Raw genomic sequence first — 230536 nt, 5'->3', positions numbered from 1 at the left:
ATTTTAAGTTCTACAACTTAAAATTACCTTACACTTGTAATCAAAATCTTGTTCAGTTTTCAAAGATCTACTCTGACGCAACGTCGTCTTATTGTACCTCAACGCCGCATATAATAATATACCATGTGGTTAATTTATTGTCAATAGAAAAGTTTGACTAATTTTAACCAAATTGATATGCCGCACTTGACGACAACTAATACTATACTATCTATCACAGTTAACGTCAATACTTTTTTTAAATAAACCCAAATTAATTTAAATAAGAAAAAATTAAATTCAAAAATCCTCATTTTATTGATACACTTAAATAGTTAATGACTTATATAAAAAGAGGAAAAACATGGATTTTTTTAAATTTTTAATTGACTTTATATTACACATTGATCATCACTTAATCACGATCGTAAACATGTTTGGCGATTGGACATACTTAATCTTATTTGCAATCATATTTATTGAAACTGGAGCGGTCATTTTACCTTTCCTTCCTGGAGATTCACTTTTATTTGCAGCCGCTGCCCTATCTGCTAACTCCAATTATCATCTTAGTATCTGGATATTCATCATTATCTTCTTCTTAGCATCTGCCGGTGGAGACTCCCTTAACTTCTTTATTGGAAGAAAAGTTGGAAACGCACTAACTGAACACCACTTTTTTGGTAAATTTATCAAGGAAGAAGATCTAACTCGTGCACGTGAATTCTTCGATAAATACGGTGCAATTGCCATCTTTTTGGCTAGATTCATGCCAATTATCAGAACCTTTGCCCCATTTGTAGCCGCTGGCACAGATTTCAGCTATAAAAAATTCCTTAAATACAACCTCATTGCTTGTATCAGTTGGGTACTGATTTGTTGTGGAGCTGGGTATTTCTTCGGAAATATTCCGTTCGTTCAGGAACACTTTTCACTAGTAATCATTTTGATTATCGTAATTTCACTAATTCCAGCTTTAATTGGATATCTAAAAAGCAAGATTTCTACATCGAAGTAGGTTTCAAACAAAAAGAGCCTGTCTATTAGATCTTAATCTTCTAGACAGACTCTTTTTTTAGTTGTCTTTTACCAATCCAAATTATCAAAGATAATCCCAAAAGAATAATTAAAAAAAACAACAAAAAGCACATTAAAAAATACTGATTCGGCAATACGTTAATGATTGGATCTTTCTTTGACGTAAAAACCCAATCCCGATTTCTAAAAAGAACATCATGGAAATAAATAAAAACATCTTGAAAATCCAAAACACAAAAGACTCCAAAAAAAATTATAAATAAAATCGTCATCTCTGAAAGCAACTGAAACTTCCATAACTTCTTAAAGTAAAGGAAACGAATCATAATGACAAGTAAAACCATGGATACAATTAACAATACCAAATTATTAGTTAATACCAACGCTCTTACATTGTTAAAATGTACCATTCCATTTGCCGAAATTGGAAACTGGTCCAAGCTTAATTTAGGCGCAAATGGATTCTGAATGAAACCAATCATTTTATAAAAATTACTCATTAATAATCCACTTGAAACATGAAATTGATTAGTTAAATTCAACACGGAAAATGCAACATAATAAAGCCAACTAGCATTGATAACAAAAAAAACGGCAAATGTTATTAAAAAAAGTAGTATTAAAACAAATACTACTAAATCTTTCAAACTATAAAGTATTCCATTCATCTAAGCTATTTACCTCATAAGTAGGTTGAACTTCTTTCTTTTTTACCTGTTCTCTGGTAGACACACCAGTATAAGTCAGCAAAGTATCTACTCCATCGTTAATGCCGGCCATAATATCAGTGTCATAATTATCGCCTACCATGATTACGTCTGCTTGGCTTAAATTCAATTGATCTAAAGCTTTTCTAACAATTAAGGTCTTGGGTTTGCCAATCATTACCGGCTCAACCCCTGAAGCATACCGAACTGAGTCGATAATTGAACCAGCACTTGGCAGCATCCCATATTCGCTTGGAATTCTCGCATCTGGATTAGTTCCAACAAATTTAGCTCCGTGGGCAATCCCCAGCACTGCTCGTGCTAATTTTTCATACGTCAAGTCACGATCAAGACCAACCACTACATACTCTGGATTATCTGTAAAAATATTGAAACCCATTTTCTCCATGGATTCCTTTAATCCATTTTCTCCAATAACGTATGCCGTTCTGACTTTATTTTCATGCGACTTCGCATCCTCACTAACAAAAGCAGCTGTAGCCATCCCAGAAGTATAAACGTTGTCATTTGTAACATGAATATCGTGATTAAGTGCCAAATTATGGACCACCTCACTTGGAGTCTTGGTTGAATTATTCGTAACAAATAAAAAAGGAATGTAATTTTTCTGGAGTCTCTCAATAAAACGCTTAGCCGCTGGGATTCGCTTTTTTCCTTGATAAACGGTTCCATCCAAATCAATTAAATATCCCTTGTAACTCTTCATCAAGATTTCACCTATTTCTGTCTAATGGTAAAGCCACGCTTGCCATCTCTAAAATGTTTTGATTTAAAATTATTATTTGACGTCTGATTAGCATTATGCTTGCTTGCAGTTCCTGCTTTTCTATTTTTTCCACCAGCACGTTGTCTTTTTCTACTAGTTTTATGGCTTTGATTCTTTTCCTTTTCGGCTTCCAAATTGTGTAAGACAAAGTAATTAGAACCAAAATTGGCATCCTCAATAATATAATCTGGAATTGCCGCATGACGTAAACCTTTACTAACATTTCTAAAGTCAGCATAAAAACCTTTTAGCCGTAACTGATTATATCCCCAGTCACCAACAATGTAATCAAAACGTGTCAAAATGGGATTAAATTTATTGGCAAATTCACCTAAATCAAAAGCATTTCTAATATTAGCTTCAAGAACGTACACGTGGCCATTAATGCTTAAAGTTGTTTCATCAACCTGCTTAATAGTAGCCAAGGAATCTCTCTCATCATTCCTTGTTTCAATCAAACTCTCAATTTCGTTGTGATCCATTTTACTTCCCCTCGATCGGAAACTTCTTTGCTAGATAATCACCAAAAACATCCCGCAAAGTTTCACCATAAAAAATGTTATTTTTACCCACAATGCTAATCGCCGGGAAAAACGGAATAAAACTATAATGATCAATCAAAGCAATCGTGTATTTTTTATCGGGTTCTACTAGTTGATTATGATAGAATAACTGCTTTTTATTAGTGTCGTATCGAATCCCATCATAAATGAGCCTTCCAAAATATTTTCCCCGAAAACCCATTCCTTTTTGCTCAAAACGAACTAAAAAGTCCTTGTTCTTTTCCATTTCCATAATCATTTCCCACAAGTTATAACCATAAAATTGACTTTTCATAACGTGAATTGAATGTGGTAATAATTTATGGAGTTCGTTTTTGTCAACAATTCCCTTTTTTAAATCACCTAAAAACAAACCCGTGTTCAAAACGGCAGCAGTCGTCCCAGCTTTAGCTTCAATGGCCTTTAGTCCCAAGTCAACCAGTTCATTATCATCAGTTAGTGACGTTGTCATTGTATGAGGAATGTCAGCAACCTTACTACTTGCTAAAATTCTCTCACCGCGATCTTCAAGACGCTCAATCTCCTCTGCATCTTGCACATCGGTTTCCATTTCAGATGTTTTATATACACGTGCCTTAACGTTCTCTACTCTTTTTTCAGCGTTAACGTCAAAAGTAATTTCACCGACGTAGTGGCCCCATTTCTCAGCTGCAGTTAACATGGTTTGATTAACCATTTCACCATGAACTAACAAATGATGAGTGTGACCCCCAACGATAATATTGATGTCAGGAAATGCTTTCGCAATTCTTCGATCATTGCTAATCCCTAAGTGAGAAAGCAAAATCAGAACGTCATATTGCCCCTTCCAATCATTCAAACAACGCTCAATGGTACTTTTAATTGGAAGTGAATTCCAATCCATGTATTGGTACGTGGGATAAGGTGCCGTTAAGCCCATAAAACGGACCCGAACATCATTTTTTAGCTTAAAATCACGATACGGGATCGCCCATTTTGGAAGTTGACCAGTTCTTTCATCAATCACATTATCCAAAACAACGGGAAAATTGGCATCATCATAAAGATGCGCCAGTTCGTCATGTGACATTGTTAGTGCTTCATTATTTCCAATTGTGGCAGCATCATAACCAACTGAATTCATCAATTCAATGTTGGCCTTACCAGAAGTAGCATCAGTCAGCGCGTTTGATCGGTCAATGGCGTCACCGTCATCAACTTTAAACACTCGATAACCCTGCTTTTCCAATTGTTTTGTTCTTAGTTTCATAAACCTTCTGATCTTGGGCCAATTTTCAAAATGAGAATGAAGATCATTGGTATGCAGAATTGCTACTTTATCATCCATAAAATTACTTCCTCAAAATGTTTTCTGTAACTATCGCTAATTTCTATTTTAACATCCATCAATAACTATAATCAAAAAGTCGATGACTTTAATCATCGACTTCTTTGTTTTCTCTTCTTTTATCATTTAAAACTTTAAATCCATATAGAACAAGAAGCCAAACAACCGATCCAATTAATGCGATCAATGTTTGCATTTTGAAAATTAAAACAAAAGCAACGAAGACCATAAATCCAACAACGAAAAAGTCAGAATATGGGAAAAATGGCATCTTGAAGGTAAGTTTGTTTGTCTGTTCTTGGTTAAGTGACTTGCGATATTCATAGTGTGTAATAACAATTAAAGACCAAACAAACAAGAAACAAGTGGTAGCGATACTTGAAACTAATTCAAAAACACCGTCTGGCATCAAAATGTTTAACAACACTGAAATAGCAATCACAATCGTTGAAAACAAAATTGCATTTGCAGGAATGTGCCTTTTTGAAAGCGTTCCAAGCTTCTTTGCAAATTTATTTTGGCTCTTGTCGGTTAGAGAAAATAACATTCTACCGGTAGTAAAAATAGCACTATTACAAGAAGAGGCTGCAGCGGTCAAGACCACGAAATTAATAATAGCAGCTGCTGACTTAACTCCAATGTTTGAAAACACTTGGACAAAAGGACTCGAATTTGCTGAAATGTACTGCCAAGGAAAAATACACATTAGAGCCAATAACGAACCAACATAAAAAATAATGATTCTAGTTGGGACTTCATTAATACATTTAGGAATGATTCTCTGAGGATCTTGGGTCTCTGAAGCAGTCATCCCAATCATTTCAATTCCTGCAAAACTAAAAAGAACCATTTGAAAAGAAAGGACAAATCCCGATGCACCATGGGCAAAAAAGCCATCAGAATACAAATTAGACACCTGTGCATAACCAACACTTGTCTTGTAATGCATTAAAACCAAAACAATTCCAATAATGATTAACGCCACAATGGCCACCACTTTAATCAATGCAAACCAGAATTCGGTTTCACCAAAAGCAGACACGGTGATTGAGTTCAACAAGAATAAAATCAAAATTAAGAAGGCAGCAGTTACCCACTGTGGCAGGTCAGGAAACCAAAACTTCATGTATAGACCAGCAGCGGTTACTTCTGCCATTGCAATGGCAATCCAGCAAAACCAGTAGGTCCAGCCTGCCACAAAACCAGTTCTTTCTCCTAGGTACTTATTAATAAATTCAATGAACGAAACACTATTCGTATTTGAAAGTAGTAATTCACCAAGTGCTCTCATTAAGAAAAAGCAAGCAACTCCAGCAATTATATATGCAATGATAATGGATGGACCAGCCAAATGAATTGATTGACCAGCTCCTAAAAACAATCCGGTTCCAATGGTCCCGCCTAGTGCCATTAATTGAACGTGACGACTTTTAAGTCCACGTGACATTTGGTTTTCATTATTTGTATTTTTTTCCAACAAAAACATCCTTTCTTTACGTATGCCTACATTATACACGGATACGTGAAGCTGTTTGCTACTTTTTATGGAAATTATACAGATATTTTGTAAGAAAAACTACCAAAATTTCAAAAAAGGTTAAATCAATGACATAAAAAAGAAATCTTGGATTTACCAAGATTTCTTTTAGGTTATTTACTTGCATTCTTTTCCTTTTCAAGTCGCTGAACATCAAGGGCAATCATCAATTCTTCGTTGGTTGGTACCAAAAGGGTTTTAATCTTTGAGCCATCAGCACTCAAATCTCTAACCACCCCACGCACATTGTTCTTTTCTTTATCAACGCCAATCCCGAAGTATGACAATTGATCAGTAACTTCTTGTCTAACGGTAATACTATTTTCACCAACTCCAGCAGTGAACACAATTGCATCAGCACCACCAAGTTCAGCTAGGTAGGATCCAATGTATCTAACAATTCGATTAACATAGATTTGACGGGCAATTCTAGCACGATGATTAGTCTTTTGAGCAGCCTCAACCTCACGCATATCAGCAGAGACACCCGAAATACCAAGTAATCCAGACTTAGTGTTTAAGACTTTAATCATATCGTTGATATCTGTCATTCCTTCTTTTTCCATAACGTAGGCCAAAAGAGAAGGATCAACATCACCTGAACGCGTAGCCATGGTTAAACCAGTAACTGGGGTAAATCCCATCGATGTGTCATAGGACTTACCGTTCTTAACGGCACAAATTGAAGCCCCCGCACCTAAATGCATGATAATCATCTTTAAATCTTCTACGGGTTTACCCATTAACTCAGCTGCTCTTTGAGAGACATAGCGATAACTAATCCCGTGGAATCCATATTTACGAGCCGTATATTTTTCGTAGTACTCATAAGGAAGACTGTACAGATAATTTTTCTCGGGGATGGTTTGATGAAATGATGTATCAAAGACGGCAACGCTAGTCACATTTGGAAGCACCTTTTCAAATGCCTTAATTCCTAGAACGTTGGCTGGCTCATGCAGGGGTGCCAATTCATCCAAACTTTCGATCTTTTTGAGAACTTCAGGAGTAATGATTACCGATTGATCAAAATATTCTCCCCCGGCAACGACTCGATGTCCAACTCCGGTAATTTCGTTATAGTCGTTGATAATATCAAGATCGAGTAATTGATCTAACAAAATTTGGATTGCTTGTTCATGATCCTTAACATCTAATGTTTCCTCAAATTTCTTCCCATCATCATATTTAATTTCAACATGTGATTTTGGTAAGCCAATCCTTTCAATTAAACCTTCTCCAAGAACTTCTTCTTCTGGCATTTTAAACAACTTAAACTTTAAAGTCGAACTACCAGCATTAATTGCAATAATCTTACCCATGAGTAATCTCCTTAATTTCAACTATTTCTTCAATAAATCGTTTTCTTCCCAATCAACAATCTCAGCCATGAACTTTTGAAAGGCAGTCGTATCCTTAAACGAAGGAAACTCTCCTAACATCACTTTTTGAACTTGGTGACTATCTCCACCACGATTCTGCAAAATTAAAATGGCTTTTTGAGCACTTTTATCCCCAAACAACTCTTGGGGTAAATTCAGTACTCCCTGTAAATAAACCGAATCTTGAAACCACTTCAAAAGTCCCTTTGCTTCACTCGTTTCAAAAAGATTGCTTGGAACTAGGAACACTCCAAATCCAGCAGGCTTTAAGTAATTCATTGACTGCTCAATCAATAAATGATGAACATATGAATGACCAGATTGTGACCGCGTCGCATAACTTTTTGTCTTTTCATCAATTGGATAATAACCAACTGGGAGATCAGAGACAACTAAATCAACCTTAGGAACCAACAGATGTTCAATACTATCCTGCTGAATTAGTTCAACATCTAAATCTTGCATTTCAGAACTAATACTAGCAATTGAAATCATTGAATCATCATTATCGATTCCATATCCCTTAACAGTATCATGAAGTGAATCGTGTAGCTGATTCATGACCGCTGTAAGTAAATTCCCAGTTCCAACTGCTGGATCAAGGATGCTCACGCTAGACTTGTGTTCATAAATCCGCGTAACTATGTATCCCATGATGTAAGCGATTGTATCAGGAGTTATTTGATGATTTGCCTGAATCTTATCTTCTTTAGTAGCTTTGATCATAACCATTTGAATAGCACGTCTAATCGATTCATTATCCATCTTTTTATAGTCAACCGTTTGATACAACTTAGTCAGTTCATCAACAACGTTGGATTTCGGAATACCATCCTCGACCCGAACGATATTGTTATCAATCATATTATCGGCGGTTTCGATGAAAGCGTCTAGATACGAAGTACCTAACGCCTGACTCAAGACTTTACTGGATTGATCAAAAACTTGAAACAATGATATTGATTCTTTCTCAGACAGAATATCAACCCCTCTTCTTATATATCTAGGGTTAATATTACCAGAATTCACGCATATTATTCAAGATTTCTCATTTATCTATTAGAATTATTCAATTCTTTCGTTAGTCTTTGATATTTTGCGGTTCGAATATGATTATTTTGAATTTGAAAATTAATCTTTTGGTAACGATAAACAACTATTCCAGACAAAAAAGTTAAAAACAAAATTGCAACTAACGTTAAACTCCCGCTTCTCTTACAGGTGACTTTTGGCTTCATAATTGACCCCATTAATTCTAATTTGACTAGTTAATATATGATGATGTAATGACCAAGATGCCTTACTAACGTTTAATATGATTGGAATATGTCCACCATTTACTCCACGCAATCGAACCATGTCATGATAATGTTCCATTATATATTCCTTATTTTCCTTCTTACTCTTTAATTTAATGGCATCTTTAGTGACTTTAATCATCTTAAACTGATAATCAGGTGACTCAATCACATCAAGATAACGATAAAAGGTTCCCTGATTATCACTCCACTTTTCCTTTTGAATTAATTGACTAGTAATCATAATCAAGCTAAATGCTAACGAGACCAACAAAAGTGAACAAATGGACTCAATCAACGAAAAGCCGGCTCGATCATTTATATTTTTTAAGTAATTCACGTTCATAATTCATCCTAACCTGATGTGTTTCATACTGACTTTTTCTTAAGCAATGATATTCAAAATCATTAACGTTTAAATAAAAGATCACACCACTACAAATCAGAATTAGACCAACTAAAGAGTCAATCAACGTAAATCCAAGTCTAATTTTATTTAATAGTCTCAAGATGATATGCACCCCATCCAAGTTGAATTTTTTGTAAAATCGTTTTCTTTTGGTTTTGCGAATACCATCGAATTGTTTGCGGTTTAACGTATCCATCACTTTTGATCTCAATATCATGATAACTTTTAACGCTTAATCCCTTTGGCATCCTAATTATCTTATCTTTTTGTTTCGATTTGCCGCACTTAGCAAACACCACTTCATCATCTGGATAAAACAATACGTCCGTTGAATGATGACTATTCTGTGACTCTAGTAACGCGTCGTTCCACCCTGAGTCTAAAGTTTGAAAAAAGCGTTCCTCTTTACCCTCAAAAAATCCCAAATAGTTTCCGGCAACCAAGGTGATCCCTAAAATAAGGGATGTTAAAAACAAAACGAGGAGACTTTCCACTAACGTAAAACCCACTTGATTATCTTTGAACAGCATGATTTTTTACTACGACCACTCTTTCCACTTGAGCTTGTTTAGCCTGCTTACTCGTTAAATAATGGCTTCTAACTAACTTGTTAATGGTTACATTTCCGTCATGCTTTTCGTCTTCATAAGCATCGATTTGAGTTTGAATAACCGACACCATCGCCGATCCATGAATTTTTTTGGCGTGATCCTTTTGATTGCTTAAGTTCGGAATAATAATTAGAACCAGTAGCGAGATAATGAATAAGACAATTGTCATTTCAATTAGTGTGAATCCTTTTCTCTTCATTAGTAAATTCCTTTCATTGAGTTATACATTGGCAGTAACATCTGCAAGTAAGCACCCACAATTAGGATGCCGATCACCGCAAATGAAATCGGCTGGATTAACTTAATCAGTAAATTCGACTTTTTGATCATGTCTTTAAAGCTGAGCTGACTTAAAGCTTTTAAATTTTGGGCTAATTCAGACTGAGTACTTCCATTTGATAGAAACACAATCATTTCCTCAGAAACAAAGGAATAATGAGCTAAACTTGCTCCAAAACTAAGTCCATTGTTAAAACCATCTTGCATGGTCTTCCCAACATCATATAGAAGACTCTGATGATCAAATTTTAATAAACTAAAAACAACTTGTTTTAAGTCCAATCCTCCTTTGATCATTAGCGCAAAGTTGGAGGTCACAAAATATTGGTAATATGACTTAAACAATGAACCAAGTAATGGGATCTTTACCAACAAATTAATTCGATCAATACACTTTTTATTTTTAAAACTTTGATAACCAAAAATTCCCGCCACAAGCGCCATGAATATTAATCCATAAACGACATATTGAATAAAATGGCTTCCATTAGAAGCTGATTTACCGGTTAAATCAGCAGTTTGGGGCATGATCACAAACCTAACTGCAAAAATAATACTAAACAAGACCACAAACAAAAATGCTGGATAAATTACAACTCCCTTAATCTTTTCATTTTGAGCAATTCTTAACTTTAAGAACTCCCCGACCTCTTTCATCTCATTAATCAAATCTCCATGTTTATCGGCAATTTCTAATTGGTAATAAATTGATTCACTCAAAAAGAATCTCATCGATTCTGGCAGCGAATTCCCGTCCTCCAAACTTTGCATGATCCTAGTAACTATTTTCTGATTTTTTGTTGACACCACTTTAATAAACTTCAAGCTTTGTTGGATAGAAAATCCCATCAATAAAAGGTCTCCCAAGGTTGAGAACAAGAATGACTGTTGTTTAAGGGAAACACATTTACCCGTAATAGTATTCATCTTTAACTTTTTCACTAATTATTCCTTTCCTCGAAAGCTCATCAATTCGATTCTTCCAATCATTCATATCGTCTTTTAATAGCGCATGATCACCAAATTTATCTTTAATAGTCATAAGAGTCTTAGTCTTCTTTGAAACGGTTGGTATTAATCGTTGATACACCACTAAATTCAAAGCTGATTTGATTCTTTCATAATCAACCCCGAGCTCTAGCAATCTTTGAATTGTTCCTTCAGGAGACCTTGCATGAACTGTGCTTAGCACTAAATGTCCCGATAGAGCCGCCGAGATTGCCACTTCGGCCGTTTGATGATCACGAATCTCACCAATTATAAAAACATCAGGACGTTGTCTTAATCCCACTTTAAGTAAATCAGCGTAAGTCATTTGGGCCCGATCATTAACCTCAAGTTGTAAAAAATTTTCTTCATAAATTTCAACTGGATCTTCAATTGTCATCACGATCTGATTTTTACTAATGCTTCTAACGATTCGATAAATCGTGGTCGTCTTACCAGAACCAGTAGGACCAGCAAACAAAAGTAAACCACGTTTTTTACAAGAGGACTCGATCTTTTGAATTTGATCAGCATAAAAAAAGCCACTATCGACATGATTACTGTCATAGATAATCCTAATTACCATTGATTCATCTTGACTGAAATTACCCACCGATGATAATCGTAAACGTAATTTTTGACCTTTGATTACATAGTCCATCGATCCTAATTGGGGCCTGCGATTATCCGTAACCGACATCCCACTTTGATATTTACAATATGAAATGACTTTTTTAGCCATGTCTTTGCTCAAATCCGTAATTTGAATCGTCCGAACGGCCGTATGAACCTTGATACAATAGTCTTTTTCCTTAGGTAAAATAAAAACATCCGAAGCTTGTCGTTGAACTGCAAATTCCATAATATTGTTCAACCATTGTGTCACTTTCACTTTAATCACATCCTTCATAACTAAATACGAAAAAAAGATGCAATCTAATTAAAGATTGCATCTTTTATAAACTAATTTAATTATTTAGCTTGATTAGGTAATACAGCAGCTTCATAAACATCTTGAACATCATCGTTATCTTCTAATTCATCAATTAGACCACTGTACTGTTCAACTTTATCTGAAGGAACTTCTGTCGTATTCTGTGGAATCAACTTAACTTCGGCATCCAATTTGTATCCTGCATCTTGTAATGCATCACGAACATTAGCCATGCTAGCAGGATCAGTAAGAATTTGATACTCATCATCCGTTGATTTCATATCATCAGCACCAGCATCCAACGCTGCCATCAACATACTATCCTCGTCGTCATCAGTATCTGACTTTGAAATCGTAATAAGACCCTTTCGGTCAAACATATATGAGACCGATCCGTCAGTTCCAAGAGAACCACCATGATGAGTGAAAGCTGAACGAATAGCAGCAGCGGTTCGGTTTTTATTATCGGTTAAAGCAGAAACCATAACGGCAGTCCCACCAGGTCCATAACCTTCATATGTTACTTCTTCAAATTTAGCTCCACCAACTCCTGAAGCCTTGTCAATTGCTCGTTGAACGTTATCTTTTGGCATGTTTGCTTCACGAGCTTTTTCCATTTCTAGTCTTAATTGAGGATTTCCTTCGGGATCACTTCCACCAGCTTTTGCAGCTTGATATAAGTTACGTGAGATCTTCTGGAAAATCTTTCCACGCTTAGCATCTTGGGCGTTCTTTCGTCCTTGAATGTTATGCCACTTTGAATGTCCTGACATGATCACAACTCCTCTCTCTTTAAACATATTAACTCTACAATTATATCAATTTGTGGCCTTAGTATCAAGCATAGTTCTATTTGGTCGATTCACGCTTCTTTAATCCAAAGGGTAAAAAGACCTTGTTTTCATCAATTTCTTCATTATTCATCAACTTGGTTAAGAGTCGCATGGCAACAGCTCCAACATCATAAAGCGGCTGAGTAATAGTTGACATAGTTGGTCTAGTCATCTCAGTCAGTTTAGTATCATTACTAGTGGCCAGTTCAAATTCCCCGGGAACACTGACACCGTCATCGGTCATTGAGTTCATCACCCCAGCAGCCATATCATCATCGGTAACAATTGCCGCAGTTACTTCATTCTTTTTTAGTTGCTCTCTTAAAGCATATCCACCAGAATAGCTTACATCGGTCTCAAATAATAATGCTTTCTCAAACGGAATTCCAGCATCTGAAAGCGCGTCTTTATACCCTTTTAACCTGAAATCTTTATTAATCGATCGGTTTAAGGGTCCGGAGATAAAAGCAATACGATCGTTCCCGTTACTAATCAAATGGGTAACCTCGGAATACACGGCTTGGCGATAATCAATGTTCACACTAGGAATCTTACCACTAGCATCAACTGAACCTGCCAAAACAACTGGGGCGTGTGACTTTTTAAATTCAGTCCGAAGTTCATCAGAAATTTCATTTCCCATAAATACAATTCCATCAACTTGCTTGGCTTGCAATGTATTCATTGAAGTGAGTTCACGCTGATTGTTCCCATCCGAATTAGTCAAGATAATATTGTACTTATACATCGTTGCTATATCGTCAATCCCGCGTGCAAGCGAAGCAAAATAGGTATTGGTAACGTTGGGGATAATAACTCCAACCGTCGTTGACTTTTTGCTTGCTAGTCCCCTAGCAACTGCGTTAGGTCGATAGTCAAGTTTATCAATGACACTCAAAACCTTTTGTTTGGTAGCATCTTTCACATTCTGATTCCCATTTACTACCCTTGAGACAGTTGCCATTGAAACATTGGCTTCACGAGCTACATCATAAATTGTCACATTTTGTTTTTTCAAATTTGGTTTCTCCTATTATGTACTACTAGACCATTAATTATTATAAATATATCAAAGTAAAAGAACTCATTCAAGTGAAATCGGTTACATTTTGAGGCAAAAAAAACCGGACTACCGTCCGATTTGGGTAAATAAATTACTTTTCGTGATGTTCGTGAATTGGATAAATTGTTTCTGCTCGATCTTGATCACTAAAGGCATCATCAGGATCAATCACAATGTCATCAGATTCTTTTTCTTTAGCAAGATCATCTAATTCATTTCTAGGAGCAGGATGTTCATCAACGTTCGCCCTTAATGAATTAACAGCCTCTTGCAAATCAGATAACTTATCCCCCAGTGATTCATTTACTTTTTGCACTGAGTCTTTAGCATCATCCATCTTATCTGAAGCAAGATCCTTAAGGTCTTCAGCAGTGTCATTTGCGTAATAAACGTAATCTAGTGCACGATCTTTAACATCTTCAGTGGTATCAAGAAGAAAGTCTTTGATCTCACGCTTTCTCGATTCATCTAATAGTTTGTATGCTACAAATGCAGCAGTTCCGCCGATTACTGATCCTAAAAGCATTCCCTTTTTAAAATTCATAACCAATCCACCCCTTAATTTGTTCCTTCAGAATTTTTGTCGCGTTTGGAGAATAATCTACCAATCATTTTACCAGCAAAAGTCAAAGCCGAAGTCTTGGCTAACAAACCACTCTTTGATCTAACTTTTTCAGTTGCAGTTCTGGTTGCTTCATTTAAGTCTGAAACACTAACACCTAAATCAGCAGCCGCCTGAAAAACTGGGTCGACTTGATCCAACTTTGAGTTAACGTTATTTAACAATGTATTTGAAATCACCATAATCTGCTCACACTCTTTGCTAATATGATTTGCATCATTAGTAAGACTATCAACATTTTCACTTAAGTCTTTAACCGTTTTTGATAAACGGACCAAAAACAAGCATAAAAATACAACTAATACTAAAAAAGCAATTGCAGCAATTAGCGCTGCTAACTCACCAATCCCCATTTAATTATCCTCCTAATGGCTTCTTCTCCATTTAGAATAGCATTATCTAACCCATATGACAATTTAAAAAGCTTAATTTTATTTGGGTCTCGTCTCTGTTAAAATGTTGATAATCGAAAAATTAGGAGCGGAGGACATTATGAACATATTTATCCAATTAGTGGCTAACGGAGCTAACGCTTCATCAGCCCTTAAATCAGGATCCGTTGAAAACGTAGCAAATCCATCGTTTTTAACTAAGTATTTTAGAAGTTTTGACTGGGCTAAAATATTCTCTAATCTTACTACCAAGATTATCAGCATTATCTTAGTTTCAATTTTATTCTTAATTATAATAAGAGTTGGAAGAAGATTTATTAAACACTATTTTAACAAACGTCAAAATGATATCTCGCAAAAACAGGATAAATTGCCCAAAATAACCGGAACGTCAGAACCCATTGCTGCCAGACGAAATAAAACGATGTACACCCTTACCACCAACATTTACTACTACACCGTCGTTTTCTTCTGGTTATATTCACTATTGTCAATGATTGGAATCCCAGTTGGAACGTTACTCGCAGGAGCCGGAATCTTCAGTTTAGCAATTGGACTTGGAGCACAAGGATTCGTCAGTGATATTGTTAGTGGCTTTTTTATCCTAGCTGAACATCAAATCGACGTGGGGGAACGCGTTATTATTAACAATATTGAGGGGTACGTTAAAGCCGTTGGGCTTCGCACGACTCAAATCACAAGTATCAATGGAACTTTAAATTTCATCCCTAATCGTAGTATCACCACCGTTTCCAACCTTTCCCGTGGAGAAATGATGACCATCATCAATATTCGAATTACTCCTGAAACCCCAATCCACAAGGTCGAAGATATCATTGCTAAAGTTAACGAAGAAAAGTGTCCCAATGACCCTGACATTGTTGGTAAACCAGTCATCTTCGGGACTAACTTCTTACAAGATGGCTCGCTTGCAATCTCCGTTTTCTTACACACTAAGAATGAACGTGAATTCGACGTTAACGCTGAATATCTAGGAGCATACCTGACTGCTATTAATAAGGCCGGAATTAATCTTCCACTTTCACCTTTAGTGGTGCCAGAACCACCACAAAGCACAAACTAAAAAAGAGCCTATCACTAATCGTGATAGGCTCTTTTTTACCACCAATCTTCAATTACACTAGTTAACTTACGCAAAGCATTGCCACGAGCGCTGTAGTGATTCTTTTGGGCGTCCGTTAACTCCGCCAAAGTTTTACCAACGTCAGGAAGATAAAAGAGAGGATCATAACCAAATCCATTTGTCCCTTTTGGAGTTTCTACAATCTGACCGTTAACTCTTCCCACAACCACTAGTTGTTTACCATCCGGTCTTCTCACAATCAGTGTTGTATTAAAATGGGCGGAACGATCCTTTTGACCCGCCATGTTCTTTAACAATTTAGCTTTATTAGCCTCATCATTATGATCGCCAGCATAACGCGCTGAGTGAACTCCGGGCGCTCCACCTAAAGCATTAACCACCAAACCTGAATCATCAGCTAACACCGGCAAATTTAAGTAGTCAGAGACGACCCTGGCTTTAATACTTGCATTCTCTTCAAAGGTTGAACCATTCTCATCAATCGGTGGAACATCTTCAAAATCATTAATTGACTTCACGGTTAAGCCTAATTTTGAAAGCATCTCCGAAAACTCATTGATTTTACCAGGATTTTTTGAGGCAAGAACAATTTGATTATTTTTCATCAGTATTTCTCCAATTGTTTAACAGGAATCAACTTAGCATCAATATCAGTATGCAACCAGTTTTTACCCACTTTATCAAATCTTTCAACATCGGCAGTGGTGTAAAAACGATCACTAGGCGATTTCACGTTTGCTAGTTCACCCTTTTGCTTTAATTCATTTTTAACAGCATTAACCGTTTCGTATCCAGGATTAACCAAAGTAACATCGGGGCCCATTACATCCGCAATTAAACTCGCAATAATTGGAAAATGAGTACAACCTAATACTAACGTATCAATCCCACTATCCTTAAACGGTTTCAAACCTTCAATAATCGTCTTTTTAGCGGTCAAACTTTGATAATCACCACTTTCAACAAGCGGAATAAAATCCGGACACGCCACTTCTTTCACAGTGATATTAGGATCAATGCCTTTAATTGTATCTTGATAAGAGTGACTAGCAACCGTACCTTTGGTCGCAATTACACCAATTTTTTGATTTTTAGTTTTCTTAACTGCAGCTAAGCTTCCCGGTTCAATAACTCCAATCACAGGAATTGGAAGGATCTTTCTTAAATACGAAAGAGCTGCTGCCGTGGCAGTATTACAAGCAATCACCATCATCTTAGCGCCTTGATCAACAAAAAAACTCCCGATCTCAGCTGAGTACTTGCGAACCTCATCTACGGTTTTTTCGCCGTAAGGAAGTCGAGCTTCGTCTCCAAGATAAATCATGTTTTCATGTGGTAATTTTGAAAGTGCCACTTTTGCAACTGTCATTCCACCAATTCCAGAATCCATATAAGCTACTGGTGATGATTTCATATTATCCCTCCTATTAACTTCAAATCTAATTATGGCGTTTTTTTAAATTTAGTTCAAGTTGCCTTTCTCCTTTATTTCACGGTGTTCTATGATAAAATGTTATTTGTAAAGTATCTTTTTGGAAGAGGACTCTGATATGAATAAATACGAAAAGTTTCGCAAAGAACATTCTGATTCACCCTTTTGGGGAATCGAACTTTTAAGAGATAGTCTTTTACCAGATTTGTTGGATCAAGATATTCACGACATCTTATACTGGGCTGGCAAGGATCTTGCCACTAAGTTCCCACTAGCATCAAATGATGATCTTCAAGTATTCTTTAAACAAAGTCAGTTTGGTAATCTAGAACTTAAAAAGGAAAGTCTCAAAAAAATCAACTGGAAATTAGCTGGACCAGAAGTCGAAACCAGATTAAAGCTGAACAAGGATCCCGATTTTATGCTTGAAGCTGGATTTTTAGCACAAACGAAACAGCAGATCGATCAAATCGCAACCGAATGCGAAGCAACCATTAAATTAAACAGTGTGAACTTTATAGTTGTTTCTGATCCCAATGCTCCGGTCAACAATCCTAGTGATTTTAAACCAATTATCATCGCAAAATAAAAAAGAGCCATTTGGCTCTTTTTTTATGCTGTATATGCAGACAACAATTTCTTTAACTGATCCTTTGAATGAAAGCCGACAATTTGGTCGATAACCTTGCCATCCTTAAGCACCATCAAAGTTGGAATACTCATAATCCCAAATTCACGTGAAGTGTTTGGATTATCATCAACATTCATTTTAAAGAATTTAACCTTATCTGCTACCTCAGGATCCTCAGACAAGTCTTCAACTACTGGTGATTGCATCTTACATGGGCCACACCATGGTGCCCAAAAATCAACAACTGAAATCCCATCGGCAGTGTCTTCTTTAAAGTTTGCATCATTAGTTTCATTAACCATAACATTTGCCTCCTTAACTTCTTACTATGAGTAAGTATAAACACGTATTGATTCAAATGCAACTAAGTTGCATACAATCTACTTAAACTTGACGACAGTTGAGCCGTCCCCACCAGCATTTGCTGGTGAAAAACCAAATTCCTTAACGCGGCGATTGCGTTTTAGATAATTTATGACTCCCTTACGTAGAGCTCCGGTTCCTTTCCCATGAATAATGGTAACGGATGGATAACCAGCCAAAAGAGCGGAATCAATGTAACGATCTAGTTGTTGCATGGCTGATTCATATCTTTCACCACGTAAATCAAGGGTTGGTGAAATCCCACTTGAACGCGTTCGCCGCACACTAGGCGTGTGCTTTTTCGGCTTTGAAGTCTCTTTTTGAACCTTTTCAAGGTCAGACTCGGAAACTTTCATCTTTAAAATTCCAAGTTGCACTTCCCAATTATCTCTACCAATCTTATTAAGCAGAACACCCCTTTGCCCATAAGACTTAACCAGTACGTCATCACCCTCTTTAAAGTTATGCTTTGCTTTTTCTCGTTTCAAAACACGATTATGTTTAAGTTCTGGATGCTGTTCAAGAGAATTGATCTTTCCCTTAGCATCAATTAATTCATTTTCTTTGACTGATTGTTTACTTTGACGTTGAAGGTGATGAAGATGATTAATAATTTCGTTAGCTTCTCGTCTTGTTTTTGAAACAATTTGATTGGCCTGACGCTTGGCATCATTAACCATCGTATCTTTATTATTATTAAACTTAGTGAGTTGCTCGTCTAACCTAGCGTGCAATTGTTCATTATCTGCCAGTTCCACCTTGAGCTTACGGGCACGTTCATCGGCAGCTTTAGTCTGTTTTGTTAGTTGCTTAATCATTTTATTAATATCTTGACTATTAGAATCCATTAGTGAACTAGCTTCAGAAATGATCGACTCATCCAATCCCAGACGCTTAGCAATGTTTAAAGCATTACTTTGCCCTGGAACTCCCATCAATAGTCGATATGTTGGCTCAAGGGTCTTCTCATCAAATTCCATTGAGGCGTTGATCGTTTCGGGCCGATTGTAGCCATACACTTTCAGTTCTGGATAATGAGTGGTGGCCAACACTTCACTACCTGATTCACTGATTTTATCTAGAATCGACATAGCTAATGCCGCTCCTTCTTTAGGATCCGTTCCAGCACCTAGTTCATCAATTAAAATTAAGCTTCTCTTAGTAATGTGTTTTAAAATGTCAATCAAATTATCCATATGAGACGAGAAGGTACTAAGATTAGCCTCAATCGACTGTTCATCCCCAATGTCAGCAAACACATTATCAAAAACACCAATTTGACTACCTTCATTTGCCATTACAAAAATTCCAGATTGGGCCATTAACTGATTTATCCCAAGCGTTTTGATGGTAATCGTCTTACCACCCGTGTTCGGACCAGTAATAATAATTTGTCGAAAATCAGATCCAATTGAAATATCATTTCCAACAACTTTTTGCTGGTCAATTAACGGATGCCTGACATTTTTTAAATTAACATGATTATCCCTTGAAACACTTGGCTTAGTTGCATTCATCTGATCTGCAAACTTGGCTTTAGCATTGATCAAGTCAAAATGGCCTAATTTAGAAGCATTTTCCATGAGTTCCTCTTGATAAGGTCTAATCATGTCGGATAATTCACCCAAAATTTTATGAATCTCTTTGCGCTCATCTAGTTGTGATCTTCTCAGATCGTTATTAGATGAGACTACACTTTGAGGTTCAATGTACAAAGTCAATCCACTTGTACTTTGATCATGAACGATTCCACCAAATTTTTGTTTGTCTTCTGCCTTAACTGGAATAACATAACGACCATCTCGAACCGTGATGATTGGCTCACTCAAATATTTCGATTGCTTGCCATGGATAAACTTATTCATGGTAGTTTTGATATTAGCTTCTAAGCGCGCGATTTCTCTTCTAATGGAACGCAACTGATTAGATGCCGAATCTAACACTCGTCCATCTTCGTCAATTGACGTCTCAAGTCGTTTTGAAACTTCCGGAAGATCATTAAAGTTCTTGGCTTCATCGTACAAAACGTTCAAATTAATTTTATCATCCGCTAAATTATCAAAGAAAGTTTTAACCCGCACACTTGCAAGTAAAACCGCACTAACTTGAGCCAACTCAGTACCGTTTAAATCGGCATTAAGCGCTAATCGTTTCACGTATGGAGTAATGTCATTTAACCTAGGAACTGGGATCATTTTGTTTAGGCGATAAATATGTGAGCCGTCATCTGACTCATCCAATGAGTGAGAGACTACATCATAATCACTACTTGGCCTTAATTGTTTTAATTCTCTTGATCCATTTTCAGTGGTTAGAAATTGACCCAGCAACTGCTTCACTCTGTTATATTCTAATGTATCAAGTACTTTTTCGTTCATTTTTTCATCCCATTTTACCGATTTATCATTTGATTAAATAAGTGTGGAGAATCCATCGTGATCATCTGTGAGACGGTTGAATTTTGATATTCAGTATTTACCCAATTATTGTTAGTCAATAATAATCCATCAAGTATTAACATTATCACTAACAAACTAATGATTACGCCAACAACCGCACCCAAGAGTGAATTCAGTTGTCTTAACACTGGCAAAGAAACAATTCGATTCAATAGATGTGAAACCCATCTTAAAATAACCGCCACTACTACAAAAGTTACCAAAAATGATAGTCCCCGCCAGAAGCCAGTATTGCTGTAAGCATGGGTCGCTAAAATCATATTAGAGACGGTTCTTAAAAAATCAGCAACCGGAATCACATAAACAAACGCAATTATTGCAGCAATCAAATAACTAATAAAGCTGAATAACTCATTTACCAGGCCACGATGATAACCATGGACAATCGAAAAGATTAGTATAATTATGATGATAATTGTAAATAACATTAGTCTTCGTCATCCTCCGCTTTATTGTTAATCTTATCAAGTTCTAATTGTTTTTTTAATTGATCAGAAATTGCATTAAACGCAATTAAAATGGCAGCATCTTCATCACTTACACCCTTGGAGATGTTTTTTAACTGTGCCAACTGATTGTTTAAGATACGCGCAGTTGTTTCCATGTGTTCATCTGAAGCATCCCCAATAAAAGTATATTCCTTCCCACCAATTTTAGTTTTAAATCTATTTTTACCAGCCAAAGTAAAACCTCCCGCAATGCTTCCATTTTATCATGAAAATCCTTTAAATTAATTAAAAAAAGGATGCTGGATTTCCAGCATCACTTAATTATTTAATTATTTTTGATCTTGTCCTGATTGCAGGAATGTATCAAGCATTTCTTGAACCATTTCCCACTCATTGTCATCTTCAATTGGTTCTAATTCTCCACCACTTGGATTAGCAGGATCATCATCCTTTGGCAATGCATAAGCCTCAATATCTACTTCATCGTTATCATCATCTGTTGCTGGATAAATAAAAATATAGGAACGATTGTAATCATCAGATGAGAAGGTAAATAAAATATTATACAAACTTTCTTTTCCATCTTCATCGACAAGCGTAACTTGTTCTTGTTGGTTGTTCTCGTTTTCTTTACTCATATTAGTTCCTCTTTTCTAATTAGAAATTACATAACTTACCCTTACGATCAAGGTAACTCTGTAAAATCAATTCAGCCGCAACCTTATCAATAACTTTTTTTCGTTTTGCTCTTGAAACATCAGCTTGTTCAATCAGCATTCGTTCAGCTTCAACAGTGGTAAGTCGTTCATCTTCAAAATCAACTGGCAGATTAAAATTTTTCTTTATCAAATCCCCATAATTTTTCGAAGCTTCTACTCTTGGACCAGAAGTATTATTCATATTCTTAGGTAGTCCAATGACAACGCCTTTGACATCATATTTCTGGATTAATTCCTTCATTCGTTTTAACCCAAACTCTTTTTCATCTTCGTTGATTTTAACGATTTCGATTCCTTGAGATGTCCACCCTAAAGCATCGCTCATGGCTACACCAACGGTTCTCGATCCAACATCTAATCCCATTAATCTCACTAATCTGACGTCCCATCCATTGATGGTGTTCTACCCTTCAAATATGAATGTAAAAGCACATCAATTATTTCTTCTCGATCGTAATGACACATTAGCGTCCGCGCATTATTCAATTTTGGAAGATATGCTGGATCGCCAGATGTTAAATAACCAACTAATTGAACATAAGGATCATATCCCTTTTCAATTAAGGCTTGGTAAACAGTCGCCAGCGTCTTATGAATATCTAGATTCGACTTGTCTTTAAATAATGAAATGTTTTCTTGTTTGTGCTCCATCATAGATCCCTCCCCTACAAAAAAGATAATACACGACTAATTTTCAAATAACAACTATTACTTATGTTCCTTAATCCAGGTCTTGGCAGCTTTTAAAGCATCATCAATACCAGCTGGATTTTTACCACCAGCTTGGGCCATGTTAGGACGACCGCCTCCACCACCGTTGATATTTTTAGAAATTGATTTAATTAAATCACCAGCTTTAATTCCAGCCTTCACTTGATCCTCACTAACTGCAACTAATAAATTAGCTTTGTCATCAGTACCAGTCCCAAGAACAAGAACGTCTGAAGCGTTTTTATCTCTCCAGGTATCAGCTAATTCTCTTAGTTGACTCATATTAGCATTTTTTAAGTGTCCTGCAATCAAAGTGACTCCGTTAACGTCCTGAACATCATCAAAAATGTCTGCGGCTTCCTGGTTAGCTAGCTTAGTTTCAAGTGATTCTTGTCGACTTTCCAAATCCTTAATTTGACCTTGTAATTGTTTAACACGGCCGGGAATTTCATCGGTTGTTGGCGACTTAACTGTCTTTCCAATTTCCTTTAACATTCGTTCCTCATCATTTAAAAGATTAAAAGCATCTTTAGAGGTAACAGCTTCAATTCTTCTGACTCCAGATCCAACTCCGGTCTCAGAGACAATCTTAAATAATCCCAACTGACTGGTATTTTTAACATGATCGCCACCACAAAACTCAATTGAAAAATCATCAATCTTTACTACTCGAACTTCATCGCCATACTTTGCGTCAAAAAGTGCAATAGCGCCCATTTCTTTTCCGGTTTTTTGGTCGGTCACAACGGTTTGAACGGGAATGGCAGCAAAAATCTTTTGATTAACCATGTTCTCAACTTTTTGCAGTTCAGCGTCAGTGACTTGACCAAAATGGGTAAAGTCAAAACGAAGATAATCAGGACGAACTAGTGAGCCAGCTTGTTGCGTATGACCACCAAGAACATTTCTTAGTGACTGATCTAATAGATGAGTTGCCGTATGGTTATTCTCAACCCGATCATGGAAATTGCGGTCAACAACTAACTTGTACTTCTCACCTTTCTTCATATCACCGGTAATTTTAACAGTATGAAGATTTTGACCATTTGGAGCTTTTTGGACATCCTCAACTTCAGCCACTTCGTCACCATTTTGGTTATAAATCTTACCACTATCGGCTACTTGACCACCCATTTCAGCATAGAATGGTGTTTTATCGAAAATTAATTCAGCTTCTTTTTGGTCCGGCGTGATCTGATTTGCCAGCTTTTCATCAAAAATAATATCATTAAGTTTAGCAGCATCAACGGTTAGTCGATCGTATCCCACGTATTCACTAGGAGTTTTAATATCAAGTAACAAATCTCGTTGAACTTTCATCGATTTCTTCGACCCACGAGCGTTTCTAGCCCGGTCTTGTTGCTTTTGCATTTCAACATCAAAACCAGTTTCATCCACTTTAACCCCTTCATTACCAGCATATTCCTTGGTAAGTTCAAGGGGAAAACCATAAGTATCGTAGAGTTTAAAGGCATCTTTACCAGAAATTTCTTTTTTAGAATTGGTCTTAGTCTCAGAAATAAGGTTATTAAGCAGTTGCAAGCCATCGCTTAGCGTGGTGTTAAAACGCTCTTCCTCATTTTTAACAATCTTTTGAATATAATCACTCTGCTCAAGAACATCTGGATAGTAAGATTGCATAATTTGACCAACAACAGGAACTAGTTTATACAAAAAGGCATCATTAATACCTAATTCGTGTCCATTAACAGTTGCCCGTCTAATCAGGCGTCTAATGACATAACCTCGTCCTTCATTTGAGGGAAGGGCCCCATCACCAATGGCAAAGGTAATTGCCCGAATGTGATCAGCAATGACCTTAAAGGGGATGTCATCTTTCCGATTACCATCATACTTCTTACCATCACTTAATTCCTCAGTTTTCTTGATAATTGGCATAAATAAATCGGTTTCAAAGTTCGTTGGTGCATCTTGGAAAATTGATACAACCCGTTCAAGTCCCATTCCAGTATCAATGTTTTTTCTTGGAAGTGGCTCATAGGTTCCTTCAGGCGTGTGATTAAACTGAGAAAACACAATATTCCAAACTTCCAAATATCGCTCGTTTTCACCGCCAGGATAATTTTCGGGATCATCAGGTGCCAAGTTATCGTACTTTTCACCCCGATCATAAAAAATTTCCGAATCAGGACCTGAGGGACCTTGACCAATGTCCCAAAAATTGTCCTTTGCTTCAACAATATGATCAGGCGCAATCCCAACCTTTTCCCATAATTCCTTTGTTTCTTTGTCATCAGGATAAACGGTGACGTATAAATTATTTGGATCCCATCCAAACCACTTCGGACTAGTCAATAACTCGTATGCCCACGGAATGACTTCTTTTTTAAAATAATCACCAACCGAAAAATCACCAAGCATCTCAAACAGAGTTTGGTGTCTTGCCGTTTTACCAACGTTCTCAATATCATTAGTTCTAATACTCTTCTGCGAACTAGTTAATCGTGGATTACTTGGAACTTCTGAACCATCAAAATACTTTTTCATGGTGGCAACCCCAGAATTAATCCAAAGTAAAGTGGGATCATCCTTTGGGACTAGTGAGGCACTTGGTTCCACGGTATGACCCTTCTCTTTGAAAAAATCAAGAAACATTTGACGAACTTGACTACTGCTGAGCTTTTTCATGATATCCTCCATAATAATAAAAAATAAAAAACACCCTTGCTAGCAAAGACGCCGGGACGCGGTACCACTTTACTTGCAACGATGTTGTCATTACCTCTTTAGTCCCTATAACGTGGGAAACGATCTACTGTTTGGTAGCATCAAAATAACTAAGTACGGTCTGTTTTCATTTTTCAAACCTTCCTGTAGTACTTCACTAATTTGACATATCCAACTAATTTAAATTATATCCAGAAAATAAACTACTGTCAATTAGACTCTTACTGATAACGCTGCGAGCTACGCTTTTTTTGCTTCTTGCGGGCTCGAATTTGATTTCTGATCTCGATTTTACGGTCTTCATCACTTTTTTGCTTAATAGCACGGCGAATCTTCTTTTTGTATCCTGGTTTAACGTTTTTCTTCTTTTTCTTAATCAAACCAATCATAGTAGGATCCAATTTATTTTGGGGCTCACGACGTTTAGCTCGCCGTCTTCTATCATAAGTATCAACTACTTCTCCATGTTTAATTTCTTTAGGAGTAAATTTAATCCCCATTTTCTCCAATTCAGAGATCTTTTGTTCTTCACCTGGTGCATATAGAGTGATGGCAGTCCCTTTCATCCCATTTCGACCGGTTCTTCCAACTCGGTGTATAAAATATTCTAGATCAGTTGGAATATCATCATTAATAACATGAGAAACTCCTGAAATATCAATTCCACGGGACGCTAGATCAGACGCCACCACGAATTGATAATCAAGGTTTTGAATCTGCTTCATAACCCGCTTTCTAACTCGCGGTTGCATTCCTCCATGGATTTCAGCAACTTTTAATCCACGTTGTTTTAGATAATCATAGATCTCATCTACCCGCTCACGCGTATTCGCAAAAATAAGTACCAAATACGGCTCACCCATCGTGATCAGCTGATAAATTAAATCATTTTTATCTTTTCCCTTAGTCGAAATCAACCAGTTAGAAACATCCTGATTGATAACCGTTTTGGTGGGAATATCATCCATGACCGGATTTTTCATGTACTTTTTTAGAAATGGCCTTAACTTTGGTGGAACAGTGGCAGAAAACACCATCATCTGTAAATCCGCGGCCATTTTAGAAGCAATCTTGTCAATTGTATCTAAAAAACCCAAGTCTAGAGTCATATCGGCTTCATCAATTACTAGTTGACGAGCACGATGGATTTCAAGATCACCATTTTTAACAAGATCCCAGATGCGACCCGGAGTGCCAATCACTATCTGAGGTTGTTCATGCTCAAGCTTTGAAACTTGGCGTTCCTTATCAGTTCCTCCGACATAATTTCCAATGTGAATGGTTTTATCAGAGAATTTAGCAATTTGTTTTGCATTGTCATAAATTTGATATGCTAATTCCCTACTGGGGGTTGTAATGACAACCTGAACATCTTCTTTATTAAGATCTAAACCATCAAAAATGGGCAAAAGAAAGGCATGAGTTTTTCCACTACCAGTAGCAGACTTACCAATCACACTTTTTCCATGTTTAATGGTTGGAATTACTTTAGTTTGAATTGGAGTAGGATTATGAAATCCCAGGTCCTGAATGGCATCACTAATGAAGGGTTGAAAATGATAATCTTTAAATGAAGCTCCCATTAATTGTTCTCCTTTTTGTACTGTTTCACAATTTCTCCTAGCTGCTTAACAACTTGTTTAATCTCATCCTCATCAGCAGCTTTAGCTCCACTTGCAAGCGCATGACCACCACCGTTGTGTTCTTTAGCCAATTCGTTAATGGATGGTCCTTTAGAACGCAATCGAATGCGATAATTTCCTTCTTTTTGTTGGACAAAAATCGCCCAAGAAACCACAGTGCCAATATTACCGGGCAACGGAACCACTGATGACGTACTATCATCACCTAAGTTGAGGTCCTTAATTACTTCATTATTCAAAACTACATATGCAGCCCCATTGTCGTCAATTTTCAAATTATTGTATACATAAGCAGCCAAACGAGCTTGGGCAGTATCAATTTCATCTTCAATTTGGGCCACGTCGGTAATCGAAAAATCGTACTGGTCTAATTTGCCTGCCACCTCAAACGTATGCGATGAAGTCGATGAATACTTAAACCTACCGGTATCTCCGATGATTCCAGCATACAATAAACGAGCTGCATCATCTGTCATCTTTAAATCATCATTAGCAGCAAATAAATCATAAATTAATTCGGAAGTACTTGATGCTTCTGGTTCAACCCACATCAAATCCCCAAATTGATCGTCATTTGGATGATGATCAATTTTAATTAAATATTTTCCCTTTGTATAACGATCATCATCAATTCGCGGCTGGTTAGCAGTATCAACCACAATCACTAAAGCATTCTTGTAATCATCGTCACTTGCTTTCGTAACTTTTCCTAACCAATCAAAGCCTGGATACTGTTTTCCAACGGTCAAAACCTTTTTATTCGGATAAGATGCCTTAATAATGCTAGCCAACCCAATTTGAGAACCAACCGCATCTGGATCAGGACTCTGATGTCTGTGAATAATAATCGTCGGATATTCCTTGATTTTTTCGTTAATTTGCTGCTTTGTATTCATTAAAATAGCCTCTAATAATCTTAATTATTTAACAGTTAAGTATAACCCACAAACACTATAATTCAAAGTGAGGATCTGAATACAAGGGAAGCTTAACGTTTTGAAACCCTAAGTCTGAGAGACTAGTAAGTGTTATTCCCAACAATCTAACACCATTAGTGGCATCAGGAAGCAAATCAAAAAGCTCCATTGCCAAATCATAAAAAAGACTGGCATCGTTTTCCATAAAATCATTCCACGAAACTCTTTTGGTTAACGTAGTAAAGTCACTGTACCTGACCTTTAAGACTAAAACTTTTCCATGTTTCTCATGCTGATTTAATGACTGCTCCACCATCTCAGAAATCTTATGGAGTTGTGATTCCACTTCTTGTCGGCTTTTTAACTCAGGACCATAAGTTCTTTCTTTTCCAATTGATTTGCGCTCTCTTTGATACTCAACCGGTCGATCATCGGATCCGCGAACTCGACGATACAAAAAATAACCAAACTTACCAAAATTCTTGATAAGATCCATCTCTGATTGTTGGTATAAATCATAACCATTTTGGATGTTTAATCGTTGCATTTTTTGAAGCGTCTTTTTTCCAACACCCCGATAACGTTCAATGGGAAGTTTCATCAAAAATTCGTGACTATCTTCCACATCGATCACAGAAACTCCAGCAGGTTTCCGGTAATCAGAAGCCTCCTTGGCCAAAAACTTATTGTAAGAAATCCCGGTGGAAGAAGTTAGATGAGTCTTTTCCCATATTTCACTTTGAATCAAATGAGCAATCAGTACCGGATTATCAATTCCCTTTTTGTTATCTGAGATGTCAAGGTAAGCCTCATCAAGCGCAACGGTTTCAATTCGGTCGGTATATTCATGAAAAATCGCATGAATTTGATGCGAGACGCTTCGATACAATTCAAATTCGGGTGCCTTAAAAATTCCCTTAGGACAAAGTTCAAGTGCTTTACTAGCAGGCATTGCTGAATGAACGCCAAACTTTCTCGCTGGGTAATTAGCAGTGGTCACTACTCCACGACCACCAGTCGTCCTTGGATCTTTAGAAATAATGAGTGGTTGATCAACAAATTCAGGATGCTCACGTTGCTCAATTGAGGCAAAAAAAGCATCCATATCAACATGTAAAATCCGACGTGAATGATTGATTTGAATTGATTCTTCCAAAAGTTCACCTTCTGTCCCAAACGTACGTTCTTGTTCATCCAATAAAAAAGATCGGACTCATCCGACCCTCTTATTAAGCGTTGTCATCATTTGAATTATTACTTACATCGGATGCTTTTTCTGATTCGTCTTTTTTGGAAGTATCCTTCTTTTTTGAATCATCTGAAGCACTATCTTCTCCTGGACGACTTGCACTTGCAATCGCGTTGAGGTCAAATACTAAATAAAGACCATCACAGTCTAAAGTAACCGTTCGCTTTTCATTATTAATTTGATCAACAATTCCATGAAGTCTGCCAATGGTAACCACATGATCACCCTTACGCAAGTTTTTCAAAGTGTTTTGATGCTTTTGTTGTTGCTTCTTTTGTGGTCTGATCATCATAAAATACATTAAAACGAACAAAAGAATTAATACAATAATTCCAGCATATTGTGATATGTTCTGCATGTTTTCACCTCATTCTTTATTTAACAATAGCTTACCAAATTGTCGATAAAATTTCCAATTAATTTAATTAGCTTCAGGATATTTTCGGCCCAAGTGTTTATAACCAGCTCTTGTTACCATCCGTCCTCGAGCAGTCCGCTTGAGATATCCAATCTGTAACAAATATGGTTCATACATCTCAGAAATTGTTTCTGATTCTTCGCCAATATTGGCGGCTAAGGTATTTAATCCAACTGGACCACCATCGTAAAAGTCGATCATCGTTGAAAGCAAATTGAGATCAGTTCGATCTAATCCGTTCTTATCAACGCCTAAAGCATTAAGTGCGGTATCAACGCTATTAACATCAATCTCATCATGATTGGCCACCTGTGCAAAATCTCTCACCCGTTTTAACAATCGATTAGCAACTCGAGGAGTTCCTCTGGAGCGCAGCGCAATTTCGTGAGCACCATCTTCTTTAATCTTACTATGAAAGATTTTAGCTGAACGTTTCACAATCTTTTCTAAATCACGATCGTTATAGTAATTCATCCGTTCAACAATACCAAACCGATCTCTAAATGGTGAATCAAGCAACCCAGCCCTTGTGGTAGCTCCGATCAGCGTAAACGGTGGTAATTCAAAGTGAACGGGATGCTTGGTTGAATCGTCATTTCCAATGATAATGTCAACATAGTAGTCTTCCATCGCGGAATATAACATCTCTTCAACTTCTTTAGGTAGACGATGAATTTCATCAATAAAAAGAATATCACCGGGTTTTAATTCGTTTAAAAGAGCCACCAAGTCACCTTTTTTTTCAATGGCGGGACCAGTGGTTGTCTTCATATCAACGCCCATCTCATTTGCAATCACGTTTGCTAGTGTCGTCTTCCCAAGACCAGGTGGTCCATACAATAAGACATGATCAAGTGATTCTTCTCGCTGCCTAGCAGCTTGAATGTAAATCTTAAGTTTCTTTTTTAAGTCATCTTGACCGATATACTGATCAAAACTTTGGGGGCGAAGTGACATTTCAAAAGAATCATCGTTTTCATCATCACTTGATCCAGAAACTATTCGATCATCTGCCATTAACTTCCTCCTAATCTACTTAGTCAATAGTTTGAGACCTGAACTAATATATTGATCAGTTGTATAGTCTGCTTCTATTTTCTGTAGTTTTGTTTTAACTTTATCAACCTCACGTTGCTTAAAGCCAAGAGCTTGTAATGCACTCAATGCATCGTCTAACTGCTTATTTCCAGTGTCTTCAACGTCATTTACCGAAACACTACCAACAAATACGTCATTAGATGTAATCTTATCCTTTAGGTCCAACACAATTTGTTGGGCAGTCTTTTTCCCAATTCCGGGAAATTTAGTTAAATACTTAATGTTTCCAGCATTAATGGCACTAATTAAACCATTACTGTCATTACCAGCCATAATTGCCAAGGCACTTTTTGATCCAATTCCAGAAACATTCAGTAATTGTTCAAAAAGTTGTTTATCCGCTAACGAAATAAATCCATATAATGCAATCCCATTGTCTGAAACCGACTGGTGGATATAAACTCGCACCTGTTGGTCAGTACTATAGTGATAGGGATTAGCTACATAAACTAAGTAACCAACTCCATCAACGTCTAAAACAATGTACTTGGGGGTCACATCCGTAATCATCCCATACAAGTATTCATACATACAATCAACTCATTTCCTATTGGATTAAAAATTCACATCTCTACTTTGATGCGGGTCCTGAATTCGCTTAAACATGGTCTCCAGATCTGAATTAGAAAAATGAACTAAAACAGGGCGGCCATGGGGACAATTAAAAGGATTCTCACACTGTGGTAATTTATCTAACAAGGCCTGAGCCTGGCGCTTATCCAGATGATGATTAGCTTTAATTGCTCGTTTACAACTCATCATGATGGCAGCTTTTTCTCTAAACTGTGCAATCGAAAGCTGTTGGTTACTCAAAACCCAGTCAATCATTTCTTTAATGGTATCTTCTTCCTGACCAGCTTTAAACCAAACCGGATGCTGCCTAATGACAAAACTATTTTTCCCAAATGACTCTAAATGGATTCCATTCTGCTCTAAAAGATCCAAATGATTTGAAATAATTAAAGCATCACTGGAAGTGTAATCAAGAACAATTGGAACCAATAATTTCTGCTCGTCTTCACTCACATTGCCAACTTGTCTTCGATAGTATTCATAATTAATCCGTTCTTGAGCAGCGTGCTGATCAACAACATACATCCCATCTGAACTTTCAGCAATTAGGTACGTACCATGAACTTGACCAACATACCGTAATTGTGGAAAATCATGAGACGAATTTAGACTTTGCTGATTATCACCAAACGGTAAGTCGACCACTTCATTTTCGTACTTTGCTTTAAATTTACGAGCGGAATTCGAATCTAAATCATTTTTTCGATAAATCATAATCGGCTGATGATGAGCTGGATAAGCATTGTGATTAGCCACTGACTTCATCGAGTCTGACTTACTAACCTGTGGAATCGAACTTTTTTGTGTATTTTGATCTTCATAGAGTTGATTTAAATTAAGTGAAATTTCCGTAGAGTTATGACGTGCAACCCCATTTTTTAAAGTCTGGTTATTCATAGCATCAGGAATCAGATTTTGTTTTGCTAAAGCATCATAAATTGTTTGTGAGACGAATGAACTTAATTCCTTCTTTTTGGAGATTCTGATTTCCTCTTTTGAAGGATGTACATTAACATCAACTAAAGTTGGATCCATCTCGATACTTAAAACGACAATCGGATATCTTCCAACCATCAGTTTTGATCCGTACCCATCAATAATCGCGTGATCAATGCCAAAGTCACGAATAAATCGCCCATTAACGATCACAGATGTATATTTACGGCTTGCTCTAGTTAATTCTGGCAAGCTGACGTACCCACTTAATTTAAAGTCCGGATTTTCAGCACTAATCGGAATCATTTGCTTCATACTTCGATTGCCATAGATTCCAGCAATGACTTGTTGCATGTTGTTTCGACCCGAAGTCCGTAGGAGTTCGCGACCATTATGAGTCAAAGAAAAAGCAATTTCAGGATGGCTAAGAGCCAATCGATTGACAATATCAGATATCTTAGATAGTTCCGTAGATGGTGCCTTTAAATATTTTAGCCGGTTAGGGGTATTAAAGAACAGATCAGAAACGACGACCGATGTTCCTCTTCGTGCCTGTGATGGCTCCACCTTTACAACCTTGCCACCATGAATTTTAATTTCAGACCCCTGTTCTCTACCATCCGAAGTCCTCATTTCCACATCAGAGACAGAGGCAATACTAGGCAAAGCTTCGCCACGAAATCCTAATGATTTAACTCGAAACAAATCACGTTTATTATTAATTTTACTCGTAGCAAAACGTCGAAACGCCAACTCAACTTGATCAGGAGCAATTCCAGATCCATTATCAATCACCTTAATCTTTTTAAGGCCATAATCAACCACTTCAATGTCAATTTTACTACTACTGGCATCAATTGAATTTTCAACTAGTTCTTTAACTACCGATGCTGGCCTCTCAACAACTTCTCCAGCCGAAATTTGATCGGAAAGAATTGTCGGTAATTGATGAATGTCGGACACAATATCACCACCTTAATTTTCTAACTTAGTTTTCCATTTATACACCAAATTCATAATCTGAATTGGAGTCTTACTCATAAGATCAGTATTCTCAATGTCCTCAATAATCTTACTTTTATTTTTATCTAATGACTTATCACTTTTGGGATCATCCACTTTAAACAATGCCATTTGTTCCGAATCATTTAAATCAATTGAACTAGATGGCGTGGTAGATGCTGGGTTATCCTTATGAACGGAACTTTGAGCTTGAGTAGCATGATTATCATTACTTTTTTGTTGCTCATCATCTTCTAGCTTTAAAAGAACCGTGCTAGCCCGCTTCAACAACTGATCAGGAAGGCCAGCTAACTTAGCAACATTAATCCCATAGGAACGATCGGCTGGTCCATCCATAATTTTATGAAGAAAAACTAGGTTGCCATCTTTTTCAACTGCCCCAACGTGAACGTTCTTTAAATGTTTTAACTCTTGATCTAATTCGGTTAATTCATGGTAATGAGTCGAAAATAGTGTTTTAGCACCAATATTATCATGAATATACTCAATGATAGATTGTGCAAGTGCCATGCCATCATATGTGGAAGTTCCTCGTCCAATTTCGTCAAACAAAATCAATGAATTAGCGGAGGCATGTTTCAAGGCTTCATTGGCTTCCCTCATCTCCACCATAAACGTACTTTTACCCGAAATAAGGTCATCGGCAGCACCAATCCGAGTGAAAATTTGATCGAATATGGGCATCTCGGCTGCATCAGCTGGAACAAAACACCCCATTTGTGCCAGGATTACAATTAGAGCTAGCTGTCTCATGTATGTGCTTTTACCGGACATGTTCGGACCAGTAATTAATAATTCAGAAATATCTGGATTCATTATCACATCATTTGGAACATAACTTTGAGCCCCCATCACACGCTCCACAACGGGATGACGTCCTGCTTTAATGTTCAAATCATGACCATTATTAAACTTGGGCTTTACAAATTGATACTTCTCAGAAATAGTCGCAAAGCTCTGCAAAACGTCTAAACGTGAAATCCCACTCGCTAATTTCTGAATTCGCGGAATCTGCTTTTTAATCTTATCTCTGACCTGTGTAAAAATTTCATATTCTAAACTTTTAGATTTCTCTTCTGCTTCTAAAATAATCGATTCTTTTTCCTTTAGTTCCGGTGTTGAAAAACGTTCCGCATTGGTAAGTGTTTGAAGACGTTCATACCTACTATCATCAAGTTTACCAAGATTACCTTTCGATACCTCAATATAGTAGCCAAATACTCGATTATAACCAATCTTGAGGTTATGGATCCCAGTTTCCTGACGCTCTTTAGCTTCCATATCAGCTAACCATTTTTTACCATTTTTCATGGCATCCCGATACCGATCAAGTTGTTTATTATAACCATTTCTAATGACTCCACCATCCGTGACAGAAATTGGGGGTTCTGAAACGATGGCGTCTTTTATTAATTCATACACATCATTAACATCATCGAGTTTTTGATAAATTTCATCAAACTCTGGAGTATCTAGGTCATTTAAAACATGCTTAATTTTGGGAATTTGTTCAAGTGAAGTCTCCAGCTGAATCAAGTCTCTACCGTTTACTCCGCCAAATGAAATTCGTCCAGAAAGTCGCTCTAAATCATAAACTTTAATCAAATTGTCGGAAAGCTCACTCCGCTCATAATAATTATCTAAGAGCGTCCCAACTAGATTCTGGCGTTGCTCAATCTCTTTCCGATTAATTAGCGGCCGCTCTAACCATTGCTTAAGTTTTCTACCACCCATTGCCGTTTTAGTATCGTCAACGATCCATAGCAACGTGCCACTCTTTTTGCCAGTCCTAATGTTTTTAGTTAGTTCCAGATTATATTGCGAATTATGATCAATTTTCAAAAAAGAACTTGGCTCATATCTAACTGCTGGTTGAATATGAGATAAACTACGCTTTTGTGTGTCCGAAATATAAGTTAATAACATTTTAAGGGAGTCAATTAGCGTTGGATCATCAATATTAGTAATGACATTTGACCCCACCTCAGAAGTTTGATTCTCTTTTGAAATAAGAACACCGATTTCCTTTAGTTGATGAATCAAATTATCATCGATCGAGTCGTTAACTACAATCTCTTTTGAATTAAGATTAATCACTTCGTTTAAGACAGCTTCATCGCTTGCTAACAAGCTAACCTTTAACTCACCTGTAGAAAGATCAATGTAAGAAAATCCAAAAGAATGCTCATCTTTATTATAAGTAACCGCGGTTAAGTAGTTGTTGACCTTGGCATTTTCGGCATTGGCATCAGTTTGAGTTCCAGGCGTAATTAGCTGAATAACATCCCGATCTACCATTCCCTTAGCAGTCCGAGGGTCTTCCATCTGTTCACAAATTGCTACCTTGTATCCCTTATCTACTAAGGTATCAATGTAATTTTGAACGGATTGATGAGGAACGCCACACATCGGAATGGGATTATCTGACTTCCTACTTCGTTTGGTTAAAGTTAACTCCAACAATTGCGCACCCTTAATAGCATCCTCGTTAAACAATTCATAAAAATCGCCAATTCGATAAAACAAAAAAGCATCAGGATATTGATCCTTAACTTTTTGATATTGTTGCATCATTGGCGTAGTTTGTTTTGATTTTGCCATTAACATCGCTCCTCTTTAAAATTCTTGATATGGGTGATCCTTGTTGATTAAAATATTCTTAATTTTTTTAGCTTTGCCAGACTGGTTATCGACATCAATGTAGCAACCTGACAACACTGCTGCGCCAGTCTCTTGAACCTCAAAACGATTAGGGCGTGCCGTCATAAACTTATTAATAACGGGTTCAAACTTCATTCCAATCACTCCATCATCTGGTCCAGTCATCCCTGCATCAGTTAAAAAGGCCGTCCCACTTGGTAAGATTTGCCCATCACTAGTCTGCACGTGGGTATGGGTACCCACTAATGCGGAGATTTTCCCATCCAAATGAAGCGCCATGGCCTTCTTTTCACTAGTAGTTTCGGCATGAAAATCCACAAAGATGATATTAAACCCATTGGTATGTAGCTTATCAAGAAGCGCATCCACTTTACTAAATGGATCATCAATTTCATCCATAAACACGCGACCTTGAAGATTAATCACAGCTACCTTACTACCATTAACGTTCATTTCTATGTAGCCCTTTCCTGGGACATCTTTTCCAGGATAGTTAAGGGGACGAATTAAATTTGGGGTTTGATTAATAAAATCAAAAATTTCTGGATTATTCCAGGCATGATTCCCCAAAGTAATCACGTCTGCTCCGGCATGCATAATTTTTAAATAAAGATCATGATTAATCCCACGTCCCACCTTTGTTGCATTTTCGCCATTCACAATGGTTGCCTGTGGTTTTAAGTCATGTTTTAGCAAGGGTAGATATTTTTCTACCGTCGCCACCCCAATATTGCCAACCGTGTCACCTAAAAATAAAAATCGCATATCCGCTCTCCATCTTCTACTGTAATACCCTTATTTTACACTGATAAATCAAAATAAAAAAGACCAGGATAATCTCTGATCTTTTACTTGGCATATTCAACTGAGCGGACTTCCCGAATCACATCTACCTTGACATGACCAGGATGATTCATTTCCTTTTCAATCTTATCTTTAATATCTCTGGCAAGTACAATTGCTTCTGTGTCAGAAATCTTTTCGGGTTTGGCAATCACTCTAATTTCGCGACCCGCCTGAACTGCATAACTCTTGGAAACCTCGTCAAAACTATTACTAATTTTTTCAAGTTTATCTAAACGATGAACGAAGCTTTCAAGTGAATCACTCTTTGCACCAGGTCGTGCCATTGAAATCTTATCGGCAACATCAACTAATTCTGAAATCATATAATGTGGCTCACTTTTTTGACCACCTAATTGAATTGTATCAATTACTTCTGGGCTCTCACCATATTTCTTTGCAATATCAATCCCAGCATCAACATATGAAACATCAGTTCCACTATTTGACGACAGACCAATCTCACGCAACAATCCCGCTCTTTTCGCTAATGTAACATCTTCACCTAACTCAGCAGCAAACACTCCCGCCAATTTTGCTACTTGAATGGAGCGTGATAAAACATTTTGTCCATATGAAATTTTATATTTCAATTGACCAATTAATTTAATCAAATCAGGGTTCATTGAATGAATCCCTAAATCAAAGACAACGTTTTCCCCAGTCTCTTGAATTTGAGCATCGAGTTCTTTTTTACTCTTCTCAACCATTTCTTCAATACGTGCTGGATGAATCCTTCCGTCTTTAATCAACTTTTCAAGTGCCATTTTGGCGACTTCACGTCGAACTGGATTAAAACCACTTAAAACCACCGCATTGGGAGTATCATCAATAATTAGATCAATCCCAGTCAATGATTCAAAGGTTCTAATGTTTCGACCCTCACGTCCAATGATTCTACCTTTCATATCATCATTGGGTAAAGTTACTACAGACACAGTAGTCTCTGAGACAATATCAGCAGAACTCTGTTGAAGTGCTTCAACAATCAAGTTTTTAGCATCCTTAGCAGAAGCTTCTTTAGCAGCATCGTAACTCTCTTTAATCATTTGAGCACGGGTATCAGCCAATTCTTGCTTAGTCTCATCAATTACCATCGTACGAGCTTCCTCTTTAGTTAAATTAGAAACTCTGGCAACTTCCTGTTGCCGTTTTTCAATAAGTGAATCTGCTTTTTGTTGTTTCTTTGTCAGTTCTTGCTTTTCTTTTTCAAGTTTTTCTTCTTGCCGTTCCAAAGAATTATCACGTTTCTCAAACGCACTATCCTTTCGATCAAGCGTTTCTTCACGTTTCAACAAACGATCTTCTTGTTTTTGAACTTCAAGACGACGCTTTTTCAACTCTTTTTCTACTTGAAGTCGATAAGCATTCCCCTTCTCTTTTGCCTCTAAACTAGCTTCTTTAAGCGAGTTTTCAGCTTGCTTTTCAGCATCAGAAAGGATATCTTTTGCACTTTCATGAGCAGCATCTAACTTCTTCTCAGATACCTGCTTATAGGTGAACTGACCAATCAAAAAACCAACAACGACAGCGATAACAGCGGAAACAACTGTAACTATCATTTACATATGCCTCCGTATCACTAATAAAAAATTTATTTAAATAACTAGCATAAACGTTATTCACTTCTTAATTCTAAAGTTTAGAAAAATTAGTGTCAACTAGTATGTACAAAATAGGAGAACCAATATCCTCCTATTTTCACTTTAAATTATCATAAATCATTTTAAGACCGCATTTTGTAGCGTAATCACGAATTTCATTTCGATCCTTGCCAAAATTAAATTCACGGGTCTTAACCTCACCATCAGGTAATGAAATTCCTACCCAGAAATTCCCAGCAGGATGTCCTTCCAATTCATCAGGTCCAGCAACTCCAGTAAAAGAAACCGAAACGTCAGTATTGAGAATTGCTTTCGAATTTTTAGCCATCCAAACAGCCGTCTCAGATGAAACCACTCCATGCTTATCAATCACTTCGCTTGGAATGTGCAAGACATCCTCTTTCACTTTAACCGAATAAGTCACAAATCCACCTGGGAAAACCTCAGAGACACCTGAGACATCACCAAGCCGACTCTGAAACATCCCAGCAGTAAGTGATTCTGCCGCAGTGATCGACAATGCTTTCTTTTTAAGGATATTAACAGCTACTTTAGCCAATGAGTTATCATCACCAAAACCATAGAAATATTTCCCTACAATTGAGTTTACTTTAAAGATCATTTCATCAATTAAATGATCGACATCTGATTTTTTCTTTCCACTCGCAGTAATTCTTAGGGTAACTTCATTTCGCTTGGCGTACGTTGCTAAAGTTGGATTCGTTTGATGAGAAATCAAGGGCTTTAATTGATCCTCAAGTTCTGTTTCACCAATTCCAAAGAAACGCATTACTTTGGAAGCAATAACGGGATTACCACTAGCTAATTTAGTCAAAATTGGAAGTGCATATTTAGTAAACATGTGTTGCATCTCAACTGGTGGTCCAGGTAAAACCAAGTAATCACAGTTCTTAGTCGTAAAAAACATGCCAACGGCAAAGCCATTATCGTTTGGTAATACAGTCGCACCGTGGATATATTCAGCTTGAATATCAGCATTTTGAGGCTTTTCCATTGGATAATTTTTATGAAAATGATTAATTTTTTCCAGTGCTTTTTGATTAGTATCTAACCCAAGACCCAAATGCTTAGCTAGCACAATCTTAGTAATGTCATCTTCGGTAGGACCTAACCCACCTGTTAAAACCACTAAGTTGCTTCGACTTTCAGCAAGCTTTATAACAGCTTCTAACCGTTTGTAATTATCTCCAACGGTGTCTTGAAAGTAAACATCAATTCCTAAATTTGCCAGATGACGCGCAATAAAGGGCGCACTGGTGTCAGTAATTTCACCAAGGAGAATTTCCGTCCCAACTGATATTATCTCAGCATTCATCAAACCACTCCTAACTGTATTAATTAAAATGAATCAGAAAAAACTTTTCGGTTCTTGTAAAAGTACTCAATACCAGAGTAAATGGTAAAGAATAAGCAGATGTATAAACAGATTTGGCCCATCGGAAGATTAATGTTATTAAATAATGCATTATTTAATAACAGAATAATAATCGCAATCATCTGGAAAAAGGTTTTAATCTTGCCTGGCCACGCAGCCGCAACAACTTCACCATCATTTTCAACAACAATTAAACGTAAACCAGTCACGGCTAATTCACGACAAACAATGATAGCCGCAATCCAACTAGCAACACTGCCAAGACCAACTAAGACAATGAAGGCACACATTACCAACATCTTATCCGCTAACGGGTCAGCGAATTTCCCAAAATTAGTCACTAGGTGTTGTCTTCTCGCAATTTGACCATCCAAAAAGTCCGTTAACGCTGCCACAATGAATACCACGGTAGCTAAAACCTGTGTAACTGGAATCATGGTTCCCACGATCATCACGCTGCCAAGATCCATTGGCACAACCAGTAAAATTAAAAATATTGGTATTAAAATTATTCTAAATAAAGTTAATTTATTTGGTAAGTTCAAAAGTTTATCCTCCTGAGGTTAAACGCTAAAATAACGACCTGCTATCTTTAACAGATCGTTATTTAGGTTTGGGTTAAAGTTTATTTGTAATTTTAAAAGTGACATTTCTAACTTGAGCATTCCCATTGTTAGCGGGCTTCTCTAAATTAGCTTTTTGACCGTTAATCGTGATGTCAGTAGCGGGGGCATTGCCGAGGTTAACGTTAAATTCTTTCGTGTTAGCAGGAATGGTGACATCATGAGTCTGGTTGGGATTTAAAGTTCCCTGCCAAACCTGTGATCCATTAACCGAAACAGCTGACCAAGACTTAGCATTTCCCTTTAAAGTGACCTTTGTTTCTTTTTCATTGGTTTTAACATTGTACTCGTTCTCATTAGCACCCTTAGCAATCTGGGTTCCTTGATTATTCTGATTCTTTGTTTTGGCCTCTTTGGCCTTATCCTGAGCGGCCTTCTTCGAACGCGAGCTGGCCATCGAACTTGAACTATCCGAAGATACGGAAACAGACGTTGTACTTGAAGTAGTATCTGAATTGTGATGAGCTAACTTTCCGGCTCCAACCCAGATGACGCCAATGATAATAATCACAATGACCACAATTCCAACAATCGGAATTAGTTTCTTCACACCAGATCCTGAAGGGCCTGATTCTGGACTCGTTGAGTGATGTCTAACAGAACGTTGTTTGGGCATCTCAGACTGAACTGGTTGAGGATTTTCCTTAATGTTATTTTGACCCTCACCGTTATCGTCCTCAGAAGAGCCAAACTTTTCTCCACCAGGAAGCTCGGAGTCATATTTTTGAATAAACTCGCTTCCGTTTAAACCAACTGCATCTGCAAACTGTTTAACAAAAGCACGAACGTAAAAATCACCAGGCAGTGCCTTAAAGTCATCTTGTTCAATTGCTTCTAAATAACGTTTTTGAATTTTAGTTTTCTTTTGAACGTCATCAATTGAAATTCCTGAGTCAACTCTAGCCTTACGCAATAATTGACCAATGTTTACACTTTTTTGATTTTTTTCTTCTTTATCCATATGTAAAACCCCATCGTTTTAGATTTCATTGTCAGTATATCACAACGCGTTACCTTAAAAAAAGATATACATTAGGAAATAACCTTCAAAGTTGTTTTATTAAAGTCAAAGAATTTACTAGCAAAATCAATTACCTCATGAACGGAAAGTTGGTTTAAGATTTGAACTTCATCAAAAAGATTGGTATATCCATTTAGTGGATCTCCCATTTGATTCGCAATAGCCGAGTTGGAATTCATAAGTGAAATATACTGTCCAATTTCTTCTCGTTTAATTAGGTTAAAAATCTTAGACAATTTTGCGTCGTCATTTAATCCATTCTTAATTTCACGTTCAACGGCCTTTCGAAACTCTTCTGGACGATTTGAATCCTCTACAAAGATCACAAATTGATAACCATCTTCTAGATCAAAGTCATAACCAAACGAATCATTTATGATCTCCTTGGAATAGAGTTTTTGATATGGCTCAGCATCTTCAGAAAAAATCATCGACAAAAACAATCCCAGTGATAATTCGTTTTTAGTGAATTGGACCCCACTACTAATCTCGTCAGGTCCTCTAAATCCAACCGCAACTTTCCCTCTTGTCAAATTCATAGTAGTGTGCTCATCTGATATAATCGAGCTTTTCTTAATGGCATCGTTCGTTTGCCGCTTCAAGGTTAAAATCTCAGATTGACTAATTGAGGGAATGGTTCTTTCAAGTCTTTCAATCCTTTCAATCGCATCACTCTCGTTGACATTTCCAACGAGCATTAAATCCATATTGTTTGGAACATAATACTGGTTATACATTGCATACAAGTCTTCTGTCGTAATTTTGGCAATTGAATCAATTGTGCCCGCAATATCATGATCAAGTGGAGAGTTATGATACATATTTCCGATCGTATCAAAATAAATTCTAGAACCGGGATCATCTTGATACATCATAATTTCCTGTCCAATGATGCCCTGCTCTTTTTGAACTTTTTTTTCGTCAAAATACGGATGCTGAACCAAATCAACTAAAACATCTAAATTATCACCAACATGATTAGTTGTATTGAAAAGATAACTGGTTTGATCAAAACTCGTAAACGCATTTGAATCCGATCCAAATTTGCCAAACTGATCACTTGAATCATAATTTTGTTTATCAAACATTTTATGTTCCAAAAAATGAGCAATTCCGAGCGGCATCTTTCGGGATCGTTTATTTTCCAAAATCAAATTATTAATTGCACCAAAATGAACGTTTAAAATGCCGTAGGTTGAATGAAAGCCTGGCTTAGAGTCAATAAATACTTTCATTCCGTTATCTAATTGATAGCGGTAAACCGTTTCATTTAGCTTGTCATACTTAATTTCAACCATTATTAATTCCTTCCAATAAAAATTTAGCCCGCAATTTAAACTTCGAAGCTACTTGACTTACATCGTCACTGGTAACCCCTCTAACTCTATTAATCCATTGACTGGGGCTCAAATCGATCCCATATAGTTCATTAATAAAATCACCATTAAGCGTTCGGCGTTGGCTATCAAATTTAGAATAATATCCATCAATCAATGCTGATTTAATGTCTAAAAATCGCTGATCCGAATACTCTTGTTTCTGAATTAAACTAACTTGCTCACCAATTAACTGGCTAACTTGATCCACGTTCACAGCGTTAATGCCACTTTCAATTAACACATACCCCAAAGTAGAATTATAATTACTCGAAATGTAATATGCTAAGCTATGTTTTTCACGAATATTGTGAAACATTAATGATTGTTGGGCTCCCCCAAGCAAAGCATTAAAAACAATTGCTGCGTAATAGTCATCATCATTTACGAAAATAGGAAAATCAAAAGCTAAATCAAACTTGGATTGTTCTCCATTAATTTTTTCAACCTGAGTCCTGATCGGTAAGGGGCTAAAATTGCGATTCATTGGCTCATTAAATTCCCTCCTGGGTAAAAACGGTAGATGCGTCTCAATCATTTGAGTTTGTTTCTCCGAAAGATCGCCTAAAATCGAAATATAAATCTCGTTGTTTTTAAGAAGGTTCCCCCACTCTTTTACAACAGCCTCATTTTCTAAGTTTTTAATTTGTTCCTGATTTCCAATGATTGAATTGGCATAATTGGGTTGGTCGGAAAAATAAAGCTCTCGAGCTCTCTTCGCTGCATAATAACGATGGTCATCATTAAGAGAATCTAGATACTGAATTAAATTTTTTCGTTGAATTTCAAATTGTTCCTTGACGTAATGTTCACCATCAAGGTTGGGATGAAAAATAACTTCTAAAAGAAAAGTCAACGCATTGTCAAAAACGTCAGAATTATCCAACGTAAATTCATCATTAACAAAGCTCATAACCACTCTCAACACACTACGATTGCCAACTTTAAACACATTTGTTCCAAAGCTGGCACCAAATAGTTCGGAAAGTCTTCTAGCCAACTTTAATTTTGAATCGTACTTGTGACTATAATTTTCCATCATTTCAGAAATCATGGTTCTAGCAGAATAATCTGCACAGTTTAACGGGGCAACAAAGTCAATTGTGATCGCTGTTGTTTTGAATTTATTACTCTCATGAACATTTAAATGAACCCCATCTGTGATTGTTTTTTTCAAACTAATTCCTCCAAAATAAAAAGTTCCCATAGAAAGAATTCTAAGAGAACTTTATCAATTAGTATAACTAATTCTTTGTAAATACGTGTTTGAATTTAGACCAAAAACCTTTTTTCTGTGGCTTAATTTTCATCAATGGAACGGTTTCTCCAAGCAAGCGTCGTGCGATGTTACGATAAGCCGTTGATGCAGGCTCATCAGTATCTAAAACTACTGGTTCGCCATGATTTGAAGTAGTAATCACCTTATCATCATCAACTACAACTCCAAGTAAACTAATTCCCAGGTGATGAGTAATTTCGTCAACATCCATTACATCGCCATTGTCCATCATACTTGGTCGAACTCGATTAATAACCAACCTTGGAGCTTCTTTTAAAGGATGCTTTCCTAATAGCCCTACAATTCGATCTGCATCTCGAACCGCAGAAATTTCCGGTGTGGTAACCACAATGGCACTATCTGCTCCGGCAACGGAATTGAGAAACCCTTGTTCAATTCCTGCTGGACAATCAATCAACACGAAATCAAACTGTGGCTTTAATTCATCAACAATATCTTTAACTTGGTCCTCTTTTAAGGCCGATTTATCTGTATTTTGAGCGGCTGGTAATAAGTATAAATTATCGTCAAAGCGTTTATCCTTTACCAATGCTTTTTGCAGTGGAACCCGTCCATTTGCAACGTCAACGATGTCATACATAATTCGATTATCTAGTCCAAGAACCACGTCAAGGTTTCTAAGGCCGATATCCAAATCCATCAAACAGACGCGCTTCCCCATTAAGGCTAAAGCAGTCCCGATGTTAGCTGAAGTAGTTGTTTTACCAACTCCACCCTTTCCAGAGGTAATAACGATTGCTTTTCCCATTATTCGGTTCCTCCTATTCGATTATAAAACTTCGGACTAATGTCTTTAATCTGATCTAAATTGCCATACTCGATAGTATGTAAGTCATTAATGTAAATAACAGTACGGCTGTTTTCAGAAATTCTATTCTTATTATCGCTGACGATATCAAACTGTTCTCCGATCCGAACCTGCTGGGCATCGTTTAAGTTGCCAATTACAATGGCCTCTTCATCGTTCGGAAATCCAGCGTGCACAATTCCTCTCACATATCCTAAATTATAAACGTTACCGCCCGCAAGTAATTTACCTCCCTCATGAATGGCACCAAAAAAAAGGACGTCGCCCTTAGCTGTAATCTCTTCACCATTTCTGATGGTTCTCCCAATAACGGAAACCTTATTTAAGTCCCGGATTCGGTATGCTTCTGATGTAGTAACTACATCAGCCATAAATCGCCTGATACTCATCCTTGGATATTTAGAAACAATCTCCCTTAACGTTTGCTTTTGCGCTCCAGTGAGAATCCGATTCCCGGTAAAAACATCAAAAGAAAATTGTTTAGCATTCCCTAATTCTTTTCCACTACTAAGTTGTTCCATCAAGTTCTTGAATTCATTAATGTCACTATCAAAACTACTGGTATCAGAAATATTAATTTCATAACCATTTTGAGTACCCTTTAAAACTACATTTTCCATACAGTCAATGCTCCTAGTTTAACTAAAATAATTGAAAAGTGCCCTGATTGGGAGATACAGAATTACAAATAAGATCAGGTTCAACACTAACGTTGGCCCTAAAGTATAAATCAATAACTGTACACCACTAAGAGAGACAATATGTGCAATTCGGTCACCTAAGTAGCTCAAAATAAATACCACCAAAACATCCCCAACATAAAGTAGAGATGAAGTGACCATGTTTTCACGCACAAATTTTAAAACCATTCGATTAATATAAACCACCAGCGGAAATGCAAACGTAAAGATCCCAATAATTCCAACGTAATAAATATCATAAACGATTCCAATTCCTAAGGCCCACCAGCCCATGTGTAATTTCTCATGACGCGCAAAAAGAGTGGCCATTACCAACCACAATAAAGTTAAGTAAGGTACCATTGAAAATTTGCCAAAAAGTACTGGTGAAAAAAGTTTAGAAATCGTTCCTTCCAGTAGAAATGAAATGACCAACCCAATTGGATATAAGAACTTTAACCGGGAAGGACGTCTCATTGGACTTCCTCTTCTAATCCTTCTTGCCAATTACGGTCACCGCCTCAATATCATCCATGTTTGCAGCTGGTTTAATGTTGACTTTTTCAGAAATACCATCACTATTTTGTTTAGTTCCAGCAACTTTTCCGACATAAAGTCCCTTAGGAGTCACGCCACCAAGACCATTAGTCATAACTTTCGTCCCAGTCTTGATCTTGTCTTGATTAGTAACACTTCCCATTACCAACTCATTAGTATCACGATTATAACCGTCAATTAATCCATTAACGACTTTCTTTTCTCCTTGAACCTGAACCGCAAAACGACTAGCAGTATCACTTTTGTCGGTGATTAGTTCGACTTTACTGTTGGTCTTATTAACTTCAGCAACCCGACCAACTAATCCAGAATTAACAATTACAGACATGTTCTTTTGAACTCCTGCAGCCGATCCCTTATTAATGATCAGTTGATTTTGCCATGAGGATGGCGTCCTAGTAATTACGCTAGCATTAATCGCCTTGTAGTCCGTGGGAGTCCCCTTGATATTTAACTGTTGTCTTAATTTTTCATTTTCATTTTCCAGTGCTTGATTTTTAACTTGAGTTTGAGCTAATTGTTCAACCTGACCCTTTAAATGATTATTTTCCTGATAAGTATTTAACAAATTATCAGTGGCACCAAACAATGAGCCAACGCCATTGGCAGGAATACTAACAATTCGATCGCCAAATCCAACAACATCATTTCCAACTTGTTGAATCAATGGAGGAGTAGCACGATTTTTTCGCACTGCCACTGACCCACTAATCAAACCTAAGCCAATAATTAAGCAAACGACAATGATTACTAGCTTTCGACTTGAAAAAAACTTGTGCATAATAATCCTCCGTACGTGCTTAAAATAAATAAGCGGGAATTCATCCCCGCTTATCCAATTTATTTTCTATTCATTGCCTCAATACTTTTAAGCGATTCACCGGTTCCAATTGCTACACAATCCATCGGATCTTTGGCAATTGTCACAGGAACTTGAGTGGCATCCGATACTACTTCTGGGAGATTTTTGAGTAGAGCACCGCCACCGGTAAGAACAATTCCATGATCAATCACATCAGCAGAAATTTCAGGAGATGTCTCTTCTAGAGTTTCTTTAATCGTAGTGATAATTTCAAGAATGTCTTCGTGCATTGCAGAAGCCACATCCTCCGCAGTTACTTCAACTGACTTAGGAAGGCCGGTCAGTAAGTCTCTTCCACGAACGGTTTCATCATTCATGTCCTTTGCGGCACCAATTGATGCAGAACCAATGGTACATTTCAAATGTTCTGCAGTTGGTTCACCAATTAGCACATTATAATTTTTTCTGATAAAGGTAACGATCACTTCGTTCAACTTATCACCAGCCATTCTCACCGAACGTGATGATACGATCCCACCAAGAGAAATAGTAGCGACGTCGGTAGTTCCACCACCAATATCAACAACCATGCTTCCAGTTGGATCCATAACTGGTAGACCGGCACCAATTGCAGCAGCAAATGGTTCTTCGATTACATAAGCATCCTTTGCTCCAGCAACTCGAGTAGCATCAATTACGGCACGCTTTTCCACAGCAGTGATACCACTTGGAACACAAACCATTACGTAAGGCTTACCACCGTGGCTTCCCAATGCTTTATCGATATAATATTTCATCATGGTCACAGTAGTATCATAATCAGCAATTACACCGTCTTTCATTGGACGAATAGCTTCAATGCTGGCAGGCGTTCTACCAATCATAGATTCGGCTTGTTGACCAACAGCAACAATCTCGCCAGTTTTTGTATTTTTAGCAACCACAGAGGGTTCTCGTAAAACGATTCCTTTTCCATCAACATAAACAATGGTATTAGCGGTTCCTAAATCGATTCCGATGTTTTTTGTACCTAATCCGAACAATTTATTCATCCCTTCAATTTTAAGTTTTAATTTTTAAGTAATTACTTTGATAAGACTAGTATATCATACTGCATTTATATCAGTCAGAAATATAAGGCCAAAATTAGTTACTTAAGTTTTTCTTCATTTTCTTTAATATATTTTCTAACTTCCGAGATAAATAACAGCGATCCAGTAACCAAAATTAACTGATTATCATTTTTACTGTCACGGACCTTTTTTACCGATTTGTTCAGTGCTTTATGCCAATCGCTAACTAATGAAACATTGGGAAAGTTATTGATATCAAGTTTAGAAAAGTCAGCACTTGCTCGCTTTTCTCCCGCAGAAAACCGTGTCAAAATAACGTCACTATTAGACAAAGACTTAACAATTTTTAGCATTTCTGGATACTGTTTGTCAGCGAAAACCCCCATCACAATTGTAAGATGAGAATTTCTCCACTTACTACTTCTAAAACGAAGCGACGACAAAAGGCTCCGAATTGCTGGGACATTATGTGCCCCATCAATCATAATCGTGGGATCATTATTAATTACTTCCATCCTTCCAATCCATTTTGTTGAACTAATTCCCGCTTTGACCGAAGAAATCATGGATGGTTCTGTCATGTTTAAATAATTAAACGCATAAACCAAGAAAGCTTCAATCGCAATTGCAGCATCTTCCATTTCAAAGCTTCCAATTTGTTTCATTGAAATGTTATCAATGTTCAAATGAGCACTTGAAAAATTAAAATGATTTTGATTTACCGGCACGAATTGATAATCACGCTTTAATTCCCAAATTGGACTATCTAATTTTATAGCTGCTCGTTCAATCACCTTTCTCGGACCTTCTTTGATTCCTCCAATCACACATGGACGGTTTTGGCGAATAATTCCAGCCTTATTATCCGCAATTTTTTCTTCCGAATCACCAAGCAGTGCCATGTGATCCATCCCAATGGTAGTAATAATTGACATTTCCGAATTAACCACGTTGGTTGAATCGGATCTTCCTCCAATTCCGGCCTCCACAATCACAACGTCAACGGGATGATCACGGAAATAGATGAACATCATAGCGCAAATGATTTCAAATTCAGAGGGACCTAAATCAGGATCATTCTTATCAATTTCATCGACAATCGGCTTAATTTCACGCACCAACTCTAAAATTTCATCATCTGAAATTGGTTGATTATTCACACTGATCCGCTCGTTGAACTTAATCATAAATGGTGAAGTAAAGGTTCCAACTGAGAGTCCAGAAGCCATTAACATGTTACTCAAATAGGCAACACATGAGCCCTTTCCATTAGTTCCCGCTACGTGAATGCAGTTTAGCGTTTTTTCTGGAAAATCCAATTTCTTCATAAAGTGAGCCATCCGCTTTTTAGGTGGTTCTTTTTTAATTCGTGGTCTACCATGGATATACTTTAATGCTGCACTGTAACTATCAATCACCATTGCAACTCCTCTAAAAAGAAGGCTCAGCTGTTTAGCTGAGCCTCGTATTTTACTTATTTAAAGCATCGATTACATCTTTAAGTCGGATTTTAACGGCTTTAAGTTTAGCCTCATTGTCGGTTTGCTTTTCTTTTTGCTCATTGACAACTGTCTCTGGAGCATTGTCTACAAACTTTTTATTAGCTAGTTTTTTCTGTGCTCGTTTGACTTCCGATTCAAATTTTTGGACTTCTTTTTGTAGCCGTTCTTTTTCATCATTGAGGTCAACCAGTTCATCCAGTGGGATGCTGATCTCAGCATCAGTAATTATCGATGTCATAGCCAATTTAGGAATATTAATGTCAGAACCAATCTCTAACTTATCAGGGTGACCAAATCGTTCAATGTAGTCACTGTTATCTTCTAGTACCTTTTTCAAATCGGAATTCTTAGTTTTAACTAGAATGTCAACTGGACTAGATAGGGGTGCATTAACCTCCGAACGGATATTTCTGACTGCTTTAATAACATCAATCAGATGATTCATATTTGATTCTGCTTTTTTATCATCAAATTCATCATGAGTTACTGGATACGCAGCTACCACCAATGATTCACCAACGTGCGGCATTGAAAGCCAAATCTTTTCAGTAACAAATGGCATAACTGGTTGGAGTAATCGCAAGATTTGATCCAAAACGTACGCTAGGATATTTCGCGTGTTTTGTTTGGCTTTTTCATCTGAGCCAGTCAAAATTTCCTTACTCATTTCAATGTACCAATCACAAAAATCATTCCAAATAAAATCATAAAGTGAACGGTTGGCTTCACCAAAGTTAAACTTGTCATATTCTTCGGTAACATGCTTAACAACAGAGTTTAATTTCGAAAGAATCCATCGATCGGATAAATTCCATTCTGATTGAGCTGGTAACTCTGGTTTAGACATGTCACCTAAATTCATGATGACATAACGACTGGCATTCCAAATCTTATTGACAAAATTCCAGGCTGATTCGACCTTACTATAACTAAACTTCATGTCCTGTCCAGGCGTTGTTCCAGTTGAAAGGCACCATCTCAAGGCATCGGCTCCGTACTGATCAATAACATCCATTGGATCAATCCCGTTACCTAAAGACTTACTCATCTTAACCCCATGTTCATCACGGATTAAACCATGTAACAGCACGTTTTTAAATGGACGCTTACCGGTAAAATGTAAACTTTGAAAAATCATTCTTGAGATCCAGAAGAATACCAGATCATAACCAGTTACAAGCGTGTTGGTAGGAAAATAGCGTTGATAATCTTTTGAGTCAGTATCAGGCCAACCAAGGGTTGTAAATGGCCATAAAGCTGATGAAAACCAGGTATCCAACACGTCTGGATCTTGCGTCCAGTTTTCGGGATCCTTAGGAGCGTTTTCGCCAACGTAAATCTTGCCAGTCTCATTATTGTACCAGGCAGGAATCCGATGTCCCCACCATAGTTGCCTTGAAATAACCCAATCATGAACGTTTTCCATCCATTGCATAAAGGTATGCTCAAATCGTTCTGGAATGAAACTAACCGCATCATTGGTCTTTTGATTCTCCATTGCCTTTTTGGCCAATGGTTTCATTTTTACAAACCATTGAGTCGAAAGACGAGCTTCAACCTGAACTCCGGTTCTTTCAGAATGACCAACTGAGTGAACAATGGGATCAATTTTAATCATCAAGCCTTGATCTTCAAGGTCCTTGACCATTGCCTTTCGAGCATCAAAACGATCCATGCCTTCATACTTCCCAGCATTTTCGTTCATCGTAGCGTCTTCGTTCATGGTATTAATCCGTTTTAAATCATGTCTGTTCCCAACTTTAAAATCATTAGGATCGTGGGCTGGGGTAATCTTAACCATTCCAGTCCCAAATTCAGGATCAACGTACTGATCGGCAATAATCGGAATCGTCCGATTTACGAGTGGAACAACGACCTCTTTACCTACTAAATCTTTATAACGATCATCACTTGGGTTCACTGCGATAGCAGTATCACCCATCATAGTCTCAGGACGAGTTGTAGCGATTTCAATGTAATTCTTTCCATTAAATTTAGTATCATCAGCAAACGGATACTTAACGTGATAGAAAGCGCCTTTATCATCTTTGTGAATAACTTCAATATCAGATAAAGCAGTCCGAGCCTTTGGATCCCAATTAATAATGTATTCACCACGGTAAATTAACCCTTGATTATACAAGTCAACAAATACTTTCCTGACGGCTTTTGACAAACCATCATCCAACGTAAAGCGTTCACGACTGTAATCAAGTGATAACCCCAGTTTGGCCCACTGTTTATGGATCGTATCAGCAAAGTCGTCTTTCCATTCCCAAACCTTATCGACAAATTTTTCACGACCTAAATCGTACCGCGAGATCCCCTTCTCGTTAAGCATGGCTTCAACTTTTGCTTGAGTTGCAATTCCCGCATGATCCATCCCAGGAATCCAAACGGTATCATAACCTTGCATCCGTTTCTGTCTAATTAACATGTCTTGAAGAGTAGTATTCCAGGCGTGACCCAAGTGAAGCTTACCGGTCACATTTGGCGGAGGTAAAACAATTGAATATGGTTTTGCCTTTTTATCCCCATTTGGCTTGAAAACATCCTCATCAAGCCATTTCTTATACATCCCTGCTTCAACTGAGTTGGGATCATATTTCGTTGACATATCTACTTCTTTTGCCATTTCTTCACCTCATTTAAAATAAAAAGCATCCGTCCAGAATAGGACGAATGCTCGCGGTACCACCTAAATTGAATTATTGCTAATTCCAACTTAACTAGATAACGGCTAGTACCGATTACATCTTAATTCATTCAACATAACTGCTCACAAGCAACAATGATCGTTTGAACGCATGGACTTTCCAGCACATGTCCACTCTCTGTGCGTCATAACAACCAACCTCTTGATCAAAGCATTTAACATAATAAATATTACTCAATTTACAATCTTTAGTCAATCACATTAAAGTAATTCTGAAAAAACATCTTCATTAGCGTTCAAATAATCATCATTTGGGTGAATCTTACTGATCGTAATGCCCTCAATGGCTTCTTTCATTAAACCATCCACGTCAATGTTTTTTTCAAACTTTCTGGCTTTCTCCACGTCCGGCTTTGTTTTCGGTGCTGGTGGAGTAAAGATCGTACAGCAGTCCTCATAAGGAAGAATTGATAAATCATAGGTGTCAATTCGTTCAGCAATCTTAATAATCTCAGTCTTATCCAAAGAAAGCAACGGACGTAGAACTGGCAAATTAGTCACATCATTAATGGCGCGCATACTTTCTAACGTCTGTGAAGCAACTTGTCCTAACGACTCACCGGTAAATACTCCATCACAATGACGTGCAATGGTAATTGCTGCGGCAATTCTCAACATCATCCGGCGCTGAACCGTCATCAAGTAACCCTCTGGAACTTTTTCTTTAATCTCTTCTTGAATCTTAGCAAATGGGACCTGGATAAAATCAACGGTTCCACCTAATGCCGAAAGTTTAGCCGTCAAATCCTTAGCTTTTGCTAGCGCTTGTTCACTAGTGTATGGAGGACTGTAGAAATGAATCATATCTAACTTTACCCCACGCTTCATGGCCATGTAAGCCGCAACGGGTGAATCAATGCCTCCTGAAAGCATCATGGTACCACGTCCTCCAGTTCCAACTGGTAGTCCTAATGCTCCCTGAATCGTCTCACTTGATAAATAGATGCCAGACATTCTGACATCAATCTGTAAGTTGATGTCAGGTCTTTTCATTTGAGCTTTAATTCCATCTAAATGATCTAAGACATACCCGCCAACCTCATCATTCACTTGATAAGTGTTTAGTGGATAATCTTTATTTTGACGGTTAGTTGAGATCTTAAATGTTTGACCACTCTGGAATTGATTCGAAATCATTGCGAGTGCCTTTTTCTGAATGTCTTCAATTGGGGTATTTTTTTCCAACTTAACAACTGGTGAAAAAGTCTCAATTCCAAAGACTTTTTTTAAGGCTGCCATCACTGGAGCTGCATCTTGACCATGCAAACTAACATGTAACCGATCCCGTTGGGCGTCAACGGTGACTCCATCAAACTGTTTTAAAACTTGCCTAATGTTATGTCCCAGCTGCCCAATAAAGACCCTGCGATTTTTTCCCTTTGTGGACAGTTCGCCGTAACGAACCATAATCTCACTATACTTCACACCCTCACTCCTTTACTATTCTTTAATGATTATCTAACTTAACTTTTTGAATTCTTCGTACAATTCATCAAATATTTGATTAAACTTATCAGCTTCATCTAAAGTATTTTTGTCTCCTAAGGAGATTCGAACGGCACTGCGAGCGATGCTTGGGTCTACTCCCATAGCATCTAAAGTTCCTGCCGTTTCCTCTTTTTTGGATGAACAAGCGCTCGTAGTAGAAATGTAAATCCCATGTTCTTCAAAGGCATGCACGATCGTTTCACCTTTCACTCCTTCAATTGCAAAGCAAAGAATGTGTGGAGCAAAGTGGTCTGATAAACCGGAGAAAGGATGAACCTTGTTGAACTTAGTAATATGAGCATAAATTCGTTCTCTGATCTTTTGTTCACGTGCAATGCTTTCAGATTCATGATCCGAAATGATTCTGAGTGCTTTAGCCATCCCTACTATCGCAGGCAGATTCTCAGTCCCACTCCGTTGCCCTCGTTCTTGGCCACCACCATCCATTAATGGAGCAATCTTACGACCGTTTTTCCCATATATCAAACCAATTCCTCTGGGAGCATGAAATTTATGCCCAGAGAATGTGACAAAATCAACTCGATCATTGAAAACCAAATCGTGTAGACCTTTCCCAACAGCCTGGACGGCGTCAACATGAAAATGAATTTTGGGATATTGTTTTAAGACATCATTAATTTCATTGATGGGTTCAATGGCGCCCATCTCATTATTAACCGCCATGATTGACACCAAGATAGTATCCGGTCTAATAGCGGATTCTAAATCTTTTGCTGAAACTCGTCCCTCTTTATCAACGGGTAAATAAGTAACGTCAAATCCCAAATCTTCTAAAGCGTGCATTGAATTTTTCACCGCTGCATGTTCAACAGAAGAAGTGATGATATGCTTACCAAATTGATGTTTCTCTTTGGCGGTTCCCTTTATAACCCAATTGTCACCTTCAGTTCCTCCACTAGTAAAGTAGATTTCGTTAGGTTCTACTCCTAAAATTCTCGCAATTTGATTTCTTGATTGATTCAATAGATTAAACGATTGTTGACCAAAGTTATGAAGACTGGAAGGATTTCCCCAGATCTTTTCACTTACCTGATTATAGGTATCCAAAACCTGACTATCTACTTTAGTCGTCGCACTATTATCAAAGTAAATCATTTGGTACCCTCTCTTTCTAATTCGTCCAAATTACAACAAGATTTATTATACCAGCATTGAAACATAATAAAAACAAGCTGAATTGTTCCAACTCTAATTCAGCTTGTTCGTGCTTACTTTTGATTTTGTGAATCTTGCTTATTTTTGTAATAAGTATTTTCAATTCGCTTGTAGGATCCAGGATTGGCTTTATCAATCGCAGTGGCAATCGTTTCTAAGCTTTCAGGATACTTATATTCATCGTCAAACAGATGCTTAGCTTTTACCAGTGCTCTGTTAATCTCTGGATCAGAATTTCGATAACGATTGGCATATTGCATCACTTGCTCAGCAAGCGATGAGCTATCAATCAAATCATCAGTCTTCTCTTCAAGAGTATCCCGATCTGATTTAATCACGCTTAACTGTTTTTGAACATCATCCATACTAATCTTGACCTTATCCATCGTCCGATTAAGATCCTTAATCTCGTCAGCCACAATGCCAAAGTAGTCAATGTAATCCTGTGATATACCCGGTAAATTCAGCTCATCAATCTTACGCTGAATCCCATGAAGTTCCAAATCAAGATCATCTAAGACCTGATGGGCCTTCTGCTCTTCATCCTTAAAGTCAGCAACCGAATCATTAATGGCCCGTTGTTTCTTTTCAATCTCCGTTAATTGACTATCGCTACTAGTAACGTTGTCAAGGATGTGAGTATAAATGGCTTTCTTGTTGTCAATTGCCTCACGATCTTTTTTATAGGTAGCTTCAATTTCATCAATTTGTTTTCCTAAAGCATTGGCCTTATCAATCTCACCATGTTCTAGTGAGTAATTATGACTGAGTCGATCTAATTCATCGATTAAAACCTGATTTTGTTTTTTGGCGTGTTGGATATATTCTCCGGTGATCTTAAATCCTTTATCAACTTTTTTCTTAGCAATTAATTGCTTTTCCATTAAATCGTAAAGACGATCAATCTTGGTCTCAATCTCACTATCAGAATCCTTGGCCAATTTTAAATCAAGGTGAGCAATATTTTCAAGGTTATCGGAAACGGCTGTTCTTAATTCCTCTAAAGAGACGTCAAATTCATCATCAGCAAATTCATACCCACTTGCATTCATTTTAGAATGAGTTGAGCTAATCTCATCAATTTGATTTTTAAATTCTACATTATTAGTAGCATATAAATGAGGAATTTGTTGCACATCAGCTTCTAACTGATTAGTTGACTTATTTAAATCACCAAGAATTTTATCAGCCTTTTCGTGATCACCATTTTTTGATAGATTAGAAAAATCATCAAAGGTCCCTTCAATCGTCGACAACTGATTTTCAAGCGCATCAATTGCGGGCCCAAAGGAAGCATTCTTAGTAAGCAATTCTTTTCGAAGTTCTTTATAACGACCTTCTAAATCAGTAATGGCCTTCTTATGTTCAGAATTCAGCTGATTCATTTTAGCTAAAAACTGACGAATTACCCTTACATCATCTTCTGAGGTTTTAATTTGTTGTTCCGCATCTAAGCAAACTTCCCGTGTCTTAACAAAGTTAATTCCCTTTGCGTCACTTTTTACCGCTTCAACGTTATTTTTGACGGAAGGAAGTAAGTTATTAGTAACGTTATCAAAATCAGCTTGAGCACTATTAACGCTACTTAATGAATCACCGGTGAGGCCGATATCTTTCACCTTATTAATCTCATCTTGCAGATTCAAATCATTTAGGCGCTTAACGCGTTTTTCAATTGTTTCAGCAATTTTTAATAAATGGTGCTGATACATGACCACGGCACAATAAATTACAGCTACTACAACTAAAATTCCAATAATGACGTTAACCATTAAATACCCGTCCTTCAACAAATTAATTATGTATAAACTTTTCCTCGTTATTAAAGTAATTATATCATAAATGGAAAAAATTTATGATAGCATTCTGAGTTTTTAAGATCATCGACTGCAACGTTGCATTGACTTTTAAGTGCTAATTTCATATAATTGAGTTTGTGTAAAATAATGCAGCAGTATGCGGTAAGCTCGTCAACATGTCCTTGCTACTTGTAGTTTAATTAGTAACCCACTGGCTGCTGAGGCGAAAGTTCAGAGGGATATGCACGAATACTAAGCGTACATCGTTATTTTACTCCAAATATTTTATTGGAGGATTCATTTATGTCAAGATATACAGGTCCAAGTTGGAGAATTTCTCGTCGTCTTGGAGTTTCTTTATCAGGTACTGGTAAGGAATTACAACGTCGTCCATATGCTCCAGGTGTTCACGGCCAAGGTCGTCGTCAAAAACTTTCAGAATATGGTGTTCAATTACGTGAAAAGCAAAAATTACGTTACATGTATGGTTTAACTGAACGTCAATTTTACTCATTGTTTAACCGCTCTGGTAAAATCCGTGAGGGTAAGCATGGTGATAACTTTGAAATTATGCTTGAAAGCCGTTTAGATAATATGGTTTACCGTTTAGGCTTAGCTACCACTAGACGACAAGCTAGACAATTAGTTAACCACGGTCATATTACCGTTGATGGCAAGCGGGTTGATATCCCTTCTTACGAAGTAAAGCCCGGTCAAGTGATCGGTGTTCGTGAAAAGGATAAGGACATGGGCATCATCAAAGAAGCTGTCGAATCAGTTGTGAGCCGCCCTGCTTATGTATCATTTGATGCTGATAAGCTTGAGGGTTCATTGACTAGATATCCACAACCAGATGAATTAAATGCAGACATCGATACTTCATTAGTTGTTGAATACTACAACCGTTAAAATATTGTGTCTGTTAAAGAAAAGGCGATCTCGATTGAGACCGCCTTTTTGTATCTCCAATTTCTTTAATGTTAAAATGTAGTAAATACTCAATAAGGAGCAAATATTATGACAGATGACAAAGGATCAGTTCAAAATCGACTTGATCAAGCAATGAGTGGAAACTCCCCTCAAATTAACCCAGATGAGCAACGAAAATACTTGGGAACTTTTCGAGAACGGGTCGACTTCGCCATTACGGTTTCTGAAGATAAAAACCAGGATGCAATCGATCAGTTAAGTAAAGAAATGAAACAACACCCCACTTATCAACTCTTCATTAACGGCAATATAGCTGAAGAACAGCAACAACCGTACATGAAGTTAGCCAGTCAAAATAACACCAACTTTACTTTAAAAAACAACAGCGCTTATGGTACGATGCCCGATCAATATGCGGTAGTCTTAGTCGCTCCAGAGGCAATTAATAAAGACCATATTGATTTTGATCCTAGTAAGGTTAACGCCAAACATGACAACGATCAACCTAAAAAACATCAATCATGGTTTTCACGGTTATTTAAGTAGAAAGAAGCTATAGAATGCAAAAGCCCCTCGCCTACAGAATGAGGCCCACTAAAATTGAAGATATTGTTGGCCAACAGGATTTGGTTGGCAAGGGCAAGATTATTGATCGCATGGTAAAAGCTAAAATGCTTTCATCAATGATTTTATATGGGCCACCTGGTACCGGAAAAACCAGCATTGCAAGTGCAATTGCGGGTTCGACTAAATATGCTTTTCGGATGTTAAATGCAGCAACTGATACCAAAAAGGACCTCCAGGCGGTAGCTGAAGAAGCTAAAATGAGTGGAACGGTAGTGTTATTACTAGATGAAATCCATCGGTTAGATAAGACCAAGCAAGATTTTTTGTTACCACTACTAGAAAGTGGGCAAATTATCTTAATTGGTGCAACGACAGAAAATCCCTATATCAATATCAGTCCGGCCATTCGTTCTAGAACAGAAATTTTTCAAGTTCATCCATTAACCAGTGATGACATAACCAAAGCCGTTAAGCGGGCACTAGCGGACAAGCAAAATGGCTTAGGTAATCTAAAGATCAAACTTGACCATAACGCCATGAGCTTTTTAGTTCACAGCACCAATGGCGATTTAAGAAGCGCTTTAAATGCTCTAGAATTATCTGCCAAGTCCACCACACCTGACCAAGATGGCATCATTCACATTACTCTGGCTGATATTGAAGCTTGTTTACAAAAGAAAGCACTGAGTCAAGATAAAAATGGCGACGCTCACTACAACGTGATGTCAGCACTTCAAAAATCAATTCGTGGCTCCGATGTTAACGCAGCCCTACACTATGCCTCGAGGTTAATTGAATCAGGGGATTTAAACTCCCTAACCAGAAGATTAATGGTAATTGCGTATGAAGACATTGGGTTAGCTAATCCGGCTGCTGCTTCCAGAACAGTATCGGCAGTGCAAGCTGCTGATAAACTCGGTCTCCCTGAAGGACGAATTCCACTGTCTGATGCCATCATTGATCTTTGTCTTTCACCAAAATCAAATTCAGGAATTACAGCGATTGATAAGGCTTTATCTGACGTAAAAACTGGCAATTACGGAGACATTCCTGAGCACTTAAAAGATGCCCACTTCAAGGGTGCCAAAAAACTAGGACACGTCGGTTATAAATACCCACATAATTATCCCAATGATTGGGTTAAACAACAGTATCTTCCTGACAAAATTAAGAATGCCAAGTACTACCAACCAAAGCTGAACGGTAAATACGAAAGAGCTCTAGCTGATCAATATGAAAAAATCAACGAGGCTGAAAAGCATGTCGGAAAGGAATAATTGTCGATGCTCATCAAAGTTTTAATGTTATTTTTCTCCGTAATTTTAATTATTAACGGAATTTATTTTTTAACCCATGCTCATAAAAGTTTCCTACTGTTTCATCCCGAAAAGTTTACCTCATTAAGCATCATCTTACTCATTAGTGGTGTCATTCTAATTGTGGTAGCAATTTTAGGAATTATTTCAATATTTTTCGATAACACTGTTTTTACTCTGCTAGTCTTATGTGCGGGGTGTTTGTGTGCTGTGATTCCAGAACTATTCATCATTCAATACATGGATAAATAACCTTTATATCTGACTTTTCAATTAAAAAATACTAGAATTAAGTTAAATAAAACATCGAGGTGGTTTTTATGCTACAAGAATACAATAATATTTTAGTTCCCGTTGATGGTTCATACGAATCCGAGTTGGCTTTTAAAAAGGCCGTTGCCGTTGCCAAACGTAATGATGCTCATTTACACATTGTCCACGTTGTAGACACACGAGCATTTCAAAATATCTCTAGTTTTGATACATCAGTAGTTGAAGAAGTAACTCAAAACGCTAAAAAAACACTCGAACAGTACGCCAGAGAAGCTAAGGATGATGGCGTTAACAAAGTTGATTATTCAATCGAATATGGCGCACCGAAAACAATCATCTCAAAGGAAATTCCAGACAAACTCGATATTGATTTAATCATGATCGGTGCAACCGGGTTAAATGGTGTTGAACGGTTACTAATTGGTTCAGTAACTGAATATGTCACTAGGATGGCGGTCTGTGATGTATTAGTTGTAAGAACAAATCTAAATAATCAAAAAGTTGATCCTAAAAAAGGAAAACAAAAAGTTTCTAAGTAAAACAAAAAATCATTCGATGATTATTTCGAATGATTTTTTGTTTTAGCAATTTTTAATAATTTATCAATCCGCCCGCTATCTCTTACTCCTTTCAAAAGATTGATTTTAATTTGGGTGCTTTCTGCCTTTTCAAACAGTTTTTCTCGTTTATAACTCAAATATTTCAAACTATAAAATGATTTCAAACAATAGAAGGAATACTTGCGTTTTAGGTAAGATATCATAACATTGGATTCAGAAATCACTAGTTGATTATCGTTAGCTACAAATGCGAAAGTGACAATGGCAAGTCCTAACTTAATGACAACATATCGATCAATTGTATTCATTTCTCTTCGATGTAGCAATTGCCCCATCCTCACCAAAGCATCATCCAAATACTTACGAGCCAATTTTTGACATCCCAATCTCCGATATGAGATTGCAATGCCCAAATAACTCCATGCAGTACAAATAAAATTTGTTTTGACGGAACACGAGTCAATCATAGTATGAAAGCATAGGATTACTTCATCTAAAGAAAAACCACAAAATAGTTCCGCAAAACCACGTTCACAATAATATCTTCCTTTGATTTCTCTTGAATCAATATTCTCAACTTTAATTGTTTCAATAATCGTATTAGCTTTCTTGAAATGATAATGAAGTAGAATGCATTCAACTTTCTTCAGTATTTTTTTAGCATAGCAATACTTTTCATCAGAACAAACTTCGTCTAAGTTCAATCCCAATCGGGACACAATTTCTGGAATAATCACCCATTGATTAAAACACCCATCATTTTCAAGCGCACTGATGGTTGACTGAGTACATAGTCCTTTGGCAAGCTCCGACTGCGTCATATGAATATCAATTCGGCGTTTTTTAATTCTCGCTCCAATCTTTTTCAATAGCGCTTTTGAGGGCATTATGACTTCCAATTGCACGTCATCTCCCTTGACGATTCAAAATTTCATCGTGTCTAAAACAATTAACGTTATGATCATTAATAATCCCCGAAGCTTGTAAAAACGAATAGAGTGTTGTGGGCCCAACTCTTTTAAAATGATACATTTGAAAAACCAGATTAAATTTTTTAATCATTGGTCTCATTTCCGAAATATCGATTTGATCATCAATAATTAAATGGTCAACGGGAGTATAATTCACCTGCTGCCATAATTGGTCAAAAAAATGAATCCCCTTTCCCTCTAACTCAAAAACAATCTTGGCATTGGTTAAAATGGCATCAAGTTTCGATCGATTTCTAATTCCACGTTTGTCACTCATTGCAGTGTCTTTGATGGTTTCTGCGTGAGTAGACAAATAGTTAAAATCAAAATTATGATAAATGCTATCCAGTCCGTCTAACTTCTTCAAAATTAAATTCCACTGAAGTCCTGCCTGCATTATTTCTAGTGACAGTTCTCTAAATAATGCTTTTTCGTCATAATCTGGAACACCCCACACCGTATCATGGTAATTCATTAATCGTGGACTCCTAGTTGCCCAGTTACATCTTTCCATTATTATCACCTCTTATAAGTATATACGAAGAACAATCTTCAAATAAAAAAAGATTATGACTATGTCATAATCTTTTTTTATTATTTATCCTTATATACTTTTTTCTGATCGCCCTTTTGAAGCGGCTTAAAGTCATGCAAAATTTTAGATTGACGGTCAAATTCAGCATAAGCTAGTTCAATCAATTTATCGATTAATTCGGTATAACTAATTCCAGAAGCTTCCCAAAGTTGCGGATACAAAGAAATATTGGTAAAGCCCGGTAATGTGTTAACTTCACTCAAATACGGCTTAAAATCCTTTGAAACAAGAAAATCAATTCGTGCCATTCCCTTTAATCCAAGGGCCTTATAAGCGTCTAATGCCATGTTCGTGATTTGATCATCGACACCATCTGGCAATTCAACTGGAATGGTAAATTGGACCTGACTGGCATCCACGAACTTGTTGTCATAGGTATAGAATTTGTCATCTGCTGGAACTTTAATTGCCCCTAGTTTTGATGCCATGGGATTTTCATTTCCTAAAATAGAAATTTCGACTTCTTCTGGTCCCTCAATTGCTTCCTCAATCAAAATTTTGTTGTCATAACGAAAAGCATCTTCTAGTCCGCTATCCAATTCCTCTTGATTATGCACCTGATGAATACCGATGGAAGAACCTTGATTGGCTGGTTTGATAAACATTAATGAACCGAGCTTTTTAGATAATTTAGCATAATTCCAATCTTTACGATTATCTGGAGTCAATAAGACGTATTTGGTATTGTTAATGCCTGCTTCATCTAGGATTTTCTTAGTAATATCCTTATCATAAGACATTGCAGAAGCTAAGATTCCACTTCCAACGTAGGGCTTATTCATTAGACGTAATAGCCCCTGAATGGTTCCATCTTCCCCTAAGTTTCCGTGAATAATGGGAAAGAAAACGTCAATATCTTTAGCGCTATCGAAATTAATAATGGGAGCTAGCGGATTATTCATGTCGAGATTTAAAATCTCATCTTTTTCCACATCCGTTTCATCTTCACCATCAAATACACGATGTGAAGCATCATCGCTCAAGACGATTCCATCCTTAGTAATTAGGAATAAGCTGACTTCATACTTATCCTTGTCCATCGCATCATAAATATTATGCGCGGATCTTTTTGAGACGTCGTGTTCTGATGAATTACCACCAAATAATAACGCGACGTGCTTCTTATTTTTAGTCATATTCGCACCTCTGTCGTTTATAATAGAACCTTAATTATAACACAAAAATTAACCGGTAAATAATCCCAAATAAAAAAGCATGAATGAACATGCTTTCATGCTTTATGAGAAATTCTTATCTGTACTAAACATTGAACTCTTGTTATGGTATTGCATTGACATTATCAACCCAATTCCTATCATGTTACCAATTAAGGCAGAACCTCCCTGGCTCACAAATGGGAGCGGAATTCCAGTCATTGGCAGCAACCCAATGCTCATTCCAATGTTTTCAAAAACATGGAATAAAATCATCATAATAACTCCACTAGAAATATAGGCATAGAAAACATTTTTAGTCTCAAAAGTAACCTTGATCATTTCATAAATCAATAAGAAATAAAGAAGAATCAATAATACCCCACCAATGAATCCAAAGTTCTCTCCCATCACGGAAAAGATCATATCAGACTCACGAACAGGAACGTAAACTTTTGAAACATTGAATCCCGTTCCAGTAAGACCTCCTGATCCAACTGCTTTCATACTTTGCCATAGTTGAAATCCTTGGTTACTCGTATCTGACTCAGGATGCAACCAAGTATCAATTCGAGCGAATTGATAAGACTTAAAGCCAAAATGACCAAGTAACATTCGGCCCTCTTTAGTAATGGCAAGTGTCAGTGCAATGGCACCAAGACCACCTGTAACACCAAAGATTGGCGCCAGTATTTTCCACGTAACCCCGGATACAATCATCATCCCCGCCAGGATGGCAATGAACACAATGGTAGTTCCAAAGTCATTTTGCAACTTTAGTAAAATCACAATTGGAATCGTCCATAGAATCATTTTACCAAGTAACGCCCAATCACTTCGAGTTTCATGAATTGGATGTTCATTATTGTGAGAAGCAATGACTTTAGCCAACATCAAAATATATGCAGGTTTCATGATTTCAGATGGTTGAAATGTCAGTGGCCCTAACTGAAACCAACTTTTAGCACCAGTTTGTGCCGCATAGGAACGACTATACAAGAACAAAACAGCAACTAAAAGAAAGATCCCAAACCAATACGCATAAGGTGCTAATTTCCATAACTGTTCGGAATCAAATTGCATAATCACAACGATGGCAATTGCACCAATTGCGTACCACACTAATTGCGAAACAACCGCCTTTACGACACTTGTTTGACTTGTATCATGACTGGCAGCTACAAAGATCGACCCTATGCCCACCAAAGCAAGCATCAGTACACAAAAAATGATTCCCCAATCGATTCGATTCTCGTCTGTACTTTCCGACCTATTAAACACGATTAGAACTCCTTTTTTTCATAAATCATATTTATCTTTGGTGCAAATTATACTCTCTTATTACCTCAGCAACAGCATCTTCTTCGCTGTTTTCATGGAAAGTTTTGTCACCAACCACACAAATTGACTTCCCGTTCTTTTCTTCAATGGTGCCCACGGTATGACCGCCAATTTGCACCAATTTCAACGCGTTTTCTTCTGGATCATCAATAATATTAACACCGATTCGTTTTTCTTTTCGAGCCACGCTTAAAAACCTCCTAGAATAAAAAATAGTTGATAAAATCAACTATTTTAGCTTCATTGAGCGACGATAATCTTCCTCAGCTTTTTTATTTCTTCCCAATGAAAACTTCTTGGGAACTGGATCGTATCCACCCTTAACCAGTGGATTACACCTCAAAATTCGTGTAAACCCCATCAGTGTCCCTTTCAATGCTCCAAAGCGATTGATCGCTTCGAGCGTATAATGCGAACAGGTTGGTGAGTACCGACAACTAGGCGGAAACAATGGTGAAATAAAACGCTGGTAAAACTTAATTAAAGATATAAATATTCGTTTCAATTTTTTCTCTCAATTATTTTCTACTGAAAAATCCACGACTCTTTTTATTGCTACTCATATGCTCAAGCATTTCACCAGCACCTTTTGCAACATTGTCTAAAGGATCTTCAGAAATATAAACCGGAACCGTTAACGCATTTGAAATTACAGTATCAATGTCTTTAAGAAGTGCACCACCACCGGTTAACATTACTCCTCGATCAATAATATCAGCTGAAATTTCTGGTGGAATTGTCTCTAAGACTGCCTTTGCACCTGACACAATGGAGTTAATTGAACCACTAATAGCTCTCGCAACTTCCTGACTAGTAATGGTTACCGATTTAGGCATCCCACTAACTGAGTCACGACCTCTAACCTCCATCTCTTTAACATCTTGGGTGGAAACGTCTGCCGTTCCAATCTGCATTTTAATTCGTTCAGCGGTGTGTTCACCGATAATAAGGTTATGTTCTTGTTTCAAGAAGTTAACGATATCAACGTTCATCACATCTCCAGCAATTTTAAGTGATTTACTGGCTACGATATCACCGAGTGAAAGAACCGCAATGTCTGAGGTTCCACCACCCATATCGATTACCATACTACCATGAGGCTGGTAGATATCCATACCAGCACCCACGGCAGCTACTTTAGGCTCTTCTTCAATGAAAACTTCGCCACCAGCTGCGCGTTCCGCTGCTTGGATAATTGCTTTTCGTTCAATGTTAGTGATGTTTGTAGGAGCACAGATCATCGTCTGTGGTTTAGAAACAACGCCCTTAACGCTTAATTTACTGATAAAATACGAAAGCATTTCTTGAGTAATATCAAAATCAGAAATAACTCCGTCTTTTAAAGGTCTAATGGCTTTAATGTTTCCAGGAGTTCTACCTACCATTTGGTAAGCTTCAGAACCGACCGCCAATACCTTATTTGTTTTAGTATCAACGGCAACTACAGATGGTTCATTAAGAACAATACCCTTCCCCGTAACGTATATAAGAACGTTAGCAGTTCCTAAGTCAATCCCAATATCTTGTGCCATAAAAATACTTCCTTCCGTAACATCGTTTAACTAAATTATAGCATATCCAGAATAGCAAAAGAGAATTATCACATACGAAATTATCTAAATTTTTCTAACGATCAAGTTAGTCATTAGCAATTGCGTCGCTTTCTTTAATTGGGATTCGTTCAACTTCTGCGCCAAGTTTTTGCAGTTTCTTGTGAAATTCGTAGTAGCCACGATCAAGATACTTCAGATTAGTAACTTCCGTATAACCATCAGCAACTAGACCAGCTAAAATCAATGCAGCTGCGGCTCTAAGATCAGTCGCAGCAACTTTAGCACCCTCAAAATGGGTTGGTCCATACATGGTGACCGTTTCGCCATTAATGTCGAACTTAGCACCCATTCTGCGTAATTCTTCCATGTGCATAAACCGATTTTCAAAAACAGTTTCCGTTAGCTTGCTGACACCATCGGCCCTTAACTGCAATACTGTCATTTGAGGCTGCATGTCAGTAGGAAAGCCTGGATATGGGGCAGTCTTAACGTTAACTGGTTTTAATTTTGCGGGTCCAATGACACGAACACCATCGCGTTCTTGTTCAACTTTAACCCCCATCTGTTTCATTTTGGAAATTAATGGTAAGTTATGTTCGGTAATTCCGTTTTCAATTAAAAGATTTCCTTCAGTAAGCGCTGCGGCAACCATAAAAGTCCCAGCTTCAATTCGATCTTGAACCACTTCATGACTAGCACCATGAACACTTGATACTCCGGTAATTGTAATCGTATCAGTGCCTGCTCCAGAAACTTTTGCTCCCATTTTGTTCAATACTTTTTGTAAGTCAACAATCTCAGGTTCACGGGCAACGTTTTGAATCTTGGTAGTTCCCTTTGCAAGGGTAGCGGCCATCATTACATTTTGAGTAGCACCAACACTTGGAAAATCGAAATAAATATCGGTTCCAGTAAGTCCGTTAGGAGCAGATGCTTCTACGTAACCATCATGTTGTTCAATGTGAGCACCTAAGGCTTCAAAGCCACGCAAATGTAAGTCAATGGGACGACTTCCAATTGCACATCCCCCTGGTAAAGCAACTTTTGCTTGACCTAAGCGAGCTAAAAGTGGACCCATCACAACAATTGAGGCTCTCATTTTTGAAACATATTCGTACGGAGCTTCTGGTGAAATTTTTCCAGAAGCATCCACTGTAATTTTATTCTTACTTTTATCAAAATCAACTTGAATACCCAAATGTTTTAAAACTTCATTCATAGTAAACACATCGGACAACATGGGACAGTTGTTTAAAACAGTCTCGCCATCACTTGCAAGAATAGTAGCAGCTAGAATCGGTAAAACGGCATTTTTTGCACCCTCAATGTGAACTCGACCATTAAGTTTGTTTCCGCCATGCACAACAATTTTTTCCATGGTACTCTCTCCTATTACGTATTATTTAAATAGTACTGTTAAATTTTTTAAGTTATCAATGAATGACATAAAGAACGAACTGCATATAAAACCAATTACGATCGAAAGGAGGACAATCAAGACCTTCCCCTGTCGTTCTTGAATTGGTAAAAACCGTTCAAAGTGAATTCCTTGTATAGACCAAAAAGCTAATGCAATAAAGAATAGCTGGCTAATTATTGTTATTAAAGATTCAACTCCAAATGGATTCATTACGCGATACTCCTAATATTCATTCTTACTATATACTATCATAAAATCATTCAATTGTCGTAAATCGGAGGTCCATGTAAAAAATTGTAACAAAAAAGAGGAACTAAAAAGTTCCTCTTTTTTAATTAATGTTGTGCAACATTAATTCTATTAACAGCTCTTTGTAAAGCAACTTGTGCACGTTTCAATGCATCCGTATCGTTCTTAGATTGAGCATCTTTAATCTTCTGTTCTGCACGCTCTCGGGCATGAGTAGCTCTCGATACATCAATGTCACCTTTACGTTCAGCACTATCAGCAACGATGGTTAAAGTATTATTGGAAAATTCGGCAAATCCACCATTGACCGCAACGGTATCCATGTCATTTCCGTTAAACTTAAACCTCGTTTCACCAATTTTTAAAGAAGCAATCACTGGAACATGGTTAGCTAAAATTCCAAGGTCACCCATCATGGTTTCAATGATAGCCATGGTGACTTGATCATTGGAATAAACCTCGCCATCAGGAGTAACGATACTAACGGTTAATACTGACGATTTATTATCAGCCAATTAGATCAGCCTCCTATTTGCTTTGACTTGCTTTTTGTTCTTTCAGTTTGTTGTAGTTTGCAACGACATCATCAATTCCACCACAGTTTCTGAAACAGTCTTCAGGAATATCATCGTACTTACCTTCAAGAATTCCCTTGAAGCCGGCGATAGTATCCTTAACGGATACATACTTACCTGGAAGACCCGTAAACTGTTCGGCAACGGTGAAACTTTGTGATAAGAAGAATTGAATACGACGAGCACGACCAACAATCGTCTTTTCTTCGTCGGATAATTCATCCATTCCTAGAATTGAAATGATATCTTGTAATTCACGATATCGCTGAAGAACGTGTTGAACTTGACTTGCAACGTCAAAGTGTTCTTGTCCAACGATTTCTGGAGAAAGGGCAGATGATGTTGATGCCAATGGATCAACGGCAGGATAAATACCTTGTTGCGTTAATGAACGCTCAAGGTTAGTGGTAGCATCCAAATGGGCAAACGTTGTTGCAGGAGCAGGATCGGTATAATCATCGGCTGGAACGTAAACAGCTTGAATTGAAGTGATCGCACCCTTTTTAGTTGATGTGATTCGTTCTTGAAGTTGTCCCATTTCAGTAGCTAGAGTAGGCTGATAACCTACGGCTGATGGAATACGTCCTAACAGAGCTGAAACTTCCGTACCAGCTTGGGTAAATCTAAAGATGTTATCAATGAATAAAAGAACATCATCACCTTCAGCATCTCTAAAGTACTCAGCAAGTGTAAGACCCGTCAATGCCACACGCATACGAGCACCAGGTGGCTCATTCATCTGACCATACACCATGGCAGTATGCTTTAACACACCCGATCCTTTCATTTCAAAGTACATATCATTACCTTCACGGGTTCTTTCACCAACACCAGTGAAAACGGAAATACCGTTATGACCCTGAGCAATGTTATGAATTAATTCTTGAATCAAAACGGTCTTACCAACACCGGCACCACCGAATAATCCAACTTTACCTCCACGAATATATGGAGCTAATAAATCAATAACTTTAATTCCAGTTTCAAGAACTTCAGTCGATGGGTTTAACTCATCGTACTTAGGTGGTTGTCTGTGAATGGCCCATCTCGTTTGATCAGGACCAAATTCTGGTCCACCATCAATTGGCTGACCTAAAACATTAAATACTCGACCTAGAGTATCATTACCTACTGGCACTTCAATTGGAGCACCAGTATTTTCAACATCCATCCCACGACGTAAACCATCGGTTCCGTCCATAGCGATGGTACGTACCACTCCGTCACCTAACTCAAGAGCAACTTCAACAACTAATTGCTTGTTGTCACCCTTTTTAACGTTCAAAGCAGTATTAATTTCTGGTAAATCACCGTCTAGGGGAAATTTAACATCAACAACTGGCCCGATAACTTGTTGTACTTTACCAGTAGTATTCATTATGCTTTAATTCCTCCCATCTATTAATGGTTCAATGCTTCTTGACCACCAGTAATTTCTGTAATTTCAGTAGTGATAGCTGCCTGTCGTGCCCGGTTATACTTGAGTTCAAGTGATGAAATCAAATCATCGGCATTATCAGTGGCTGATTTCATTGCGGTTGAACTGGAAGCATGTTCAGCTGTCTTGGCATCCAAGATTGCTCCATACATTAAACTTTCAGCATATTGAGGAATTACAACACCAAGCACAGCCTTAGCGGATGGCTCAATATCATAATCTTCAATCAAGTTTTTAACTTTGACATCAGATCCAGCTTGACCACTATTTTTATCATCCATAGATGATTGAATTGACTCCTTATCCATGGGAAGAAGCTTTTCAGCCCTAAAATCAGAGGAAATTCGGTTAACGAAGTGATTATAACAAATGTACAAATCAGTATAAATTCCATCATTATACATGGAGGTAATGGCCTTAACGATCCCTTGAACTTCGGTATAAGTGGGAACATCTGAAACGGTACGATTTTCGTATGCAACGTTTGCTCCACGCTTCTTATAGAAGTCTGCACCATTACCACCAATTGCTAAAATCATATAATCATCAGTATTTGGAGTGTGCTTTTCAATAAACTCATTGGTACCTCTGATTACATTACTATTGTAGCTTCCAACCATTCCACGATCAGATGAAATTACAATATAGGCGGTCTTTTTCTTAGCATTTTTTGAATCTTGACTTGAAGGTTTATTATCCTCTAACAAATCGGACTGAGCCAGATGAGCGATTACAGACTTAACCTTAGATACATACTGATTATAGTTCTCTGTATGTGCCTGAATTCTGTTCAACTTAACCGTTGAAACCATCTGCATCGCCTCGGTAATCTGACGTGTACTCTTGGTCGATGCGATTCTGTGCTTTACATCATTCATCGATTCAGCCATTAGTTGTTATCCTCCCTTCAAGTTAATTACTATTAACTATACTGTCACCCTTAGCTGAAGGCTTAAAGGTGCTTGCAAACTCTTGGATTGCACTGTTTAGCTTCTTTTCATCTGGAAGATCACCAGTTTTCTTAATGCTTTCAAGTAGGTCAGGATAATTTGTATCAAAGAATTTGAAGATCTCATCCTGGAATCTTAAAACATCATCAACGGCAATTTTATCTAGGTAGCCATGAGTTAAGCAATACAAGATCAAAACTTGTTTTTCAACTGGTAGTGGCGAATGAAGTGGTTGCTTTAAGACTTCCACCGTTCTAGATCCACGATCCAGCTTAGCTTTAGTAGCTTCATCAAGATCAGAACCGAATTGAGCAAACGATTCAAGTTCATGATATGAAGCAAGATCCAAACGTAATGTACCAGCAACCTTTTTCATTGCCTTAATTTGGGCATCTCCACCAACACGAGAAACTGAAGTACCAGCATCAACGGCTGGACGGTCTCCAGAATAGAACATGTCAGAGTTTAAGAAGATCTGACCATCAGTAATTGAAATTACGTTGGTTGGAATATAAGCGGAAACATCCCCTGCTTGCGTCTCAACAATTGGAAGAGCGGTCATCGAACCGCCACCCATCTTGTCACTCAACTTAGCAGCACGTTCAAGTAAACGTGAGTGGGTGTAGAAAATATCACCAGGATAAGCTTCACGGCCAGGTGGACGTCTCAAAATTAAGGAAAGTTCACGATAAGCATTAGCTTGTTTCGTTAAGTCATCGAAAACAATCAAAACATCTTTACCCTTGTCCATGAAATACTCACCCATGGTTGCACCAGCATATGGTGCAATGTAAAGCAAGGGAGCAGGTTCTGATGGACCAGCTGACATGACGATTGTATAATCCATCGCACCGTACTTTTGGAGAGTGTTTACTTGTTGTCTAACAGTTGAATCTTTTTGTCCAATTGAAACGTAGATACAAATCATATCTTGATCTTTTTGGTTCAAGATTGTATCAATCGCAATTGAAGTCTTACCAGTCTTTCGATCACCAATGATCAACTCACGTTGACCTCTACCAATTGGAACCAAAGCATCAATTGATTTGATACCAGTTTGTAGTGGTTGTTTAACACTTTGACGTTGCATGATTCCAGGTGCTTTTTTCTCAATTGGAGCAGTTTGATCGGTCTTGATCTCACCTTTACCATCAATTGGTTGGCCTAATGAGTTCACAACTCGTCCAACCATATTGTCTCCAACAGGAACTTCCATGATTCTTCCGGTTCTTTTAACACTGTCACCTTCACGAATACCTGTAAAGTCACCTAAAACAACGATACCAACTTCGTTGCTTTCGAGGTTTTGCACCATTCCATAAACACCATTTTGGAACTCCAGTAATTCACCGGATAAAGCATTATCTAGACCATATGCACGAGCAACACCGTCACCAACATAGGTAACGACACCAGTCTCGTCGACGTTAAGTTCGTCTTTGTAGCCATCTAATTGTTTTTTAATTAGGGCACTAATTTCTTCAGCCTTAATGCTCATAAAAGTTTCACCTCTTCAATATAGATATCTTATCGACTAAGAGAGCAAATTCCGTACTTCTTTAATTTTAGTACGAACACTTCCGTCGTAAACAACGTTATCTGACGACAAAATCGCACCGCCAATAATACTACTGTCTACTTTCGCAGATAAGTCAACTGTTTTAGCACCAACCCTTTTGGCAAATGTCTTGGTTAACTTGTCTTTCTCTTCGTCATTCATTGGAACTGCTGTAACTACGCTAGCACGCACGATTCCTTGCTTCTTATCATATAATTTGCCAAATTCATCAATAATCGCGACCATATCATTAATACGCCCATAGTCATAGACCATCTTTACAAAATTCTTGACGTACTGAGAAGTTGCGCCATCAATCAAAGAATTAATGATCGAATCTTTTTGCTTAAGATCAAGTACTGGCCCTGCTAATGCGATAGATAAACCAGGGTCACTTTGAAAAATGTCTTTAATCGCCATTAAATCAGCGTTCCCAGTTTCTAACTCATCATGTTCTTCTAGTACTTGAAAGAGCGCATTAGAATATCTTTTGGCAAGCGTAACCTTATCTAGACTCATTTGGATTACCTAGCCCTTCAATATAAGAATCGATTAATGCTTTTTGATCATCAGCATTTAAGTTCTTTTTAATGATTTTGGAAGCAATCTCAATAGATAAATCTGCCACATCATCTTTAGTACTTGCTAAAGCGTCTTCACGTTCTTGTTCGATATCTTTATGAGCTTTATCCTTTAAGGTTTTAGCATCATCTTGAGCATCGGAAATAATTGTGTCGCGACGTTTTTGACCAGCTTGTTCAGCATCACTAACGATTTTGGTTGCTTCGTCATGCGAGTTTTGTAATGCATCGGCACGTTCTTTGGCTAACTTAGCAGCATCGTTACGTGATTGTTCAGCAGAATCAATATCGTTGGCAATTTTAGTTGCACGATCTTGCATCATCTTTGTGACGGGTTTCCATGCGAAAATCTTAACAATCCACATCAAGAGTAAGAACAAGATGGCATAGAACAGCATATCACCAACATTGAATCCAGCCGCAATAACTAAATGTGTATACATCTATTGACACCTCCTTTTTCTAAACTAAGAAAATGTTTTCTCTATTTGTTCATAACCAAGAAGGCAACAACAAAGGCCAAGATGGGCATAACTTCAACTAAGGCAACACCAATGAACATATTAGTTCTAAGTGTTCCTGATAATTCTGGTTGGCGTGCCATACCTTCAAGCATCTTGGAAATAATTAAACCGTCACCAATTCCGGCACCAATAGCGGCACCACACATTGCGATTCCAGCAGCAATAGCTCCCATAATATAATCCTCCTATTTTCTTATTCCTCAATTGATAATTTTTGAGAAACATATACAGATGATAATGTTACAAATACATAGGCTTGAATACAGCCAATAAACACTGAGAATCCTTGCCATGCTAACTCAAGTGGGGCAGCGACTGGAATCAGCCACAATCCATTTGAAAATGCTAAATTAGCAATTATCCCGGCCAACAATTCACCAGCAAAGATATTCCCATAAACACGAATTCCAAGTGTTAAGAAGTTCGTAAGCTCCTCAAGCAGGTTGATCGGTAGGAACAAGAAGACAGGTTGTAAGAATCCCTTAAAGTGTCCCTTATAACCTAGTTTCTCAACACCACAATACATAGCAAATGTCAGAGACATTAATGAGAACGTCAAAGCGACGATTGGATCGGCCGTAGGACTCTTGACGTAGACAATATTACCTACCTGAATATGCAAGAACAAACCAAGTAAGTTAGCTATTAAGATGAAATAGAATAGCGTAAATGCCCATAGTCCATAATTCTTAGGCGCATCATTACCAATCGTTGACTTTATAATTCCATTTGTAAAATCAATCATGTACTCCAATAAATTCTGTTTCCCCTTTGGTTTCAACTGCAGGTTTCTCGAGCAGACGAATATAAAAGCGAACAAAACAACAGCCACAATCACACCAGAAATCATATTGCTGACGTTGAAAGTAAGACCTAAAAATTGAAAAGTACGAGTTGGCTCCACAGATATCACCTCTTTTCGCAACTATTATCACTCGCAATAAAAAACGTGCCATAAAAAGTAGTTGAATAATTGCGATTCTATATTCAAACAAGTCAAAAGCTCACTTATTCAAATCTGATGAAATAATACCACCATTTCAGGCAAATTTCAAAGCTATAAAGCACCAAAAATTCTAATTTTATAGTCTTTATAACAATTACTTCACAATTGAAATTGGTAAAACTTAAACCCGGCCTTTACGTAAAGCAATCTAACAAAAAAGTGGGAGTTCACTAACTCTCACTTAAAATTATTATTTCTATTTTGTTCCAAACAAACGGTCACCAGCATCTCCCAACCCAGGAACGATGTAACCATGATCAAGATGATCGTCAAGTGCAGCGGCATAAATGTCAACTTCTGGTTCAGCTTTTTGAACCGCTTTAACTCCCTCAGGAGCGGCAACTAGACAAACAAACTTAATGTTCTTGGGATTAGCGCCGTGTTTCTTTAATGCATCGAGCGCCATGATTGCAGATCCACCCGTAGCAAGCATTGGATCAACAACGAAGATCTGCCTCTCACCAATATCACTTGGCAACTTTAAAAAGTATTCGTGGGGCTGAAAGGTTTTTTCATCACGATACATCCCGATATGACCAACTTTGGCTGTAGGAATTAGATCAAGTACCCCATCTACCATTCCAATTCCAGCCCTCAGAATTGGCACAACAGCAACTTTTTTACCAGCTAATTTCTTAGCGTGCGCAGTTCCTTCAGGTGTCTCAACTTCAACGTCTTTAAGTGGCATATCACGAGCAACTTCAAAAACCATCAAACTAGCAATTTCATTAACGACTTCTCTAAACTCACGTGTCCCACAATTCTTATCTCTAATAATGCTTAATTTATGTTGGATCAACGGATGATCCATTACGTGAAACTCGCCCATAACGCACTCTCCTCTTCGTATTATATTTATACCTATTATAACACAAGGAATACCAAAAAATTTCTAGCTCCTTATCGTGTAATTGGGTTTTCTTTACACAATTTGGATACGTCACTCTTGATTTGAGCCAAAACATCGGGTTGATCGTAATTGTCAATGGCTTTAATAATTAAATCAGCAACTTTCTTTGAATCATTCTCATCAAACCCTCTTGAAGTGATCGCGGGAGTCCCAATTCGTAGTCCACTAGTTAAAGTTGGTTTCAACTTTTCATTTGGAATTGCTTCCTTGTTAGTGGTAATCATTAATGAATCCAACATGTCTTGAGCTTGTTTACCATTTAAACCGGTATCGGTCAGATCAACGGTCATTAAATGATTATCAGTTCCACCAGAAACTACTCGTAAATGTTCGGAATTATTGAACTCGTCAGCCATGGCATTCGCATTTTTAAGAATTTGCTTGGAATAAGTAACAAAATCGGGTTGTAAATCTTCATGAAAGGCAACCGCTTTAGCAGCAATTACTTGTTCTAAAGGACCACCTTGGGTACCAGGAAAAACGGCTGATTTAATCTTTTTGGCGTACTTATTTTGGCTTAAAATCATTCCACCACGAGGACCACGCAAGGTTTTATGAGTCGTAGTTGTCACTACATCGGCAATTCCTACTGGACTAGGATGTAATCCGGTTGCAACCAGACCAGCAATGTGAGCCATATCTACCATTAAGTAGGCTCCCACACTATCAGCAATCTCTCTAAATTTCTGCCAATCAATGATTCGACTATAGGCAGATGCACCAGCTACGATAATTTGCGGTTTTACTTCCTCTGCAATTGTTTGAATATGATCGTAATAAAGTTGCTCAGTCTCTGGATTAACGCCATAAGTGAACGACTGATAAATCTTACCAGAAAAGTTGACCCTAGCACCATGCGACAAGTGTCCACCGGCATTTAGGTCCATTCCAAGGATCTTATCTCCCGGCTTTAAGAAAGCGGCATATGAAGCCTGATTAGCTTGAGAGCCGGAATGAGGTTGCACGTTTACATACTCAGCACCAAATAACTTTTTTGCTCGTTCAATGGCCAGCGTCTCCACTTTATCAACATACTCACAGCCACCGTAATAACGATGACCAGGATAGCCTTCCGCATATTTATTGGTTAAAACGGAGCCCTGGGCGGCTCGGACACCCTTTGAGGCAATGTTCTCGGATGCAATCAACTCAATTGTGTCCTCTTGACGCTTTTTTTCACCGTGAATGGCATCCCAAAGTTCAGGATCCATCTTTTCATACTCTTTGTCTGACATGATATCTACCTCATTTCACTATTTGAATTAAGTATACTATTCAAAGTGCTTTTGTCCTGCGGATTTGTTTAAGCGGTTCATGTAAGCCTCCCCTAATTCAATTGGGGTAAATCCCTGTGTCAAAATATTGTCAACGCCATCTTCTAAATCAAATTGACGAAGTCCGGCAAATAGTAAATGACTGGCCGTATTAATATCACTTCCAAGACTGTAAATTTCTGCATTGTTTGGCCAGTCAACTGCATCAATTACATCGTCAGTTGCCATAACTCCCACAGTCCCATCTTGTTTTTTAATCCAATCAGCCGCTCGCTTCCAGTCATCTTTATGGTCAACAATTTGAACCTGAGCATCTGGGGCATAATGACGGTACTTCATTCCAGGAGCCTTTGGAACCTGATCCGCACTAACATGATGAACGGCATCGTCAACTGGGCCTACGACTTTTTCAATCTGGTCAACGGTAACTGCACCAGGACGCAAGATTGCTGGCTTCCCCGTTGACATATCAATAACTGTCGATTCAACCCCAAAGTCAGTAGCACCGTCGTCTAAAATCCCCGCAATTTTACCATTTAAATCATGATAAACGTGCTTTGCAAGGGTAGGACTGGGTTTGCCAGACGTATTTGCTGATGGACCTACTAATGGAACACCAGCGGCCTTAATCAAATTTAGAGTTGACTGTTTATCAGGATTTCGAAAAGCAGCGGTATCAAGTCCACCAGTAACTTCTTTAGCAAGTGCACCCCTTTTTAACTTTAAGATGATTGTCAATGGACCTGGCCAAAACGTTTTCATTAATCTTTTTACTTCTTCGTCTAACGGTTGAGCATACTTCTCAACCGTCTCAACATCAGCAACGTGAACGATTAATGGGTTATCACTTGGACGTCCCTTAGCTTTATAAACCTTTTTAACCGCTGAGACATTAGTAGCATCGGCCCCTAGTCCGTAAACTGTTTCGGTGGGAAAAGAAACGAGGTTCCCCTTCTTAAGTTCTTCTGCGGCCGCATCAATCTGATCCGGCGTAAATATCTTTGTATCCATTTTAAAAATTCTCCTTTATTTCATTTTAATCATTCGATCACGCATTGCCATGTCCCTTCGGAGACGAACCGACCGCCTTTTATTATCATTCATCAAAATCTTTTGAACCGGATCTCCCTGTCTAAAGCCAATTTCTAAATAAAGAGAGCCATCCCTCTCTAAATGAGCATCAACATCACGCGAAATTCTCTGATAGATTGAAAGTCCATTATTATCAGCAAATAAAGCCTGACGTGGTTCATATTTTAAGACACTTTCATCCATATACTTAATCTCATTTTGACCCACATATGGTGGATTAGAGACAATCAGGTCAAATTTTTGTTCACTAAAAGCTCCAAATAGGTCACTCTGAACAAAATTAATTTCGGTGTGATTTGACGTTGCATTTTTTTGAGCAATTTTTAATGCATTAAGTGAAATATCAGAACCAGTTACTTTCCAACTTGGGCGTTGCTTTTTTAATGAAACCGCAATGGCACCACTACCAGTTCCAACATCCAATACGTTAATAGGATGATCATCGTAATCATTTAAGATCCATTCCACTAATTCTTCCGTTTCAGGCCTTGGAATCAAAACACTAGGATTAACTTGAAACGTGTATCCATAAAAATTAGCAGTTCCAATTACATATTGCAGTGGCTCATGATTTAGAACCCGTTCTATCATTTCAATAAACTTAGCTTCCTGATCATCAGACAAATTAAACCGATAATTCATCAGCAAATCCGTCAAATTCCATCCCATCAAAGACCTCATCACCTGGCGTCCTTGATCAGGATCCAAATTTTCTTGCTCCAGACGCAAAGAAGCCCATTTAAGGGCTTCAAAAACAGTTGCATTATTTCTAAGCTTCTGAGTCATTCAATTTCTCCAACTTTTTAGCTTGATCAGAAACAATTAATGCATCAATGATGTCATCTAAGTCACCATCCATGATTTTATCTAACTTGTTCAAGGTCAATCCAATTCGATGGTCAGTAACTCGATTTTGAGGATAGTTATAAGTCCGGATTCGTTCAGAACGGTCACCCGTTCCAATGGCATCTTTCCGTTTCTCATCGTACTCATTCTGTTCTTTTTGTTTGTAGTAGTCATAAACACGAGCTTTTAAAACCCGCATTGCCTTAGCACGGTTTTGTTGTTGAGAACGCTCATCTTGCATTGCAACCACAATCCCAGTTGGGAGGTGGGTCATTCGGACGGCTGATGAAGTTTTGTTAATATGTTGACCACCAGCACCAGAGGAGCGATAGACATCCGTTCGAATATCGCCTGGATCAATGTCAATGTCCACATCTTCTTCCTCAGGCATTACACCAACGGTAGCTGTGGAAGTGTGAACTCGTCCAGCCGATTCTGTCGAAGGAATTCGTTGTACTCGATGAGCACCATTTTCGTACTTTAACTTGGAATAGACTTTATCACCAGTGATCATTAAAACAATCTCTTTAAAACCACCAACTTCAGTATCAGTTTCATCGATCACTTCAATCTTCCATCCCTGACGTTCAGCATACTTGGTATACATGTTATACAAGTCCGCCGCAAACAAACTGGCCTCATCTCCACCAGCTGCTCCACGAATTTCCATGATAATATTTTTCTCGTCATTAGGATCCTTTGGAATCAACAACAACTTCATTTGATCTTCAAGTTGCGTCTTCTGATCCTTTAAATCACTAATCTCGGATTTGACCATGTCTTCCATTTCGCTATCAAGTTTTTCTCTTAACATGGTCTCATCATCATCTAATTGTTTACTAATCTTTTTATACTTATTGTAAGTTTCAACCGTTTCTCTGAGACTGCCCTCTTCTTTTGAGAGTTTCATGAATTTTTGGGTGTCAGCAATCACTTCTGGATCACTGATTAGTTCGTTTAATTCATCATATCTGTCAGAAACGGATTGTAATTTATCAAAAATTTTATCCATATCGGCTTCAGCCATTCTTATTACTCCTTATTCTTTTGTGCTTCAATCGGAGGATTGAAATAATGATAACGACAAACAGGATAATATGACTCGTTACCACCCATAAAGATCTGCTCGCCCTCGTAAACGGGCTTTCCATCATGGACTCTTAAGTTCATAATTGCTTTCTTTTCACAAAACCAACAAATCGTTTTCATTTCTTCAATCTTATCCGCATACAATAGTAAATACTTCGATCCCTCAAACAATTTATTTTGAAAATCATTTTTAAGTCCAAATGCCATGACCGGAATATGTAATTGATCAACCACTTCGGTTAATTCGAAGATGTGATGCTTATTTAAAAACTGGGCTTCATCAACTAACACACAACTAATGGGTTCATCGCGTTTTTCAATTTCATCTTTTACCATTTTAAATGCGTTTGAATCAGAATTAATTGAAAGGGCCTTGCGAGTCAACCCAATCCGAGAAGCAATGGTCCCCTTCTTTTCCCTGGTATCAACGCCACTTGTCATCAAAATAACTGATTTACCCTGTTCCTCATAGTTATGAGCGACTTTGATAATTTCGATTGATTTTCCGCTATTCATTGCTCCGTAACGAAAGAATAGTTGTGCCAAGTTATCACCTTTTCTCTATTTTCACTAACTTTTTCATTATATCGAATTTACCACTTTTTCGCATCCAAATTCAAAATTTGTTCTACCATTTGAATAATTGCTTTTTCTTAAATTAGTTACTATTCTTACTTATAAGCGTAATTTTATGATAGAATTATTTTAATTGTGCAAAACTAATCATTTCTAAGGGAGAACTCATTATGTCATTTCAGAGTAGAATTGCCACCATGGCTGGTAAGTCATCTTACTGGTTCCTGCATAATTTTTTGCACCGTGGTAGCTCATTACCAGGAAAAATAACCACTGCAATTGATCCCAATATTTTAAAGACGCTGGGTAAAAATTACGATGTGATTATTGTGTCAGGAACGAACGGTAAAACTTTGACTACCGCACTGATCGTTCAAGTCCTAAAGGAAGAATATGATCAAATTCTGACTAATCCAACTGGATCTAACATGACTCAGGGAATTGTCTCAACCTTTTTACAAGCAAAGCATCCCAAATATGGTGAAAATCCAATTGCAGTCTTAGAAGTTGACGAAGCCAACGTAAAACCGGTTGTTAAGGCCATCAAACCAAAGATGTTTGTTTTGACTAATATCTTCCGTGACCAACTGGATCGTTATGGTGAGATTTACACTACCTACCAAAAAATCTTAAATGGGATCTTACTAGCTCCAGATGCCTTAGTGGTTGCAAACGGTGATTCCGCCATTTTTAACTCTAAAAAAATGCCAAATCAACAAGTGTTCTATGGCTTTCAAGATCAACCAGCTGATAAAGACATCAAGGCAGCCCCTAACACGGATGGGGTCCTTTGTCCCGTTTGTTCGCACATTATGCACTACCATTACATCACTTACGGAAATTTAGGTGATTACTTCTGTCCTAACTGTGGTTTCCATCGTCCAGAACTAGATTACAAAGTCACTAAAGTGGTGGACGAAACCCCAACTAGTTCAACCTTTGACATTGATGGAAACCAGTATTCAATTGATGTTGGTGGAACATACAATATTTACAATGCTCTCGCAGCTTATGCGGCGGGTCGACAAATGGGAGTTCGTCCTGATCAAATTAAACACGCTTTTGAAACCAACAAGCGACTCTTTGGAAGACAGGAAGAAATCAAAGTTGGTAATAAAGAAGTAACCATTGTGTTAGTTAAAAATCCAGTGGGACTTAATCAAGTCATTGACATGATTTCTCATGAAAGGGAACCATTTTCGTTTGTCTTTCTTGAAAATGCTAACTATGCTGACGGAATTGACACGAGTTGGATCTGGGATGGCGACTTTGAACGTCTGCCAAAGATGAACATTAAAAAATTCATTTCCGGTGGTGAACGATACAAAGACATTACCTTCCGCCTTAAGGTTGCTGGGGTTCATGACGACAATCACATCATTGAACCAAACATTGAAAAAGTCTTGGAACAAATTAAGCAGCTTCCCACTAAAAAAGTTTACGTTCTGGCCACTTACACGGCTATGCTTCAATTCAGACACTTACTAGCACAAAAGGGATTCATTAAAGGAGGAATGGACTAATGACAAAAACCATTCGAGTGGCTCACTTATATGGTGACTTAATGAATACTTACGGTGATATCGGTAACATTTTGTCGTTACGATATTACGCTAAACAGATTGGCGTTGAGGTCACCTCAAACGTTGTTAGTTTAGAAGAAGGGTTCAACGCAGACGATTATGATTTCATGGTTTTCGGTGGTGGACAAGACTTTGAACAAACCATTGTTTCAAAAGACATTCAAACCAAAAAGGACGAAATTAAACGTTTCATTGAACAAGGCAAGCCTGTTATTGCAATTTGTGGTGGCTTCCAGTTACTTGGAAACTACTACGTTGCAGCTAATGGCGAAAAGCTTCCTGGCATTGGTGCCCTTGATCACTACACGGATGCAATGAAGGACAATCGTTTCATTGGAAACATTGAAATTCAAAACGAACAAACCAAGGAAAGATACCATGGCTTTGAGAACCACGCCGGGGTCACATACCTGGGTCCAAGCGAGCGAGCACTTGGTAAGGTCATTAAGGGACATGGAAATAACGGGAAAGATGGGACCGAGGGTGCCATCTATAAAAACACCGTTTGTACCTATTTTCATGGACCCATCCTAGCTCGAAACGGAAACCTAGCAAAGCGAATGATGTTTCATGCCCTTGAAAAGAAATATCATGATACCGATTTTTCAGAAGATAAGAAAAAAGTAAAAGTTGAATCATTCTAAAATTAAAGCACTACCGATTAAATTGGTAGTGCTTCTTTTTTACATAAAATGAATAAACGGTCGACCACCTGCTAGAAGCAATCCAAGAATTGCCACCACTATAATTGCAATCACGGTCATCCACAAAAACCATCCTGAAAGTTTCTGTTGTGATTTAAAGGCAAACGCCATCTCAATCAGACCAATCAATAGTAACGCGCAAACAACCTTGATAATCGTCAAGATTGGATCACGTCCCCATGCAAATGGGATCAGAAAAATTCCCGAAATAATTAAAATCACATAACAGAGTCTGGCAATCATCGTCATGGCTTTAAAATGCCAGTTCGAAAAAAGAGCGATACAAACCACAATAAAAAGAACCAACCACGTTAATAAATGAATCCAAATTAGCATAATAACACTTCCCCATTTAGATTAACTCCATTATACACAATCCATAAGGACTTTTAGTCATAATTCGTTAACACCCTTCTCTGGTTATGGCATAATTACTGAAAAGAAGGAGTGGTGGATGACATGAAAAATAATCAGTTCGCACAAGTACTAGTTGACCTTAACACCGCTAAGCAAGAGTTAGCCCAAGTTGGCTTTAATCCAACCGAAATCGAAAATTCTAAAACCGTTTCAGAAGCATTTTTGAAATTACTTAGTAAAACGCTTATTAACGTAAACAATAAAAGTGGTCAAATGGAGCAATTGAATAATCAACTAGCGACTCCAGATAAACGACTTGGCGATTATTTGCAAAATAATGGTGAAGTCAACCAACGGGTTTTCTACCTAGTTGCCCTCCAACTGCTTGAATTTCAAGCAGACGTCGACTTTCAGGTTGATGAACCACTAAAAGCGATGAAAGAAATTCATTTGAAGTACTTTAATAAACCTGGTCAGTGGGACATAGACGACTTACTTCAAGCTTGGTACCTTCTACTAACCACCCATAACAAGACTGGTCAAACCTACCTTGATCACTTAGCAAACCAGGGATTCTTTAAGGGATTTCCAAAAGATAAGCCCCTCTTCTTTAATGGCAAAGCGCAGGCTATTTTTGAACCAGAAGACCTCATTTATGAGACAGTCTACGTTGAAACCGACACTGATTCTGATAAGGACGGAAAAGCTGATCTAATCAAAGCTGAGATCACCCGTCCCAAAACTAGTTTCAAGCTAGGAACTCTTTATACGGCTAGTCCGTACGACCAAGGGACAAACGATGCGTTTGGAGACCAAATCACTCATGATGTAAACAAACCAATTATTCGAAAAGAACCAGATGATACCATTTATTCTGACATTATGTATGAAGAACAACCCCAAAAGTTTAGTACTAGAACACCAAAGGGTTTTTCCGATGAAGCCATTGAGAGACACGTTGCAAAGCCCGGTTATACTTTAAATGACTACTTCTTAATGCGGGGATATGCAGTGGTTTATTCAGCTGGTATTGGAACCAAAGATTCTGACGGAATTCAGATGTGCGGTTCTCCCGAACAAACCGATTCAACAGTTGCGGTGATTGAATGGCTCAATCATAAACGGCGGGCATTCACCAACCGCACGGACAACATCGAGATCAAAGCTGACTGGTCCAATGGTAATGTAGCAATGACCGGACGGTCCTACCTAGGAACCCTTGCCAATGCTGCAGCAACCACTGGAGTGAACGGCCTTAAAACCATTATTTCAGAAGCCGCCATCTCTTCTTGGTACGATTATTATCGTGAAAATGGCCTTGTAATGGCTCCCGGCGGATTTCAGGGAGAAGACGCTGACGTTTTAGCGGCTGAGACATTCAGTAGAAGTCTCAATCCTGGTGATAATTTCCAGATCCGGCCCTTCTTTGATCGCTACTTATCAATTATGCAAAAACAGATGGACCGTACTACCGGAAATTACAATGAATTTTGGGACGAAAGAAACTATCGAAACAATGTTAAAAACATTAAAGCCGATGTCTTGCTTGTGCAGGGCTTAAACGACTGGAATGTTAAACCAGTCAACGCAGCTAAACTATGGCAAGGAATCAGGTCTCTTCCAATCAATCAAAAGATTATCCTTCACCAAGGTCAACACATTTACATCAACGCCTTTCGTTCGTTTGATTTCAACGATATCGTCAACATGTGGATTTCACATGAGTTATATGGGATTGAGAATAACGTAATGAACCAAATCCCAAATATGATTGTGCAAGACAACGTCAAGCCGGAAACGTGGAACAAAAAGAATAACTGGCTTGATAATCATAGTAAAAAATACTACTTAAATGATGAAAAACTAAGCAAAACTTCAAACAAAGGCCAACTTAAATACCAAGACCAGTTGGATTTGTCGCGATTTAAGGCATACTGTTCTCATCCAACACGGTGGGAAAAAGACTTACTTGATTCAAACAGTTCATTAAAAGGACACCGTTTGATCTTTAAGACAATATCTTTTAGTGAAGATCAAATCATTTCGGGATTTAGTACCCTTCATCTACGCATCGCCACGTCTAAGAACGTCGGACTCTTGTCAGCCCAATTGGTCGATTATGGGGACGCTAAAAGATTGAATGTTACCCCTACCATTCTTGAGCCCAAAGGAATTCTACTAGGACACAAATGGTACACGGATGATCTACGGGAATTCACTTTAAATAAGCATTCAACACCAAATAAAATGATTTCGTTTGGACATATGAACCTTCAGAATCGCCATTCTGCTTATCAAAACGATCAATTGGTCCCAAACCGATTTTATGATATTGACTTAACTTTACAACCAACCTTCTACCACCTTCCAGCTGGCAGAAAACTTGGACTAGTACTATACGGAACTGACTTTCAGATGACTCAGCGCGGGAATCAAGAGATTGAGTACACGATTGATTTGGAAAACAGTTATCTTAAAGTTCCTTATAAATAAGAAAAACACGTTTGTCTTAAATTAAAGCAAACGTGTTTTTAATCTAATTAAATAATTCGTAAAGATAGGTGTTAATTAAGTCATTTCGATCTTCCATGAAATGATCACTTAAGTGAGGGTGAACCCGATTAGACAAAAAGACAAAGCCACTCTTTTGGTCCCGATTGAGTACGATTACCACCCCTGTGTAACCGGACTGCCAAATGTACGGATGACCTTCGTAATCAGCTAAAGCCCATCCAAATGACCGGGTGCCATCTTCCATCGGCGTCTGATCGGTATACAACTCATCAAACGTCTCATTATTAAAGATGCTACTACGACTATTAACCTGAAGCATCCACTGGGCAAAACGAGACAAGTCATTTAAAGTACTAAACATCCCAGCTGAACCACAATCATCGCCCAAGATTTGCGCCTTCGGGTCATGAACTTCACCCTGCAAATTAGTACGGGTTTCTTCATTGTATGTAGTGGGAACAGAACGTTGCACTTCTGGGTGAAAAGTCGTGTCATTTAAACCAAGTGGTTTTAGGACCATTTGCGTAATCAGTGGTTGAATAGGAATTCCCATTACCAACCCAGCAATCCATCCTAAGAAAATATAGTTCACGTCTTCGTATTTCATTTGCTTGTTAAAATTATCGCCCACATGAAGACCTAAAAGAGCCTCACGAAGCTGATTGATGTTCATCAGATTTCGATTGGGAATGTACCCTTCAATCCCGGACGTATGAGTCAACAAGTGACGAATTGTAACCTCTGGATACTTCCATTCTGGTAAATAGTCGGAAACAGAATCATCCAAGTGAATTCGCCCATCTTGAAGTAATCGCATGATAACCGGCAGGGTCCCGACAACTTTAGTCAAAGAAGCAATATCGTAAACGTCGTTTGGTCCAACGACTTCTTTCGTTGGCTCCACTTGCTTCAATCCCATTTCATCACTTTCAACGTTCATCCCAGTGATAAACGAAAATGCCGCTCCTGGAATACTCTGGCTTTCAATCATTTTTTTTATTTTAGCTTTTGTCTTTGAAAAATTCATTTTTATTCTCCTAATAACCTCAATTATACCAATTTCTCTAAAAATTAAGAGAGCAAATTGCCTCCAGATTGAATTTACTGAAGATCATTAACTTTCCACGTCTGATCAACGTCAAATTTCTCAATTTCAGTGCGGTTAGGATCAAGAGTAGCACGGGTCATCGTCGGACAGCTTGGTGTTTGTAAATACAAGGTCCTGTTCTTAACATCATAACCAACCCAATACTGAGTAAAATCACACTGTTGCGGCAAATCAGGATTTCGACTGATACCCTTTGGAACGATGAATGGCTTAAAGCAATTGTATAAAGTGCTTGTTCCTTCATCATCTGAAAACTCATCAATGTTTTTAGAGATAAAAGTTGCCCGAATAAACCGCGATGGTGAAGAATAATCTCCTGGAAGCCCAAGCATTCCATATCCAGTACCACCTTCGATTGGATTAACCGGTAATTTTCCACCAATCTTAGTCGGCTTCTGATTATAAGCATTTAACGAAACGTAATTTCTGAGGTTAGTAGTATGAAATGAATATCGTGGACTATTGGTCATCACCCCAATACTATCGTATATTTTAAATCCACCATTGTCCGTTGCTTCAAGCACAATGGAATTCCCGTTTTCATCAGAAAAGGTGTAATGAAGATGAAGCTTGCCAGCTTTTCCATGAAAAACATAAGCTTTATCAATCAATCCAGTGGTCTTAGCGAGTCTTCTGATGTCATCAAGCGTCGCACATTGAGTTAAAACATATGTCCCAAATTCCTCACCAAAAACTGGTGTTAGATTACGAGCTTTTAAATCTGTTTCACTTCCATGAGTGGTTTCCAGAAGAACCTGAAGATCTCCGGTGATTCCCTTTTCATTGATCCCATCAAACAGAAGACTCCCTTCGTCAGGTCCAATCCCCATAACTACATACTTGCTACGCCAGTTTTTTAATTTTGACTGAATTATCTGATTTGCGGGAATATTTACGATTTTAGTTGAGACAGCCGCTTTTTCGTTATGAGAATCAAAAAGTGAAACCATAAAGTCCATCGTACGGCCCCAAAACGGATGACCATCCGTAGATTTAATAATAATTGAAGTACACATATCCAAATCCTCCTCAGATTTCTTTATAAAAAAATGCCTCCAAACATAACTATGTTTGAAGGCACCATCATCTTTGAATTACCCGTATGAGACTTGAACTCATAGCTCCGCCTTGAGAGGGCGACGTCTTAAACCAGTTTGACCAACGGGCAATAAACTGAACAATTACATAGTTTACCCAATTTAAACCGGTCTGTCAACAAAGTAATGCAAAATTTTCTGTTGACAACTGTCCATAAAGAATTGTAGTATATTAGTTGTTCAAATATTGAGTATTCGCCAAATTGGTAAGGCAGCGGACTCTGAATCCGCAATTTACTGGTTCGAGCCCAGTATACTCAACTATAAATACTAAAAGAACCATTTCAATAACTATTGAAATGGTTCTTTTTTATTGAATTGATTCTAATTCCTGATTTCTTGAACCTTACTTAAAACCATTCTAGCAATTGGTCCAACGATCAGAAGTTGTAATGGCAGGGCCAAAATCAAGTTTCTAATCCATGTCATCCCAAACGTTGCTAGATTAAGACTTGAAAATCCGCTTTCAACTACAATTCCGAAAATTGACATGCAAGTTACCATTCCCAACACCATCAAAATTGAAATTCCTAAAGAAATCAAAAGCGGCTTCTCTTCCATTTTTTCATTAAAAATAAATTTGAAAAAGATTCCTTTTGCAAGTGGTCCCACAAAAAGTAAATCACAAACAGCCGCAATAACTAACGCAAATGGATAACCCACTAACACACTTTTAACAAAGGTGGAATCAACCCCACTCCCAAGTGCAATATTATAGGCTTCCATCACGATCACCATCATTCCGGCCATTAATCCAGTAAACAATAATTCTTCCTTAAAATCCTTTGGCATACTTAACCTCCTAATTTTTCAGCAGTGATTAATCTACCATAAAGAATTTTTTCATGTAAGTTTTTATTACACTAAAAACTTAATTACTAAAAATAAAGACCAGCATTTTAATGCTCGATCTTTATAATTAATCACTTTTTCTGATAGAAGTAATACAAAATTCCACACACAATCAAAACCGCATAAGTAATGCTAAGCGGCAATACTTTAATCACAATTACTACCGTCGCAATCGAAATTGCGATTGCAATCCAGAAAATTGCCTTACCAATGTCAACTTCAGTAAAATGATGAGGTTCATGACTTTGATTTTGATGATGATAATTAGAATAATTGTAATTAGTATTTTGCTGATAAGAATCATTGTTAGTGTTAGACTCATTAGAATGCGACTCATAACTAGACTGACTTGATCCAGTATATGATCCAGAACTGTAATTATTTTCCTTAATAATTTCGTACGCACTGGTAATTTCTTTGAACTTGGAGGCAGCATCAGGAGAATGATTAACATCAGGATGATACTTCTTAGCCAATTTGCGATAAGCTCGATCAACTTCTTGTTTGTCTGCTGTTGTGGGTAATCCTAATATTGCATAATAATAGTCTAAGCTTCCATACGCCATCATAATCCCCTCCCGTAAGTGTATTTACACTAATTCTACCAAACATTGAACAATTCGGTTAATCAGTGCTTAATAAAACGTCTTTGGGGTTAGGGTCATTACTTTGCATATTTTTGAATTGATTGAGCCAAAATTTCTGTGGCACCAGTTCCCACTTTATTATCGTAATATTTTTGAAACCGGCCATCATTTAAATAAATTTTAGACAGTCCTTGATGAGCTTCTATAGAATAATTTGGCCATGTATATTGCAAACACTTTTTGTGTAATTTGTAAATTTTTCTTCCATTATAATCAGTATTTTTATTCCTTAATGATTGTTTTAATAAATCAATCATTCGATTTTCCATTTCTTGTATATTTTGAAAATCAACGGCAAATAAGTTTAAATGCTTTTGATTAATCGGGTAAGGTGCCGGCCCTGTTCAGATAAAATCTTTCTTGAATCAGTACTGTATTGTGAAAATTAAAGGCTGGATCACTCATAATTTTTTTAATTTCTTTTAAGTCAAAACCAAAACTTTTGTAAAATAAAATCACCTGTAATTTCAAAACATAGTTAGAATTATAATTTCGATAACCAGAATCAATATCTCTTCTTGGAACTAATAAACCAATTCGATCGTAATATTGAAGAGTTCGTGTTGTTATGCCCGCCATATCAGCTAATTCTTTTGTTTTATACATTACTATCACCTTCGTATAAATATTGTAAACGGTCACGTAACGTCGTGGTCAAGCAGTCTGGTTATATTTTGTAAGTAGCACAGTCATATTACATCAATGTTACTGAAACATTACTAGTTTAACAAACTATTTCCTGAATGTTTCGCACTATATCATTATAGTTACGCTTGAGTTTAACTCTTTTTTTCACATAGTTTTGATGTTATTGTTTATATATTCCAAAGGAGGAAATTAAATATATGAATAATGATAAATTACACTATAAAATGTACAAAGCTGGTAAGAGATGGATGTTTGCTGCCCTTGCAACTACAATGGTTGCCGGTGGCCTTCTAACTACCAGTAGCGTTGTTAACGCTGACGCCTTAGGAAATAACGCACAAGCTACTCAAAGTGCCAAGAAAGATAATGGCACTATTAAAAATGATTCATCTAAGAGCGCAGCCAAAGTTAACACTAACGTTGATAATCAAACAAACGATGCTAATGCTACTAAAGATGCCACTACTCAAACTAATGTTGCTTCAAACAATGATGTAAACAACACCACTAATGATGCAACAAAAGCTACAACTACTAACGATCAATCAGCAACTACTGATAATAATCAAGTAGCTGAAAACAACCAAAACAATCAAAATGATGCTAACAATGATGCCGTTAAAAACGATAACCAAACATCAACTGTTACACCAAACAAGATTGAAAACAAGGTTGCAGAAGCTGTTACTCCTGCACAATCAGCTAAAACTGATGTTAACGTTAATAATTTAGACAACGCTGTTTCTGCTAAAGCAGATAACAAGCAAAACAACAACGCTGACCAAAAGACTACTAACAACGATTCAGTTAAAGCCGAAGCTACTACACAAGCACAATCAGTAAATACTGAAAAAGCTGAAAATAATGTAACCCCAGCTACTAAATCTGAAACTACTCAACAATCACCTGCTAAGCAAGCACCCGTTTCAAACAACAATGCAAAACAAGCTGATGCTAACACTACTACCCCTGCACAATCAGCTAAGACTGAAACTGTTAAGACTAACACTCAAAACAACAATGTTACCCCAGCAGCTCATTCTTACTCAAACGTTCAATTAAGTGCTGCTCGTGCAGCCGCAACTAACTTTAGAGTTCAAAATGTCAGCTTTAGAGCTCAAAATACTAATGCCGATCAAGTAGTTAACATTGGTAGACAATATGTTGGAACTCCATACGTTTGGGGTGGCAGTACACCAGCTGGATTTGATTGCTCTGGATTCGTTCAATACGTATTTGGCAAGGCTGGATACAGTCTTCCAAGAACTACTTACAGTCAATACCCTGCTACACAACACATTTCACGTAGCCAGGCTCAAAAAGGTGATTTAGTATTCTTCTCTAACGGTGGAGATCTTTACCACGTTGGAATTTACTTAGGTAACGGTTTAATGCTTGATGCTCAAAACCGTGGTGTTATTTACAACGATTCACTAAGCTACTTCCCTGGTACCGTATTATTCGGACGTGTTAACGGATTTAACGGTGGAAGCGCAAGTACTTACACACCAAGCCAAAACACTAACAACAATTCATATACTCCAAGAGTTAACTACGTTCAACAAAACGTAAGCACTCCAGCTGCAAGACCTGCTAATAACAGAGCATACACTTACAACTTAAGAGCTAGTGTCCCTACTACTCAATTGAACACTGTTAATAAATCAGCTAGTGTTACACCAACTCCAGCTGCTTCAACTAACCAACAACAAACTAACACTACTGGTACACCACAAAACAACGTTAATAAGGTTAAATTGAGTGTTCAACCAGCAAAGTCATCTGTATCAAACACTAATGCCAACACTAACGAGACTGTTAAAACTTCAAAGACGACTCCTAACGTTCAACAAAATGTTCAACAAACTCCAGCAGCACCTAAAGAACAAGTAAGTAACTTGTCAAATGACACTACTGCTAAGAAGAACACAGTTGATTTGAACGCTTCAAAGAAGTCAACTGACCAAAGGGCAACTCTTAACAAGAAGACTTCCGCTAAGGTTGTTTCAAACAAAGAAGTTTCTGACAAGAATGCTTCAAACAAAGAAACTGCTGCTAAGGTAAACAATGATGATAAGACAACTTCACACATTGCTACTAAGGATAACGGTCAAGCTTCTGCAGTTAAAAACAATGACCAAAAAAATGGTCACATCTTGCCACAAACTGGTCAAGCAAGTACACTACTTATGAGTGCCATTGGTTCTATCATGGTTGCTCTTGCCGCAGTACTTGGTTTCAGACGTAAAGATACTGACAAATAATATCTAAATTAATAAATGGTCTTCCGATTAATCGGAAGACCATTTTTATTTATAAAATTAGATTGCTATTGAAACAGCATTAGTGCTATTCTTTTTATATTGGAGGTATGACAATATGGACGCACACTCAAAAGAAAAAGAACTTAAAAAATTAATCAAGGATCAAGAAAAGTTCCAAAAAGAAAACTCAGATAAATTCAACGCTGATTTATTATCTAATTACAACGAACGAATGGACGTTGTGAAAGAGTTGATTGAAAACGAAAATCAGACCAATAACTTACGTGATACTAAGGTTGCTAAGCCGACTCGAGATGACAAACGTGGAATGGACAAAAACCGTCACGTTGATGATCAAATGAATGATCTTGAAAGAGCACAACAACGCTTAATTAAGAAGCTACGTACTCTTGAAGGAAAATGGGAATAACTAGATTTAATAGTTTATAAAAGCATGTTTTTAAATAAAAATAGTGTTTAATCTATTCAAATAGATTAAACACTATTTTTATTAATACGGATAATTATTAAACAAATTTACTTCATTCTTTGATATTGCAAAGCTTAATTCTTTGATCCCTCTTTTATCCACAATTGAATTTTCATCAAATCCATCTCTTAGCCAATCAGAGTTCCAAATATTTTTTTGAAAACCTTCAGCCTTTTTACACAAAGGATCATTAAAATTATCTTTCTTTTCTGCTTGTATACTAAGCCTCTGTAGCCATATATCAACAAATCCTGTATTAGGAATATCATCTAGTTTTTTGATAATATCTTTCACTATTTTATTTGTTTTATTTTCTTTACTGAAATTTGATGTTTTATCTGAATTTGATTCTATCTCAAGAATCCGACTTATAGCAGCAGCTTCTTGTGGCATTGATTTGGGCGATATCAGCATTATATTAACCAAAATACTAATCAATTGATTATAATCATCTATTTTTAATTCATTAGATAATCGTTGAATAAATTCATTTAAAGATACTGTCACACTTCCTGAGTTAGGAAATTTCGTTGCTAATTCGTATATTTGCCATAAATGTTTTTGTAAAGTCATTTGATAAACTAATTGTTTATTAAACTTTTTAACTTGAATAAGTGGTCTTTGTTGTGTCCAATATAATTTATCCTTTTTTATAGAAGTTCCGATAATGTCAGATGAAAAACTAGTTTTTTTAGAGTTAAGATGAAAACTTAATTCAGATAAAACATCAGCTAGCATTTTAATTATCTTTTCTCCATCTTCCCTTGAATTAACAAAAATCCTATAATCATCTCGATATCTTATTATTTTATAATCTACCAAATCCTGACCGAATCTATCTTTTATACAAGAAGATAATTCACTATCCGCATACCCTAAGACAATTTCAGCTATAAAATTAAATAATTCACCACCTTGAGGTATACCATTGGTCTGTCCATACTGCATATGTCTTATTGCTTCATCTATTCTGTTTCCTACGCCACTATTTCTATTGTTTTTAGCATTTTCTTTACCCTGTAACGCCCACGGAATACTATGTGTATAAATAGAATCATAACAAGTAACAATATCAGTTTTTATACAATATTTATACTTTAGGGCATATTCTATAGAGCTCTGTTCTATATTTTTCCACCAATTAGTTATGGTCTCAGCTTTGTCAGTTTTATTGGTTTTAGATTCTATGGGAATACTAATACAACTAATCTTTTTATTATCTTCAAATTCTTTAAATTTATTAATTATTTCTTCCCAATTACTTATTATAATATTAACTAAGTCCACATAAGCAACTGGATGTACAATCTGTAGTTTTCTCCATGCATACATCCCATCCTTATTCATCAATAATGAATAATTAACATGAGATTCATGTGAAAGAGAATCTCTTTCTTTTGAAATGTTACCAATATCATTGTTGTGATTCCTAAGTAACTTGTCAGCATTTTCTAATACCTCATTAAATTTAAAATAAGATGGCAGTTGAATTGGAACATAACTTGTTTCCTTAAGAAAGTATCTTCTTGCTTCATCTTTATCCATTTCTAATAAACTTTTAGGAACTTTGCTTTGATTATCTATCAATTCATTCTCCTATTAAAAAAAAGAACGAATTCGGACAACCGAATTCGTTCTTTTTATCTATCTAGTTATTGTTTTCCTTTTTTAATTCTGCATCCAGTTTCTTGGTTAATTCTTCGTAACCAGGTTTACCTAATAGTGCGTACATATTATTCTTGTATGCTTCAACGCCTGGTTGATTGAATGGATTAATACCATTTAAGTAACCAGAAATAGCAACCGCAACTTCAAAGAAGTAAATCAAGTAACCGAGTGAATATTCTGATTGATCAGGAATATGAACGGTCATAACTGGAACCCCACCATCGGTATGAGCTAAAACAACCCCTTCATAGGCTTTGGTATTAACTTCGTTAACCGTGTCATCTTGAAGGTATTTAAGACCATCAAGGTTTGACTCTTCCTTTGGAATCGCAATATCGTCATCAGGCTTATCTAATTTAACAACCGTTTCAATCAGATCACGGAGTCCCTCTTGAATGTATTGACCTAATGAATGAAGATCAGTTGTAAAGTTAGCTGATGATGGATAAATTCCCTTTTGGTCTTTTCCTTCTGACTCACCCATTAACTGCTTCCACCACTCTGAGAACATTCTCATGTTTGGTTCGTAGTTTTCGAGTAATTCAGTGGTGTAACCCTTTCTGTAAAGGATATTTCTCAACGCAGCGTAACGATAGGCATCGTTTTTATTAACATCTGGATTGGTGTATTCCTTAGAAGAATCAAGTGCACCCTTCATTAATTGACTAATATCAGCACCGGTAGCAGCAATTGGTAATAAACCAACTGGGGTAAGAACTGAGTATCGTCCACCAACACCATCTGGAATTACGAAGGTTTCGTAGCCGTTAGCGTCGGCTTCTTGTTTCAAAGCACCTCGATGAGCATCAGTAGTAGCATAGATTCGTTTGTTAGCTTCATCTTCACCATACTTTTTAACTAACTTTTCCTTGAAAATTCGGAAAGCAATTGCTGGCTCAGTGGTTGTTCCAGACTTAGAAATGATGTTAATTGAAAAGTCATCGTCACCAATGTAGTTCAACAAATCATGAATGTATGGGGCACTAAGTGAATTACCCGCAAAGACAACTTTGACACCACGACGCTTGTCGTCAGGTTCAGAGTTGTAAAACGTACCATTTAGAAAATCAACGGCCATCTTAGCACCTAAGTATGAACCACCAATTCCAATCACAACTAAAACCTTTGAATCAGACTTGATTTTGTCAGCCGCTTTTTGAATTCTTGCGAACTCATCTTTGTCATAATTTTCTGGAAGATCTAACCAATCCCGGAAATCATTTCCAGCACCAGTGCCATCCCTTAACTCTTTATCCGCTGCAGTCACCATCGCTTGAATCTCAGGCAACTCATCCGGATGTACAAACTTGCTTAACTTAGAATCATCAAATTTCAAATAAGCCATTACACTATCCCCACTTTCTATAATATCGCTTACATTATACAACAAAAATTAATTACATAATGATGTTTTTGCTCTGTTAATTTTATTATATTAGTTCTTATTTAATCCGCACATTGATCCCCTTAAATGATCCCTCACGTTCATAATCAGGGTCAATCGGAAAATCATTTGGGTTAGAATAAGTCTTGCCAAAATTAACGTTAACACCGTTTGCGGCAAATGCATCCGAGATTTCAGACCGAAACTTTTTCGAATTCATTTTATTGGTATCTGTGGTAAAGAAGACGGACGCATCCTTACTAGCAACTTGACTTACCGCACTAACGAGAGCTTGTAAGTCACGCTTAATCTCAAACCGATTCTTTTTATCTCTAACAAAGACAGGCACGTTAACGGTAATTAAGTCAAACTTCAAATCATGTTTTTGCGCATAATCTAAGTACCCAAAGACACTCATTTTTCTGACCTCTTGGGCACCAATCACGTATCCATTAGCATCAATTTCATTAATCAATTGAGATTTAGCACGATTACTATCGTCAACGTTAACGGTCTTAACGCTACCACCACCAATCATGGCACTAGCAACTCCGGTTCCCTCATAAAATAAATTTAGACCAACTTTATCTTGTGATTGATCAAAAACGTCCTGTCTTACATCGCGATAAATAATGTCTAATCCTGTCATTTTGGCGTTCTGTAAACTAATTGGATACGTTACTTCACCTTCCAAGACATTGGCCGAGCCTACAGGATCGGGACTAGCGTTTTCAACTGACTTGATTTCAGAACCATGTTCAAACTGCTGATACTCGTATAAATTCTGGTAACTCCCCAATTGATTAACAATGATTGGAATCAACTGATTTCGTAATTGATAAATTCCAACATTTTCCCAGATAATCACGTCTTGACCATCGTAACTGTCAATCGTAATTCCAGCCAAACCGTCTCCTTGTCCGTTGAACAGGCGATGAATATCAATGCCTTCATCTTGAAGTAAGATCCGCTTACTAAAAGCCTGACTAAATATGTGGCCAAAGAAATGATCGTCAATGGATTGATTTTCCTTACGGTCCAAAATCCAACCAATTCCGCCGGCTTGTTTGCCAAAGTAAGCACTGGCAACGAAATGATCTCCCTTAATTAAAGCCACGACCTCGCCGTTGTTAAAATCCGCTTCGCTAACTAAATCTTTTTCACTAATTTGTGGATAACCGCCCTCAAATTTTTTGACGGCTTTACCGGTTATTTCAACTTTTTTCATATTATTTTATTCTCCTCTAAAAATCGCTTCCTATCTCATTGTACATGTAATCACGATTAATTAGTAGGATTGCAAAGTAGGTCATATGTTAAAATAATAAGCAAAGGAGATTCGATTATGTATAAATATTTAGTATTTTTTGACTTAGATAGGACCTTGTTTGATGAAAATTCAAAGGTGAACGATGAAGTTGCAAACGCAATGGAAGAAATCAGAAAACACGGTGGCCTTCCGGTAATCTCAACCGGAAGGAATCTTTTTGAAATTAGGGATACCTTAGAGAAAACCAAGATTGATTCCGTAGTGGCCGCAAACGGTGATTTTGGGATGTTAAGAAACCAAGAAGTCTTTTCTAATACAATCAACCCCAAAATCATTGATCGTTTGTATAGCTTTGTTAAAAAACACGATAATACATTAGTTTTACTGAACCAAAAACGTGGTGCCATTACCAATCACGATGAATTGGCAGTTAAAGCCTTTGAACACGTCCATGCTCCACTTCCAACCATTGTCACAAAAAAGTATTGGCACGAAAATCCTATTAACATGATGGTGGTTACCAATACTGATCTGGATACTGACTACGTAGAAAACTTTGGAGATGTCCTAACCTTTTACCGTAATTCGCCCTATTCAATTGATGTGGTCGTTCATGACGTTTCTAAGGCTACTGGAATCAAGCAATTAATAAACACTGCTGGACTAACTGGAATCCCAACATACGCGTTTGGAGACGGTAATAACGACATCCCAATGTTAGACTACGTTGATCATCCGGTCGTAATGGGTAATGGACTTCCAAATGTCAAACCACATGGTGAATTCATTACCACCAAAAATACCGACCATGGAATTGTCAACGGACTGAAGCATTTTAACCTGATCTAAATCACTGTAAATTAGGCAGATATCATGGTATAGTAATAATGTGTCTGTCGGGGGCGTTATGGATTCGACGGGTATAGTTTGAGCCTGAATTGCATTCCGTACGACGATGCGTCAAATCGCTCAGTTTAATTATAACTGCAAAAAATAATAACAATTCTTACGCCGTAGCTGCCTAATAAGCGCTTGACGTAGATCTAGCTGATTTTTCCTATGGATCAGTCCTAGGTCCTACCTTTAATAGGATACGCTTACTGCTCCCATCTGAAGTAGTATGAAGAGATTAATCAGATTAGCTGTGCATGCTAGCATTGACTAATTGCGGATTGTACAGTGAACTTCAAATGATTAGCCTACGAATGTAGACGTTCAGGAGGCAATATGCTCGGACGCGGGTTCAAATCCCGCCGCCTCCATAATTAAAAGCGAACCAGTCATTAAATTGATTGGTTCGCTTTTTTGTGTTTTATAAGCTTAACGTGGAATTGTCACATCTTTTTCTAAATTTGAAGAATGTGGACCGGTTGCTTTTGAAACAACGTTTTCTGATATGTGAGCAGTTCCGTCCCCATTATCTTTAACGGTCCCCTCTAATCCAATATCACTAGTAGCGTTTTGAGTTATAAACCAATATCCCGTCTGATCTCCAGATAGTTTACCACCATAATTCCAATAACTAATTTTATTAGTAGTCGTATTTTGAAAATAAGGTGTTTCTTTCTCTAATATTTGTTTAGCAATTGGTTCTGTCAAAGTGCTTGTTTGCTTAACATCATTCTCAGCCTGATTATTGTCACCATCTGCTGGAGTTGCTTCTGTTTTTGCTTGAGAAGATTTAGGAGTTATTTGTGCTGAATTATGTTGATTGAAAGTTCGATTTGAAATTATTGATGAAGGATTCCGTCTAAACTCATTTTGTATTCTACTTATTAAAGCACCAGCATAATGGTTAAACAGAAAGAACCCAATCAATACAATCACAACCCCTGAAACTAATTTCATCAGAAAATTACGTCTTCGTTTTGATTTAACCTCTAAGTAATCTTCCCGCCAACTTGGATCATTTCTGCGTTCCTTATAAAACTGATACGTATGACTGGTACGTGTCCCACTGGTTAAATATTTTTTAGCCATTTGAATTAATTCCTCATTGATTATCTAAAATATTTAATAAACCAAGTATATCAGAATTAATTAATACTTAATACAAAAATTTAACTAGTCATTATTCTTATGAAGCAATAATTAAGTTTAAATTCAGATACAAATGCCAGATGTAAACATTGAATCTAATAAAACTTAATAATGCAACAATCTTCCATCATCACACCAACCACCATACATCTCATTGACTCTCGTCTTCTTTACTAGCTTACGTAACCGATGTTTATATGATTGGGGTTTACTAAATTTCAAGCGGGACTGAACACCATCAACGCGAACTCGTTGGTACAAATCGGGAAAATGGTTAAAGTTATCCCATACTTTCGGATCACGTTTTAAGGCACGTTTAACGGGCTGAATAATCTTAAACGATTTAGGAGACAAATCTGGTAACACTCGTTTGCCTTCTTCAGTCATTAAACCTAGTTTAATTAGTCTTCGAGCCCGCTCCTTGTTGAGCTCGGTCCAGTTACTGTTTTCCTTTCGAGGAGTCAATCGTTGTGCTAGTCCTGTTTCATCCGAACTTTTATGCAAACCATCGACCCAGCCAAAACACAGTGCCTCTTCGACGATATCCAAATAAAACATCTTTTCTTCACTGGTTTTACTCATGCTGACTGGAACCCACAGACAATCTTCTCTCTTGCAATTTTCAGCAAACCAGTCACGAAGTTCCTTTCTTGATGTAATTGGTAAAAATGGCTCGTCTTTTCTTAGCACTTGAAATGCACTCCCTTCAACATTTGCCTACATAGTAATCAGCAAAGTTGGAGAAGTCAAAAAAGCCGTCAGGCTCATTAAAACCTAACGGGACTTTAAACTGTTTTCTTAGTAAATGAAACTGGACGCGAAACCCCCACTAAATGCCACCACGGGGCGTGGATTGGCTCAATCACCACTCCACGATTTTGCGCATCAATCATTTGATGTTTGTTTAAAGCAATCCCAACGTGGTAAATGTCACTTTTACTTGAACCAAAGAAGACTAAGTCACCTTTTTTGATTTTACTCTTTCTAACATGCTTATAAGCATCGTATTGAGCCTGTGCGGTTCTTACAATATTACGATTAGCACCATTTTCCATGACATACTGAGTAAAGCCAGAGCAATCAAAACTGTTAGGTCCGACTGCACCGTACGAATATGATTTACCAAGCTCACTAGTAGCAACCCGCTTAACGTTTGAAAAATGGACTTTATTTGCGGATACTCGATTTTGGTTAGTGGCGATGTTTACAACACCAAATAAACCTAACGACGCAATCGCTACTGTTACACCTCTGATTAATCCTTTGAACATCTTACCAGCTCCTTTATTAATTATTGTGCATTATTTTACAATCATCATACACTTTCTATGATAGATTAGGATTAATACCAAATGATTACATCACGATTGCAAATCCATTAATTTCAGTAGTTTTGGCATTATATTGTGAAATTAATTTATAATTAACCAAAAAAAGATGGAAATCATTTGATTTCCATCTAAAATACGTTTTTAATTTATTTTTGATCTTTTTTTGGCGTTCTAATCATAACCGCAAACAATAATCCGATGACCGCAATTACCAAGAAGACCCAGTAAACCATGTGGAATCCATTAACCTGAGCTGGCATTGCCGGCATACTGAGTTTGAAGAATCCAGTTGCTCTAACTAATACAATCGTTGCAACCGCAACTCCAGTTGACCCAAGTACCTGTCTGACCGTCGTAATTAAAGCCGTTCCATAAGAAATCAAATCTTCTGGCAGTGAATCGGCCCCAAGCGTAACCGCAGGCATCATGACAAAGGCATTTCCACCCTCAATTAGCATTGCCAAGATCATCATGCCCCAGATATTGTAAATTGGGAAAAAGGCTAAAATGGCCCAGCCCAGCACAATCATCAACATTCCTGTTAACATAACTGGCTTAAATCCAATTTTATCAACAATCGTACCCGTGATTGGGTTCAAGATACTTAAGAAAACAGCTCCAGGAACTAGTGCCATCCCGGAAATGAATGGTGATACTCCCAGTACCTGTTGATAGTACAGTGGGAAAATGATCGTAACTACAATCAATGAAATGTAAGAGAAACCGGTCAAAAGCACTGCTAAATCATAGTTAAAGGTCTTTAACACATTTAAGTTCAATAGTGGATTGCTGATCCTAAACTGACGGAAAACAAACAACGCAATCAAAACGATACTAATAACTAAGATGAGTAAAAGCATTCCATAGTTATTGTTTGGTTTAGCAATTTCACTAATTACGTACAAGATTCCAATCAAACCAAATGAATAGATAATTGAAAGCCAATCTAACTTTGATTTAATTCGTGGCATAACGTCTTTCATCACAAAGAATGAAATCAGGAATACAGCAGTGATAATCACAATGAAGACATCAAACAAGCCACGCCAAGTGGTAAACTTCAAAACGATTCCGGAAATGATTGGTCCACACGCCAGAGCTGAACCCATGACTAGTCCAGCAACTCCCATGATCGTTCCTCGATCATCTTCCGGTGTGATATTTAGTAATACCGTTTGATACGATGGAAACAAAATTCCAACGGCAATTGCCTCTAAGGCTCTCCCAATCAGCACCCACGTAAAACTATTGCTGATTAAAATGATTAACGTCCCTAGATCAAACATCAGTAAAACTCCCATAAAGAGTTTCTTAAAACTCATGTTGTTCAACAACCAAGGACTGATCGGCATCATGATACACATGATGATCATAAAACCAGTCGTTAACCATTGAACGGTTGATGCTGAAATATCAAAGTACTTCATCAATGTGGGATAAGCCGTCGATAGTGATGACTGACTAATCGACATGGTGAAAGTACCGATTAACATGATGGTAATAAACCAAAATCTTTCTAATCTACTAAGTCCATTACTTTTTGCCATATAAAGCGCTCCTTTTCGATTTGTACTAATTTAATAGCTATTTATAGACTATCATTTTTTCATTTGAATTGTTACAAAAGATAACAAAAAGCTCATGATTTCTCATGGGCTCATTTTAGTCTAAAATTTAATACTACCTTGGGTTCTTGGATAAGGGATAACATCACGAATATTATCCATCCCAGTGATATACATCAGTAATCGTTCGAAGCCAATTCCAAAGCCAGAGTGCTTAGTGCCACCGTATTTACGTAATTCGAGGTACCACTCGTACTCATCCTTTGATAAATGAAATTCATCCATTTTGTCAGCCAATTCTTGCTCACGCTCTTCTCGTTGGCTTCCTCCAACTAGTTCACCAATTCTTGGAACCAGAAGGTCTGAAGCAGCAACGGTCTTGCCATCATCGTTATCACGCATATAAAAGGCTTTGATATTACGTGGATAATCAGTGACAAACACGGGTTTGCCAAACACTTTTTCGGATAGATAACGTTCGTGTTCAGCCTTTAAATCAATCCCCCACTTAACCGGATATTTAAACTCAACGTCGGCTTTTTCAAGCAAATCAATTGCTTCCGTATACGTGATCCGCGCAAACTTCTCGTTCACAGTTGTCTGAAGCAACTTAAGTAAGTTGTCGTCGACGTTATCATTTAAGAATTGAAGGTCCTCTGCAGCATTTTCAAGTAAATAATTAATGACATACTTTAACATGTCCTCAGAAGTTTTAATAATGTCATCCAAATCAGCAAAGGCCATTTCTGGTTCAATCATCCAAAATTCGGCAGCGTGGCGTTTAGTATGCGAATTTTCAGCTCTAAAAGTTGGGCCAAAGGTATATACGTTTCTAAATGCCAGAGCAAAGGCCTCGACTGGTAATTGTCCACTAACGGTTAAGTTCGTCTCTTGACCAAAGAAATCCTTTGAGTAATCGACTTTACCATTTTCATCCTTTGGCAGGTCATTTTGATCTAAGCTAGTGATCTGAAACATCTCACCAGCCCCCTCCGTGTCACTACTAGTAACAATCGGAGTGTTTACATAGACAAAGCCGTGTTTTTGCATGTATTCATGAATCGCAAAGGCTGCCATCGAACGAATCTTGAAAACAGCGTAAAAAGTATTGGTTCGAGGACGTAAATGTGCAATAGAACGAAGGTACTCAAGTGATTGCTTCTTCTTTTGCAGTGGATAGTCTAGATCAGAAACACCCTCAATCTTAACTTGCTCCGCATGAATTTCAAATGGCTGCGGGGCATCCGGGGTGTCCACGAGTTTGCCAATCACCTTCAGAGTTGAACTAATCGGCAGTTTGATGATGTCATCAAAGTTATCTAGATCACTCTTGACAATTACCTGAACATTCTTAATGTATGAACCGTCGTTGACTTCGATAAAGGCAATTTTTTTAGAATTACGAATGGTTCGAATCCATCCTTCTAGAACTACTGATTCATTACCAAAATCGTGTTTCTTAGTGTACAAATCTTTTGCTAAAACGTTTTGTTCTTTCATACTTAACAACTCCTTTTTAGACAATAAAAAAGACCTCATCTCAAAAAGGGACGAGGTCATCGCGGTACCACCCATATTGTTTATGTAACATAAACCAACTCACACAATGATAACGGATTGCGACCGTTAGCCTACTTCGTTCAAGCTTTAAAACTCAAGGTGTTTTTCCCATTAACTCTTTATCGAACTCTCACCAACTTCGACTCGCTATAAAAGAAATTAATGGTACTCGTCCTCTTTATTGTCATATCTTATTTGATTTAAAAGTACCATAATCACAGGCTGGTTGCAATAGAATTAGTAAGTTTTAATTCCTAAATAAATGGCCAATAAAATTGCCAAGATTCCGACCCCGTACTTCATGATATTGGATGGGATGAGACGTACGATGGCTGGACCAATGTATCCGCCAATCATCAATCCAATCGTTAGCGTAATCAGAACTGGCCAGTTAATCTGAATTGTAAAAATAAAGATCAAAGCCGAGATCCAATTCATAACTAGTGACATCACATTTCGAATGGCATTATCCACGGCATATGACTCATTTAAGGCTCGCATTAAAATCGCCATGATCAAAATTCCACCACCAGCACCAAAATAACCTAAGTACATTCCAACCAACGTCAGTGCAATGGCGGTAATGGTCTTACCCCATAATCCCAAATGGGTTTTCATTAACTGCTTTTGACTCTTCGGTAGCATGATCAAAACCCCAGACAACATGATGACAACTGGTGCGATATCCGCAAAACTTTTGTTGGAACTATGAAGAAGAATCAGGGAACCGAGTGCAGACCCAATTCCAGCAAAAATAACCACTTTTAAAATGGTCTTACCTTGACCCTTTAATTCTCTTTGAGATGAGGCCACTGCGCTCATGTTACTAAACGCAAAACCAACGATGTTAGTCACACTGGAAACGATTGGTGATAGTCCGGAAGCCAACATTGCTGGATATGAAATAACGCTAGCAAGTCCCACAGCGGTTCCCATAATTCCGCTTAAAATCCCAGCAAAAATCAATAAGAAATACTTTAAAATCAAACTTCCACTTTCTCCTTGTTTTATTAATAAGTCTTAATTCCCAAACAAATCGCTAATACAATGGCACCGATCCCAACCCCATACTTCATAACATTGGATGGAATATGACGTACGACTGACGGCCCAATATATCCACCTACTAGTAACCCAACTGTGATGGCAATCAAAGCCACCCAATTGATTGGCATTGTAAACATAAATATGATGGCCGAAATCCAGTTCAAAATTAACGAAACAAAATTTCGGATTGCATTACAAACAGCATAGGGTTGGTTCACAGCTCGAAGTAAAATTGCAATTAACATGACTCCTCCGCCAGCACCAAAGTAACCTAAATACATCCCAACAAAAAGAAGTGCAATGGCGGTAATTATCTTTCCCCATACGGTCATATGCGTCTCAGATAATTGTTTTTGACTCTTTGGTAGCAACATCAAAACTCCCGAAATCATAATGATGATTGGGGCAACATTTTCAAAACTTTTATTCGAACTGTTAAGTAAAATTAAAGAACCAATAATGGTCCCAATTCCAGCACAGATGGTAACCTTAAAGATGACTTTGCTTTGTCCCTTAAGTTCTTTTTGGGACGCTAAAATGGCACTTGAATCACTAAAAGCAAAGCCAACCGTGTTGGTAACGTTTGCAACGATCGGTGCAAATCCTGCCAGAAGCATCGCTGGATAAGCAACCAAACTGGCCAGTCCAACCGTACTTTCAAGCACCCCGCTAACAACTCCTGCCACTACTAAAAAAATTAAATTCCACATAATATTTTCCCTACATTCATCTTTTTTAAAAATATGCCTGATATGCTAAAAAAGCAGCCAGGATAATCGCACCAATCGCAACCGTGTACTTCATTACAGCTGATGGAATTACCCGGACAATAATCGGGCCAATGTACCCACCAATAAACAGACCAATGGCAAGCACCACCAAAGCACTCCAACTAATTGGGGTAGTAAAAATAAAGATGGCAGCTGATACTGCGTTCATGGTTAAAGTCGTCACATTTCGGACCGCATTGCAAATGGCGTATGGTGCATCGATAATTCGAATCAAAATGGCAGCCATTAGCACTCCGCCGCCTGCACCAAAGTAGCCAACGTAAATCCCAACAATCACAATGGAAATCGCGGCAATTGCACTCGCTGTTTTTGAAATACTTTCAGAAGCAAACGTTGACTGTCGTTTTGGAATTAACATTAAAACTCCAGACAGTAAGATGACAAAGGGAGCAACATCTTGAAAGCTTTTATTGGAACTATGTAACAGGATAATTGATCCAATAACCGCACCAATGACCGCAAATAGCATAACGTGAAGAGTGACCGAACCCTGTCCTTTGAGCTCTCGTCTCGATGACAAGACGGCACTCGTTCCGCTAAAAATAATTCCCACCGTAATCGTGACGTTTGCCATAATTGGTGGTAATCCAACAAACAAAAGTGCCGGATAAAGAATCACACTTGCCATGCCAACGACACTACTCAACGTTCCGGCAATGATGCTAGCAATTAAAAGAAAAATGCCATTAAATAACAACAAAAGAACCAACTTTCCCAATTAAGATTATTAACTACTTACTTAATGTTACCACTAATTGGCTTCTCCATTATCAAATCACGCTGAGCACTCTCGCCAAGTTGAAATACATGATCCCCTACCGGCTTAAATCCCATTTTTTGATAAAACTTCAGTCCAGCATTATTATGTTCCCACACACCAAGCCAAACCTTTCCTTTCCCTTTTTTCTGCGCCTCATTAACAGCCAAATCAATCAATTCGGTTCCTAGACCGTGACGTTTAAATTCTTTTTTCAAATAAATTCGTTCTACTTCTAAGAGATGCGGACCCATTTCTTCAGATTGAGCATCATCAACGTTTAACTTTAGATAACCAGCTAACTTTCCATCAACGTAGGCAAAATAAAATTGAGAATTAGGATCAGAAATTTCATTCTTTAATTTTTCCGGATCGTAAGCATTATCCAAGTATTGATTTAAATTTTCAGGTTTATTTTCGGTTCCAAACGTCTCGGCAAACGTTTCCCGACTAATGGCTCGTAAAGCACTAATATCATCAATCGTTACCCTTCTAATCTCACTCATCATTTTGAACCTCCATTAACAATTTAGTTAATATTTTAACTAATTTACTCTGGCTTGCAACCATTGTCATTTATAACAGATAAAGAAGGTTGCTTAAGCGCTTTCACTAGCATAAAATAGAAGTGGATAATAAGTAAATATATAGGAGGAAATCACCATGACATTCAATAACGTTGTCATTGTCGGTGGAGGCACCTTAGGCTCACAAATTGCTTTCATGTCGGCTTTTCACGGAAAAAACACTACTATTTGGGGCCGTTCAGACGGCTCACTCGATCGTGCTAAGGCGCGAGTAGCTCGTTGGGAAAAAGCAGTAAAAAAAGACATTGGAGCTACCGATGAACAGGTCAAGAACGCAGAGGAACATCTCCATTACACCACTGATTTAAAGGCCGCTCTTAAGGGTGCTGACTTAGTTATCGAGGCTCTTTCTGAGGATCCAGATGTTAAAAATGACTTTTACAAAAAGTTCAACGATTTAGCTGATCCAGATACTGTTATCGTTACTAACACTTCGACTTTACTACCATCACAGTTTGCTGATGCTACTGGTCGTCCTGACAAGTATTTGGGTTACCACTTCGCTAACTCAATTTGGAAAAACAATACCGCTGAAATCATGTCACAATCTAAAACTAATAAGGATCTTCCAAAAGAGATGGAACAGTTTTCACGTGAAATTGGAATGGTTCCAATCTTAGTTAACAAGGAACAACCGGGTTACCTATTAAACTCACTGTTAGTACCATTTCTATCAGATGCTTTAGTCCTCTGGAACAATGGCGTTTCTGATCCTGAAACGATCGATAAGGCATGGATGATTGGAACTGGTGCACCACTTGGTCCTTTCGCTATTATGGACATTATTGGGATGAAAACCATGTATGATATCACTAAGATGTCAACTAACCCAGAAGTTAAAAAAGCTTCCGAAAAATTCAAGGATATGATTGACCAAGGTAACATTGGTCTTGAATCTGGTAAGGGCTTTTACACTTATCCAGATCCTGATTTCAGAAAACCGGAATTTCTTAAATAGAATTAGATACAAAAAAAGTTCGCCAAATGGCGAACTTTTTATTTTATAGATTTTTAATTTTATAGATGATTCAAAGTCTCAGAACCAAGGGTTGGGAACAATGGGATCAATTCGCTCATCTTTTCTGGTGAGATGTGATACTCAACAAATGGTGCCAAAGTACTAATAACGTTATCAGCTTCAGAACTGATTTCAGTAGCACCTACTAGGTAACCTTGTTTGTCGGTGATTGAAATGGTCTTACCTTTGTTCTCTTGCATTGCAAATCTGAACCAATCAGTGGCAAGGTCTGATTCTTTAACATCATACTTATCAGGGTTGGCCTTAGCTTCGTCAACACTAACACCGATCTCAGCAATTCGTGGTGATGAGAAAACTGCACTTGGAACAGCTGGATACTTAATTGGATCAGTAGTAGCACCAGTAAATAACTTGGTAAGGTACATTGACTCAAAAATAGCAGTTGGAGTTAACTTACCAACTTGTTTATCAAGAACATCGCCAGCAGCGTAAATGCTGTCAACTGAAGTTTGAAGATGATCATCAACTTTGATTCCGTTCTTATCGTAATCAACGCCAACTTCTTTAAGACCGAATCCTTCAACGTTCGGATCACGGCCAGTTGCGTCAAGAACCCAATCAGAGTCAATGTCGTCTTTGTTAGTCTTGACTACAAAACCATCACCTGATTTTTCGATTGATTCAGGATCAACGTTTCGAATGATTTGAACTCCTTGAGATTCAAGATCTTTAAGTAATGACTCAACAAATGGTTGATAAAACTTTCTTAAAGCCTTGTCATGGTGCAATAGGATGGTAACCTTAGTTCCGGCATTTGCTGCGATTGTAGCAAATTCAATGGCAATGTATCCACCACCGATAACGGTCATGTGTTCTGGTTGTTTTTCTAAGTTCAAGAAATCAGTTCCATCGTATGCCAAGTCAGCACCGGGAATATCAATCTTGTGATAATGAGCTCCAGTTGCTACAACAAGTTTATCAGCGGTGTACTTGGTACCGTCAACGTCGATGGTGTGCGCATCAACGATCTTTCCATACCCATGGATCACATCGATGCCAACACTCTTTAGACCTTGTTCGATTCCACCAGGTAATTGACTGATAACTTCTTTTTCATGCTTAACGTTATCGGCCCAATTGATCTTAGTAGTTCCATCTAAGCCGTGTCCTTGGAAGTTATCAACGTCTTTTTTCATCTTAACTGGGAAATCTAAAGCAATCTTAGCGTTACATCCACGGTTAGGACAAGTTCCACCAATCTTGCCAACTTCAATAATGCCAGCTTTTTTACCCTTTAGGGCCAATGGAATAGCACCGTTAAAAGCACCATGTCCACTTCCTAAATACAATACATCAAATTGATAATTGTTTTCACTCATACTTAACACCTCACCTTTTAGTTTTGTACAACTAAACTTTATACAATTATTATTATAGTTCTATAATTGCACTTGTCAAGATTAGCTCTCCACAAGACATTCTAATGCCTCTTTACCAATAAGGAAAACAATTAGAATTGCTGCTGCTGAATCGATCCACCAAATATGGAAAAAATAATTAAGCAAAACTCCGATAAGCACCGTCCCAGCAAGATAAGCACAAGTAACACTACACATGGCATCCTGAATTAAAGCGTTAGAACCAATTACTTTCCCAATCCAATACTTAGCATAGGCGATCATTGGCATGATAATAAGAGACAAAATAGAAATGATGATCCCCATCAGACTGCCATCAGCACCTTCATGCTTAAACAAATTATATCCAGAAGTAACTAGAATATAGACACACAGAAGGAGCAAAATGATGCTAACGATCTTCGTGGCAACCTTATCCACTCGATTAATGTCAATTTTTGAACTCCCTTTAAACTCAATTTCCAAACGAAATAGTAAAACAAATCCAGCAATAATCTCCATCAAACTATCAAGACCAAACGCAATTAATACAATTGAGTGGGCATCGATCCCGGCCTTTAAGCCAACCGAAAATTCTACTATCATCCAAGCAATCGCAACCATCTCAATTATCATTCCATATCCAACCACGTTTTTAGTTTCCATGTTTGACACCCCTTACCACATGATCCGAATGAGCTAGTCCTTCATTTACAATGTCCATAATATGAGGATCATCCAGGCGATAATAATTTGACTTGCCCTTCCGTTCGCTACTTACCAATTGATGCTTTTTAAGCATTGCCAATTGATGAGAGGTAGCTGATTGTTCAAGTCCAAGTTCCTCACTAATCTCACCAACGTTGAGTAAGTGATTTTCTAACAACATTAACATTTGAATCCGAACCGGATTACTCAAGATTTTAAATAACTCATGAGCTTCTTCTAATTTTTTGGGATTAATCTTAGAATCCATGATTTTCTCCTTATATATGTAATTTATTTCATATGAATATATTACCATGTGTATCCTAATAAAAAAAGCCACAACGGCTAATTCATTTTAATCCTTGATTCCATGACTTTTAAAAACAATCTGATTAATAGCGTGATCAATGTCACCAAAGTCAGAAAAAGCCTGGTTAATTGCATCGTTAATCGTAACTTCATCTGAAATCTTAGCTAATGCATCTTTTACGATTGAACGTTTCAACTCAATCTTGTACATCTCAACATCAGGAGTACTTGGATATTTTTCAAAGTACTTATCCAAACGTCCTTCAACAATGTTATTTAATTCTTCATTATTCATTTTTAATCGCCTCACGTATATTTGTACTGTCATTACCTTACTAAATGAAACTACTGACTGTCTAAAATGGTATCAATTGTCCTTAGAACCCCATCATCGTTATTATCAAACTCGGTAACGTGACCAGCGGCGTCCTTTGCCTCCCGAATGCCATTCTTCATAGCATAACTATTCGGAGTTAAATCCAACATTCCTAAATCATTCTCATTATCCCCAAATGTAACAACCTCTTCAGGATTGGCATCATATTTTTTCATCAAATAGCGCACGCCAGTTGCTTTGTCGATCCCCTTTACACCAATTAGGTCGGTATTAAAGCCAGAGTTCAAACTCTCAAGATTATCTGGAAGCATCTGTCGCATTTCATGAACTTTTCGCATCACGTTTGCACCTTGCTTAAACGTCACACCAACTTTTACTAATTGATCATCAGTGTTCTCACTTGTGATGTTAGCCAAATCATTCAAACGGACCGTATTACTATAGTATTGTTTCATTAACTGATACATTTTTTCGGGTAGCCTTTTATCTACATAAGTATGCTTAAGCCCAGATACGTTAACCCCGACAATGTCAGGACCAAAATCATCGTAAAGCATCTTTAGTGTCTGTTTAATCTGATCATCATTCAGCGATTCGGCATGAACTAAATCATTTCCACGATAAATTACTGAACCATTTTGAGAAATAAAATCCATTTGGTCCCGATAATCAATAAACAGGCTTTGTAATTTATCATTCGGTCCGCCACTAGCGACGGCAAAATTAACGTTTTGGTGTTTCATTTTTTGAAACGTTTTTAAAAACTTAATCTCATCATATCGATTAGCTTCATTTAAAAAAGTTTTGTTCATATCTGTCACAATTAATTTAATCAAAATCTCCACCCCACCTGTTTAAATTAATTATATCAATTTGTTAAGGGAATGAAAAAAGTTAACGCTATAAAAGCATTAACTTTTCATTAAATTAACTATTTTCGAGGAGCAACACAGGTTCCCTCTGGTACCGCAAAATCCTTTTGAATGACAGACAACTTACCATTCTCATGATTTCGCTCGTACAAGGTTGCGTTATTAGTGTTTTGATTTACAGCAATTAGAAAGGATTGATCTGAATTAAAGTTAAAATCACGCGGAAATTCCCCTTCAGTTGAAATTACTTGAATTCGCTCTAAGTCACCATCATCTAGGACCTTAAAAACAGCAATCGAATCATTGCCACGATTAGAAACATACACAAACTTCTCATCGTTAGTTATTCGAATTGCAGCTCCACCATTGGCATCTTTGTAGTCATTGGGAATAGTTTTAACAACCTGTTGGACGGTAAAGATGCCAGCTTCTTCATTATAATCAAGAACTGCAATCTTACTACTTAGTTCACCAATTAAGTAAGCCTTTCCCGTCGATTCAGCAAAAGCAATGTGTCTTGGACCAAATCCAGGTGACAACTGAATCTCACTAACAGGAGTAATCTCACCCGCGTCAGAAACATCATACAAATAAACTCGATCCAATCCCAGGTCACAAATCACTAAGCGATCATCAGGAGTTAGATCGGCATAGTGTGGATGAGGACCACTTTGTTGTTCTGGTAGTGGACCGGTCATTCCATCGTCATGGATTCGCTGTGATTCTTTGACAGTCCCGTCACTTTCAATGTGATACGCAATGACATTACCAGTATGATAATTTGCTGTATAGACCATCTGGCGTCCTTCGTCTACAGTAATGTATGCTGGTGAGGGACCCACTTCAATGTCTTCTTGCATTAATTTAGCTGGCATGGTGCTGCTATCAAAAACAGCAATCCCACCACGTGTTTCCGATTCATCTTGATTACGATCAATCGCATAAATTTTATGGTCATCAGACTCAACAACGTAAGTTGGACAACTAATTTGCGCAATTAACTGAGCATTTTCCAGCTGTTTTTTGTCTTTGTCTAATTCAATTTGATAAACGCCCTTACTAGTTTTTTGGGTATAAGTTCCAATTAAAAATTTTTCAGTCATCATCAACACCTCCAAATATTATTCATACTCATTATGCCATATTTGGTGGTTGGTGATAACAAATATTAATGATTTAATTCACAAAATGATTAGCCAATTGATTTAACCAATATGGTTCTCTTTTAAAATCATCTGGACTTCATGATCCATTGCTGGGGTTCGTTTCCACTCCTCAAAGTGGTCAAAGTTTTCCTTTGGCATCACATAATTCTGGTTAACATAGTTCTCGTAATTAATGACATGAACGGAGTGAGGAATGTTTAGTTGAAGGATTCGAACCTGTTTAATCATTTTTCGTTCTGCAGCAAGCTCAGCTCGTCCGTTCTGCACCATGTTGCTGATTTCAAGGTACTTAGAACCATCTAATCGCGTAATTTCCTCAATCAATGTAAATGTCTCATGACTCTTCATTGCCATCTAAATCTTCCTCCTAAACAAAAATGCTATTATTCACTTTGAATAATAGCAAAATTTTTATCGTTGTCCCCAGGCATGTTTCTCAAGTTGTTTGTATTCATGCTTGGTGACCATTACTGATTTACCATTTTTCTTCTGGTACCTCATCTTCTTACTTGGGTGAATGATATAACTTGGATGTCTAACAACTGCCATCGTTGGATGACCAGATACATTTACCAAGCAAAAGAAAATCATGGCAAAGAAAACCGCCCACGTCATAATTTTAGTGGTCAACGGCATCTTTTCTTGAATAACTTCACTATAGAACCGCTTATGGATGGTTCGTGCTGGATTAGGGTCATTCGGGTGATCCTCAGCATACTCATTAGTAATTTCTTTTTGATACTTATCAATATCAAAATTCTTCTGAATGGTCTTTTCTTTTTTCTGGAACTGTTTTTTCTCTTTTTTGCTTAACGACTTAAACCACTTGATGAACTTCTGGTATTCGGAGACGACTTCTTCCATCGGACCAATTTTCCGTAGCTTCCCGTAGTTAATCCAAGCAACTCGGTCACACAACAAACGCACCTGCTTTAGTGAATGAGATACAAAGATGATGGTCTTACCTTCTTCTTTAAATTCATCAATCTTATCAACACATTTTTGGTAGAAGGTATCGTCACCAACGGACAAGGCTTCATCAATAATCAAAATGTCTGGCTTAATGTGAACGGCAATGGCAAAGCCAAGTCGGGACCTCATACCACTAGAATAGTCTTTTACTGGTTGATCAACAAAATCACCAATATCAGCAAAGGCAATGATATCATCCATCATGTCATCAATTTGGCGGTTTGTAAGTCCCTGCATCAATGACTTCATGCGGATGTTTTCACGGCCAGTTAAATTCTTTCTCAATCCAGCGTTAATCGCAACAATCGAAGTGTCTCCGCGCACATCAACTTGGCCGGTCGTTTGCGGAATAATGCCGGAAATAATGTTAGAAATGGTCGACTTTCCCGAACCATTTACACCAATAATTCCCAATGCTTCACCAGGCTGAACGGTAAATGAAATTCCCATCAAAGACCAAAAATGTGGGGTTTTATTTTTCTTTGATAATGAGAAAAACGACTTTAATTTGTCAGATTGAGTCTTGAACATGTCATACTCTTTGGTGACATCTTGTACTTTAATTTTATAATTTTTTTCAGTCATGGTTTACTTCCTAAATTCAAAATTACAACTGACACGATAATAAAATAATACGAGAAAATTACTAAAATGTAAAGAAAGTTCAGTACTCAACGATGCTTCAACAACATAATAAAAGAGCTACCAAGAATGGTAGCCCTTAAAAATATTATTCAACTGTAACACTTTTAGCAAGGTTTCTTGGACGATCAACGTTCAATCCCTTGTTCAAACTAGTGTAATAAGCAATTAGTTGAGCTGGAATGACACTAAGCAGCGGCGTTAACAACTCATCAACGTCCGGGATCACAAACGTATCACCATCTTGAGCTAGACTTTGTCGCACGATCGTCAAAGCACTGGCACCACGAGCTGCAGTTTCTTCCAGATTACTACGAGTTAATCCAGCGGTCTTCTTTTGGGTGATAATACCAATCACTGGAGTGCCCTTTTCAATCAATGCAATCGTTCCGTGCTTAAGTTCACCAGAAGCAAAGCCTTCCGCGTGGACATAAGAAATTTCTTTTAACTTCAATGCTGCTTCAAGGGAAACAGTGTAATCAACCCCACGGCCGATGTAAAAGGCCTGTTTAGCATCAACGAAATATTTCTTAGCAATTTCATCAATCTTATCTTTTTCTTCAACAATTGACTGCATCCCAGTCGCAACCAAACCCAATTGTCGTGCTAAATCAAAATCTTTTGCGACCTGACGATTACCCCGCATACCAACGGCCTTTGCCAAAATGGCTTGGATTGCAATTTGAGCAGTATATGCTTTAGTTGAAGCAACTGAAATTTCTGGACCAGCATTAAGCAACATCGTGTAAGTTGCTTCGCGTGACAATGTCGAATTAGCAACATTAGTAATGGTTAAACTAGGAAAATGATGCTTGTTAACGTTCACTAAAACTTCCCGACTGTCAGCGGTCTCCCCACTTTGAGTCAAAAAGATAAAGAATGGTTTCTTAGAAAGCAATGGATCTTCGTAAGCAAACTCGGATGAGACGTGCACTTCAGTTGGAATTCCAGTGTACTTCTCCATCAAATCTTTACCGACTAATCCAGCATGATAACTGGTACCAGCACCCACGATATAGATTCGATCTGAATCAAGGATGGTATCCATTACGCCACAACCAACGTTCATGTTTCCATCTGCATCAAAGTACTCTTTAACTAATTTTCTCATGACATTGGGTTGTTCATCAATCTCTTTAAGCATGTAGTAAGGATAAGTCCCCTTATCAGACGCACTTGGATCAATGGTTACCTTGAACTGATGACGCTCTACTGGCTTACGGTTTTCATCAAGGATGGTTACCTTATCAGGCTTTACAATCGCAACGTCACCATCAACCACCTCAAGAAAAGTATCAGTAACGTCTAACATAGCAATTGAATCAGAACATACTACGTTGAAACCGTCACATAATCCAATCAACATGGGGCTTTTGTTTTTGGCTGCATATAAAGTATCTGGATCTTCTTTATCCATTAAAATGAAAGCATATGAAGAATTCTTAAGGAGTGAAAGCATCTTAATGAAGGCATCCTTTGTACTCATTTTGTCTTCAGTCACAAACTTATCAACCAATTGAACCGCCACTTCGGTATCAGTTTGACTATGAAACTTAACGTCTGATAAGTATTCTTTCTTCAGTTGTTCATAGTTTTCGATCACACCATTGTGAACCAGATAGAACCGGTTGTCATCTGAGAATTGTGGATGAGCATTCTCAATGTTTACCCCACCGTGAGTAGCCCAACGAGTGTGTCCAATTCCGGCAGTTCCCTGTACTTCTGGTCCAATTTTTTTCTTTAAATCGTCGATACTTCCAGTTGTTTTCACTAAATAATCTTTGTGGTCTTTTCCTTCCACAAAGATTCCGGCTGAATCATATCCTCGATATTGTAATTTTTCTAATCCATTAACTAAAATGGATGTCGCATTCTTATTGCCTGTAACTCCAACGATTCCGCACATGGGAATGACCTCTCTTTAAAATTGGTATAGATGTATTTAAATTTTATTTATATACTTAACATCTTTGATAATAATGGTTTCACAAGTGTTTGTCAAATATAAGTTAGAATTGGTATAGCACCGATGAACGAAATTTAATAAAAATTTAAGCATAATAAAAGAGTTAACAAACGTTAACTCTTTTATTAATTCGTGATTGCTTTATTCAATTCCCATGTCGTCTCTAACAACGTCGGCAATTTTGTTCGCATACTTATCACTTTCTTTTTGAGTCGGAGCTTCCACCATAACTCTTAGCAGCGGCTCAGTCCCACTTGGTCGAACCAAGACACGACCATTCCCATTCATTTCATCTTCAACATCATCAATGGCCTTTTTAACATTGTCATGATCCATCGCGTGCTTTTTGTCAGAAACCTTCACGTTAACAAGACTTTGAGGATATTTTTTCACTTCGTCTGCTAATTCGGAAAGCGGTTTACCGGTTTCTTTCATAATATGCATTAACTGCAGACTGGTTAGCATCCCATCTCCAGTGGTATTAAAATCCAAAAACACAATGTGGCCGGACTGTTCGCCACCTAGATTGTAACCATTGGCTTTCATTGATTCAACCACGTATCGGTCCCCAACTTTAGTTTTCACACTATTTAAGCCGTTGGCTTCCATGGCTTTGTACATTCCGAGGTTACTCATCACTGTCGTAACAATGGTGTCATGCTTTAATCGACCATTAGCATCCATATACTTACCACAGATGTACATAATCTTATCACCATCAACGATGTTTCCCTTTTCATCGACAGCAATGCACCGATCACCATCACCATCAAAGGCAATTCCTAACTGGGAACCATTTTCAACAACCATTTTTTGCAATTGCTCTGGGTGAGTGGAACCGACGTTATCATTAATGTTTAGTCCATTAGGTGAGGTTGCCATTGTTTTAAAATCAAGACCAAGGTCAGCATAGAGGCGGGGAACCAAGTTGCTGGTAGCACCATTTGCGGCATCAACTGATACCTTAATCCCACTTAATTCATCTGGAATCGTTTGGGACAGAAAGTGAAGATACTTTTGAGATGCTTCGGTGTACTCTGCTGAAGTGCCTAATCCCTTTGCTGAGGGACGTGGTAAGTCATCAGTATCACTTTCAAGAATCTTCTCGATGTCAGCCTCGATGTCATCGGACAATTTATATCCGTCACCGCCAAAGAATTTAATTCCATTGAACTCAGCGGGATTATGTGAAGCCGTAATCATAACTCCGGCATCAGCACTTTGATCTCTAACCAAGTATGCTACTCCGGGGGTAGTGACAACTCCGAGTTGAACCACCTCAATTCCAACGGACAACATTCCAGCTACCAAAGCATCTTCCAACATCTGTCCAGAAATTCGTGTATCTCTTGATACCAAGACACGTGGCTGATGATCTTGAACACTGTGCTTAGTCAGAGCATAACCACCTGCACGACCAGCCCGAAAAGCCAATTCTGGGGTTAAGTCTTTATTCGCAACTCCTCTAATTCCATCTGTTCCAAAATATTTCATATATAGTCCTCACTTTATTACTTATTCTTTGCGTTAATCTGTACTTTAACCGTTTCCGGATCCAAGCCACTTACTTTGGAGTTACCCGCATCAAGTGAAACCGTCTTAGTATTATCACCAGACATGTTTTCGACATCAACGTCGGCATTAACCGAATTAATCCCATCAATCGTGTCTTTATCACCTAACAATAACACATCAGATGGATCACACTTAACGTCATAGGTCTTACTTGCCTGCTTATTAACTAAATTAACCTTGACTGGTACCCTCTTATTATCACCTGCTGAAACCGGTAAATCAACCGAACTTGTTGATGGGGTAATAATAACGTTGATGGTCTTTCCTTTTTTGTCTAAAGCCTCAATCACCGCATCCTGTTTTATATCACGCTTGGTGTTAGGCTTCAAGTTAGTTTTAGCAACTACTGAATCAATTCGATTAATTTGATCACTCGGTCCAGTCACTTTTGCAGAACTGACGTCTAACGACGGCTTTCCGGCCTTATAACCAGAAGCAATGTTTTTCTTGTCGTAGACAGCTTTTACGGGGAACTTAACGGTCCGACGTGGTTGAATGTTAACTTTAATGCGAGCAGGTTTAATCTTACTCTTAATGTCAGAATTTAGACCCTGCTGTTGTAATTTGACGATGTGTTCTCCGGGCCCCAAATTACTAAGGTTAGCGTACACCTTAAAGTTCTGGGTATTAGCGGTTGTAGTGACTAACGCCGACGGCCCTGACAACTGGACGTTAACTTTTTCTGGATAGCCAATTACAAAATACTTGTCTGAGTTTACGTTGAGCTGTAATGGAACTGACAGTGTCTTGGTTTTATTAGCTGCCATCTGGGTGCTTTTAGTCGAATTACTGGTACTGTTAGTGAGACCCATATCATTTTTGCCATCATGAACATAGAAAAACAGTGCAATTGTAAAGACTAGTGCCAAGATAGCATAGAATAATTTACTCCGAAAAGATTTTTTCATGGCTACTTGTCACCTCCGAAATGCTTCTGAAAGAAACTAATCGCACGAGTCACAATCGTTGGATGTTGCTCCTGTCGATCACGAGGAATCAACTGACTTCTCAGGTATTTCAGGTAATCCTCCTGAGTCATCCCACGAAGAAGCTCATTGTTTCTAGTGATTGAAACTTCTCCCGTTTCTTCTGAGATAACAATCGTTAAAGCATCGGAAACTTCCGAGATTCCAACGGCAGCACGATGACGAGTTCCCAATTCCTTAGGGATCAAATTACTCTGCGATAACGGTAAGTAGGCAGCCGCTGCAGCAATCTTATCATCCTTAATGATGACCGCTCCGTCATGAAGAGGCGTATTGGGAATAAAAATGTTAATTAATAACTGACTTGAAATGTCAGCATCAAGCTTAATCCCGGTCTCAATGTATTCTTCTAGCCCGGTATGCATTTGAATGGTGATTAACGCTCCAATTCGACGCTTAGACATGTATTGAATTGCTCCATCTAAAGCATTAATCATTTTTTTGGCTTTTTCATCCTGATTCTGGGTTGCTCTAAAGAGTGAGCCGCGTCCTAATTTTTCAAGTCCGCGTCTAATTTCAGGTTGGAAGATGATAATGCATCCAATAACTCCCCAATTGATAATTTGATCCAGAATCCAAGATACCATCGTCAGTCCTAAATACCAACTGGCAATTTTAGCGATAATAATTACAATAATGCCGCGAAAAAGTTGCACTGCCCGAGTGCCACGAAGAAGCATGATTAACTCGTATATCACGAGCCAGACAACCAATATATCAATTAAGTTGCTTAGGTTATGTAATGTAAATAAGCTACTCCAATCAATCCCCATAGAACGACCTCCAATTTGTATATTATTATATCACTGAATTATTGCTGAAATAAAGGCAGTTAACTAATTCCAAATGTTAAAAAAATTAAATTCTATGGTTAAATTTCTAGTTTTTTTTGCTAATTTGGGGTTTAATTTATATATAGAAGAAAAGGGGTCAAATTATAATGTCACAAAATAAAAGATGGCAAGTTAGAATATTTTTCATCGGGTGGATCGTGCTTTTATTCATGTTTCTACGTGATACACGCTTCGGTTTTTTAGCGCTCAACACCCTTTTAGGATACATCCCAATTGAACTTAGTTTCCACATCGGTAACAAACCACACCAAAATAGTTTCGTGTTCTGGATCCTATCACTTCTGTGGTTATTGTTCTATCCTAATTCACCCTACATTCTGACCGACCTACTTCATCTCGCTTGGCTACATCCTGATGAAGCCAATGGGTTACTTCGACTTGATCCGCACGTCTGGTTTTTATACACATGCTTGATGATCAGTGCATTAAGCTGTGCCTTTATCGGTTTCTGGAGTTTAGTCCACGTTGCTAAGGCCATTGACGTTAAAATTCATTTATCCGGTAATTTTTCTAACTTCGTTACAATTGTGATTCTAACGGTTGCAAGTTCCATCGGACTATTCATTGGACGGTTTATGCGAGTCCACACAATTTACCTCATCCTTTCACCGAGGATGTACATTCGACCATTTTTAAACATGTGGAATATGCACATGGTCGTATTCGTATTTTTGATGACCGTTCTACAGTTAATGATCTACTGGATTTATTCCATTATCAGTAATAATAAGGAATAATATAAAATCCCCCACTTATCAATAAGTGGAGGATTCTTTAGTTATCACTCAGCATTAGCGTTTCCTTATAATTAATGTCCTGACGCAAGTGAAGCCCCATCGCGTGACTAACTTTTTTATTATTAATCAATTGTTCCACAGCGCGACGTTCTGCTTCCAGTGCAACCGACCGCAATCTTAATAACTGATACTCAAAGACTTCATCATCTTCGTCGGGATCATCGTATGAATTGGCCCGTTCAATCTGACTCTGATAGAAAGTGACAATAAAGTGAACAATTTGTGAGTCAAAGTCCTGACCATTAATATCGCTTCGACTTAAAAAGTCTGAAATAGCATCAATGGCGGCCTGATCACCAACAATCGTAACAAGGCGTAATTCACTCTTGGTCTTTTTACTTTCTGATTCACTTACCTGCCAGGTTTTAATGGAATGAAGAATCGATGAAAACCATCCCGGATAGTACCAGTGATTTTTGCGATAGCCGTCGTAACCATTTGCAAACATTCGACGTTCCTCACGATTAATCCTTCGATTTGCAATCCAGTAAGTATCTTTTGAGATTTGTTGTTCACGATACAAATCTTTAACCGCGTCACGTTTTCCTTTTAAAGCAACTCGTCTCAAACTAAGTTCTTCATTGAGAGACGTACTTTCTGCACTATCGTCTCTCGTCTTTCTTAAAAGTTTTCGTAACTCAACCTGATAATCCAAAACAATATCATATACCGCTCGTTCATTATCATTGGTCTTATTATTTTCAAGACTGACAATGGCACTCTTTACGATGTAAATCCGAGCGGCATCTTCCGAAATATAGCCCTCCTGCTCATCTTCTTCATCTTCCGTCTCATCATCATCTTCATCCTTATCAATCAATGAGGCTCGGGTCTGAAGTGAACTAGCATCTGGGGAAATGATTGGCAAGATAATGGTAGCCGCAACTAAACTGATCACGATAACCATTGCGGCAATAAAAAGCATCAAAGAACGGTCGGGAAACTCCTTTCCATTCGATAAGAATGCGGGAACCGAAAGAATTCCTGCCATGGTAATGGCACCACGAACCCCGGAAATTCCAGCCAATAGCGCAACCGACAAACTGGGCTTCTTATTGGACCGTTTAGTAATGTAGTACGAAAAGAATTCGTATCCTAAAATCCAGACCACTCGAATTACCAAAAGAGCCACCCAAACGGCAAAAGCAATCCCAAACGAAGCTAAAGTTCGATATTCCGATCCATTGATGACCACCCTAGTAGCAACCGGTAATTCAATACCTAAGATTAAAAACACAATCCCGTTTAAACAGTAAACAATGACATCCCAAGTACGATTGGTCAACAAGTTGACTTCTGGTGACTTGGTATTGGTAACGTTAGTCTGTAAGTGATCAATAATCCCAGCGGCAACCACCGCAATAACTCCCGAAGCATGAAGAAGATCTTCAGCAATTACATAAATAATAAACGGTGTCAAGATGTGCAGGACGACGTTAAAAATCACGTCATTGAAGTGTACCTTTAATAACAAATTACGAAGAACAATAATTAAAGACATTCCAACAATTCCAATGATCAAACCCACTAGTGCGGTATAAACAAAATCAACCGCAGCGTGTTCCAAAGAAAAGTAACCGGTGACAACTGCAGCAATCGCATATTTAAACGCAATTAGTCCACTAGCATCGTTAATCAAGCTCTCACCTGATACTAGATGCAAAATATTACTTGGAAGATGAACACGCTTTGAGATGGACTGAACGGCAATTGGATCGGTTGGAGACAAAATCGCAATTAGAGCAAAACAGGCTGCCAGTGGCATTGATGGTACCAGCAAATTAACGAAATAACCGCCAATAATGGTTGTAATGAACACCAACCAGATGGCATTTTCAAAAATGGGACCACGTAATTCCCAAAGTTCTCGTTTTGGAAAGTCACGACCATCATTAAATAGCAATGGTGCGATGAACAGCAATAAAAACCAGTCCGTGTTTAAATCAATTTTGAATTTAAAGAATAATGCTAATCCTAAACCAAGCAAAATTTGAATCAAACTAACTGGAATCTTAGTGACATAGTGAGAGATAATGCTAGAAAGCAGGACTAAAACTATTAATGTGATGACTGCTTCAACTATTACCATAAGCTATGTTTCCTCCTATTTTGGCTCACCAATAATTCGAACCTCAGTCTCAAGGTGAACCCCATTATCTTTATACACAGTTTCCTGAACGTGCTTAATCACATTCAAATAATCAGTAGCGGTGGCACCACCAACGTTAATGATAAATCCGGCGTGTTTTTTTGACACTTCAGCTCCGCCAGAGCGATATCCCTGTAGTCCAGCATCGTGGATCAGCTTTCCGGCAAAGTATCCTTTAGGACGCTTGAAAACACTCCCACATGAAGGCCATTCTAAGGGTTGCTTTGATCTTCTCAGGTAGTTCAAATGATCCATCTCGTTTTGAATCTCACGTTTATTCCCGGGTTCAAGTTTAAAGGTCGCTTCCAAAACAACGTCCCCATAGTCTTGAATACTACTATGACGATAACCAAAGTCTAACTGGTCGTTGTTTAAAACAATAATCTCACCCTTACGCGTCAAAACCGTGGCTGATTCAAGTGCATACTGGGTCTCTCCCCCATAAGCACCGGCATTCATAAACACTCCGCCACCGACACTGCCAGGAATCCCAGCAGCAAATTCTAATCCAGTCAAACCGGCTTTTTGAGCAGCCTTAGTTGCATCAATGTAAGCAGCCCCAGCCTCGGCAATTACCCGATGGTCTTCAGTTCTAATGTTATTCATTTGGGTCAAAATCATGGTTAACCCACGAATTCCACCATCTCGTACGATTAGATTACTGGCATTTCCCAGCACAGTAAGTGGCATTTTAATTTCATTTGTATAATTTAATAATTCTTCGGTTTCTTTAAATGATGAAGGAAATGCAAGAAAATCAGCTTTCCCACCAGTTTTAGTCCAAGAATACTTGGAAAGTGGTTCATCTTTTAAAATTTTAATATCCTTGAATTTTTTTGTTAAATCTTCAGTCATTCGTCATTTTCCTTTCTAATTATCCATATTACATTCTAGCACGTTATCATTATTTAAACACTTCTGATCGTGCTATACTGGCATTAAAGGAGGGGATACAATGAATTTTATCTCATGGAACGTAAATGGTTTACGTTCAGCAGTTAAAAAGAATTTTTACGAATTTTTTAATGAAACTGATGCTGACTTTTTTAATGTTCAAGAAACTCGAGTTCACGAAAATGATATTGCTTTAGAAGTACCAGGTGACTATTACCAATACTGGGACTCAGCGGAACGCCCCGGCTACTCAGGCGTAACTACTTTCACAAAGCATAAAGCTGATAACGTGTTTTATGGTGTTGATGGAAGCGATACTGACACCGAGGGCCGTTGTTTGACACTCGAATATCCTGACTTTTATTTAATTAATACCTACGTACCCAATTCAGGCGAAGAGCTGCAAAGACTCGACTACCGTCTTGATTGGGACCAAAAATTTATTACCTTTGTAAGTAAACTTGCTGAAAGAAAGCCGGTCGTGATTGGCGGCGATATGAGCGTTGCTTATCAACCAATTGACATCGATGACCCAGAAGAAGATCACCACAAGGCTGGATACACCCAACAGGAACGTGACGATTTTGGTCGATTATTAGCTTCTGGATTTGTAGATACCTTTAGAGCACTTCACCCTTACCAAAGTGGTGCCTATACTTGGTGGAGTTACCGTTACGACGAGCGAGCCCAAAATCGTGGTTGGAGAATGGATTATTTCTTGGTTTCTAACTCAATTCAAGATGACGTTGCCGAGTCAAACATTCTTGGTGAGGTAACCGGCTCAGATCATGCTCCGATCCAATTAATTACTGATGGACTTAAGATTGATTAGAGGAGAATTGTTAAATGAATTTTGCGGCAATTGACTTTGAAACTGCTGCGGGCCAACGGGCCAGCGCTTGTTCGGTCGCATTAACGGTAGTAAGAAATAACGAAGTCGTTGATGAGTTTTACTCATTAATTAACCCCGAATGTGAGTTTAACTGGCGCAATATCAATGTTCATGGTATTCATGAAAAAGATGTAATTGACTCACCAACCTTTCCAGAGGTGTGGGATCAAATTAGCCCCCTCTTTGATAGAAATAAGCTGGTGATTGCCCACAACAATAATTTTGATAATAGTGTATTAAAAAAGAGTCTGGAAAGGTATGGTTTATCAAAACCACACTATCAGACTCTTGATACCGTTAAGACTTCCAAAAAGTTTTACCCTGGATTTGTTAACCATAAGTTGAACACGGTTAGTGAGAACTTAGGGATCGAATTAAAACACCATCATAATGCGTTAGATGACAGCTTAGCGTGTGCTAACATCTTAATTTATGAATACCAGCAGTTTGGTAAAAATGCCGTTAAACCGTTCGTTAAGTTAATATAAAAAGACTGAGATATTTTCTCAGCCTTTTTTTACGTTCATTTTCATTTCAATAACATGATCGTTTTGATCACTAGTGATAAATCCTAATTTTTTGTACAATCGAAAAGCCCCTACATTGGACTTTAAGACTGTTAATCGCAATTCATTAAGGTGACTAAAAGCGCCCACCCAGTCAATGGCTTCCTGAATCAGATGGGTTCCAAGTCCAATGTCCTGATAATCAGCTAAAACGGCGACACCAAGTTCCCCGGCAGTCTCGTCAACCTGACTAACACTCAAGACTCCAATTAATTTCGTCCCAGCAACTGCCACTAAAATGATGTTAGTCCCAGTGGCATTCACCGCGTCAATGGCATCTGCTTCGGTTTCAGCGGTCAATTGATCAATCTGAACATCCGTCGTAAAGTTACTAGATTCTTGACTTAATCGTTTCATTAGCTCGATTAGTGCTTCGGAATCGTCCGATTTAGCAGCACGAATCGTAATTTCTTCATTATCCTTTGCCAAGCACTAAGTCTCCTGACTTTAAAATCGAATCAAAATGTTGTCCCTTAGCAGTCATTTCAATTGTCCGATCGTTATCCCCCAGATCATCATTTCTAGTAAATCTGATTCTCAAATACTGGTCGGGAAGTTCGTCCTCCGCAAATTTGGACCATTCAACGACGCTGACTCCATCACCGTTAAAATATTCATTCAGACCTAATTCGCCGGCTCCTCCCTCTTCAAGACGATAAACGTCCATGTGATAAAGGGGCAACCGTCCATTTTTGTATTCCCGAATAATGGTAAAAGTCGGACTTTTGATGTTTCGCTTAATTCCGAGACCTTTCCCAAGTCCTTTTGTGAAGGTAGTCTTTCCCGCACCAAGGTCGCCATCGAGTAAAATAACGTCTCCAGCTTTTAAATCCGGGGCGAGTTCTTCGCCTAATTTTTCAGTTTGATCGGGACTATCAACCTTAAATTTAATCAATTCAATCGCCTCAAATTAAAGTGCTTGAGTAGCCGTGATAATGGCTACCTTGTAAACATCTTCAGCATTGCATCCCCTCGACAAATCAGAAACTGGTTGATTCAATCCCTGAAGAATTGGACCAATGGCTTCAAATCCACCTAAACGTTGGGCAATCTTGTAACCAATGTTTCCTGACTGAAGCTCTGGAAAGACAAAAACAGTTGCCTGACCAGCAACGTTTGAACCAGGTGCCTTACTCTTTGCAACCGCGGGAACAACCGCAGCATCAAATTGGAGTTCCCCATCAATTGGAGTATCTGGATCTAACTTTTGGGCAATCTTGGTTGCACTTTGAACTTTATCGACTTCTGGTCCCTTAGCTGAACCCTTGGTTGAAAAACTAAGTAAGGCAACTTTGGGATCGATATCAAACAACCGGGCTGTATGTGCACTTTCAACGGCAACTTCACCAAGTTGTTGATCATCAAGTTCAATGTTAATGGCACAATCTGCAAACAAGTAACGTGTGTCACCCTTTTGCATGACAAAAGCACCACTAATCAACTTCACACCTGGTTTAGTTTTAATAATCTGAAGTGCAGGACGAACCGTATCACCAGTTGGGTGAGCCGCACCGGACACCATTCCGTCAACGATTCCCATGTATACCATCATCGTGCCAAAATAATTCGGATCTTTCAACCATTGCTGAGCTGTTTTTTCATCCGTTTTGCCATTACGCCGTGCAACAAGTGATCTAACCATCTCGTTGAACGTGTCAGAATCAACGTTTTGGATATCAATGATGGTAATTCCGTCCAAATCATTTCCGTTTTCTTTAGCAACTTGTTTGATTTTGTGGGGATCACCCAATAACGTTGGTTCAACCAAATTATCTTTTTTAAGCCGACTAGTTGCTTCAATAATTCTTGGATCTTCCCCTTCAGGGAATACTAACTTAATGTTTTTATCGTTAATCTTTGCTTTCAAACTATCAAAAAGGTCCATAATTAACTCTCCTTATTAGTGGCAGTGACGTGTTCTGGTAATTTCCAGTTAATCGGCGTCTCACCCATGGCTTTTAGTGCTTCATTCGTCTTTGAAAACGGTTTTGAGCCAAAAAAGCCTCGATTCGCAGAAAGGGGACTTGGATGAGCCGACTGAATCACAATATTAGCGTCAGTATTAATCAACTTAATCTTATCCCTAGCAGCCCTTCCCCATAGGATGAAGACAACCGGTTCAGGACGCTTTGACAATTGTTCAATAGCATAATCAGTGAGTCTTTCCCATCCTTTGCCACGATGAGAAAAAGCCACTCCATCTTGAACGGTCAAAACGGAGTTTAATAACAATACCCCTTGTTCAGCCCAACTTTTTAGATAACCGTGATTAACTGGTTTAATGCCCAAATCACTTTGTAATTCCTTATAAATATTCTTTAAAGATGGTGGAACAGCTACGCCTGGCATTACCGAAAAGCTAAGACCATTGGCTTGATTAGGACCATGATATGGATCTTGTCCCAGAATAACGACTTTCACCTTACTAAAGGGAGTCCACTCAAATGCCTGAAAAATATGGTGCATTTCTGGATAAATCGTCTTGTTATTATACTCTTCAACCAAAAAACGCCTTAACTTTTGATAATATGGTTTCTCAAATTCTGGTTCCAAAATTGGCCACCAGTCGTTATGAATAAACGGTTTCACTATTAACACCTCCAATTCATTCTACCATAAAATGTGAATTTTTAGGCAAGCAAAAAGAGAGTGCAATAGCACTCTCTTTTAATTAATAATGTTTCATAACACGATCAATTTGCCGTTGGGTATCACGTTGCTTTATGGTTTCACGTTTATCATATTCACGCTTCCCCTTAGCAACCCCAATCAGCACCTTAGCGTAGCCATGTTTTAAATAAACTTTTAAGGGAACAATGGTAATTCCCTTAGTCAAAGTCGCTTCACCAAGTTTTTTGATCTCTTTTTTATGCAACAACAACTTTCGATTACGCAATGGATCATGATTAAACTGGTTTCCTTGCGCATACTCACTGATGTGGACATTCATCAAATAAGCTTGTCCGTTTCTCACCTGCACGAATCCGTCCTTTAGATTCATACGGCGTTCTCTAACTGATTTAATCTCAGTTCCCGTTAGTGAGATGCCAGCTTCATAAGTATCAGAAATAAAGTAATCATGTCGGGCCTTTCGGTTAGTTGCCATTACGTTCTTTTCAGTTGGTTGATGCTTTTTTCTAGCCATGTTCCCATCCCCTATTTTTTGCGACTATTAGATGGTTTGGTTCTGATTTTAAACGAATGACCTTTTTTACCGTTCTTTCTACGATCTTGATTCTTATAACTCTGACGACGATTTTTCCCATCAGAATGTTTGCCACTGTGATGGTGCTTATCATTTTTATGTTCCTGTTTTGGGAGAAGTTCACTCAATGGAGCATCTTCTGGTTTAACGATCTCAAAGTCAACGGTCATCTGATCAACGTCGGCCGCAACACATTTAACCCGTAACGTTTGTCCAATCTTATAAGTTCTTCTGGTATTTCTACCAACAAGCGCCAAGTACTTTTCAACGTACTCATAGTAATCATCATTCATCTTGCTGATATGAATAAGACCTTCAACGGTGTTTGGAAGTTCAACGAACATTCCGAACTTCATCACTGAAGATACAACGGCATCGTATTCCTCACCAATATGTTGAGTCATATACTCAGCCTTCATCATCGAATCAACGTCTCTTTCGGTGTCAACACCGCGACGCTCAGTTTCTGAACAGTGAACCGCAACTTCTCCAACCTGGTCAGCATAGGTTTGCTTGGTAACATCATTAATCCCATTATCTTCATAATAATGAACTAAACGATGGACAAACAAATCAGGATAACGTCGAATTGGTGAAGTGAAATGGGTGTAGTATTTGGCACCTAATCCAAAGTGTCCCACACACTTATCACTATATTTGGCCTGTTGTAAACTTCTAAGCATCATTACTGATACCATTGTTTCTTCAGGAAGTCCGTGTACTTTACTTAAAATGTTCTGTAAAGTCTTGGGAGTTAAATGATCGGGGTCAGCTTTTACTTCAATTCCAAAGGCAGTTAGGAATTCAAAGAAGTCCTTAACTCGCGTTGGATCTGGCGTCTCATGGACACGATAAATGAACGGAACTTTAAGTCGATAGTAAGTTTCAGCAACAGTTTCGTTTGCAGCCAACATGAATGATTCAATCATTCGTTCGGCTAAACCTCTCGTTCTAAGTTTAATATCAACGGGTTTACCTTCTTTGTTCATGATAATTTCTGCTTCGTCATCATCAAAGTCGATCGCCCCACGACGCTTTCTTTGCTTGTATAAAATTCGGTGTAACTCAGCCATGGTTTCAAACATTGGTACTAAATCATGGTATTCTTCTCTCGTCTTCTTATCATGTGATTCAAGAATATTATTGACAGCTGTATATGTCATTCGAGCTTTCGACTTCATAACACTCGGATGAATCCGCTTTTTGACAACTTTCCCTTGGGGATTAATTTCCATATCACAGCTTAAACATAACCGTAATTGTCCCTCGTTTAACGAACAAATCCCGTTTGATAGACGGCGAGGCAGCATTGGAATAACTCGGTCGGTTAAATAAACTGAGGTTCCACGTTTATACGCCTCACGATCAAGTAGTGTTCCTTGTTTAACGTAGTGACTAACGTCAGCGATGTGGACCCCTAAATGATAATTGCCATTTGGTAACTTCCATGCCGTGACGGCATCATCCAAATCTTTGGATGATTCTCCATCAATGGTAACTAACGTCTGATCGGTAATATCTTCTCGTCCTTTGGTTTCTTCAGGCAAAACATGGTCCGGAATAGCATCTGCTTCTTCTAGAACATCTTCTGGAAATTGGGAAGGAACATCATGAGCATAGACAACCTGTAAAATATCAATTCCAGGGTCATCAACACTTCCAATTACTTGTTTCACAATTCCAACCATGTAATCTGGATGCTCGTTACTTGGATATTCCGTAATATCAGCAGTAACCACTTCTCCTGGAGTAGGATGAAGACCAGCATCTACCACGTAGAACTTGAATCCTGCTAATTTTTTGTCTTTTAAAACAACCTGACCAAGATAACCATGATCATCATCAGTCTTACGAAATTCACCAACCACATGAGTGTAATGATGTTCTAAAATACTAACCACTTTAGCTTGTGGACCCCGATCAGAATCTTTTTCACCTGGCTTAGTAATCTGAATCTCAACCTTATCCAGGTTCATCGCATGCATCGTTTCATCAGGTGCGATAAAGGCATCCGGTAATTCATCATCATATCTAACAAAGCCAAATCCCTTTGGATTAGAGTGGAAAATCCCCTCTAGCTTCAACTCACTTGGATTAACCTTAAAATCACCGTTTTCAGTAACCACAACGGCACGGTCTCGTTCCAGTGAAGCGAGCTCTGAAACGATTAATTTGAAAGCTGATGATCCATGATAATTCAAATCATCAGCTAATTTTTCGACACTATAACTTTGATCAGGATGTGATTGTAACTCCTGCTCAATTTCATTTTTTAACTTATTATCTTGCAATATATTTTCCTCTACAATCCAATTGACTTATACGTCAATTATAAATCTCATTCTTTAATAAACGCTAGTAATCCGCTTTAAATGCAAAAACCCCCTGTTTAACAGGAGGTTTTTTATTAATGTGATGAAATCCACATTAGAATTAATGCGATACCAAAGAAAAAGATTCCTAGTACCACAGTCACTTTTTGCATAAATGCCTCAAAGCCCCTCGGCTTGGACTCAGAGGAAGAATCGTTTGCACCACCAGAGAGTGATGACATTGCATCATTATTTTTAGAAGGTTGCATTAAAACTGCACCAATAATGAGAATACTAACGATCCATAATAATATCATCAAAAGATTATTCAAAAAAATGCCTCCTACCCATCAGCTAAACAGGCTTATCAATACTTTAATTAGTTTAGCATAAACTAGGAGTTATTTCCAGTCCATCATTATTTCTCAGTTCGATTGGTCCTAATAAACAAAATCGAACTGAACAGCAAAATTACCATTCCAATCAGTGAAAGAAGTTCGCTGGTGCGTTCCCCGGTTTGAGGTAACCTTTTAGTAGGTTGGCGATTCGTATGGGTTCTGTTTACCCCATGTTTACTTCTTCTCACGTGAACCGTTGCAATTGAATCGTGGTTCGCATCTAGGTACGGAGCGTGATGAGTGAAATTACGTCGATTATACTTGCTCATTCCGTTTTCATTTGGCATTTGAACAGGATGACGCCCAGATCTTTTTTTACCACGTAATAACATTGGATTCATCCCATTTTCAAGTACCTTCTTCGTGGGTTCATACTGATCTTTCTGCTTCTTACTACTCTGACTGATACGTTTTGCCATTGGCTCACTGTGATTACCAACTATTTTTTTATCTGGGGCGATTCTACCTGATTCATGAGGTCGTTTATCTGGCAGATCTTGAGAATGAGCGGGTTTTTTGGTCGGTTCAGCTGGTACGATTGGTTTACGATTATCAGCCGGTTCAACTGGACGATCGTGCTTATGATCATTGGATGGAACTGTTCCACCAGAATCTGGATGATCGTTACTTGGAATTGGTTTAATCGGAATGTGAGGTGACGGAATCGGCAAATCTTCGTCTTTATTGTAGTTAAAAACGACCACGTCACTTCCCACATAGATTGGTGGAATACTTTTATCTAAATGAAACCCAGGAATTAGTGGCGCCTTGATATCAGCTCGATTTTTGACGTTCACTCTGGCAATGTCAAAGGCATACGATGAATCCTTTTCTCCGTCCTTATTTACCCAATGTTTATGAGCAGTAATGGTGTATTCGCTTGCCCTCACATTTGGAGTAAAAATCCTCAATGATAATCCAACTGTAATTGCAATTAATGCTAAAAATAATGAAAATTGTTTTGTAATATTCATGTTTCTCCTCCTCTTTCTGTGATTAAATACGAGGAAGGTTTACGAACTCACGAAATTTATGTATAAAAAAACACCTTCATAACGAAGGTGTTTTTAAATCAATTATTTTTTGATGATTGCTTCTTTTGCTTCTGGACTCAAGTTGTAGAATGAGTTAATTCCCTTGTACACAGCAACTGATCCTAATTGATCTTCAATTCTCATCAATTGATTGTACTTAGCAATTCTTTCACCACGACTCATTGAACCAGTCTTGATTTGACCAGTGTTTAAAGCAACAACTAAGTCTGAAATAGTGGTATCTTCAGTTTCACCAGAACGGTGAGAAATAATTGCAGTGTAACTAGCTTCCTTAGCCATGTTAACGGCATTAACAGTTTCAGTTAAAGTACCGATTTGGTTAAGCTTAATCAAGATTGAGTTAGCAACGTTCATCTTAATACCCTTTGATAAGTACTCAGTGTTAGTAACGAACAAATCATCACCAACGATTTGAACTTTCTTACCTAAGCGCTTAGTTGCCATTTGCCAATCTTCCCATTCGTTTTCATCTAGTGGGTCTTCGATTGAAATGATTGGGTATTTTTCAACGATGCTGTCAAGCAAAGTGATGAATTCATCAGCATTGTATGATTTACCGTCACCAACCAAGTTGTACTTCTTAGTGTCAGCATTGTAGAATTCTGAAGCGGCACAGTCAAAGGCAATTGAAATGTCCTTACCTGGCTTGTATCCAGCACGCTTGATTGCTTCAACTAAGATTTCAAATGGCTCTTCGTTATTCTTCAAATCAGGTGCAAATCCACCTTCATCACCAACAGCAGTTGAGTATCCACGTTCTGCTAAGATTGCTTTCAAGTTATGGAATGTTTCTGATCCCATTCGAACAGCTTCTCTAAATGATTTTGCACCAATTGGCATAATCATGAATTCTTGGAAATCAACCTTGTTGTTAGCATGCTTACCACCATTGATAACGTTCATCATTGGAGTTGGAAGAACATGTGCATCGAAACCACCTAAGTAGTTATATAATGGAACGCCAAGTTCATCAGCTGCAGCTCTAGCAGCAGCAATTGAAACGGCTAAGATTGCGTTAGCACCTAACTTAGCCTTATTTGGAGTGCCATCAAGTTTGATCATAGCTTGGTCAATACCTAATTGATCAGTTACATCGAAACCAACGATTTGTTTGGCAATAATGTTGTTAACGTTGCTAACAGCCTTAGTAACACCTTTGCCCATATATCTATTTTTGTCTCCGTCACGAAGTTCTACGGCTTCGTGTTCACCAGTTGAGGCACCAGATGGGACGATTCCACGGCCCATTGCACCGTCTTCTGTGTAAACTTCAGCTTCAACAGTTGGATTTCCACGTGAATCCAATACTTCGCGAGCATAAATATCAGAAATAATTGACATGTTATCTCTCCTTAGTGAATTTGTTACCTATATTTAAAGGTCAACTTAATTCTATTAGTTTAGGCTTTAACTTGCAATCATAATAACTAATTATTTTGCAAATCTTGGTAATTCGCAAGCTCCAAAAATTCCTTTGGTTCAAGACTACTTTTACCGGCTAAAATCCCGTCAATATCAATTTGTTTCATAAGCGAGATGATGTTATTTGGGTCCACACTTCCACCATATAAGATTCGAATCTGGTTAGCAATATCATCCGAGTAAATGTCAGCTAAAGTTTGTCTAATTAGGTAACATCCCTCTTCCGCTTCGGTAGTTGAAGCACTATGACCGGTCCCGATTGCCCAACTTGGTTCATAGGCAATAACGACCTTTAAAGCGTCTTTTTCGGAAACGCCCTTCAAACCAGCGGTAACCTGGTTAACTACCCAGTGGATTCGATCACCAGTCTCAAGTCGTCCCATCGTTTCATCACAACATAATATCGGCTTCATATTGTTATTTAAAACCGCATGAACCTTCTTATTAATGATGTCATTAGTCTCGTTAAAGTAACGACGTCTTTCAGAATGACCAACGATCACGTACGGGATTCCCATCTGACTGAGAGCTTTAGGACTAACTTCTCCAGTATAAGCACCCTCATTTTTGTAAAAGCAATTTTCAGCTGTTACGTGCAATGGACTCGATCCATTGGCTTTAAGCATTGATTCAAGAAATAACGGTGAAGCTGCAAGAGCTGTTTCAACGTTTTTAGGATCTGGTATTTTATCTTTGATATCAATCACAAATTGAACTGCTTCATCTAAAGACAAGTTCATTTTCCAGTTCCCACCAATAAAGGGAATACGCATGATACTTCTCCTCTCATAATTCATCTTTACCTATATTTTAGCCGAAAGAGAAGCAATAAGCTAGAAAATTGATACAAACAAAAAAGTCACCGATTAAAATCGATGACTTTTAAATTACTTTTTATCAGAAATTGATGCAATCCCTGGAAGGGTTTTACCTTCAAGATATTCAAGCGAAGCTCCCCCACCAGTTGAGATATGGGTAAGCTTATCAGCCACACCTAATTCCTTAACAGCAGCAGTTGAGTCTCCACCACCAACGATGGTAGTAGCATCAGTTAATGTACCCAAGAATTTACCAATTGCCAAGGTTCCCTTAGCAAACTTAGGAAATTCAAAAACACCCATTGGTCCGTTCCAAACAACGGTCTTGGCGTCCTTTAAAACGTCTTCGAATAATTTAATACTCTTAGGACCAATGTCAAGACCCATCATGCCGTCTGGAATTCCACCATCAACGACTTCAGCCTTTGCATCATTTGAAAACTTGTCGGCTACCACTGAGTCAACAGGTAAGACGATCTTGTCTCCACCTTTTTTGAGGATATCTTTAGCAACATCAATCTTATCTTTTTCAACAAGTGAATTACCAACTGGGATTCCCTTAGCGGCATAGAATGTATAGGTCATTCCACCACCGATAATAATCTTATCAGCCTTGTCCAACAAGTGATCGATCACACCAATTTTGTCGGAAACTTTAGCACCACCAAGAATTGCGATAAATGGATGCTTTGGATTATCAACAGCGTTACCTAAAAACTTAATTTCTTTTTCCATCAAGTATCCGGCAGCAACTGGCTTACCAGCCTTTTCCATTGCTTTAGCGATCCCAACGTTTGAAGCATGTTCTCTATGAGCAGTTCCAAACGCATCATTAATGAATTCATCACCAAGTGAAGCCCAGTATTCCCCTAACTTAGGATCATTACCAGATTCACGTTTAACATTCTTACCATTAACAACATCTTCATAACGGGTATTTTGTACCAAAAGGACTTGGCCGTCAGACATGTTGTCAATTGCCTCTTCAAGCTGCGGACCTTCAGTAACAGGAACAAATGTAACTGGTTTGCCAAGCAATTCAGCTAATTTTTCTGCAACTGGGCGAAGTGATAAACCGGGTTTATCATCTTCTGTTTTAATTCTGCCTAAATGAGAGAATAAGATTGCTTTACCACCATGATCAATTACATACTTGATTGTTGGAAGAGCAGCAACGATTCTGTTGTCATCACCAATTTTACCGTCCTTAATTGGAACGTTAAAATCAACACGCATCAGAACTTTTTTACCTTGAACATCTAAATCATCAACGATTACTTTTGCCATCGTGATTGCCTCCAGTGTTAGTTATATTTTATAAAGGAAAAGACGGAAGAGATTTCCCTCCTCCGCCTTTTCAAAGTTGCAATCTAAAATTATAGAGTAGCAAATTTCAACAAGGTACGAACCATGTTGCAAGTGAAGCCCCATTCGTTATCGTACCAAGCAACAGTTTTAACTAATTGAGTGTCACCACTTTGGGTGATTTCAGTTTGACCTGGATCAAATACTGATCCGTGTGAGTCATCGATAACGTCGGTTGAAACCATGTAGTCATCAGCATAACCAAAGGCATCGTTTGCATGACTCTTCATAGCATCGTTAACTTCTTCAGCAGTGACGTTCTTGTCTAAGACAGCTACTAATTCAGTTAATGAACCATCAGCTACGGCAACACGTTGTGCGTGACCTTTAAGGACACCATCAAGTTCTGGAATAACCAAACCGATAGCTTTAGCAGCACCACTTGAGTGAGGTACAGTGTTAATAGCTGCGGCACGGTTGTTTTGTAACTTAGCGCTACGTGGACCATCTTGAAGTGCTTGTGAAGCAGTGTAAGCATGGACAGTAGTCATAGTACCTAACTTAACGCCAAAGTCTTTGTTCAACCAGTAAGCCATAGGTGCTAAACAACTAGTGGTACATGAACCAGCAGAAACGATCTTGTCTTCTGAAGTCAAATCATCCATGTTAACACCAGGAACAACAGTAGTCATTTGACCAGCAGGTGCTGAAATCAAGACACGCTTTGCACCAGCGTCAAGGTGAGCTTGTGCTTTTTCTTTTGATGTGTAGAAGCCGGTACATTCAAGTACGAAGTCAACACCATCATTTTTAACCCAAGGAATGTTCTTTGCGTCACGTTCTGCATAAACTGGGATACGAGTACCGTTAACGATAATTGCATCTTCAGTAGCTGAAACGTCACCGTCAAAGCGACCATGAACTGAGTCATATTTTAGTAGGTAAGCTAACATTGAAGGGGTAGTTAAATCATTAATTGCTACAACTTCGATATCACTTGAATTCAATTCAAGGATACGTCTGAATGCTAGACGACCAATTCTTCCGAAACCATTAAGACCAATTTTTGTAGTCATAATATGCTTCCTCCTTTTGGAATAATCAAATTTTAATACATTCACATCTTAACACTTTTGCCAAATCATGTCAGTGATTAAAAACACCAAATGACAAGCTACAAGCGATAAAATTGTGACAATGAATTCGAAATTCATTACCAGAAATAGTATAGCAAAAACAAACCCCATTTGTAATTAAAAACCATTATTATCTTGAGTTTTTTCCTCTAATCTACTATATTTAATATTGTGTTGCGCGTGTAGTGTAATGGATAGCACGTAAGATTCCGGTTCTTGAGATGACGGTTCGATTCCGTCCATGCGCATAAAGCAGTGAGAGAGTCTCGCTCACTGCTTTTAATTTCTTTCAATTGACCATTACCGTTATAATAGAGGTTAAGTCGAACTGTAGGAACTTATATATGAAATTAAACGCAAACCTTAAAAAATATCGAAAACAAAATCAATTAACTCAAGCAGAAGTTGCCAATAAAATTAACGTTTCAAGAAAAACCATTTCAGCGTGGGAAAATGGTAGAAGTAAACCTGATCAAAATGCGATAAGCAACCTTGCTACCCTTTATCAAGTTCCAGTCAGTAACCTGACCGGTCACAACCCTGAAAATAACCACAAACCAAAATTAAGTTTTAGACAAAAGATGATCCGTATAAAACGGTATGGTTATATCTCAAAGTATGCTTACTTTTTTGAGCTGGTCTTACTCGTAATTGGGATAATATTATTTATTTTGCCCTTTAATTTACGTGACCTTTGGTTACTCCCCCTCTTCGTGATTGACATTTGCATCATTATTCTCTATGAGAAGAACTGGAAAACCATTACACAAGACAAACCTTTAATGAAAAAGGTCGAGATTTTATCTCCGATATTATGGGTAGTAATCTTTATAATTGGTTGTGTTATCAATCTTGATGCCATGCTTAGTCATGATTTAATGATGAAAGTCGGAACCATTATTGGTATAATTATGTTTTCATTTACATTAAGTATTGGCTTGATTCTTGGAATCTTGTTTCCGTTAAAGCGGATGACGGTTAAGCGTTCGTCTAAAAATTAATTAGACAGTTCCGGCTAACAAGGGCTGTTCTGTAAGCAATGTAACCCATAATGTAACCGTTAAATAGACAAATTTATTAATATTTTATTGAGACTAGCCATACATAGCTAGCCTTTTGTGTGCGAACAACTTAAGATAGTTAATGGAGTTTGGTTAGCAGAAATAATCAATTTAATAAGCAATTGAAAAGGAGAGGATACTATGTGTGGATTTACTGGTTATATTAACCAAAATAATATCCCGAAGGATACTATCAAAAGCATGGCTAAAAGAATTAAACACCGTGGACCAGATGATGATGGTTTCTTCCAAAATGATGAAATCTCAATGGGTTTTCGTCGTTTATCAATCATTGACTTAGCCAATGGTCATCAACCAATGTTTGGTGATAATGATACCGACGTTTTAACCTTTAATGGTGAGATTTATAATTATAAAGATTTACAAAAAGAATTAATTGCAGTAGGTCAAAAATTTGATACTGACTGTGATTCAGAAGTTTTAATTCGCGGATACGAAGCATGGGGTCCGAAAAAATTACTTTCAAAGCTTCGCGGAATGTTTGCATTTACAATCTACGATTCAAAGAAACACCAAGTCTTCGGAGCTCGAGACCACTTTGGTATCAAACCACTCTACTACTATGATGATGGAACGAACTTCATGTGGGGATCCGAAATCAAAGCCTTTTTGGCAAACCCTAATTTTAAAAAGGAACTGAATACCAAATTATTACCAGTTCACTTAAGTTTTGAATTCATCCCATCATCAGAAACAATGTTTAAAAACGTTTATAAGGTGATGCCAGGACAGTATTTCATCTATAAAGATGGTAAAACTACCACTGACACATACTACAAGTACAACTACGATCACATTGATAATTCGCAAACCATTGATGGGGACGCTAAAAAGATCGAAGGATTAGTTGATGACAGTGTTAAGGCGCACATGGCGTCTGACGTTCCTTTGGGTAGTTTTCTCTCAAGCGGTGTCGATTCCAGTTATGTGCTCAATGAAGCCGCTAAGATTAAACCCATGCAATCATTTTCACTTGGGTTTAACGGTTCTAAGTACAGTGAATTAAAATGGTCAACTAAGTTTGCAAAAGAAATTGGACAAAAGAACACGGCCACCACAATTGATGGTGAGGATTACTTCGATTTCCTTCCTACTATGATGTACTACATGGACGAACCACTGTCTAATCCTTCTGCTCCACAACTTTACTACCTGTCACATAGTGCTAGAAAAGACCTAATTGTTTCATTATCCGGTGAAGGTGCTGATGAATTCTTTGGCGGATACAATACGTACCTTGAAGCTTTTACCTTTGAGAAGTACCAAAAGATGGTACCAAAGTTTGTTAGAACCGCTCTCGGTAAAATCGCCTCATCACTCCCACGTTTTCACGGTCGTCGTTTCTTAATCCGTGGTGCTCAACCGTTGTATGAACGATACTATCGGGTTAACTACGTGTTTGACGAACACGATCGTGAGCGCGTCTTAAAAGATAAATCACTTAACTTCGATACTGGTCAGTACACTAAGCATATCTTTGATGAAGTGGCTGGCAGGGACGAAGTAACGCAGGAACAGTACTTTGACATTAACACCTGGTTACCCTTTGATATCCTGCAAAAGGCTGACCGGATGAGCATGGCTAACAGTCTTGAAGTTCGAACTCCACTAGTTGACAAAGACGTAGCAGAATTCGCCAAAACGATGCCAACTAAAACTCGAATTTCATTTGATAAAGACGGCAATCCAATCACTAAGGTGGCCTTTCGAAAAGCGGCTTCCTCGCAAGTACCAAAGGTCGTTGCCGACAAAGAAAAACTAGGTTTCCCATCCCCAATCGCACAATGGATCAAAGAACCCAAATACCATGATAAAATCGAAACAGCATTTCATTCCGATATTGCCCAAAAGTTCTTTAATGTGGACGAATTAGACCGCATCCTGAAAGAACACATGGAAGGTAAATCCAGCATGCAAAAGATCTTTACCATCTACACTTTCATTCTTTGGTATGGCGTCTACTTCCCAGAAGACACCAAGATGAACTACAATAAAGAAGTTGATTTACACAAATACTCACGTGAATCAATCGCATAATTATCATCAAGCAAAGTTTTTGACCTTTATTGACCTTTAATGTAGAATGACTTTTATAACTTGATATAATTTGAAATTATCAAAGGAGGAGTATGGATATGAATTTAGTTCCAACTGTCATCGAAAACTCACCACAAGGTGAACGTGCATATGACATTTACTCACGTCTTCTAAAAGACCGAATCATTATGTTATCCGGTGAAATCCAGGATGATATGGCTAACGCAATTATTGCTCAACTATTGTTCTTGGATGCTCAAGACTCTGACAAAGATATCTACTTGTACATCAACTCACCAGGTGGTGTTATCACTTCTGGAATGGCAATCTACGATACGATGAACTTCATCCACGCCGATGTTCAAACCATCGTAATGGGGATGGCAGCATCAATGGCCAGTGTCTTGGCTTCATCTGGTGCCAAAGGAAAGCGCTTTGCATTGCCACATGCTCAAATCATGATTCACCAACCATCTGGTGGTGCTCAAGGTCAACAAACTGAAATCGAAATCGCCGCAAAAGAAATTTTGCGTGCTCGTAAGATGATTAATGAATTACTTGCCGAAAATTCCGGTCAACCCCTTGAAAGAGTTAACCGTGATACTGAACGAGACAATTATCTTACTGCTGACGAAGCAGTCGATTACGGTTTGATTGATGGTATCATGAAAAACAGTTCTGACAAAAAATAATTAGTTTCTGTTTATAACAAAAGCAGCAATTAGAATTATTATTCTAATTGCTGCTTTTTTGTTTAATCAAGAATCTCGAAGTTCACGATAAACTTTAGTAATCTTAACTGGGGAATAATTAATCAATTCTACTTCTCTTTCTTTTGTTTCAAAATCATTTTGAAACAAATCATATTCTTCCACACCATGAGAAGAAGCCAAATCGTTATTTTTACTCTCATCAAATATAGATGCAAACGTAATTTCTTCTCTTTTTACTTTTATTACCCCATACTTTTTAGGCAATAATTTCCATTCACTAAAGATTATTGGATCACCAGTACTAGTTTCTTTTGTTAATGCATCCCCTTGAACCATATTAGCCTGAATTATTGTTTTTGCACTTTTAATAACATCTCTACTGGTTTTGTCAGCAAAATGCGTTTTTACCACATTTTTATAAACCTCATCAAATTCTAAAATCATATTCATAACCAACATTTCAACATTATCTTCAAGTAACTCAATTCCATAAATTGAAGATAGCCCTATTAAAACTTTTTCATCATATTCTTTTTTGGATGAGCTTAACTTCTCTGCTAATTTCATTTTTTTCTTTAGAATCTCTATTAAAAATGCTCCTTGTCCAGCTGAATGTTCTAAAAAAGTCGAATTTAGTATGTTAAAGGCTTTTTTTAGTTCAGGTTGATTTAGCATAAATTTTACAATCTTTTGTGGAGTGAAAACTTCACCATTGTTTTTAACTCTGTCAACAGATCCTACTAATTTTTTTTTTGACATTTATTAAATTACTCCATTCTAGAAGCTTGATTTTCAATAAAGTTGATGTCAGAGTCAGAAAGTTTATACTTTTTAAATAATTGAGCATCAATAGAATCCACAGACTCACTCCAATTAATATCCGAATTTTGAGTAAAGTCTTGCATAGGAACATATTTCCAAACACTTTTCGGATTATCCTGAGTTACTTTCAAAACTCCTAACATAATTCTAGCAAACTTAGTTTTTAAATATTTAAGAAGTGCCTTAGCTTCAATATTACTTTCAAATTGACCAATATTTAAAAATGTATCTGTTGCAATAAAATCAGGATCACAAATCATAGGATGACTAAGTGCTTCACCAATTAACCCATTTCCGTTTGACTTTGGAATAATAACTTTGTATTTATGAGTAAAATCATTATTTTTAACATAATCTTTTCTAATAAATTTCCATACTCTTTTATTATTATCTAGTCCTAAAACTCTATAGAAATTATTCTGATTTACTTTGTTGCCAATTTGGTCTGGGCTTAAAAATATATTTGGAAATTGCTTAAAAGCATTTGAGTTTATCCCATCATGTTTGGTCTTACCTAGTTTTGCGTAAGCATCGACGTTTTCTACAAAGAATTTTTCTGAAAATCTATATGCTGGTCTTGGTGTAACTATTTCTGTTATTGACTTTTTATTAGAATCAGACTTCCAAACTTTATTAAATATGTCCTTTAATTTGTCATTAGGAAGAAATACATTAATGGGTTCATTATTTTCATTAATATCATATGATGTAATTACAACTCCACCCTTAATTTCTGTATTGGGAAATATTTGCTTACCATCCTTAAAATACTTGACTATTTTAAAATGTTTGTCAGAAAGTAATTTTTGCGACCATTGATTTTTACCAGCCAGAAATCTTGCCGGAGTGATAAGAATACTTACATCCGCCAATTTATACGATAAATCCATAAACTGAGGATATAACTGTTCCATGCGCCCTCCTTCTCTAGTTTCTGGTTTTTGATATGGAGGATTACCAACTACAACATCAAACTTCATTTTATTAAAATCCTCCCTAATTTCTTTTACTTCACCATTAATATCATTACGAGAATTTTCTACGATACCATCAATATATTTAATATTTGTTTTAATAGTCTTAAATCCCGTTAATGTACGTTCGGAAATAGTTTTTGCCATTGGTGTCTTTGCAATAACAAAAATATTTTGACATAAAATATTTTCCCAAATATCGTCTTCTTGTTTTGACGTAAACTTGCCAGCCATTCTATTATTTAATTTATCAATGCGTTGTTTATACAAAGATATAGCAGCATATAAAGGATACAATCCAGTTTTAGAATTTATTTCTAATATACTAGTATCATCATAAAATATATCATCAGTTTTATTAGTTTGAATCCAATGATTTGCTGGGATACCACCCTTCATAGTGTCATTATACTCCTCATCAAAAAACGAATATCCGCCAATAGTCATTCCTAATTGCATATTTACAACACGCCATGGAGTCAATACCGTTTCTTTATCTGGATTCTTAAAAGTACCAAAGATTTGAGCTAATTGCTCGGCTCTTTCAACCGGATCTAATAAATCTAAATCCTTAACTTTCTGCCTAATTATTCTTCCTGCGCCAACAAAAATATCATGATCATAATATTTTACTATTTCCCTGAATTTACCCTTTGTTATGCCTTTTGGCATAAATTCAATCCATGATTTATCATCTACTTTATTTATAAATGTATCAATATCAACATCCTCAGAAATATCAACATTCATACCATAAATCATTAAGGGAATTCGAATTGAAATACCTCTCAATACAGAAATCAATGCTTCTCTTTGCTTCTTTGCATTTTTCTTTTTATTAATAATTTCTTGTTCAGCTTGAGAACGTGATTTTGCAGACTTTTTTTCAAAATCAAGAGATTTTTCATACTCTTCCTGATCTAACCCAGTAGAATTTACTGTAATTTTTATAGGGGCTTTTTCTTTCTTAGTAGTTCCAATAATTTTTTTAATTCCATTAATTTTTTTAATGTCATTTTCATCTAAACTAAACAGTAATTGATCACTATAAATCGAATCATCATCAAATCCAGTCCTTACAGCTTTTTCTGCATAAACCTTCTTTACCTGCCCCATTAAATCATCAATATTATAATTTTTCATTCCATTTCCTGATTCACCAATTACTGGGAAAAAGTTAAGAAGATTTTCCATCTTCTCTGTATGTTTTTTATCGTTTACTTGACCCGCATTTGAATGTAAATTTGTAATACTAGATGCCATCGTAAGTGCTCTATCTGGTGCAAAATCAAATATATAAGCATTTGTTTTCATTCCCATTTTTTCATCAGAAAACGGAGTTTGTGATCTAAAGGCTGCTTGCAAGTATTGAGTAGGACTATTAGTATTTGATAAAAATACAACTCCTGTCCATTCTTTTACATTTATACCTGTAGTTAACTTTCTAACAGTTAATGTAATTGTTTTTGTTTCAGATGGATGCTTTCCGATGGCATCATGGACACGTTGTAAATCACCATCAGTAGCATTATCCTCATGGCCATCTTTTACAACGTTTATAATATTATAATTTTTAAAAATAGGATGTTTCTTCATTAACTTTTCTAATGCATCAGCTTCTTTAACTCCTGGAAGAAGCCAGAGTGTATGTCTCAATTTATTTCTAAAATTTTCAGTTGAAAATGGATACTTGGTATTTTTATTTGTACTAGTAATGTTATCAAGAAATTTTTCTATCCGTTTTTCATAAATAAATTTACCATCATTATTTACCTTAAAAAATTCTTTAAAATCAAAAGACTTATCCAACGTTTCAAATTTATCTTTATTCTTCATTTCAAATGTATACATTGAAACCTTAGGTAGACCTTCATAAGGATTATCATCATTAGGACATTTTTGAGACCAATTTTCTTTAGCTTTCTGTTCATCTACATAATCCCATGTATAGACTTGATCATCCTTATATTGATCAACGATATTAAATGGAGTCCCTGATAATTCTAATACTTTAGTATTTTCTTTTTTAACAGCATTTAATACTCTTTCTGCTAGTTCTGTTTGTGTACCTTCATGTGCTTCATCAATAATTACTAAATCCCAATCAGTATTAAAAAGCTCCTTATTTTTATCACTAGATTTTCCACCTACATAAAATGATCCACGTAGATCTTGTATACTAGCAAAATAAATAAATGGATCTTTTGAATTTAATAAGTTGGTAATAGATTCACCCTTCTTCTTAGATCCAAATTGATATCCATCATTACTTAAACCTGATTTGTTAAAATCTTCAAACCAACTATCTGATACAACAGGACGGTGAGTCATTATTAAAACCTTTTTATATTCTTCTTCTTTAACAAGTTCCAAAGCAGTTAAAGTTTTTCCAAATCGCATTTTGGCATTCCAAAGCATTTTATTATTACTTTTGCTGTTTTTTTCAAAAACTCTTTTTGTCTTCTTAACTGCATCATTCTGTTCAGGACGCAACTTAATTATGGGAGCTTTTGGTTTCACTGTTCCAATAGCACTCTTACCGTCTTTTACTGCTTTAATCGCTTTTTTAACTGTATTTAAATCGGTACGAAACCATTCTTGACCAGCTGTTCCGTTATCCTTCTTAATCCCTGATCTGCTTAAAACATTATGGACATCATAATCATGAAAGAAAGTTTTTGTTTTTTTATTCCAGGCTAATTCAGCCCATTGCAAAATATGTGGGACACCAGATGTCTCCATATATTGATTAATTCTTTTTTCCGCTGAATTTCGCAAATCCACACTATCTGGTGTTGTATCCAATTCCATTTCGTCATTTGGTAATGATGATTCTCCAATTTTTTCTAATCCATCATAAGCTGGGAACTGTCCATTTGAATTGTTGGCTGTTTGAGCATAAATAACTCTTTTTTCCATAGTATTATAAGAAATTACCATTTTAGGAGTTACAAAAGAAATATTGTTATTCAAATTATTTGTATATTTATTACTAAACCACACTAATACACTCTGAAGTTTTTTTAATCCATCTAACGCATCACTTTTAGTAATAGTTTCTTCCAATTCATGTGCACTGCTATTACCTATCTTTTTTAATTTATAAAGATCTTCAATTACTGCATCATCAGAAATAAGATTTTGTCTTTTTATTTCGTATAATTTAGTTGCCAATGTATCCCTATTACCAACATTTATATATGCAAAATCTAAAACTTTAGACGCTATATCCTCAACAATCTTTCGAATATTAACAAATTCATCATCATAATGATTTTGAGTATAGAAATCCTCCGCTTTTTTAGCAGGTAAAAAATAATCTTTAGTATCTAAGTCTTCTTTTAAAAATTCAAAATTACTCAAACTATATACCCCATAACATACCAATTAATACGTAACTTATTTAAAATAATTTTACCATTTGGGTCCTTACTTCACAAAAATCATTTAAGTATTATTATCCTAATTAAAAAAGACTGATAAATATACCAGTCTTTTTTTACTCGTCAGATCGTAATCCAGCCGCAAACTCATTAATCTTACGTAATCGATGATTCACGCCGGACTTAGAAATCGGTCCTCCTGGAACCAAATCACCTAACTCCTTTAAACTCACTTCTTGATGCTTCATGCGAACCTCGGCAACGTCTCGAAGCTTTGGTGGCAACTTTTTAAGCCCCACGGTTTCCTTTATAAACTGAATGTTTTCAATTTGCCTAGTTGATGCATTGGCTACCTTATTCATATTGGCATTTTCACAGTTTACAAGTCGGTTAACGGAATTCCGCATGTCTCTGACAATTCGAATGTCCTCAAATTTTAACATAGAATTAGTGGCCCCAATTAATTGCAGAAAATCCGCAATCTTTTCAGCTTCTTTCAGGTACGCAATACACCCGCTTCGTCTCGTGGTAGTTTTAGCGCCCAAATGATAACGATTCATCATCTCCGCAATCATTTCGTTATGATTCTCATACGTTGAATAAATTTCAAGGTGATACCGAGATGTTTCTGGATTATTAACGGATCCCCCCGCTAGGAATGCACCACGTAAGTAAGAACGAACCTGCCCATCATCTTTAAGTAACTCTAATGGCACCCGTTCAATAATCTTGTTTCCATCCAAAATGCCCAAATCATCCAAGATTGCTCTTACATGATGATTCAAACGCACCACGTATAGATTGTTCTTTTTTAGTTTCATCTTTTTTCGAACCAGAACTTCTCCTTCAACGTGATAAAACTGAAGTAAAAGTTGATACAGTCGTCTAGCAATTGCTGGATTTTCGGACTGAACATCTAACACCAGGTGTTTTTCGGATATTTTAAGTGTTCCATTCATTCGAATCAACGCCATCAGTTCTGCTTTTGCGTTAGCTCGATGGACTTCTAGGTTAGTTAATTCTTTTTTGACGTCACTAGCATATGACATCTAATCATCCCCTAATGGCGAATTTTAGGTTGCCCTAATAAACGAATCAGTTCGTCGGACACTAATAGTCCATTATGAAAAGCTCCATGGTCTCTTAATTCAAGAAAATCAGAAGAGATTACCCGACAACCTTGTTTCTTTAAACCCTTAAAATCAGATTTCACTGGTTGAGCTTCATCACCCCAGCGTTGATGATCAATATAACTTGCTGGAACTTTTTTATTGTTAACCAAAACGGTATCGATAAAATTAGTTTTCAAATGACGATTTAAAACCCGGACATGATCAGCATCAGTGAAATTATCGGTTTCACCCTTCTGAGTCATGATATTACAAATATAAACAACTTCCGCGTCGGTCTCAGTAACCGCTTTGCCAACATTATCAACCATCAGGTTGGGTAAGATACTGGTAAACAAGCTTCCCGGTCCCAAAACAATTTGGTCAGCGTTCATGATCGCATTGATCACACTTGGAACTGCCTCTGGCTTCTTATTGCCATCAGTAGATTCAACCCACACTTTTTTAATCATTTTGTCAGAATTGGTAATTTCAGATTCTCCAGACATGGTCGTCCCGTCGGAAAACTCAGCATGTAGCTCTAAACTTTCATCACACACCGGATACACATGCCCGTCGACCTTCATAATGTCGGTCAACTTTTGGATGGCATCAAAAAAGCCGCCACTCATTTCAGAAAGCGCCGCAATTACTAAATTGCCAATGGCATGCCCAGCAAGAAACTTGTCGGAAGATTCAAAGCGATACTGAAAGATATCCAAATCAATCTGAGGCAACGTCGAAAGTGCCACTATAACATTGCGAATATCTCCCGGTGGCAAAACATTAATGTAGTTTCTAAGGATCCCTGATGACCCCCCATCATCAGCCACCGTGACAACAGCGGTAATATCAACATCACGCTTTTTCAAACTTTTTAAAATTACAGGTAAACCGGTTCCTCCTCCAATTACAACCATTTTAGGACGTCCGATTCTTTTACCTACTTTATCAATCATTTATTTAACCCCTTTGTGACGGTTAATGTCTCTATGGGTAACATTAACTGGATATCCAAGTTGATCCTTGATATCCTTAGCCAATCGTTCAACCATTGCAACCGAACGATGTTGACCGCCAGTACAACCGATTGCCATGGTGACAGTCGATTTTCCTTCTTTTTTAAATTTAGGTAACGTAAATTTAACGAGGTCAAAGACTTTTTCATAAAATTCATTAGCTTCATCTTGGTTCATAACGTAGTCATAAACATCTTGATCTTTTCCAGTCTTACTTCTTAACTTAACCACATAAAATGGATTCTTTAAAAAACGCACATCCAAAATAATGTCAGCATCGATTGGAAGCCCATATTTAAATCCAAACGACATTAATTCAACGTGAAATGGCTCTGAATGAGAGAGCTTAAACTTATGAATGATTTCCTCACGTAATTCCTGTGGGGTCAAATCACTTGTATTAATAACAAGATCAGCAGAGTCTTTGACCCTTTTCATTAATTTTCGTTCTTTTTCAATTCCATCAACTACCCGCCCTTTTCGTGCTAAGGGATGGGTTCTCCGGCTTTCTTTATATCGAGACACTAATTTTTCGTCAGAGGCATCGAGAAAAATCACCTGATCCTCAGTGTCTTTGTCGTTAGACATATTAACCAAAGTATCAACAATTTCGCGGTATGAGGCTGGAGCCCTTAAATCAATTACTAAAGCAACCTTCTTAATTTCACTAGAAGTGTGAACCAATTCCATGAACTTCGGAATTAAAGAAGGTGGGATATTATCAACGCAAAAGTACCCTAAATCTTCACATGTTTGCATGGCCAGTGTCTTACCTGCTCCACTCATGCCCGTGATAATCACAAATTGTTCGTTATCTGCCATTTTGATGCCTCCAAACTCTTATAAGTATAACATACCGGGTGTGTCATTTATATAGTCTCAGGATGATTCAAAAAAGAGAGTTAATGAATACTCATTAAACTCCCTTTTGTTTCTCAATGTATTGATTAACTGTATCTGGTTGAACCCCAGGAAAAGCATCCTCAAGGCTCTGATTTTCATACTCTTTTTTTAGTTGCTTACCGCGCTGAATTCCAAAATTCATTAATGAGCGATTCTCAGCATATTTCATTAGTTTTGCGGATGGTGTCAAGTTTGGATTATCAACTTTATTTCTAGCGGCCTCATTAGCTTGAACTAGCTCTGGTTTTAAATCATTAGGAGCATGTTCAATTAATTCATCAATCTGATCTAAGACCCGATAAGTCTTACTCTGTAAAGATGGTGGTAACGGAGCAGTTGGATGCTGTAAAGCGACCCGATTATTTTGATTTTTTGCTTCATTTAAACTTTCGTCAGTCCATTTCTGAGGATTAATGATCCCGTCAACTATTATAAGATGGATGAAATTTAAAGTTTTTAAATTAATCTCTAAAAAGTCAAATGGATCAAGATCAAGGGTCCGAAGTTCAAGATAGTCGAATCCCTCTTCCTTAACAGAATTAACCCCATCTTTAGCCTTCAAGCGCACCGGACCATAAAACTCGCTCTCGGAAAATAATTTGTGGGAATTAACCTCATGCTGCAAGTTGTTTACGTATTGACTCAAACTAGCGTAAGAAACATGGATATTATCCAAGTTTTCGTATCCGTATTGACTGGAACGTAAAGAACGGACTGGGACAATCTTTTTTTCAGCACCGAATAAGTGATCTTCTGGATTTTCTGATAACGGGCTTGCCCCAAAAAGGTACGTTAAAAGCCAACGATATCCTACCAATTGTTGAGCAATTTGAAACAACAGCTCTGACTGTGCCCTTTTCTGACTATCAATGGAATAATTTCGTTGAAAAATCTCAATAATTTGAGCACTGGGTGAATAGTTAAAATGAATGCCACACATGATTTGACGAAAAATTCCGTAGCGTCTCACGAGCCATTTGCGATAATCATCCATCCAAAAACGCTTAAACGTCTTTCTTACAAAATTAACATCATCTTCATCAAGTTTGGGTGGCATCGACATCGGCCAAATAATCTCACTTGGTTCTAGTGTTCCATGAAGAATAGACTGAAGTGATCGCATTTGTAGGAGCACTCCTTTGGTGGTCGTGTGTTTATCCGTAACTAATTCTTCCATACACTCAGCAAAGTCAGTCTGAAAGTGTGTTTTCCCTCGTCGATCACCTAGTTCACGTCTGTGAGCATAGCGAGAGAGACTGTCACGATTCAGATCAACCCGTTCCTCCTCGATCTCGATGCCAAACGAACCAGCAAAAAGTTCGTTTGGTGAGTTAACAAATTTTGCTTTGCTTCCCATTTTCATCCCTCCAAACCTGTTGATAATTTCACGAGTAGTTGATAGGTGAAATTTCCAATAGTTTACACCGCTCACGTGACACGTCAATAGGATTTACTAAACTAATTTCATTTCCGTCACGATTACTACTTTTGCCATCCATAAAATTTGAAACTTGAATAAATAAAAATACATTTCGACTGCAAAAGGATCACTTTTGTGGCAAAATGAAACTGTATATATTAGGAGGGAATTGAGATCATGATTGAAAAATATTTAATTGGAACTTACACCATTAATGCTAGCCAGGGTATCTACCAAATCGAGTTAGATACCGACAAAAAAAGATTACAAAACACTCAATTAGTAGCCGAGATTGGGAGTCCTACATATCTTGCCGAGTCAAAAGCCCACAAGATCTACTCCGTTGATCGTAATATGGACGAACCAGAACTCCGTGGTGGAGTAGCAACTTTCGATGGTAAAACCATCCCAGCTAAAGAAATGCAGGAATGCATCGAAAAAGGTACTTCAGCCGCCTTTGTTTCCATTGACGAAAGACGCCAATTTGTCTTTACCGCCAACTACCACATGGGACACGCCAGCGTTTACAAAATCCAAGAAGATGGCACTTTAAAGCTTACCGATCGTGCCCAAGATAATGGAATTCCTGGGCCACTTCCTGAGCAGGCCGACGGACCACACCCTCATTATGCCAATCTAACTCCTGATAATCGACTGGTAGTGTGTGACCTTGGTCTTGACCGCGTCTACCTCTATGATGTTTCTGATCAAGGTAAATTAAACTTAGTCAGCGAAGTCAACGCTCACCCTGGCTTTGGACCACGAAACATTACTTTTGTTCCAGGAACTGGAAAGGGTTACCTTGTTGGTGAACTAAGCAGTAAAGTTGCTGTGATTGACTACAACGAAGAGGCTGGATTATTCACGGTTCAACAAATTGTTTCAACCATTCCTGACGATTGGGAAAGTCACAACGGTGCTGCTGGAATCAAAGTTTCAAAGGACAATCGCTTTGTCTATGTCTCAAACCGTGGTAACGATTCAATTGCGGTATTTAAGATTAAGCCAAATGGTGATTTAAAACGAATTCAATTGATTTCAAGTGAAGGTGAATTTCCTCGCGACTTTAACTTTAGTGCCGATGAATCACTGTTTATCGTTGCTAACCAAAACAGTGACAATGCTACTCTTTACTCACGAGACGCCGATACCGGAAAATTAACTTTGATTCAAAAAGATTTCGAAGTTCCTGAAGGTACCTGTGTGGTTCGACGTGAAAACGTTGACTAATAAATTGTATTAAAAAACAATTTATTAATTTATGAAGTGTTCCATAATTGTTAGATATTAATGGGCTCCAAAAAGGTTAGGTAAAAACTAACTGATTTGGAGCCTTTTATTATGACTAAATATTCTTTTAACATTAAAGCAAACATTTCAGAAATATGGTAAATGGTTTAATACCAAACACATTTCCGGTAAGAAAAAAAGACTCACACAGATTAAATATCGGTATGAGTCCTTGAAAGTATGAATTTATAAAAAGGCTAACACCCAAAATGGATGTTAGCCTTTAAACTTATTAATCTCGCTTAATCTTTAAATCACAAACTGACTTACTTGGTTTCTTTTCGGTCTTTAAACCATTTTCCTAAGCCAAAGAAGCTGAGAAGTGACAGAAGCATGGTTCCGATCAAGCTTAAGAAGCTATCAGAACTTTGACCAGTTTGTGGTAACGTCGTCTTCTTTTCAGACTTTTTAGCTGGCTTAGCTGCTGGAACTTGCTTTGCTTTGGGCTTAGCTGGTTGAGCCGGTGCTTTAGCAGGAGTTTGTGGGGCCTGCTTTGCCTTCGGAGTTTCCGGTTGTGCGGCCGGAACTTCCTTTGGTGCACTTGGCTTAGTTGGTTCTGGTTGTTCCGGTTGTGCTGAAGGTTTCTCTGGTTTGTTTGGAGTTACCGGAGTTTCTGGTTCAGCATTCTTCACATAATGAATTGGGGTATCTTTCCCTAAATCATTGTGATCGATCGGATATGGTGTGCCAGGGACCAATTTGTTCCCGTTCTTATCAACCGGAGTGTATCCAGGAATGTCAGGGATAAGTGGGTTACCGGCATCACTTGGGTTGTTGGGATCATTTGGATAAACGATCGGGTTACTGCCCGGAACATCAGGAACTAAGTGACCTAAGGCGTAGTAGACAACGGTTACTTCAGAGTCGTTGGAATCAGCGTTAACGGTTGCTTGTCCAACTGAAGCAGTGTTGGTGTAGTAACCATTGATAACTGGCGAGTTAACCCCACTCAAGACGTCACTCTTAGTCGTCCATGCACTGTAAGTTACCTGACCAGTAACTTGATCAAACGTTGCGGTTCTAGTAAAGGTCGTTGATTGAACCACATCATCAGCTAACTTGTTCCCATTCTTATCAACGTAGTGAATGGTTCTAGTAACGTTCTTAGTTAGGTCGGACTTGCTGGTTCCGTCAGGATACTTCGGTCCCGTTGGGTTGTTTGGATCCACTGGTTGTCCTGGAGTTCCTGGATTGTCTGGCGTAACTTCTTTACTCTTGTGTTTGAGCACAACCGTGAAGGTTGGACCATCAGTGTTGAAAGTAAAGCCATCCGCAGGGTATCCGTCGGATACTAATTCGTAACCTTGAGCTTCTAACTTAGCAATTTCATCTTTCGTACTGTAGTCAGCCTTGCTACCAAACTTACCGTTAACGGTATCACTAGTGATAAGGGCATTACCTTTATCCTGATCCACGTAATTAATGTGAACGACTTCATCGTTAGCGTTGTAGGTAACCGTGACACTTGAATCTGGTGTGTCGGCTGTGGCAGTTTGTGAACCAACACTTGCCTTATCTGGAGTGTATCCCGTAATGGTTGGGGAAACAATTGAACCGAAGACGGCGTTCGTTGAAGTCCAGTTACTGTAAGTTACCTTACCAGTAACTTCATCAAAGGTGGCCGTTCTGTTGAACGTAACCGTTTCAATGCGGTCTTCTGAAGCTTTACTACCATCAGCGTAAACGTAGTGCACCGTTCTCGTAATGGTCTTGGTCAAGTCATTCTTGCTAGTACCATCTGGATATTTTGGTCCAGTTGGGTTGTTTGGATCAACTGGTTGACCTGGGTTTCCTGGATTGTCTGGCGTAACTTCCTTGGTCTTGTGTTTGAGCACAACCTTGAAGGTTGGGTTATCAGTATTGAAGGTGTAACCATTACCTGGGAAGCCATCGGATACTAATTCGTATCCTTGAGCTTCAAGTTTAGCGATTTCATCTTTCGTACTGTAGTCCGACTTAGAACCGAACTTTCCGTTCAAGCCATCAGTATGAATAACCTTGTTACCATCGTCTTGGTCGATGTACTCAACTTGAGCCTTTTCATCGTTGGCGTTGTAGGTAACGGTGACACTAGAATTCGTTGCGTCAGGTCCAATTGTTTCTGAACCAACGTTTGCCTTATCTGGTGTGTAACCAGTGATTTTAGGTGAATCAATTTGTCCAAAGACGGCATTCGTTGAAGTCCAGTTACTGTAAGTTACCTTGCCAGTAACCTCATCGAAGGTTGCGGTTCTGTTAAACGTAACTGTTTCAATGCGATCTTCTGAAGCTTTACTGCCATCGGCATAAACATAGTGAACGGTTCTCGTAATGTTCTTAGTCAGATCATTTACGCCAGTTCCATCAGGATACTTTGGTCCAGTTGGGTTATTTGGATCAACTGGTTGTCCTGGTTGTCCTGGATTGTCTGGTGTAACCGTCTTCATCTTGTGTTTCAAAACAACGGTAAAGGTTGGATTGTCAGTGTTGAAAGTAAAGCCATCAGCAGGGTATCCGTCGGATACCAACTCGTAGCCCTGAGCTTCTAAAGTGGCAATTTCATTTTTGGTTGAGTAACCAGATTTACTACCAAACTTACCAGTTAAGTCATCAGTATGAAGAACGGCATCACCGTTATCTTCGTCAACATAGTTAACTACGGCTTTTTGTTCGTTAGCATTATACGTAACGGTAACACTTCCGTCAGGTGTATCAGCGGTGGCAGTTTCAGAACTAACACTAGCTTTATCTGGAGTGTAACCAGTAATTTCAGGCGAATTGATTTCACCAAAGACAGCGTTCGTTGAAGTCCAGTCACCGTAACTAATAATCTTGCCGGTAACTTGGTCGAAGGTTGCCGTTCTTGTAAACGTAACCGTTTCAACTTTGTCATCGGAAGCTTTACTACCGTCAGCGTAAACGTAGTGCACCGTTCTGGTAATGGTCTTAGTCAGGTCATTTACACCAGTTCCATTAGGATAATGAGGTCCATCTGGATTATTTGGATCCACTGGTTGACCTGGTTGACCCGGATTATCTGGTGTAACCGTCTTAGTCTTGTGTTTAAAGATAACTTTGAAAGTTGGGTTGTCGGTATTAAATTCGTACCCATTTGGATAACCGTCAGTGACTAGTTCGTAACCTTGGGCCTCTAAGCTGGCAATTTCGTTCTTTGTACTGTAGTCCGACTTAGAACCGAACTTACCGTTTAAATTGTCAGTTTTAATAACCCGGTTACCATCATCTTGGTCAATGTACTGAACATGAGCTTGTTCTTCATTGGCAGTGTAGGTAACCGTATCGGTTGAATCGGTTGAGTCTGCAGTAGTAGTTAAAGCACCAACGGTTGCCTTATCTGGGGTGTAACCAGTAATTTCAGGTGAATTGATTTCACCAAAGACAGCGTTAGTTGAAGTCCAGGCACTGTATGTTAACTTACCAGTAACCTGATCAAAGGTTGCCGTTCGAGTGTAGGTAACGGTCTCAACTTGATCGTCAGCGGCTTTACTGCCATCGGCATAAACATAGTGAACGGTTCTCGTAATGTTCTTAGTCAGATCATTTACGCCAGTTCCATCAGGATACTTTGGTCCAGTTGGGTTATTTGGATCAACTGGTTGTCCTGGTTGTCCTGGATTGTCTGGTGTAACCGTCTTCATCTTGTGTTTCAAAACAACGGTAAAGGTTGGATTGTCAGTGTTGAAAGTAAAGCCATCAGCAGGGTATCCGTCGGATACCAACTCGTAGCCCTGAGCTTCTAAAGTGGCAATTTCATTTTTGGTTGAGTAACCAGATTTACTACCAAACTTACCAGTTAAGTCATCAGTATGAAGAACGGCATCACCGTTATCTTCGTCAACATAGTTAACTACGGCTTTTTGTTCGTTTGCATTGTACGTAACGGTAACACTTCCGTCAGGTGTATCAGCGGTGGCAGTTTCGGAACCAACGGTCGCCTGATCAGGGGTATAACCGGTAATGGCTGGTGAATCAACCGAACTAAAGACATCATTGTCAGATGTCCAAGCACCATAAGTTATCTCACCAGTTACTTCATCAAAGGTGGCGGTTCTGTTGAACGTAACCGTTTCTACTTTGTCATCTGCGGCTTTACTGCCATCGGCGTAAACGTAGTGGATGGTTCTCGTAATGGACTTAGTCAAGTTGTCCTTACTAGTGCCGTCAGGATACTTCGGTCCCGTTGGGTTGTTAGGATCCACTGGTTGACCTGGGTTTCCGGGGTTATCTGGCGTAACTTCTTTGGTCTTGTGCTTTAAGACAACTTGGAATGTGGGATTATTGTCACCAAATTTGTAACCACTTGGGTATCCGTCGGATACCAACTCGTAGCCTTGAGCTTCGTAACTAGCAATCCGATCCGCAGTACTGTAATCAGATTGACTACCGAACTTCCCGTTTAAGTTATCAGTTACTAGAACTTTATTGCCATTATCTTGGTCAATGTATTCGACGTGAGCTTGTTCTTCATTGGCGGTGTAGACAACGGTATGAACATCGTCTTTTCCTTCAGCAGCATCACCCGTTACACTAGCTTGACTTGGTGTGTAACCAGTAATTTTGGGAGAATTAATGACTGGGTTAGCGTTATCGGCTGGCTTCCAGTCACCCCAAGTAATTGAACCAGTCTTTTCATTCTTAGTCCCCGTTCTAGTAAATGGAACGGTAACAACCTGGTCTTTTGCCATGGTCTTGCCGTTAGCATCAACATAGTGAACGGTCACGGTTCCTTTACCACTGTCATCAGTAACTGTACTCATGGTGTCACTGTAGATAACGGTATGAACATCATCCTTACCTTCAGTGGCATTTCCAGTAACCGTTGGCTGATCAGGAGTCATATTGGTAACGGTTGGTGAAGTGATTACTGGATGAGCATCTCCTGCTGGCTCCCAATCGCCCCAAGTAATGTTACCAGTCTCATTATCTCTAGTCCCAGTTCTCGTAAACGGCACGGTCATCGTCTTATCAGGTGCAACGGTGTTGCCGTTAGCGTCCTTGTAGTGAACGGTAATGGTTCCCTTACCACTATTATCAGTCACTTGACTGGTAGCGGGACCATAAGGGACCTTGGTATCTGAACCGGGATCCGTAATTGGGTATGGATAAGTTCCATCTGGACCTGGTTTTAATGGTTGACTTGGATCATGGGGATCCATTGGAATCATGCCAGGAATATTGGGTAATTGAGGTTGTTGTGCTTTAGTAGGATCGTCTGGTTGCGTTTCGTATGGAACATCATGGGATCCATTGTCAATTGGATTGCCATTGGAATCAACTGGAACTAATTTTCCCAGTTGAGCAACTCCAAAGTCAATTTTCCGTGATTGTGGCACATAAATTGACAAAAGGATAATTCTACCGTATCCATCAATACTCCAAGAATACTGCTTGTTAGCAGGATCATACATATAATTTGCATCAATGTAATAAGTATCTTGACCATCACTACCTTGAATTAAATTACCATCTTTATCAAAGAGTTGAACTTTCATACCACCATGATCATCAGTCTCAGTATAAACAAGACGATAACCCTCTCTATAATATTCAGTCCACACAGTACCAGGAACACCAAAGTTTGAAACAGAGCCGGACGCGTTAGTAGGTTGTGTAGAAATATAATAAGTGGTTGGGATTTCTGGTGGTAATCCACTTATCGTATAATGTTGACCAGCAATTCCCTTGTAAGTTTTAGTAACCATTACTTGCCCGGTATCACGGTTAGTCCATGTAACTACTTGATCAACAACCTCTGGAGTTATAATTGACATCTGACCAAGTGGAACAGCACTATCACTAGAATTGTTATAGAACCACTCTTTAATAAGTGAATAACCATCTGGTTGGTCGGCATTGAAACCAACTCCAGTATTATGATCATCCCACTTGTAGTAATGCAATCCATCAACGTTAGTGGAAGACAAAGTTGTACCATTATCCTTTAATAGATAAGTTCCAATTACATTACCATCAGCATCAATTTCGTTTACATAAACAGTTCCATCACCATTACGATCAGTTGACCAAACTAACCACTTAACTTTGGTTGTGCCTTCTGGGGCATTAACACTTACATATCCGTAAGTATAGTGCTCTTCATCAGGATCGACCCAAGGAACTCCTAGTGTCTTATAATCTGGATCTTGCATGTCAACGTTGAATGGTTGTCTTTCGGCAAGATTGGTAGTTGCAACTTTAGCTTGACCATCATCGGTGGCTAAAGCTGCCGCCGTTTGGTTTTTGACTGCTGCTTGATCATCAGTCTTTTGGTTGGCAGCTACCGCAGCGTCTTGTTTGTTTACTGCGTTATCACTTGTAGTTGCTTTCTGATCGGAATTTTGATTTGCTGATTGATCTTTTAATGCATCGGCTACTTTATTAGTAGTGTCATCATTCTTAGTTTCGTCTTGTTTAGTGGCATCAGAGTCAGCTTTTTTATCAGAAGACTGGTCCTGTGATGCATCATTCTTCTGACTTGAAGCATCGTCACTCTTATTGGCGTCTTGGTCAATTGCTTGGTCTTTTGCTGAATCGGCCTTTTGATTGGTAGTGTTGTCATTTTTAGTGGCATCAGCGTCAGCTTGCTTATCTGATGTGGTGTCATTATTTTTGGCTATGTTTTGATCAGAAGACTTATTTTGTGATGAGTCGGTCTGCTTAGCTGAAGCGTCATCATTCTTGGTAACATTTTGATCAGTTGTGTCGTTTTGTGATGAATTAGCCTGTGTATTTGCTGCCTCATCACTCTTGGTGACGTTCTGTTCAGTTGCCGGATCATTGGTAGTCTGATTTTGCGGTACTGTTACTTGTTTATCAGACGAATCACTATTTTGTGAATTCATCTGAGCGTTGTTAGTAACGTCCGCTTTCACATTATGTTGGTTAGACATAAGGATTCCGCCTGAAATCCCGGCTGAAAACATGGTGACTGTAATGGCACTGAACAGCCATCGTTTACCAGCTTTATACATCTTATAATGTGTTTTGCTATCACGATTAAACATATAAATAAAAACCTGCCCTTCTAATTTCAAATTAATCTATACTTACCGGCCTACTTAGCCTTAAGTAATTATTGCACAATCTGAAATTAAATTGAACACAATCGTATTTTATACAATATGAGTAAAACAAAGGCATACATGGCAGTGTTTTCCACGATTAACCAATGCATGGAGGTAATTGTTTCTCATTGTGTGTAAATAAAACGAAAAATCGTAATGGTTTTGTAACATTAGCTGCGTAAGTCCAATGATAGCAACGTAATTCTAACTTTTTCCTAATAATAATTTTAAGTGTTAATTAATGATTGTACATAATGAAAATGACAGCCAAATTCAACGCCAAGTATAGCAACAAGATACTCCGCAAGCCCCGTTTACTCGCACTATGTGAGAATTACCGTGAAAATTAATTTGCTAATAAATCATTAGCAAAACATAAAATCATTTCTTGTGATGTTTACCAACATTGGTTCTTAGTGGGTTACATGGTCGCTTGTGAATAAAATTATAAAAGAAATCACATTATATTAATTATAATTAAATTCACATTCATTATTCTCTTAATGTGTAAAAAGCCTTAATTACCCGAAAGAGTTAGAACAATTCTCGCTAGTGAATAACTCTCTTTAAACGGTTTGATGATAAACGAATTTCTAAAAAAAAGGATTCATACCAATTTAAATCGGTATGAATCCTTAGAAGTATAAATTTATATAAAAATCTAAATATTATACGACGCTTTATTATTGCAAATCGCTTTTTTCCTATCTAATTATTCGTTATCAAGGTCACTGTCGATGTCATCTTTAACATCTTGGGCTTTGTTCATAAAGTTCCCCTTACTGCTTTGTAGGTCACCTTTGATCTTATCCATGGTGTCACCAGAGATAGCACCCTTAATTTGCTGTGCCTTACCTTGGGCAACGTCACTCAAGTTATCGATGCGGTCAGCAATATCGTCTAAATCATAACGATCTTCAAGTACTAAGTAACCTAACACGATGTTTGCACCCAAACTAAAACCTAAAAGTAAATTCTTCATAATGACCCTCCTAATATTGATTAATAATTCAATATAATAGTATCATGCCTGTAAAATAATAACTAGTAAAGACTTCCCCCATTAAGATATTAATTAAGAATTAATCCAAAAAAGACATCTCATTAATTTAAGGTGTCTTAATTAATTTTATAGTTTATGAGCAAATGCCAGCATAATCATGTTAATTCCTGCCACTAACAGGACAATTCCCACAATTATAGCTAAAACCTTAGCAGCTAGACTTGGGTCTAACAGTAAGAAAATTCCTAAAAATAGTGTAATAAGATCAAAAACAAGTGACGTCCAGAAGACCCCACCGTTAAACTTACGAATGTGATCAACTACAATCAACTGACAGATTGAGTAAACCAGAATCCAAACTGCAAATAGGATCCCTAGGGTAAAGGTCCCAGCATGAACGTTAAACAGGAACAATAGTGCTAACAAGATTTCAATCGCACCACCAATTAACATCGTAAAACTTCGATAGCCAATTTCTTGACTTAACTTTCGATAGACCCAAATTGATTTTACCCCGGCAACTAATGCAACGACGGCGAATATGATCGCCAAAACAGCAGCACTTGTAGTTGGGTGGAAGAACATCAAAACAGCGGCTAATAATAAGACAACGCCAAATAGACATTCAAACCAATCAAATCCCCATTTTTTATCTTCGTACATCATAAATATGACCTCCAATAGTTTGTTTCAACCATATTTTACCACATCTACTTTTGCTGATGCTGTTGAGCTTCAATGGTTCGCTTAGTATCACGCTCTAAGACTGGTTTTAAATACTCGCCGGTATAACTATTTTTCAGTTTAACAATCTGTTCGGGTGTTCCAGTTCCAACTACGTATCCACCAGCTGCTCCACCTTCTGGACCGAGGTCGATCACGTGGTCAGCCTCTTTAATAACGTTTAAATTGTGTTCAATGATCAGAACGGTATTTCCCTTATCAACAAGTTTAGAAAGGACCCCAATTAATCGTTTGATGTCGTCAGTATGAAGTCCCGTAGTGGGTTCGTCAAGAATATAAAAGTTATTTCCAGTTGAACGCTTATGGAGTTCAGAAGCTAACTTCATTCGTTGTGCTTCTCCACCTGACAAGGTATTAGCTGGTTGACCTAATTTCACGTAACCAAGTCCCACGTCAGAAATGGTCTGCAACTTTCGCGTAATCTTTGGGATGGCTTTAAAAAACTCTAACGACTCATTCACGGTCATGTCAAGAACTTCAGCGATATTTTTTCCCTTGTATTGAATCTCAAGCGTTTCAGAATTATACCGTTTTCCATGACAAACTTCACACGGAACGTAAACATCGGGTAGAAAGTTCATCTCAATCTTCAAGATTCCATCACCATGACAAGTCTCACAACGACCACCCTTGATGTTAAAACTAAACCGTCCCTTTTTATAACCGCGAAGCTTGGCCTCGTTAGTTTGGGCAAACAAGCCCCGAATATCATCAAAGACTCCAGTGTATGTAGCTGGATTACTTCGAGGGGTTCGGCCAATCGGACTTTGATCAATACTTACTAGTTTTTCAATGTTCTTCCATCCAGTGATTGATTTATACTTGCCTGGTTTTTCCGAATTATGATTCAGCTTCTGGGCCAAGGCTCGTTTTAAGATATCATTAACCAACGTAGACTTTCCGGAACCAGAAACTCCCGTCACCACGTCAAACTTACCAAGTGGAAATTTAACGGTAATGTCTTTGAGATTATTTTCTAAAGCACCCTTTAGGGTAACGTTTTTGCCGTTCCCCTTTCGTCGTTTTAAAGGAACGGGAATAAACTTCTTTCCAGAGAGATATTTACCAGTTAATGATTTCGGATTTTGAGCCACTTGTTCTGGAGTCCCGGTGGCAACAATCTTACCACCCTTCTCTCCAGCTCCTGGACCAACATCGATTAAATAATCGGCCGAACGCATCGTATCTGAATCATGTTCAACGATAACCAACGTATTTCCTAGATCACGCATCTTTTTCAGGGACTTAATTAAGCGATCATTATCACGCTGATGAAGACCAATGGATGGTTCATCAAGTACATACAAAATTCCTGAGAGATTTGAACCAATCTGGGTTGCAAGTCGAATTCTCTGTGCTTCACCACCAGAAAGCGTTCGGGCTGATCTAGACAGAGTCAAATAGTTCAATCCAACGTTTTCCAAAAATTCCAGTCGATCACAGATTTCCTTAATAATTGGATGAGCCACAACCGTATCTTGTTCACCAAAAGTAAGTTTACTAAAGAATTGGCGTTCATCGGCAATATTCATATCAGAAACTTCTCCAATGTGTTTGCCATTAATCTTAACTGCCAAAGCCTTTTCGTTTAATCGGTACCCATGACAAGTCTGACAAGTTAATTCTGTCATGTACTTTTCCATTTGTTCTCGAGTGAAATTACTGTTGGTTTCATGATAACGGCGTTTAACGTTGTTAAGGACTCCTTCAAAGGGAGCATCAACATCACGAACTCCACCAAAATCACTCTTGTAGTGAAAATGGAACGTTTTCCCCTTGGAACCATTCATCAATAGATCACGCTGTTTCTTTGGTAATTTACGGTATGGAGTATCCATATCAATATTAAAGGCTTTACAAGCTTGCTCTAACATTGCTGGATAGTATTTTGAGCTAATTGGATTCCATGGTTCAATTGCTCCCTCATTAAGCGTCTTATCTTGATCTGGGACCACTAAATCGTTATCGACTTCCAACTTAACTCCTAATCCATCACACTCAGGACATGCTCCATATGGGGCATTAAATGAAAAAAGACGTGGTTCAAGTTTCCCAACCGTAAAACCACAAATCGGACAAGAGTAATGTTCCGAAAACACCATCGGCTCTCGCTTACCAAGAAAGTCGGCAATGGCATATCCATCACTTAGACGTAAAGCTGTCTCAAGTGAATCTGACAATCGTGAATTAATCCCGTCTCTAACGACAATTCGGTCAACTACCACGTCAATGTTATGACGCTTATTTTTATCTAAATCAAAATCTTCGGTCGCATCATGGATTTCACCATCTACTCGGACTCTCACGAAACCTTCGCGCTTAATTTTTTCAAAAACTTTTTTATGTTGTCCCTTTTTATCACGGACAACTGGTGACATAATCTGCAATTTAGTTCGTTCAGGGAGGGCCATGATTTCGTCAATCATTTGATCGACGGATTGACTAGTAATGACCGTTCCATCATTTGGACAAATTGGCGTCCCAACTCTTGCCCACAATAAACGTAAATAATCATTAATCTCAGTGACAGTTCCAACGGTTGAACGAGGATTTTTTGAAGTTGTTTTCTGATCAATTGAAATGGCTGGACTAAGTCCCTCAATCGAATCAACGTCAGGTTTATCCATTTGACCCAAAAATTGTCTAGCATAAGAGGAAAGACTTTGGACATAACGGCGTTGACCTTCAGCGTAAAGGGTATCAAAAGCTAAAGAACTCTTACCTGAACCAGATAAACCGGTCATTACCACCATTTTATTCTTGGGGACATCAACATTTACGTCTTTTAGATTATGTTCACGGGCGCCTTTAATTTTAATGACGTCATTTGCCATCTAACCACCTCACTTTTTCTTTTTCTCACCCTTAAGCTGCATCACGGTATCCCTTAAGTTAGCAGCTTGCTCAAAATCAAGTTTTTTGGCTGCCGCTCTCATTTCGTCCTCTAAATTATCAATCATTTCCTTTTGATCCTTAGCACTCATTTGGTCAAAATCGGATTCAACAAAGCTTCCATTAGTATTATCATCGTTGTTTTTCTCGCCCTGTTTATACGCAGAAATGGCCTTAGGAATTGGTTTGATAATGGTCTTAGGGGTAATGTTGTGTTCCTGATTGTACTTCATCTGAATGGAACGACGACGGGCAGTTTCATCCATCGCGTACTTCATCGAATCGGTAACGTTGTCCGCGTACATAATAACATGTCCGTGTGAATTACGAGCTGCTCTTCCAATTGTTTGTACAAGGGAACGTTTGTCACGCAAAAAGCCTTCCTTATCAGCATCCAAGATTGCAATCAATGATGTTTCGGGAACGTCAATCCCTTCACGCAACAGGTTAATTCCAACTAAAACATCAAACTTACCCAAACGCAAATCACGTAAAATTTGGGTTCTTTCGAGGGTTTTAATATCACTGTGCAAGTATTTTACTTTAATTCCCAAATCTTTTAGATAATCGGTTAAATCTTCTGCCATCTTCTTGGTTAAGGTCGTAACGAAGGTACGCTCGTTATTTTGAACTCGTTTATTGATTTCACCAACCAAATCATCCATTTGATCTTTCGTGGGACGAACTTCAACGGTTGGATCAAGTAGTCCAGTTGGACGAATAATTTGTTGGACAACGTGATTAGTCTTGTCCTCTTCATATGGACCCGGAGTGGCTGACATATAAACTACTTGATTAACCCGTTTTTCAAACTCAGGTAACTTTAATGGTCGATTATCAAGCGCGCTGGGAAGTCTAAATCCATAATCAATTAATTGCTGCTTTCTAGCCTTATCACCGTTAAACATTCCACCGATTTGCGGAACCGTTCGATGTGATTCATCAATGAACATCAAATAATCTTTGGGGAAAAAGTCCAATAATGTGTATGGAGCTTCGCCAGGTTTTCTGCGGTCCATATAACGAGAATAATTCTCAATCCCAGTTGTATATCCCATTTCACGCATCATTTCAATGTCATAGGTGGTCCGTTGCTTCAATCTTTGAGCTTCAAGTAGTTTGCCCTTTTTCTCAAAGTTAGCAACCTGTTTTACCATTTCATCCTTGATTTCAGGTAAAGCCACATCCATCGTTTCCTTGTTAGTCAAGAAGTGAGTGGCAGGAAAAATTGTAATCTGTTTTCGTTCACCGATAACTTCACCAGTCAACGTGTCAACTTCAGTAATTCGGTCAATCTCGTCACCGAAAAATTCGATCCGGTAGGCATGTTCATTTCTAGAAGCCGGAAAGACTTCTACTACATCACCATGTACACGAAAGCGACCACGTTGAAAATCAATGTCGTTTCGATCGAATTGAATGTTAACCAACTGACGCAAAAAGACATCGCGCTCTAGTTGTTGTCCAACGTGCAACGAAACCGTATGGTCCTGATATTCTTTTGGACTTCCTAAACCAAAGATTGAGGAAACTGAAGCAACCACAATCACATCATTTCGTTCTAGTAGGGCACTAGTTGCTGCATGGCGGAGCTGATCAATCTCATCATTAATTGAAGCATCCTTTTCAATGTAGGTATCACTAGAAGGAACGTAAGCTTCCGGTTGATAAAAATCATAGTAACTCACAAAATATTCCACCGCATTGTGCGGAAACAACTGTTTGAGCTCACTATAAAGTTGACCAGCCAAAGTTTTATTGTGAGATAACACTAGCGTGGGTTTGTTAATGTTCTTAATCACGTTTGCCATGGTGTAGGTTTTACCCGTTCCGGTGGCACCCAAAAGGACCTGATCTCGATCACCATTCTTAATTCCTTGAGTCAATTCCTTAATAGCCTCGGGTTGATCACCAGTTGGAGTAAATTTCGAAACTAGGTCAAAATTATTATTCGTTTTTTTAATCATATTGGCACCTCTTCTTAAACTCGGAAAAAAAGGAGAAAGCATTAACTTTCTCCCGTTACTTATAATAATTCTAGCATACGAACATACTTTCGCAAAGCAATTAGACCAAAGCTTCCATACAAAAAGAGCAGATCGACTCTGCTCTTTTTCGTTTAATCTTTAGTTTTCAGCTCTTCGACGTAATTGAAGACGCCCTGACCTGCAGTTCCGCCATCGCCGACCGCAGTCGTGATTTGACGTAGATGTTTCTTTCGTACGTCACCAACCGCGAAGACACCGGGAATCTTAGTCTTCATTTCATCATCGGTGTCAATCCAACCTTGTTCATCAGTAATTCCAAGGTTCTTGAACGCATCAGTCATTGGTAAAATACCAACGTAAATAAAGACACCAGAAGCTTTGATATTTGAAGTTTCACCGGTCTGATTGTTTTTAATCGCAACCCCGGTTACTTTTTGACCGTCACCTTCAATATCAGTAACGTTACTGTTCCAGACAAAATCGATATTGTCCTTATCAAAGGCCCGCTTCTGCAGAATCTTCTGGGCCCGAAGTTGATCACGTCTGTGAATGACCGTAACGTGCTTTACGATATTGGATAGATAAGTAGCTTCCTCAATCGCAGAGTCACCGCCACCAACGACAACAACGTCTTCGCCTTTAAAGAAGGCACCATCACAAACCGCACAGTAAGAAACACCTTTTCCACTGTAGTCTTGCTCACCGGGAACTCCGAGTTTCTTGTACTCAGAACCAGCACCAATAATTACAGAAGGAGCCTCATAGTCACCGTCTTCAGTCTTAACAATCCGCTTATCGCCATCAATGTCAATGCCAGTAACGGTTCCGTAGCCATACTCAGCACCAAACTGAGTACTCCCATCGTACATTTTTTTAGATAGATCTGGTCCTAAGACTGATTTAAATCCAGGATAATTCTCAATTTCGGCAGTGTTGTTCATCTGTCCACCATAGATCCCACGATCAAGCATTAATACAGATAGTTCGGCTCGTGATGCATACAATGCTGCCGTCATTCCGGCTGGACCAGCACCGATTACAATTACATCATACTTTTTTGCCATTATATCGCCTCAATCATTATTTATTGTTTGTTACTTTCTTTAACTCGTCAAGAACTGGTTCGTAGTTTGGTTGATGAGTAATTTCTGGAACTGCTTGGCAATACAAAATTTTGCCTTCAGCATTTACCAAGTAAACCACCCGAGCTAAGTGACCAAAAGCCGGGATGTATAAGTGCATGGCTTTTCCAAATGAACCATTAAAATCAGAAAGAATTTCCATGTTGTTGACACCGTGAGCGGCACACCAATTTTTTTGGTATTCAATTGGGTTATTTGAAATGGTAACAAATTTAATTCCCTTAAACTTTGATGCTTCTTGGTTAAAACGAGCAGTTTCTAAACTACATACCTTTGTCTTTAAGTTAGGAACCACACTAATCAACGTTGTCTGACCCTTTAAATCATCAGTCGTAACATCTTTCCCTTCAGCATTTTTTACGGTAAATTTTGGTAGATAATCTCCAACCTTTGGTTGATCATCACCCATTAACCATGATACTGGTAGTCCACCTAATTTAATTTTCATAACCAAAAACCTCCTTGACTAATATCAATTGTACAAAATTATATTATCATAAACTGAATTAAATGTTTAATCATTATACTTCAAAATAAAAAATGCCGGCAAAAGTCGGCATTTTAATCTAATTTTTCTGTTGTTCGTCTTCCTTAGTCAGCTTTTGACCAAGATTCTTAATGTATTCACGTAATTCTTGCTCAATTTCAGGGTGTTTTAAACCAAAGGTAATGTTAGTCTCAAGCCAGCTAAGCTTATTGCCGGTATCGTAACGATCACCCTTAAACTCATGAGCAAACACTCTTTGAGTTTGATTTAAGGTATTGATGGCATCGGTTAGCTGAACTTCATTCCCCTTACCTGGCTTAGTGTGTTCCAAAACGTCAAAGATCTGTGGAGTTAACAAGTAACGTCCAATAATTGCTAAATCACTAGGAGCGTCCTTAGGATCTGGCTTTTCAACGAAGTTTCTCACATTATAAAGTCCCTTTGAAACCTCGCTAACTGGTTCAATTACTCCGTATTTAGAAGTCTCCTTATGAGGGACTTTCATAACGGCAAGGGTTGAAGCTCCCGTCTTTTCGTAACTATTCATCAATTGTTTGGTGAGCGGAGTCGTATCTTCCATCAAGTCGTCTCCAAGCATAACCACAAATGGATCATTTCCAATGAAACTTTTGGCCGTTAAAACAGCGTCGCCAAGTCCACGTGGATAAGATTGTCTAATAAAGTAAATGTTCATATCATTAGTCTTCTGAATTGACTTGAGCATCTTTTCTTTACCCTTTTTTTCAAGGTTTTCTTCAAGCATTACGTTTGAATCAAAATGATCTTCAATGGCACGCTTGCCCTTACCAATCACAATGACAATGTCTTTGATTCCAGAAGCCTTAGCTTCTTCAACAATGTATTGAATGGTTGGAATATCAACAATTGGTAACATTTCCTTTGGAAGTGCTTTCGTTTCAGGTAAAAATCTTGTTCCTAAACCAGCGGCAGGAATAACAGCTTTAGTTACTTTTTTCATCTTCTTATATACCCCTTTTAGAATTAACCTTGTTCTGAACGTCCCTCTCTAGACATTAAATTAGAAATCGCGTCAGAAACGGTTTCTTCATTATTAATTACTGCATGAATTGCGGATGTAATGGGCATTTCTACCCCACGTTGTTTTGATAATTCAAATGCAGCTTGATTGGTGTCGATTCCCTCGATCACCATGCCCATGTCTTTAACAACGTCATCCAATTTCTTGCCCTTGCCAAGCTGATAACCAGCCCGCCAATTACGAGAATCAGAACTAGTTGCGGTAACAATCACATCACCTACACCAGACAATCCGCTAAAAGTTAATGGGTCCGCACCAAATGATACACCTAAACGTGATATTTCCGCAATACCACGAGTCATGAGGGCTGCTTTTGCATTATCACCGTAACCTAAACCTACCAAGGCTCCAGCTCCTAATGCAATAATATTTTTTAAAGCCCCACCAAGTTCAACCCCAATAATGTCGTTATTAGTGTAGATTCTAAAATAATCATTCATAAATAATTTTTGAAAATGCTCAGCAGATGGCATATCATCGCTCGCAACCGTAACTAAGGTAATATCACGTCTAGCAACATCTTCAGCTTGACTAGGTCCAGAAAGGGCTGAAATCGACTTACGATTTTGAGGATCAATTTCTTCTTGCAATACCTGAGACATTCGATCATAGGTACCCTTTTCAATGCCCTTACTTCCATGGATGATATATGGTTTCATTTCTAACTTGCCCAAAATTTTGTTAGCTTGATTTGCAACCGAACGAGTTGCCTGTGATGGAACAATGAATAAAACATCATCGGCTCCTTTAAGTGCCTCTTCCATGTCAGCATAAGCTTTCATCTCTTTTGGAAAGGTAAAGTTCTTGATGTAATGGGAATTAGTGTGCTGATTATTTAACTCATCCACCTGTTCCTTGCTTTTCGACCAAATTTTAACTTCATGCCCATTTTCAACTAAAATATCGGCGAGCATGCTGCCCCATGATCCTGCACCGAGTACTGCGATTTTTTCTGTCATTATTTAAATTATCTCCTACAAATCACTTAACTACCGTAGTACCAGACTAACTGGTCGTTTCGTCTACGATAAATTAAAACAAATAGTGCTACTACGAATAATAAAATGGAAAGCAACTGTGATACCCGGATTACGCCGAATAACATTAAACTATCGGTCCGCATGCCCTCGGTGAAAAAACGTCCAAACGAATACCACATCACGTAACTTAAAAAGACTTCCCCACGCTTAAAGAACTGCGGGGCATGTCTCATAATCATCAAGACAGCAAATCCTGCTAAATCCCAAAGTGACTCATATAAAAACGTTGGTTGGCGGTACGCCCCGCTAATAAACATTTGATTGATGATAACGTCAGGTAAATGTAAATGCTGTAAAAATTGAAGTGATGTTACCGCTCCAAATGCTTCCTGATTCATGAAATTACCCCAACGGCCAATTCCTTGAGCCATAATGACGGTTGGAGCGGCAATATCTAAAATCTGCCAGACTGACAAATGATGTTTAAAACAAAACCACCAAATAAATAAGCCAGCCCCGATTAAAGCTCCATAAATGGCAATTCCACCATCCCAAATTTGAATAATCTCATCTAGATGATGGCGATAATAACCCCATTGAAAAACCACATAATAGATTCGAGCCGAAATAATCGCAATTGGAATCGCCCACAAAATCAAATCATATAAAACATCTTCATTTAAGTGTTGTCGCTTAGCTTCTTTCATTGAAAGGTAAACGGCAATCAAGACAGCGGCAGCGATAAAAATACCATACCAGTGGACCGCAATTGGTCCGAGATGAATCGCAACCGGATTTAATGCCAATATGCTAAACACAACTTCCACTCCTATTCAGGATCCTTATTAGCATCTTGGCTAATATCTTTCTTATTTTGTTCAACTGCTTGTTCTTCGTGCTTCTGCTCCTGGTTGTTTTTAGAAGCATTTTCTTTGATTAATTCATTTAAGTTATTATCAAAGACCTTAGTTGCATCGTATCCCATTGAACGAGCCCTAAAATTCATCGCAGCGGTTTCAATGATAATGGCTAAGTTTCGACCGGGCTTGACTGGAATCGTCAATTTCTTCAAATCAACGTCAAAGATTCGAGTTGTTTCACGGTCGGTCCCAAGCCGATCATACTTAGTATCCTTGTTCCACTGGTCCAAATGAACGATTAAGTCCACTTTTGATTGGGAACGAACGGCACCGGCACCAAACAGGTTCATCACATCAATAATGCCAATCCCACGAATTTCTAGTAAGTGATTAAGAATCTTGGGAGCTTGACCAATCAAGGTTTGCTCATCTTGTTGATAAACCTCAACTCGATCATCAGCAATTAAACGATGACCACGCTTAACAAGTTCTAGCGCCGTTTCACTCTTACCAATTCCAGAATCACCGGTAATTAAAACACCAAGTCCATAAACTTCAACCAAAACACCATGAATGGACTTTCGTTCGGCTAACTTAGCTTCAAGATACGTCGTCATATTACTTAGAATTCTAGAGGTGGTTAACTTTGAACCTAAGATTGGAATGTGAGCTTTTTTGGCGGCTGCCACTAACTGCTCAGGTGGTTCTAGTTGAGTAGAAATAACAAATGCAGGCGTTTCTGGTTGACACATTTTGGTCATTACTTCTTTTAATTTTTCATCACTCATTCCCTTTGCAAATGAGGTTTCAGTTATCCCGAAGATCTGAATTCGCTTGGCTGGGTAGTAGTTAAAATATCCAGTCAATTCCAGTCCCGGACGTGAAATGTCACTAGTGGTAATGGGACGGTCTAAATATTCACGACCCCAAAAGACACTAAGATGAGTGTTCTTTACTAAATCAGCTACCGTTACACTCTGAGCCATTGGACCTACCTCCAAATAAAATTAATTTACTTAATTCTAACACAATCAGACCTAATTTAGGCGGTTCTTAATTTTATGCAAAATAAAAGAAGCGCCCATTAACTGGGTGCTTCTAACTAATTATTTTGAAACATTTCAATTCCGATCTCATGCGGTGAACCATCGTAAATTGCCGTTTCTTTAATCTCTAATTGATTCTTACGATTTTTAACCTTCATGTGAACAAAGGTCGGATCATCTTGTAAAGCAGAATACAATTGACTTTCCGAATTTACCGGAACGTTGTTAACTTCAACAATTAAGTCACCCGTTTTAAGTCCCATCTTATCGGCTGGAGTGCGGGGTTTAATCCCAATGATTCGGATTCCGTCAACCGCTTGACTAATCTGATTTCCGGTCTTTCGGTCAACGTGATGGAAGTGATACATGATGATTACATAAACCACTACCAATAAAGCAATCGCGATAATAACGTAGTAACTATTTCTCATAAAGTAAGCGCCCGCCGTTAGTAAAATGGCTAACAATGCGAGTTCTCCAATTGCGTTTGAAATCCGTGGCATTAACTCATTTGGCAAATGGTTAACAAACTTGAAGCGAAAACCAATCAAAAACGGAACAACCAAGAAGGTTACATGTGCACCAAAAATATTAAAAACTGGCCACATCGGTACGATCGTTTCGATTAATTTACCAGGAATCATCAGTACCAGCGGAATCACAGCTAACTCATTGTATCCATAAGATGCCACTCGGTTTCCGCGCCGATTCTTTGAAACCTGAGGAGAGTTAATCGTCCTACCATTCATCTTCAAAAAGATAAACATTAGGACCAGCATAATTGTGATTAAGGCTAAGTAATTGGCCGATCTTGATGCGTTCATATTCACGGCACCAATAAAGTCGCCACCTTTAATCATCGGGATTGAATAATCATTGAAGAAGACTCCAACAAAAATTGATCCAAATAAAATCAATGTCGGCACTAAGATTCCTGGGATCAGTAAACTAATGGCGATCAATAATTCATATAATAAAATCCAGTTTAAGGACACTTCAATCCCAACCAAAGCAGTTAAAATTGATCCAACAATTCCCAGCACAATTAATGATTTAAAAAAGACCCATCCTTCGTGAAATTTAGGGTTAACAGCACTTTCAAATAAGCGTCGTTCTCGATTTACTCTTCGATTGTAAACGAAGAAAACGCGAATAAGTGCAAACCAAAAAGCTGGCATAAAGACAAAAAACAAAATATTAGTCGCAACTGACATAATGAACTTCCTTTTTCGTTATTTTGGGTTCTTCTGTTTTAAATTCCACTGCAAATACGCGTTAATGAATGGATTCAAATCACCATCCATCACTGCTTGACCATTACCAGTCTCATAATTGGTCCGATGATCCTTAACCATTGTATAGGGATGAAAAACATAAGAACGAATTTGTGAACCCCAACCAATATCAAGCTGCTTACCCTCAATCTTGGCTTTCTCTTCTTCTTTTTTCTCTTGTTCACGTTCGTACAACTTTGATTTTAACATATTCATCGCTGTAACTCTATTCTGTAATTGTGAACGTTGGGCCTGACTTGAGGTGACAATTCCAGTTGGTAAGTGGGTAATTCGAACCGCTGAAGAGGTTTTATTAATATGCTGACCACCAGCACCGCTTGACCGAAAAACATCAATTCGGAGATCTTCTGGGTTAATGTCAACGTTCACAGTTTCATCAAGCTCTGGCATAACATCAACGGAGGCAAACGACGTATGACGCCGCCCTGCTGAATCGAAGGGTGAGATCCGCACTAACCGGTGAACGCCTTTTTCTGATTTCAGGTAACCATAGGCGTTGGTTCCAGATACTAAAAATGTCACACTGTTGATACCAGCAACGTCACCTGGTTGATAGTCTTCGACTGAAACCGAAAAGCCGTTTTGTTCGGCCCATCGTTGATACATCCGAAATAACATGGACCCCCAGTCTTGTGATTCAGTTCCACCAGCTCCAGGATGGATCTCAACAATTGCATTATTTTCATCGTATTTCCCATTCAAAAGTAAACTCAGCTGATAACTACTAAGTTCCTTTTGGGTCTTGGCTAATTCGTCATCGAACTCTTTCTTTAAATCATCATCACTAACTTCTTCAAGGAGTTCGAGGTTAACCTTTAAATCTTCCACCTTTTTAGCCAGTGAATTAAAATTATCATATTTTAATTTTAATCGATTGTTCTCATCAATTAATTTCTGGGCTTTTCTTTGGTCATCCCAAAATCCCGGTTCAGCCATTTTAGCCTCATTAACCGAAATATTTTCACTTAGTTGATCCAGGTCAAAGTGACCCCCTAAAGCCAGCTACGGCTTTTTTAATCTTTTCGACCTGTCCACGTGCTTCACTTAATTCCATTTCATACTCCTGAAGATGAAAAAACGGAGACCAAAAGTCCTCCGTTCTTAAACTATCTTTCCATATTTTGTCTGATCTCAGCTTTCATAAACAACCTAGTGACATCGTAGTCAATATCAGAGACCATTTCTTCAAACATTCTAAATCCTTCACGTTGATACTCAACTAATGGGTTTAATTGACCATAACCACGAAGACCGATTGACTCTCGTAATTGGTCCATTGAATCGATGTGGTCAGTCCAGTGTGAATCAACCACCCTAAGCACAACCACTTTTTCAAATTCAAGCATCTGTTCGGGATCCTGGAGCTCTTTTTCTTTCTTATCATACTCAGTATCAACGAGTCCCATCAAGTATGCCTTAATTTCATCACTTGATTTTCCTTTTAAGTCATCAATGCTGATTTGATCGGGACTAACTAATGAATTAATCGCAAAATCAAGGATGGTTTGGAGATCCCATTTCTTTTGATCTCCCTGAGTGTGCAAGTTGACAATTCGATTAACCGTTCGTTTGATCATTGGCATAATAACCCACTTAAGTGACTTATTTTCGTCAATCACTTTACTACGCTCGCCATAGATTACATCACGTTGTTGACGCATCACATCATCGTACTTTAACACGTTTTTACGTGAATCATAGTTATTACCTTCAACTCGTTTTTGAGCCGATTCGACCTGCTTCGTGATCATGTGACTCCGGATAACCGCATCATCGCCCTCAACCTTCATTGAGTCAAGAATACTTTTAACCTTATCAGACCCAAATCGACGCATCAAATCATCTTCAAGTGAAAGATAGAATTGAGAATAACCAGGATCACCTTGTCTTCCAGAACGTCCACGTAATTGATTATCAATTCTTCGTGACTCGTGTCGTTCGGTCCCGATAACCGCTAATCCACCTAATTTGACCACTCCAGGTCCAAGCTTAATATCAGTTCCACGACCGGCCATGTTGGTTGCAATGGTAACAGCTCCTTTTTGACCGGCGTTAGCAACAATGTCAGCTTCTTTGGCATGATTTTTCGCATTCAAAACTACGTGAGGAATTTTTTCTTCATCAAGTCGCTCTGAAAGATATTCAGAAGTTTCAACCGCAACCGTACCAATCAGGATTGGTTGTCCCCGTTTGTGTAAATCTTTAATTTTGGCAATAACGGCGTCAAATTTTGATTCCAAACTTGGATACAAAACATCTGGCTCATCAATTCTAACAACCGGTTTATTGGTTGGAACCGCAATGACATCCATGTTGTAAATTTCTCGAAACTCATCCTGTTCTGTCTTAGCGGTACCAGTCATTCCAGCTAATTTACTGTACTGTCTAAATAGGTTTTGATAGGTGATGTTAGCCATCGTCTTGCTTTCTTCTTGGATGGTAACACCCTCTTTAGCCTCAAGTGCTTGGTGAAGCCCATCTGAAAAACGACGACCTTCCATGATTCTTCCGGTAAAGGAATCAACGATTAAAACCTCGTCTTTTGAGACAACATAGTCTTTATCCTTTTCCATCACGTAATTGGCACGTAAAGCCTGATCCAAATGGTGGGTTAAAGCAGTGTTTTCCGTATCGTAAAGGTTATTTAAATTGAAGTACTTTTCGGCTTTTTCAATTCCAACATCCTTCAAAGAGACCGTTTTAGTCTCTAAATCAACCTTAAAATCTGTTTTAGGATTTAGTGTCTTGGCAAATTTATCTGCCTGCATGTAAAGCTTGTTTGACCCACGAGCTTCACCAGAAATGATCAATGGGGTTCTGGCTTCATCGATTAAGATCGAATCAACTTCGTCGACGATGGCAAAATTAAGTGGGCGTTGAACCCGATCTTCTTTATAAACCACCATGTTATCCCTTAAATAATCAAATCCAATCTCACTATTAGTTGAATAAGTGATGTCGCTATCATAGGCAGCTCGTTTTTCTTCCGGATTCTTATCAGCCGAGTTCACCCCGACCGTTAAGCCCAGCCAATTGTATAACTGGCCCATTTGAGTGGCATCACGTTGTGATAGGTATTCATTAACCGTAACGACATGAACACCTTTTCCTGATAAAGCATTCAGGTAGACGGGCATTGTAGCCGTTAACGTTTTCCCTTCACCAGTCTTCATCTCAGCAATATTACCCTCATGAAGGACAATTCCACCCATAATCTGGACTCGAAATGGATTTAGTCCGAGCACTCGTCTGGCACCTTCACGGGCAACCGCAAAAGCCTCAGGTAACATGTCATCTAAGCTTTCACCATTTTGATAACGCTTTTGAAATTCTGGAGTTTTAGCTTGTAATTCCTTATCACTTAATTTTCGATATTGTTCTGAGTATGAGCTGACCTTATCGGCGAGCTTTCCTAATCGTTTCAGTTCGCTTTTGTCGCTTTCAACCCATTTCTTTAAAAGGTTTGTTGCCATTGATTGATTTCTCCTCTAGTGTCTAAACCGTTTTTGTTTCTCGAATTCTCAGTCTATTTTCTTATTCTAACATTTTATCAAATCAATTAAAAATTCATCACAAAAAAACAGAAATATGATATTTCTGTTTTTTCTAACGATCGGTTTTAATTAACCCATAGTCCCCATCATGTCTTCGATAAACAATATCAGTGGTGCCATCGGTGACATCAACATAGACAAAAAAATCATGCCCAATCAAATTCATTTGAATAATGGCATCTTCCGAAGTCATCTTCTGTAAAGGAATCCGCTTTTTCCTAACGATCTTAGATTCGGCTAATCGTTTATCGGGATCATTAAAAACGTGGGATAACTTATGCTCAGTTAATTCTTCATTTACCTTTGATCCATATTTATCGATCTGTTGCTGGATATCGTGAATCGCGATATCAATGCTTTTGTGAATATCATCAGAGTTGCCCTCACCTCGCAGTAAGAAGTTCGGTAGGATAATAGTGATTTCAGCTTTGATTCGTTCGTTAGAATAGTTCATAAGATCAACATGAGCAGTCCCTTTCACGTTTGCATCAAAACGTTTATCAATTGTTTTGACGTGATGATTAATGTAATCACGGAGATCACTGGTGATTTCAACATCATCACCTCTTAATTTAGTTTCAAGCATTTTAATCTCTCCTATGCTTAGTATCATTGTCTTCAAACGAATCTCTTATAACTATTATAAATTCTAATCGATTAAATAACAATCAATACTAACGTGCAAGGGTAATACTTGAGACTTTCTTAACCCCATACGAATATAACAGTTTAGCTGCTAAGTGCAGGGTGGTTCCAGTCGTATACACATCATCAATCAAACAAACCTTTCTCCCACGTAGGTTGTTAGTCGACCACTCCGGCTCAACGTAAAATGGTTGTTTTAAATGCATCCTATCAAATTTATCTTTTTTGGACTGGGGTAAGCCCTTTTTTGACACCGCTCCTAAGACCTTTTGATATTTCACACCAGCTAACCACCCCTCAACCTGATTAAACTTTCGCACCTCAAACGTTTTCTTACTAATCGGGATGGGAACAATCATACCACCATCGTTATGTTCAAATATAAAAGACTGAAACTGACTTTGAAATAGTCGCCTTAACCGATAATCACCCTGAAACTTGTACCGAGCCATGTAATCATTCATTTCATCGTATGGAAACAACGCATGGTTAATTAATTTGGGACCAGATTGTTCTTCCCAAATCTTACAATCATCACACAACTCTAATTTTGCTTGCTGCTTGCCACAATCTGGACACGCCGTTTTTAAATCAATGGGACAAAAAAGTTTTTGACATTCATCACACATAATTGGCGGGACAAAGGAACGAAAACTTAAAATAAAGGAAATGCTCACATCACTTCTAATAATTTGATTACACCATAAACATTTATTCATGACTTTTTAATTTCATCCCTCTGCGATTCATAGCCCTAATCTCATTTTGGGCGCTAGTAATTCGTCTTGAAAAACTGCCCACAAAAAAATCAACGTTACCGGTCGGTCTGGTCTTTTTTCGGCCCACTCTTCCTGCCATCTGAACTAATGACGACGTAGAAAAAACCTTATCGTCGGCCCCCAGTACCATTACATCAATATCCGGAAAAGTCACTCCTCGTTCTAAAATGGTCGTAGTCACTAAAAATAACACTTGCTGGTTACGCATGGCTTGAACCTTTTCCATTCGTTTCTTGTCAGCAGAATAAACACATTCCCATACCTTTGGACCACGGATTTGTTTGCTTAAAATCCGATCAACCACCGGTAAATCTTTAATCTTAGGAACAAACAATAAAAATCTTCTTCTAATTGCAACGTTACGCTGACACATTTTAATTAATTGATGGGGTAACCTTCCCTTTGATAATTGCATCCGCCATTTTCTTGACAAGTGAACTTTAATCACGGGCAATAAATGACCATGAAACCTGATCGGCAAATAACTCATATCTCCATTTCCACGCGTGATTTGGGTTCTCAGTCGTTTACTTGGAGTGGCACTTAACATGATTCTTTGTCCCGTAGTCTTTAAGGCATGCTTTACGGCAAACTCCAGGTTAACGTTGTTAATGAATGGAAACGCATCAACTTCATCAATAATCAATAAATCAAAAGCATGAAAGAAACGCATGAGTTGGTGGGTCGTACAGACAGTCAGTTGACAATAATGGTACTTGTCTTTACTTTTACCATGCAATAAAACCATATCAAGGTTAGAAAAAGCCGCTTTAAGACGCGGATAAAGTTCCGAACACACGTCCACTCTGGGAGAAGCAATGGCAATTCGAAATTTACGTTTAATTGCCCATGTTAATACCGGAAAAAGCATCTCGGTCTTACCAGCCCCAGTAACCGCCCACAGTAGATGATCACGGTGATGTTTTACTGATTCAATCATCCTTAACGCACAGTCTTTTTGATTTACAGTTAGCGTCCCATCCCAAGTCAAAACATTACTTGGAACCACAAAACGATTTGTTTCTAGGACACTAACCAGTTTTATCGACGAATCAATTCGCCCCATTTCGATGCAATTGGGGCAGTAAAAAATATGATTGGGAAGTTCACATTTTGATTTTTCACAATTGAATCCACATCGGTTACAATGAATAGTAGTTTGATTAACCGTTACCGCTAATTCAAAATTAAGAAGTGGATCACTTAAAAGTATCGGATCAATCAAAGTGCTTGGCGTAAGTCTTCCCATTAGTTCTTTTTGATCTTTGATCATTGACTATCCGCCTCCATTTTTAAATACGAAGAACAGGAATAATTTAATGCAAAATTCTTTTTTAACCATTAAACAAGCTGGTCAAAATGAAATTATTATCAAAAAATCAAAGTTTATTGCTTCCGTATCTCGTGTCACGGACGAAGCGAGTGCTCAAGCATTCATCGCCAGTATCAAAAACCAAAATAAAAAGGCCAACCACAATTGTTTTGCCTATGTTATTGGTCCAAATGATGATATCCAGCGAGAAAGTGACAACGGCGAACCCAGTGGGACTGCCGGGATTCCAATCCTGGATGCCATTAAAAATATGGAACTTCACGACACAGTAATCGTAGTCACAAGGTACTTTGGTGGCATCAAACTAGGTGCTGGTGGCCTAATTCGAGCATATAGTAACTCGGCATCGGATGTGATTGAAAGGGTTGGAATCAGCAAAATGACGCTTAAAACTGCACTTACTATTTCAGTATCCTATAAGTTAAATGATAAACTCCAATATTTTCTTAAACAAAATAATCTACCAATTACTAACGTTGAATATGACACCAGTGTTCGGGTAAGCACCGCCATTTCAAATCATGTGATTGATGACTTCAAAACAAAAATCAACAACTTGCTTGCAGGAGACGTTCAATTCAAGATTGGTAAGGAAGCTTATTTTGAGAGTCCAGTTTAGTCTAAAAAGAGTAGTTCACCTTCAATGAACTACTCTTTTTTGTTTGATTTGGTTTTATGCTTTGCCTTGGTTTTAGTGATTTCGGTTTCGTGATTAGCCTTACTGGTTGTTCCAGTCACAACGCGTTTAATCAAATTAAGCAAGGGTTGCCGGTCCTTTCCGACTAATCCAATGGCTTCCACAAAAAGCTCAATCCCAATCAAAGTGGCAACCGTCAACAACACTGATCCCCAGAAACTGGACAATGGATAGAGTAAAGAGATGAAAGCGAAAATTAACGCAATTCCGTAAATCACCAAAACCGTTTGTCGGTGGGTCAAACCAATCTGCATCAACCGATGATGTAAATGGTGCTTATCAGCGTGAGAGATGGGCTGTTTGTTCAAAATCCGCCGTAAAATTGCATAAGCGGTGTCCGAGATTGGGACTCCCAAAATCACAACGGGAATAATGACCGATATGAAGGTGGCGTTTTTAAGACCTTGTAAGGAAAAGACCGAGATCATAAAGCCAATTAATAGGGATCCCGTATCCCCTAGATAGATTCGAGCTGGGAAAAAATTATACGGTAAAAAGCCCAAACAGGAAGCGGCAAAAGTAAAAATCATGATTGACACGTAAACGTTACCGACGTTTAAAAAGAATAAGCCGATGATTCCCATGGTAGTCAGAGCAATAATGGCAATCCCCGTCGCTAGTCCATCCAGTCCATCGATTAAATTAATTGAGTTCGTAATCCCCAGAATCCATATCCAGGTAATTGGTAGACTTAACCATCCCAGACTAACATCACCAAAGAATGGGAGCGTGATAGAACTCATCTGAATGCTCGCAAAAATGTACACCCATAGTGCCGCTAGTGAGATCCCAATCACCTTTTGCCGTGGCTTCAATTCAAAAATATCATCAATGACCCCCGTCATAATGATAATAATTTCTCCGCCCAGAATTCCCCACAACTTACTAGATGGAATTTGGTTCCGCAAAAAAACGCAAGTCGTAATGGTATAAGCAATAAAAATTGCCAGACCACCTAACGTTGGCATTGGAATTTTATTTACACGTCTTTTATTCGGTTTATCAATGGCGCCAATTTTGAATGCTAAAATTCTGATAAAAGGGGTTAAAACCGCCGACATTATCATCGTTGCAAACAAATAGACGAATATTTCAAATTTCAATTAAGTATGGCCTTCCACGATTAAGTTTATATTCAATTATACAAACGGAAAATAACAAACACAAGCTTCCCTTTATTTAATTTAATGATAATTAAATCTAATGATAACAATTAAAATTTTGGTTTGTTTTTTAGTTCATTTCATATATTATATTAAATATAGAAATAGCTAAATCAATCACATACTTTTGAAAGGAGCCAAACATGCAAAATAAAGAAGAAAAGCCCCAAAAAGATGCTCCATTGTTAACTCAACTCGGTATCTTTGGGGTCATTTTATTCGTCTCAAGTCTAATCTCAGCACTCTTTCCAGCCAACTTTCCAGTTCCAACCCCAGTAATTGGGTTGGTGATATTATATTTGTTATTGACCTTTAAAGTCATTAAACCAGAACAGGTCGAAAAGGTCGGATCATTTTTTATTGGAATCCTAGGATTCCTTTTTGTCCCTTCTGGAATTCAATTAGCGGCCTCCCTCGACATTATGAAACATTCTGGCGTCAAACTAGTGATTATGATCATTATTTCGACAGTCGTCATGTTGGTGTCGGTGGCTTTAGTTGCTACTTTTTTGATATGGGCCCGCAATAAAATTTTTGGCAAAAAACAAGACATCGATAAGGAGTAACCAAATATGCAAACGGAACTATTAAAATTTTTAGGCAATCCAATGTTTGGAATTGCTCTATCATTGGTGGTCTATCTGATTGGATCATTTCTATTTAAAAAATTTAACGGCTTTTTTCTTTTTCAACCATTATTTGTTGGGATGGTGCTCGGAATTTTTGTTCTCTGGTTAATGAGCAAAGCAACGGGGATTAACATTACCTGGATTTACACCAACTTGTATAAGCCAGGTGGTGATATTATTTTTTGGTTCCTCTTCCCTACCACGATTGCTTTCGCAGTCCCACTCTTCAAGCGAAACGACATCGTGAAAAAGTACTGGTTTGAAATTTTGTTATCACTAATAATCGGTTTAACCATTTCGGTAATCATCATGTACTTTGTCTCCAAGTTAATTGGATTAAACAAGTCGGAAATTGCTTCCATGCTTCCACAAGCTGCCACTACCGCAGTTGCAATGCCAATCGCCCAAGGCATTAACGGTGTGCCAGCAATTACCGCTATGGCATGTATTTTAAACGCTGTTATTATTTACGCACTTGGCGACTGGATCATTAAAATATTCAGATTGAAGAACCCCATCGGAATTGGATTGGGGCTTGGAACGGCAGGACACACCCTTGGATCAGCTAAAGCCCTTGAACTTGGTGAAGTTCAGGGCTCCATGGCTGCGATTGCGGTGGTCATTATTTCGGTGGTCGTTGATATCATCGTCCCACTATTTGCTCATATTGTGCACCTTTAAATCCAAAACAAAAAGCTAGGCTATGTTTAACATAGCCTAGCTTTTTGTTCTATTATTCACTTAAATGATAGTTATACGTCGATACAATGATGTCCTGACGTGAATTCAAGGCACTTCTTAATCGAACAGCGGTCTGATTATGAAGGACTTGTTGCCAGTAGTGTTTTGGTACAAACTGAGGAACCAAAACCGTCGTAGTATAATTGCGATCCTCATCCTGTTTCGCAATAACATCACAGAAACGAAGCACTGGATCGACAACCGAACGATACGAAGTATGAATATCGACAAATCGAATGTCTGGATACTCTTCCTTAAACTTCGTTGAAATTTTCTCTTCTTTTTGCGGATTATCGGCAAACGAAACGTGCATGGCAATGACATTGTCACCAATCGATCTCGCATAGTTAATTGCTTGTCTAGTAACTTGGGTAACATTTCCCACTAACACGATTACCGTTGAACCAGCATAGGTATGATTCTCATAATTCGGATCAGTTGAAATACGAAGCTGCTCAGCAATTCGCTGATAGTGAAGATGAATTTTATAAAACATCAAAAGGAGCAACGGCATGATAATGAGATATGGCCAAACGTTTGCAAAATGAAGTGCAAACAGGAAGAAGACTAACATCACTGAGATGAACGCTCCAATAAAATTAATGACAGCCTTCACCGGCCACAAGCCATCTTTATTTCTGAACCAGTGAACAATCATTCCAGATTGAGACAACGTAAATGGAACAAACACACCAACAGCATAGAGTGGAATTAAGAGATTAGTTTTACCTTTAAAGAGGACAATTAAAACAATCGCACCTAAAGCTAACGAAATAATTCCATTTGAATAACCTAGTCGGTCACCCTTATCCAGGTAGGCATGTGGCAAATATTTATCTTTAGCCATGTTGTAGGCCAAAATTGGAAAGGCAGAGAAACCAGTGTTAGCAGCAACAGCTAAAATCAAGGCAGTTGCAAGCTGAAGTAAGTAGTACATGATTCCGTGACCAAAGACATTGGTACCAATCTGTGATAAGACGGTATCCTTAGCGTTAGGAATAACTCCCATGTAGTAACTTAGAAAGGTAATCCCAGCAAAGAAGATTCCTAAAATAATGGCCATGATACCTAATGTATTGGCAGCGTTCTTTCGTTTTGGTTGTTTAAAGTTTGGAACCGCATTACTAATGGCTTCAACTCCAGTTAACGATGCTGAACCAGATGAGAATGCCTTAAAGAATAATACCAAGGTCATTCCCTTAACTGAGGTATTCAGTGGAGCATACGCATGATAAGTAATTTTATTAGTTAAAATATTATAAGCACCAACAATGATTAAAATGATAATCATCACAATAAATAGGTACACTGGAATAACCAGGAATGAAGCTGAATCATGCATTCCACGAAGATTCAAAATCATGATAAATATTACAATTAAGATTGCAATCGGAACCTGATAATTATATAGCGCAGGGATGGCAGAAGTAATCGCTTCAGTCCCAGAAGTCGTTGAAACGGCAACCGTTAACATATAATCAACTAATAGGGACCCACCGGCAACTAAACCAGCAGTGTCACCCCAATTGGTTCGGGCAACAACGTAGGCACCTCCACCAGATGGATAAGCATAAATAATCTGTCGATAAGATAATGTGATTGCGGCTAACAGAACCAACACTAGCAGTGCGACCCACATTTGATACATTAATGCCGCGGTCGATAAGGTAATCAAAACGGCAGTAATCTGTTCAGTACCATAAGCAACTGATGATAAGGCATCAGATGACAGCAATGCTAAACCTTTGAACTTAGTGAGAGATTGACCAGAGCCTTCCGTTGTCTTAAGCGGACGTCCAATAATTAATCTTTTTAAATACCGCCACATTTAATCCATACTCCTTTAATATGTCATATTTAACCTAGTAAAACCGTAATTTTAAAGTCAAATGCAATTGTACTACATTAAACTAGATAATTCATCATAATTGGAAATAAAAAAGAGTCCATTCGGACTCTTTTTGGTTAAAACTTAAATTACATCATTCCACCCATTCCAGGTTGTTGTGGAGCAGCTGGTTGATCATTATCATTTTTTGGTTGTTCGGCAACAACGGCTTCAGTGGTTAATAGAAGAGCTGAAACAGATGCAGCGTTTTGAAGTGCTGAACGGCTTACCTTAGTTGGGTCAACGACACCAGCTTTGATCATATCTTCGTACTTGCCAGTCAATGCATTGTAACCAATGCCTGGTTTTTCGTCTTTCAAATGATCAACAATAACTGAACCGTCAATCCCAGCATTTTCAGCAATTTGTCTTACTGGTGCTTCTAGGGCTTTAACAACAATGTTAACTCCAGTTGCTTCATCACCTTCAGCAGGGATTTTATCAACGTCATTCAAGATGTTAATAAAGGCTGTACCACCACCGGGAACAAATCCCTCTTCAACAGCGGCTCTAGTAGCATTCAAAGCATCTTCAATTCGGTACTTACGTTCTTTAAGTTCAGTTTCAGTGGCTGCACCAACTTTGATAACAGCAACTCCACCAGCCAACTTAGCTAAACGTTCCTTCAACTTATCACGGTCAAAGTCAGAATCAGTGGCATCAATTTGTTGTTTGATTTCATCAATTCGTTTGTCGATAGCTTCTTTGCTACCCTTACCTTCAACGATAGTTGTGCTGTCTTTAGTAACGTTAACCTTATTAGCTTGACCTAATTGATCAATGGTAGTGTCTTTTAGATCTAATCCAAGATCAGAAGTAATTACAGTACCACCAGTCAAAGTAGCAATGTCTTGGAGTTGTTCTTTACGACGATCACCAAAGCCAGGAGCCTTAACAGCTACAACATTAAAGGTTCCACGCATCTTGTTCAAAACTAAGGTTGGAAGAGCTTCTCCACCAATATCATCAGCAATGATCAAGAGTGAACGACCTTGTTGTACGACTGATTGAAGTAATGGCAAAATGTCTTGGATATTAGTGATTTTCTTGTCAGTAATTAAAATGTAGGGATTATCTAGGTTAGCTTCCATTTTTTCTTGGTCGGTAACCATGTATTGTGACATGTATCCACGATCAAATTCCATACCCTCAACAACGTCTAAACTAGTGTCAACACCACGTGATTCTTCAATCGTAATAACACCATCATTACCAACTTTTTCCATTGCATCGGCAATCAAATTACCAACCTTTTCGTTAGCTGATGAGATTGAAGCAATTTGAGCGATATCTTCCTTGCTAGTTACTTGGTGACTCATCTTGTGAAGACTATCAACGGCTGTTCTAGTAGCTTTTTCAATTCCTTGACGAACTCCAACGGGATTAGCACCGGCAGTAACGTTCTTCATACCCTCTTTAACGATTGCTTGGGCAAGAACAGTAGCAGTAGTAGTACCATCACCGGCAACATCATTGGTTTTAGAAGCAACTTCAGATACTAACTTAGCACCCATATTTTCAAAGTGATCTGGAAGATCAATTGCTTTAGCAATGGTAACACCATCATTTGTGATTGTTGGATCTCCAGCTTTTTCTTCTAGAACAACGTTACGTCCTTTTGGACCCATAGTTGTTTTTACAGTGTCAGCTAACTTGTCAACACCATTTAACATTGAATTTCTAGCATTTTCAGAAAACTTAATTTCTTTAGCCATTATTATCACCTCATATTAATTAATTTATTTTTTATTATTTAACGATTGCAAGCAAATCTTTTTCGTGCATTACAAGGTATGGAGTACCATCATATTCAACCTTTGTCCCTGCATACTTATCAAACATGACCATGTCGTCTTCTTTAACAGAAGGGGCAACTTTTTGTCCGTTATCAAGAACTCGACCCTCGCCTACAGCGACAACTTTACCCATCTGTGGTTTTTCTTTAGCGTTATTTGCTAAAACAATTCCACCGACGTTTTTTTCTTCTGGTTCTTGCACTTCGACAATTACGCGATCTCCTAATGGTTCTAACACGTTAATCCCTCCAATAAATATCTTTATTAAATTTTAGCACTTGCACTTATCAAGTGCTAACTTACATTCTTAATATATTATTTTTTCACAACTAATGCAAGAACTTTGCCCGATAAAAATAAAAAAAGCATCCAAAATTGGATGCTTAATCTTTATCATAATGATCAATAAAATAGATCAATGTTTGCAGTTCATTAGTCAAATCAACATTATGAACTCTAATTTCCTTTGGAACCGATAATCGGACTGATGTGAAGTTTAAAATTCCTTTTACACCCGCTTTGGCAACTTGATCAGCAACTTGTTGAGCAACTTTACCAGGAACTGTGAGAATCACAACACTGATTTGTTGATCTTTAAGCTGTTTTACCAATTGATCCATTGGGTAAATTGGAACCCCACCTTGAATGGTATTAACATTTTTAGGATTAACGTCAAAAGCAGCGGAAATTCTAATATTACTATCCATGTGGAAGTTAAAATTCAAAAGGGCATGACCCAAGTTACCAACACCAATCAATGCTACATTGGTTAATTGATCTTGGTTCAAGATCTTCTTGAAAAATTCTAGTAAACTGTCTACGTCATATCCATAACCTCGCTTACCAAGGGCACCAAAATATGAAAAGTCACGACGAATTGTAGCAGAATCCACTTGAATTGCGTCGGCCAATTCATTTGATGATATTCGTTTCTTTCCACCGTCATGTAAAATATTTAAATAACGATAGTAAAGCGGCAATCGTTTCGCGGTTGCACGTGGAATTTTTGTCTCAACCATTTTCAAATCTCCTATTATTATTGTCGAGATTAATAAGTCACAAAATTAATTCTAACATAAAGAAATTGTTTGTGAAATAATATAAAAATGAAATCAGCTGAAAAGCCCCACAGGGCAGGATAAATTAATTTAATAATTTGTTGTTAACGATTTATTTTTCATTTTGAGCCCACTCAAATTCTAATCCTGGATCAGCATTTAGTGAAGCTTTTCCTTTTTCCTGATGGTGCTGCATTGCCGCTGCAGCAGCTCCTATCATGGCTGCATTATCTCCACACAACTTAAGCGGAGCCTTGACAAATTCCACATTTTCCTTACTGGCAATCGCATCTAGTCGATTTCTAATGCCCTTATTCGCTGCAACTCCGCCAGCTAAAATAAACTCTTTTACAGGATAATTTTCAAGCGCACTTTGTGATTTTTTTGCCAAAACGTCCACTACGGCAGCTTCAAAACTAGCAGCTAAATCGTTTTTATTTAGAGTCTTTCCAATCTGATCGGCATGGTGAACGGTATTGATAAAAGCACTTTTAAGTCCGCTAAAACTAAAATCATAATTACCATCTGATTCCATCGCGCGTGGAAAATTAAAAGTATCCTTTCCCTTTTGAGCCATTTTGTCAACGGTTGGACCAGCTGGATAATTAATTCCTAAAACTCTCCCAATTTTGTCAAACGCTTCACCTGCGGCATCGTCTCTAGTCTCACCGATGATTTCAAACCTACCTTCTGCAGGCATAAAAACAAGCTCCGTATGACCACCAGATACCACAAGTGCCATTGCCGGAAACTCAATTGGCTTAATAAAGTTAGTAGCATAAATATGTCCTGCAATGTGATTAATTGGAATGAGGGGTAGATGATGAGCCCAAGCTACCACTTTGGCAGCGGTGACTCCAATCAAAAGTGCCCCAACCAATCCTGGGCCATAGGTCACAGCTACCGCCGTTAAATCATCGTATGTGACGTTTGCACGTTTCAAAGCATCATTTATACAAATGGTAATCTCTTCAATATGATGACGACTAGCCACTTCTGGTACCACACCACCAAATCGCTGATGACTTTTAATCTGAGTTGCAACGACGTTTGATAAAATTTCTTTACCATCCTTGATAACAGCAACACTTGTTTCATCACAACTACTCTCAAACGCCAAGATCACACTATTATCTTGCATTAATCCTCACCCGTCTCTAACTATCTTCCAAAATTATTTGGTGCCACTTTTTGCTTGGATAAATCCAGTTTCATTACCACAGCATCTTCACCATCATTATAGTAATCTGGATCAATTCCAACCTGAACAAACCCAAGATCCCGATTCAAATCTTGAGCTTTAATATTTCCCAATCGAATTTCGATTGAAACACTTTTAAGTCTCATCAGTCGTGCTCTTCTGATAACCATGGTAAGCAAAAAATATCCCAATCCGCGATTTTGGAATTTGGGTAACACCGCAATATTTTCAACGTGACAATTCTTACTATCACGAGAAATCGAACAACCGACAAAAGCAATCAATTCGTCGGCTTTCCTAATTACCAAGTATAAACTGTTTTTGTGCTTTTTTAGATCATTTAGGAAACGTTCTCGATCCCAAGCTGCCTTTTTGTCGTAAACCTCTTCTTCAACATTCACAATGTCAGGGATGTCAGTAATAGAACCCTTGCCAAAATAGTAATCGACTCCATTCACATCAACAATGTGATTTTTAATCTGAAGTCCACGCTGAATCTTGGCTTCTTCCTTTTTTTTAACGTTCTTTTTTAACCATGCCTCAATTTTCTTCAACATAAGACTCGTTTTCCCTCCCCGGGTTTAACTTTTGCCAGTCTGCTTGTGCTTTGGTTAAACGAAGATAATTGGGATTAAAATTGTTAACATCAGCAACTGGTTCTTGCTTTTCCCCATAGATACCAATTTTAGCTGCCTGTGGCAGGTTATCAATTCCAGTCATATATTTGAAATCTTTCCCGAAATGTTGTTTTAAGCGCTCGGAAAAATGAGCAACATCACTTCCAACGAATACGATGGGCTCATCAAACTTGTCCAGTTCGGTCATCCACTTATCAAAATTAACGTGTTGATCTTTAATTACCGACTCGGGACCACGATCGGAAGTACGGTACAGACCAGTAAACAAATTATCGTTTCTACCATCAAATAATGGCACTACCAACTGGTCGTGTTTTTGCACGTTTAAAACAAGCGCCATGAGACTTGAAATGCCAACCAAATCAATATTCAATGTATCGGCCAAAACTTTTCCAACCGTGGTGGCAATTCTAATCCCAGTGTATGAACCAGGACCATTACTTACGACGACCCGATCCAGATCTTGTGGAGTTAAATTGGCATAATTAACCAACTCTTCAACCACCGGCATTAAGTATTCAGCATGTTTTCTATGCGTTGTCATCGTGGTTGTTGCTAGCACCTGTTCGTCTTTTAAAACTGCCACAGTTAATGGTTGATTAGAGGTATCAACTGCTAAAACGTGCATATTATTTGCTTCCTTCTTTATTCAGCTTCTCCCATTTAATTTCGGCAATCGATTTAGTATCATCATTGACCGAAATATCGTGGATCGATCGAATTTGATCACCGGTCTTAATGAGTTTGCTTCGACTTACGACCGGATCACCATATGTAACTTCATCTTCATACTTAATACTTACTTGCTTTGGAACGTGAGTTGCCAAAAAATCATAGGATAAATCATCAACCATCCATCCAATGTATTTGGCATTATTGACATGAGAATTCCAATCAATGTCAGTAAAACGAACATGATACTCAGTCTTCATAAGATTTTGTTCATCATGAATTTGAGGAATCTTTCTTAACCGTTGAATCCTTCTTACTCGATCACAATGATAGGGAGTAATCATATCTTCCTCTAATCGAACCATTTTTCTGGATTTAATGTCCATCATGACCCACAAACTGCCAACATGAACTAATTCATTCCCGTTAACGTCTCTAACCCAGAATTCACGGTACGCAAAGTACTTAGTGTATGAAGTTCCCCTCGTTTGAACCTGAATTTTTTCATGAACTTTAGGAAGACGCGTAATATCCATGTCGGTTTGAACAACAACCCAAGTTACGCCATGTTCAATCACATGTCTGGTACTTACACCGAGTGCTTTTGCTTGGTCCTGTGAAATCATAATGATCACGTCAATTAACATTGAAAGAGTAATGTTACCCAGTAAATTGGTTTCATAGTACTCAACTACATGGTCTTCAGAAAAAATATCTCCAGTCATCTTAATTCCTCTTATCTTATTCTATGTGGTGGTATTGATTATAAACATCCTGACGGACTAACCCATTTTGCTTAGCGACTTGCTTAATCGCGCCATTGGGCTTTTCACCGTTACTAATTAATTGATCAACCTGCTCGTAAACCGATAATTGAGCTTCATTTTGCTTCTCTTCATGAAGTTTAAACCCGTCTGGATTCCCAGAAACTAGAATGACAAACTCTCCTCTAATCTCATTTTGTTTGGACCATTCCACTAAATCGTCAAGACCACCACGAACGTATTCTTCAAACTTTTTAGTGAGCTCTCTTGCAAGCACTGCCTGCCGATTGCCAAAAACCTTTTGCATGTTTAAGAGCGTCTTTTTAAGTCGATGAGGAGCTTCATAAAAAATCAAGGTCGGATATTCTTGTGCTAAAATCTTTAGTTCATCAACCTGCTCTTTGGGTTTCCGTTTTAAAAATCCATAAAACAAAAACGGTTGAGGTTTAAGTCCTGAAGCAATTAAACTAGTAAGGCCAGCGTTTGGTCCCGGAATGCTTATCACGGAAATATCATGTTCAATGCACTGCTTTACTAATTCACGTCCAGGATCACTAATTGAAGGCATTCCTGCATCACTGACTTGTGCAATTGAAATCCCATTGATTAATTTTTCAACTAATTCAGGTGCTCGTTGTTCAGTATTATGCTCATGAAAACTAATTTGTTTGGTCGTAATATCAAAATGATTTAAAAGTTTCTGGGTATTCCTCGTATCTTCAGCGGCAATCAAATCAACATCTTTTAAAATATTGATGGCTCTAATCGTCATATCATCAAGATTACCAATTGGTGTAGGAACCAGATATAAACTGCCCTTGTTATGATCTGCAAAACTTTTTTGAACTGATAAATCCAATGGAATTACCTTTCTCCGTAAATGATATCGGTACAAAACATACAACTACTATTACTGTTACGCCGTTTTCCATAAAACTGTGTGCAAACATGAAATCCTTCGTTATACAATTTTTCCAAGTTTTTCTTGGACATCGAAAGTTGCTGCTTCTTTTTGTTTTTCCCATCTTTTCCCGAAATTAACTCTCGAAGATGTTCATTTTCAATCTTCAGTTCTGAATTTTCCTCGATGACTTTATCAATTTCATCCCGAAGATCACCAATTTTTTCACTCATTAATTCCGATTGTGATTCCAAATTATTAAATTCTTCGTTAACATCTGATTCTTTCAATCGACTTTTGCTCCTCCTTCAATGACTGCTAAACATTTCAGGGTAATAACCTCCAAAATATTTTGGAAGCTAACGTTTAGATCTTGTTTTTTGGCACTGTTCAAGACCGTTGTGATGATTTCAATTAATTGATCATCTGATAACTGGTTAGCCATCTGTTTCAAAAGGGAATACTGATCACCAAATCCTAAACTATCAGGCTTTAATTCCCTAAACTTGACATCAAAGACATCCTTAAAAATTTGATAAATCATTTTTAAAGTCATCTGTTGCTCAAACCGACCCGTTATATTAGGCATAAAGCTAATTTGAACGCTCGTAAAAGCGCGGTAATCATCATTGACTAATTCATTAAACCAGTGCTCAACTATCTCTTTAGCCTTGTTAAACCAACCGTCTTCAAGCATTTTATCAATTGAAGACAAGTCCTCAGTTAATTCTAAAATAAGATTACTAGACGTTTTCGATAACCCTCTATCAGTTACGTACTTAATCAAGTTATCTTCGTTAATTTTTGGAAATTCTACTAACTGCGTTCTAGATATGATGGTTGGTAATATCTTTCGACAGTCATTGGTAAGTAAAAAGGAATTAACTTGCCCATTTGGCTCTTCAATAAACTTCAAAAGACTATTAGCAGCACTAGTAGTCATCATATCGGCCCCGTCAATAATGAAAACCTTCTTGTTTCCTTCAACCGCACTCTTAGAAAATTCATGTTTTAAATGTCGAATTGAATCAACTTTGATACTTCTGCCATCGGGTTTGATCATCACCACATCAGGATGTTCGTTTTCTGCGATCCGGACACACTCATTACAGATGCCACATGGCATGCCGTTTTGAACGTTATTACAAAACAAACGCATTGCAATCGTCTTTGCAACCGCTAATTTTCCCAAACCATCCGAACCCGAAAAAAGATACGAGTGACTGAGATCTTGAGCCGAAATAACGCCCATAAAGTGTTGTGTTAAAGTAGCTTGTTTTTGGGTAGCCTGTTTAATTATGGTCTGAGCTAAAGTTTCTTCTACCATTATATTAACTAACTAGAAGCGATTTAATGATTCCATTGGCAAAATCATAACCGTTGCTCCTCCAACCTGAACTTCAACTGGGTAAGACGTCTCACTAATGCTTCCAGCTAAACTAACTGGTGGCGTCATGTATTGTTTTCTAGTTTCACAGGTTGTTTTAATGATATCCAAAATCTCGTCGACCTTATCATCTTTAGCTCCAATCAAATAAGTGACGTTTTTAGCCTTCAAGAATCCACCCTTAGTGGATAATTGGGTTGCCTGGATCTTATGTTTGATGAATTCAGATTGTAATTTGGCTGCATCCTTATCTTGGATAATTGCAATAATTAACTTCATAACTGATCCTCCTATTTACTTTCATTAAAATATCTAGCTGCTCTCTTATACAACACGGAAATGACCTGATCTACTACTTGTTCAATTGGCTTAGTAGCATCAACCTTAATAACCCGCTTGGGGTTCTGTTTGGCAATTTCATCATAAGCTTCATGAACCCGAACGTAAAAATCGTGTTCTTGAAGATCCAAACGATTAACTTCCCCACTCCGATGTTCAGCAATGCGGTCTAATCCAACGTCGACTGGGACGTCAAAATAAATGGTGGTATCAGGCATTAAACCCTCAGTAGCAAACTGGTTCATTGATAAAACGGCGTTTTCACCAAGTTCTCGGCCCGCTCCTTGATACGCAATTGAACTGTCAAGATAGCGGTCGCACAAAACTAATTGACCGGCCTTTAAAGCTGGCAAAATGGTCTTAACTAAATGCTCTCTTCTGGCCGCCGCAAACAAAAGCGCCTCACAACGGTCATCCATATCTGACTCGTTTTTATTCAAAATTATCTGACGAATTTGCTCGGAGACTTGGTTTCCACCTGGTTCACGAGTAGTTAGCAATTGGTCTTTAAGCATTGGTTTAATTTTATCAACCACCTGATTTAAAACGGTGGTTTTTCCAGCACCATCGGTGCCTTCAAATGTAATAAATTGTCCAGTCATATTAGATTCAGTCCCAGCATTTTTGCTATTTTCATTGTACTTTAAGTTATATTTATTGTCTATTTAAAAAGCCAGCTAGGATCTAGCTGGCTTACGTTTAGTTTTCATATACTGATGGTTGAATCCGATCATTTTTAATGTTTCGTTTTCGTGCTTGCCGATACATAAACATGTATTTTTGCTTTGTAAGCATCGTTTGTGCAAATAAGTGACTGTCCGTTTCGGAAACAGCTTGTTCAGTTTGCACAGCCTGATCCCAATCATTTTTTAAAAAATTGATGGTATCAAGCAATTGGTCATCATAATTTTGCTTCATAGAACTATATCTAAATAACGAAAACATCGTTCATCCCTCACATTTCGGTGCGTCCAGAAACTGCCTTTGAAAGGGTCATCTCATCTGCATACTCAATATCACTTCCGACTGACAGTCCATGAGACAATCTGGTAACTTTAATGCCTGCTGGCTTAATTAACTTTGCCAAATACATTGCCGTTGCTTCTCCCTCGGGAGTGGCATTAGTAGCAATGATGACTTCTTTAACTTCTTCGTTTTTTTGCAGTCGTTTGATTAAAGAGCTGATATTGATGTCTTCAGGACCCTTCCCCTCAATTGGGGAAAGCACTCCGTGTAAAACGTGATAAAGACCATTATAATCCTTCATTTTTTCCATCGTCATCACATCTTTAGACTGTTCCACTACCATAATCTTACTTTGATCACGACTTTCATCGGTACAGATCTCACAGGGATCGGTCTCGGTGATATTGCCGCAAATTGAACAAAAACGCAAATCATTCTTAGTTGAAGTTAAGGCATCCGCAAAGTTTTTTACATCGGTTTTATTCATATCAACCGTATAAAACGCCAATCTAGTGGCGGTCTTTCTGCCAATTCCTGGCAAATGCATGTAACTATCGATTAGCTTAGCAATTGGTTCTGGGTATTGCATTTAAATCCCTTCTTCTACATACCTGGAATATTCATTCCCTTGGTATACTTTCCCATCTTATCTTGAGTGGTCTTTTCAATCTGTGAAAGTGCATCGTTAACCGCACTGATCACTAGATCTGAGAGCATGTCTGGATCGTCTGGATCAATGGCCTCTGGTTTGACGTTCATGTCCTTCATCTTGCGGTCACCAGTAAAGGTAACGGTCACCATATCTTCTGGAGCTTTTCCAGTGAATTCACTCTTCTCGATTTCTTCTTGTTCATTTTGCATTTGTTGTTGCATCTTACGAGCTTTTTGCATCATCTTTCCCATGTTCATTCCGTTCATAATTATTCTCCTTTTAATTAATCATCTTTAACATCAATTATATCATCACCAAACATCTGCTTGGCAGTATTAACCGAATCATTGTTATCTTTATCTTTGGTCGTTTCAGTTTGTTCTTGCTTTTCGTAAGCTTCGTTCGTATTAGAAGCCGCTTTTTCTGACTTGGGGGTTGACTTAGTCTTTTCATTATGAGACCGGTGATTTTTAAGATAGTTACTTCTAAGTTGTGGCCATTCATCATTTGGTACAAACACAACCGTTGGAACAAATCCTAAAATACGATCAAGGCCATTTTGAAGTGCATCCATCAAATCACCATCGGTTCCAGCCTTCTGATACAAAAAGCCATAATCAAAGGCAACAACAACTCCCTTATCACTCGCAGCAACGGGGTTTGAGACATGCATCACGGCTCGTTGCGTGACCGACAACGACTGAAGTAATTCCTGCCAGATATCCTGATAGGTAGTCAGATCTTTTCTAGTGGCCTTTTCTAGGATATCGTAAACTTTCGTCAAATTAACTCGGACCTGTTTGGTGGAATCATAATGAGGGAAATCAGCGATTGGCTTAGATTTAGTTGATTTAGGTTGCTTATCCTCATTAGTTGACTGTTTTATAGTCGAAGCATTTCCCAGTTCCGACCTTAACTCACTAACTTGATTTTGCAGTTCGGACAGTTGCTTTTTTAAAACTTTCGTATCCTCATCATCGCTTTTTGATTCGTTATCTGGGTCACTTTCTTTTTGATTTGCCAGTTTAACCGTTAAAATATCCAAATAAACATCAGGATGAGACGAATAACGCATCTGATTTTGAACGTCACTCATAATTTCAACGTAATTATATATTAGATTACTATCTCCCTTATCAGCAATCGTCTTAAAATTGTCGCCTAAAAGGCCAAGTTCGCTCTTTTGGACCATTTCTGGATCCTGATGATATAACAAAATATTCTGACAATAATCAATTAAGTCCTCAATAAACTGATTAGCGTCTTTGCCGTCATCAAGAATTTCTTGAACCATTTTTAAACCCGTCGAAACGTCTGAATTAAAAACGGCCTCAAAGTACGACTGAATTCGATCCCTGGTGACACTGCCAGTGACTGACAAGGCACTTTCATATGTCACCTTATCATTACTGTAGGAAAGAGCTTGGTCAAGGATACTAAGTGCATCACGCATCCCACCCTCAGCACTTTTAGCGATTACCTTTAGCGCCTTGTCATCGTACTCAATGCCCTTTTTTGAAAGGATGTATTCCATTCGTTGCAGGATATCACTAGCCTTGATTCGCTTGAAATCAAAACGTTGTGTTCGTGAAATGATGGTAGCAGGAATCTTTTGGGGTTCAGTGGTAGCCAATATGAAAATGACGTGCTCAGGCGGCTCTTCTAGTGTTTTAAGCAAGGCATTAAAGGCCCCCGTCGACAACATATGCACTTCATCAATGATATAAACTTTATATTTACCTTCCGTTGGGGAATACTTCGCCTTATCGCGAATATTTCTGATCTCTTCGACCCCATTATTAGAAGCAGCATCAATTTCAATGACATCATTAAACGCACCTTTATTAATTGCTAAGCACGTTTCACACTCATTACAGGGCTCTCCATCCTTTAAATTAGGACAGTTAACTGCCTTGGCCAAAATTTTAGCGGCAGAAGTTTTTCCCGTTCCACGCGGACCCGTAAATAAATACGCATGACTAATTTGGTTAGTTATCAATGCGTTTTTTAAAGTCTGAGTGATGACTGGCTGCCCGACAATTTCATCAAATCTTTGTGGACGCCAGGTCCGATATAGTGCTTGATAACTCATGAAATGCTTCCTTTCACTGAAAATTGATACCCTTAATTATTATATCTTGAAAATTGACGAAATGCTAATAACTTTAAACGACAATTTGTCCAAAAAAAATCTCCCAGTCAAACGACTAGGAGTTTAATTTCTAAAAACGAGAAGCACAAGGCAAAAGATACTTAGTGCTGCTTCCTTCCGGACCTGACACGGTTCGTAAGTCTGCCCTTGCTTCAGGGCCTTACGGCATTAATTATCATAACCGAAAAATCCACAAATGTCTAGGAATATTACCGTGATTTGCGTTTATCTTTAAAGAATTTCTTCATCATATTACCAGATTGGGTGGCTTTCAATCCACTTGTCACTTGAACCTGATGGTTTTGTCTTGAATCATTCAGGGTATGATAAAGACTTTCAACGGCTCCTGCTTTCTCATTTTTTGCTCCATATACTAATCTTTTAATCCTGGTATTAATAATCGCACCAGCACACATTAAACAAGGCTCAACCGTCACGTACATCTCACAATCATTTAAACGCCAACTCTTTAAATTGATACACGCTTCTTCAATCGCAATGATTTCAGCATGCTCGGTTCCAATCTCCGTGTGTTCACGCAGATTATGTCCCTTCCCAACAATTTGACCGTCTTTAACGATTAATGCTCCAATCGGTACTTCACCAATGACGTAAGCATGGTTAGCTTCATTTAAAGCTTGGTCCATAAAATACGCATCATTTTCATTCATTTATGACTTCCTTTCTACTCTTTAAAACGTAATATCCCTTATCACGTTTAACGATTTGTACGTTACCAAAAACCTTATTCATTAATTTTTTAGCCGAGGGTGCTCCCTGCTTCTTTTGTAAAACCACCGTCAACGTTCCATCATTAACCAAGTGGTCATAAGAACCCGTAATCATTTCATCGACAACTTTTTTTCCGGCACGAACGGGCGGATTAGTTATAATGCCCGCATACTTTTGGGAAATATTCTGGTACCCATCAGAAGCAAAAATATCTACGTTATCAATCTGATTGAGATCTGCATTCTGTTTAGCCAGTTTTAACGCTAAATTATTGACGTCTACCATAGTAAAATGCCGTTCTGGATTTGTCTTGGCCAAAAACAGACCAATCGGGCCGTAACCACATCCCATGTCTAAGATTGCTCCCTTAGGCATTTCATTAACATCCACGTTATTAATTAACACCCTCGAACCATAATCCACGGTATTTTTAGAAAACACACCGTTGTCTGTCACAAAACTTAGCGTGGTTTTAAGTAAAGAAAAGTTCCAATGTTTTTCCTCATGTTTAACATCAGGATTTGCGGTATAATAAAAGTCGTTCAAAATTAATCACATCCTAAAAAAATAATATTTAAACCATAAACACTATATATAGCGTCTAATTCCTATCAATTTCACTATATATGGTGTTTTTTTCTGTTGAAAATTTCACTTTTTGAGAGTAAACTCATCAAGTGAAAGATATCAAGGAGATGAAACAAAATGAAAAAAATTACTGTATTTACCAAGAACAATTGTATCCAATGCAAGATGACAAAACGTTTCCTTAGCGAACACAACGTTGACTTCGTTGAAAAAAACACATCCGAAAATCCGGAATACGTCGCTTACCTGAAAGGTGAAGGCTTTCAAGCTGTTCCAGTTGTTGAGAGTCAAGCACTTGAAGCATTTAGTGGGTTTCAACCTGACCAATTAAAGAAACTAGTTGGTTAAATTTTTCATATTTATAGTATAGTACAAAACCAACGTTTCAGATATTTTGTACGACACGATTAAGGGAGAGTAATCCAATATGTCTTTAAAAGATTTGCACGATGTTACGTATTACGAACTAAATAATGAAATTAATATCCCTGTCGATGGCAGAATCCAATTGGAAAAAGATCAGGAAGCTTTAAAAGCCTTTTTCAAAGAAAACGTTAATCCAAATACCGTTAAGTTTGATTCTTTAAAAGATCGTTTTGATTATCTAATTAAGCATAATTACATTGAAGAGGATTTTGTAAATAAATATCCTTTTTCATTCATTGAAAAATTATACAAGTATTTGGAAAAACAAGATTTTCACTTCAAATCATTTATGGCTGCATACAAGTTTTATGCTCAATACGCCATGAAAACTGATGACAATTCCATGTACTTAGAAAGCTACATAGACAGAACCGCAATGAACGCCTTGTTTCTTGCTGATGGCGATCAAAAGCTTGCCATGGATCTTGCTGATGAATTAATTCATCAACGCTTTCAACCAGCCACTCCAACTTTTTTAAATGCTGGAAAGAAACGCAGGGGTGAGTTGATTTCGTGTTTTCTACTTCAAACCACCGATAACATGAATACCATCGGTCGTACCATTAATTCGGCCCTTCAATTATCCAAAATTGGTGGTGGAGTTGGGATCAACCTTTCTAACCTTAGAGCGGCCGGCGACCCCATTAAACACATTCAAGGAGCAGCTAGCGGCGTTCTTCCAGTAATGAAGTTACTAGAGGATAGTTTTACCTATTCTAATCAATTAGGCCAAAGAAACGGTGCTGGGGTTGTTTATTTAAGTGTCTTCCATCCCGACATCATCGAGTTCTTAGGGGTTAAAAAGGAAAATGCCGACGAAAAAATTCGGGTTAACACTCTTTCCCTGGGTGTAGTTGTCCCAGATAAATTCTATGAACTAGCTAAAAACAATGAAGATATGTACTTATTTAGTCCGTACGACGTTGAACGTGAGTATGGCGTTCCCTTTTCTTACGTCGATATCACTAAAGAATACGACAACATGGTCAACAACAAGAATATTCGCAAAAAGAAGATCAGGGCCCGTGAACTAGAAACAGAAATTGGTAAGTTACAACAAGAGTCCGGCTACCCATACATTATCAATATCGACACCGCCAATCGCGACAATCCAGTTGATGGCAAAATCGTCATGAGTAACTTATGTACTGAAATTATGCAAGTCCAAACCCCATCAATTGTTGATGATGAACAAAATTACGAACAGCTTGGAACCGATGTTTCTTGTAATTTAGGGTCAACGAACGTTGTCAATTTGATGGCTTCTCCTGATTTCGGTAAATCAGTCGAAGCCATGGTCAAAGCTCTAACTTTTGTGACCGATCATTCATCAATTAACGTTGTTCCATCAGTCAGACGTGGCAATGAATTAAGTCACTCAATTGGTTTAGGAGCTATGGGTCTTCACTCTTATTTTGCTAAAAATCATATGTATTATGGTTCAAAAGAATCCATTGAATTTACCAGCACCTATTTCATGTTATTAAATTACTGGACCTTAAAGGCCTCAAATCAAATGGCCAAGGATCGCGGTAAGGTCTTTCATAACTTCGACAAGAGTAAGTACGCTGACGGTTCTTATTTTAATCAATACGTAAATAAAAGTTGGGAGCCAACTTCCAAAAAAGTCAAATCATTGTTTGATGGCGTCTTTATTCCAACTGAAAAAGATTGGGAAGATTTAAAGAAGTCAATCATGGAATATGGTTTGTATCATCAAAACCGAATGGCAGTTGCTCCAAACGGTTCCACTGCTTACATCGGTGATGCTACCGCTAGTCTGCATCCGATTGTTCAAAAAATTGAAGCCAGACAAGAGTCCAAAATCGGGACAATTTACTATCCGGCCCCCTACCTTTCTAATGACACCATTCCTTACTACGAGTCAGCTTACGACACGGACATGCGAAATGTGATTGACGTTTACGCCGCCGCTCAAAAACACGTCGATCAGGGAATGAGTTTGACTCTCTTCATGCGCTCAACCATTCCTGAAGGGCTATACGAATGGAAAGACGGTCGAAGTAATAAAATGTCCACCAGAGATTTAACGATCCTTCGTAATTACGCCTACAAAAAGGGAATTAAATCGCTCTACTATGTTCGGACATTTACCGACGACAACACTGAAGTTGGTGCTAACGAGTGTGAAAGCTGTGTAATTTAATCTTTAGGAGGGAATTTATGGACATTAATAAAGTTTTAACCGGAAAGTTACAGGGAAACTACAAGGCCATTAATTGGAATTCCATTGGCGACGAGATTGATAAAGCCACCTGGGAAAAACTAACCGAACAGTTCTGGCTTGATACCAGAATTCCTTTGTCAAATGATTTAAAGGATTGGCGTTCGCTTGACGATGATCATAAATGGATTGTTGGTCACGTTTTTGGTGGCTTAACTTTACTGGATACCTTACAGTCTCAAGACGGAATGGCCGCCCTTAGAAATGATGCTGTTACCCAACATGAAATTGCGGTTTTAAATAACATTCAATTTATGGAATCCGTTCACGCCAAAAGCTATTCATCCATTTTTTCAACTTTAAACACCCCTGATGAAATTGATGAAATCTTTCATTGGAGTGATACAGAAGAATTCCTCCAAAACAAAACGAAAAAGATCTATTCGTTATACCATGACGATGGTCATCCATTAAAAAAGAAAATTTCTAGCGTGTTCCTTGAAACTTTTCTTTTTTACTCTGGATTCTATACTCCCATCTGGTACCTCGGTCATAACGAGCTTCCAAACGTTGCTGAAATCATTAAATTAATTATTCGTGACGAATCGGTCCACGGAACATACATTGGCTATAAATTCCAAGTTCAGTTCAACCAATTAGGTGAAAATGAACAAAATGATTTAAAGGATTGGATGTATAACTTCTTGTACGACCTTTATCAAAACGAGGAAAAGTATACCCATTTGCTTTACGACCAAGTGGGATGGTCTGAAGATGTTTTAACTTTCATTAGATATAACGCCAATAAGGCCCTCATGAATCTAGGACAAGATCCAATGTTCCCTGATACTGAAGCAGACGTTAACCCAATCGTTATGAACGGAATCTCCACTGCTACGGTCAATCATGACTTCTTCTCCCAAGTCGGTAACGGTTATCGACTTGGTAACGTTGAAGCAATGAGCGATTCCGACTACGATATTGGTAATAAAAAGAACCCAAAATAATTGTTCAACTAAAAAGAGGTTTCAGAATTAATTCTGAAACCTCTTTTTTATGGCATATTTTCTTCAACATTTTCAATCGTGGGACGTTCACTAACCACCGATAAGAGCTGTAGCATCGTGAATACCAATGAATTATCCTTACGGTATACGAAGTACTTAGACACCCAGTTATCGACGTATTTCTGCTTATAAGACCGCAATCCTTGAAAGCTATAGAACGCATCACCATACTGATAAATTAAGTGAGCAATTTTTTCGTTAATAAAACTAAATTTTGATTCACCCACATTAGCTAGGGGTGCCATTCCTAAGTTAAACCACTTGTAACCCTCATCCTTTGAATACCTGAAGAGATGAATGAAGATTCCATCCATAATTCCAGACGGAGCATCATTTCCCGACCGCATTAAGTCAACCGAAGTCATCACTCGATCACCCGTTGGCATGATGTTAGCAAAAGCTACAATCGCATCATTTTTATCGCGAATGACCGCAATTGGAGCCTGGTTTAAGTAATATGGATCAAAGAAGCCCAGAGAGAAGCCCTTTTCATCACGTCCATTGAGCCACTCATCAGAAATTCGTTTAAATTCACCCATCTGTTCTTTAGAAAATGGTGGATCTAAAACCTCAAAACGATAGCCTTCCCGATCGAACTTGTGCATTAACGCCCGTTCACCTCGATGTCGCTTACCGGTAAGCGAAAAATCCGTTAAATCAACGTGACCTTCCTCTCCAGCCTTAATAAAGTCAAAGCCTTTTTCGTGAAGTAACATTGTTAGTGATTCTCCAACTTCGTAAAATACCAGTGAGAAATCAGCTTTGTCAGCATCACTCATGAACTGGTCAATCGCTGGATCTAATTTATCCTGATTTCCAATTGGTTCACCCATCACAATTAACTTATTTGCCTTCTGTTTATACATGAAAATGACTTCGTCTTCACTATCTTCAGCATAGAAGTAAACCTTTTTATCACGCAAGAAGACTAAGTGACTAACTTCGTTTCCACCAAATTTGCGAATAACATTGCGAATTCTAACTTCATCAAAGGGTTGATTCAACCATGGGATGCGAGCGTACGTTAAGTACTTGTACAACATAAACAGGATAATAAATGCAATGATAATGCCCACAAATCCGGTTAACCAGACCTGTTCAGATGGCAAAAGATACACATTCATCATTTTGATGGGAGCGTGTCTACTAGACAAGTTATGATTACTCATGTAGATTCCGATGATGGAATACATTAAGAAAGTTCCAATAAAAATGATGCCGTCAAAAATTGCATTTCCCCACGAGTACGTGAGTTTTTGCCGATACATGCCCTTTCTTGATAACCACAAACAAATAATGATAAATCCTAACAGTAACGTTAGTTTTAGTGGAAAGTCCTCTTTCCACAGGGTGTTAGCAATGGCAAACAACAAAATGATAACGGTCGGCCAGAAAGCTTTGTGGACTCTTGATCCTACCCCACGTGCTAATCCAATTAGTAAAATCCCAATAATCACGTTCGACAACTGTCCTAAAAAGAACAGCGTGTATGGCGCCAGTGATAAATAGAGTGGATTAACAAGAGCCAAATTAGGAATAGTCGCATACAAAATCATCATGATTCCCGAAAAGTACATAAAAATCGTAATGATCAGCTGGGCCGACCTATGAACAATCGTTTTCGGAATATCATCCAGAAAATTGTTAATTCGTGCTCCCATTTCGTGGAAAAAGAGAAAGGCCCCCACGAAAAACGGGAGAAAATAGTAGAAAATTCGGTACAATAGCACCCATACGGCAGCAATTGTCGGTGACACCCCAAGTAAACTCAGGCTACCAATCATCATCGTATCAAATGACCCAAGACCACCTGGCAGCATTGAGACAACCCCAATTACGTTGGCAATAATAAAAATGGGAAAAACGTCCCAAAGATTAACATTAATCTTCATGAAGTATCCAATAATTAAAAACAACATGGCACAGCTCCCCCATTCGAGGCAGGAACCGAGGATCAGTTGAAACTCCCGTTTTAAGGTCAAATCACTAAAAAACTCAGAATTACTGAATCTAGTAAATAGGAAAATCACTGGAAAATAAACTCCTCCACCTACTAACCAAATCCAATCCTTTGCATACTGAGATCCAATGCCAAATCCAAAGATCAAAACTAACGAAACCAAACAATAGGTGGAAAGTCCTGCCAGTAAGAACAAGGCAATCTTAGAAATGGCATATAATACCTGTTTCTTACTAGCATTTTTACTGTAAAACATGGCTCTCAAACTAGCACCAAGAAAGCCACCAAACCCAGCAATATTAGTAAATGTGTTAACGATCCACCCGCTCTTGACGATGTAGGACGGTTTAAACTTGCCAGGCAGAAACTCCGTAATGGTAAAATCATATATTAACATTGGTAACACAGCCACAAATCCTAAAATCGTTAAAATAATTAACGTTGTTGGTGACTGTGACGCAAGGCTCGCTCGCATTTCCTTCCCGTTAATCTCAGAAAGCACGTGGGTCGCCTCGTAAACAACAAACACAAGGACCATGGTGACAAAAATCCCCTTAATCCAGGCAGAATATTTGTTATAGAAATCCATAACTTTATTAAATGCTTTTTTCAATTGTTAACCCCCAAAAAATCGGCTAACTTCATTCTCTCAATTTTTATGACATAAAACAACTTTATTTAAACAATATTAAGGCAAAAAAAAGAACGTGCTTTTGCACGTTCTTTTTAGTCATCGACTACTTAAGAGTTACAGTAGCACCAACGGCTTCAAGCTTGTCCTTGATGTCGTTAGCATCTGATTCTGAAGCGCCTTCTTTAATAGCTTTAGGAGCGCCATCAACTAAGTCCTTAGCGTCTTTCAAACCAAGACCAGTGATATCTCTAACTGCCTTGATAACCTTAATCTTTTCTTGACCTGCTTCAGTAAGTTCAACGTCGTATGAATCCTTAGCAGCACCTTCACCACCAGCAGCACCTGCAGCTGCAACTGGAGCAGCAGCAGAAACATCAAATTCATCTTCGATTGACTTAACCAAGTCGTTTAAATCAGTGATTGAAGCTTCTTTTAATTGAGCAATAATATTATCTTTATCAAAAGCCATTTTAATTTCCTCCTATTAGGACATTTAATCTATTTTTATTAAGCTGCATCACTATCGTCACCATTGTCATCTTTATCAACAACGGCATTAACAGCATAAGCAACCTTACGGATAGGATCTTTCAAGATGTTAGCAAGAGTTGAAAGCAATTCTTCACGGCTTGGTAGAGCAGCAAATTCATTGATTTCATCAAGTGAAGCGATCTTTCCTTCGATAATTCCACCCTTAATTTCAAGTTCAGGATTATCATCAGCGAAGTTCTTCAAAATCTTGGCTGGAGCAACTGGGTCTTCATCAGAAAATGCAATAGCAGTAGGTCCAACAAAAGTATCTTTCAAATCCTTAACGTCTGCTTTATCAGCAGCACGCTCTAAAATTTTATTTTTAATAACACTCATTGAGACATCATTATCACGCAATTGTTTACGTAAATCAGTATCTTGAGCAACACTTAAACCTCGGTAATCAACAACAATTGCTGATACAGCTTTTTGAAATTGGTCAGCAACTTCATCAACCTTTTTGGCTTTAGTATCAATAACTTCTTTTTTTGGCATATTATTTCACCTCCCAATGTATTTTGGGACTTAATAAAAAATCCCTATGTTCGCCAAAACATAGAGAAAGAGTGTATTACTCCTCGGCAGGTATCATTAAGGTCAAAAACCACCTGAGTCTTAGGCGAATCATATTCAACTAATAATCTATCATAATGATAAAAATTAGTCAATTAGGGATTATTTAATTAGTTAGTAACTAAAATGATTCAGGATCAACTGAGACACCAGGTCCCATTGTTGATGAAACTGAAATGTTACTAATGTAAGTTCCACGAACAGATGCTGGACGATTCTTAACAATCACATCGTTGATGGTGTTAAGGTTTTCGGCCAACTTGTCTGCGTCAAATGAATCTTTACCGATTGAAACTGCGACATTTCCATCACGATCAGTTCTGTAAGTAACCTTACCGGCCTTAGCATCAGAAACCGCTTTTGAAACATCCATGGTAACAGTTCCAGTCTTAGGGTTTGGCATTAATCCCTTAGGTCCAAGAACACGACCTAAACGACCAACTTGAGCCATCATGTCAGGAGTAGCAATTGCAACATCAAAGTCGAGCCATCCGTCTTGAATTTTTTGAGCTAAGTCGTCATCACCGACAAAATCGGCACCAGCGTTCTTAGCGTCTTGAGCCTTTTCACCCTTGGCAAATACTACAACTGTCTGATCCTTACCAGTACCATTAGGTAAAACCACGGCACCACGTAATTGTTGATCAGCTTGTTTAGTATCAACGTTTAATTTATAAACAACTCTGATAGTGTCATCAAAGTTTACTGAATCTAATTTTTGAACTAATTCTACAGCATCTTGAGCAGCGTATTTTTTACTCTTGTCAATTTGCTTTGAAGCATCTTCGTACTTCTTACCTCTCTTACGAGCCATTGTGTCATCCTCCTTGCAATTGTGGTTATAACGGAATTTCCTCCCACTAGCACATTATCTTTCGACATTGTACTGTACGGGCATAGTGAAATTAACCTTCAACAGTGAATCCCATACTACGTGCCGTACCTTCAACCATGCGCATAGCTGCTTCTACATCAGCTGCGTTTAGATCTTGCATTTTAGTTTCGGCAATTTGCTTAACTTGGTCTTTGGTAACTTTTGCGACCTTGTTAGTGTTAGGTTCACCGGAACCGTGTTCAACACCAGCGGCTTTCTTTAATAGGACAGCGGCTGGAGGGGTCTTGGTTACAAAGTCGAATGAACGATCTTCGTAAACAGTAATCACAACTGGAATCAGCATCCCTGCTTGATCAGCAGTACGTGCATTAAATTCCTTAGTGAATCCCATAATATTAATTCCAGCTTGACCTAAAGCAGGTCCAACTGGAGGAGCGGGTGTTGCTTTACCCGCAGGTATTTGTAGTTTAACTACATTAGCTACTTTTTTAGCCACGAGACATACCTCCTTAAGTCCGTGTGTGGTAAATGAAGATCAAAATTTCTTCTCCCACGTTAATTTATGCAATACGCATACTATTTAAATATACCACGTTTATGGAAACGTGACAATGAATATTTTACTCAGAATCGGCTTCTAGGGGCTTAACTTGGTCAAATTCCAGTTCAGTACTAGTCTCTCTACCAAACATGTCAATATTAACCTTGAGTTTACCCTTAGTGTTGTCAATCTCAGTGATCTTACCAGAAAGTCCCTTAAAGGCCCCTTCAACGATGGTGACCATATCACCAACGCGGCTATCCAATGGCTTAACTCGCTTCTTTACCCCAATTGTTGACATAACATTTTCAACCTCTTCGGGCAACAACGGGTTAGGTTTTGAACCTTGACCGTGAGAACCAATAAATCCGGTCACTCCGGGAGTATTTCTAACGACGTACCAAGCTCTATCGGTCATTACCATTTGAACCAGCACATATCCTGGAAAAGTCTTGTTCATAACCACTTTTTCTTTACCATTTTTAACTTCGTGTTCTTCAGTTTCTGGAACAACGATGTCAAAAATATAGTCTTCCATTCCCATGGATTCTTTTCTAGATTCAAGATTCATTTTAACTTTGTTTTCATAGCCAGAGTATGTATGTAGTACATACCATTGCTTTTCTGCAGTCTCTACCACAATGATTATCTCCTTTAACTTAAAGCAAAATAAAAAAACCTCGCGTAAACGAAGTTCTTATCATTAAATTAACTATAACAGAAATTATCACACTAATCTAGTTTAGGCTAGTAACTTCAAAATGGTTTGAATTGCCCAATCAATCACACCAAGAAAGATTGCAAAAAAGATGGTCGTCCAGATAACGATTGAAGTATCGGTTCTAGTTTGCTTAGCGTTCGGCCAAACAACCACTTTCATCTCTGCAATAACGCTCTTAAAAAAGTTCCATAATCGTTTCATGTAAAATTCCCCTCTTAACGAGTTTCTCGGTGCAACGTATATTTTCCACAATGCTTACAAAATTTCTTTACTTCCAATCGTTTGACGCGATTCGGATTGCTGGAAATGGTGTAGTTTCTTGAACCACATACAGAACAAGCTAATGCTACCTTTTTCTGTGCCATAAGCTGCACCTCCTTAATAACTAACTAATCGTATCATCAATTTCAACGTTAGTCAATTTTATTAAATCTATAGTACTTCTGCCGACAACGTGCGATCGCATTTTTCAACTTCACAACCTTCACATCAGAAACCTGGGCCATTTTTTCAAACGAATAATTCTCAAGCGAACGAATAATCACCATTCTCTCAACTACCGAACTCCTTTTCATCAAGCCTTGTAAATTCTCATACATTGAAAGAACTCGTTCTGGACTGGCAGCATGAATATCGGCAATGGTATCAGAATAAAATTGAAAATACGCACTAAGAGAAGCTTTTTTAGAATCGGGCACGCGCTTTTGAGCTCGCTTTTTTCTTAAAATATCATATAAGCGGTTTTTTAAGTTAACTTTATAGTAACTGCCAAAGGTAACCTTACGACTGGCATCATACCTAATAATTGTTCGACTAAGCACAATGGCCGCTTCCTGTTTCCAATCTGAGAGTTCCATACCTGATAAGTAGAAATCGTTCCACAACTTTAGATAAATTGGCGCATATTTTTTAAACAATTTGATGAAACCGACGTCGTTCTTTTTTGCATCCTCAACCATTTCTAATTCTTTAGCCCGTTTCTCTTCTTTATTCATCAATTGGCCCTCCTCTTAATCAATTAATTAACACTTAGTATCGTATCGAAACGAGTTGAGCTCAAACAAGCGAACAAACGTTCGATATGTGATATTATCTGCTAACCAATTTTTAATATCGAATTTACGATATTAAACGGCCCAATAAAAAAGAACAATGTGCTGGCATTGTTCTTTAGTTCAGTCATTTCATTATAAAGGATGGCGCGAGTTAAAACCTTGATACATAACTAATCCGGCAGCAACCGACGCATTCAAGCTCTGAATATCCCCCACCATTGGAATGGTAAGTGTTTCATCAACCTGTTTTTTAAGTAAAGGCGAAATCCCCTTGCCTTCACTGCCAACGATAAGAACACTTGGACCCTTAGCATCCCAGCGCCGATAATCAGTTCCTTTCATATCAGTACCAAAGACCCACAACCCACGTTCCTTTAATTCTTTAACGGTGTTGACCAAGTTAGTTACTCTGGCGACCGGAACACGTTCAATTGCCCCCGCAGAGGTTTTCGCTACCGTTGATGTTAATCCAACAGCCCGACGCTTGGGAATGATCACCCCATGAACGCCGGCAGCATCTGCGGTTCTAATAATTGACCCCAAATTATGAGGATCGGCAATGTTATCCAGAACAATGAAGTATGGTGGTTCACCCTTTGATTCAGCATTTTTAAATAAATCATCAATCGATGCATAATTAAAGGATGCAATTGATAACATGACTCCCTGATGATTCTGGTGGTCTGACATCAAGTCTAACTTTTGCTTTGGCACCTTAGAAATTACTAAATGACGACCCTTGGCCAAACGAATAACCGCCTTAATGGTGTCATCTTCTTGACTGACTCCATTTTGTAAAAACACCTTGTTAATTTCTTGATTTTCATTGCGCAGTGCTGAGACTGCCGGGTGTCTCCCAATAATAAAATCTTCATTATCTCTCATACTCAACCCTCCCAGAATCAACTTGATCAATGCACCACTGCGCCAGTTCATCGAGTCTTTTATCTTGGCCACTAAGGGAAAGGAAACCAAAGAGGGCTTCAAAGCCAGTGGAAATCCGATAGGTAACAACACTCGTATTCTTGGCGTGAGTATAGCTCTTGGCGTTACGTCCCCGTTTAAAAAAGTACTCTTCTTCATCACTTAAGATTGCATCCTGACTCATCAAAGCGATCAATCCGGCCTGAGCCTTGGCTGACACATATTTAGTAGCAAAATGCTGCAATTGATTTGGCCTAGCGATGCCCTCGTCAATCAAATGCCGTCTCACGTATACCTCATAAACCGCATCACCTAAATAAGCTAGTACAATACCATTTAACTGTCGATATTGAATATTATCGTCCGCTTCACTCATTAAACTAATTTTCCCTTCTGAATCGGGTCCCCTGTGGTGTGTCTTCTAAAATAATACCCTTATTTTTTAATTCATCCCGAATTTCATCACTTCTAGCAAACTGCTTGTTAGCTCGCGCATCGTTTCTTTGCTTAATTAATTTCTTAACTTTGTCGTCATTTAACTCACTACTTTGTAGTTTAATCCCAAAGATAGCGGACAACTGTTCTAACCGTTTCATAAGTAACTTGATCGAATCCTTAAAGACCACTGGTCGTTCCGCATAAACGTTTCCAAGCTTAGCCAACTCGTAGACCTTGGCAATTCCATTTTGAACGTTAAAGTCATCATCCATGGCATCCTGAAAATCAGCCTGAATTTGACGAATCTCTTGGTCTAATTTCGGATCGTTATAAGGATCAGCGTCTTTTAACCGATAGTTCAAATTATCGTAAGCCGTCTGTATTTTTTGCAGATTGGTGGCAGCTTCATCAACTCCCTGCTGGCTAAAACGAATTGGCCGGCGATATTGGGTCGTTGAGATCAAAAACCGCAGTGCTTGAGGATTATCCTTTTTAAGTAACTCATGGACCGTAACAAAGTTCCCTTTAGATTTGCTCATCTTCTCGTCCTCATCACCAACGGTCACAAAACCATTGTGAAGCCAGTAATTAACAAACTTTTGTCCCGTTTTGGCCTCGCTCTGTGCCCGTTCATTTTCATGATGAGGGAACTCTAAATCAATCCCGCCACCGTGAATGTCAAAGGTGTTACCAAGGTACTTAGTTGACATTACCGAGCACTCAATGTGCCAACCTGGACGGCCTTTTCCCCACGGAGAATCCCAGGAAACTTCGTCTGGTTTAGCTTTTTTCCAAAGTGCAAAATCAATCGGGTCTTCTTTTTGGGCTAATTCTTCACTTGAAACGTGCTCACTTGCACCACTCTCAAGGTCATCGATGTTTTCGTGTCCTAGTAAACCATAAGATTTAAACTTACGAGCCCGATAGTAAACCGTCCCGTCAACGTTATAAGCATATCCCTTTTTAATTAAGTCAGAAACAAAGGTAATAATGTCCTTAATATTATCCGTGGCACGCGGATTCACGGTTGCAGGTTGCACGTTTAACGCTTTCGTATCTTCCATAAAAGCCTCAATGTATTTATCGGCTAATTTGGAAACCGTGGTTCCCTCTTTTTTGGCTTCGTTAATCATTTTATCATCAACATCGGTAAAATTAGACACATAATTCACCTTATAACCACAATATTCAAGATAACGACGAATGGTATCAAATGCCACTACACTTCGCGCATTGCCAATGTGAATATAGTTATAAACAGTTGGACCACAGACATACATGTTAACCACACCGGGTGTGATTGGTTCAAACTTTTCTTTTTCATTTGTAAGTGAATTATAAACTTTTAACATGTCCAACCTCCTAATAATTGTTCAATATTAACATCATAATTAACCCTTCAGTTCATTATGAACTAGACCAATTGAAATGAAAATATTTTACTTTTTTAATGCTGTTTTGAGAGCTTCGGTAATGGTTGAAACTCCTATGACCTGAATATTTTTAGGTGGGGTCCATCCCTTTAGATTATATTTAGGAACCAATACGCGCTTAAAGCCTAGTTTCTGGGCCTCAATAACGCGTTGCTCAATTCGATTGACCCTTCTAATCTCACCAGTCAAACCAAGTTCACCAATGTAACACTCTTTTGGATCGGTTCCAATATTCTCATAACTTGACGCAATGCTAATTGCCATTGCCAAATCAATGGCCGGTTCATTAAGTTTGACCCCACCAGCAGCTTTTAAATAAGCATCCTGGTTTTGTAACATCAATCCAGCCCGTTTCTCAAGAACCGCCATAATCAGTGAAACACGATTTCGATCCAGTCCAGACGCAGTTCTTTGCGCATTCCCAAAAACCGAGGGAACAATTAAGGCTTGAAGTTCAACCAGAATCGGACGAGTTCCTTCCATTGCTACCACAATTGCTGATCCGGTAGCGTTCTTCAAACGCTCCTCTAAAAAAATCTCAGATGGATTCTTGACTTCTTTTAGCCCATCTTCATCCATTTGAAAAATTCCGAGCTCATTCGTAGATCCAAATCGGTTTTTAACGGCGCGTAGTAATCGATAAGAATGATGTTTGTCCCCTTCAAAATAAAGAACGGTGTCAACCATGTGCTCTAAAGTCTTTGGGCCGGCAAGCGTACCACCCTTAGTAACGTGCCCCACCAAGAAAATGGTGATACCATTGGTTTTTGCGATGTTCATTAAATCCGAGGTAACGCCTCGAACCTGCGTAACGGACCCAATCGCAGACGGGATCTCATCTTCTTGCATGGTTTGAACGGAGTCAATGATAACGGTGTCCGGCTTCACTTCTTCAATTGCCTTCCTGATTGAAGTCATATCCGTTTCCGGATAAAGGTATAAGTTCCCTTTTTCAGAAACATTGAGGCGATCAGCTCTCATCTTAATTTGATCGGCACTCTCTTCTCCTGAGACGTACAGTACCTTTTGTCCTGAGGCTGCTAATTGACCGGAGACTTGGAGAAGTAACGTTGACTTACCAATCCCCGGATCACCACCGATTAGGACCAGTGAACCTGGAACCACGCCTCCGCCAAGCACCCGATTCAGTTCATTTGAATCAACCTGAATCCTCGGAGCACTTTCAGCGCTAACTTGTCTAATTAGCTGGGGTCGCGACTTAGTCCCACTCAGTGAAACCCGACTCACGTTCGCCTTTTTGGTATCATTTTTTTGGACCGTTTGTTCAACCATCGTGTTCCATTCACCACAGTTAGGACAACGACCTAGATATCGTGGTGATATATATCCACAGTTGGAACAAACATATTGCGTTTTTGCTTTAGCCATTAAATCATTTCCTAACTATTTGCCAGAAGAACCAAATCCCCCATTTCGAGTCAGCTTTGGTCCCTCATCTTGATCCGCAAGTAAATAAGGCATAAAGATTCCTTGTCCAATTCGATCACCTTTTTTAATCTTACGGTCGACGATTCCAAAGTTTAGAATCTGGACAAAAATTTCACCCTCATTACTTTCATTATTGTAATAATCAGCGTCAATAACACCGATCCCATTCGGAATTACTAAGTTTCGTTTCAAAGGATTACTTGAGCGATTCGCGATTATCAACACTTCATTTGGCTGCATGTAAGCCTTAATTCCCGTTGGAACCAAAAAGGGCTTTAAAGCATTCTCTGAATCCATGATATCTTGTTGATCTAACTTTCTTCTAGCCTTAATGATACCAAATGACCGAATTAAACCAGTTTTCCAGATTGACGGAATAACCATGTCAACGGCACTGGCAAAGTCATATCCGGCAGCCTTTTCAGTTGCTCGTTTTGGCAAAGTCAAGCCGTCATTCTGATATTTTGAAACAATCTCAAAGCCTCTTTGCATCTTCTAATACCTCTTTATTCTCAAAAATTCCTACTATTATTTTACCAGTATTTCTTAAATTTTGACATTGCTTGACAAAATCATAAAGACCATTGAAAATTAATAATAGTGGTCAAGTTACTAAAAGTAACGACTTAATTTGAAGGGGAACAATCAAATGAATTCAGCAGATCAGCGAGAATTAAAGAAACACGTTGGAAAAGAAGCTGTTAAGCACGTTAAGGATGGGATGGTCTTAGGTCTTGGGTCTGGTACCACCATCAAGTACATGGTAGACGCACTGGGAGAGCGCATCAAAAATGAACATCTAAATATTATCGGTGTGCCAACCTCCAGTAAAACTAAGCGTCACGCGGAAAGTTTAGGCATCACTACTAAGGATGTTGACGAAGTCGATCACATTGATTTAACCATTGATGGGGCCGATCAAATTGACAAAAATTTTCAGGGAATTAAAGGCGGTGGAGCCGCTCACCTGATGGAAAAAATCGTTGCCATTAATTCTGATCGCAACATGTGGATTGTTGACGAAAGTAAGATGGTTAAAAAACTCAATTTTCCACTTCCACTTGAAGTAATCCCTTATGGCAGTGGCCAACTCTATCGTCGGCTTAATCGGATGGGACTTCATCCGAAATTTCGTCAAAGCACGAATGGAGGAAAATTAACAACCGATTCTGGTGACTACATTATTGACTTAGGCTTACCTGAAATCACGACTCCCGTTCAACTGGGCAAAAAACTTGATAGTATGACAGGAATTGTGGAACATGGGCTGTTCTTGAACATCGTAAATACCATTATCGTAGAACATCCCGACGGACCGGAAACAATTGAAGCTCGCTAATGATTTAACCGACCCAAAAATAACTACGCAACTATCATCAAAATCTAAATAACAAAAGGACGAAAACTTTGATTGAGTTTTCGTCCTTTTGTTATTTAAGGTAGGTCTTATCTAAAATATCTAAATCTGGGTCAAAGGTATAAATGATCGGCTTCCCGTTTTTAACTTCCACGCCATCAATTCCTTTATCACTGATATTTTCTAAATATTTAATTAAAGCTCGCAGTGTGCTTCCGTGAGCAACTATCAATTGATTTTTACCATCCAACAATTTGGGGGCAATCGAATCCTGCCAGTACGGAATCATCCGGTCATAAGCCATTTTAAGGCTCTCTGCTGGTGGCTCAATTACACCTAAGCGCCGATATTTTCGAATCGGGAACACCTGATCTAATTTAGGGGGAACAGCGTAAAAACTCCTGCGCCACTTCATAAACTGTTCGTCTCCGACCCGCTTTCTAACTTCCTCTTTATTTTGACCCCTAAGAGCACCATAGTGTCGCTCATTTAAGCGCCACGTCTTATGTTCAGGAATAAAATCCTGGTTGATCACGTCCAAAACAATGTCAGCGGTGACAATCGCCCGTTTTAAGACTGATGTATGAACATCACCAAACTGAATCCCGGTCTGACCTAAGCGTTTGCCGGCCTTAATTGCCTCTTCTACGCCCTTCTTAGTCAGTGGAACATCACTCCATCCAGTAAAGGTATTAGTGTGATTTGCGACACTTTCACCATGTCTCATAATTACTAACTTACTCATACAACCGCCTCAATAAACTAAATTTATTTACCTTCTTCAATCGTCTGATCGTCTAACATGGTTGAATCGGTCTCTTTATAACGCTCACCTACAAACGTAACCACCGAACCAATCAGGATAATCACAATTCCTACAATGGTAGGCAGATTAATCTTTTCACCCACAAAAATCATTGCTAAGACTGGAGCTAAACCAGGTTTAATAAAGAATACCAAGGACGCAATTGAGACCCCTGATTCTTGCATTGCTAAAAAATAAAACGCAAAACCGCCGCCGGTTACACAGACTCCGATAAAGAATAAAATCCAGAAATTTTGTAAATTAACGTCCTTTAAGATCGGAATGGATGCAAATTGACTCAACCATCCCACCGATTTCATCCCACTTGAAACAAACGGGATATTGGTAATCAATGATAAAACAAATAACTCCAAAGAACCAGCAATAAAAGTGAAACAAGTGATGGTCACTCCATCTAATTCTCGTTTAACCGAGCAATACTGCGACAAAATACTGTAAAAGCCGAAAGTAACAGCCGATAAGAGTGACAAAATAATTCCAACTGGGTTAGTTAAGTTAAATGGATTAACAATCACAATTAAGCCAATGACCGAAATGATTAATGAGATTAAGTTGGCCCGTCCAATTCGCTCATGCAAAATGAAATATGCAAAGATTACGGCAAAGACCGGATTACAACTAAACAGGACGGCCACAATGGCTGGCTTATCATACACAATCGCTAACTGGTACAGCGTCATACTAATTACCACACACGCAAAACCAGTAAACGCAAACGTCTTCCAATCCTTTAAGTTGATTTTGCGTCGTCGTTTATGTAATTCATACCACGCAAAGGGTAACAAGACAATCCCACCAATGAAGAAACGAAGTAAATTCAACTGAATTGGATTAAACTCACTTCCTGCCACCTTTAGGGCAATCTCCATCGAACTAAACATTAACGTCGAAATTAACACATAAATCACTGATTTTTTCACTTTAAGCTACTACTCCCATTCTTTACTTGTCTATTTTTCAATTGACTCGTCTTAACGGATTTGTTGCACAATCACCATTAAAATGGGCAAAACAATTAAACTGATGATCGTGGTTTCAGCGACCATCAGTGAAGCATAATCTGCATCCGCACCATACTTTCTGGCTACCACTGGTGCATTAGTCATAACCGGCATGGCAGCCTGCATAATGAAGACTTGTTTCATCAAAACTGGCATCCCAGTTGGAATAACCAACAGTGCCATTAAAATTGGTGAAATCACGAATCGACCCAGTAAAATTCCCCAATTAGAAGAACTAAAGTCAAATTTGTTAAAGTTGATATTTGCCATCGAAATTCCAATGAACATCATTGAAAGTGGGATGGTTAACCCACCAATATATTGGAAATCACTCATTAAAAAGTTGGGAATTTTAATTCGCAGTAAAACTAAAATCACCCCAAAGATAAATCCCAGCAATGGTGGTGACAAAATTTTACTCACGGTCTTTTTCCAGTCAAACTTGGAATTAGCGTCCCCATCACGTTGGATTAAGTAAACACCAATGGTCCAAAAAAAGGTCGTATTAGCCATGTAGTAAACTAACACGTACGGTAAACTTTTGGCCCCAAACAGAGCCATATTAACTGGCAATCCGACAAAGACAGTGTTTGAATTTAAAAACATCGATTCAAACACCCCCCGATGATACTTTTTAATTCGAATCACCCGGGCAATTGCCACCGAAATCCCAAACATGATTAACATACTAACGACCGGAAATCTTAAGTCTGGCAACGTTGAAAGTAACGTGTCGGTCGTAAAATCGCGACCAATCGTATAGATCATGTAACACGGCAAGGCTACGTCAATAACCAGTTTAACAATTAAGTTAGTTGAATCATCATTAAACCAGTGACGTTTAGCTAAAACAAAACCGAGCACGATCATGATCAGTACAATTAATATCCCTGATATACTCTTAAAAAAAATACCCATTTGATCATCCTATTCTTGTAAGTTTTACTTAAGTTATTGTACCACACGATTTTACACCACTAGAAATTGCCCCAATAAGAATAATACGGTTATATTAAAATCTACTAAAAAGTTGAGAAATAACTAGCGTTAGCTGCCATAACTGCTATATAATTTGGGGCAGTATTAATAAATAAGCGGGGAATAATAATGTCAAACTACGATAATAATAATGACGACAATCGCGAATATAGCCGGCGAGCTGGTAATCCACATTTTTCCGAACCAAAGTCAGAGCCAGCCGTTGACTATGATAACGAGCCGCACCATCCAGTTGCCTGGACTTTTATGGGTATCATCTTATTGATTGTCATCATTGCCCTTGCTTTTGGTTTCCGTGCTTACACCCAGGCTCGTCATTCCTTTGGAGGAACGTTTCAAGACGATGGAATTGGAAAATCAAGAAACGTCTCAAATCTTCTAAAGAAACGAAAACCGTTTTCAATCTTACTAATGGGAACCGACACGGGCGCCCTTGGTAGACACGACGTTGGCCGCACCGACACCATTATCGTCGCTACCGTTAACCCGCAAAAGCAGACCACTTACTTAACCAGTATCCCCCGCGATACCAAAGTCGTGGTCGACGGTGACTCACAGCCATACGAAAAAATCAACGCTGCTTACACCATCGGTGGTCCAAAGACTGCCATTTCAACTGTCCAGCATCTCTTAAACGTTCCCATCGACTACTTTGCGATCGTTAACATGGGTGGTTTAAAACAGATGGTTGATTCCGTTGGGGGTGTCGAAGTGAAGCCACCATTGACGTTTAAGTATGGGAATACCAATGTAGTTAAGGGCAAAATGACCCATCTAGATGGTGATCAAGCCCTTGATTATTCTCGAATGAGGGATGATGACCCGAAAGGTGACTACGGTCGCCAACAGCGACAACGGCAAGTCTTAGAAAAATTAGTGATGAAAGGAATGGGAATTTCTTCCATTCCCAGGTACCAACAAATTCTTGAATCATTAAATGGAAACCTCAAAACCGATTTATCCTTTGATGACATGATTGCCATTAGATCTAAGTATGGTCCAGCCACTCATCACATCAAGTCTGAGACCCTTCAGGGGAATGAAGCAATGATTAACGGAGTCAGTTATCAAGTCGCCCAACCAGACGAATTGATGAACGTCTCAAACCATATTCGAACCACCTTGAATTTACCGCAAGCTAAGGGTTTAACTCCTAAACAACAAGAAACCAATTCCCCTAGTAATGGTGATCCATCCAACAACAATACTGCTACCAATGATTCATCAGGGAGTACCACCGATCCAAACTCAACGGCACCAGCATATTAAAATAGACTTGTAAGAATAGGGCTAATAACCTATCTTGCAAGTCTATTTTTATTTATGGGATCTTTTATCTAATTTCATTTAAATCAAGACCAAGAGCCTTTGTTACTCGAGTCCCATACTCTGGGTCAGCCTTATAAAATTGTCTGGTTTCTAGGATTTGGATCTCATGATTATCAACGGAACCAAGCGTTTCTTTGATCGTATTAATCAGGCGATCACGTTCCTCCGGTTTCATTACATGATACAACTTTCCGGCTGCACTATAGTAGTCAGTGTCATATGGTTTAAAAGCTCCGGTTTCACCTTCCACTTTATCGGGACTGATTGAAGCACTCAGATCTTCAACTGGTCCTCCCTTACCGTTTGGTTCATAGTTGACCGATCCGTCTTGTCCTTGTGCCATTTGACCATCACGTTCGTAATTTTCAACCTTGTCTAAGGGACGGTTGACCTTTAATTGTTCATAATTAGCTCCTAGACGATATCTTTCCGCGTCCTTATACGCAAACAACCGTCCTTGAAGTAACTTATCAGGACTTGCTTCAATCCCAGGAACCAGGTTAGCGGGTGAGAAAGCTAATTCTTCCACATCGTCAAAATAGTTAGTTGGATTTTGGTTTAAGGTAAATTCCCCAACTTCTTGTAGTGGGTAATCCTTATGAGAAACCACCTTAGTTACATCAAAAATATCTGGTTTGTAATCAATTCCTGCTTGATAAGGGATAATCTGAACATAAACTTTCCATGTTGGATAGTTCTTTTGTTCAATTGCATCGTATAAATCATGAATTAAATAATCGGTATCTTCAGTTGCTGCTTTTGAAGCTTGTTCATTAGTCATGTTCTTAACCCCTTGTTGACTAATGAAGTGATACTTAACCCAAAATGGAGTCCCTTCTTTATTAACCCACTTATACGTGTGACTTCCATAACCATTCATTGTTCGATAACTAGCCGGATTACCACGATCACCCATCAGGTAGGTGACCTGGTGAACCGATTCTGGTGAATGAGACCAAAAATCCCACTGCATCTCTTGTGAACGTAAATGAGTCTTAGGATCACGCTTCTGGGAATGAATAAAGTCAGGAAACTTAAGCGGATCGTTAACAAAGAACACCGGAGTATTATTACCAACAATGTCGTAATTGCCTTCTTGCGTGTAGAATTTCAACGCAAATCCACGAACATCACGAACGGTGTCAGGATAACCAGCTTCACCCGCAACCTGCGAGATTCTAATGGTCATTGGGGTTTCTTTGCCCACACCATTGAATAAATCAGCTTTAGTGTACTTACTCATGTCATGTGTAAGTTTAAAAACGCCCTTGGCACCAGCACCTTTAGCATGAACGACTCGCTCTGGAATCCTCTCACGATTAAAATGAGCTAACTTTTCTAGTAATTGATAATCCTGCATCAAAACAGGACCACGAACACCAGCTGTTTGAGAATGTTCGTTATTAGCCCACGGTTGACCAGCTTCGGTTGTTAATTTATCTGACATAATTATCACACCATCCTTGTTAATTAATCGTTCACTTCTTAGATTAATCGTGCACAACTTAATGTCAACAAAAGAGACTTAGAATTAAAAAGAACACCATATCTTAAAATGATATGGTGTTCTTGAATTAAATGATGCGGCCAAGAAGACTCGAACTTCCACCGGGATAAATCCCGACAAGATCCTTAATCTTGCGCGTCTGCCAATTCCGCCATGGCCGCATTGCTACAATAAACATCATAGCAAATTTAACGAGATAGCGCAATGAATTTTTTAATTATTCTTCACCACGAATCGTGGCACCATCCCTATCAAGGTCAACTAACTTACATACTCCATCCAATTGATCGTTACTTTCAATCTTCTGTTGTAACTTGGTGAGTTGGTCATAATCTCCTAGCGTGATAATCGATGAACCCACTCCACTAATGTAAGTTCCGTAGATTCCTAGTTCATGAGCAGTCTGTTTAATTACTTTGAAGTCTTTAAAATCATTACCCTGTCCAGTGCGAACCAGACTATCAGCTTCAATCATTCGGGCCGCTTTATTCCAATCATTTTGCATTAATGCAGCGACAAAAACGTTCGAAGCGCTACTAGTCTGTACCTCTTGACCAAACGTAATTTCCTTTGGGAAACGTTCCATTCCCCTCTGTTGGGTAATTTTCTCATTTCGAATGAAAACCAAGGCTTGCATTTCATCGGGCATATGAGCTTTGACAACGTCAGTCTTTCCATCCTCATAGTGAGAAATTGTTATATCTCCCAGAATGGCTGAGGCAATGTTGTCAGGATGTCCTTCCATTCGACTACCAATGTTAATTTGGTCATTAACTGATAAGTTCATATTTTCAAGCTTGTTAGCAATTTTAATTCCCGCAGCAATCGCCGTGGTACTAGACCCAAGCCCCTTTTCCAGTGGAACATCTGACATTACCGTTAGTTGATGGGGCATGATTTTAGGGTTAACCTTTAAAATCGTTTGAACCACCAAATTTTTGTCATCGTGAGGAACTGAATCGCCAAACGCATGATTGACCCGCCACTTCTCAGTTTCTTCTTCAACGATCACCGTGTAATACATATGAAGAGCGAGCCCAACCGAATTATAGCCATTACCAACATTACCAGAAGTTGCTGGAACTCTCACAATAATTTTTTCCATGATACTTCACTCCTTCTTAACTAGTTTTAGCTTACCACGACACTTACTACATACAAAACGTGAAATATTAACCCGTCGCTTTCGTCGATATAATTGGCCACACTTAGTACACTCATAAAGATAATGATAAGCTGATTGTGCTTTCAAAATTGGAGCATAACGACTACCATCTACAGCTCTTAACAACTGCTTAAATTCTTTTGAACGATGATTAGCGGAATACCCTGCTAAATGAAGATGATAATGAACGAGTTCATGTTTAATGATTCCCACTAATTCTTCTCTAGAGATCCTCTTCGCCATCGTCTGATTAATATCAATATTATGGTCTTTAAGGTGGTATCTACCACCAGTAGTTTTCAATCGACCATTAAAATATGCGCGGTGCTTAAATGGTTTCCCAAATGACTCTAACGAGATTTGTTCCACCAGTTTCTGTAGTTCATCGTCATGCAAATAAGTTCGCTCCTATTCTGGACCAACCATGGAAAGTTTAATTCGTTTTCGATCTAAATCAACACTTAACACCCACACGTCGACAATGTCACCAACAGAAACAAGCTTTGCTGGATCCGATATAAACCGATCACTCATTTTTGAAATATGAACGAGACCATCCTGTTTTACTCCAATGTCGACAAACGCACCAAAATCAGTAACATTGCGAACGGTTCCCTGTAATTTCATTCCCGATTTCAAGTTTTCAATCTTCATGACATCCGATTTAAGCAACGGCTTCGGCATCGTATCACGTTGGTCACGTCCGGGATTTTTCAAACTAGCTAAAATATCTTTGACCAACTGCTGATCAATTGATAGTGATTGTGATAAATCAACTTCATTTGCTTTTTCAAGCTTTTTTCGACCTTCATCAGAACCAAAATTATCAATTGTAAGTCCCATTGCTGACAAGATTTGTTTAGCTTGACGATAACTTTCTGGGTGAATATCAGTATTGTCCAATGGATTCTTGCCATTAATGATACGTAAAAATCCAACTGATTGTTCAAAAGCCTTTGGTCCTAATCGTTTAACTTTTTTTAATTGATTACGGTTAGAAAAAGCACCGTTTTCATCCCGATATTCAACAATATTTTGTGAAGTGGATTTAGTTAATCCCGAGATGTGTTCAAGTAAATTTGGACTAGCGGTGTTCAAGTTGACCCCAACTTGGTTAACGGCAGTCTCAATCACCCGATCCAACTGTGCATCAAGGTTACTTTCAGAGACATCATGCTGGTACTGACCAACCCCAACCGCTTTGGGGTCAATCTTAATCAACTCAGAAAGTGGATCCTGTAGTCGTCTTCCAATACTAATGGCTGAACGTTCCTCAACGTGAAGGTTAGGAAACTCTTTTCGCGCATTATTACTAGCAGAATATACCGATGCCCCAGCTTCACTAACAATTACGTAATGAACCGGATAATCAATTGATTTAATTGCATCAGCAACAAATTGTTCCGATTCGCGTGATGCCGTTCCGTTACCAATTGCAATCATTTGAACGTGATACTTCTTAATCAGGTCAATCAACTGTTCTTTAGCTCGCGCTTGCTGTGCTTCTGTCGCTGGTTTAGTGGCTTTAATAATTTCCTTTGCCAAGAATTTACCGTTTGCATCAATGACCGCTAGTTTGCATCCCGTTCGGTACGCTGGGTCAAAACCAAGAACCACCTTACCCTTGATTGGCGCCTGCATTAACAGGTGATACAGATTTCTTCCAAACACTTCAATGGCATGATTTTCTGCGGCTTCAGTCATAGTGGAACGAATTTCACGTTCGATGGCAGGACCGATGAAGCGCTTATAAGCATCTTTTGAAGCGTCTTTAACAAAGTCAACTGCGGGACCATTATGATTACTAACCACATGAAAATCAATGTAATGCATAATGGCATTAACATCAACATCTAGTTTCACGGTCAATACCTTTGCCTTTTCACCACGATTGATTGCTAAAACCCGATAACTCGGAACCGTTTTGGCTCGCTCACTAAAATCGTAGTAATCACCATAAACGCCACCTTCGTCATTGACCTTTCCTTTAGGTTTAACCTTTGCCGCCAGCATAGCGTTTTTTAAGGTATAGTTTCGAATCCATTCCCGAAACTTAGCGTTGTTTCCAATGGCATCCGTAATGATTTCACGGGCTCCATCTAAAGCGTCATTAACGGAACTAACGTCGTGATCATCATCTATAAAGGACTTTGCCAGTTGTTTTAATGGCTCATTTTGAAACTTTAAAATTGCAGTTGCAAGTGGTTCTAATCCCTGTTCCCTTGCAACCATCGCCTTTGTTTTTCGTTTTTGCTTATATGGCAGATACAAGTCTTCCACAATCTGAATACTGTCAGCATTTAAGATGTCTTGTTTTAACTGCTTGGTTAATTGGCCTTCTTCGTCAATCTTTTTTACCACTTCTTCCTTTCGGTGGCTCAGCTTTGCTAGACGCTGGTAAGTATCCTCAAGTTCCCGAATGGAAACCTCATCCAAATTACCGGTTCTCTCTTTGCGGTATCGTGCAATAAACGGAACGGTATTACCATCCTCAAGCATTTCTAAGGTTTGTTGAATTTGTCGTTTCGAAATGTGTGGTAACGCTTTTGCAGTTTGATCAATTAAAGTTTTTTCCATTTTTTCACCATAATCTTTCAAATAAAAACTCCATTAAATAATTAACGGAGTTATTGTAATCAAATTTATTTCCAAAACGTATCATAAACATTAATGGGAAGGTGTCGCTTATGTTGAGTTTTCAAATACCAATTTTCAATCACATTAGCTGCACTAGAACTAATGTCCTGGCCTTCTAAAAAGTCATCAATATTTTTATAACTAACCCCAAGTGCTTTTTCATCTGGAAGAGCTGGACGATCATCTTCAAGATCCGCCGTTGGGGTTTTCTCGTAAAGGTTTTTAGGTGCGTCAAGGTACTCAAGAAGCGCACGACCCTGCCGTTTATCCAGTCGCCAAATTGGAACAATATCAGAAGCTCCGTCACCAAATTTAGTGTAAAAACCGGTTACTGCCTCGGCAGCATGATCAGTGCCAAGTACAATTCCTTGATTGGCACCAGCAATGGTAAACTGCGCAATCATCCGCGTCCGAGCCTTAATGTTGCCCTTATTAAAATCAGAAACGGAATCACCGTTAGCTTCAACCGCTTTTACCATTGCATCGACTGAATCCTTGATATTGACGCGTTCAACCCGATCAGCATCCATAAAATCAATGGCTTCCATGGCGTCCGATTCATCAGCTTGTTCACCATAAGGAAGACGAACCGCAATAAACTGATATTCAGTATCACCCGTTTCTTCCCTTAATTCATTCATTGCCATCGATGCTAATTTTCCCGTCAAAGTGGAATCTTGACCACCAGAGATTCCCAGTACTACTGATTTAATAAACGAATTCTTTTTAACGTAATCCTTGATAAAATCAACACTACGTCTAATCTCCGTTTCAGGATCGATCTTTGGTTGAACCCTTAAAGCACTAATAATCTGTTTTTGCAGTCGTTTTTGTTTCTCATCCATTACTATTCACCTACTCTAATTTTTGCTCAACCCCATTATGAATTTCATTAATCAAACTCATCTTGTGGTCCCATAATTTCTTAGAAAGATCAACTGGGTAATCTTGTGGATTTAACTGACGCTTGTACTCTGGCCAGAGTGCCTTCAAAGAATCGGTCGCATGCTGTTTAGTAGCCTCTAACGTCGGCATTTGATATACCTGCTTTCCATCTTTAAAGATATCCTGTAAGAGCGGTTGAGCATTAAAATTGGTAATAGTCTTGTTAATGTAAGTGAAATGCGGATGGAACATGTACACGGAAGACTGTTCACGTGGATCTTCACCATCAAGTGTGATGTAATCTCCCTCAGACTTACCGTCGTCTTTTTCAGTAATCCGCCAAACTTGCTTCTTACCCGGAGTGGAAACCTTTTCGGCGTTATTGGAAAGTTTAATGGTATCGACCATGTGACCCTGTTCATCTTCAACCGAGACCAACTTGTAAACCGCACCAAGTGCGGGTTGGTCAAAAGCCGTAATTAGCTTGGTCCCAACTCCCCAAGAGTCGATTTTGGCATTTTGCATCTTCAAACTACTAATGGTGTATTCATCAAGGTCGTTGGAAGCCACAATTTGAACATCCTTAAAGCCAGCTTCATCCAGCATTTCCCTCACTCTTTTTGATAAGTACGCCATATCACCGGAATCAATTCTGACACCTTGAAAGTTAATCTTGTTGCCCATTTCTTTTGCAACTCGAATTGCATTTGGGACCCCACTTTTAATGGTATCAAAGGTGTCTAACAGAAAAGTACAGTTCTTATGAGTTTGGGCGTATGCCATAAATGCATCATAGTCATTTCCAAATGATTCAATCAAAGAGTGCGCCATCGTTCCGCTGACAGGAATGCCAAATTCCTTACCGGCTAACACATTGGAAGTCGCGTTAAACCCACCAATGTATGCCGCTCTGGTTCCCCACAGTGCTGCATCAACTTCTTGGGCTCGACGACTACCAAACTCCATTAAAGGATTATTTCCAGCCACCATTCGAATTCGGGCCGCTTTAGTAGCGATTAAAGTCTGATAGTTCACCATGTTCAAAATAGCGGTCTCAACTAATTGACATTCCGCAATCGTTCCTTCAACTTGAACAATGGGCTCGTTGTTATAAACTAAATCACCCTCAACAGCAGAACGAATTGTCCCAGTAAACTTAAAGTTACGAAGATAATCTAAAAATTCATCGGAATAATCGCTAATTGACTTTAAATACTTAATGTCCTCATCAGTGAAGTTAAGGTTGTTGATATATTCAATAATGTGTTTTAATCCTGCAAAGACGGCATATCCATTTCCAAAGGGCATGTCTCTAAAAAAAACTTCAAATACAGCATGACGATTTTGCATATGTTTTTCAAAATAAGTTGCCATCATATTGATTTCATAATAGTCAGTGTGTAAAGTTAAATTATTAGGACTTTGTAATGTTGACATCTTTAATCTCCTCTAGCCATTTCAGGCTAAACTATTGTTGTTACTCGTTGCACATTATATCACATAATACCCAAAAAGAAGGCTAACAAATGACGCACAAATTCCCTACCACCAACATCGCTTCTATTCCCTTTATTAACGCGACTTTCACCGAATTTATGCAGGTGATTGAATCCCAAATAGACGACCACCAAAACACGTTTGTGGTAACCGCCAATCCAGAAATCGTAGTTTATGCTGATCGTCATCCTCACTACCAAAAAGTTTTAAAAGACGCCACTTACGTCGTGCCAGATGGGATTGGCATTATCAAGGGCGCCAAAATGCTAAATGACCCAATGCCAGAACGAATCACCGGTTATGACATTTTTAAAGCACTGTTAACTTGGGGAAACCAAAATAACAAGTCAGCTTATTTTCTGGGAGCCAAACCCGATGTCGTATTTGATTTACGAAAAGTCTTAACCGTTAACTATCCACATTTAAAAATTGTGGGGATGCAGGACGGTTATTTTAAAAACGACACTCCCATCATTAACAACATTGAAAACAACGACATTGACATGATTTTTGTTGCGACCGGTTTCCCTAGCCAAGAAGAATTCATAGCAAAATATCGAGCCAAAAATAACGGGCTGTGGATTGGGGTTGGAGGCAGCTTTGACGTTTTAGCTGGACACGTCAAGAGAGCTCCTAAGTTCTGGATTAATCATCACATCGAATGGCTCTATCGCCTTTTTAAAGAACCCACCCGTTTTAAACGAATGCTAGCCATTCCTGAATTTTTAAATTTAGTTAGAAAACAAAAAAAGGATGAGAAGTGATCTCATCCAACTTTACGAGCCCTCGTTAGTAGGGCTCTTTTTTATTTATTTAGGTAAAACTCAAATCGCTCAGCAGCGTACTGAGCCTGAACAAACTCAAATGGTTGCTGATTTTGAAGATAAGATATCTGTTTTAGCTTAAGAATGGGTGCCTTAACCTCAATATCCAGTAAATCAGCAATCCGATCAGTCGCTAAAATCGCCGAAATAAATTGCTTCGCGCTTCTTGGACGAAGTCCCTTCTTGTCCTCTAAAGAACGATACAGGGAACTAGAAACATCTTCTTCACTTAACCCTTCGACCATCGATGCATTAACAGCTGCCACTTCATAGCAAATCGGAATGTCGTCCCCATAGCGAATCCGATTCATCCGCAAAACCCGATCATCCTGACTCAGCCCCAAGACAGAGGCTTCCTTAAAGGTGGGCTCAACAATCTTATATGACAAGGTTTTGGTGGATGGCTTTTTTCCTTGAGCCAGCATAATGTTAGTAAAGCTGGTTACTCCGGACATTTTTTCTTGAACCTTTTGGTTAGTAACGTACGTTCCTGAGCCGGCAATCCGTTTTAATATTCCATCCTCAACGAGCGCTTGAACAGCTTGCCTGAACGTCATCCGACTTACTCCGTACTGTTCGGATAGTTTTCTTTCAGATGGAATCCGGGTTCCCACTTTCCAGCTTCCGTCTTCGATCTTACTCTTAATATCATCATGAATTTTAATATAAACAGGTACTGTCATAATTACTCCTACCTTGGCATAAAAAAATCGACTAACATTTGTTAGTCGATTTTACACCAATAATTAGTATTGGGCTAGCTGGGTTCGAACCAGCGCATCACAGGATCAAAACCTGTTGCCTTACCACTTGGCTATAGCCCAAGAATCAATGGAGGGGAGTGGATTCGAACCACCGAACCCGAAGGAGCGGATTTACAGTCCGCCGCGTTTAGCCAGACTTCGCTACCCCTCCATAATAAATGAGTAATTCGTAGTAACGAATCAACGTTTATTATATTACACGGGATCATGATGTTAGTCAATACTTTTTTTCAAAAAATAAAAGGCGCTAACTTTACAGCGCCTTTCATTATAGTGATTTTAATTTACTCCATCCATCAGTTTTTTAACTGGTTTGATCATCAATAATAAGACAATTCCAAACAAGATGGCTACAAGTCCAACGATTCCAAAGTACGCGATTTCGTGTCCCGGAGTGTAGAACTTAACGATTTGTGAGTTAACCGCCTGACCAGCAGCATCCGCTAAGAACCACATACTCATCATCTGTGATTCAAATGCTTTCGGAGCAAGTTTGGTGGTAACGGAAAGCCCAATTGGTGAAATCAACATTTCGGCAATTTCAACAATGGCCCAACTACCAATTAGCCATAGTGGGCTAACTTTAGCTGATGAACCAAATAGGAAAATTGGAATCATCATAAATAAGTACGAAAATCCAGCGAAAAACATTCCCCACGTAAACTTAACTGGAGAGCTGGGCTCTTCTTTTCTTTTAGCCAGATATGTCCATAAGAATGCGAACAGTGGTGTGTACAGCATAATGAACAATGGGTTAAGTGACTGATACCAAGTAGCATTAATATGCAAAAATCCAAGGTTATTGTTAGTTTGATTTTCAGCAAACAAAGCCAAAACAACGGAGCCCTGTTCCTCAATGGCCCAGAATACCGCAGCAGCGATAAATAATGGAATATAGGCAAGAACCCGTGAATGTTCTGTCTTAGTAACCTTCTTACTTCTCAAAATAACAACGAAGTAAATAATTGGGGTTAAAATTGCGATAATACTCAATAACAAAACAAAGTTATCAATACTCAAAACTTTAAAGTACCACATCCCCGCGATAATAACGGCAAATACAGCTAAGCCACCAATAATTTCAAGAACTAAACGATTCAAATCATCTGGTTCTAAGGGATCACTTGGATATAAGCCATCGATACTCAAAGTCTTTTTACCACTGAAGTAGTAGTAAATTAAAGCAAAGAACATTCCGATAGCGGCAAGTGAGAAACCAGCATGGAAATTAAAGTCCATTCCGACGGTCCCAACTAAGATCGGTGCGATGAACGACCCTAAGTTAATCCCAAAAACAAAAATGGTAAATCCAGTATCACGTCTTGGATCATTTTCACCATATAAGGCACCAACCATTTCTGAAACATTTGGCTTCAATAGTCCAGTACCAACGGTGATTAAGACAATGGAAATAAATAGCGCTCCGGCACCAAATGGTAACGACAGTACCACGTGCCCAAACATAATTAAAATTCCACCATACAGAACGGTCTTTCGACTACCCCAGACACGATCACTTAGATAACCACCTAACACCGACGTTAGAAATACTAGTGAACCGTAAATTGCCATAACTGAAGCTGCAGTGGTTGGAGAAAATCCTAATCCACCCTTGGCGACTGAGAAATACATGTAGTATAAAAGAATTGCACGCATCCCGTAGTAACTGAATCGTTCCCACATTTCAGTGAAGAACAGTGTTTGCAACCCTTTTGGTTGCCCAAAGAACGCATGGTCGAGACTCTTCTCGCCTTGTCCGTTCATAAAATCTCCTCCTGTCAATCTTTTAACAATTATCAGAAATAATACCATTCTTGATTTTCATTTACAATCATATCTCGACAAAAAGTTTGTTAGAATAGTGATTATCAAGGAAAAGGAAGTGGATAATACATTGTTCAAGGAATTTAAAGAATTTATATCACGAGGGAATGTGGTTGACATGGCCGTCGGAATTATCATCGGGTCTGCCTTCACTTCGATCGTGACTTCATTGGTTAATAACATTTTTAACCCGTTTATTGGACTGTTCTTAGGAAAAATCGATCTTTCATCACTTGCCATCACCGTTGGAAAAGCAAAGATAAAATATGGCTTATTTCTAAACTCAGTCATCAATTTCCTGCTGATTGCTTTCATCGTCTTTTTATTGGTCAAATTTATCAACAAATTAACTAATAAAAATCAAAAAAAGCAAGAAAAGAAGGCTCAAGAACCGAGCCTTACTGATCAATATCTAGCTGAAATTGTTAAACTGCTTAAAAAGTAATTCCTTAATCACACCAACGCTCTGTTGGTGTTTTTTTATAGCATATCTAGGTATCTGTCGCGTTCCCATTGAGAAACGTTTTGTCTGTAAGCATTCCATTCCATGTTCTTTGCATCCAAGTAATTTTGATACATGTGAGGTCCCATGGCTTTCTTCATAAGTGGATCAGCTTCATATGCTTTAAGCGCATTATGAAGGGTGGAAGGTAAGTTTTCAATATGATCTAATTTTCGTTCCTTGCCATCCATATGATAGATATTACGGTCAATTGGTTCACCTGGTTCAATTTTGTTTTTAATACCATCTAAACCAGCTTCAAGAATTGATGCAATTGCTAAGTATGGGTTAGCTGAAGGATCAACACTTCGAAGTTCAAGGCGAGTGCTAAGACCACGACTAGCTGGAACTCTAACTAATGGTGAACGGTTAGATGCCGACCATGCCACATAGACCGGTGCCTCAAAGCCAGGAACTAGTCGCTTGTAGGAGTTAACGATTGGGTTACATACAGCAGTTAATGCTTTAGCGTGCTTCAAAAGTCCACCTAAGAAGTAGTATGCCGTTTGTGATAATTCCAGGTCACCATCTTTATCATAAAAGACGTTGTCACCATCTTTATCAAACAATGACATGTTGATGTGCATCCCTGATCCATTGATACCATTCAGTGGCTTTGGCATGAAAGTGGCGTATAATCCATACTTTCTAGCAACTGTTTTTACAACTAACTTAAAGGTTTGAATATGATCTGCCGTAACCACGGCGTTGTCGTACTGAAAATCAATTTCATGTTGTCCAGATGCTACTTCATGGTGAGAAGCCTCAACTCGAAAGCCCATATTTTCTAATTCAAGAACCATATCACGACGAATATTGGCTGCCAAATCCATTGGTGCCAAATCAAAGTAACTTCCGTGATCATTCAATTCAGTGGTTGGATTACCCTTATCGTCCATTTTGAACAAGAAGAATTCAGGTTCTGGGCCAATGTTAAAGTTAGAAAAGCCCATTTCTTTCATTTCATCCAGAACACGCATTAAATTATTTCTTGGATCACCAACGAACACCTCGCCATCTGATGTATGAACACTACATGTCAGACGAGCAACCTTACCGTGTTCGTCACCCCATGGGAAGACCATCCACGTTGAAAGATCAGGGATCAGGTACATATCACTTTCCTCAATGCGTACGAAACCATCAATTGAAGATCCATCAAACATAATCTTACCATCTAAAACCTTGTTTAGTTGGTTAACGGGTACCTCAACGTTTTTGATGCTGCCCATCAAGTCAGTAAACATTAGTCGAATAAATCGGACGTCTTCATCTTTTACCATTTGGCGAATGTCGTCTTTTGTATAATCATGTACCATAAGTAGTCTCCTTATTTTAAATACTTACCCTGTTGCTTTAAATCAGAATCATCATACAAGCGTCCAGCTTTTAAAATATCGTCTTTCAAGTATTCGCGGACATCTTCATCACTAAGTGATTTATCACCACTATGTAAAAGTTTTCGACGACGTTGTTTCTCAAATACTCTTTTAACCTGAGCAATTGTCATTCCTTCAATAAGATAGTTGTGAATCTCAAGAATTTGGTCCACATTATCTAATGAATACAAACGTCGGTTTCCTGATGTTCGTTTAGAATGAACAAGACCATGATCATCGTAATACCTTATTTGTCTGGATGATAAGGAAGTAAGCTTCATAACCGTTCCCATTGGCAGAACCGCTAAAGATTTCCTCAGTACTTTTTCACTCATACGCATATCTCCTTGATATGACACCATTCTATTCGTTATTGATATAAGCGTCAATAACCTATGTTATGAAATGTAACACTGATCCAAGTTTAACATAAAACTTGCAATATAAAAAAAGACACAAGAAATAAATTCTTGTGTCTTCATGTATGTATGTGCATATTCAAGCACACCATTAGATTCTATTCACCCGTTATTTGCTATGCCAAAGGTTTAATCATCATTAAGAATGAATAAAAAATTTATGCCGGCTGCAGGACTTGAACCTGTGACCCTCGGTTTACGATACCGATGCTCTACCAGCTGAGCTAAGCCGGCAAAATGACGATAAATTAAAAGTGCTAACGGCAATTGTTGTTAGCACTCAGACATAGCTCCGGCAGGCGGGCTCGAACCGTCGACAACCTGATTAACAGTCAGGTGCTCTACCAACTGAGCTATGCCGGAATAA

Annotated in this window: 221 protein-coding genes, 8 tRNA genes, 2 other RNA genes and 3 other annotated features; of the genes, 35 read left to right on the top strand and 196 right to left on the bottom strand. The window is 38.2% G+C overall.

What is annotated here, in order from left to right; genetic code table 11:
• Positions 1–343 precede the first annotated feature (343 nt).
• The gene (locus tag AC6UD1_RS04445) at positions 344–997 is read left to right on the top strand and encodes a VTT domain-containing protein (RefSeq protein ID WP_500694417.1); all 654 of its coding nucleotides are present in this window, start codon (positions 344–346) and stop codon (positions 995–997) included.
• Between the two features lie 40 nt (positions 998–1037).
• On the opposite strand, the gene AC6UD1_RS04440 is transcribed toward AC6UD1_RS04445, so the two are convergent.
• The 16 genes from AC6UD1_RS04440 to AC6UD1_RS04365 form a co-directional block, all read right to left on the bottom strand.
• Entirely contained in the window at positions 1038–1664 is a 627-nt protein-coding gene (locus tag AC6UD1_RS04440) for a TIGR01906 family membrane protein (RefSeq protein ID WP_500707386.1), read from the bottom strand.
• Between the two features lies 1 nt (position 1665).
• Positions 1666–2451, bottom strand: a complete 786-nt coding sequence (locus tag AC6UD1_RS04435; protein ID WP_500707385.1) for a TIGR01457 family HAD-type hydrolase — start codon at positions 2449–2451, stop codon at positions 1666–1668.
• Positions 2452–2462: 11 nt separating this feature from the next.
• Positions 2463–2993, bottom strand: coding sequence for a YutD family protein (locus AC6UD1_RS04430; protein ID WP_500696897.1), 531 nt, complete (start codon positions 2991–2993; stop codon positions 2463–2465).
• Position 2994: 1 nt separating this feature from the next.
• Positions 2995–4383, bottom strand: coding sequence for a bifunctional metallophosphatase/5'-nucleotidase (locus tag AC6UD1_RS04425; RefSeq protein ID WP_500701310.1), 1389 nt, complete (start codon positions 4381–4383; stop codon positions 2995–2997).
• Positions 4384–4471: 88 nt separating this feature from the next.
• The gene (locus AC6UD1_RS04420; RefSeq protein WP_500696105.1) at positions 4472–5869 is read right to left on the bottom strand and encodes an amino acid permease; all 1398 of its coding nucleotides are present in this window, start codon (positions 5867–5869) and stop codon (positions 4472–4474) included.
• Between the two features lie 164 nt (positions 5870–6033).
• Positions 6034–7242, bottom strand: a complete 1209-nt coding sequence (locus AC6UD1_RS04415) for an acetate/propionate family kinase (RefSeq protein WP_500707384.1) — start codon at positions 7240–7242, stop codon at positions 6034–6036.
• A 21-nt stretch (positions 7243–7263) separates the two neighbouring features.
• The gene (locus tag AC6UD1_RS04410) at positions 7264–8256 is read right to left on the bottom strand and encodes a class I SAM-dependent methyltransferase (RefSeq protein WP_500701311.1); all 993 of its coding nucleotides are present in this window, start codon (positions 8254–8256) and stop codon (positions 7264–7266) included.
• 261 nt (positions 8257–8517) lie between these two features.
• Positions 8518–8946 carry a competence type IV pilus minor pilin ComGF gene (locus AC6UD1_RS04405; RefSeq protein WP_500696103.1) on the bottom strand — a complete coding sequence of 143 codons (429 nt, stop codon included), beginning with the start codon at positions 8944–8946 and terminating at the stop codon, positions 8518–8520.
• 146 nt (positions 8947–9092) lie between these two features.
• On the bottom strand, positions 9093–9539 hold the full coding sequence (locus AC6UD1_RS04400) for a hypothetical protein (RefSeq protein ID WP_500699838.1): 447 nt from the start codon (positions 9537–9539) through the stop codon (positions 9093–9095).
• Positions 9523–9819, bottom strand: coding sequence for a competence type IV pilus major pilin ComGC (comGC, locus tag AC6UD1_RS04395; protein WP_500696102.1), 297 nt, complete (start codon positions 9817–9819; stop codon positions 9523–9525). The genes AC6UD1_RS04400 and comGC overlap by 17 nt, the downstream gene beginning before the upstream one ends.
• Positions 9819–10826, bottom strand: a complete 1008-nt coding sequence (locus AC6UD1_RS04390) for a type II secretion system F family protein (RefSeq protein WP_500707389.1) — start codon at positions 10824–10826, stop codon at positions 9819–9821. Before AC6UD1_RS04390 ends, comGC begins: the two co-directional genes overlap by 1 nt.
• Positions 10807–11778, bottom strand: coding sequence for a competence type IV pilus ATPase ComGA (gene comGA, locus AC6UD1_RS04385; RefSeq protein ID WP_500699837.1), 972 nt, complete (start codon positions 11776–11778; stop codon positions 10807–10809). Before comGA ends, AC6UD1_RS04390 begins: the two co-directional genes overlap by 20 nt.
• Positions 11779–11858: 80 nt before the next feature.
• Complete coding sequence (locus AC6UD1_RS04380) at positions 11859–12593, bottom strand: YebC/PmpR family DNA-binding transcriptional regulator (protein ID WP_500707383.1); 735 nt, start codon at positions 12591–12593, stop codon at positions 11859–11861.
• 76 nt (positions 12594–12669) lie between these two features.
• Positions 12670–13671: a catabolite control protein A gene (gene ccpA / locus AC6UD1_RS04375; RefSeq protein WP_500694406.1), complete on the bottom strand. Its 1002-nt coding sequence runs from the start codon at positions 13669–13671 to the stop codon at positions 12670–12672.
• Positions 13672–13807: 136 nt separating this feature from the next.
• Positions 13808–14260: a YtxH domain-containing protein gene (locus AC6UD1_RS04370; RefSeq protein ID WP_500696099.1), complete on the bottom strand. Its 453-nt coding sequence runs from the start codon at positions 14258–14260 to the stop codon at positions 13808–13810.
• Between the two features lie 14 nt (positions 14261–14274).
• Positions 14275–14691, bottom strand: coding sequence for a DUF948 domain-containing protein (locus AC6UD1_RS04365; protein ID WP_500696098.1), 417 nt, complete (start codon positions 14689–14691; stop codon positions 14275–14277).
• A 139-nt stretch (positions 14692–14830) separates the two neighbouring features.
• Between AC6UD1_RS04365 and AC6UD1_RS04360 the strand changes: the two genes are divergently transcribed.
• On the top strand, positions 14831–15814 hold the full coding sequence (locus AC6UD1_RS04360; RefSeq protein ID WP_500696097.1) for a mechanosensitive ion channel family protein: 984 nt from the start codon (positions 14831–14833) through the stop codon (positions 15812–15814).
• Between the two features lie 35 nt (positions 15815–15849).
• Here AC6UD1_RS04360 and AC6UD1_RS04355 read toward each other — a convergent pair whose 3' ends face one another.
• Both AC6UD1_RS04355 and murI read right to left on the bottom strand, forming a co-directional pair.
• Positions 15850–16440: an XTP/dITP diphosphatase gene (locus AC6UD1_RS04355; protein ID WP_500696095.1), complete on the bottom strand. Its 591-nt coding sequence runs from the start codon at positions 16438–16440 to the stop codon at positions 15850–15852.
• Positions 16440–17249 (bottom strand): glutamate racemase, encoded by an 810-nt coding sequence (murI, locus tag AC6UD1_RS04350; protein ID WP_500707382.1) that lies wholly within the window; start codon positions 17247–17249, stop codon positions 16440–16442. Before murI ends, AC6UD1_RS04355 begins: the two co-directional genes overlap by 1 nt.
• 136 nt (positions 17250–17385) lie before the next feature.
• Between murI and AC6UD1_RS04345 the strand changes: the two genes are divergently transcribed.
• Positions 17386–17856, top strand: coding sequence for a YslB family protein (locus AC6UD1_RS04345; RefSeq protein ID WP_500694400.1), 471 nt, complete (start codon positions 17386–17388; stop codon positions 17854–17856).
• A gap of 23 nt (positions 17857–17879) precedes the next feature.
• Here AC6UD1_RS04345 and trxA read toward each other — a convergent pair whose 3' ends face one another.
• The 33 genes from trxA to ezrA all read right to left on the bottom strand — a co-directional run bounded on the left by trxA (position 17880) and on the right by ezrA (position 56543).
• Entirely contained in the window at positions 17880–18200 is a 321-nt protein-coding gene (gene trxA / locus AC6UD1_RS04340) for a thioredoxin (protein ID WP_500694399.1), read from the bottom strand.
• Positions 18201–18278: 78 nt separating this feature from the next.
• Positions 18279–20639 carry an endonuclease MutS2 gene (locus AC6UD1_RS04335; RefSeq protein ID WP_500707381.1) on the bottom strand — a complete coding sequence of 787 codons (2361 nt, stop codon included), beginning with the start codon at positions 20637–20639 and terminating at the stop codon, positions 18279–18281.
• A 14-nt stretch (positions 20640–20653) separates the two neighbouring features.
• Complete coding sequence (locus AC6UD1_RS04330; protein WP_500696092.1) at positions 20654–21148, bottom strand: CvpA family protein; 495 nt, start codon at positions 21146–21148, stop codon at positions 20654–20656.
• Positions 21148–21402, bottom strand: a complete 255-nt coding sequence (locus AC6UD1_RS04325) for a cell division protein ZapA (protein ID WP_500694396.1) — start codon at positions 21400–21402, stop codon at positions 21148–21150. Before AC6UD1_RS04325 ends, AC6UD1_RS04330 begins: the two co-directional genes overlap by 1 nt.
• Before the next feature lie 96 nt (positions 21403–21498).
• Positions 21499–21807 (bottom strand): DUF1292 domain-containing protein, encoded by a 309-nt coding sequence (locus AC6UD1_RS04320; protein ID WP_500694395.1) that lies wholly within the window; start codon positions 21805–21807, stop codon positions 21499–21501.
• A 19-nt stretch (positions 21808–21826) separates the two neighbouring features.
• On the bottom strand, positions 21827–22252 hold the full coding sequence (ruvX, locus tag AC6UD1_RS04315) for a Holliday junction resolvase RuvX (RefSeq protein ID WP_500694427.1): 426 nt from the start codon (positions 22250–22252) through the stop codon (positions 21827–21829).
• Between the two features lie 8 nt (positions 22253–22260).
• The gene (locus AC6UD1_RS04310; RefSeq protein ID WP_500694394.1) at positions 22261–22539 is read right to left on the bottom strand and encodes an IreB family regulatory phosphoprotein; all 279 of its coding nucleotides are present in this window, start codon (positions 22537–22539) and stop codon (positions 22261–22263) included.
• A gap of 57 nt (positions 22540–22596) precedes the next feature.
• On the bottom strand, positions 22597–25248 hold the full coding sequence (gene alaS, locus AC6UD1_RS04305; RefSeq protein ID WP_500707380.1) for an alanine--tRNA ligase: 2652 nt from the start codon (positions 25246–25248) through the stop codon (positions 22597–22599).
• 260 nt (positions 25249–25508) lie between these two features.
• Positions 25509–26870: a DEAD/DEAH box helicase gene (locus AC6UD1_RS04300; RefSeq protein WP_500707379.1), complete on the bottom strand. Its 1362-nt coding sequence runs from the start codon at positions 26868–26870 to the stop codon at positions 25509–25511.
• Positions 26870–27826 (bottom strand): DHH family phosphoesterase, encoded by a 957-nt coding sequence (locus AC6UD1_RS04295; RefSeq protein ID WP_500707378.1) that lies wholly within the window; start codon positions 27824–27826, stop codon positions 26870–26872. The genes AC6UD1_RS04300 and AC6UD1_RS04295 overlap by 1 nt, the downstream gene beginning before the upstream one ends.
• Positions 27827–27881: 55 nt before the next feature.
• Complete coding sequence (dinB, locus tag AC6UD1_RS04290) at positions 27882–29003, bottom strand: DNA polymerase IV (RefSeq protein ID WP_500701382.1); 1122 nt, start codon at positions 29001–29003, stop codon at positions 27882–27884.
• A gap of 73 nt (positions 29004–29076) precedes the next feature.
• Positions 29077–29454, bottom strand: coding sequence for a preprotein translocase subunit YajC (yajC, locus tag AC6UD1_RS04285; protein WP_500706850.1), 378 nt, complete (start codon positions 29452–29454; stop codon positions 29077–29079).
• A gap of 63 nt (positions 29455–29517) precedes the next feature.
• Positions 29518–30531 (bottom strand): Holliday junction branch migration DNA helicase RuvB, encoded by a 1014-nt coding sequence (gene ruvB, locus AC6UD1_RS04280; RefSeq protein ID WP_500706849.1) that lies wholly within the window; start codon positions 30529–30531, stop codon positions 29518–29520.
• Positions 30532–30546: 15 nt separating this feature from the next.
• A complete protein-coding gene (gene ruvA, locus AC6UD1_RS04275; RefSeq protein ID WP_500694387.1) occupies positions 30547–31143 on the bottom strand; it encodes a Holliday junction branch migration protein RuvA in 597 nt (198 codons plus the stop codon).
• Between the two features lie 24 nt (positions 31144–31167).
• Positions 31168–33084 carry a DNA mismatch repair endonuclease MutL gene (mutL, locus tag AC6UD1_RS04270; RefSeq protein WP_500707377.1) on the bottom strand — a complete coding sequence of 639 codons (1917 nt, stop codon included), beginning with the start codon at positions 33082–33084 and terminating at the stop codon, positions 31168–31170.
• Positions 33085–33096: 12 nt separating this feature from the next.
• Positions 33097–35745, bottom strand: a complete 2649-nt coding sequence (gene mutS, locus AC6UD1_RS04265) for a DNA mismatch repair protein MutS (RefSeq protein ID WP_500707376.1) — start codon at positions 35743–35745, stop codon at positions 33097–33099.
• A 15-nt stretch (positions 35746–35760) separates the two neighbouring features.
• Positions 35761–36570: a TIGR00282 family metallophosphoesterase gene (locus AC6UD1_RS04260; protein WP_500707375.1), complete on the bottom strand. Its 810-nt coding sequence runs from the start codon at positions 36568–36570 to the stop codon at positions 35761–35763.
• 83 nt (positions 36571–36653) lie between these two features.
• Positions 36654–38210, bottom strand: coding sequence for a ribonuclease Y (gene rny / locus AC6UD1_RS04255; RefSeq protein ID WP_500696083.1), 1557 nt, complete (start codon positions 38208–38210; stop codon positions 36654–36656).
• A gap of 139 nt (positions 38211–38349) precedes the next feature.
• A complete protein-coding gene (locus tag AC6UD1_RS04250) occupies positions 38350–39588 on the bottom strand; it encodes a competence/damage-inducible protein A (RefSeq protein ID WP_500696878.1) in 1239 nt (412 codons plus the stop codon).
• Positions 39589–39611: 23 nt separating this feature from the next.
• Positions 39612–40193 (bottom strand): CDP-diacylglycerol--glycerol-3-phosphate 3-phosphatidyltransferase, encoded by a 582-nt coding sequence (gene pgsA, locus AC6UD1_RS04245; protein ID WP_500694381.1) that lies wholly within the window; start codon positions 40191–40193, stop codon positions 39612–39614.
• A 73-nt stretch (positions 40194–40266) separates the two neighbouring features.
• Positions 40267–41232 (bottom strand): helix-turn-helix domain-containing protein, encoded by a 966-nt coding sequence (locus AC6UD1_RS04240; RefSeq protein WP_500694380.1) that lies wholly within the window; start codon positions 41230–41232, stop codon positions 40267–40269.
• Positions 41233–41303: 71 nt separating this feature from the next.
• Positions 41304–42590 (bottom strand): EF-P 5-aminopentanol modification-associated protein YfmH, encoded by a 1287-nt coding sequence (yfmH, locus tag AC6UD1_RS04235; RefSeq protein ID WP_500707374.1) that lies wholly within the window; start codon positions 42588–42590, stop codon positions 41304–41306.
• On the bottom strand, positions 42583–43845 hold the full coding sequence (gene yfmF, locus AC6UD1_RS04230; protein ID WP_500707373.1) for an EF-P 5-aminopentanol modification-associated protein YfmF: 1263 nt from the start codon (positions 43843–43845) through the stop codon (positions 42583–42585). The genes yfmH and yfmF overlap by 8 nt, the downstream gene beginning before the upstream one ends.
• 67 nt (positions 43846–43912) lie before the next feature.
• Positions 43913–44716, bottom strand: coding sequence for a septum site-determining protein MinD (gene minD, locus AC6UD1_RS04225; RefSeq protein WP_500707372.1), 804 nt, complete (start codon positions 44714–44716; stop codon positions 43913–43915).
• Positions 44716–45396: a septum site-determining protein MinC gene (locus AC6UD1_RS04220; RefSeq protein ID WP_500694376.1), complete on the bottom strand. Its 681-nt coding sequence runs from the start codon at positions 45394–45396 to the stop codon at positions 44716–44718. Before AC6UD1_RS04220 ends, minD begins: the two co-directional genes overlap by 1 nt.
• An 18-nt stretch (positions 45397–45414) precedes the next feature.
• The gene (gene mreD / locus AC6UD1_RS04215) at positions 45415–45963 is read right to left on the bottom strand and encodes a rod shape-determining protein MreD (RefSeq protein ID WP_500707371.1); all 549 of its coding nucleotides are present in this window, start codon (positions 45961–45963) and stop codon (positions 45415–45417) included.
• Positions 45947–46795 (bottom strand): rod shape-determining protein MreC, encoded by an 849-nt coding sequence (mreC, locus tag AC6UD1_RS04210; protein ID WP_500694374.1) that lies wholly within the window; start codon positions 46793–46795, stop codon positions 45947–45949. The genes mreD and mreC overlap by 17 nt, the downstream gene beginning before the upstream one ends.
• A gap of 59 nt (positions 46796–46854) precedes the next feature.
• A complete protein-coding gene (locus AC6UD1_RS04205; RefSeq protein WP_500694426.1) occupies positions 46855–47859 on the bottom strand; it encodes a rod shape-determining protein in 1005 nt (334 codons plus the stop codon).
• A 107-nt stretch (positions 47860–47966) separates the two neighbouring features.
• Positions 47967–49310 carry a bifunctional folylpolyglutamate synthase/dihydrofolate synthase gene (locus tag AC6UD1_RS04200; RefSeq protein WP_500707370.1) on the bottom strand — a complete coding sequence of 448 codons (1344 nt, stop codon included), beginning with the start codon at positions 49308–49310 and terminating at the stop codon, positions 47967–47969.
• Positions 49311–49359: 49 nt separating this feature from the next.
• Positions 49360–52026, bottom strand: a complete 2667-nt coding sequence (locus tag AC6UD1_RS04195; RefSeq protein ID WP_500707369.1) for a valine--tRNA ligase — start codon at positions 52024–52026, stop codon at positions 49360–49362.
• A gap of 36 nt (positions 52027–52062) precedes the next feature.
• Positions 52063–52266: a binding site (T-box leader), on the bottom strand.
• A 42-nt stretch (positions 52267–52308) separates the two neighbouring features.
• Entirely contained in the window at positions 52309–53532 is a 1224-nt protein-coding gene (gene thiI, locus AC6UD1_RS04190; protein ID WP_500707368.1) for a tRNA uracil 4-sulfurtransferase ThiI, read from the bottom strand.
• 33 nt (positions 53533–53565) lie between these two features.
• Positions 53566–54711, bottom strand: a complete 1146-nt coding sequence (locus tag AC6UD1_RS04185; RefSeq protein WP_500707367.1) for a cysteine desulfurase family protein — start codon at positions 54709–54711, stop codon at positions 53566–53568.
• A 113-nt stretch (positions 54712–54824) separates the two neighbouring features.
• Positions 54825–56543, bottom strand: a complete 1719-nt coding sequence (gene ezrA / locus AC6UD1_RS04180) for a septation ring formation regulator EzrA (protein WP_500707366.1) — start codon at positions 56541–56543, stop codon at positions 54825–54827.
• A 330-nt stretch (positions 56544–56873) separates the two neighbouring features.
• Between ezrA and rpsD the strand changes: the two genes are divergently transcribed.
• From rpsD to AC6UD1_RS04155, 5 genes are all read left to right on the top strand, one after another.
• On the top strand, positions 56874–57479 hold the full coding sequence (gene rpsD, locus AC6UD1_RS04175; protein ID WP_039144319.1) for a 30S ribosomal protein S4: 606 nt from the start codon (positions 56874–56876) through the stop codon (positions 57477–57479).
• Between the two features lie 108 nt (positions 57480–57587).
• Positions 57588–58046: a YueI family protein gene (locus AC6UD1_RS04170; protein ID WP_500707365.1), complete on the top strand. Its 459-nt coding sequence runs from the start codon at positions 57588–57590 to the stop codon at positions 58044–58046.
• 14 nt (positions 58047–58060) lie between these two features.
• Positions 58061–59344 carry a replication-associated recombination protein A gene (locus AC6UD1_RS04165; RefSeq protein WP_500707364.1) on the top strand — a complete coding sequence of 428 codons (1284 nt, stop codon included), beginning with the start codon at positions 58061–58063 and terminating at the stop codon, positions 59342–59344.
• 6 nt (positions 59345–59350) lie between these two features.
• Positions 59351–59635, top strand: a complete 285-nt coding sequence (locus AC6UD1_RS04160) for a hypothetical protein (RefSeq protein WP_500696067.1) — start codon at positions 59351–59353, stop codon at positions 59633–59635.
• A gap of 68 nt (positions 59636–59703) precedes the next feature.
• A complete protein-coding gene (locus AC6UD1_RS04155; protein ID WP_500694366.1) occupies positions 59704–60195 on the top strand; it encodes a universal stress protein in 492 nt (163 codons plus the stop codon).
• Positions 60196–60215: 20 nt separating this feature from the next.
• On the opposite strand, the gene AC6UD1_RS04150 is transcribed toward AC6UD1_RS04155, so the two are convergent.
• The 23 genes from AC6UD1_RS04150 to AC6UD1_RS04040 form a co-directional block, all read right to left on the bottom strand.
• Positions 60216–61085, bottom strand: a complete 870-nt coding sequence (locus AC6UD1_RS04150; RefSeq protein ID WP_500707363.1) for a helix-turn-helix domain-containing protein — start codon at positions 61083–61085, stop codon at positions 60216–60218.
• Positions 61086–61122: 37 nt separating this feature from the next.
• Positions 61123–61701 carry a DNA-3-methyladenine glycosylase I gene (locus tag AC6UD1_RS04145; RefSeq protein ID WP_500707362.1) on the bottom strand — a complete coding sequence of 193 codons (579 nt, stop codon included), beginning with the start codon at positions 61699–61701 and terminating at the stop codon, positions 61123–61125.
• An 80-nt stretch (positions 61702–61781) separates the two neighbouring features.
• Positions 61782–62918, bottom strand: a complete 1137-nt coding sequence (locus AC6UD1_RS04140) for a D-alanine--D-alanine ligase family protein (RefSeq protein WP_500699810.1) — start codon at positions 62916–62918, stop codon at positions 61782–61784.
• Positions 62919–63020: 102 nt separating this feature from the next.
• Positions 63021–64217 carry an FtsW/RodA/SpoVE family cell cycle protein gene (locus AC6UD1_RS04135; RefSeq protein WP_500694362.1) on the bottom strand — a complete coding sequence of 399 codons (1197 nt, stop codon included), beginning with the start codon at positions 64215–64217 and terminating at the stop codon, positions 63021–63023.
• Between the two features lie 31 nt (positions 64218–64248).
• Positions 64249–64464, bottom strand: a complete 216-nt coding sequence (locus AC6UD1_RS04130) for a DUF2969 family protein (protein ID WP_500696062.1) — start codon at positions 64462–64464, stop codon at positions 64249–64251.
• Positions 64465–64506: 42 nt separating this feature from the next.
• A complete protein-coding gene (gene yidD, locus AC6UD1_RS04125) occupies positions 64507–64782 on the bottom strand; it encodes a membrane protein insertion efficiency factor YidD (RefSeq protein ID WP_500699808.1) in 276 nt (91 codons plus the stop codon).
• Between the two features lie 13 nt (positions 64783–64795).
• Entirely contained in the window at positions 64796–65809 is a 1014-nt protein-coding gene (locus AC6UD1_RS04120) for a rod shape-determining protein (RefSeq protein ID WP_500694359.1), read from the bottom strand.
• Between the two features lie 106 nt (positions 65810–65915).
• Positions 65916–67208 carry a UDP-N-acetylglucosamine 1-carboxyvinyltransferase gene (gene murA / locus AC6UD1_RS04115; protein WP_500707361.1) on the bottom strand — a complete coding sequence of 431 codons (1293 nt, stop codon included), beginning with the start codon at positions 67206–67208 and terminating at the stop codon, positions 65916–65918.
• Between the two features lie 21 nt (positions 67209–67229).
• Positions 67230–67460, bottom strand: a complete 231-nt coding sequence (locus AC6UD1_RS04110; protein WP_500694357.1) for a DUF1146 family protein — start codon at positions 67458–67460, stop codon at positions 67230–67232.
• Between the two features lie 125 nt (positions 67461–67585).
• Positions 67586–68014 (bottom strand): F0F1 ATP synthase subunit epsilon, encoded by a 429-nt coding sequence (locus AC6UD1_RS04105; protein WP_500694356.1) that lies wholly within the window; start codon positions 68012–68014, stop codon positions 67586–67588.
• Positions 68015–68027: 13 nt separating this feature from the next.
• Positions 68028–69452 (bottom strand): F0F1 ATP synthase subunit beta, encoded by a 1425-nt coding sequence (atpD, locus tag AC6UD1_RS04100; RefSeq protein WP_500694355.1) that lies wholly within the window; start codon positions 69450–69452, stop codon positions 68028–68030.
• A 23-nt stretch (positions 69453–69475) separates the two neighbouring features.
• The gene (locus AC6UD1_RS04095) at positions 69476–70402 is read right to left on the bottom strand and encodes a F0F1 ATP synthase subunit gamma (RefSeq protein ID WP_500707360.1); all 927 of its coding nucleotides are present in this window, start codon (positions 70400–70402) and stop codon (positions 69476–69478) included.
• Positions 70403–70424: 22 nt separating this feature from the next.
• Positions 70425–71960: a F0F1 ATP synthase subunit alpha gene (gene atpA / locus AC6UD1_RS04090; protein ID WP_500694353.1), complete on the bottom strand. Its 1536-nt coding sequence runs from the start codon at positions 71958–71960 to the stop codon at positions 70425–70427.
• 36 nt (positions 71961–71996) lie between these two features.
• Positions 71997–72539 (bottom strand): ATP synthase F1 subunit delta, encoded by a 543-nt coding sequence (atpH, locus tag AC6UD1_RS04085; RefSeq protein WP_500694352.1) that lies wholly within the window; start codon positions 72537–72539, stop codon positions 71997–71999.
• Positions 72526–73044 (bottom strand): F0F1 ATP synthase subunit B, encoded by a 519-nt coding sequence (gene atpF / locus AC6UD1_RS04080; RefSeq protein ID WP_500694351.1) that lies wholly within the window; start codon positions 73042–73044, stop codon positions 72526–72528. Before atpF ends, atpH begins: the two co-directional genes overlap by 14 nt.
• A gap of 41 nt (positions 73045–73085) precedes the next feature.
• Positions 73086–73298 carry a F0F1 ATP synthase subunit C gene (gene atpE, locus AC6UD1_RS04075; protein ID WP_010021947.1) on the bottom strand — a complete coding sequence of 71 codons (213 nt, stop codon included), beginning with the start codon at positions 73296–73298 and terminating at the stop codon, positions 73086–73088.
• 20 nt (positions 73299–73318) lie between these two features.
• On the bottom strand, positions 73319–74029 hold the full coding sequence (gene atpB / locus AC6UD1_RS04070) for a F0F1 ATP synthase subunit A (protein ID WP_500694350.1): 711 nt from the start codon (positions 74027–74029) through the stop codon (positions 73319–73321).
• 298 nt (positions 74030–74327) lie between these two features.
• On the bottom strand, positions 74328–74960 hold the full coding sequence (gene upp / locus AC6UD1_RS04065; protein WP_500694349.1) for a uracil phosphoribosyltransferase: 633 nt from the start codon (positions 74958–74960) through the stop codon (positions 74328–74330).
• 71 nt (positions 74961–75031) lie between these two features.
• Positions 75032–76276 (bottom strand): serine hydroxymethyltransferase, encoded by a 1245-nt coding sequence (glyA, locus tag AC6UD1_RS04060; RefSeq protein ID WP_500707359.1) that lies wholly within the window; start codon positions 76274–76276, stop codon positions 75032–75034.
• Between the two features lie 36 nt (positions 76277–76312).
• Positions 76313–77326: an L-threonylcarbamoyladenylate synthase gene (locus tag AC6UD1_RS04055; RefSeq protein ID WP_500699806.1), complete on the bottom strand. Its 1014-nt coding sequence runs from the start codon at positions 77324–77326 to the stop codon at positions 76313–76315.
• 15 nt (positions 77327–77341) lie between these two features.
• Complete coding sequence (gene prmC / locus AC6UD1_RS04050) at positions 77342–78193, bottom strand: peptide chain release factor N(5)-glutamine methyltransferase (protein ID WP_500707358.1); 852 nt, start codon at positions 78191–78193, stop codon at positions 77342–77344.
• The gene (gene prfA / locus AC6UD1_RS04045; protein WP_500694425.1) at positions 78177–79265 is read right to left on the bottom strand and encodes a peptide chain release factor 1; all 1089 of its coding nucleotides are present in this window, start codon (positions 79263–79265) and stop codon (positions 78177–78179) included. Before prfA ends, prmC begins: the two co-directional genes overlap by 17 nt.
• Before the next feature lie 20 nt (positions 79266–79285).
• Positions 79286–79858 carry a thymidine kinase gene (locus tag AC6UD1_RS04040; protein ID WP_500707357.1) on the bottom strand — a complete coding sequence of 191 codons (573 nt, stop codon included), beginning with the start codon at positions 79856–79858 and terminating at the stop codon, positions 79286–79288.
• Positions 79859–80088: 230 nt separating this feature from the next.
• Between AC6UD1_RS04040 and AC6UD1_RS04035 the strand changes: the two genes are divergently transcribed.
• Positions 80089–81441 carry a MurT ligase domain-containing protein gene (locus tag AC6UD1_RS04035; RefSeq protein WP_500707356.1) on the top strand — a complete coding sequence of 451 codons (1353 nt, stop codon included), beginning with the start codon at positions 80089–80091 and terminating at the stop codon, positions 81439–81441.
• Entirely contained in the window at positions 81441–82145 is a 705-nt protein-coding gene (locus AC6UD1_RS04030; protein ID WP_500696055.1) for a type 1 glutamine amidotransferase, read from the top strand. The genes AC6UD1_RS04035 and AC6UD1_RS04030 overlap by 1 nt, the downstream gene beginning before the upstream one ends.
• 39 nt (positions 82146–82184) lie before the next feature.
• Here AC6UD1_RS04030 and AC6UD1_RS04025 read toward each other — a convergent pair whose 3' ends face one another.
• Positions 82185–82541, bottom strand: coding sequence for a DUF1516 family protein (locus AC6UD1_RS04025; protein ID WP_500707355.1), 357 nt, complete (start codon positions 82539–82541; stop codon positions 82185–82187).
• 123 nt (positions 82542–82664) lie between these two features.
• On the opposite strand from AC6UD1_RS04025, the gene AC6UD1_RS04020 reads away from it, so the two are divergent.
• Positions 82665–85055 (top strand): Xaa-Pro dipeptidyl-peptidase, encoded by a 2391-nt coding sequence (locus tag AC6UD1_RS04020; RefSeq protein ID WP_500707354.1) that lies wholly within the window; start codon positions 82665–82667, stop codon positions 85053–85055.
• Positions 85056–85098: 43 nt separating this feature from the next.
• On the opposite strand, the gene AC6UD1_RS04015 is transcribed toward AC6UD1_RS04020, so the two are convergent.
• The 3 genes from AC6UD1_RS04015 to AC6UD1_RS04005 form a co-directional block, all read right to left on the bottom strand.
• On the bottom strand, positions 85099–86103 hold the full coding sequence (locus tag AC6UD1_RS04015) for a serine hydrolase domain-containing protein (protein WP_500707353.1): 1005 nt from the start codon (positions 86101–86103) through the stop codon (positions 85099–85101).
• Between the two features lie 74 nt (positions 86104–86177).
• Positions 86178–87200, bottom strand: coding sequence for a linear amide C-N hydrolase (locus AC6UD1_RS04010; protein ID WP_500707352.1), 1023 nt, complete (start codon positions 87198–87200; stop codon positions 86178–86180).
• 78 nt (positions 87201–87278) lie between these two features.
• Positions 87279–87352: transfer RNA gene (locus AC6UD1_RS04005), tRNA-Glu, on the bottom strand.
• A gap of 117 nt (positions 87353–87469) precedes the next feature.
• On the opposite strand from AC6UD1_RS04005, the gene AC6UD1_RS04000 reads away from it, so the two are divergent.
• Positions 87470–87542 (top strand) — tRNA-Gln (locus AC6UD1_RS04000).
• Between the two features lie 63 nt (positions 87543–87605).
• Here AC6UD1_RS04000 and AC6UD1_RS03995 read toward each other — a convergent pair.
• The 4 genes from AC6UD1_RS03995 to AC6UD1_RS03980 form a co-directional block, all read right to left on the bottom strand.
• Entirely contained in the window at positions 87606–88073 is a 468-nt protein-coding gene (locus AC6UD1_RS03995) for a DUF2798 domain-containing protein (RefSeq protein WP_500707351.1), read from the bottom strand.
• A 131-nt stretch (positions 88074–88204) separates the two neighbouring features.
• Complete coding sequence (locus tag AC6UD1_RS03990; protein ID WP_500707350.1) at positions 88205–88699, bottom strand: DnaJ domain-containing protein; 495 nt, start codon at positions 88697–88699, stop codon at positions 88205–88207.
• A 98-nt stretch (positions 88700–88797) separates the two neighbouring features.
• Positions 88798–89103, bottom strand: coding sequence for a TipAS antibiotic-recognition domain-containing protein (locus tag AC6UD1_RS03985; protein ID WP_500707388.1), 306 nt, complete (start codon positions 89101–89103; stop codon positions 88798–88800).
• Positions 89099–89386, bottom strand: a complete 288-nt coding sequence (locus tag AC6UD1_RS03980) for a MerR family transcriptional regulator (RefSeq protein WP_500707349.1) — start codon at positions 89384–89386, stop codon at positions 89099–89101. The genes AC6UD1_RS03985 and AC6UD1_RS03980 overlap by 5 nt, the downstream gene beginning before the upstream one ends.
• A gap of 239 nt (positions 89387–89625) precedes the next feature.
• Between AC6UD1_RS03980 and AC6UD1_RS03975 the strand changes: the two genes are divergently transcribed.
• Positions 89626–91692 (top strand): NlpC/P60 family protein, encoded by a 2067-nt coding sequence (locus tag AC6UD1_RS03975; RefSeq protein WP_500707348.1) that lies wholly within the window; start codon positions 89626–89628, stop codon positions 91690–91692.
• A 115-nt stretch (positions 91693–91807) separates the two neighbouring features.
• Entirely contained in the window at positions 91808–92122 is a 315-nt protein-coding gene (locus AC6UD1_RS03970) for a hypothetical protein (protein WP_500694336.1), read from the top strand.
• Between the two features lie 81 nt (positions 92123–92203).
• Here AC6UD1_RS03970 and AC6UD1_RS03965 read toward each other — a convergent pair whose 3' ends face one another.
• The 3 genes from AC6UD1_RS03965 to AC6UD1_RS03955 all read right to left on the bottom strand — a co-directional run bounded on the left by AC6UD1_RS03965 (position 92204) and on the right by AC6UD1_RS03955 (position 96462).
• On the bottom strand, positions 92204–93769 hold the full coding sequence (locus tag AC6UD1_RS03965) for an RNA-directed DNA polymerase (protein WP_500707347.1): 1566 nt from the start codon (positions 93767–93769) through the stop codon (positions 92204–92206).
• 61 nt (positions 93770–93830) lie between these two features.
• A complete protein-coding gene (locus AC6UD1_RS03960; protein ID WP_500694335.1) occupies positions 93831–95195 on the bottom strand; it encodes a glucose-6-phosphate isomerase in 1365 nt (454 codons plus the stop codon).
• 97 nt (positions 95196–95292) lie between these two features.
• Complete coding sequence (locus AC6UD1_RS03955) at positions 95293–96462, bottom strand: class I SAM-dependent methyltransferase (protein WP_500707346.1); 1170 nt, start codon at positions 96460–96462, stop codon at positions 95293–95295.
• Between the two features lie 117 nt (positions 96463–96579).
• On the opposite strand from AC6UD1_RS03955, the gene AC6UD1_RS03950 reads away from it, so the two are divergent.
• The gene (locus AC6UD1_RS03950) at positions 96580–97353 is read left to right on the top strand and encodes a Cof-type HAD-IIB family hydrolase (protein WP_500707345.1); all 774 of its coding nucleotides are present in this window, start codon (positions 96580–96582) and stop codon (positions 97351–97353) included.
• 49 nt (positions 97354–97402) lie between these two features.
• Positions 97403–97769, top strand: a transfer-messenger RNA (tmRNA) gene (gene ssrA / locus AC6UD1_RS03945).
• Positions 97770–97824: 55 nt separating this feature from the next.
• Here ssrA and AC6UD1_RS03940 read toward each other — a convergent pair.
• The 9 genes from AC6UD1_RS03940 to AC6UD1_RS03900 all read right to left on the bottom strand — a co-directional run bounded on the left by AC6UD1_RS03940 (position 97825) and on the right by AC6UD1_RS03900 (position 106101).
• Positions 97825–98484, bottom strand: coding sequence for a hypothetical protein (locus tag AC6UD1_RS03940; RefSeq protein WP_500707344.1), 660 nt, complete (start codon positions 98482–98484; stop codon positions 97825–97827).
• A 165-nt stretch (positions 98485–98649) separates the two neighbouring features.
• Positions 98650–99234: a YdeI/OmpD-associated family protein gene (locus tag AC6UD1_RS03935; RefSeq protein ID WP_500694330.1), complete on the bottom strand. Its 585-nt coding sequence runs from the start codon at positions 99232–99234 to the stop codon at positions 98650–98652.
• Positions 99235–99329: 95 nt separating this feature from the next.
• On the bottom strand, positions 99330–99815 hold the full coding sequence (locus tag AC6UD1_RS03930) for a C40 family peptidase (RefSeq protein WP_500696040.1): 486 nt from the start codon (positions 99813–99815) through the stop codon (positions 99330–99332).
• A 206-nt stretch (positions 99816–100021) separates the two neighbouring features.
• Positions 100022–101422 (bottom strand): DHA2 family efflux MFS transporter permease subunit, encoded by a 1401-nt coding sequence (locus tag AC6UD1_RS03925; RefSeq protein ID WP_500707343.1) that lies wholly within the window; start codon positions 101420–101422, stop codon positions 100022–100024.
• Positions 101423–101542: 120 nt separating this feature from the next.
• A complete protein-coding gene (asnS, locus tag AC6UD1_RS03920) occupies positions 101543–102940 on the bottom strand; it encodes an asparagine--tRNA ligase (RefSeq protein ID WP_500707342.1) in 1398 nt (465 codons plus the stop codon).
• A gap of 43 nt (positions 102941–102983) precedes the next feature.
• Positions 102984–103191, bottom strand: a binding site (T-box leader).
• 46 nt (positions 103192–103237) lie between these two features.
• Complete coding sequence (locus AC6UD1_RS03915; protein ID WP_500707341.1) at positions 103238–103987, bottom strand: sulfite exporter TauE/SafE family protein; 750 nt, start codon at positions 103985–103987, stop codon at positions 103238–103240.
• Positions 103988–104010: 23 nt separating this feature from the next.
• Positions 104011–104757 (bottom strand): sulfite exporter TauE/SafE family protein, encoded by a 747-nt coding sequence (locus AC6UD1_RS03910; protein ID WP_500696847.1) that lies wholly within the window; start codon positions 104755–104757, stop codon positions 104011–104013.
• Between the two features lie 25 nt (positions 104758–104782).
• The gene (locus tag AC6UD1_RS03905) at positions 104783–105556 is read right to left on the bottom strand and encodes a sulfite exporter TauE/SafE family protein (RefSeq protein WP_500707340.1); all 774 of its coding nucleotides are present in this window, start codon (positions 105554–105556) and stop codon (positions 104783–104785) included.
• Positions 105557–105573: 17 nt separating this feature from the next.
• Positions 105574–106101, bottom strand: a complete 528-nt coding sequence (locus AC6UD1_RS03900; RefSeq protein ID WP_500699845.1) for a GNAT family N-acetyltransferase — start codon at positions 106099–106101, stop codon at positions 105574–105576.
• Between the two features lie 157 nt (positions 106102–106258).
• On the opposite strand from AC6UD1_RS03900, the gene AC6UD1_RS03895 reads away from it, so the two are divergent.
• Positions 106259–107140, top strand: a complete 882-nt coding sequence (locus tag AC6UD1_RS03895; protein ID WP_500694323.1) for a 3-hydroxyacyl-CoA dehydrogenase — start codon at positions 106259–106261, stop codon at positions 107138–107140.
• Between the two features lie 59 nt (positions 107141–107199).
• Here AC6UD1_RS03895 and AC6UD1_RS03890 read toward each other — a convergent pair whose 3' ends face one another.
• The 12 genes from AC6UD1_RS03890 to cdaA all read right to left on the bottom strand — a co-directional run bounded on the left by AC6UD1_RS03890 (position 107200) and on the right by cdaA (position 118864).
• A complete protein-coding gene (locus AC6UD1_RS03890) occupies positions 107200–108540 on the bottom strand; it encodes a dihydrolipoyl dehydrogenase family protein (protein ID WP_500706784.1) in 1341 nt (446 codons plus the stop codon).
• An 81-nt stretch (positions 108541–108621) separates the two neighbouring features.
• Positions 108622–109224, bottom strand: a complete 603-nt coding sequence (locus AC6UD1_RS03885; RefSeq protein ID WP_500707339.1) for a cation efflux transmembrane domain-containing protein — start codon at positions 109222–109224, stop codon at positions 108622–108624.
• Positions 109214–109534, bottom strand: a complete 321-nt coding sequence (locus AC6UD1_RS03880) for an ArsR/SmtB family transcription factor (RefSeq protein WP_500707338.1) — start codon at positions 109532–109534, stop codon at positions 109214–109216. The genes AC6UD1_RS03885 and AC6UD1_RS03880 overlap by 11 nt, the downstream gene beginning before the upstream one ends.
• 87 nt (positions 109535–109621) lie before the next feature.
• Complete coding sequence (locus AC6UD1_RS03875) at positions 109622–109870, bottom strand: hypothetical protein (RefSeq protein ID WP_500694319.1); 249 nt, start codon at positions 109868–109870, stop codon at positions 109622–109624.
• A gap of 50 nt (positions 109871–109920) precedes the next feature.
• Positions 109921–110748 (bottom strand): HAD-IIB family hydrolase, encoded by an 828-nt coding sequence (locus tag AC6UD1_RS03870; RefSeq protein WP_500707337.1) that lies wholly within the window; start codon positions 110746–110748, stop codon positions 109921–109923.
• 95 nt (positions 110749–110843) lie between these two features.
• Positions 110844–111887, bottom strand: a complete 1044-nt coding sequence (locus AC6UD1_RS03865) for a lactonase family protein (protein WP_500707336.1) — start codon at positions 111885–111887, stop codon at positions 110844–110846.
• A gap of 102 nt (positions 111888–111989) precedes the next feature.
• A complete protein-coding gene (locus AC6UD1_RS03860; protein WP_500696028.1) occupies positions 111990–112304 on the bottom strand; it encodes a hypothetical protein in 315 nt (104 codons plus the stop codon).
• Positions 112305–112361: 57 nt separating this feature from the next.
• Positions 112362–113507, bottom strand: a complete 1146-nt coding sequence (locus AC6UD1_RS03855) for an ABC transporter ATP-binding protein (protein ID WP_500707335.1) — start codon at positions 113505–113507, stop codon at positions 112362–112364.
• Between the two features lie 145 nt (positions 113508–113652).
• Entirely contained in the window at positions 113653–115470 is a 1818-nt protein-coding gene (glmS, locus tag AC6UD1_RS03850) for a glutamine--fructose-6-phosphate transaminase (isomerizing) (protein ID WP_500694314.1), read from the bottom strand.
• 201 nt (positions 115471–115671) lie between these two features.
• Positions 115672–117024: a phosphoglucosamine mutase gene (glmM, locus tag AC6UD1_RS03845; protein WP_500694313.1), complete on the bottom strand. Its 1353-nt coding sequence runs from the start codon at positions 117022–117024 to the stop codon at positions 115672–115674.
• A gap of 17 nt (positions 117025–117041) precedes the next feature.
• Positions 117042–118013: a CdaR family protein gene (locus AC6UD1_RS03840; RefSeq protein WP_500694312.1), complete on the bottom strand. Its 972-nt coding sequence runs from the start codon at positions 118011–118013 to the stop codon at positions 117042–117044.
• A gap of 2 nt (positions 118014–118015) precedes the next feature.
• Entirely contained in the window at positions 118016–118864 is an 849-nt protein-coding gene (gene cdaA / locus AC6UD1_RS03835; RefSeq protein ID WP_500694311.1) for a diadenylate cyclase CdaA, read from the bottom strand.
• A gap of 167 nt (positions 118865–119031) precedes the next feature.
• Here cdaA and AC6UD1_RS03830 point away from each other — a divergent pair, with 167 nt between their 5' ends.
• Positions 119032–119682: a DUF1361 domain-containing protein gene (locus AC6UD1_RS03830; protein WP_500694310.1), complete on the top strand. Its 651-nt coding sequence runs from the start codon at positions 119032–119034 to the stop codon at positions 119680–119682.
• A 37-nt stretch (positions 119683–119719) separates the two neighbouring features.
• On the opposite strand, the gene AC6UD1_RS03825 is transcribed toward AC6UD1_RS03830, so the two are convergent.
• Positions 119720–121831, bottom strand: coding sequence for a cation:proton antiporter (locus tag AC6UD1_RS03825; protein ID WP_500707334.1), 2112 nt, complete (start codon positions 121829–121831; stop codon positions 119720–119722).
• A gap of 15 nt (positions 121832–121846) precedes the next feature.
• Positions 121847–122746: a UDP-N-acetylmuramate dehydrogenase gene (gene murB / locus AC6UD1_RS03820; RefSeq protein WP_500696024.1), complete on the bottom strand. Its 900-nt coding sequence runs from the start codon at positions 122744–122746 to the stop codon at positions 121847–121849.
• Between the two features lie 100 nt (positions 122747–122846).
• Between murB and AC6UD1_RS03815 the strand changes: the two genes are divergently transcribed.
• Together AC6UD1_RS03815 and AC6UD1_RS03810 are read left to right on the top strand one after the other, a co-directional pair.
• Positions 122847–123617 carry an exodeoxyribonuclease III gene (locus AC6UD1_RS03815; protein ID WP_500694307.1) on the top strand — a complete coding sequence of 257 codons (771 nt, stop codon included), beginning with the start codon at positions 122847–122849 and terminating at the stop codon, positions 123615–123617.
• A gap of 14 nt (positions 123618–123631) precedes the next feature.
• On the top strand, positions 123632–124165 hold the full coding sequence (locus AC6UD1_RS03810; protein WP_500694306.1) for a 3'-5' exonuclease: 534 nt from the start codon (positions 123632–123634) through the stop codon (positions 124163–124165).
• 18 nt (positions 124166–124183) lie between these two features.
• Here AC6UD1_RS03810 and AC6UD1_RS03805 read toward each other — a convergent pair whose 3' ends face one another.
• From AC6UD1_RS03805 to gap, 12 genes are all read right to left on the bottom strand, one after another.
• Positions 124184–124672, bottom strand: a complete 489-nt coding sequence (locus tag AC6UD1_RS03805) for a GNAT family N-acetyltransferase (protein WP_500707333.1) — start codon at positions 124670–124672, stop codon at positions 124184–124186.
• Entirely contained in the window at positions 124659–125138 is a 480-nt protein-coding gene (gene tsaE / locus AC6UD1_RS03800; protein ID WP_500694304.1) for a tRNA (adenosine(37)-N6)-threonylcarbamoyltransferase complex ATPase subunit type 1 TsaE, read from the bottom strand. The genes AC6UD1_RS03805 and tsaE overlap by 14 nt, the downstream gene beginning before the upstream one ends.
• A 15-nt stretch (positions 125139–125153) precedes the next feature.
• Positions 125154–126128 carry a phosphate acetyltransferase gene (gene pta, locus AC6UD1_RS03795; RefSeq protein WP_500707332.1) on the bottom strand — a complete coding sequence of 325 codons (975 nt, stop codon included), beginning with the start codon at positions 126126–126128 and terminating at the stop codon, positions 125154–125156.
• A 2-nt stretch (positions 126129–126130) separates the two neighbouring features.
• Positions 126131–126832 carry a uracil-DNA glycosylase gene (locus AC6UD1_RS03790; RefSeq protein WP_500694302.1) on the bottom strand — a complete coding sequence of 234 codons (702 nt, stop codon included), beginning with the start codon at positions 126830–126832 and terminating at the stop codon, positions 126131–126133.
• Positions 126833–126914: 82 nt separating this feature from the next.
• Complete coding sequence (smpB, locus tag AC6UD1_RS03785; RefSeq protein WP_500694301.1) at positions 126915–127388, bottom strand: SsrA-binding protein SmpB; 474 nt, start codon at positions 127386–127388, stop codon at positions 126915–126917.
• A gap of 11 nt (positions 127389–127399) precedes the next feature.
• Positions 127400–129739: a ribonuclease R gene (gene rnr / locus AC6UD1_RS03780; protein WP_500694300.1), complete on the bottom strand. Its 2340-nt coding sequence runs from the start codon at positions 129737–129739 to the stop codon at positions 127400–127402.
• 116 nt (positions 129740–129855) lie between these two features.
• On the bottom strand, positions 129856–130092 hold the full coding sequence (secG, locus tag AC6UD1_RS03775; protein WP_500694299.1) for a preprotein translocase subunit SecG: 237 nt from the start codon (positions 130090–130092) through the stop codon (positions 129856–129858).
• Between the two features lie 86 nt (positions 130093–130178).
• A complete protein-coding gene (locus AC6UD1_RS03770) occupies positions 130179–131132 on the bottom strand; it encodes an LPXTG cell wall anchor domain-containing protein (RefSeq protein WP_500707331.1) in 954 nt (317 codons plus the stop codon).
• A gap of 102 nt (positions 131133–131234) precedes the next feature.
• On the bottom strand, positions 131235–132554 hold the full coding sequence (eno, locus tag AC6UD1_RS03765) for a phosphopyruvate hydratase (protein WP_500694297.1): 1320 nt from the start codon (positions 132552–132554) through the stop codon (positions 131235–131237).
• Between the two features lie 86 nt (positions 132555–132640).
• The gene (tpiA, locus tag AC6UD1_RS03760) at positions 132641–133408 is read right to left on the bottom strand and encodes a triose-phosphate isomerase (RefSeq protein WP_500694419.1); all 768 of its coding nucleotides are present in this window, start codon (positions 133406–133408) and stop codon (positions 132641–132643) included.
• Positions 133409–133522: 114 nt separating this feature from the next.
• On the bottom strand, positions 133523–134740 hold the full coding sequence (locus tag AC6UD1_RS03755) for a phosphoglycerate kinase (protein WP_500694296.1): 1218 nt from the start codon (positions 134738–134740) through the stop codon (positions 133523–133525).
• 89 nt (positions 134741–134829) lie between these two features.
• Positions 134830–135834, bottom strand: a complete 1005-nt coding sequence (gene gap / locus AC6UD1_RS03750; protein WP_500696018.1) for a type I glyceraldehyde-3-phosphate dehydrogenase — start codon at positions 135832–135834, stop codon at positions 134830–134832.
• 236 nt (positions 135835–136070) lie between these two features.
• Between gap and AC6UD1_RS03745 the strand changes: the two genes are divergently transcribed.
• From AC6UD1_RS03745 to clpP, 4 genes are all read left to right on the top strand, one after another.
• A tRNA-Arg gene (locus AC6UD1_RS03745) sits at positions 136071–136142 on the top strand.
• 96 nt (positions 136143–136238) lie between these two features.
• Positions 136239–136895, top strand: a complete 657-nt coding sequence (locus AC6UD1_RS03740) for a helix-turn-helix domain-containing protein (protein ID WP_500707330.1) — start codon at positions 136239–136241, stop codon at positions 136893–136895.
• Positions 136896–137096: 201 nt separating this feature from the next.
• Entirely contained in the window at positions 137097–139013 is a 1917-nt protein-coding gene (gene asnB, locus AC6UD1_RS03735; protein ID WP_500707329.1) for an asparagine synthase (glutamine-hydrolyzing), read from the top strand.
• 98 nt (positions 139014–139111) lie between these two features.
• The gene (gene clpP, locus AC6UD1_RS03730) at positions 139112–139705 is read left to right on the top strand and encodes an ATP-dependent Clp endopeptidase proteolytic subunit ClpP (RefSeq protein ID WP_500694292.1); all 594 of its coding nucleotides are present in this window, start codon (positions 139112–139114) and stop codon (positions 139703–139705) included.
• Between the two features lie 66 nt (positions 139706–139771).
• On the opposite strand, the gene AC6UD1_RS03725 is transcribed toward clpP, so the two are convergent.
• The 6 genes from AC6UD1_RS03725 to AC6UD1_RS03700 all read right to left on the bottom strand — a co-directional run bounded on the left by AC6UD1_RS03725 (position 139772) and on the right by AC6UD1_RS03700 (position 149293).
• The gene (locus AC6UD1_RS03725; protein WP_500707328.1) at positions 139772–140485 is read right to left on the bottom strand and encodes an N-6 DNA methylase; all 714 of its coding nucleotides are present in this window, start codon (positions 140483–140485) and stop codon (positions 139772–139774) included.
• An 8-nt stretch (positions 140486–140493) separates the two neighbouring features.
• Positions 140494–144885: an Eco57I restriction-modification methylase domain-containing protein gene (locus AC6UD1_RS03720; protein WP_500707327.1), complete on the bottom strand. Its 4392-nt coding sequence runs from the start codon at positions 144883–144885 to the stop codon at positions 140494–140496.
• A 136-nt stretch (positions 144886–145021) separates the two neighbouring features.
• Positions 145022–145954, bottom strand: a complete 933-nt coding sequence (gene whiA, locus AC6UD1_RS03715) for a DNA-binding protein WhiA (RefSeq protein WP_500707326.1) — start codon at positions 145952–145954, stop codon at positions 145022–145024.
• A gap of 11 nt (positions 145955–145965) precedes the next feature.
• Entirely contained in the window at positions 145966–146973 is a 1008-nt protein-coding gene (mgfK, locus tag AC6UD1_RS03710; RefSeq protein WP_500699770.1) for a gluconeogenesis morphogenetic factor MgfK, read from the bottom strand.
• Positions 146974–147855, bottom strand: a complete 882-nt coding sequence (gene rapZ / locus AC6UD1_RS03705; RefSeq protein WP_500707325.1) for an RNase adapter RapZ — start codon at positions 147853–147855, stop codon at positions 146974–146976.
• A gap of 94 nt (positions 147856–147949) precedes the next feature.
• Positions 147950–149293 carry a glutamate--cysteine ligase gene (locus tag AC6UD1_RS03700; RefSeq protein ID WP_500707324.1) on the bottom strand — a complete coding sequence of 448 codons (1344 nt, stop codon included), beginning with the start codon at positions 149291–149293 and terminating at the stop codon, positions 147950–147952.
• A 240-nt stretch (positions 149294–149533) separates the two neighbouring features.
• Here AC6UD1_RS03700 and AC6UD1_RS03695 point away from each other — a divergent pair, with 240 nt between their 5' ends.
• Positions 149534–150586 (top strand): lactonase family protein, encoded by a 1053-nt coding sequence (locus AC6UD1_RS03695; RefSeq protein ID WP_500707323.1) that lies wholly within the window; start codon positions 149534–149536, stop codon positions 150584–150586.
• Between the two features lie 326 nt (positions 150587–150912).
• Here AC6UD1_RS03695 and AC6UD1_RS03690 read toward each other — a convergent pair whose 3' ends face one another.
• The 17 genes from AC6UD1_RS03690 to AC6UD1_RS03610 all read right to left on the bottom strand — a co-directional run bounded on the left by AC6UD1_RS03690 (position 150913) and on the right by AC6UD1_RS03610 (position 177458).
• A complete protein-coding gene (locus AC6UD1_RS03690; RefSeq protein ID WP_500707322.1) occupies positions 150913–157650 on the bottom strand; it encodes a mucin-binding protein in 6738 nt (2245 codons plus the stop codon).
• Between the two features lie 772 nt (positions 157651–158422).
• The gene (locus AC6UD1_RS03685; RefSeq protein WP_500694432.1) at positions 158423–158692 is read right to left on the bottom strand and encodes a CsbD family protein; all 270 of its coding nucleotides are present in this window, start codon (positions 158690–158692) and stop codon (positions 158423–158425) included.
• A 147-nt stretch (positions 158693–158839) separates the two neighbouring features.
• On the bottom strand, positions 158840–159379 hold the full coding sequence (locus AC6UD1_RS03680; RefSeq protein ID WP_500696117.1) for an HdeD family acid-resistance protein: 540 nt from the start codon (positions 159377–159379) through the stop codon (positions 158840–158842).
• Positions 159380–159423: 44 nt separating this feature from the next.
• Complete coding sequence (gene uvrA, locus AC6UD1_RS03675) at positions 159424–162291, bottom strand: excinuclease ABC subunit UvrA (RefSeq protein WP_500707321.1); 2868 nt, start codon at positions 162289–162291, stop codon at positions 159424–159426.
• Positions 162292–162300: 9 nt separating this feature from the next.
• Positions 162301–164316, bottom strand: coding sequence for an excinuclease ABC subunit UvrB (gene uvrB, locus AC6UD1_RS03670; RefSeq protein WP_500707320.1), 2016 nt, complete (start codon positions 164314–164316; stop codon positions 162301–162303).
• 152 nt (positions 164317–164468) lie between these two features.
• Positions 164469–165401 carry a thioredoxin-disulfide reductase gene (gene trxB / locus AC6UD1_RS03665; RefSeq protein WP_500694436.1) on the bottom strand — a complete coding sequence of 311 codons (933 nt, stop codon included), beginning with the start codon at positions 165399–165401 and terminating at the stop codon, positions 164469–164471.
• Between the two features lie 16 nt (positions 165402–165417).
• Positions 165418–165927 (bottom strand): thiol peroxidase, encoded by a 510-nt coding sequence (locus AC6UD1_RS03660; RefSeq protein WP_500694437.1) that lies wholly within the window; start codon positions 165925–165927, stop codon positions 165418–165420.
• Positions 165928–166045: 118 nt separating this feature from the next.
• Positions 166046–166945, bottom strand: a complete 900-nt coding sequence (galU, locus tag AC6UD1_RS03655) for a UTP--glucose-1-phosphate uridylyltransferase GalU (protein ID WP_500694438.1) — start codon at positions 166943–166945, stop codon at positions 166046–166048.
• A 23-nt stretch (positions 166946–166968) separates the two neighbouring features.
• Positions 166969–167985: an NAD(P)H-dependent glycerol-3-phosphate dehydrogenase gene (locus AC6UD1_RS03650; RefSeq protein WP_500706801.1), complete on the bottom strand. Its 1017-nt coding sequence runs from the start codon at positions 167983–167985 to the stop codon at positions 166969–166971.
• 26 nt (positions 167986–168011) lie between these two features.
• Positions 168012–168833 (bottom strand): prolipoprotein diacylglyceryl transferase, encoded by an 822-nt coding sequence (gene lgt / locus AC6UD1_RS03645; protein WP_500707319.1) that lies wholly within the window; start codon positions 168831–168833, stop codon positions 168012–168014.
• A 2-nt stretch (positions 168834–168835) separates the two neighbouring features.
• On the bottom strand, positions 168836–169852 hold the full coding sequence (gene hprK, locus AC6UD1_RS03640) for an HPr(Ser) kinase/phosphatase (protein WP_500694441.1): 1017 nt from the start codon (positions 169850–169852) through the stop codon (positions 168836–168838).
• 116 nt (positions 169853–169968) lie between these two features.
• Positions 169969–171126, bottom strand: coding sequence for a PDZ domain-containing protein (locus AC6UD1_RS03635; protein WP_500707318.1), 1158 nt, complete (start codon positions 171124–171126; stop codon positions 169969–169971).
• An 18-nt stretch (positions 171127–171144) separates the two neighbouring features.
• Positions 171145–172261, bottom strand: a protein-coding gene (gene prfB, locus AC6UD1_RS03630) for a peptide chain release factor 2 (protein ID WP_500696122.1) whose coding sequence is annotated in 2 segments (ribosomal slippage) — positions 171145–172188 and positions 172190–172261 — 1116 coding nt in all. Because the reading frame shifts where the segments join, the coding sequence is not laid out codon by codon here.
• 52 nt (positions 172262–172313) lie between these two features.
• Complete coding sequence (gene secA, locus AC6UD1_RS03625) at positions 172314–174680, bottom strand: preprotein translocase subunit SecA (RefSeq protein ID WP_500694444.1); 2367 nt, start codon at positions 174678–174680, stop codon at positions 172314–172316.
• A gap of 133 nt (positions 174681–174813) precedes the next feature.
• Entirely contained in the window at positions 174814–175347 is a 534-nt protein-coding gene (gene hpf, locus AC6UD1_RS03620) for a ribosome hibernation-promoting factor, HPF/YfiA family (protein ID WP_500696123.1), read from the bottom strand.
• 88 nt (positions 175348–175435) lie between these two features.
• Positions 175436–176125 carry a ComF family protein gene (locus AC6UD1_RS03615; protein ID WP_500707317.1) on the bottom strand — a complete coding sequence of 230 codons (690 nt, stop codon included), beginning with the start codon at positions 176123–176125 and terminating at the stop codon, positions 175436–175438.
• Positions 176118–177458 (bottom strand): ATP-dependent helicase ComFA, encoded by a 1341-nt coding sequence (locus tag AC6UD1_RS03610; protein ID WP_500707316.1) that lies wholly within the window; start codon positions 177456–177458, stop codon positions 176118–176120. Before AC6UD1_RS03610 ends, AC6UD1_RS03615 begins: the two co-directional genes overlap by 8 nt.
• Before the next feature lie 46 nt (positions 177459–177504).
• On the opposite strand from AC6UD1_RS03610, the gene AC6UD1_RS03605 reads away from it, so the two are divergent.
• On the top strand, positions 177505–178137 hold the full coding sequence (locus AC6UD1_RS03605) for a YigZ family protein (protein ID WP_500696126.1): 633 nt from the start codon (positions 177505–177507) through the stop codon (positions 178135–178137).
• 29 nt (positions 178138–178166) lie between these two features.
• Here AC6UD1_RS03605 and AC6UD1_RS03600 read toward each other — a convergent pair whose 3' ends face one another.
• Positions 178167–179318: a glycosyltransferase family 4 protein gene (locus AC6UD1_RS03600; RefSeq protein WP_500707315.1), complete on the bottom strand. Its 1152-nt coding sequence runs from the start codon at positions 179316–179318 to the stop codon at positions 178167–178169.
• 203 nt (positions 179319–179521) lie between these two features.
• On the opposite strand from AC6UD1_RS03600, the gene AC6UD1_RS03595 reads away from it, so the two are divergent.
• Together AC6UD1_RS03595 and lrgB are read left to right on the top strand one after the other, a co-directional pair.
• On the top strand, positions 179522–179944 hold the full coding sequence (locus AC6UD1_RS03595) for a CidA/LrgA family protein (RefSeq protein WP_500694450.1): 423 nt from the start codon (positions 179522–179524) through the stop codon (positions 179942–179944).
• Between the two features lie 6 nt (positions 179945–179950).
• Positions 179951–180688 carry an antiholin-like protein LrgB gene (gene lrgB / locus AC6UD1_RS03590; protein ID WP_500696128.1) on the top strand — a complete coding sequence of 246 codons (738 nt, stop codon included), beginning with the start codon at positions 179951–179953 and terminating at the stop codon, positions 180686–180688.
• Positions 180689–180740: 52 nt separating this feature from the next.
• On the opposite strand, the gene kimA is transcribed toward lrgB, so the two are convergent.
• The 20 genes from kimA to AC6UD1_RS03490 all read right to left on the bottom strand — a co-directional run bounded on the left by kimA (position 180741) and on the right by AC6UD1_RS03490 (position 196440).
• A complete protein-coding gene (gene kimA / locus AC6UD1_RS03585) occupies positions 180741–182576 on the bottom strand; it encodes a potassium transporter KimA (RefSeq protein WP_500696129.1) in 1836 nt (611 codons plus the stop codon).
• Between the two features lie 149 nt (positions 182577–182725).
• Positions 182726–184351, bottom strand: a complete 1626-nt coding sequence (groL, locus tag AC6UD1_RS03580) for a chaperonin GroEL (protein WP_500694453.1) — start codon at positions 184349–184351, stop codon at positions 182726–182728.
• A 34-nt stretch (positions 184352–184385) separates the two neighbouring features.
• On the bottom strand, positions 184386–184670 hold the full coding sequence (gene groES / locus AC6UD1_RS03575) for a co-chaperone GroES (RefSeq protein ID WP_500694454.1): 285 nt from the start codon (positions 184668–184670) through the stop codon (positions 184386–184388).
• 145 nt (positions 184671–184815) lie between these two features.
• Complete coding sequence (locus AC6UD1_RS03570; RefSeq protein ID WP_500707314.1) at positions 184816–185451, bottom strand: redox-sensing transcriptional repressor Rex; 636 nt, start codon at positions 185449–185451, stop codon at positions 184816–184818.
• Positions 185452–185602: 151 nt separating this feature from the next.
• Positions 185603–186631, bottom strand: a complete 1029-nt coding sequence (gene tsaD / locus AC6UD1_RS03565; protein WP_500707313.1) for a tRNA (adenosine(37)-N6)-threonylcarbamoyltransferase complex transferase subunit TsaD — start codon at positions 186629–186631, stop codon at positions 185603–185605.
• 20 nt (positions 186632–186651) lie between these two features.
• Positions 186652–187248 (bottom strand): ribosomal protein S18-alanine N-acetyltransferase, encoded by a 597-nt coding sequence (rimI, locus tag AC6UD1_RS03560; RefSeq protein ID WP_500696132.1) that lies wholly within the window; start codon positions 187246–187248, stop codon positions 186652–186654.
• Positions 187232–187957, bottom strand: coding sequence for a tRNA (adenosine(37)-N6)-threonylcarbamoyltransferase complex dimerization subunit type 1 TsaB (gene tsaB, locus AC6UD1_RS03555; RefSeq protein ID WP_500699860.1), 726 nt, complete (start codon positions 187955–187957; stop codon positions 187232–187234). The genes rimI and tsaB overlap by 17 nt, the downstream gene beginning before the upstream one ends.
• Position 187958: 1 nt before the next feature.
• Entirely contained in the window at positions 187959–188726 is a 768-nt protein-coding gene (locus AC6UD1_RS03550; RefSeq protein WP_500699861.1) for an acyl-[acyl-carrier-protein] thioesterase, read from the bottom strand.
• A gap of 16 nt (positions 188727–188742) precedes the next feature.
• Positions 188743–189624 carry a 16S rRNA (cytidine(1402)-2'-O)-methyltransferase gene (gene rsmI, locus AC6UD1_RS03545; protein ID WP_500694459.1) on the bottom strand — a complete coding sequence of 294 codons (882 nt, stop codon included), beginning with the start codon at positions 189622–189624 and terminating at the stop codon, positions 188743–188745.
• Between the two features lie 5 nt (positions 189625–189629).
• Entirely contained in the window at positions 189630–189956 is a 327-nt protein-coding gene (locus tag AC6UD1_RS03540) for a DNA replication initiation control protein YabA (RefSeq protein WP_500694460.1), read from the bottom strand.
• A complete protein-coding gene (gene holB / locus AC6UD1_RS03535) occupies positions 189953–190993 on the bottom strand; it encodes a DNA polymerase III subunit delta' (RefSeq protein WP_500707312.1) in 1041 nt (346 codons plus the stop codon). The genes AC6UD1_RS03540 and holB overlap by 4 nt, the downstream gene beginning before the upstream one ends.
• Before the next feature lie 12 nt (positions 190994–191005).
• On the bottom strand, positions 191006–191332 hold the full coding sequence (gene darA, locus AC6UD1_RS03530; RefSeq protein WP_500696137.1) for a cyclic di-AMP receptor DarA: 327 nt from the start codon (positions 191330–191332) through the stop codon (positions 191006–191008).
• An 11-nt stretch (positions 191333–191343) separates the two neighbouring features.
• A complete protein-coding gene (gene tmk, locus AC6UD1_RS03525; protein WP_500696138.1) occupies positions 191344–191994 on the bottom strand; it encodes a dTMP kinase in 651 nt (216 codons plus the stop codon).
• A gap of 97 nt (positions 191995–192091) precedes the next feature.
• Positions 192092–192310: a YaaL family protein gene (locus AC6UD1_RS03520; RefSeq protein WP_500694464.1), complete on the bottom strand. Its 219-nt coding sequence runs from the start codon at positions 192308–192310 to the stop codon at positions 192092–192094.
• A gap of 37 nt (positions 192311–192347) precedes the next feature.
• The gene (gene recR / locus AC6UD1_RS03515; RefSeq protein ID WP_500694465.1) at positions 192348–192947 is read right to left on the bottom strand and encodes a recombination mediator RecR; all 600 of its coding nucleotides are present in this window, start codon (positions 192945–192947) and stop codon (positions 192348–192350) included.
• 14 nt (positions 192948–192961) lie between these two features.
• Positions 192962–193279, bottom strand: a complete 318-nt coding sequence (locus tag AC6UD1_RS03510) for a YbaB/EbfC family nucleoid-associated protein (protein WP_500696169.1) — start codon at positions 193277–193279, stop codon at positions 192962–192964.
• Between the two features lie 14 nt (positions 193280–193293).
• A complete protein-coding gene (gene dnaX, locus AC6UD1_RS03505; protein ID WP_500707311.1) occupies positions 193294–195102 on the bottom strand; it encodes a DNA polymerase III subunit gamma/tau in 1809 nt (602 codons plus the stop codon).
• Positions 195103–195234: 132 nt separating this feature from the next.
• An RNA gene (gene ffs / locus AC6UD1_RS03500) (signal recognition particle sRNA small type) lies at positions 195235–195321 on the bottom strand.
• A gap of 50 nt (positions 195322–195371) precedes the next feature.
• A complete protein-coding gene (gene tadA, locus AC6UD1_RS03495; protein WP_500694467.1) occupies positions 195372–195833 on the bottom strand; it encodes a tRNA adenosine(34) deaminase TadA in 462 nt (153 codons plus the stop codon).
• The gene (locus AC6UD1_RS03490; protein WP_500707310.1) at positions 195826–196440 is read right to left on the bottom strand and encodes a class I SAM-dependent methyltransferase; all 615 of its coding nucleotides are present in this window, start codon (positions 196438–196440) and stop codon (positions 195826–195828) included. The genes tadA and AC6UD1_RS03490 overlap by 8 nt, the downstream gene beginning before the upstream one ends.
• A gap of 159 nt (positions 196441–196599) precedes the next feature.
• Here AC6UD1_RS03490 and nrdH point away from each other — a divergent pair, with 159 nt between their 5' ends.
• From nrdH to nrdF, 3 genes are all read left to right on the top strand, one after another.
• A complete protein-coding gene (gene nrdH / locus AC6UD1_RS03485; RefSeq protein WP_500694469.1) occupies positions 196600–196830 on the top strand; it encodes a glutaredoxin-like protein NrdH in 231 nt (76 codons plus the stop codon).
• Between the two features lie 79 nt (positions 196831–196909).
• The gene (gene nrdE / locus AC6UD1_RS03480) at positions 196910–199075 is read left to right on the top strand and encodes a class 1b ribonucleoside-diphosphate reductase subunit alpha (RefSeq protein ID WP_500706812.1); all 2166 of its coding nucleotides are present in this window, start codon (positions 196910–196912) and stop codon (positions 199073–199075) included.
• 17 nt (positions 199076–199092) lie between these two features.
• Positions 199093–200100, top strand: coding sequence for a class 1b ribonucleoside-diphosphate reductase subunit beta (gene nrdF / locus AC6UD1_RS03475; RefSeq protein ID WP_500694471.1), 1008 nt, complete (start codon positions 199093–199095; stop codon positions 200098–200100).
• 47 nt (positions 200101–200147) lie between these two features.
• Here nrdF and mprF read toward each other — a convergent pair whose 3' ends face one another.
• From mprF to AC6UD1_RS03405, 14 genes are all read right to left on the bottom strand, one after another.
• On the bottom strand, positions 200148–202733 hold the full coding sequence (gene mprF, locus AC6UD1_RS03470; RefSeq protein WP_500707309.1) for a bifunctional lysylphosphatidylglycerol flippase/synthetase MprF: 2586 nt from the start codon (positions 202731–202733) through the stop codon (positions 200148–200150).
• 124 nt (positions 202734–202857) lie between these two features.
• Entirely contained in the window at positions 202858–203223 is a 366-nt protein-coding gene (gene rplL, locus AC6UD1_RS03465) for a 50S ribosomal protein L7/L12 (protein ID WP_500694473.1), read from the bottom strand.
• Positions 203224–203261: 38 nt separating this feature from the next.
• On the bottom strand, positions 203262–203780 hold the full coding sequence (gene rplJ / locus AC6UD1_RS03460) for a 50S ribosomal protein L10 (protein ID WP_500694474.1): 519 nt from the start codon (positions 203778–203780) through the stop codon (positions 203262–203264).
• Positions 203781–203806: 26 nt separating this feature from the next.
• Positions 203807–203923: a sequence feature (ribosomal protein L10 leader region), on the bottom strand.
• A gap of 56 nt (positions 203924–203979) precedes the next feature.
• A complete protein-coding gene (gene rplA, locus AC6UD1_RS03455) occupies positions 203980–204672 on the bottom strand; it encodes a 50S ribosomal protein L1 (RefSeq protein ID WP_500696148.1) in 693 nt (230 codons plus the stop codon).
• A 91-nt stretch (positions 204673–204763) separates the two neighbouring features.
• On the bottom strand, positions 204764–205189 hold the full coding sequence (rplK, locus tag AC6UD1_RS03450; protein WP_010021774.1) for a 50S ribosomal protein L11: 426 nt from the start codon (positions 205187–205189) through the stop codon (positions 204764–204766).
• A 124-nt stretch (positions 205190–205313) separates the two neighbouring features.
• On the bottom strand, positions 205314–205874 hold the full coding sequence (nusG, locus tag AC6UD1_RS03445; RefSeq protein ID WP_500707308.1) for a transcription termination/antitermination protein NusG: 561 nt from the start codon (positions 205872–205874) through the stop codon (positions 205314–205316).
• A 102-nt stretch (positions 205875–205976) separates the two neighbouring features.
• The gene (secE, locus tag AC6UD1_RS03440; RefSeq protein WP_500694477.1) at positions 205977–206156 is read right to left on the bottom strand and encodes a preprotein translocase subunit SecE; all 180 of its coding nucleotides are present in this window, start codon (positions 206154–206156) and stop codon (positions 205977–205979) included.
• Positions 206157–206170: 14 nt separating this feature from the next.
• Positions 206171–206320, bottom strand: coding sequence for a 50S ribosomal protein L33 (rpmG, locus tag AC6UD1_RS03435; RefSeq protein WP_500694478.1), 150 nt, complete (start codon positions 206318–206320; stop codon positions 206171–206173).
• 48 nt (positions 206321–206368) lie between these two features.
• Complete coding sequence (locus AC6UD1_RS03430) at positions 206369–206950, bottom strand: sigma-70 family RNA polymerase sigma factor (protein ID WP_500696799.1); 582 nt, start codon at positions 206948–206950, stop codon at positions 206369–206371.
• A 192-nt stretch (positions 206951–207142) separates the two neighbouring features.
• The gene (rlmB, locus tag AC6UD1_RS03425) at positions 207143–207895 is read right to left on the bottom strand and encodes a 23S rRNA (guanosine(2251)-2'-O)-methyltransferase RlmB (RefSeq protein WP_500707307.1); all 753 of its coding nucleotides are present in this window, start codon (positions 207893–207895) and stop codon (positions 207143–207145) included.
• Positions 207885–208310 carry a Mini-ribonuclease 3 gene (locus AC6UD1_RS03420; RefSeq protein ID WP_500699876.1) on the bottom strand — a complete coding sequence of 142 codons (426 nt, stop codon included), beginning with the start codon at positions 208308–208310 and terminating at the stop codon, positions 207885–207887. The genes rlmB and AC6UD1_RS03420 overlap by 11 nt, the downstream gene beginning before the upstream one ends.
• A 4-nt stretch (positions 208311–208314) precedes the next feature.
• Positions 208315–209724 (bottom strand): cysteine--tRNA ligase, encoded by a 1410-nt coding sequence (cysS, locus tag AC6UD1_RS03415; RefSeq protein ID WP_500707306.1) that lies wholly within the window; start codon positions 209722–209724, stop codon positions 208315–208317.
• Positions 209725–209811: 87 nt separating this feature from the next.
• Complete coding sequence (gene radA, locus AC6UD1_RS03410) at positions 209812–211194, bottom strand: DNA repair protein RadA (protein ID WP_500707305.1); 1383 nt, start codon at positions 211192–211194, stop codon at positions 209812–209814.
• Between the two features lie 15 nt (positions 211195–211209).
• Positions 211210–211746: a dCTP deaminase/dUTPase family protein gene (locus AC6UD1_RS03405; protein ID WP_500699879.1), complete on the bottom strand. Its 537-nt coding sequence runs from the start codon at positions 211744–211746 to the stop codon at positions 211210–211212.
• 157 nt (positions 211747–211903) lie between these two features.
• On the opposite strand from AC6UD1_RS03405, the gene rpiA reads away from it, so the two are divergent.
• Positions 211904–212593 carry a ribose-5-phosphate isomerase RpiA gene (gene rpiA, locus AC6UD1_RS03400; protein ID WP_500694485.1) on the top strand — a complete coding sequence of 230 codons (690 nt, stop codon included), beginning with the start codon at positions 211904–211906 and terminating at the stop codon, positions 212591–212593.
• Between the two features lie 91 nt (positions 212594–212684).
• Here the strand turns inward: rpiA and AC6UD1_RS03395 are convergent, their stop codons facing one another.
• From AC6UD1_RS03395 to AC6UD1_RS03385, 3 genes are read right to left on the bottom strand one after another with little or no spacing between them, the layout of a single operon-like run.
• Positions 212685–213356, bottom strand: a complete 672-nt coding sequence (locus tag AC6UD1_RS03395; RefSeq protein WP_500696157.1) for a 2,3-bisphosphoglycerate-dependent phosphoglycerate mutase — start codon at positions 213354–213356, stop codon at positions 212685–212687.
• Between the two features lie 23 nt (positions 213357–213379).
• Positions 213380–214357, bottom strand: a complete 978-nt coding sequence (locus tag AC6UD1_RS03390; protein ID WP_500699881.1) for a DMT family transporter — start codon at positions 214355–214357, stop codon at positions 213380–213382.
• Between the two features lie 51 nt (positions 214358–214408).
• Complete coding sequence (locus tag AC6UD1_RS03385; RefSeq protein WP_500696159.1) at positions 214409–215356, bottom strand: AEC family transporter; 948 nt, start codon at positions 215354–215356, stop codon at positions 214409–214411.
• A gap of 189 nt (positions 215357–215545) precedes the next feature.
• Between AC6UD1_RS03385 and AC6UD1_RS03380 the strand changes: the two genes are divergently transcribed.
• Positions 215546–216706 carry an LCP family protein gene (locus AC6UD1_RS03380; protein ID WP_500707304.1) on the top strand — a complete coding sequence of 387 codons (1161 nt, stop codon included), beginning with the start codon at positions 215546–215548 and terminating at the stop codon, positions 216704–216706.
• Between the two features lie 64 nt (positions 216707–216770).
• Here AC6UD1_RS03380 and AC6UD1_RS03375 read toward each other — a convergent pair whose 3' ends face one another.
• The 7 genes from AC6UD1_RS03375 to AC6UD1_RS03345 all read right to left on the bottom strand — a co-directional run bounded on the left by AC6UD1_RS03375 (position 216771) and on the right by AC6UD1_RS03345 (position 224397).
• Positions 216771–218213, bottom strand: coding sequence for a catalase (locus tag AC6UD1_RS03375; RefSeq protein ID WP_500696788.1), 1443 nt, complete (start codon positions 218211–218213; stop codon positions 216771–216773).
• A 135-nt stretch (positions 218214–218348) separates the two neighbouring features.
• Positions 218349–218434: transfer RNA gene (locus tag AC6UD1_RS03370), tRNA-Leu, on the bottom strand.
• Between the two features lie 56 nt (positions 218435–218490).
• Positions 218491–219378, bottom strand: a complete 888-nt coding sequence (thrB, locus tag AC6UD1_RS03365; RefSeq protein ID WP_500696162.1) for a homoserine kinase — start codon at positions 219376–219378, stop codon at positions 218491–218493.
• A gap of 6 nt (positions 219379–219384) precedes the next feature.
• Positions 219385–219834 carry a SprT family protein gene (locus AC6UD1_RS03360; RefSeq protein WP_500707303.1) on the bottom strand — a complete coding sequence of 150 codons (450 nt, stop codon included), beginning with the start codon at positions 219832–219834 and terminating at the stop codon, positions 219385–219387.
• A gap of 12 nt (positions 219835–219846) precedes the next feature.
• Positions 219847–222015, bottom strand: coding sequence for a Tex family protein (locus AC6UD1_RS03355; protein ID WP_500707387.1), 2169 nt, complete (start codon positions 222013–222015; stop codon positions 219847–219849).
• Positions 222016–222080: 65 nt separating this feature from the next.
• Positions 222081–222920, bottom strand: coding sequence for an NAD(+) synthase (nadE, locus tag AC6UD1_RS03350; RefSeq protein WP_500707302.1), 840 nt, complete (start codon positions 222918–222920; stop codon positions 222081–222083).
• Between the two features lie 10 nt (positions 222921–222930).
• Entirely contained in the window at positions 222931–224397 is a 1467-nt protein-coding gene (locus AC6UD1_RS03345) for a nicotinate phosphoribosyltransferase (protein ID WP_500707301.1), read from the bottom strand.
• Positions 224398–224486: 89 nt separating this feature from the next.
• On the opposite strand from AC6UD1_RS03345, the gene AC6UD1_RS03340 reads away from it, so the two are divergent.
• Positions 224487–225221, top strand: coding sequence for a WecB/TagA/CpsF family glycosyltransferase (locus tag AC6UD1_RS03340; RefSeq protein ID WP_500707300.1), 735 nt, complete (start codon positions 224487–224489; stop codon positions 225219–225221).
• A 41-nt stretch (positions 225222–225262) separates the two neighbouring features.
• On the opposite strand, the gene AC6UD1_RS03335 is transcribed toward AC6UD1_RS03340, so the two are convergent.
• The 4 genes from AC6UD1_RS03335 to AC6UD1_RS03320 form a co-directional block, all read right to left on the bottom strand.
• A complete protein-coding gene (locus AC6UD1_RS03335; RefSeq protein WP_500694496.1) occupies positions 225263–225964 on the bottom strand; it encodes a GntR family transcriptional regulator in 702 nt (233 codons plus the stop codon).
• Positions 225965–226033: 69 nt separating this feature from the next.
• Positions 226034–226105, bottom strand: a tRNA-Gln gene (locus tag AC6UD1_RS03330).
• 8 nt (positions 226106–226113) lie between these two features.
• Positions 226114–226196, bottom strand: a tRNA-Tyr gene (locus tag AC6UD1_RS03325).
• Positions 226197–226324: 128 nt separating this feature from the next.
• Complete coding sequence (locus AC6UD1_RS03320) at positions 226325–227809, bottom strand: peptide MFS transporter (protein ID WP_500694497.1); 1485 nt, start codon at positions 227807–227809, stop codon at positions 226325–226327.
• A gap of 130 nt (positions 227810–227939) precedes the next feature.
• Between AC6UD1_RS03320 and mscL the strand changes: the two genes are divergently transcribed.
• A complete protein-coding gene (gene mscL, locus AC6UD1_RS03315; RefSeq protein ID WP_500694498.1) occupies positions 227940–228314 on the top strand; it encodes a large-conductance mechanosensitive channel protein MscL in 375 nt (124 codons plus the stop codon).
• A gap of 35 nt (positions 228315–228349) precedes the next feature.
• Here the strand turns inward: mscL and glnA are convergent, their stop codons facing one another.
• The 4 genes from glnA to AC6UD1_RS03295 all read right to left on the bottom strand — a co-directional run bounded on the left by glnA (position 228350) and on the right by AC6UD1_RS03295 (position 230532).
• Positions 228350–229690 carry a type I glutamate--ammonia ligase gene (gene glnA / locus AC6UD1_RS03310; RefSeq protein ID WP_500694499.1) on the bottom strand — a complete coding sequence of 447 codons (1341 nt, stop codon included), beginning with the start codon at positions 229688–229690 and terminating at the stop codon, positions 228350–228352.
• A gap of 11 nt (positions 229691–229701) precedes the next feature.
• Positions 229702–230085 carry a MerR family transcriptional regulator gene (locus AC6UD1_RS03305; protein ID WP_500694500.1) on the bottom strand — a complete coding sequence of 128 codons (384 nt, stop codon included), beginning with the start codon at positions 230083–230085 and terminating at the stop codon, positions 229702–229704.
• A gap of 245 nt (positions 230086–230330) precedes the next feature.
• Positions 230331–230403 (bottom strand) — tRNA-Thr (locus tag AC6UD1_RS03300).
• A gap of 56 nt (positions 230404–230459) precedes the next feature.
• Positions 230460–230532, bottom strand: a tRNA-Asn gene (locus AC6UD1_RS03295).
• Positions 230533–230536 lie beyond the last annotated feature (4 nt).

This window comes from Fructilactobacillus sp. X8R1C1, from assembly GCF_059900945.1.
Note: the sequence above shows the minus strand (reverse complement) of the source record. Positions and strands in the feature narration are given on the sequence as shown.

What these genes read in the sequence shown, in the direction of transcription:
- AC6UD1_RS04445 (WP_500694417.1), top strand. Translation starts at nt 344, where the DNA reads ATGGATTTTTTTAAATTTTTAATTGACTTTATATTACACATTGATCAT.
- AC6UD1_RS04435 (WP_500707385.1), bottom strand. Translation starts at nt 2,451, where the DNA reads ATGAAGAGTTACAAGGGATATTTAATTGATTTGGATGGAACCGTTTAT.
- AC6UD1_RS04430 (WP_500696897.1), bottom strand. Translation starts at nt 2,993, where the DNA reads ATGGATCACAACGAAATTGAGAGTTTGATTGAAACAAGGAATGATGAG.
- AC6UD1_RS04425 (WP_500701310.1), bottom strand. Translation starts at nt 4,383, where the DNA reads ATGGATGATAAAGTAGCAATTCTGCATACCAATGATCTTCATTCTCAT.
- AC6UD1_RS04420 (WP_500696105.1), bottom strand. Translation starts at nt 5,869, where the DNA reads ATGTTTTTGTTGGAAAAAAATACAAATAATGAAAACCAAATGTCACGT.
- AC6UD1_RS04415 (WP_500707384.1), bottom strand. Translation starts at nt 7,242, where the DNA reads ATGGGTAAGATTATTGCAATTAATGCTGGTAGTTCGACTTTAAAGTTT.
- AC6UD1_RS04405 (WP_500696103.1), bottom strand. Translation starts at nt 8,946, where the DNA reads ATGAACGTGAATTACTTAAAAAATATAAATGATCGAGCCGGCTTTTCG.
- AC6UD1_RS04400 (WP_500699838.1), bottom strand. Translation starts at nt 9,539, where the DNA reads ATGCTGTTCAAAGATAATCAAGTGGGTTTTACGTTAGTGGAAAGTCTC.
- comGC (WP_500696102.1), bottom strand. Translation starts at nt 9,819, where the DNA reads ATGAAGAGAAAAGGATTCACACTAATTGAAATGACAATTGTCTTATTC.
- AC6UD1_RS04390 (WP_500707389.1), bottom strand. Translation starts at nt 10,826, where the DNA reads ATGAATACTATTACGGGTAAATGTGTTTCCCTTAAACAACAGTCATTC.
- AC6UD1_RS04380 (WP_500707383.1), bottom strand. Translation starts at nt 12,593, where the DNA reads ATGTCAGGACATTCAAAGTGGCATAACATTCAAGGACGAAAGAACGCC.
- AC6UD1_RS04370 (WP_500696099.1), bottom strand. Translation starts at nt 14,260, where the DNA reads ATGAATTTTAAAAAGGGAATGCTTTTAGGATCAGTAATCGGCGGAACT.
- AC6UD1_RS04365 (WP_500696098.1), bottom strand. Translation starts at nt 14,691, where the DNA reads ATGGGGATTGGTGAGTTAGCAGCGCTAATTGCTGCAATTGCTTTTTTA.
- AC6UD1_RS04360 (WP_500696097.1), top strand. Translation starts at nt 14,831, where the DNA reads ATGAACATATTTATCCAATTAGTGGCTAACGGAGCTAACGCTTCATCA.
- AC6UD1_RS04355 (WP_500696095.1), bottom strand. Translation starts at nt 16,440, where the DNA reads ATGAAAAATAATCAAATTGTTCTTGCCTCAAAAAATCCTGGTAAAATC.
- murI (WP_500707382.1), bottom strand. Translation starts at nt 17,249, where the DNA reads ATGAAATCATCACCAGTAGCTTATATGGATTCTGGAATTGGTGGAATG.
- AC6UD1_RS04345 (WP_500694400.1), top strand. Translation starts at nt 17,386, where the DNA reads ATGAATAAATACGAAAAGTTTCGCAAAGAACATTCTGATTCACCCTTT.
- trxA (WP_500694399.1), bottom strand. Translation starts at nt 18,200, where the DNA reads ATGGTTAATGAAACTAATGATGCAAACTTTAAAGAAGACACTGCCGAT.
- AC6UD1_RS04335 (WP_500707381.1), bottom strand. Translation starts at nt 20,639, where the DNA reads ATGAACGAAAAAGTACTTGATACATTAGAATATAACAGAGTGAAGCAG.
- AC6UD1_RS04330 (WP_500696092.1), bottom strand. Translation starts at nt 21,148, where the DNA reads ATGTTATTTACAATTATCATCATAATTATACTAATCTTTTCGATTGTC.
- AC6UD1_RS04320 (WP_500694395.1), bottom strand. Translation starts at nt 21,807, where the DNA reads ATGAGTAAAGAAAACGAGAACAACCAACAAGAACAAGTTACGCTTGTC.
- ruvX (WP_500694427.1), bottom strand. Translation starts at nt 22,252, where the DNA reads ATGGGATTAGATGTTGGATCGAGAACCGTTGGTGTAGCCATGAGCGAT.
- AC6UD1_RS04310 (WP_500694394.1), bottom strand. Translation starts at nt 22,539, where the DNA reads ATGGAGCACAAACAAGAAAACATTTCATTATTTAAAGACAAGTCGAAT.
- alaS (WP_500707380.1), bottom strand. Translation starts at nt 25,248, where the DNA reads ATGAAAAAGCTCAGCAGTAGTCAAGTTCGTCAAATGTTTCTTGATTTT.
- AC6UD1_RS04300 (WP_500707379.1), bottom strand. Translation starts at nt 26,870, where the DNA reads ATGGGAGCTTCATTTAAAGATTATCATTTTCAACCCTTCATTAGTGAT.
- AC6UD1_RS04295 (WP_500707378.1), bottom strand. Translation starts at nt 27,826, where the DNA reads ATGAATACAAAGCAGCAAATTAACGAAAAAATCAAGGAATATCCGACG.
- yajC (WP_500706850.1), bottom strand. Translation starts at nt 29,454, where the DNA reads ATGCAGAACATATCACAATATGCTGGAATTATTGTATTAATTCTTTTG.
- ruvB (WP_500706849.1), bottom strand. Translation starts at nt 30,531, where the DNA reads ATGGCAGATGATCGAATAGTTTCTGGATCAAGTGATGATGAAAACGAT.
- ruvA (WP_500694387.1), bottom strand. Translation starts at nt 31,143, where the DNA reads ATGTATGAATACTTGTATGGGATGATTACGGATGTGACCCCCAAGTAC.
- mutS (WP_500707376.1), bottom strand. Translation starts at nt 35,745, where the DNA reads ATGGCAAAATCAAAACAAACTACGCCAATGATGCAACAATATCAAAAA.
- AC6UD1_RS04260 (WP_500707375.1), bottom strand. Translation starts at nt 36,570, where the DNA reads ATGCGATTTTTATTTTTAGGTGACACGGTTGGCAATATTGGGGTGGCG.
- rny (WP_500696083.1), bottom strand. Translation starts at nt 38,210, where the DNA reads ATGATAGTTACAGTTGTTTCCGCTGTTATCGCTGTCGTTGTTGGTTTT.
- AC6UD1_RS04250 (WP_500696878.1), bottom strand. Translation starts at nt 39,588, where the DNA reads ATGAATGCTGAGATAATATCAGTTGGGACGGAAATTCTCCTTGGTGAA.
- AC6UD1_RS04240 (WP_500694380.1), bottom strand. Translation starts at nt 41,232, where the DNA reads ATGGATAAAGAAGAAAAAAATCAAAAAAGTGTAAACATTGGTCAATTA.
- yfmH (WP_500707374.1), bottom strand. Translation starts at nt 42,590, where the DNA reads ATGGTTGAAATTAAGTATGACAAGCTAAATGAAACGGTTTACCGCTAT.
- minD (WP_500707372.1), bottom strand. Translation starts at nt 44,716, where the DNA reads ATGGGAAAAGCAATCGTTATTACCTCTGGAAAGGGTGGAGTTGGTAAA.
- AC6UD1_RS04220 (WP_500694376.1), bottom strand. Translation starts at nt 45,396, where the DNA reads ATGGAAAATGTAGTTTTAAAGGGTACTCAAAATGGTTATGAAATTAAT.
- mreC (WP_500694374.1), bottom strand. Translation starts at nt 46,795, where the DNA reads ATGCACAAGTTTTTTTCAAGTCGAAAGCTAGTAATCATTGTCGTTTGC.
- AC6UD1_RS04200 (WP_500707370.1), bottom strand. Translation starts at nt 49,310, where the DNA reads ATGGTGATTGATAGTTACAGTGCAGCATTAAAGTATATCCATGGTAGA.
- AC6UD1_RS04195 (WP_500707369.1), bottom strand. Translation starts at nt 52,026, where the DNA reads ATGGCAAAAGAAGTAGATATGTCAACGAAATATGATCCCAACTCAGTT.
- AC6UD1_RS04185 (WP_500707367.1), bottom strand. Translation starts at nt 54,711, where the DNA reads ATGATTTACTTTGATAATAGTGCGACGACTAAAGTAGATAGTCAGGTT.
- ezrA (WP_500707366.1), bottom strand. Translation starts at nt 56,543, where the DNA reads ATGGTTAACGTCATTATTGGAATTTTAGTTGTAGTAGCTGTAATTTAT.
- rpsD (WP_039144319.1), top strand. Translation starts at nt 56,874, where the DNA reads ATGTCAAGATATACAGGTCCAAGTTGGAGAATTTCTCGTCGTCTTGGA.
- AC6UD1_RS04170 (WP_500707365.1), top strand. Translation starts at nt 57,588, where the DNA reads ATGACAGATGACAAAGGATCAGTTCAAAATCGACTTGATCAAGCAATG.
- AC6UD1_RS04165 (WP_500707364.1), top strand. Translation starts at nt 58,061, where the DNA reads ATGCAAAAGCCCCTCGCCTACAGAATGAGGCCCACTAAAATTGAAGAT.
- AC6UD1_RS04160 (WP_500696067.1), top strand. Translation starts at nt 59,351, where the DNA reads ATGCTCATCAAAGTTTTAATGTTATTTTTCTCCGTAATTTTAATTATT.
- AC6UD1_RS04155 (WP_500694366.1), top strand. Translation starts at nt 59,704, where the DNA reads ATGCTACAAGAATACAATAATATTTTAGTTCCCGTTGATGGTTCATAC.
- AC6UD1_RS04145 (WP_500707362.1), bottom strand. Translation starts at nt 61,701, where the DNA reads ATGGAAAGATGTAACTGGGCAACTAGGAGTCCACGATTAATGAATTAC.
- AC6UD1_RS04140 (WP_500699810.1), bottom strand. Translation starts at nt 62,918, where the DNA reads ATGACTAAAAATAAGAAGCACGTCGCGTTATTATTTGGTGGTAATTCA.
- AC6UD1_RS04120 (WP_500694359.1), bottom strand. Translation starts at nt 65,809, where the DNA reads ATGGCACAAGATATTGGGATTGACTTAGGAACTGCTAACGTTCTTATA.
- murA (WP_500707361.1), bottom strand. Translation starts at nt 67,208, where the DNA reads ATGGAAAAAATTGTTGTGCATGGCGGAAACAAACTTAATGGTCGAGTT.
- AC6UD1_RS04110 (WP_500694357.1), bottom strand. Translation starts at nt 67,460, where the DNA reads ATGAATCCATTTGGAGTTGAATCTTTAATAACAATAATTAGCCAGCTA.
- atpD (WP_500694355.1), bottom strand. Translation starts at nt 69,452, where the DNA reads ATGAATACTACTGGTAAAGTACAACAAGTTATCGGGCCAGTTGTTGAT.
- AC6UD1_RS04095 (WP_500707360.1), bottom strand. Translation starts at nt 70,402, where the DNA reads ATGGCTGAATCGATGAATGATGTAAAGCACAGAATCGCATCGACCAAG.
- atpA (WP_500694353.1), bottom strand. Translation starts at nt 71,960, where the DNA reads ATGAGCATTAAGGCTGAAGAAATTAGTGCCCTAATTAAAAAACAATTA.
- atpH (WP_500694352.1), bottom strand. Translation starts at nt 72,539, where the DNA reads ATGAGTCTAGATAAGGTTACGCTTGCCAAAAGATATTCTAATGCGCTC.
- atpF (WP_500694351.1), bottom strand. Translation starts at nt 73,044, where the DNA reads ATGTATACACATTTAGTTATTGCGGCTGGATTCAATGTTGGTGATATG.
- atpE (WP_010021947.1), bottom strand. Translation starts at nt 73,298, where the DNA reads ATGGGAGCTATTGCTGCTGGAATCGCAATGTGTGGTGCCGCTATTGGT.
- upp (WP_500694349.1), bottom strand. Translation starts at nt 74,960, where the DNA reads ATGGGCGAGTTTCACGTAATGGATCATCCGTTGATCCAACATAAATTA.
- glyA (WP_500707359.1), bottom strand. Translation starts at nt 76,276, where the DNA reads ATGTCAGACAAAGAGTATGAAAAGATGGATCCTGAACTTTGGGATGCC.
- AC6UD1_RS04055 (WP_500699806.1), bottom strand. Translation starts at nt 77,326, where the DNA reads ATGGATACAAAGATATTTACGCCGGATCAGATTGATGCGGCCGCAGAA.
- prmC (WP_500707358.1), bottom strand. Translation starts at nt 78,193, where the DNA reads ATGACTCAGAAGCTTAGAAATAATGCAACTGTTTTTGAAGCCCTTAAA.
- prfA (WP_500694425.1), bottom strand. Translation starts at nt 79,265, where the DNA reads ATGGATAAAATTTTTGATAAATTACAATCCGTTTCTGACAGATATGAT.
- AC6UD1_RS04040 (WP_500707357.1), bottom strand. Translation starts at nt 79,858, where the DNA reads ATGAATAGCGGAAAATCAATCGAAATTATCAAAGTCGCTCATAACTAT.
- AC6UD1_RS04035 (WP_500707356.1), top strand. Translation starts at nt 80,089, where the DNA reads ATGTCATTTCAGAGTAGAATTGCCACCATGGCTGGTAAGTCATCTTAC.
- AC6UD1_RS04030 (WP_500696055.1), top strand. Translation starts at nt 81,441, where the DNA reads ATGACAAAAACCATTCGAGTGGCTCACTTATATGGTGACTTAATGAAT.
- AC6UD1_RS04025 (WP_500707355.1), bottom strand. Translation starts at nt 82,541, where the DNA reads ATGCTAATTTGGATTCATTTATTAACGTGGTTGGTTCTTTTTATTGTG.
- AC6UD1_RS04020 (WP_500707354.1), top strand. Translation starts at nt 82,665, where the DNA reads ATGAAAAATAATCAGTTCGCACAAGTACTAGTTGACCTTAACACCGCT.
- AC6UD1_RS04015 (WP_500707353.1), bottom strand. Translation starts at nt 86,103, where the DNA reads ATGAATTTTTCAAAGACAAAAGCTAAAATAAAAAAAATGATTGAAAGC.
- AC6UD1_RS04010 (WP_500707352.1), bottom strand. Translation starts at nt 87,200, where the DNA reads ATGTGTACTTCAATTATTATTAAATCTACGGATGGTCATCCGTTTTGG.
- AC6UD1_RS03995 (WP_500707351.1), bottom strand. Translation starts at nt 88,073, where the DNA reads ATGCCAAAGGATTTTAAGGAAGAATTATTGTTTACTGGATTAATGGCC.
- AC6UD1_RS03990 (WP_500707350.1), bottom strand. Translation starts at nt 88,699, where the DNA reads ATGGCGTATGGAAGCTTAGACTATTATTATGCAATATTAGGATTACCC.
- AC6UD1_RS03980 (WP_500707349.1), bottom strand. Translation starts at nt 89,386, where the DNA reads ATGTATAAAACAAAAGAATTAGCTGATATGGCGGGCATAACAACACGA.
- AC6UD1_RS03975 (WP_500707348.1), top strand. Translation starts at nt 89,626, where the DNA reads ATGAATAATGATAAATTACACTATAAAATGTACAAAGCTGGTAAGAGA.
- AC6UD1_RS03970 (WP_500694336.1), top strand. Translation starts at nt 91,808, where the DNA reads ATGGACGCACACTCAAAAGAAAAAGAACTTAAAAAATTAATCAAGGAT.
- AC6UD1_RS03960 (WP_500694335.1), bottom strand. Translation starts at nt 95,195, where the DNA reads ATGGCTTATTTGAAATTTGATGATTCTAAGTTAAGCAAGTTTGTACAT.
- AC6UD1_RS03955 (WP_500707346.1), bottom strand. Translation starts at nt 96,462, where the DNA reads ATGAAAAAAGTTGAAATAACCGGTAAAGCCGTCAAAAAATTTGAGGGC.
- AC6UD1_RS03950 (WP_500707345.1), top strand. Translation starts at nt 96,580, where the DNA reads ATGTATAAATATTTAGTATTTTTTGACTTAGATAGGACCTTGTTTGAT.
- AC6UD1_RS03940 (WP_500707344.1), bottom strand. Translation starts at nt 98,484, where the DNA reads ATGGCTAAAAAATATTTAACCAGTGGGACACGTACCAGTCATACGTAT.
- AC6UD1_RS03930 (WP_500696040.1), bottom strand. Translation starts at nt 99,815, where the DNA reads ATGTTCAAAGGATTAATCAGAGGTGTAACAGTAGCGATTGCGTCGTTA.
- AC6UD1_RS03925 (WP_500707343.1), bottom strand. Translation starts at nt 101,422, where the DNA reads ATGGCAAAAAGTAATGGACTTAGTAGATTAGAAAGATTTTGGTTTATT.
- asnS (WP_500707342.1), bottom strand. Translation starts at nt 102,940, where the DNA reads ATGAAAGAACAAAACGTTTTAGCAAAAGATTTGTACACTAAGAAACAC.
- AC6UD1_RS03910 (WP_500696847.1), bottom strand. Translation starts at nt 104,757, where the DNA reads ATGTGGAATTTAATTTTTTTAGTAGTGGCAGGAGTTGTTAGCGGGGTG.
- AC6UD1_RS03900 (WP_500699845.1), bottom strand. Translation starts at nt 106,101, where the DNA reads ATGAGTGAGATTAGAAGGGTAACGATTGATGATATTAGTGCTTTACGA.
- AC6UD1_RS03895 (WP_500694323.1), top strand. Translation starts at nt 106,259, where the DNA reads ATGACATTCAATAACGTTGTCATTGTCGGTGGAGGCACCTTAGGCTCA.
- AC6UD1_RS03890 (WP_500706784.1), bottom strand. Translation starts at nt 108,540, where the DNA reads ATGAGTGAAAACAATTATCAATTTGATGTATTGTATTTAGGAAGTGGA.
- AC6UD1_RS03885 (WP_500707339.1), bottom strand. Translation starts at nt 109,224, where the DNA reads ATGGAAACTAAAAACGTGGTTGGATATGGAATGATAATTGAGATGGTT.
- AC6UD1_RS03880 (WP_500707338.1), bottom strand. Translation starts at nt 109,534, where the DNA reads ATGGATTCTAAGATTAATCCCAAAAAATTAGAAGAAGCTCATGAGTTA.
- AC6UD1_RS03875 (WP_500694319.1), bottom strand. Translation starts at nt 109,870, where the DNA reads ATGAATAATGAAGAATTAAATAACATTGTTGAAGGACGTTTGGATAAG.
- AC6UD1_RS03865 (WP_500707336.1), bottom strand. Translation starts at nt 111,887, where the DNA reads ATGACTGAAAAATTTTTAATTGGAACTTATACCCAAAAAACTAGTAAG.
- AC6UD1_RS03860 (WP_500696028.1), bottom strand. Translation starts at nt 112,304, where the DNA reads ATGGCAATGAAGAGTCATGAGACATTTACATTGATTGAGGAAATTACG.
- AC6UD1_RS03855 (WP_500707335.1), bottom strand. Translation starts at nt 113,507, where the DNA reads ATGACTGAAAAAAATTATAAAATTAAAGTACAAGATGTCACCAAAGAG.
- glmS (WP_500694314.1), bottom strand. Translation starts at nt 115,470, where the DNA reads ATGTGCGGAATCGTTGGAGTTACAGGCAATAAGAATGCGACATCCATT.
- glmM (WP_500694313.1), bottom strand. Translation starts at nt 117,024, where the DNA reads ATGAAATATTTTGGAACAGATGGAATTAGAGGAGTTGCGAATAAAGAC.
- AC6UD1_RS03840 (WP_500694312.1), bottom strand. Translation starts at nt 118,013, where the DNA reads ATGAAAAAATCTTTTCGGAGTAAATTATTCTATGCTATCTTGGCACTA.
- cdaA (WP_500694311.1), bottom strand. Translation starts at nt 118,864, where the DNA reads ATGGGGATTGATTGGAGTAGCTTATTTACATTACATAACCTAAGCAAC.
- AC6UD1_RS03830 (WP_500694310.1), top strand. Translation starts at nt 119,032, where the DNA reads ATGTCACAAAATAAAAGATGGCAAGTTAGAATATTTTTCATCGGGTGG.
- AC6UD1_RS03825 (WP_500707334.1), bottom strand. Translation starts at nt 121,831, where the DNA reads ATGGTAATAGTTGAAGCAGTCATCACATTAATAGTTTTAGTCCTGCTT.
- murB (WP_500696024.1), bottom strand. Translation starts at nt 122,746, where the DNA reads ATGACTGAAGATTTAACAAAAAAATTCAAGGATATTAAAATTTTAAAA.
- AC6UD1_RS03815 (WP_500694307.1), top strand. Translation starts at nt 122,847, where the DNA reads ATGAATTTTATCTCATGGAACGTAAATGGTTTACGTTCAGCAGTTAAA.
- AC6UD1_RS03810 (WP_500694306.1), top strand. Translation starts at nt 123,632, where the DNA reads ATGAATTTTGCGGCAATTGACTTTGAAACTGCTGCGGGCCAACGGGCC.
- pta (WP_500707332.1), bottom strand. Translation starts at nt 126,128, where the DNA reads ATGGACCTTTTTGATAGTTTGAAAGCAAAGATTAACGATAAAAACATT.
- smpB (WP_500694301.1), bottom strand. Translation starts at nt 127,388, where the DNA reads ATGGCTAGAAAAAAGCATCAACCAACTGAAAAGAACGTAATGGCAACT.
- AC6UD1_RS03770 (WP_500707331.1), bottom strand. Translation starts at nt 131,132, where the DNA reads ATGAATATTACAAAACAATTTTCATTATTTTTAGCATTAATTGCAATT.
- eno (WP_500694297.1), bottom strand. Translation starts at nt 132,554, where the DNA reads ATGTCAATTATTTCTGATATTTATGCTCGCGAAGTATTGGATTCACGT.
- tpiA (WP_500694419.1), bottom strand. Translation starts at nt 133,408, where the DNA reads ATGCGTATTCCCTTTATTGGTGGGAACTGGAAAATGAACTTGTCTTTA.
- AC6UD1_RS03755 (WP_500694296.1), bottom strand. Translation starts at nt 134,740, where the DNA reads ATGGCAAAAGTAATCGTTGATGATTTAGATGTTCAAGGTAAAAAAGTT.
- gap (WP_500696018.1), bottom strand. Translation starts at nt 135,834, where the DNA reads ATGACTACAAAAATTGGTCTTAATGGTTTCGGAAGAATTGGTCGTCTA.
- AC6UD1_RS03740 (WP_500707330.1), top strand. Translation starts at nt 136,239, where the DNA reads ATGAAATTAAACGCAAACCTTAAAAAATATCGAAAACAAAATCAATTA.
- asnB (WP_500707329.1), top strand. Translation starts at nt 137,097, where the DNA reads ATGTGTGGATTTACTGGTTATATTAACCAAAATAATATCCCGAAGGAT.
- clpP (WP_500694292.1), top strand. Translation starts at nt 139,112, where the DNA reads ATGAATTTAGTTCCAACTGTCATCGAAAACTCACCACAAGGTGAACGT.
- AC6UD1_RS03725 (WP_500707328.1), bottom strand. Translation starts at nt 140,485, where the DNA reads ATGTCAAAAAAAAAATTAGTAGGATCTGTTGACAGAGTTAAAAACAAT.
- whiA (WP_500707326.1), bottom strand. Translation starts at nt 145,954, where the DNA reads ATGTCATATGCTAGTGACGTCAAAAAAGAATTAACTAACCTAGAAGTC.
- mgfK (WP_500699770.1), bottom strand. Translation starts at nt 146,973, where the DNA reads ATGATTGATAAAGTAGGTAAAAGAATCGGACGTCCTAAAATGGTTGTA.
- rapZ (WP_500707325.1), bottom strand. Translation starts at nt 147,855, where the DNA reads ATGGCAGATAACGAACAATTTGTGATTATCACGGGCATGAGTGGAGCA.
- AC6UD1_RS03700 (WP_500707324.1), bottom strand. Translation starts at nt 149,293, where the DNA reads ATGGGAAGCAAAGCAAAATTTGTTAACTCACCAAACGAACTTTTTGCT.
- AC6UD1_RS03695 (WP_500707323.1), top strand. Translation starts at nt 149,534, where the DNA reads ATGATTGAAAAATATTTAATTGGAACTTACACCATTAATGCTAGCCAG.
- AC6UD1_RS03690 (WP_500707322.1), bottom strand. Translation starts at nt 157,650, where the DNA reads ATGTTTAATCGTGATAGCAAAACACATTATAAGATGTATAAAGCTGGT.
- AC6UD1_RS03685 (WP_500694432.1), bottom strand. Translation starts at nt 158,692, where the DNA reads ATGAAGAATTTACTTTTAGGTTTTAGTTTGGGTGCAAACATCGTGTTA.
- AC6UD1_RS03680 (WP_500696117.1), bottom strand. Translation starts at nt 159,379, where the DNA reads ATGATGTACGAAGATAAAAAATGGGGATTTGATTGGTTTGAATGTCTA.
- uvrA (WP_500707321.1), bottom strand. Translation starts at nt 162,291, where the DNA reads ATGGCAAATGACGTCATTAAAATTAAAGGCGCCCGTGAACATAATCTA.
- uvrB (WP_500707320.1), bottom strand. Translation starts at nt 164,316, where the DNA reads ATGATTAAAAAAACGAATAATAATTTTGACCTAGTTTCGAAATTTACT.
- trxB (WP_500694436.1), bottom strand. Translation starts at nt 165,401, where the DNA reads ATGGCAAAAAAGTATGATGTAATTGTAATCGGTGCTGGTCCAGCCGGA.
- AC6UD1_RS03660 (WP_500694437.1), bottom strand. Translation starts at nt 165,927, where the DNA reads ATGAAAATTAAATTAGGTGGACTACCAGTATCATGGTTAATGGGTGAT.
- galU (WP_500694438.1), bottom strand. Translation starts at nt 166,945, where the DNA reads ATGAAAAAAGTAACTAAAGCTGTTATTCCTGCCGCTGGTTTAGGAACA.
- AC6UD1_RS03650 (WP_500706801.1), bottom strand. Translation starts at nt 167,985, where the DNA reads ATGACAGAAAAAATCGCAGTACTCGGTGCAGGATCATGGGGCAGCATG.
- hprK (WP_500694441.1), bottom strand. Translation starts at nt 169,852, where the DNA reads ATGGCTCAGAGTGTAACGGTAGCTGATTTAGTAAAGAACACTCATCTT.
- AC6UD1_RS03635 (WP_500707318.1), bottom strand. Translation starts at nt 171,126, where the DNA reads ATGTCAGTTGCGACTAATATTTTGTTTTTTGTCTTTATGCCAGCTTTT.
- secA (WP_500694444.1), bottom strand. Translation starts at nt 174,680, where the DNA reads ATGGCAACAAACCTTTTAAAGAAATGGGTTGAAAGCGACAAAAGCGAA.
- hpf (WP_500696123.1), bottom strand. Translation starts at nt 175,347, where the DNA reads ATGCTTGAAACTAAATTAAGAGGTGATGATGTTGAAATCACCAGTGAT.
- AC6UD1_RS03615 (WP_500707317.1), bottom strand. Translation starts at nt 176,125, where the DNA reads ATGAATAAATGTTTATGGTGTAATCAAATTATTAGAAGTGATGTGAGC.
- AC6UD1_RS03610 (WP_500707316.1), bottom strand. Translation starts at nt 177,458, where the DNA reads ATGATCAAAGATCAAAAAGAACTAATGGGAAGACTTACGCCAAGCACT.
- AC6UD1_RS03605 (WP_500696126.1), top strand. Translation starts at nt 177,505, where the DNA reads ATGCAAAATTCTTTTTTAACCATTAAACAAGCTGGTCAAAATGAAATT.
- AC6UD1_RS03595 (WP_500694450.1), top strand. Translation starts at nt 179,522, where the DNA reads ATGCAAAATAAAGAAGAAAAGCCCCAAAAAGATGCTCCATTGTTAACT.
- lrgB (WP_500696128.1), top strand. Translation starts at nt 179,951, where the DNA reads ATGCAAACGGAACTATTAAAATTTTTAGGCAATCCAATGTTTGGAATT.
- kimA (WP_500696129.1), bottom strand. Translation starts at nt 182,576, where the DNA reads ATGTGGCGGTATTTAAAAAGATTAATTATTGGACGTCCGCTTAAGACA.
- groL (WP_500694453.1), bottom strand. Translation starts at nt 184,351, where the DNA reads ATGGCTAAAGAAATTAAGTTTTCTGAAAATGCTAGAAATTCAATGTTA.
- AC6UD1_RS03570 (WP_500707314.1), bottom strand. Translation starts at nt 185,451, where the DNA reads ATGGTTGAGACAAAAATTCCACGTGCAACCGCGAAACGATTGCCGCTT.
- tsaD (WP_500707313.1), bottom strand. Translation starts at nt 186,631, where the DNA reads ATGCAAGATAATAGTGTGATCTTGGCGTTTGAGAGTAGTTGTGATGAA.
- rimI (WP_500696132.1), bottom strand. Translation starts at nt 187,248, where the DNA reads ATGTTGAAGAAAATTGAGGCATGGTTAAAAAAGAACGTTAAAAAAAAG.
- tsaB (WP_500699860.1), bottom strand. Translation starts at nt 187,957, where the DNA reads ATGCACGTTTTAGCAGTTGATACCTCTAATCAACCATTAACTGTGGCA.
- AC6UD1_RS03550 (WP_500699861.1), bottom strand. Translation starts at nt 188,726, where the DNA reads ATGACTGGAGATATTTTTTCTGAAGACCATGTAGTTGAGTACTATGAA.
- holB (WP_500707312.1), bottom strand. Translation starts at nt 190,993, where the DNA reads ATGGTAGAAGAAACTTTAGCTCAGACCATAATTAAACAGGCTACCCAA.
- darA (WP_500696137.1), bottom strand. Translation starts at nt 191,332, where the DNA reads ATGAAGTTAATTATTGCAATTATCCAAGATAAGGATGCAGCCAAATTA.
- tmk (WP_500696138.1), bottom strand. Translation starts at nt 191,994, where the DNA reads ATGACTGGACAATTTATTACATTTGAAGGCACCGATGGTGCTGGAAAA.
- AC6UD1_RS03520 (WP_500694464.1), bottom strand. Translation starts at nt 192,310, where the DNA reads ATGAAGCAAAATTATGATGACCAATTGCTTGATACCATCAATTTTTTA.
- recR (WP_500694465.1), bottom strand. Translation starts at nt 192,947, where the DNA reads ATGCAATACCCAGAACCAATTGCTAAGCTAATCGATAGTTACATGCAT.
- dnaX (WP_500707311.1), bottom strand. Translation starts at nt 195,102, where the DNA reads ATGAGTTATCAAGCACTATATCGGACCTGGCGTCCACAAAGATTTGAT.
- tadA (WP_500694467.1), bottom strand. Translation starts at nt 195,833, where the DNA reads ATGAATGAAAATGATGCGTATTTTATGGACCAAGCTTTAAATGAAGCT.
- nrdH (WP_500694469.1), top strand. Translation starts at nt 196,600, where the DNA reads ATGAAAAAAATTACTGTATTTACCAAGAACAATTGTATCCAATGCAAG.
- nrdE (WP_500706812.1), top strand. Translation starts at nt 196,910, where the DNA reads ATGTCTTTAAAAGATTTGCACGATGTTACGTATTACGAACTAAATAAT.
- nrdF (WP_500694471.1), top strand. Translation starts at nt 199,093, where the DNA reads ATGGACATTAATAAAGTTTTAACCGGAAAGTTACAGGGAAACTACAAG.
- rplL (WP_500694473.1), bottom strand. Translation starts at nt 203,223, where the DNA reads ATGGCTTTTGATAAAGATAATATTATTGCTCAATTAAAAGAAGCTTCA.
- rplJ (WP_500694474.1), bottom strand. Translation starts at nt 203,780, where the DNA reads ATGCCAAAAAAAGAAGTTATTGATACTAAAGCCAAAAAGGTTGATGAA.
- rplA (WP_500696148.1), bottom strand. Translation starts at nt 204,672, where the DNA reads ATGGCTCGTAAGAGAGGTAAGAAGTACGAAGATGCTTCAAAGCAAATT.
- secE (WP_500694477.1), bottom strand. Translation starts at nt 206,156, where the DNA reads ATGAAACGATTATGGAACTTTTTTAAGAGCGTTATTGCAGAGATGAAA.
- rpmG (WP_500694478.1), bottom strand. Translation starts at nt 206,320, where the DNA reads ATGGCACAGAAAAAGGTAGCATTAGCTTGTTCTGTATGTGGTTCAAGA.
- AC6UD1_RS03430 (WP_500696799.1), bottom strand. Translation starts at nt 206,950, where the DNA reads ATGAATAAAGAAGAGAAACGGGCTAAAGAATTAGAAATGGTTGAGGAT.
- rlmB (WP_500707307.1), bottom strand. Translation starts at nt 207,895, where the DNA reads ATGAGAGATAATGAAGATTTTATTATTGGGAGACACCCGGCAGTCTCA.
- AC6UD1_RS03420 (WP_500699876.1), bottom strand. Translation starts at nt 208,310, where the DNA reads ATGAGTGAAGCGGACGATAATATTCAATATCGACAGTTAAATGGTATT.
- cysS (WP_500707306.1), bottom strand. Translation starts at nt 209,724, where the DNA reads ATGTTAAAAGTTTATAATTCACTTACAAATGAAAAAGAAAAGTTTGAA.
- radA (WP_500707305.1), bottom strand. Translation starts at nt 211,194, where the DNA reads ATGGCTAAAGCAAAAACGCAATATGTTTGTTCCAACTGTGGATATATA.
- AC6UD1_RS03405 (WP_500699879.1), bottom strand. Translation starts at nt 211,746, where the DNA reads ATGCAAAGAGGCTTTGAGATTGTTTCAAAATATCAGAATGACGGCTTG.
- rpiA (WP_500694485.1), top strand. Translation starts at nt 211,904, where the DNA reads ATGAATTCAGCAGATCAGCGAGAATTAAAGAAACACGTTGGAAAAGAA.
- AC6UD1_RS03395 (WP_500696157.1), bottom strand. Translation starts at nt 213,356, where the DNA reads ATGAGTAAGTTAGTAATTATGAGACATGGTGAAAGTGTCGCAAATCAC.
- AC6UD1_RS03385 (WP_500696159.1), bottom strand. Translation starts at nt 215,356, where the DNA reads ATGGGTATTTTTTTTAAGAGTATATCAGGGATATTAATTGTACTGATC.
- AC6UD1_RS03380 (WP_500707304.1), top strand. Translation starts at nt 215,546, where the DNA reads ATGTCAAACTACGATAATAATAATGACGACAATCGCGAATATAGCCGG.
- AC6UD1_RS03375 (WP_500696788.1), bottom strand. Translation starts at nt 218,213, where the DNA reads ATGTCAGATAAATTAACAACCGAAGCTGGTCAACCGTGGGCTAATAAC.
- thrB (WP_500696162.1), bottom strand. Translation starts at nt 219,378, where the DNA reads ATGGAAAAAATTATTGTGAGAGTTCCAGCAACTTCTGGTAATGTTGGT.
- AC6UD1_RS03355 (WP_500707387.1), bottom strand. Translation starts at nt 222,015, where the DNA reads ATGGAAAAAACTTTAATTGATCAAACTGCAAAAGCGTTACCACACATT.
- nadE (WP_500707302.1), bottom strand. Translation starts at nt 222,920, where the DNA reads ATGGATGAGAAACAAAAACGACTGCAAAAACAGATTATTAGTGCTTTA.
- AC6UD1_RS03345 (WP_500707301.1), bottom strand. Translation starts at nt 224,397, where the DNA reads ATGTCAACATTACAAAGTCCTAATAATTTAACTTTACACACTGACTAT.
- AC6UD1_RS03340 (WP_500707300.1), top strand. Translation starts at nt 224,487, where the DNA reads ATGACGCACAAATTCCCTACCACCAACATCGCTTCTATTCCCTTTATT.
- AC6UD1_RS03335 (WP_500694496.1), bottom strand. Translation starts at nt 225,964, where the DNA reads ATGACAGTACCTGTTTATATTAAAATTCATGATGATATTAAGAGTAAG.
- AC6UD1_RS03320 (WP_500694497.1), bottom strand. Translation starts at nt 227,809, where the DNA reads ATGAACGGACAAGGCGAGAAGAGTCTCGACCATGCGTTCTTTGGGCAA.
- glnA (WP_500694499.1), bottom strand. Translation starts at nt 229,690, where the DNA reads ATGGTACATGATTATACAAAAGACGACATTCGCCAAATGGTAAAAGAT.
- AC6UD1_RS03305 (WP_500694500.1), bottom strand. Translation starts at nt 230,085, where the DNA reads ATGAGTGAAAAAGTACTGAGGAAATCTTTAGCGGTTCTGCCAATGGGA.